Source organism: uncultured Imperialibacter sp. (genome assembly GCF_963974565.1).
In the GTDB taxonomy this organism is placed as follows: domain Bacteria; phylum Bacteroidota; class Bacteroidia; order Cytophagales; family Cyclobacteriaceae; genus Imperialibacter; species Imperialibacter roseus.
In genome coordinates, this window is record NZ_CAXBCJ010000002.1 from 1 (window position 1) to 230,686 (window position 230,686).

Consider the following 230,686-nt stretch of genomic DNA (forward strand, 5'->3'; position numbering starts at 1 on the left):
TCTTAAAATAACAAACCTTTTGACTTTTTTGAGAGCAAAATGATGAAGTCAGGAAGAGGGACAAATTCTGGCAGCAGCTGGTTTTACAGCCCAGGCAATTTCTTTTGGAATTTCATTCATGAGTCTGTTTGAGATCACGGATGTGGCCTCAGTGGAAGACTACCAGGGCTTTTACCGCATTACCATCAGCTCCAATTTTTTATATTTCCCCTCTTTGTTGCTGATTGCCTCCTATGCAGCATTTAGGAAATGGATTCAGGTTTTTGGGTTCATCGCAAGTATCCCATTGCTCATAAGCACCATCCTCTTTCTTGTGGGATATAGAGACTATTACACACTTGAGGCCATCTCCAATACCGGGTATTTCCTCGTCAGCCTTACCTGGGTGCTATGGGCATTTAACGTTTACATGAATTACAAGCAAGAATCAAAGCGCAATTCCAGGTAGCTAACACCCACCACGTGAGCAATAGTGAGTGACCATTCCAGCGACTAGCCAACACTTGAAATTAAAAGTGTCAAATCAACAATTATTATTAAGAAATGATGATTTAAATCACTAATTTCATTATTGAAGGGGCATGAAAGCGCTTCTACACACCTAAAAACCTATTAAACTAGCCATGAAAAAATCAAGACTCATTCTTTCGCTGCTCCTGGCATTTGCCAGCACACTGGCATCTGCACAAAGTGAGAACCCACCTCCGGTAAAAGAGGATTTCAAGCCCTCAGTTCTCAATCAGCCCGGAAAAGAGTATCCGCAAGTCAACTCTCAGGGCTATGTACGGTTTCGTATTGAAGCACCCGACGCTCAGAAGGTGCACGTAAGCCTCGGCCTTGGTGGAAGAGGGGGAACCGCTCTTACCAAAGGAGCAGACGGCATATGGGAGGGCACTACCGAGGGACCTCTCGACGAAGGCTTTCATTACTATCATCTTAATGTAGACGGCGGCACATTTAACGACCCCGGCACACTGAATTTCTATGGGTCAGTGAGGTGGGAAAGTGGGATTGAAATTCCCGCTGCCGATGAGGACATCTATGCCTTAAAGGACGTTCCGCACGGCAAGGTGGAGCAAATTCTTTTCCCTTCCAAAAGTACCAATACCTCCAGAAGGGCCTTTGTGTATACGCCTCCGGGCTATGGCAAAGACCGATCTAAAAAATACCCAGTGCTCTACCTGCAGCACGGTTGGGGAGAGGACGAAACCGCCTGGAGCAACCAGGGCCACGCCAACCTCATCATGGACAATCTGATTGCCGCCGGAAAAACGCAGCCCTTCCTGATTGTGATGACCTACGGGATGACTAACGAGGTCAAATTCGGACAGTTGAGCAGCTTCGATATCACGCCCTTCCAAACCGTATTGCTGGATGAGCTAATCCCTTATGTGGATGCCAATTACCTTACCCAGGCCGATCCGGCCCACCGTGCCATGGCTGGCCTGTCGATGGGAGGGATGGAAACCCGCACGATCACCCTTGCCAAGCCCGGTGTGTTCTCGTATGTGGGACTTTTGAGTGGCGGAAGCATCAGCATGGAGGATTTGGAGAAATCGCCTGATTTTAAGAAAAATGTGAAGCTATTGTTTGTGAGCTATGGGAGCCGGGAGCTGGACAATCCCCGCAGAGGGCCCTGGGGCGATCCTAAAGAAAACACTGCGGCAGTTACGGCAGCGGGCCTAAAAACACATTTTTACGTGTCGCCCAACACAGCCCATGAATTCCAAAGCTGGAGACGAAGCCTGTATGTAATGGCTCCGATGCTTTTTAAGTGATGGCAGAACAGCAAGTTTAAATAGCCAAATACAGTTGAAAAACCTTTTAAAAATAAGAAAAAAGAGCTGCATAAGGTGATTTACTGACGCAACAGTAGGACAATGAGGGGAATTAACTCCAATTTATTTATCATTGTATAACCTTCAACTTAAAGTTATTGACCAATGGCTGAGAATTCTAACGGAAGCAGCAAGACCGCAGGCGTGATTATCATCCTGGCGCTGGTGCTGGTGGTATTGGCGGGCGGGTATTACCTTTTTATGTATAAGCCTCAACAAGAGGCAAAAGAAAAGGCTCGTTTGGAACAAATAGCCAAAGAAGAGGCCGAGAAAAAAAGACAGGAGCTGGAGGCTCAGAAGAAAGTTAAATACGAAGAGTTGATAAAAAATGCCGATGTGGCATTTGCAGAAGAGAATTGGGAGACGGCGCATTCCCTTTATGCTGAAGCGGCCTCCCTTTTGCCTGATCAGCAATATGCTAAGGATCAGTTGGCACTGGTGAGGGCCAAACTGGATGAATTAGCCGCCAAACAAACACCCGGAACGATTGAAACTGTTGCTTCACCAACGGGACGCTTCTACGTGGTCGTTTCAAGCAGTGTGGATGGCGACCTGGCCATGGACTATGCCAACAAACTGGCCAAAGAAGGAAACAGCTTGAAAATAATTAACCCTTCCGGCACCAACAAGCTATTCCACCGTGTGTCTGTGGGCGATTATCCCACGTGGGACGAAGCCGTAGCCGCTACCTCATCGGCCAGTGCGTTTGGAGAAGGCGTTTGGGTGTTGAAGTATTGAGATCTTGTTCAGGAAACTACAAAATATTTCCAGTTGTGATCCACTGACATGCAGCGATTGAATGTATAGAAATATATACCACTGTTCTTGGTTTCTTGTCAACAAATTGAAAGAGATTCCAATATCCCCAATCCATGGTATATGTCACTAGATGCCGGAGAATTGGTTAGGGGGTTTTCTTTCCGTATCAACAAGGTGTTTAAAGCCACTTCGCCTTTATGTCTCTGTATTTAGTTCTTCCAATAGGGATAAGTGCCCCATTTTTAAGCTCGGCCATATATTTGCTGCCAGGCTTCACAATAATTTCCCTTACCTCAGACATCTTCAGCAAGTATGATTTGTGGATACGTTCAAAAGTAGGCGATAACAATTGCTCCAGCTTTTCGAGCGATTTATCATGCAGTTCTTTTGTTCCGTCTGTCAGAAATAGTTCGGCGTAGGCTCCTGCACCTTTAATAAAAAGTAAGTCTTCAATGGGTATCAGCTGTATCCTTTGCCTTTTTTTTACGGCTAAAAATCTAATCTTATTCGCTGCTGTTTTTTCTTTGGTGATGGCACGGTTGAAGGCTTGCTCCAACCGACCTCTGTTAAAGGGCTTAGGTACAAAATCTAACACTCCATATTCAAAAGCCGTAATTGCCTGGTCTTGGTAGGCTGAAATTACGATGGTATGAAACGACTCCGAAACCGCCGTCGTCAGGAGGTCAAAACCACTTTCGCCATTAAGATTCAAATCCAGGAGAACGAAATCCAATGAGCTATTTTCAATAAATTTCAATGCCTCATGGAGTGTGTTAATATGGGTGAGAAAGTGTAAGTCATTGCCAAGAATGTCACGGGTCATCCTTTCAATTCTTTTGGCAATTCTTGACTCATCTTCAACGATTAAAACATTCATCCCTTTATGAGTATATTTTTAGGACGTTCTTCCAACCATGATTTGTTGGCTCAGAGGTAAAATCCCAATTCGAATGATAACTTTCTGTCAATCGAGCCTTGATGTATTTCAGCCCTGTGCCTTCATCTCTATCTCCCGATGCTTGCCTCGCACCAGCAGCAAACGTAAAAAAGGTAAAACACCTGCACTCACTATTCGACTCAAATACCAACTTAAATTTGACGCTATTATCTTCCAGAGGCAAGCTGTGCGTAATGCCATTTTCCAATAGCGTGTGAAGAATGGCAGGTGGGATTTTTTGCTCAAGGTCTATGCCTTCTTCCTCCCAGAAATAGTTGACCTCTTTCCTGTACGTCATAACCTCAATATGCGCACGGCAAAGGGCTATTTCTTGAGCAATAGGGATCAGTGTTTGATCTTCTATCTGATTAAAAAGGTCAAATTCTTTGGCTAAAGCTTCTATAAACAAAACTCCTTTTTTGGGAGATTCTTCCACCCAATCTATTAATGAGGTCAGGGTATTCATTAGAAAATGAGGTTGAATATTCTTTTTAAGTAATTCCAGACGTAGGCGAGTCGATTGAACGAGAGAAGTTTCATAAGCCAATCGTTGTTCTTTGATTCGGAGAGAAAGCAAATAGAACATGCTGAGAAGAATAAGACTGAAACCTGCGAACAGGCTTTTGTTAAAGGAAGCGACAAAACTTATAAGCACGGATAATAGTAGCGCCAACAGCACGAGACGAGCACCTTTCATTTTTCTGTAAGCCCCAAACACCGCTATCCCAAAAGAAAAAAGCCACATACTTAAAGCCATATTATTGGCTGTCAATTCGAAGTAATCATATTTTGTCAGGAAAATGAACAATAGAATTCCGGCATAGATGATCAGCAGCAATTTTCGTTTGGGGAAAGGAAACTGCATGGAAAAATAGAACGGAATCAAAAAAGAAATACCGAGCATCAGAATGCCTATGACCTGTAAACGTACGACATGCAGACTGTAATGGATGGGCACATAGGCTTTAATGAACTCCGCCAATATCAGGAGAAAAAAGAGAAAGCAGCTTATACTAAAAATTAGCATTGCATACTCTTTTTTGTCACTTAGAAACAGAAAAAGAAAATAGAATGCGGCGATGAGAAAGGCTCCTGCAAACAGATGCATATAGGAAGATTCGATGAGCCTGTCGGTTAATAAATCATCATAATAAGCGATGTCCAACTCTTCTATTCTTGTGTGATTTGGGAAAGAATGGAGACTCGATCGCAAGGCCAATAAATGTTCTCCCGCTTCCGTCAGGTGAGTAGGAATGCTAAAAGTAGCCCACATTTTACCTTCAGGCCCAAGCAGTTCTTCTTGACCGGGGTTTCCATTTTTCCCAATCAAAACGCCATCCCAAAAAACCTCATACTCACCATATGCATGTAGCTGAAGACCGTATGGATGCAATGATTCCGGAGCCTTCAAAATGTCAATTTTAGTTCGGGACCAGAAAACCCGACCGCCATCCACTACAAACCTTCCACTTTTCCAGTCTTCATCATTCCAGCTTTTTGCAGCCCACCCTTGTTGATCGCCTATTTTGAATACCGTCTCGTACCTTTTGAACACGGGACTTTGGGAGCAAGATGTCACATGTATCAATGCTAAGAGAAAACAGGGTAACGATCTCAAATTCATTTGATAAGGTTTTACTGACGTAAAGAAACCACTATTAAATGGCTTCTTTGAGCAGTTCATTCATGCATAGAGCAGTTGGCAAATTAAACGGTGTACATCAACAACTCTCACAAGAATTTTGATGTATATCCTTCAAAAACTCAATCTCAACTTATGACCATTTTACTCAACTATTTCAAACATATCAACAATAGGAGGGGAATGCGGATCACGAAAATGCTCCTATTGGCGAATGTGATCTCTCTCAGTACCGGGCTTGCTCAAGAAAAAATGGAAGGCAACCCTGATTTCCCACTCATGGAGGGCCCCTATATGGGGCAAAAGCCTCCTGGCATGGTGGCAGAACCATTTGCTCCGGGTATCATCTCAAAAAAAGGATGGGAGCTAGAGGGCGTCTTTGCCCCGGGTATGAAAGAGTTTTACTTCACGAGAGACCTCGGTGAATACACAAGCTACAACCCCGACAATTTCCACCCAACCGTTATTGGCTTCCGGCAGGAAAACAATGTCTGGAAGAAATACACTGAATTCAAGCGGAAAGGTGAAATCGTTTTCTCGCCTGATGGCAATCGCATGCACATGGCCAAAGGGTACAAAGATCGTGTTGGCGACGGTTGGTCGGAGCGCAAAAGCCTTGGGCCCATGTTTGACCGGGAAGACTGGGGGATTATGCGCCTGTCGGCATCCGCAAAGGGCACCTATGTTTTTGATGACTATAAAAGCAATGATGCGATTCGCATTTCGACCATCAAAGAAGGCAAGCGCCAGGAGCCTGCGAGAATGGGGCCGGTGGTCAACTCAGGCAAAAAGACGGCTCATCCATTTATTGCCCCGGACGAGAGCTACCTCATTTGGGATAGCGAGCGGGAGGGGGGATATGGAGACTCTGACCTTTACATCAGTTTCCGGCAAAAAGATGATTCGTGGGGTCCTGCTATCAATATGGGTGACAAGGTCAACTCCGCTCAATGGGATGCCTATGCAACCGTTACCCCTGACGGCAAATACCTTTTGTTCAATAGAAAGGTAAGCGGCCGAAATACGGATATCTACTGGATTGACGCACAAATCATTGAGACTCTCAGACCCCAATAACAACTCATCAAAAAAAAGGAAGTAACCATGAAAGCAATGAAATTACTAATGTTGGCATTTTCCATTTCAATCAATACAGCTCTTGCTCAGGAAAAAATTGAAAACGATGCCAGCCAACCGCCCCTGGAAGATCGCTATTTTGGAGAAAAGCCACCGGGCCTAATTCCTGTACTTTTTGCTCCTGACATTGTTTCTCCAGAAGGACTTTTTGAAGGTGGTAACCATTCTCCAGACATGAAGGAATACTATTTCTCCAGGAAAAATGGAAAATATGAAAAACGCACATTTTTTGTTATTCGATATGAAAATGGGAAATGGGGGAACGAAACAGAGACTGATATAAAATGGCCAGGATTCTCTGAGGATGGCAATACAATGTACCTTGGAAAGGAGTATAGGGAACGAACTGCAACAGGGTGGTCTGAACTCAAAAGTCTGGGTGAATTCTTAAAAGATCAGGCACATGGTATGTCGATTTCATCCCGGGGAACCTATTATTTTGCTGTTTATAAAAAGGATGATAGTGCGGTAAACGGCTCTATCTATTATTCTGGTTTCATAAACGGCAAACAAGAAACACCGGTCAAAATGGGTACTGAAATTAATACAGGAATAGATATTGCACATCCTTACATTGCTCCGGATGAATCCTATTTAATGTGGGACGTTGAAAGAGAAGACGGGTATGGTGGGTCGGATATCTATATCAGTTTTCGAGCAAAAGATGGTTCCTGGCAACCTGCAATGAACATGGGTAGTAAGATAAACACAGAACTCCAGGAAAGCTCCCCATCGGTAACACACGATGGGAAATATCTATTTTTTTCGAGGGGAGAGTGGGAGGTTAGAGAAGATGGAAGTACTAATTGGGTAGGAAAACCTTATTGGGTGGATGCTCAGGTCATTGAGAATCTCAGACCCCGATAACAACGTAGAGTACATAGGTAAACAGTAACCGACAACCGGGCGCACATTTAATTCTCACCAGAGTAGTTTACAGGCAACAGTTCCACAACGAACCTGTTGCCTGCTATTTTTTAGTCAAAAGAGCTTTTTTCTAGCCCGCACGCCCTTCGTTAGCAATCACATTGATCACCACATTTCCCTTTTTTCGAAATGACTCCACGTAGGTGTGCGCCTCCCTGATTTGTTCCAGGCTGTATCGTTTATCAATGACTGTGATCAGCTTTCCTGCCTCAATGAGGTTTTTCAGTGCCGTGAGGTCATCATCCTTCGCCTTCGCATTGCCGGCTACCGAAACGTACTTTCCGGCTGGTTTCAGCAAATGCCGGAGTTGCGATTTAGTACCTTTTCCCACCGCATCAAAAACGATGTCGAAGCGTTCAGCCGTCGTTGTGTGTTCGTCTTTTGTATAATCCAGAATGGACTCAGCCCCCAGCTGAGCAACCAGCGGGATGTTCGCCGTGCTGCACACCCCCGTCACCGTTGCTCCAAAAGCCCTGGCAAGCTGCACACCAAACGTGCCCACGCTGCCCGAGGCACCATATATCAATACTTTGTCGCCGGGTTTGATGCCGCCCTGCCTCAAAAATCTCAGGGCCGTCAAGCCGCCAACGGGAACGGTGGCAGCTTCTTCAAACGTCATGTTCGACGGCTTCATGGCCATCAAATGGTTGGCGGGAAGGCAGGTGTACTCGGCATAACCGCCAAACCTCAGACCACAAGAGGCAAAAACAGCGTCTCCCTTTTTGAAGGTACTCACTTTGCTGCCCACCGCTTCAATTACCCCGGCTACCTCAAAGCCCAGTATTTTCACCCGCCTGGGTTTAAATAGCCCATTAAAAAGCCGGGCCAGGAAGGGGTCGGCCTTTCGTAACCGCCAATCGCCGGCTGTTACTGTGGTGGCGTAAACCTTTACCAGCGCTTCATTTTCCTTAGGGGTTGGTTTGTCCACCTCTTTTAGTTCAAGCACATCGGGTGAACCATATTTGTCATAAACGACAGCTTTCATTCGTCAAAATTTAATTATATGTTAGTCTATTTTTAAGTGCACCCTGGGTAAAATAAAGGAGCTATTTCAAAAGCCCTAAATCTATTTCAGGCTGAGGGGCTACCGATGACGTGTTATTGAGCTTGCAAAAAAAATGTGTCAGGTTGAGCTTGTCGAAACACACATTTTTTTGAAAGCTCAATGCGACATTATTTTTGCATTGCCCGGGTTATCGAACCTTCTGCTGATCACCTCAGGGGTTTTAATGGCTGTGGCCCAAGGTTCGCTATAGCCGACGGCTTGAACCCTTTCCTGATCAGGTAAATCCCCAGCGACAATTCAAAGCCTGCTACCAGCACAGCGCTTAGCCCGGCCAGGGGATCCCGTTGCCCGATGAGGCCAAACATCACCGAAAACGTGCCCGCCAGCAGCACAGGCCCGCCAATGATGCCAATCAGAGACAGCCCTCTGGGAACTAGACGAGACTTGTAGAGCAAGATCCCAAGCACAACATCGTTGATGGCAGGCATGAAGCTCTGGCCTATCAGAAACATGCGGTCGTACATTGTCACAAGGGTGCGGCTGATATCCAATGCCCCTGCACCAGCCCCGGACTGATGCAGTGCCACCACCGTTAGCAGGAACATCACCCCGACAAAGATGGTAGCCGCCTCCAGCACCCTGAAGCCGACAAGGCTCAGCGCCAGACCCTCATTTTGCTTTTTCAATACCGGATAAAGTGCCAATGCCGTGCCAATGCCGGTGAGCCCCACTACGATTTCCAGAATACCCCCGATGAGAACGGGCGTATCCGGAAATGAGCTGACAACGTAGTTTGCATCGTGAATCGACCCGTAAAGCGCCAGGGTAGGGACGGACACGAAAGTGAGCAGGTACAGTATGCCCGCCGTCAGCGAGGCTTTTCTGTTGGAATTGTAGGCTTTCATTACTTTTTCCATTTTTTATGACCACACAGATACTCCCGCTGCCCATTACTTCGCAAGGGGGTTCTTCTTCCAGGGCTGTTTATTGTACACACTGATGTTCAGGTTGCGGTTGTACAGTTGATCGTTGTGAGCAATGTTGGTGAGTCCGTGAGCATACCGAATGTCCAGCACATACAGCTTTTTCTTGATGCGGAAGGTGTATCCGCCGCCCACCTGCACGCCAGCTTCAAAACGTATGAGACCGTCGCTGTTATCAAATGACACTTTGCTCGACCTACCGTCGGCTTTCACCTTGCCGCCGAGGTTGTAGGCTACTGAAGGACCCGCATTTACATGAAACTTGCCAAAATGAACCCTGGCCAGCACAGGCGCTTCTACCGCATGCAGCCGCAGCGTTCCATTCTCAGTGGTCAGGGGGTTGTACGCTCCAAGTTCACCGCCCTTCAATATATAGTACACCTCCGACACCATTGAAAAATGGGAAGAGATGCCTCCCTGAAAGGCCAGGCCCGCCTGGAGAGACATGACAGGCTTTTCGTTGCCTCCAATAGCCTTATTACCTTTTTCGTGGTTCAAGCTGGTGGCTGCCAGGTTAAGCAATGGATGCATGTACGTGATAGGCGCTTTTTTGTCAGTGATATGAACCGACGAACTGTCAATAGTTTGAGCCATTGAGTTTCCGGACAAGGCAACCATACCTAGTACGATGGCCTTCTTGATTGTTTTTTTCATTGTTCCTTGGTTAATTTTTAACAAAGGAAAATGAGCGGCCCGGGCCCTGAAATTTTATTATGCAACAGCCGCAAAGATGTCTGCATAGTGCCGCTTTTAGTCTGCGAAATAAATGAGGAAATTACGCCCTGCTTTGAATAAGGTGGTAAAACACGTCCTTGTAGGTATCCGAAATCGGTATCAGCTGGTCGGCTATCCTGATGCGTCCACGCTCTACGGATACAATTTTGCTCAACGACACCATGTACGACTTGTGCACCCGGCATATTACGCCCGGCGGAATCAGTTTTTCGAATTCGCTGAAATTCTGCAGGGTCATGATCTTCTTCGTTGGCGTGTGGATCCTTCGGTAGTCACGCATCCCTTCTATATAAACTATTTCATTGAGCATGATTTTTTCCAGCCGGTTCTCTGTTTTCACGAATATGAATTCCGGGGCCGGTTCCGAATGGCGGTAGGAGAGGTTCTCCTGCGCTTTGTTCACTGCCTGTATAAACCGGTTGAACGTAAACGGCTTTAGCAAGTAGTCCGTTATTTTCAGCTCGTAACCTTTCAGGGCATACTCCTGGTAGGCCGTGGTAATGATCACCTGACTGTTGATTTTTGTGCTCTCCAGGAGCTCTATTCCCGACAGCTCGTCCATATTGATATCCAGAAAAAGTACATCCACTTTGTGGCTGTTGAGATAGGCGAGGCCGGTGAGGGCATTGTCAAATGTGGCACTCAATTGCAGAAAAGGTATTTTTTCTACAAAGCCCTTCGTTTTCTCCAACGCAAGGGGCTCGTCTTCAATGATCACACAGGTATATTTATCCATGTTGAATGGCCAGGTTTACACAATATAGCTCATTGTCGTTATCCACTACCAACTCATGCTTGCCAGGGTAAATAAGGCTTAGCCTTTTCTTTATCAGCTCATTGCCAAGGCCGCCGTGTGCCTGGGGAGCCATTTTTGGGTCGTATTTATTGCTGCAGGTCAGCCGTACGTTGGTGTCGTTAACGGCGATGTGGATGGTAATGGCATTCTCCACTTTTTTGTTGGTGGTATGCTTAAAAGCGTTTTCGACAAAGGGAATAAACACCATGGGAGCAATCAACTTGTCGCCAACCGTGCCTGTTATCGAAAAGTGGACGTAGGTTTCATTGGCTGTCCTTATTTTTTGCAGGGCAATGTACTTTTCCATGTATTCGATTTCCTTCGAAAGCGGGATTTTATCGGCCCTGGTTTCGTAAAGCACAAAACGGATAATGTCGGACAGCTTGTTCAAATAGTCGGAGGCCAGCACGGCGTCTTTCAAAATCAGGGAGTCGATATTGTTGATCGTATTAAAGAAAAGATGGGGATCAAACTGATTTTTAATCAGTTGCAGCTCCATCTCGTGGTTTTTCTCTCGCAAAGCCTCCTTCAGTTTAATCTCATTGAACCAGGTAACAAACCCTTTCATCACCAGGGCCACGCCTCCGCTTACCAGGCCGATGACTGACATGACCACGATGGTTTGAAACGCTGTAGACCTGCCGTGCCGTCCTCCTTCATCCATATCATAAATGCGGCCCGTCTCAATAAAAAAGCGTATTAAAATATAGCCCACTACACCAGCCAGGATGGCCATCAGTAATCCGATAAAGATGGCTCGAAGGATTTTCTTCTTCTGGAGGTACCTGGGAAACAGAAAATAGTAGTAGGAGTAAAAGCACAGGGCGGAAGGCACGGCAGCAAAAAGCAGTACGCTGTACAGCGCATTCAGGAGACGGCCCACATCATGATGGCTCCGATAATACAAGCCCAGTGCAATAAACACCAGCAGGAAGTAGCAGGCCCAAAAGCCCACATGAAGCAAAATGACGAAGGGTCGTTTCATAACGAAATGTAGCGAATAAAACGAGATTGAAAATCAGGTGAGGGTGGTGAAAATCATACAGGAGCACTCTACTTTGGCAGGCAAAAGAGTGTGGGAAGGAAAACTGTTGGTGGCTTGGGCAAGGGGTAGGCCTAGCTATTTAAGTACCATTAATTGCCCGTTTCAGGATAGCCCTTTATTCTTTTTAGATTTACTCATCTCATTTTTGATGCGAATGGAAATCTTTCCGCCAATTGAAAATTACCAAAAAATAGGTATTGAAAGAAGGTGGCTTTAAAGATAAATTACATTAAAGTTTATTGGAACCTATGCCAGTCCTACATCTAAAAGTTGAAGCAACAACAGAACAGAGTTTTCTCGGTGTATTCTGTCACTTTATAACCCCTGAAAAACATAGAGTTAAAATGGTAGGGTCATCGAATTCAAAGTTAACTGGAGAAGCTTCGGTTATTATCTCTGGACGACTAGTAGGTGTTATTAAAGTTGTGGCGGCAAAGGGTGTTGAATACAAGCTGAAAATCACAAGAAAAGACAATGAAAAGCTGCTTTTCGAAGCCCCTGGAACAGTTGGTGAAAGTCTAATCTCAAGAAGGAATGTAAATGTTGATCCGAGTTAAAATATTACTTGTTGTCCTTTCACTCTTGCATTTGATTGCTAGTGCGCAAAATAGTGTTTTGCAAGATTCGGAGGGAAAGACTTCAATTTTCAACCAACAAGAAAATGGAGTAACTTTCAATTTCACAGACTCTAAGATCAGTTATTCTAGACTTAAATTCATTTCTGAGGAAGATGCTTTTTTTGTTAATTCAGATGTCAAGATATGGGGGGTTGAGGGTAGTATGGAAACATCTGATGGTAGTTCACCAATCTTATCAGAAAAAGAGTTCATGCCTCAAGGAGAAGTCTCATTATTTCGAAATTTTCGTTGGATAAAAATAAATGATGAGGGAACGATACCCGTTGTTGATGATTTGTACCTGAAAATTTCAGCGAATGCAAGCCGATTTAATTTGCTAAATGACATAGATGAAATTGTCGAAACTGACCATTACGGGTTTGGCTTCGGTTTAGGTTATAATAGTATCGCTGGTTATAAATCGAAAGTGAAATCTATCGTTAAGATTGAAACAGGAGAGATGGATAGTACCTGGGTCTACAAGCTTATTAAGGGGTGTGCATGTGATTCCACTTTAGTACTTAAGCCAAAAGTCGAGACACGTGAGATTTGGAAGATGAACACCGCAATGCTTGGTACCGTCGTTGAAATCTCATCCGGTAACAATTTAACCTCACTAGACAAAGAAACTGTTTTCACGTCAAGAAGCTCTGGACAGAATACATTCCATTCTGATGAAAAAACCGTTTTTGGTCCTGAAAATGATTATGAAGGCAATATTCCTAATTTAAGCCTAAACTCTGATTATCTGTACTTGCCTCACAAAATTGATCCAATTGGAATTTTCCTATTTAACAGATTTACATATCAGCCAAGAGGCAATAAGGAATTTCAAAATAATTCAGGAATAGGAATTGCACTTGTGAAGGAGAAAGACAGTAGGCAAATAGTTGGTAGCCTTTCCTTGGAAGTAGAAGATACTTTTGGCATCAACAATTCAGCCAATGATAATTTTGGAAAGAGACTCAAAATGAACCTTGTAGTTGGCTATCCTTTCTAAAAGTTGAATTATGCAAGATTGGAGTGATCCCAAAAAATGGTGGATGGATTTATTGAAGAGTATACTTTCATGGGCTATACTTGCTATTATTGGTTACTTCTCGTTGGGTTATTTAGAAGAGCAACGCATCTTAAGAATTCACAAGCTGAATGTTGATTATTCAACAACTTTAAATTCCCTACTGAAATTCTCAGAAGCATGTGATGAATTTATCTTTCAATCTCAGGTGATCTCTACTGAGACCTATAAAAATGATTACAAGGGTAAGAACCCTAGGTTAAGAGTTAGAGAACTTGAAGATGAGTTCCAATATCTTTTATTCTATATGCAGTATTTCAGGGACTTCCATGAAGGAGTCTCTCTAGCGAAAGAACTTGATGATATATTGGCACGCTGCGCAGCAATACAGGAAATTGTTAAGAGTAACGAGAGCTTTGCAGATGATTATGACTGGAGCACTTTCGATTCTCATATAGCAAAGATTAGAAGTGATAAGAAAGCGGTAATTGACAGTATTAGGATGTATCTCTTAGACAAGAATTGAAGTCCCAAGCCGACAGCCTGTCATTTCCAGCCTTCTTAACGCTCGTGAATGTTATATAATAGCCTGCGTTATGTTAAAATAGCTTCGGTTCAGGGTAGGGGGCTAATAGTTTTTTTTCTTTAGGGTAGGCTTCTTTTTAGGTTCACAAATCTCAATTTTTCACACGAATGGTAGCACTCTTTTGCCATTTTGGGAAGGAGAGAGGAGAGGCAGGTTGGCAAATGTGTGCGATTTATATCCTAAATTGATTGCCATCTAACGAATTATTGAAATGAAGTTTGGAGATAAGGTAGCTGAAATCCATTTAGATGACATTATTCATACTTTCTATCAAGACTTTAAAAGGCTTGAGGCCAAAAAGTCTAATAGGCCATATATTTTTGACTTTACAAATGTAGGGTATGTGGCCAACGAAGAACTTCTAACACTCACAGCACTATTTAGATATTTGGTTGAAGTTGAGTTTCAATTTAAAGTTAAGTTTTTAGAAAAAGGATTTATAAACCTTACGGAGCGAAGGGCAAAAGCTATTCTCGGCATTTGGGAGGAGTGGAAGATTCATCGAGTAACTACCGACGACAAACTCGCTTTATATTTTGACATATCAGACAGCACAATCCAAAGGATCAAAGAAAATTTTCCTGTATCATCAAAAGAAGAAGTTGAAATATATGAACGGCACGGAGTTACCCCATTCATATCACTACCAAATATAATTGGCTATGATGATAAAAGAATTCAAAAAGTACTGCATGACAATGTGTACGATCTAAATGAGGCAACAAAAGAAATACTGCGAGCAAATAATTGTTATCTGCCATTTGAAACACAGACTCTTTCAACAATAATAACTAAGGAACTTTATGAAAACTTCCTTGACCACTTTTCGAAATCAATATTTGAAACCGACAATCATCAAGCATTTCTGAGCATTTCTTTAAAGAAACGAATAAATCCAAAATACAATAGTGAAAGCACGATAAGGAAAAGGCTAGAGAACAATTTTAATTCTGAGTCATTACCTGACACAAAAGCGTTCTTTCAGAATAAGGAGAAACTATTTAAAAATCAATCAACACTTGAAATCTCCTTTTTGGATTTTGGTGAAGGAATCACTGAAAGTTTAAAATCAGACTATGTTAAAAGGAGAGTCAGCGCTGGACCGGTACATGATAATGAAATTCTGCGCTATGCTTTTGAGTATGATTCATCTAGGCATCCAATTGCACATAGATATCTTTCAAACAGCGATGATTTCAGTTTCACGAGGGGCTTATTTGACGTTCTCTCAATAGTAAATAGGTTCAATGGATTACTCGTAGCACGAAGCGGTTATGGGCGACTGATCTACGACTTCTCTGAAACACAAAACTTCCAGGATGCCTACCGTACTTTTGGAAATGAGTCACATTATTTTCCTGGAACTTTGATCAGTATTTATTTTCCAGAAAGTAAAAAACAGAATCTATTTGACTACTCTTCAATTAAGCCAATTAGCATTCCAAAGGAATTAACTTTCAATTACGAGAAAAGTAGAGTCATTAATCTTTATTCAATTAACAAAAGACTAAGGGAGAAAAATAAAGAGAAGTCAACCCTCTATACCAATTTATTAGAATTAATCATAAATCAAGTGACTGCTTCAAATGAAGGGCTGATTTTCTTTGACTTTGAGGATTTCGATATTGACGAGAGGATTAGTAGGAAAATAATCTCATTCCTGGTTTCTGATTATAGAATAAATAATCTCAATAATGTTATTGTCATTAACCCGCCTCCAATAGAATATCTAGTTCAATTAAACGACGAGCTAAGTAAACTATTTATTACAAAAAAACAGTTTGTCGTTCATCCTACACCATTTATTTACTATGATCAGAATGAAGATGATATTACTATTTTTTGGCTGGGAGTATTTCACGAAGGCGATATACTCAAACTGAATGAACTTCTCTTTGAAATCCATGATTTGAGGCAGTCGGATTTTAAAGACTCGCAAAATGTAATAGGAAATGCAAATTACTTTGACCAGTATGGAAATTTGCATTCTATTATACGGAAGGAATCAATATTAAAAATTGTCAAGAAAAATAGACGTAAGTCTTATCTCTCCAAGATTAATGATATCATTTCAAACACTGTAATTGAAATACCAAACTCTATCTTCCTATGCAGTGGTAACTACTACCAGTATCAATATGTCAAACTGTTTGATATTCTGTCCAATGATGAAACATGTAGCGAAATTTCCCTAGCTCTCTATCAAGAAATCATAAGAGAATTAGGTGATGTAGGTGGCTACAAATTTATATCGCTCACGTCAAGTAGTAAAAAAATAATCAACAAGCTACTCAGTCTCGGTTTAATCTCATCAGAGAATGTGCTCGAATTGAATAATAATTATGACTTTTCAAACGAAGACGGTTTTCAAAAACATGTAGTTTCAAACGATCAAGTAATCCTAATTTGCGATGTAATTTCAACTGGATATTTGACGCAAACCATTGAGAGTGAGCTACAAAATATCGGAGCACGACTATCATCGATTGTTGTGGTTGTAGATGCAACCGATGAGGAGTTTGAAAATGATAAATTCAACTACCAGCATCTTAAAGACAAGTTGATCTCCCTAAGCGAAAGGCCAATAAAAAAGTACCGAAGAAGTCACATTAGAGATTTACTCATTTCTAGAAAAGTAAAGGTCGTTCGGATTCACCCTGTCACGAACTCACCAATTCTTACAAGCATCTCTCAAAGCAACATTACTGAATCCGTCCTAATAGATGAAAATACTTTCCTAAATCATATTGATCCAAAAAATATTAAAGTAGGCTACTTTAAATTTAATGGGCTGATTCATCCATATTTCTTTGACATGGATGCAATGTTAAAGGATCATCAACTATCAAACCCACTGATAGATATCCTATTTCAACGTCTATCCAGTCAGAATTTTGATGCAGGGAAGCTGAATGTACTGGTTTATCCAAGAGGATCTGGCATTAGAAATATGGATTTTGATTACCTAAGAGATCGAGTTTTAAAGAATCATAATGTTCAAATTCTTGAACTAGAGCGGTTCCCTACGACAAATGGTTGGCGATTTCCGCATCCCAGTGAATCAATGAATCTTGCAATAAACGGAAGTAATGTATTAGTGCTGGATGATGGGACTTGTACTGGAGAGTCTATAATTCAGATGATAGATGAAATCGCCTTCCTTAAAGCAAAACGACTTGTAATACTAACCATAATTGGTAGGACGAATGACTCAAAAAGAGAACTTTTCTCACGATTAGATAGGCTTAAAGGTGGCCTAATCATTGACATATTTTTTGGCGTCCATTGGAATATTCCTACATACTATATTGAGGAAAGTCCAATAAGCAAAGAACGTCAGATTCTGTTGGCACTAGGCGAACTTGGCAACACCCCTTATGAAATAAGAAAACTCACGCAAAATATATTGAAGGAACTTGAACTGAGGTCGATTGATTCAGTTGGGAGCAACTATTTGGTGAAAAACAAAGACAATTCTTCTGTCACTAAAGATTTGGTTTTGGCAAAACAATTAGTTGGAAAAATATCGGACTACAGATTTTACAAGGAATATTTTGACCAGTTTGATGAATTTATTATTCAATATGAAAGTGACAAAATAAGGGAGAATAGGTATAAGCAGATCGAAGATATCTGTATTGTTTTCCTTCATGAGCCATATTTTTTCACGAATGTAAAGAGAGTGGTTCCAGACATTATTGAAAAAATTGAGGAATTCATACTCACTATACTATTTGGAAATCCTAGAAAAGTCACCGCCCCTAAATTACCTGTGGGTGAATTGTATTATGCATGGACAAACAAAGACCTCATACATCTCTTTTTCACAGTCTTCAAGGGCAAGGTGTTGTTCGAAATTCTCAACCCTAAAAATTTTAAAGACTTAATTGAAATATGGGGTAAGTCCACTTCGGATCTCAACTATATATTTTATCGACTATTACTATTCATGCCGATAAAAAAAGATCAAATATCCGGCAAGAAATATTCTGGGATTGTTCGTCTACTAATTCAAAATCTTCTTGAAGATCAAAGTGTAAAAAAGGGCATTAATCATATTAAACAATTTTCATATTTTATTGCTTCTCTTCCGTTCAGTGCACAAGACTTCTATTCTCATGTGTGTTTAATCAAAAGTAACTATGGAAAAGTGTATGATGATGAAATGCATAACGAGTACATCAGGAATAACAAACAACTACTCTCTACTCAATTGATAATAGTAGAAAAAAAAATGGGGTTAGGTGAGTCCTATCAAGAAGAGCTTTCTAAAATCAGAAATGCTTGGTCTTTAATATCGAAATTTATAAGTGAGCTCTTACAATTTAGCTCGACATATTTGGATTTTTTTATATACCCTGGTAACGCTCCGCTAGAGTTTGAGGGAATTAGTGAATTTACTTTGGAAGACTTGATGCAAGATAAAGTGAGCTACGATAACCTTTCACTGCGACAACTTGCTGGAGTAATTGAAGGTATGGTGCATGATTCAATCCCATTCAGTCCAAGGCATTTGAGAAAGATAGTTAATCATGTATTTGATAAATATATCGAAAAAAAATCAGACTATCCGATCGCATTTAAGAATATCAACACATCTAACTTTATCGAAATATTTCAGGCTTCGCTTAATAGGTTTGAAGTTAAATTCAAAATAAACTTTATGGAAATGGAGAAAATAAGCTCTATAGAATTTCCGAAATTCTACTTTAAAAAGGCCATGACAGAAGTTAGTTCAAATCTAAGGTATGCTCAACATGGCAAGCCAATCCATGTGGATTGTAACCTTGAACAAGATTCAATAGTTTTTAGCATAATAAATACTAAAAAGTCGCCGACTTATGCTAACAAGCATGAGGGTGATAATAACGAGTTGACGGGCAGTGGTAAGGGGGTAGAACTTCTTAAAAGGTTAAATAACTACCCGATACCTACGTCATATAGTGTTAAGGAAACTGATATCAATTTTTTTCAAGAGTTCCGATTTAAATGCCAGTTGAAATGACAGATGTTAATTATGAATATTTAGAAAAAATAGTCCTTATTGTGTGGGATGAAAAATCCAACTATGATAAGGAAGTTGACAAAATAGGGGTTAAACTTTTTCAAGCCTCTCATCAAGTATACAGTGTTGAAGAATTCGACCAGGTTATAGACAAATATACTGGAGAACAAGCATTTTTATTTCTTGTTCATATATTCCACAATGAAAATAAGCAAGGATTTTATTCATTTAGGAGCTCCAAACTAAAAAGGAAATATCCGGGTATTACGGAATATCTGATTACCTCAGCTCCAAAACGCAACCTCTATGAAAAGGATGAGACACTCATAGTTTTTTCATATGATGATTTTCCCGGAGGCGTTGGAAGTGTTTTTAAACCTCAGACGAAAATTGAAATTTCAGAAAGAAGTGGTGAGAATAGTAAGCCTTCAAGGCTTAAAAAAGGTATTTTTTTAAGCCATTCTTCCAAAGACTCTGATATTGTTGAAAAATTTAAAGATTTAGTCCTAATCAATGGACTGGGAGTTTCACATAAGGATATTATGTTTACGAGTAGGGAAGAAGGAGGTATTCACGGGGGAATTAACATTCCAAATAAACTCCATGATTTTTTGAAAAATAAAATGGCACTATTTATTCAGTTTTTGTCATTGAACTATAGAGCAAGTGAAACGTGTGTTAATGAAGAAGGCGCTGCTTGGATCATCATGGAAGAGGTTATGCTTGTCCCGGTACTACTCCCTGGTTCTGATGCAAAAGAAATCGCCTGGATATTAAATACCAATAAAGGCATTCGTATAAATAGCAAGCCTGCGCTACTAAACTTATACCAAGGAAGAAAGGAATTCTTTTCGGATGCAAATGTCACAATTTTTGATCAAAAAGTTGATGAATTTATCACCTATATCAATTCGAAGTAGGCTAAGCCCAAGCGTGACAAAGCAGCTCCAGCATCTATTTTGGTTATACTACTTCTGATACTCTATTTTAAGAATTTTCCATACAAAATCACCCATTTTGGTTTTAACGATGGCTTCATCTCCCACAGTTTTACCAAGCAGTGCTTTGGCCATTGGGGAGTCCATAGAGATATACGCTTTGTTACCGATTAACTCTTCGTAACCCACAATCCGAAGACGGTTTTGAAGACCTTTCTGTTCATTTTTAATTTCTACCCAGGCGCCAAAATTCACTTTTCCTTCCTGGTTGGGGTGGTAGTCAATCACTTTAAAGTCATCAATACACTTGCGCAAATAACGAAGTCGGTTATCAATTTCCCGAAGACGTTTTTTGTTGTAATGGTAATCAGCATTTTCTGAACGATCTCCCAAACTTGCGGCCCATGCTACCTTAGCGGTAACGTCCGGACGTTCAACCCGCCACAAGTGATCATGTTCTTCCCTTAGTTTTTGCAAGCCTTCGGAAGTAATCATTTGCGAGCGATTGAGTTTTGGTAGCGTTGATTCTGGGATTTTTCGCCTCATAAGAAATGACCTTGTTTTGACAACTTTCGCAAGATAATAGTTCAGGGGTAGGGTTAATAGTTTTTTCGTCGGCGCAGGCCTTCCTTCTTTTTAGATGCGCTCATAAGAATTTTGAAACGTATGGTAGCAATCTTTTGCCTTCCTACGGCTATCGGGATGGGCAGGAGGGAAGGGTTGAGGGAATGGGAAATGTGTGCGGTTAAGCAACTCTTACAATATCACTTAATTTTAACTAGCCCAATTAATTCACGGTGATAATTAATTGAATCAATGCTTTGACTTATCTCGGGAAAAATAATTCCATTTCCACTCTTACGGAAACTATTATAGGTTCCATAAATCTGCTTTTTGCCACATCTGACATATATTTGATCTACTAACAATGCATAGTCTTGAGATGAAATAACTGAATCATTATGGGCAAATTTTAGATAATCCAAGCTTTTTGTTAAAAACTCTCTATCAGAATTATGAAACAAAGTATACCAAATCGCATTATGTGCTTTGGAGTCCATTTTCCGGGTATCTGGATATCCTTTATTTATTAGGATGTATTTAACAATTTCTTTATTTATTTCGTCATTTAGCATTATCTTCTTCCAAAAAGACGTTGATTTCCATTCATCTCCTTTTCTATCAATTGCCATAAGGCTATCTCTAAATTCTTGATCTCTGAGATATACTTTTTTTAACAATGATTCGAGGCAGCTATGACATAATAAATTTTCTTTATTAAGACTAGTCATCAAACTATCGTAATTAAATTTTGATTCTTTTTGTGGGAAAAATAATTGATTGTAGGATTTCTTTAAATTAGTTGGAGGTATCTCCATTTGGTCTTTTCGGTTAATTTCTTTACGACAAGAAATGAGTGATATGATTATTACTATTGTAGACATACCAACCAACACTATCATGAATCTTTTCATTAATTCCCATTTATCAATCCTAAGCAATTATTTTTAAATATTTCTTATTGTTTTAATACAGCAGGCATTGTAAAGGTTTAAGGTATTTAATCTAACTTATCGACCTATCTAATATAGCCGGTTTAACATTTATATCGAGATAAATAATAGTCGGTAAAACGTTAATTTTGAATTCTTATCCAACAGTAATTTCCTCCAGAATCGGTTTTCATTTGGCCTCCATCAAGCCAATCTGCTTCAAGCTTAACAAGTCTAGGGCCCATAATTTTACCGGCTCTAGGGTGACCTGGGGGATTCTAAAAAACCACCAAAATATGGAGGATTACCTTTGATTGGTTTACCTTCAATCACAAACTCAATCCAGGTAACTTTTGCCTTTCTATCAGATTTCCATGAATCACGTCTAACATAAAAACCAAGTTGGTAATTGTTATTCATATACATCTGATAAATGTTAATTCGCCCGGAGCTCATATATAAATATAGTCTGATAATGCTTTCTAATAAAGTGTCGGTCAGCAAGTGGTTTGGCTGCACTTATAGGCGCTGAGAAATGCATAGCATTCGCCAGGCACATTTGAAATCAAACCCAGGCGCCTGACAATCCAATATTTGAAAAACTCGTTGGGTTTATATCGTACACGCAAATCTCACGAAGGTTCTTTGCAGGAAATTGTGTTCCTGTACGGAGCTGTTGCTTAGCGTCGACAGTTGCCACAGCCTGCGTGGCCCGGCCATTTCGGCGGGCAAAAGAGCGTGGGGAAGAAAAACTAAATAGCCTGGGCAAAGGGCACGGCCAGCGTAAGCCCAAGCGTTGGATGCGGGGCTACCGAACGTCGGCCCGGTTACTATAACGTCAAATTATATAACACAAGAATGCATCGTTGTCGGAGCCACCTGCAGCTGTGTCAATTCGAAGACTGATGATCACACTACTTAGCATAAGCCAACTGGCGGAAATCATTATATAACTGGCGTCGGCTCTGTGGGCTTTTGTTATATAATATCCTGAGCGTTATGTTAACATAGCTTTGGTTTCGGGCGGGGTTAATAGTTTTTTCTTCTGGGTAGGCCTTTCTCCTTATTAGGAGCACTAATTACGAAAAATACCTAAATTTGGGTATTTCATGAAGCACCTTTTCTATATATTTTGCGAGTAGTTTCAGCAACACAACCTTAATAATGATCTAATGAATAAGAAGATTTCGTATGTTTATCTAGCTAGTCTTATCACGTTAATTGCACCTTTCGATTCAATTAGCCAAGTTATGTCCATAGAAGACAGTAGTAATATTGTTTACTTAGGAAATGACAATGGAGTTAGGGAAACTCTTACATTGGACAAGCCCCTAATTGGTTTTGAGGGGGCTAAACTTGTAATAAGAGGTGAAGTAGAGGTAGCCCACAAAGACGAGGATATCAACTCCGATATTTCTCAAGAAATAGAAATTAAATTTGACACAATTATATTTACTTCAGGCTCAGTTCTATACACTAAGTCGGATTTACTGCTTGTACCAGCAAAATTCATTAGTGGTGAAGCTATTGTGAAAAGTTCTAGAGGAGTTCAAGGTAAAGCCGGTACAACACCTTCTATTATACCTCCAAAGGCCAGTTCAGGTAGTAATGGATCAAATGGGGGAAACGGTAGTGATGCCAAGGTGGATCAATCGGCAACTTCCGGTGGGGATGGTGGCCATGCTAGTAATGGTGCTGATGGGGTCAATGGAGACCCCGGAACTAATGGGGAAAAGGGCACAAATGCAGCCAACATAACTCTCGAAATAATGACTTTTGACCCAGAAACATCCTTTCTTATCCATGCAATTGGAGGGAAAGGTGGTTCAGGAGGGAACGGTGGTACAGGAGGAGCAGGTGGTGACGGTGGAAAGGGAGGTGTTGGTGGCAAAGGAGGGTACAGTGATATTCCTTTTCGATCTGGAAAGAATGGCGGCAATGGTGGCAATGGTGGACATGGCGGCAATGGTGGTAATGGCGGAGCAGGTGGTAATGGCGGCCCAGGTGGTAATGGAGGTGATGCTAGTATCTATATATCAGGAAATATACCAACCGGATGGCAACTTACCTACGAGACAATATCCTATGATACGAAAGGCGGTCTAGGAGGAGATCCAGGTTATGGAGGAGCTGGCGGGGTTGGTGGCAAAGGTGGCAAAGGCGGTAAGGGTGGCAAAGGGCAAAAAGGTGAGTTTTTGGGTGCTGATGATGTGATATTGGATGGATCTGATGGACGAGATGGGTATAATGGACGAGATGGAGCTGACGGATCGGTGGGTTATAGTGGACCAGATGGTCAAAGAGGCCCTAATGGAAGAGCGGGATTAAACAAAACACTTCATCTATTGAAAACTGAACCTAGGCCAGAGCTAGGGTTCTATACGATGATCAAGAAAGAAGATTTCGTAATTATTAACTAGTATTAATGGAAAAGTTATTCATCGTTATCTCAATAATTTTATGTTCATTTTTTGTGCATGCACAAACGAATATAGCAATTGACGATTTTGAGTATAGTGATCCCTTTAGGAGTGAACTTCACAATAAGTCAAGTATTGACTTCACAAATTTTAACAATAAAAACCTTGCTATTGATGATGTATTAACTTGGCTTAATATAGGAGGACCATTGTCAACAACTACTAGTATCCACTTTGTGGACGATTTTTCGTCTATTGATGAAACCCTTGATATTAATACTAGTGTTACTGCAACAGCTAAATACTTATCTGCCAGTGCATCTGGTTCTTTCCAACAGAGCTTTAACAACTACTATAAAACAGACGAAAGGACAATCTCAATTGTTATTAAACTTGACTCCTATTTTGGAAAGTTTGGTTTTGCAGACCCAAAGTTAAAGCCACGATACAAAGCCATGATAGATAATGGTGAGTATGAAAAGTTTATCAGAGAATGCGGAACTCATTTTGTAGCATTTACAGATAATTCTGTTCGTGCATATGCAATAATAAATATCAATAATCTTGATCATAGCACGAAACGTAAGCTGACCACTGACTACAAAATTTCAGCAAGTGGGTCTTATAAAGGGTTTGAAGCAAGCGCAACGGCATCAAAAAACCTTCAAGAGTTAATTAACACGGCAAATAAGGTTTCCAATGTAACCGTAGCGTTTCAGGCAATAGGGGCCGGAGGATTACCGGCCTTGTCTCCATTTATAGAGAACATCAATAAAAGCAATGTCGATGAAATCTTTAAAGCGTTAGCTGAATTTGCAAAGACAGGGACTAAAGATAACTCTGCACCAACCAAATATACGCTAAGCTCATATTATCGCTATGGGCTAAATTTTGATAGAAGTTATGGATATAACAAACAGTATTTAGGATCACTTTATTCCTCTCTAGTTAAATCCAATCGAGTAATAGAAAAGCTTGAAACTATTGTAGACAAGCGTTTTGAATACAAAGCATATTATAAAAATTTACTGGGCACCTACAAACGAAATGTACAGATTTATAAAGCTTTAATGAGTGATTGTGTAAATAACAATAATTGCAATAATCAAATTCCAGTAGCTACGGAAGTTATTTGGCCTGAGAATATTACTCGTGATGAAGAATTCATTTTCACTCCTACGTATATAGATTTGAATAAAGTATCCAATGGAACGAGGGATCGAATTCTTTACACGGTGACCGTTCGAGCAGATGGCTGGAATTTATTCCCAGAATATTTTAATCGCATAGAGTTCTATAAGTTGGGTTCAGATGGAAACCTTGAGCTAATACCTGATTTTGTTGCTGGTAATCGAGTACAGTATGAATTAGATGAACCATATGAGGATGTTTCAGGAAAACGATTTTTAGCTCAAGTAGATCGACTTTATGTGGATCACGAAATGGATAGTCAAGGTAAAGTAATCGACAATCAAGCCAATTTGGGCAAAACAAAAGCTATGCTTGAGGAGCTCAGCAAGTCTGAGTATTATATTAAAACCTTTACAACGGATGGGCTAGAAAATCTCACCTACTTAGGAAGATTGAATGCCTCAGGAATTTCACCAATCATAAGAAGCTATTAGTATGAAATTGTATACTAAGTCCAGTTTGCTGATTTTGGCACTATTCAGTTCCAACCCAACTTGGAGTCAAGAATGGGAACATGAGGTTTTATTCTTTGATACGAATAGACAATATGAATCTATTTTAGTCCAAGACAGTATCATCACATATGAATTACCCGATGGATCGACTGTTCAACATAAATTAAACAAAGGGAAGAGCTTATATCTGAAGCCAGGTACGTTGCATACTGCTACACTAACATTAAATGGAAGTATTGAATTTTTTAGTGTAGATGAAGATGGAAATAGGCGAGATTCAATCAATATTGAGACTGACAAAATCATTTCAAATGCATCAATTATCCTTGCTCAGAGCAAGAATTTCTTTCTTTCGACAGACAAGTTTGAAGGAGAAATTGTGATCAGATCTGGACTTATGGGACCGGTTCCGGAAAAAGTGCAATATCTCTTTTATGAGGGGATATCCGCAAAGGCAGGTCAAAATGGTGGAAATGGTGGAAGTGGTGGCAATGGACGTGATGCTGGGGCAACTTTTAAACAAGTGGATTTGGGTTTATTTAAGACAAAACTGGTTCCAAAATCTTACGGATCAGAAGGAGGAGGGAATGGACATGATGGGGGTAAAGGAATGAATGGCAGTAACGGTTCGCCTGGTATAGCCGGAGCTGGTGGGAGAGATTCGGGAAATCTTCATTTTACAATTAGAACAAAGGTGAAGAAAGACTCAAAGATTGAAATGATAGCACTAGGGGAGGATGGACTTAATGGATCTAGAGGTCAGAATGGCGGAGTTGGTGGCAATGGTGGTAACGGTGGTAACGGTGGAAAAGGCGGAGGAGCAGCATATGATAGGAATGCATCTCGTGGAGGTGACGGTGGAAAAGGAGGTAACGGTGGAAAAGGAGGTGATGGCGGTCATGGTGGTGTTGGTGGTAATGGCGGCTCAGGAGGTGATGTGACCTTAGATGTTCAAAGACGACACCCAAATGGAGAATATTGGTACAAGCTTAACCCCAGTGGTGGAGAGGGGGGTAAAGGTGGGGAAGGAGGTTTTGGCGGCAAAGGAGGAAAAAAAGGTAAAGGCGGAGGCGCAGGTATAGGTGGTGACGGATCTATTTTTAAACATGGTGGAAGCTCCGGACTAGCTGGCAGACCAGGGGTCGATGGAAAAAATGGCATTAATGGTACCCCTGGTGAAGATGGTGAAGTGGGTAGAAGAGGACTTGATCGAGAACCCTTGCTGATACTACGAGGCGTAAGATCCAGACCTATTGACAACAGCAACCCAGTTGTTGTTCTTTTGCCTGAGGATAGGTAAAAATTGCATTATGAGCAGAAAAACATTGGTTACCTTAATTTTTGTCTTCTCAAGCCTTTCTTTATTTGGACAGGCTTCTAATTGGCAAAAGGAAGTTGAAACTGCGTTGTATGAATTTCAACAGTGTGGAGGTCCTTTGCCTTCCAATTATCCTTGCAATCAGTTCGTAGCAATGGCTTTGAAAAAGGTTTATGAAATAGATGATTTCACTATTGGTAATAGCTATCTTCTCGCAAACCAAATTGCTGACTATGTTTCCAATAATTCAGACAGGTGGACGAAACTTGGGAATGCTGATGCTCAAGCAGTACTAAATGAGGCACAGGGCTATGCGAATGTAGGAAAAGCAGTAATTGCGGTACTTAAGAATAACTCTGGATCAGGTCATGTGGCCATCATATTACCCGGACAGACCATGACTTCTGGTAATTGGGGATTAAAATGTCCTAATTCTGCCAGCTTTTTTATTGATCAACCTGAGAAGGCATATGTTAGCAAACATCTTGGATATGCATTTCCTTCTAACAATAAAGGCTCTGTGGAGATATGGGGACGAAACTATTAGTCTACTGCTTAGTCCCTTGGAAGTACGTTCTATTAATTAATTGCCTTTTTAGCATACATATTAGACTTATACTACGGTTTTCATTCTTAATTATAACACCCAATTCCGCCCTTTCACTTATTGAAGTTTGATATTATGTTAAGTAGAATACTTCCCCGTAGGCGGGTCGGCCCGGCAAAATAGCGGGCCATGCGTAGGGCACAGCGGGGAAGCATTATTTTGTCCCGGCCGGGCAGGCTTGATTTCTTTGGCGGTTCGCCGCTGCAATTACTTTCTTCATCTAAGGAAGAAACAGGGCCGCCTGGCGGGCAAGCAAGTGGTTTAGCGGCAATTTGTAAGCACTGAGATTTCAGTATTCAAAAATTGCTTTGACTTGTGGACGTACATTTAATTCTCACCAGACTGGTTTGCAGGCAACTGTTCCTGTACGGAGCTGTTGCTTTGAGTCGGCCAGCGTAAGCCAGTAGCGTCGGTTGAGTAGTGATCACAGCATTCCATAAGATGATTGGTTTTGCGATCCGTGATTTGCTTTTACATAAGATCTAACGTTATCACACTAAAGTGATGATAACTGATCTTATGTAAACCAGCCGCTGTGCGCCTGGGCGCAAATCACTATATTAGTTATATAATTTATATTATGTTAAGTAGTATTGTCAAATACTACGCTACGCTTTCCTCACTTCAAATCGGCTGTTCATCGAATCAGGCATCTCGTTCATCTATAACACGCTGTCCTGCCGGTTACTATATGGCGCTGAGACGTATTTTTTATCAAACACTTGATCGTTATCTTTGTATGAGACAGCTATTGAAATTTATACCTACCTACTTTACTTATGACTGCAGATAAGAAACCATACCTCATCTGGTTGCCTGTTGCGCTTGTCACAGCTCTGCTTTCGTTAAGTATATTCTACACGTACTACAACCAGCAAGTCATTCACGAAAACCATGTGATCGAAACCGAGGCCGAGCAAATCCGCAGCAATGTTTCGGAAATTCTCTGGGGCACCATCCAGGGCATTGACCTGGGCCTCCGTGGCTACGGCCTTATTCGTGAGGAACGGTTTGTGGATCCCATGACCACGGCTCTTAGCCAAAGTGATTCGTTGTTCGCTGATGTTGAAACTGCCCTTCTCAACCAGCAGTTTGATATGGAGGTGTACTACCAGTTCAGGGACTCGATGGAGGCCTACATTGCGTACGTTGAGCAAATGAAAATGGAGCTTGACCGTGGCAACGATTCGATATTTATAGCCATGCTTCACCCTGACATGGGACAGAATTTGTGGCTTGAATATGAACAGTTCAGTCAAAAGATTGATGACTTTGAGAGCCAGATCAAAGCTGAGGCAGATGAGCGCTATCAGTCAGCATCGATGAACCTCTATATGGCGCAGATTGGTCTGCTCCTGGTGTTGGTTCCCACAATGATGCTGTACGTCTACTATTTCCGAAAGTCACTCCTGGTGTCGGCGCAGCTCATTGAAACCAGGGATGCACGTGCTGAGCTGATCCGAAAGCAAAATCAGGAATTGGAGAATCAGGTATCGGAGCGAACCAAGGCCCTTAGCATGCAAATGAGCATTATTGAGTCGCAGCACGAAGAGCTTATGGCCGTGAACCAGGCGAAAGACAAAATTTTCTCTGTCCTCTCCCACGACTTGCGTGGACCGCTGAATAACCTGCAGAATGCCATTATAGGCTTCCATAATAAGATTTTTACTCCGGCAGAAGCAGACATGCTGCTGCAAAAACTGGAGACCAACTTTGAGCAAACCAATGAGCTACTCAATAATTTGCTTGTATGGTCAAAAAGCCAGATGAAGGGCATATCGCTGGAAAAAGACGATTTTGACCTGACTGAGAGCCTCACCGACTTAACAAAAGTCTTCAGTGAGTCGAGCAAAGCGAAAAACATAACCATCACCAACGATTCCGATGGGCACCTTCAGGTGAAGGCCGGCCGTGAAATGATAGAGATGGTGATCAGGAACCTGTTGAACAACGCCATCAAGTTCACTCCAGAAGGCGGTGTGATCAATATCCACGCAGAAAGTAAAGACGACGCAGCTGTGGTAGAAATATCCGATTCAGGTGTTGGGATGAATTATGAGACTGTGGACGCCATTCTTAATAGAGGTTACGTGGCCAGTACCCCGGGCACCAACAAAGAAAAAGGCACAGGTATGGGGCTCATGCTGGTCAAAGAATTTATCAAGCTGCATCACGGCACGTTCGAAATTATCTCCAAACAAAGCCGAGGCACAACGATAAGGTTCTCAATCCCTAAAAACTAAATTGTTAGTTGTTGTATGTTTTGTGAATGCACACATTACACTATCCCCGACTAAGTCCTTCGATGCCTTTCAGCAGCCTGTTCAGGTCGGCTACGCTGTTATAAAGATTGGGTGTCACTCTCACCACCTCCCGGTCTTTTAGTTGACGCTTCACGGTAAATACGCCATATTCATCCAAAAGCCTTTTGACGGTATCATCAGCACTTATGCCAGCAACGCTGAAGGCAGCAATGGCACCACTCTGGTCAGGAGCCAGCGGCGTGTGCACCTCTACCCTTTTCATGGCAGCAGCTTTCGACGTCCAGTAAGCTTTCAGGTAGTGCAGCCTGGCTTGCTTGACTTTGATCGTCACCAGGTTATTGAATTTGCCCGCCACCGGAATAGTTAGCAGCGCCGGGCTCGCCAGCGTACCAAAGTGTCCCAGTTTATTGATGCTGTCAACCGGTTGTGTGAAGTCGCCAAACATGGGCGACAGCTTGTTAATTTTTTCCTTCTTCACATACAGCAAGCCAGCGCCAAGCGGATTCGCATACCACTTGTGAAGGTTGACGCCAACCATATCGGCGCCCAGGTCGGCCAGTTTGTAGTCCAGGTGAGCAAAGCTGTGTGCTGCATCTACCATCACCTCTACGCCTTTGTTGTGGGCCATTTCGCAGATCTTTTTCACTGGCAGCACCTGTCCTGTCAGGTGGGTCAAATGTGTCACCAAAATAAGGGTTGTTACGGGTGAAATCGCCGATTCGTACAATTTTACTACTTCATCTTCGCTTTTTGGCAACAGTGGCACATCGATAAATTTGAGCTTTATACCCTTCCGCTTCTCCAGCATTTGAAAGGCCTCAATCATGCTGTGGTAGTCGTGGTGTTGAAGTATTACTTCATCCCCCGCCTTGAGCGGAAACCCGTTGATCAGAATGTTCAAAGCTTCCGTGGCGTTGCGGGTGACCAGCAACTCGTCTTTAGAAGCGCCAGTGAAACCGGCGAGGCTGTCCATCACCATTTGCCAGTCGTTCCAGTAGTCCATTCGCATGTAGCGGGACGACTCACGGTTGACTTTGTCTACAAACTGATGATAGGCAGCATTGACAGGAATAGGCTGGACGCCAAAGTACCCATTTTCCAGGTTGATGAAGCCGGGCGATATGTCGTAAAAGTCTGCAGCGAAGCGTTGCCAGAAAGCCTCGTCGCTCACGATAGCTTCGCTGAACTTCCCCTCCCACTGTTCAAACGAATCATTCGGGCGCTCAGGAGATAACTTCCGGTAGTTTCTGCCATAAGCCATTAGTGGCAATGAGCCTACTCCTGCACCCAAAATTTTGAATAGCTTCCTTCTGTTCATGAACAACTTTTATGCGTAGACTGTCGGGGGAAAAGACACACCACTGATTAAGAGGCGTTTATACGTTAGGCCAGGGCTGCTGTTTCTTTTCTGACTTTTAAATTAGCAATAAAACCGTCAAAAAGTCTTTAAGGATTTGTTATTAATACAAAGCAGATAAACCCGTCAGAAAGCAAAACAAAATTGGAATTGGCTGAGTGTTTCCGCCTATCAATGACTTATTCATAAAAATAAGTATTGTATTTGGTATTTATTTATCAGGAGTATGTGGGGCTACTGACCAAAGTGAGAGATGAGTCAGTTGTTGGCGTTTGGTTAAAAAAAAAGGGAAGGAAATCCATGTCGATAGCTTCTATGACTGTATTTTCCCTCCCTACCAGCCTAACCTTTGAGCATTATGGTTTGTGTAGAACCATAACTAAAGTATCAACATATATTTATTTTGGCAACTATTTGGGACAAAAGACACAAAATAATCGATGAACACCCGATAACGGGGGACGAAAATTTTGGGTTTTTCTTTTTTGGACGATTTTGAGAAAAAGATATGGCTTTGCCGGGGTGGTTAATGCGCCGGAGAAGGCGTTTCAACGGTCTAATTGACTGCCTTACTGCATCAGATTGAGTCTCCGTATTAACTCATCACGATATACTTTTCCCAGTGGAATCAGGTGTTCAGCGATTTTTACCTGATGCAGGTCGATGGCTTGCACATGCTCCAGGTTAATCACATAAGAGCGGTGCGCCCTGAAAAATGCATCTTTCGGCAGGTGATCCAGAATATCCTTCAGGCTTGACCGAACGACGTACTTTGATGCCCCTGTAACAATATTGGTGTAGTTCCCATCTGGCTCCAGCCAAAGCATCTGGTCAAATTTCACCTTTACAAACATTTGTCCATTCTTAACGAACATGCCGTCCTTTACCAACATTTCTGTTTGACGGGAAGCTTCCGGTGCAGCGTTTGAATTAACAGGTATTGCAAAATTGACGAGGGCAATTTCTATTGATGAGTAGAGCTCGTCTGCATTAAACGGTTTCACCAGATAGCCATTGGGCTTGGTTGCCTTGGCTTCTTCCACAGTGGCCTTGTCGGCGTGTGACGTGCAGTAGATAAAGGGAAGGTCGCAGTTGCTTCTTATATGGCGAGCCAGCTCAATGCCGGAAGGCCTCCCTCCCATCATAATATCCAGCATGACCAAATCGGGCTGATATTTGTCCAAAGCCTCCAGCCCCTCTTTGAGGTTCATTGCCACAAAAGGCACCTCATAACCCATTCCCTCAAGCAGCTCACGCATGTCTTCGGCTATGATCAACTCATCTTCAACAATCAGAATTTTTATTTTACTCATCGGCTTGGCGAATCCCTCTACACGGCTAGAATCTAATATAGACCAAAAAGACTAAAGGTTAAATGCTTTTTTAAAAATGAAAATCTTTTGGGAATGCCTCAGGTCGAAAATCTATGTTTCGCCCTGCTTAATGTTGTTTTTTCTATGCTGCAATATTGCTCCATACGCATTGCGGAGTAGCAGTTCTCACTTTGGGTTGCAATGGTAACGATTGGCACTTTAATAGCAAAGCATTTTACTGTAAACCTAAACAAGCAGCCAGTCAATCCTAAAGCCAGCGTCTATTCACTTGCGAATTTTATTAAGTGGTAAGCCTGTCCTCATGAAGCACAATAGAGAAATGAGCCCCTTTCACCGAATGAAAAGACAACTGTCCGTTCAGCTGACGGGTGAGAATATTGACCAGCTTCAGCCCCAGCGATTTCACGTTGTCGATGCTGAAGTCCTGGGGCAAACCGTTGCCGTTATCGTCCACAGCAAGTTGCAGCTGACCATCCGCAGTTCTTGTCAGCTCTACGCTTATTTCTCCTTCCGGCTTTCCTTCAAAAGCGTACTTATATGCATTTGAAATTAACTCATTGAGTATAAGCCCCAATGGTATGGCCAGATCAATATCTAGTTTAATATTTGATCCAGCTACTTTATTCACAATTCCGTTTTGTCCGTTTGGACTAAAAACAGTGGAGAGATGTTCCACTAATTCTTCTGCGTATTCCCGGAAATCAATCTCGGAAAGCTTCTCTGTCTGGTAAAGTTTTTGATGGATCAGGGCCATGGCTTTTACACGGCTCTGCCCTTCCTGAATGGCGGAAATCATCTCAGGGTTGGCGGTGGACCTGCTCTGCATGTTGAGGATGCTGCTGATAACCTGGAGGTTATTTTTCACCCTGTGGTGTATCTCTTTAAGCAGTGCCTCCTTCTCGCCCAGCGACCGGGCCAGCTCCAGGCTTTTTTCCTCAATCTCCTGGTTTTTCAGTTGAAGCAAATTGTTGGATTTAGACTTGACTCTTTCGGAGCGATAAGCATAAACCAGGAAGACAGTTAGCAGTGCAAGGCCGCCAAGCAACAGGTACCTAAGCCGGGCCTCCGATCTGAGGCTTGACTGCTGCTGGGCGAGCGTCACCTGATTCAGGGCCAGCTCCTTGTCTTTTTTTTCACTTTCATATTTGGCTTCAAGTTGCATCACAGTTTCTCCTCTTTCAATGCGCTGAAGAGAATCCGAAAGCTCCTTCCAAACCAGTGTATAAAAATAGGCTGAGTCAATTTGATTAGTGGCAGCAAATGATTCACGAAGGCCATCAGTGGATTTCATGCGTAATTCCAGGAATTTGTACTGCTTAGCCAATGCTATAGAGGCCCTCTCGTGCGCAATGGCCTTTTCAGGAAACCCGCCCCGCCGGTAGTTAACAGCCAGGTTGTGATTCGTGCTCGACATTCCATATTTATCGCCCGACCGACTCTTCACACGAAGAGATTGCGTGTAGTAGTACAGCGCAGAATCAAACTGTAGATTCTCGTCGTAGGTGACTCCCATATTATTGTAGAAAGCACCGAAGCCCCGGAGGTTGTCGTCTTCTTTGATTCCAGCCACTGACCGGCGGTAATAGCTCCGTGCCGAATCATACTTCTTTAAATTCATGTAGGCCAGGCCAATATTGTTGTAGGCACCTCTGATTCTGTTATCAGAACCTTCTCCCTCAATGAGGAGATCGAGCGCTTTTTGGAACTGCTCTAGCGATTTTTGATGCTGATCCTGAGCTTTATAAACAAACCCAATGGCATTTACAGTGGAAGAAAGGGCTAGAGGATTTCCCAACTTCTCCTTTATTTCGAGAGCGTTAAGGTAGTACTCCATGGCCACGTTCATGTTGCCCAGCCGGTCGTACACCAGTCCTAGATTATGGTAGGAACCTGCCATTCCGCTTTCGTTATGGCTGGCTTTTTCTACACTTAGCGCTTTCTCAATATAGCGTATGGCTGAGTCCATCTCTCCTTGTTCTTCGAAAGCCCGTCCGTAGTTTTTATAAGCGTAGGCAAGCATGACGCTATCATGGGCGGCTTGTGCCAGTGCCTTTTGCAAACCGGCATAGTAGACAGAAGAATCGAAATTTTCCCTTACGAAACTGTACGACAGCTCATCAAGAAAAACTAACCTGAGTGAATCCGTGGGTGCTGTTTTGAACTGTTGTCTCAGGTCGTCAAACCTGTCGTTTTGGGCGATAGCACTCACAGAGGTGAGGAGCAAAAAGGCAATAAAGAATCTCCAAATACGTCGCATCACATTGACTGACGAACCCATCATACGCTCACTTTCATGTTTTGAATGACAATTGAGAAACGGGCTCCACCTATAGACTGCACGGTAAGTTGGCCGTTGAGTTGCCTTGTAAGTATGTTCACCAATTTCAGCCCGAGAGATTTTGCCTTCTCCAGGTTGAAATCAGCCGGAAGACCTTTGCCGTTATCAGCCACTTCGAGCTGTAGTTGATCCTCTCCCAGTCTTTTCAGTTCTACACTGATGGCTCCTCCAGTTTTTCCTTCAAAGGCATACTTATATGCGTTGGAAATCAGCTCGTTAAGAATCAGTCCCAGCGGAATGGCCATGTCGATGTCCAGCTTAATGTCAGGTGAGGTAACAGTTTTTACAATACTCTCTCCGGTGGAGGACTCAAAAATAGAGGACAGGTGATCCGTGAGTTCTTCGGCATATTCCTTAAAGTCAATCTCCGATAGTTTTTCAGTCTGGTAGAGTTTCTGATGAATCAGGGCCATAGCTTTCACCCTGCTTTGTCCTTCCTGAATAGCCGTGAGCATTTCGGGACTTGCTGTCGACCGGCTTTGCATGTTCAGAATGCTGCTGATCACCTGAAGGTTGTTCTTTACCCTATGATGGATTTCTTTAAGCAAGGACTCTTTTTCTGCCAAGGCCGATTCAATGAGCTTATTTTTAGTTTCTATTTCCTGGTTCTGAATGCTCAGCTGATTGTAGGCTTTTGTTTTGGCACGTTCACCCCGATAGATCAGGCCAGCCAGTAAAAGCACAATTACCATCCCTCCTATGAGAACAGAGCGAAGCCTGGCTTCCTGTGTGAGCAATACCTGCTGTCTGTCGATATCGGCCTGTTTGAGAACCAGCTCCTTTTCCTTTTTCTCGGTTTCGTATTTGGCCTGCATATCATGAATGACCTGGCTGTTTTCAATATTGTAAACGGAGTCTTCCAGTTGTTGATATTGCTTATGATAACGCAGCGCCTGCTTATAATCACCCAGCTTTTCATAGCTTTCTGACAGGCTGTGGCTCAGGTTAATCCTCAGCTGGTGATTGTTTATCTTTTCGGCTAGTTCGAGGGACTTGTTGCCATAATAGGCTCCCTTTTCCGGCATGTCGATGCTGTTATACAAACTATTCATATGGAAATAGCTAAAGGCCATCGATCGAAGGTCTCCCCTGGTTTTAGATAGCGCCAGCGACTTGTTAAAATAATACAAAGCGCTGTCCGGCATTTTCAGGTCAGTGTAGTCATTTCCTATGTTGTTATAAGCACTTGGCAGGTTCGGCTCATTGTCAAGCCCCTCATAGATGGCAATGGTTTTCAGGTAGTTCTTAATGGATTTTCTTGTATCTCCTTCTTCCCCGTAAATGATAGCCATGTTTGACAGCACTACGGCCACACCTCTTTGATACCCGATGCTTTCGAAAATATCCATGGCACGGGTGTAATGAAGGATGGCGTCGTCATGATAGCCAAGATAATTCTGTGAGTTGGCAATTCTGTTGAGCACTTTGCCAGCTTCCAGGGAGTCGTTTATACTTTCGTAGTAGGAAAGGTTTTCAAAAAGGACTTTAATGGCTTCTGCGCTTCGATCTTGTTCTTCGTAAAGTTCTGAGAGTTGCAAATTAGCCCTGGCAATCCCTTCCTTGTCTTGCGATTCACGATAGGCTGCGAGGGAAGCATCAACATATTTTTTTGCTGAATCGTAGCTGAAATGCTCATAATGAAACTTTCCGAGTGCCAAGTTGGCGTCTCCACGTTCCTTTGTCAGGTTGTGGTCTTTCGCAAGTTCAAGCGCTCTGTTCAGGTAGTTTAAGGCAGCCGAAGAATCGGTCTCAGCACTTTGCTGCCCCATGGTAATCAGCAGGGAAACTTTCACACCTGGCTCTTTGGCCGCTTGAAAAAGCTGTTGCAGGCTATCTGTCTGGGCTTGTAGATAGCCGGAGGCTACCAATACAGCAAAAAGTAACAGGCATGTTTTCTTGATCATCTTCCAGCTTGCTTTTGATAGGTGCAGTCCTTCGTGAGAGGCTAATATAGTGCTTTTAAGGGCAATTGTGTTGATTAATCAATGTTTGTACATCAAAAGAAGCCGTGGGCTATATACAGCTCTGTTATATGTGTGGTTCGGAAAAAGTATCAAGTGAAGGTTTACACAAAGGCTGTAGACAGAAGCATAGCATTATTTCATTGTAACTAATTGATTGTAAATCAAATAATCGATCAATCATAAAGTATAAAATTAAACATATTTTTTACTGCCTTTTCGAAAAAGCAGCACTCAGTGACACAACTGATAAAACCCAGGCGGGTTTGCTTTCGTTATTTGTTTTGTCGATTTTTGACCCAGTTTGAAAAGAACCCTACAAATAGCGCTTGTTTTCACATGGCTCCTCTCCATTGCAGGGGTAGTCGTGTCAAAGCATTATTGTGGCCCTTTTCTTAAGAACGTTGAGCTGGGGCACTCCACCAAGCACTGCTGCATGGATGCTGCCGACGAGCCCAACGATTGCTGTGAAAATACAACGGAGTACCAGAGCCTGGATGGAAATTTCGTTAAGGTTGAAAAACTGGCGCTTGGAACTCCCTCCCTTTTTGTGCTCTACGCTATTGAGCTTCCCGACTTTCTGTCCTACGACGAAGCATATTCAACTCATTCACTATCATTTGCTGCAGATACAGGGCCACCTTTGCCTTTGTATCCCGCCTATATTTCCTTCGGTGCCCTTTTGATTTAGCCATTGGTCTTTTGCACGAAGCATGTTCCCATGCTTCAATTTCCATTTGCATCAGACCAATGAATTTACTTTATGCTCAATCAAATCATTCGTTTTTTTCTACATAACAGGCTGGTTACTATCCTTATATTGATAGTGCTGGTGGGTTGGGGCATTGTTACGTCGCCATTCAATTGGAAGGTAGACGCTCTCCCCAGAGATCCTGTGCCGGTGGATGCCATCCCCGACATTGGAGAAAACCAACAAATTGTGTTCACTGACTGGGCGGGCAGGTCGCCGCAGGACATTGACGACCAGATTTCATACCCTCTAACGACCTACCTGCTGGGTATACCGGGCGTTAAATCGATCCGAAGTTCCTCGGTTTTCGGATTTTCGATGGTCAACATCATTTTTAATGAAGACATCGAGTTTTACTGGTCCAGGTCCAGAATCCTTGAGAAGCTAAGCTCACTGCCATCCGGATTGTTGCCCGACGGCGTGCAACCCATGCTGGGGCCCGATGCTACAGCCCTTGGCCAGGTATTTTGGTATACGCTCGAAGGCAGAGACAAAGAGGGCAATCCCACGGGAGGCTGGGACCTGCATGAGATCCGTACCGTGCAGGATTTCTATGTAAAGTATGGGCTCAACGCTGCCGAAGGTGTATCAGAAGTCGCTTCCATAGGCGGCTTTGTGCAAGAGTATCAAATTGACGTCAATCCCGATGCGCTGAAAGCCTACAACATTCCCTTAATGGCAGTGATGCAGGCTGTGCGGCAGTCGAACAGGGATGTAGGCGCCAAAACCATTGAAATGAACCAGGCAGAGTACCTGGTAAGAGGGCTCGGCTATATCAAGTCGGTAGAAGACATTGAGAAGGCTGTGGTGGCCGTGCAGGACAATGTGCCCATCCGCATCAGCGACATTGGCCGGGTGAGCCTTGGTCCGGCTGCCCGACGTGGTGTGCTCGACAAAGGAGGCGCTGAAGTGGTAGGTGGTGTAGTAGTGGCCAGGTACGGCTCGAATCCGCTGGAAGTAATCAATAACCTAAAGGTAAAAATAGCAGAGATAGCGTCGGGCCTTCCCAAAAAGACGCTGGCCAATGGCGTCGAAAGTCAGCTGACCATCGTGCCATTTTACGACCGCACACAGCTTATTCACGAAACAATCGGGACACTTGAAACGGCCCTGTCGCACGAGGTACTCATCAGTGTGATCGTGGTGCTCATTCTCCTGCTCAATCTCCGGGCCTCGATTATTATTGCCAGTTTGCTGCCCGTGGGCGTGCTGGCCACATTCATCGTGATGCGGTACTCAGGCGTTGACGCCAATGTGGTGGCCTTGTCGGGCATTGCCATTGCTATTGGAGTGATGGTCGACGTTGGGATTGTTTTCGTGGAAAACATCATTCGCCACCTGGAAATGCCAGAAAACCATGGCGCCAGCGGGACAGCACTGCTGAAGGTGATTTATGAAGCCACGGTGGAAGTAGCGTCGGCCATCACCACTGCCCTTGCCACCACGGTGGTGAGTTTTGTTCCCGTGTTTGCCATGGAATCAGCTGAAGGAAAACTTTTCAAGCCACTTGCCTTTACAAAGACCTATGCGCTGCTTGCCTCGTTTGTACTTGGCCTTGTGGTGCTCCCTACCCTCGCCTATTTCATATTCGGCATCAACTACGACAAGAAGAAAGTAAGACGGGTATGGAATTGGAGCTTCGTGGCCGCCGGCATTATGCTGGCCGTCTATTTTCAGATGTGGTTGCCATTGGCACTGACCGTCGCCGGCATCAATAACATATTGGAAAGCAAATGGCCTCAACAGATCAGGCGATATACCAGCTACCTCAATCTGGCACTAGCCGTGCTCATCGCTACCTATTTTCTCGCTGAAGAATGGATGCCGCTGGGTGTGGGAAACTCCCTCGTGCTGAATTACCTCTTTGTCATTGTGTTGATAGGGTCAATTTTGCTTGCACTACTTTCGGTGGTGCATTTTTATGAACCGATCTTGAAATGGTGCCTGGTGAATAAGGGCAAGTTCATGCTGCTCCCGGCGTTTACCATTTTGCTTGGCGTCGTGATTTGGCTCGGGTTCGACACCGTTTTCAGTGTAGCTGGCGAAAAGGTGAGAGCCTCCCGGCCATGGAAGGTGCTGGCTGAAAAATTCCCGGGTATAGGTTCAGAATTTATGCCTTCACTCAACGAGGGTAGTTACCTGCTCATGCCCACCTCCATGCCTCATGCCGGCGTGGAGCAAAACCGAAGAGTGCTTGGCCAGCTCGACATGATGGTGAGCCAAATTCCCGAGGTAGATATGGTGGTTGGGAAAATGGGCAGAACGGAGTCAGCACTTGATCCGGCGCCAATCTCTATGTACGAAAACATCATCAACTACAAGCCAGAGTATGTAGTGGATGAAGACGGCCATAGGTCAAGGTTCAAAACTGACAACGACGGCAATTTTGTGTTGACCTCCGGAGAGGCGGTATCCAACGAAGAGGCTCTGCGGCTGCGAACAAGATACAGCCAACTCATTCCCGACAATGACGGTCAATACTTTAGAAACTGGCGCCCTCATATCCAGTCACCCGACGATATATGGGACGAAATTGTGCAGGTGACCAAAATACCGGGTGTCACATCCGCCCCCAAGCTTCAGCCGATTGAAACACGCCTGATCATGCTGCAAACAGGCATGCGAGCGCCCATGGGCATCAAAGTTTATGGCCCCGACCTCCCAACCATCGAGGCGTTCGGCATGCAGCTGGAAGGTATTTTAAAAGAAGTGCCCTCAGTAAAAGCAGAGGCTGTTTTTGCTGACAGGATTGTAGGCAAGCCCTACCTCCATCTGAATATCAACAGGGAGGCGATTGGCCGCTATGGCCTGACAGTGGAAGACGTGCAGCAAAGCATCGAAACGGCTATCGGCGGCATGAAAATCACAACGACGCTGGAAGGAAGGGAAAGATTCCCGGTGCGGGTTCGCTATCCAAGAGAGCTTCGGGACGACCCCGAAACATTGGGGCGGATACTAATCCCCACTCCTTCCGGCGCTCAGATTCCATTGAGCCAACTTGTGGAGATGGAGTATGTAAGGGGCCCGCAAATGATCAAGAGCGAAGAAACGTTTCTGGTCGGCTATGTGCTGTTTGACAAAAGGGATGGTTTTGCAGAGGTGGAAGTGGTTAATCAGGCACAGGCCACCATTCAGGAAAGGATCGACGCCGGACTTCTCAAAATACCTGCCGGTGTCAGCTACAAATTTTCAGGGAGCTACGAAAACCAGGTGAGGGCTGTAAAGCGGCTGTCTATCGTGATTCCCATTAGCTTGCTGGTGATTTTCCTGCTGCTCTACTTCCAGTTCAAAACGGTCATTGCTTCGTCGATCCATTTTTCCGGGGTGTTTGTGGCGTTCGCAGGCGGCTTCATTATGCTTTGGCTCTATGGCCAGGACTGGTTCCTGAACTTCTCCGTGGCTGATGTCAATCTGAGAGATCTGTTCCAAATGCACACGATCAACCTGAGTGTGGCCGTTTGGGTGGGCTTCATTGCCCTGTTTGGCATTGCCACCGACGACGGTGTGATCATGGGAACCTATATCCATCAGGTATTTGAGGAAAAGCAACCAACGACCATTCAGGGAGTTCGTGAAGCGGTGCTGGAAGCGGGCAAAAAGCGAGTCCGGCCAGCCATGATGACGGCAGCTGTTGCCATTATTGCGCTGCTGCCTGTCCTGTCGTCTACCGGTAAGGGCTCAGACATCATGGTGCCCATGGCCATCCCGACATTCGGCGGCATGACGATTCAAATCATGACCATGTTCGTGGTGCCGGTATTGCAGGCATTTTGGAGGGAAACAGTGATCAAAAAACAAATCAGGGAGGCAAAATGAAAAGTATCATCTATATCATCTTGATTTTGACCGCCGGGGCAACACAAGCACAAACGCTTGAAGAGTACCAGCAAATGGCAGCAGAGAACAATCCTGGTCTGAAGGCAACTCACAAGGCATTTGAAGCAGCCCTCGAGCAGGTATCGCAGGCAAGTGGCCTGCAGGATCCGAATCTCACTGTCAGTGCTTTTGGCCAAATGATCGAAACCCGGGTGGGGCCGCAAAAAGCCCGCTTTAGTCTCTCCCAGATGTTCCCCTGGTTTGGAACACTGAAGGCCCAGGGCCATGTGGCTGCCTTGATGGCTGAGTCGAAGTACCAGGCATTTTTGGACGAGAGAAACAGGCTGTATTATCAGGTGGCGGCTGCTTACTATCCGCTTTACGAGCTCAACGCCTTCAAAACCATCGAAGCAGAGAACATCCGGCTTCTGGAATCATACAAGGCCATAGCGACAGCAAAATTCAGTAGTGGCAGCGGCACGATGGTGGATGTGCTCCGGGTGGACATCATGCTCCAGAGCGCCAACACCAGGTTAACTATTCTTGACAAGGAAGAGGCGTCGCTGAAAACTACCTTCAACAACCTTTTGAATCGGGATATAGGTGAAGACATAGTTGTTATCGATTCGCTGGCAGTGGACGATGCTCTAAATGCCGGCGATTCATTGCCCACCACCCACCCTCGGATAGCCGAACTGGAGTTGAAGATTGAAGGGAGCCAGGCGGCTGAACATGCAGCCCGCAAGCAGGGGCTTCCGAAACTGGGCGTCGGCGTCGATTACATCATCGTTGGGGAAAGGACGGATTTAGCGGCAGGCGCTGCACCACCGGCCGACAATGGCAAGGATGCTATCATGCCCATGGTGTCTGTCAGCCTGCCGGTTTTCAGAAAGAAATACCGGGCGGCTGTGAAAGAGGCACAACTGACGCAGGAAAGCTATGCCTTTCAGAAGCAGGCCACTGTCAATGCCCTTGCTACCGACTACGAGGTCACCAGGTTTGAGCTTGCTCAACAAAGGGAGTTGATAGGCCTTTACGAGGCGCAAGCCGTTCAAACTGACCGTATGATGCAGCTCCTCTTCACAGCCTACAGCAATTCGGAAGCTGATTTTGAAGAGGTGCTGGCCACGCAGCAACAATTGCTGCAGTATCGGAAAATGAAAGTCGAGGCAGCCGCAGCTTACCAGGCTGCACTCGCCAAATTGTATTATGTGACAGCTAAAGTTTATTGAAATGACAATAGATAAAAAAACAATAATAACCGGTCTGGTTACCCTGGTAATGGGGTTATTGATTGGATGGCTGATTTTTGGGGGTTCTCCAAAAATATCAGCAAATGAAGACCATCAGCATGGTTCAGCAGAAGAGACAATATGGACATGCTCGATGCATCCCCAGATCCGTCAAAATGAACCTGGGCAATGCCCCATTTGCGGAATGGACCTCATCCCACTTGAAAGTGGCATGGACGAAGGCATTGATCCAATGGCCATCAGCATGTCGCCTGTGGCTATGCAGCTTGCCAATGTGAGCACAGCCGTGGTTGGTTCAATGGCGCCAGTCAAATCGGTGAAGCTCATTGGCAAAGTACAAGCCGACGAGCGCCTGATTTTTTCGCAATCATCTCATATTCCTGGCCGCATCGAAAAGTTGCTCATTAATTTTACGGGAGAATATGTACGGAAAGGGCAAACCATCGCCTTTTTGTACTCCCCTGACCTCGTGAATGCGCAAAAAGAGCTTTTGGAGGCATCGAAAATGAAGGCCACCCAGCCGCAGTTGCTGGAGGCAGCCAAAGAAAAGCTTAGAAATTGGAAGCTGACCAATAGCCAGATCGATGAAATACTTGAAAGCGGCGTCGTCAAAGAATCATTTCCGTTGCTTGCCGATAACTCTGGCTATGTAATTAACAAACTAGTGAACCGGCATGACCACGTCGCACAGGGCCAGGTGATCTACGAAATAGTCGATTTATCAAGCGTTTGGGTACTTTTTGATGTCTATGAATCGGATATGACCTGGGTCAAAAAAGGCGACAAGATACCTTTTACCGTTGCGTCTTTGCCAGGCGAAACCTTCAGCGGCGCCATCTCTTTTATCGACCCCATCATTGATGCCCAAACGAGGGTGGCAAAAGCAAGAGTGGAAGTGAAGAACAGCGCATCGAAGCTGAAGCCGGAAATGTTTGTGTCGGGTAAGCTGGAAGCCAACCTTCCCGGCAAGGCTGAAAATATAGTCGTTCCCAAAACGGCTGTGATGTGGACAGGTCAGCGGTCGGTGGTATATGTAAAACTAGCCAGCAACCAGTCAGTTAGCTTTGTCATCAGAGAGGTGGTGCTTGGGCCTGCCCTTGGCGATAGTTACGTAGTGAAGGAAGGGCTCGAAAACGGCGAGGAGATTGCAGTCCATGGCACATTCAGCATCGACGCAGCCGCACAGCTGGCAGGAAAGCCCAGCATGATGAATCGTCAGTCTGATGGTAAGAAGGCGGCCTTTGATCATGACCACATGGTCATGCTAACGGGTCAAAAAACAGCCGAGAGTCAATCCGCTTCGGGCGTGCCTGCCGCATTCAGAAACCAGCTGACAGATTTCGCCATGGCTTACATCAGTTTGAAGAATGAGTTGGTCAACGACGACCCCGAAAAGGCCCAAAAACTGGCGGGAGCAGCAAAAGAAAAGTTATCGAAAATTGACATGAAGCTCTTGAGCGACCACCAGGTTCATATGGCCTGGATGAGCACACTGGAGTTGTTGGAAGAAAACTTGGCTGTGATTGCCAACACCGGCGAGCTGGCCACTCAGAGAGCAGCCTTCGTGCCCCTGTCTTCTGCCCTCATTCAGGCAGTGGAGCAATTTGGCATAGCGAACACGACCTTCTATCAGCAGCATTGCCCTATGGCCGACAGCAACAAAGGTGCTGACTGGCTCAGCCTGGAGAAAGAAATAAGAAACCCCTACTATGGAGATGCTATGCTCTCCTGCGGGTCTGTAGAAAGAACAATTACCCCTGTAAAATAATTATTAACTAATTTTATCCCTATTATGAGAAACATTGTATTGACTTCCCTTTTTGCTGCAGCATTGGCATTGAGTGCATGTAACAGCAACCCAAAAACCACTGAAGAAGCAGCGACACATGATGACGGCCATCAGCACGAAGCGGCTGCCTCCGACACTACTGTGGCAGCCGCTTCCTATATTTGCCCTATGAAATGCGAAGGCAGCGCAAGCGACAAACCTGGCAAGTGTCCCGTTTGCAAAATGGACCTCGTTGCGGTTGAAGAAACTCCTGCAGAAAAGTAAGCGATGAGAATTATTCATATAGTATTGGTCTGTGCGGTTTTTATGTTGGCTGCCTGTAGCGACGGAAACAAGTCTGGCACAGCAACGTCCTCTGGACAAAAGCTGGCTGAGAAAGACATTTCTCTTGCTACACTGAAGCTTCGAAACCTCGATGGCAGCGAGTTGGATGTTGCCACTTTGGCGGGCAAGCGGGTTTTCGTCAATTTTTGGGCTACGTGGTGCAAGCCTTGTCTGGCCGAAATGCCTTCGATTGAAAGAGCAACCGAATTGCTTGCAGCGAAAAACGTAGTGATGCTGGCAGCCTCGGACGAAAAGCTCGACAGGATATCGAAATTTAGAGAGAAGAATAGCTATTCTTTTAATATCGTTGCCACGGAAGCCAACTTGGGTATTTTGGAAATATTTGCCTTGCCTACTACTTTCATTTTCGATGAGCAGGGAAAACTGGTATTCAAAGAAACCGGTGCCCGGGAATGGGACAGCCCTGAAAGCATTAAGCTAATTAACGAGACAAATAAGCTATGAAGAAAGAGTTATTTGGAGCCATCATTGTTGGTGGTTTGATTTTAAAAGGCTGCGCACCAGCGCCCAGCGAAGAGCGGATGCCTGTGCAAAAACTTGAGGCCACTCACCTGAGTGGAGCTTCGCTGCCTTTTCTGTCAACGGATGCATCTGGCAAGGTTATCCTCTCTTATGTGGTGGATAACGATTCTTCTGCGGCCTTGCATTTCACCACACTTGCTGACCAACAGTGGAGTGCGCCGGTGAAAGTGGCTGAAGACACCAACTGGTTTGTCAACTGGGCCGACTTCCCGTCTGTTATTTCCTGGGGCGATGGCAAAATGGCAGCACACTGGCTGGAGAAGAGCTGGACAGGAGGCACGAACTACCACGTAAAAATCAGTCGGTCTCAGGACTTTGGTTCTTCATGGAGCGCACCGGTTACTTTACACAGCGACACCCTTCCGAGGGAGCATGGCTTCGTTTCGCTTGTCCCCTTCCCTAGCGGCCGCATGTTTGCTTCCTGGCTCGACGGACGCAAGTATCCACCTGCCAGCGAACATGGCGGACACGACCTCAGTAACGAAATGACCCTTATGGGGGGTTATGTAGCGGTTGACGGGCATGTTGAGGGAGAAGAGCTGCTTGACCAACGGGTATGCGACTGCTGCCAGACAAGTTCTGTTTTAAGTGACCACGGCCTGATTACCTTCTACCGGGATCGCTCCGATGACGAGGTGAGAGATATAGCCGAGGTACGATGGACAGAAGAAGGTTGGACAGAGCCCAGTGTGCTTGGTGAGGATGGCTGGGACATCATGGCCTGCCCGGTAAATGGCCCTCAGTCGGATGCTATTGATGAGCAGGTGGCAGTTGTTTGGTTTACAGCGGCCGATGAGAACCCCAGGGTGCAGCTTTCGCTGTCGGGTGATGCGGGAGAGCATCCTTCCATTCCGATCAAGGTGAGTCACAACTCAACAGCCGGAAGAGCAGATATCAAACTTATCAACAAAGACTACGTGGCAGTAAGCTGGATAGAGATAGTTGAAGAAACCGGCGTTTTGAAAGTAGCCGTTTTCACAATAGATGGTCAGCGGCTTGAAGAATGGGACATCACAGAGATTTCAACCGAGAGGAAGACAGGGTTTCCACAGCTGACTTCTGACGGAAAAAACCTTATTATTGCGTGGACTTCCGACAATGCTGTCAACACGGCAATGATAGCGCTCAAAGAACTCTAGTATATTCGTTCAATTAATCTGTTATTAACTAAAACCCTTATAAGTAATGAAAAACGTTAAATTATTTTTTGGTGTATTGGCTGTTATCCTTTTCGCTACAGCGAGTCAGCGTGCAATGGCTCAGCTTCAAGCTCCTGCGCCTAGCCCGGCAGGTTATGTTTCGCAGAATGTTGGCTTTACAAAAATTAGCGTTGACTATTCATCGCCAGCAGTAAAAGGTAGAAAAGTTTTTGGTGACCTGGAAAAGTACGGTGTAACCTGGAGAGCAGGTGCCAACGGCCCAACGATGATTGAATTCAGCACTGGTGTAAGTATCGGTGGGAAAAATGTAGGAGCAGGAAAATATTCACTTTTCATCACTCCACAGCAGAGCGGCGAGTGGACTATCCACTTGAACAGCAAAGGCAATTCAGTATTTGCCTACATGAAAGATGGTAAAATTGACGAAGAGGCAGTAGCCAAAGATGACGTGGTTGCCGTGAAAGCTGCACCAGTAATGGCTGCCGATTCGATGGAGAGATTGGCTTATTCGATTTCCGCTGAAGACAACAAGGTGGCCAAAGTAACGATGGCCTGGGACAAAGTGAGACTTTCTTTTATGGTCGACACTCAGGTGAGTCAAAAACTGGAAGGATTCACTAACACGCTGAAATAAGCTATAGCTGTTTCCTCCGAGGTTCAACGGCCCCGTTCAAACGATTTTGGACGGGGCTTTTGCTTTATTAAAAGGTTTATGTCGCAGCAGCACCTATCTTTGGAGATAGCCAATCAACACAAGCATGAAAGCCATCAAAATACCTTTTATCATATTTGCCTTTGCCTGTCTAATAGTTAGTCATGCAGGGGCTCAAAGCATTTACAGCAAAAGCAACCTTTTTGCCTGGTGCATTGTGCCCTACGATGCGAAGCACCGCAGCCCGGCCGACAGAATAGCCATGCTGAAGGAACTCGGCTTCAAATCATATGCTTACGACTGGAGAGCAGAACATTTGGCTACTTCGGTTGAAGAATGGAAGCTGGCAAAAAAGAACAACATCAAAATAAATGCGGTGTGGATTTGGATAGACGCCAATACAGATAGCCCCCAAAAGCTTAGCGGCGCCAACTTACAGCTGCTTAGCTACATAAAGGAAACCAAATTGAAAACACAGCTTTGGGTTGGCTTTCACGCCAATTTTTTGGAAGGGCTCGATGAGGAAGCGAAAGTTCGAAAATCAAAGGAGATGCTGGACTATCTTCATGCAAAAGCTGCCGAGGTTGGATGTACGGTAGCGCTTTACAACCATGGCGACTGGCTTGGAGAGCCAGCCAATCAGGTGAAAGTAATTAAGGCCAGTGGATTCAAGGACGTAGGCATCATCTACAACTTCCACCACGCCCACGAGCAACTTGACGACTATACCGATATTATTGATGTGGCTCTCCCCTATTTGTGGGCGGTAAACCTGAATGGCATGAGGGAAGAAGGCCCCAAGATATTGCCCATAGGTTCGGGTGACCGGGAAAGTGAGATGATGGCTTACCTGACGAAGGTTGGTTTCAAAGGTCAGATTGGTATCCTGGGGCACATCGAAGAGGAGGATGTGGCGATTGTTTTACAGCGAAACCTTTCTGGTCTGCAGCGCATATTATCGTCAATTGGAGACAAAGAAGGCCTGAGTACCTACGGGAAAAACTAAGCGAAGCCGACCGAAGTTCAGGTCGATATATCGTTTGAATGGCCGGCCTTCATATGGTCGGCGTACTCCGATGGGCTCTGCCCAAAAAGTTTCTTAAAGCAATTTCTGAAGTATTTGGGGTCATTGAAACCAACCATATAAGCTACCTCCGAGATCGAGAAGTCGCCCTCGGCCAATACTTGTGCGGCCCTCTTGAGCCTGATTGTACGTATAACTTCATTGGCCGACTGACCAGTCAAAGCCTTTAGTTTTCTGAACAATGTGGCTTTGCTCATCCCCACGTCTTTGCACAGGTCGTCAACAGAGTAGTTGGTATTAGATATGTTCGACTCAACGCTCTTAAGTGCCTGGTTGATAAATGTTTCGTCTCTTGAGGTTACGGTAATACTTTTAGGCTCCAGCGTCAATGCCCTGCTGTCAGCGAACATTTCTATCAGCTTCTTTCTTCCTTCCAGCAGATTCCGCACCTTGAGTGCCAACACTTTGCTGTTGAACGGCTTTGTGATATAATCGTCGGCACCTGTTTCCAGCCCCTCAACCTTATATATCTCAGAAGTTCTCGCTGTTAACAAGATAATTGGAATATGACAGGTGGCTTCTGTTTGCCGAAGAGTATTGCATAGAGCAATGCCATCCATTACAGGCATCATCAAATCCGATATAACAAGGTCAGGGTTAGTCTCCAAGGCCTTCTCAAGTCCTTCTTTGCCGTTGAAGGCTGTTACTACCTGATAATCTTTCGACAGAATAGACTGGATATAGCCTGACACTTCCTTGTTGTCTTCTACAATCAAAACTGTCGGTGTGCCTTCTGGATGCAGGATGGGGTCTGCTGAGGTAACCGCAGGCAGGCTGTGCGAATGAACACTACGGGACGAGGTTACCGACATATCTACTTTTCCTTCAACTACCTCTGTAGGTTTGAAGTGAACATTGCCTAGCGGAAGTGTCAGTGTAAACCGTGCAAACTGCCCTTCAATGCTCTCCACATCAATAGATCCATGGTGCAATTCAATGAGGCTCTTGCTCAGGGAAAGTCCGATACCTGTGCCTGTGGAGTGCCTTCCTTCCTCGTAACTGAAAAATGGTTCAAAGATAGTCTTTAAGTGTTCCCTTTTTATTCCCGTGCCATTGTCGAAAACAGAAATATAGACTTTGTCGGGTGTTTGCTCCAGTTTGATACTCACCACACCCTTTTTAGGTATTTTTTTAAATGCGTTCGAAAGAAGATTGAAAATCACTTTTTCCATCTGATCCGGGTCAAACCAAACCATGATTTCCTCGTGACTGCTTTGCAACGTAAAATCGGCGTTCATTTCCTCAGCCAGTGTATCGAAAGAATATTTGATCTCCTTAATGAAGCTGACCAGGTTACTTTCCATGGCCGTCACTTTCATATTCCCCGACTCCACTTTGCGGAAGTCGAGCAGCTGATTGACCAGCTTATGGAGCCTCAGCACATTGTGGTTAACCGATTGAAGCTTTCCCTTGACCCCTTTCTCAATTCCCTCGGAGTCGATCAGGTTCTGTATGGGGCCTATAATCAGTGTTAAAGGCGTTCTGAACTCATGAGAAATGTTTGTAAAGAATTGCAGCTTGGTTTTGTTTAGCCGCTCCACACTTTCGAGCTTCAGCCTCTCCAGCCGCAAGTCATTGATAAAGTGAGCCCTGATCAGCGTAATTCTGCGAAACAGGTAAAGCAGGGATATCACAATCGCTATATACCCCAGGTAAGCCCAGGATGTTTCCCACCAGGCGGGAAGCACCGTAATGGCTAACCGGGTTGGGTTGTCGTTCCAAACGCTATCGTTATTGCTCGCCTTTACTTCAAAAACATAAGTTCCCGGATCAAGGTTGGTATAAGTGGTGGATCTGGTTTCGCCCACAAAATTCCATTTATCGTCAAAGCCAATCAACCGGTAGGCATACTGGTTCTTATCACTGGCCGACATATTGAGTGCTGCGTATTCGATACTGAAAATATTGAAGTCACTTTTCAAACTCAGCTCCTTGGTTTCACTAATGTGTCTGGTAAGGATGGAATCTTCGCTGTTTACCCTGACCGACTTATTGAATACTTTAAAGTCTTCCAGCACCACCAAAGGCGGATGCGGATTGTCCAGAATTTCTGACGGATTGAAAGTGATGATTCCATTGCTGCCTCCGAAATACAGCAGCCCGTCGGCGTCTTTGAAAGATGAATTTCCCTTAAACCCATTGACCAGCAGCCCGTCGGAGTCGTCGTAGTTTTTAAACGTTTCATTTTCAGGATCAAACACGCTCATTCCATTGCTGGTGCTTATCCACAAGTGGCCCTGGTTATCCTCCAATATACCTTTTATGTTGTGATTGGTGAGCCCGTTGTCAATAGTGTATCGCTCAAAGGTATCTTTGCTTTTCAGGTGATAGAGCCCCGATTCTGTGCCTGTCCACAGGCGCCCCTTACTGTCCTCGAACAGACAAAAAATAACCGAGAGTATATTTTCACTGTAGTTTTCACTCTCTGTAAATACGGGCTCCATTTTCATTTTCTCCGAGTTATACAGCTTTAAGCCGCTGTTCGTCCCGACCCAGATATTGGAATGTTTATCCTCAAAAATTATTCTCAGGTTATTAATGGAAGCGTCTTCTGCCCAGGTTGAATCCACAATATGCGTGAATGATTTTTTACCCTTCGACGAAAGCACGTTAAGGCCATAGTACGTCCCCATCAGAATATTGGCCTTCTGCCTGTCCTGATGCAATGCATATACATTCTGATTACTTAAATCTTTCCTTGAACCTCCTACCGTAGCGTACCGGTCAAAACTTTGTGTGGCTTCATTGAAAACAAAAACACCTTCCGCCCATGTCCCAACCCAAATATTGTGGTTACGGTCTTCGTAAATCGTCAGCACGGGAATTCCATTCTGGCCCGATTCAATAGGATCATTCAGGTAGTAAGAAGTATTGCCTTTGTACACCTTCATAATACCGCCTTCGGTACCTATCCAGAAGCGTCCTTTTGAGTCTTTATACAATGCGTTGACAACCGTATTCTGATAGGCCGCCTTTAGCGATGTAAACTTGTTTTGATACGGGTCAATCACGCTCAGGCCAAATGAAAAAGTACCGATCCATAGCCTCCCTTCATTATCTTTATACAGCGCCTTAATGGAGTTGTCGCTGATTGACTTTGGATGGTCTTTGTCAGCCACATGGTGTTCAAACTTGTTTGTGCGAATGTCGAGCCGGCTTAGACCGCCATTTTCGGTACCCGCCCAAATGTAGTTACCATCGGGGCAAACAGTTCTCACCACATTTACCAAAGGACCATTTTCTCTGTTTTCGGAAGTTCTGTAGTGAGTGAATTTGCTGGATTTGACATCGAACTTGTCCAGCCCACCTCCCCTGGTAGCAATCCATAAATTCCCGATATCATCTTTGGCAATAGAGTATAAATAATTGTAGCCCAGCGAGTTGGAATCTTTGGGGTCATGAGCATATACCTTCAGGTTGCCTGTCTTTCGGTTCCATTTGTAAAGCGCCGTGTCCGCCGCCAACCAAAAGTCGCTCTTGTGAATTTGCTCAATGCCGATAATAGACAGGCGGCCCTTAAAATTGCCGGTATGGTCAGTCCAGCTATTGTCTGACAAATTAAGCGACTTTATTGTGGTGCCCACGAACCATACCCGTCTTTCGCTGTCTTCTCTGATGTCATTGATCACCAGGTTATTAAATTCAGGAACCCGGATAAAAGTATCTAATTCTCTATTGTATCGGTGCAATGTGCCCTTGGCTGTACTTACCCAAAGGGTGCCGCTACTATCCTCAAAAATTGAAAGGATTCTATTTGTTAGAAGTGTGTGCTCGTCGGATGGATCGTTCCTGTAAATTTTAAATTCATAGCCATTGTAACGGTTGAGGCCGTCCTCAGTGCCTACCCACAAATAGCCTTTGCTGTCTTTATGGATGGCAGAAATAGTGACCGACGAAAGTCCCTGCTCTACTGAAAGGCTCGAAAAAGATTCATTTTTGCCTTGCCCATGCGCCGCTAGCGGTAAAAAAAATGAAATCCACAAGAAAAGCGAAAGCAGGTAAAATGGTCTCATAAAATATGTAACAGTGTAATGGGTGCGCCTGGCTCAGAAAAACATTCGGGCTACTATTCAGCTTTGGTAATTTAGTTGAATATCTTAAAAAAGTCTAATCTCCGATCAAACTACAGGCAGGCAGTAAAAGGTAATAGCAGCCGTCGCCTGAGTCGGCTGCTCAAAATACTGACTGTTTTCGATATCACAATTGTACAATTATCAGCAAATATAATAAGGAAGGTTGAGGTATTCGTAGTCAGTCGCTAAGATGCCCATGAATAGGTTTTGGAAACATTTGTCATCTATATTTGAAGGATTTATACCTCCTCAATTGTTTTATTCTTCTCAACTTGTGTCAATTGTCATAATGCAAAAAAGTGCTACGTTATGTGTGTATTACCGTTTGAAGTATCAAACCTAATATTGGACACCATGGCCCTTCGAAAAATCTAATATTTATACTATCTTGTACTATAACCTCGTAAAGCTTAAATAATTATGCCTATGAAATTAACCCGTAAAGCAAAATTCTTAAACCCCAAATGTGGAGGACTCAGTTCATGACCACCTGCACACCCGGTGTATACTATAAACACTGGTTAAATCATTTTAAACCAATTCATTCATGTTATGAAAAACAATTACCTACTTATTAGCTTATCGCTGCTCTTCTTTCTGGCGTGCTCAACAGCATTCGCTCAGCAAAGAACAGTAAGTGGTAAAGTAGTTGACCCTAATGGCACAGGTTTTCCCGGTGTCAACGTAATTATCAAAGGGACTGCTACCGGTACCACTACCAATGCGGACGGCGAGTACAAGATCGCTGTTCCCGACAACAACACTGTTCTTGTGTATTCCTTCATTGGATACTCAGCACAGGAAGTAACAGTTGGAAGCCGCTCAGTGCTGGATATTACCCTGGCAGAAGACGTGACCCAGCTTAGCGAAGTTGTTGTGACTGCCCTTGGGGTAGAAAGAAGTGTGAAAGCACTTCAGTCATCTGTGACCACTGTGTCAGGTGACAACTTCACTCAAGCACGTGAAAACAACCTTGGTAACGCCCTTTCAGGAAGAATTGCTGGTGTAAACGTTAGCAAAATTTCTGGTGGTCCTGCCGGTTCTTCACGTATCGTTATTCGTGGTAACAAAACACTGGGCGGACAAAACCAGCCTTTGTATGTAATCGACGGTGTGCCTATGGACAACTCTGGCTTCGGTCAGGCTGGTCTTTGGGGTGGTCGTGACGAAGGAGATGGTCTTACCAGTATCAACCCCGATGACATCGAGTCCATCACTGTACTTAAAGGTGCTGCTGCTGCTGCCCTTTACGGTTCACGTGCTGGTAATGGCGTTATCAACGTGGTGACCAAAAAAGGTACCAAAAGAAAAGGTCTTGGTATTGAGTTCAACTCAAACTACGTGGCAGAAACAGTTATTAACCTCAGCGACCTTCAGACCAAATATGGTCAGGGTTCGTATGTGAACGGTGTTGCAACAAAACCTGGTACCGCTCAGCAGGCATTTAACTGGGGTAGTGACTCATGGGGCACCCGATATGACGCAAGTAACACCATCCAGTTTGATGGCGTTTCACGTCCCTACTCTCACCAGGGCGACAACTGGAAGCGTTTCTATGAAACAGGCAATGCTTTCACTAATAGTGTATCTATTAGCGGTGGTGGCGACCAGCAAACCTTCAGACTTTCAGCTGCTGACTTGAGAAGCAATAGCATCATTCCTAACTCAGGTTATGACAGAACAAACCTAACGCTTTCTACAAGTTCCAAGTTTGGAGAAAAGTTGACGATCACCTCTAAGATGATGTATACGCATGAAACGGCTCATAACCGTCCTGTTCTTTCTGACTCACCCGGAAATGCGGTACAGTCGCTTTGGAGAATGCCAGGCAACATGAACGTGCTTGACTACAAGGGAGATCCAAATAAGCCAGGAGCGATACCAGCAGGAACATCAGATGATCTTTTGCTGATTTACGGTCAGGGAGGTTCTCCAAGAAGAGTTGGAGAAGAATTGCTTCCAGCTGCCAACAACTGGGGACAGAACCCTTACTGGGCGTCAGAGCAATTTATCAATGATGACACCAGGGATCGTTTGATAGGTGCTGGTACTGCAAAGTATGACATCACTGACTGGTTGTATGTTACAGGTCAGTATCAAATGGACTGGTACACCAGAAGAGACAAGTCATTGACTCCGCAGGGAACAGGCTACCAGTTGGGTGGATCACTTTCTGAAGGCGAGGACAGAGTACGTGAAACTAATGCACAGTGGACTTTAGGTGGAAGCAAGACTTTCAGCCAGTTTAGCGTTAATGCATTTGTTGGAGGTAACGTGATGCGCAGGTCAAGTGAGAGAATCGCTGCCAATGGTAATGGCTTTAACGTGGATTTCTTCCCAGCCATCAACAACGCTGCCACTCGTAACTATGGATATGGATTCTCAGAATCAGGGATTAACTCAGTATTTGGTTCGGCAGAAATTGGCTATAATGGTTATCTGTTCTTGACGGGAACTTTCAGAAACGACTGGTTCTCAGTATTGAACCCTGACTACAACAGCATTCTGTATCCTTCTGTCGGCGCTAGCTTTGTATTTTCTGACGCATTCACAGGCCTGCCTAGCTGGTTGAGCTTTGGTAAAGCAAGGGCATCGTGGGCGCAAGTGGGTATCGTTAACATCAACCCATACGCTGCGAACCTCACCTACTCTCTGAATGGCAATTCTCACCTGGGTCACACCATGGGAACCTTCTCTTCAGCCGGTGGAAACAACGGAAATATTCCAAACCCTGCGCTCCAGCCAGCTCTTTCTACTGAAATTGAAGTTGGTTTTGATACCAAGTTCTTTGACAACAGATTTGGCGTTGACTTTGCCTACTATCATCAAACAACAACTGACGATATTTTGGGCGTGACGATCTCCCGTGCTTCTGGTTTTGGTTCTACCAATGTGAACGTTGGCGAGCTTCAGAACAAGGGTATTGAGCTTTTACTGACTGGAACTCCCGTGAGAGGAGAAGTTACATGGGACATTTCTGTGAACCTTGCAAGAAACAAAAATAAGGTGGTTAACCTTGTTGATGGCGTGACTGAATTCACACTGGAAGAACCCCGCACAAGAAACGTATTCATCAAGCACATTGTTGGAGAACCTTTCGGTACCATCACTGGCCGTGTTCAGCAGATGAGCCCAAATGGAGAGCCTATATTTAATGCTAATGGAAGCCCTCTGGCATCTACTAACTACGTTCCGATAGGAAATGGTCTTGCTAATTGGACGGGTGGAATTAACAACTCGGTTTCATGGAAAGGGATCAACCTCAGCGCTTTGATTGACATCAAACTGGGTGGTGACATCTTCTCTGGAACTAACAACCGTTTGACTCAGTGGGGACTTCATCAGCAGTCGCTGATCGGACGTGAAGGCGAGAAGCCTCTTCATATTAAAGGTGTTACAGCCAATGGAGATGGCACATTCACTCCAGTTGACAGAGACCTTACTCCACAGGAGGCTCGTACCTACTGGGGTAACGTAGGTGGTGAAAGTACTGCGATCAGCTCAATGTTCTTATACGACGCTTCATTTATGAAGTTGAGACAGCTGACTTTAGGTTACAGCCTTCCTAGGACGATGTTGGATAATACACCGTTCCAAAACGTATCGCTTTCTTTTGTTGCGAGAAACCTTGCTATTCTTTATAAGAATATTGACAATGTTGACCCAGAGTCTGCCTATTCAGCAAATGCTGGTGCGCAGGGACTCGAGTATTTTGCCATGCCTACTACACGTAGTTACGGTTTCAACTTAAGAGTAGGATTCTAAACATTAAATAGCTTAGAAATGAAATACGTTAGAAATAAAATAAATAAGATCGTTGTTGCTTCCATTGCGATTTTTTTCTTCGCAGTAAGTTGCGATACGGATAATCTTCATGACCTGAATATTAATCCGCAGGCACTTAACGAAGTAAATATGAATTACCTGTTTACTGCTGCTCAGCTTGGTTCTGCGGCAGGCGGTTCAGCAGGTGATAACCGGTATATTGACTGGAGAACCAATATCGGCTTTTGTGCCTATGCTATTCAGCAGTTGGCAAATGCCGGTGGTGGTATTGCCCCCGGAGATAAGTACACTGATAACGTTGAGTCGTTTAACGCTCCCTGGGAATTTATCTATGGTGATCAGTTGAAGAATATTGCTGAGATCCTGAGACAAACTGGCCCTGATGGCTTTGAGGCTGGTCAGAGAAAGAATATGAGGGAGGCAGCCAGAATCCTCCGTGTATTCAACTTTCACAGACTAACCGACTACTATGGTAATATCCCCTATTCCGACGCATTGCAAGGGATACAGGGTACTTTCCTTCCTGAGTACGACGATCAGCAAACCATCTATTTGGACTTATTGAAGGAATTAGATGAGGCGACAGCTGCGCTAAGTGCGTCCAATCCTGACGAAGGTTTTGCTGCTGCTGACCTTTATTATGATGGCGACATTACCAAATGGAAGAAGTGGGGTTATTCGCTGATGCTTCGTCTGGCCATGCGTATCTCCAATGTCGACGCCACAACTGCTGCAACCTATGTAGGTAAGGCTGTTTCCGGCGGTGTTTTCACGAGCAACGACGACAACACATGGGTACCTATGGACTTAGGCCCAAGTGAGTGGACTAACCAGAACGGTATTTCGAGAGCATTTGCTGCTGGTGACGGTGGACAGCCATCTACCCTCAGTAAGACGCTGGTTGATATGCTAAAAGGTGCTAACACTGGCAGCACTGCTGATGACGACCCAAGGCTGTCTATCCTTAGCAATGGTGTTGATGGTGATACTGACCCGCTTATTCAGGAAGGTATGCCAAACGGCCTTGATCAGGGAACACTTGATCTGTACGTTGGCCAGACTGGTGCTAATGCCGGCGTTCTGTTCTCGAGAATCAACCTTATTCTCTTGGATGACGATGATCCATATATGCTCATGAACTATGCGGAAGTTGAGTTTTTACTTGCTGAAGCTGCAGAGCGTGGAATTGGTGGAGTAACGGGTGCCGCAGCGCACTACAATGCTGGTGTGCGTGCTGCCATGCAGATGTATGTTCCTTACGCTCAGGGCGACGAGGCGGCCATTGAGGCAATGACTGTTACCGATGCACAGGTTGACGCATATTTAGCAGCTCGTCCTTACACAGCTGGTGCAGCCGGTCTTGAAATGATTGGTAACCAAATGTGGATCAGCAAGTTTTTCAACTGGTGGGAAGCATGGTCTGATTGGAGAAGAACTGGTTTTCCAGTGCTTACTCCAGTTAATTATCCTAACAATGTAACTGATGGTACGATTCCCGTAAGGCTGAAGCTACCAACGCACGAAACAGCCGTTAACCAGGCTAATATTCAGGCTGGAGCTACGCTGCCAGATCAGTATACTACCAAGGTTTGGTGGGATGCTAACTGATAGTTAATAAACCATAAATCAAATAGATAGTAGAAAGTCCCCGATGATAGTCGGGGACTTTTTTCTTTTGGGGGTCAATAGAAATTCATTTAACTTGATTGAATAATGAGAAAGCAATTCGGTCAGTTCTTTATCATGCTTTTGCTTGTTGCCACAGGCGCTTGCCTGGATCCTCTGGATCCTGCCACTTCAGATTGTGAAAGGTCAGGGTTGGCCATATCCATTATTAATGTAACGTCCACAGATTGCGGCATTCCAAATGGGCAGATCGAAGTATTTTCATCTGGTGGTTTGGGCGATAAAACATTTTTCTTAAATGACGGACCAGCACAGAAAACTGGTGTGTTTCATAGCTTGAGACCTGGTATTTACTCAGTCTCCGTGATGGACTCATTGTACTGTAGCAGAGCAGTGACGGTGCATATCTCATCTGGAATTTCTTTCAAAGAATCGATACAGCCTATCATCGAGAATAGCTGTATCATCAACACTTGTCATGATGGTTCGGGTAGCATCAGCTTTAAGGTGTTTGCCAATATTAAAAAATCAGCGGCTGACATCAAGGGGCTCACTCAGGCACGAGTGATGCCTAAGGTTGGCAGTTTAACAAATGACGAAATTGAGCAAATAGCCTGCTGGGTAGATGACGGAGCACTATTTAACTAGCTCTACAAATCTTTTTTTTACCTGACCGCCCGCTAGCGAAACAATTTCATGGTATTCCTGTTTTGCAGGAATGGATGCCAATCACTTAACTAAATTTGTTTTGTTGCTTTTGCTACTCACCGTGACCTCCTGTGATCAGGAAGCTGATTTGGTCGATAAAGACTGTACCGGATCCGGGCTAACACTGACTTTAGTTGGTTCGACGGATACTTCTTGTGGCGCTTCAGCGGGTGTAGTCGAAGTTGAAGCGTCCGGCGGTTTTGGAGACTACCGCTACCAGCTCGATGGAGGTGCCTTTCAGGCCAGTGGAATCTTTGGTGGCGTTGGTCCGGGGAAGTATATTGTGGGGGTAGTAGATTCCGGAGGGTGCACCAATACTCTGGACGTTCAAATCTATTCCGGCATAAGCTTTGCAGCCTCCATCAAACCAATTATTGAGGCCAATTGCGCCATTAGTGGTTGCCACGACGGCTCGGGAAATATCGACTACAATAATTTTGATAATATTAAGCTCAACCCATCCGACATCAAGTCACGCACGCAATCGGGAGACATGCCGAGAAACGGAACCCTCACAGCCGCCGAAATAGACATGATTGCCTGCTGGGTAGATGATGGGGCATTGAACAACTAATTCAAACTCAGCTCCCTCCTTCTCAAGCTATACTCAACTCCCGTCTTTTCATTAGTAAGCCGTAGCTCTCTGCCATACAACCACGCTTTCCACTCCGTCTGGTCATTTTCAAAAATGATTTTCCGGTGCCTTGTGTTGATGACTGCCACGCCGCTTTCCTGTGTATTACCTGCAGCAACAATTGAATAATTTCCGCTCTCGTCTATGCTGAAGACTGTTTGCTGCAGTCGTTCCACCTTGTTCCCGTTCCTTATTTTGTAAAGCTCCCACTCCCCTACAATGGTTTGCTCGAATTCTTCGAAGCCAGGTACCTCGCTGATTCGGGTAAAAGACAAAGTCACATTTCGGGCTCTGTCATCTTTCCCCTTCAGCTTAAGGAGGTCTTCGTACCGAAATACCGACCAGGTGGAGTTGAACCACTCCACGTCCGTACTGTACATCGCCAGCTTGTCTGATTGGAGCTTGAACACACCAGTCAGGTCTCCTTTTACCCTTGAAACGGCAAAACTTCCGTTGTTATTGATTTCCAAAAAGACAGGACTAAACGATTTTGCCAAAGCATCTTGCTCATAGGTTTCCAGTTGCCAGAGGCCTTCAATGTCCTGGATTTCATAGCTCTGCTGGCAGCTTGCCAACAAGCTAGCGCAGAAGAGTATGAATTTTGTTAAGTTCCTTTCCATCTTATTGAAGTTAAGGTAAATCGTGCCTAAAGACAATATTCGGATTAGGACAGCTAATTGTCGCAAATCATGCAGTATTCCGTTGCAATAGAGTAGCGAGCCGATTTGCCGAGCCTTATGCAGTACGATTCATTCATCCTTCAGCGTTCTCGTCGGATTCACGCTCGCTGCCTGATAGGACTTCACGCTCACGGTAAGCGCACCTACTACAAATGCAGTGAGCCCAGCCAGCAGAAAAGCGGTCAACGTTAGGTCAGTTCTAAAGGCAAAACTGTTGAGCCACTCCTGCATATAATACCAGGCCACCGGTGCTGCCAGCACAAAGGCCACAATCATCAAACGGGTGTAGTCTTTGGACAGTAGCATGATCAAACCCGTCACGCTGGCACCATGCACCTTTCTGATGCCAATTTCCTTGGAACGCAGGTCGGCTGAAAAGGACGACAGCCCAAACAGCCCCAGGCAGGAAATAAAGATCGATACTATGGCAAAAATGTTCACCAGAGCGCTGAGCGACATTTCAGTGCGGTAGGATGCGGCATAGCTGGTGTCCATGAACTCATACTGAAAGGGAAAAGCAGGACTAAGTGCCGTCGTTACCTTTTCAATACCTGCTATGGCCTTGGGTATGTCGTTTTGAAGTCTGATGAGCGCTACCGAGGTGTACGCAGGATTGTAGGTAACAATAACAGGCGCAATCGGCTCATACAGGCTTTGCATGTGAAAGTTTTTCACGATGCCGATCACTTTACCTTTGCTGCCCCAAATAGACAGGTTTTGACCCAGTGGCTCGTCGAAACCCATAATGTCGGCCATTACTTCGTTGATAATATAATTGGTAGTGTCTGAGGCGAAGTCCTTCGAGAAATCACGACCGTCAACTATCTCCATTCCCATAGAAGAGAAAAAACCCAAATCCACCATCAATACATTGACTTCTATTTCTGCATTGGGATCTTTGCCGTCCCATTGCGAGCTGCCTGTCGAGCGGCCGTATTGCAGTGGATTGCCGCTGGCAAAAGACACTTCCTTTACCTCGGGTATATTGAGCAACTCGGTTCTGTATACGTCCCTTCGGTTGGCCAGGTCCTGCGGCATGTACAAGTATGCCATGTTTTCTTTGTCGAGGCCCAGGTTTTTGTTGAGCACAAAATTCATCTGCCGGGCGACCACCAGGCTTCCAATGATCAGAATAATGGACAAAGCAAACTGGAAAACGACAAGGCCGTTTCTGAAATAGATGCTTGAGGCAGACTGCCGGACTGCTCCTTTCAGCGAGTTAGTCACTTTGAAGGAGGGCAATAGCAAAGCAGGGTAACTCCCGGAAAGCAAGCCGGTAACAGCAATCAAAGCGAATATCCCCATCCAAAACCTTGCGTCTGTAAAATCAAGGTAGAGCTGTTTGTCCGTAAGGCCGTTGAAGTAAGGGATGATGAGCAGCACACATCCTATGGAAAGCAATGCTGCTACAATGGTGATCATGAATGATTCTACCATAAACTGCTGCCCCAGCGTGCGCCTTTGGGCGCCAAGCACCTTTCTAACGCCAATTTCTTTCGTTCTCCGGCTGGCCCTGGCTGTAGCAAGGTTCATGAAGTTGATGCAGGAAATCACTAGTAGAAAAATAGCGATGATCGTAAGTATTCTCACATATTGAACCCGTCCACCGGAGGGCACGCCGTTTTTGAAATTGGAATGCAGGTAGGTGTCGGTGGCCTTCAGCACCATGAGCCGCTCATCAGCTGCATTGTCTGTATTTTTGTTGATCTCCTGCTCTATCCTTTGCTGCACGGCGGCCAGATCGGCGCCAGGCTTCACTGTAAAGTAGATACTAAAACCGCCATTGAACCAGCTCTTGATCCACTCGTTACGGGCGATATACTCGTGGGCAGGGAGCACAAAATCAAAAGTCATTGAAGACTGACTATCGATGTCTTCAAAAATGCCAGACACTGTAAACTCCTGACTTTCATCTATTTTAATCACCTTACTTAATGCATCTGTTTTCCAGCTTTCTCCAAAATACTTTTTAGCGAGTTTTTCGGAGATTACAACCGAATGCGGATCTTTCAAAGCGCTCGCCGGATCGCCTGCGGCAAAAGGAAAACTAAAAATGCTAAAGAATTCGGGTGAAACATACCTCCCCTTTTCATAAGACACGTTTTCGTCGAGGCGAAACAAAAGCTCCAGCTCCCAGCTGTAGTAGGTTACTTCATCCACTTCTGGGTAATTGTTGGCCAGCGCCTCTCCCAAAGGGCCGGGAATGCTTCCGGTGGTGATAACCTCACCGTTGGCCTGGTACATATTGCGCCATACCTGATAGATGCGGTCGGCGTTTACATGAAACTGGTCCTTTTCTACCTCATCGTTGACCCATAGTAGAATAAGGATACTCGACGTAAGCCCCACAATGAGTCCGAAAAGATTGAGCACAGTGTACCCTTTGTACCTCAGCGCATGGCGAATCGCCATTTTAATGTGATTGAATAGCATAGCGTTGTTATTTTGAGTTGTGACAAATGCAAAGTTTTTGACGATACCTGGCCGGAGGAGCTTTAATACATCCAACGCAAATAGCCACCGTGCCCGGGTTGAACTGCTTTCCGCCCGCCGCTCGAATAATTCAGTCAGGTCGCCTTCCACGTCTTCCAGTAGATCCGGATCGCAGAACCAGCGAAGAAACGTCAGTAGCCACTTGGGCGGCGATGGAATGGACTTTTCTATAGGTTTGTTGCTCATATAAACTTAAAGTCGAAGGCGACTGCCGGAATGGCCTCCCAAAGTTGCTGACGAGCCGCCATGGCCTCTTCAAGCGCCTTCTTCCCAAAGGGGGTTACTTTGAAAAAACGTTTTCTCTTCCCGCCCCTTACGGCAGTGGCCTCGCCAAACTCGGATGTCAGAAAGCCTTTCTTCTCAAGCCGCTTAAGGGCAATGCGCATGGCACCCACACTCACCGACCGCCTGAGCCTTGTTTCTATTTCTTCTTTGATGGTGATACCGTAGGCGTTGCCGTAAAGCACCGCCACGGTCAACAACACAATTTCCTCGAACTCCCCTATTGAATACTTGCCCATGATTTTTATTTTAATACTAAATGTAATTAAAATATTTAAATCCTAAAAGCAATCTTAATAGTGATGCGCATGAATTCAGTGATTTCATGGTGATATAACCAATGTCGTTTAGTTAAGAGGTTCCGTCGCCCAATTCCATTTTTATCCCTGGCCCTAAAGGGCGATACAATGACCATTAGTAGGCCCCTTTAGGTATTAAGGGCAAAATGCTCTTAACTAAACGACATTGATGGTATAACTGCGATTAATGGAGAAGGTAACAATGAAACGTAAAATTTTGCCACCACCTAACCCTGATGTGGAGATGTTTGAATGCCCATTGGAGGCAGGATGCTCCTGTTGAGTGAACATAATTTGAACGAAACATTACCGTTATCTTTCGTATATTTCATTGAATTCACTGGCCATTAAACACTTACCACCATGAAAGCTTTTCCCATCAACCGAGATTTCTATTTTTTTGGAAGCTTTCTTATTGGCCTATACATTGTCGCTAACACACTCCAAACAGTTGTTCAAATGTGGGTGGGCTACCAAATGTTCTGGCTGCCGTCGTTTGGTAGCTGGCTGCTTGTTACGTGTGCGATTTACCTGCTTCCCTCCCTGTTCCTCTTGAAATACTATCACCAAAATCAGTACCGGCTGGCTTTCTTCGGCACTATTGCATCCAGCATCATGGTGTTACTACAAGTGATTGTCTTAACAGCCATATTACGAGCCAGGCAATTACAGGATTTTTATAACCCAGTTCTTTATCTGCTGCTTTTTGCTGGTCTTGTTCACGCAGCAGGTCTTTTGACTTCTGATGCCCGAAAGAAGCCCTTGCTCAAGACCGTCGGCCTCGGGTTGGGCATAGTGAACGTGATCTTACTCATTTCCCTCACCTGGATATTACTTTCGGGCAACAAATCTTCCACTGGTATCTTTGTCCAAAAGCTGGCGGAATGGACAACAATTGCCGGAGGGCTGGTTTGGGCATTGTTCATCAGGCAATTTATGGGCGAGCGCAGCCTGCTGAAAGAAGAACAGGTAAGCACAGAGAGCAGGAAATCAATCGCAGACATATATGCTTTCTTCAGTTTTATGGGGGTGTTTTTCATCTTGCTTTTTGGGTTCATGATAGTCAGGCAAGGCTACTATAACACTCACGCCACCCCGGCTGCCAGAAAAATGGCAAATCCTTACGAATTTCGCTCCTACACCAGCAGCAAAGGCGAAACGTTGCAGTACAGGTTTCTGAAACCTCTCGATTACGAGCCGGGGAAGAAATATCCGATGGTCGTTTGCTTGCATGGTGGCGCTGGATGGGGAACGGACAACACCAGACAGTTCGATGGATCATTGGCAGCGCAAATGCTTTCTGACTATACCAACAGGGAAAAGTACCAGGCATTTCTTTTCGTCCCCCAATGCCCTCCCATGCATAGCTGGGGAGGTATACCTGCCTATAAGGCTATCGACTCGCTGGTATTTGAAGCCATGGCAGCGCTGGAAAAGGAATTTGACATCGACGAAAAGAGGCGCTACGTTATGGGGAGTTCGCTTGGCGGCTATGGCACCTGGCACTTTATCAGTACACGGCCCGAAATGTTTGCTGCCGCCATCCCAGTATCTGGTGAGGGTGATCCTGACTTTGCGAAAGAAATTGTTGACGTCCCTGTTTGGGCATTCCATGGCCGAACTGATGTCAATGTGCCTGTATCCGGCTCTCAGCACATCATTCAGGCGGTGAAGAATGCTGGTGGTTCCCCTCGCTACACTGAGTATCCCGACCGTGGCCACGACATCTGGAAGCAGGTAAGGGAAACTCCTGGTTTGATGGCCTGGATGTTTGCGCAAAAAAAAGAATAGCCCCGTGGCACCCAAACAATCTTGATGAAGTTGATCAATAAGTCCTGCCCATAGTAGATTGTTCAGACATATAAACTGTTGTTGGATAAACCTTACCAGGAATGGATTTCCATGCCTACCTTTGGCATCAAAGAGCCTCGTGAAGCCCCAAGGTTCGACCCAACTGCTGCATGACCAACCACCGTCCCAAAAGTAAACTTTCGTTGATATTCATTCTGGGGCTTCTTACCGCCATTGGCCCCTTTTCGGTGGACATGTACCTGCCAGCTTTTTCGGGTATTGCCAAAGGCCTGAACACCAGCGTGGATCAGGTGATGCTATCGCTGTCCAGCTTCTTCGTAGGTATTTCGGCCGGGCAATTACTATACGGCCCTCTGCTGGAGAGGTTTGGCCGCAAAAACCCCCTCTACTTCGGACTGAGCCTGTATCTGGTGGCTTCCGTTGGTTGTGCGATGGCTGGTTCGGTAGAGGTATTGATTGTCGGCAGGTTTTTTCAGGCATTGGGCGGCTGTGTGGGAATGGTGGCTGCCCGTGCTATGGTGCGTGACTTGTTTGAAGTGAAAGAGAATGCCAAGATATTTTCGTCGCTGATGCTGGTGGTGGCGGTCTCCCCTATTATTGCACCAACAGCCGGTGGCCTCATTACTTCAGTGTTTGGCTGGCGTTATGTCTTTGTTGCGCTTGTTGTTGTGGCCATCGGCGTTCTGGTGGGTATCTACTGGTTGCTGCCGGAGAGCAAAAAGCCCGATCCTTCCTTTTCGCTGATGCCCAGGCCTATCCTGCGAAACTTTGCCAGCGTATTCCGACATACCCAGTTCACTACATTCGCCCTTACGGGCGCAGTAGCCGCAGCTGGCTTGTATGCCTACGTTAGCGGCTCGCCTCATGTGTATATGGAGGTATTTCAGCTAACGGAAGGTCAGTTTAGCTGGGTGTTCGCTGTTATTGCCATGGGGTTAATAGGCTCCACGCAGCTGAACAACCTCATGCTAAAGAAATACTCCAGTGAACAGATCATTGGCGTGGGACTGTCTTTTCAGGCCGCCGCTGGAGTGGGATTGGTGGCTCTGAGTTTGCTTGGCCTGGCGGACTTCTACAGTGTTACCACCCTTGTTTTTATCTTTTTATGCTGCCAGGGCTTTATCTTCCCCAATTCCTCAGCCCTCTCCATGGCGCCTTTCCACACCAATGCAGGCAATGCATCGGCGCTGATGGGGGCCATTCAAATGGCCATTGGGGCAGGTGCTTCGGTGCTGGTGAGTGTTTTCAACGACCCCACTCCCCTGCCCATGGCGGGCGTAATGGCCTGCTGCGCTTTGTCGTCACTGAGCATTTTCCACCTGGGGAGAAACATCATCAAGCACAAGGCTACCCTCAAAGAGGTGGAGCAGGAAGAAGTGGATATGATTGGTACGTTGTAGCCAGAGGATGAGCTTGCTGGAGTAAGTTGCTCATTTGATTTTTACCGGTATTGGCCCGCCGCTCGACACATAGCTACCTCCTAGCTCGTCAATATTTACATCCAGCTCGTCGCTGGTATCTATTCCCACAATATTTACATCCAATTCATCACTTGCACTTATTTTCATCGTGATGCTTCCGTCTTCATTGAGAGGGACGAGACCATAATTTGTACCTGATATCATTGCTGGACTGGTCGATTCTCCCGCATATGCCTTTGGAAAAAGGTCTACCTGCTCAAGCGTCATCACAGTTAAACAGAGGGCTATTACTGTCAGTACAAATTTTGTGTAGTTGTCAACTTTGGAATTGTTCATGGTTGTATGGTTTAAAGTTTTAATGCCACTGAATAAACAGCAAAAACTATGCAGGTATTGACGGCGGTACCGTATAAGATGCGTTTGGCGAAGTAAACTTGATTGAGTATTTAGAGGGATTCGAAATATTGCCCTGTGTGTCTTTCTTTTCCTTTTGGCCACAAAGGCACTAAGGCTCGAAGCATAGCGTATTAAAACTTTGCGGTTTGCTCTGGCAAACTTGCGCCTTTGTATGAGTACTTTGGTGACCTTTCGAATAAACTCTTTCTTTTGGCCACAAAGGCACTAAGGCCCTAAGTATGCCATATCGAGAACTTTGCGGTTTGCTTCAGCCAACCTGCGCCTTTGCGTGACTATCTCACCATCTCTGCGCTACCACAGAGAAGAGTTGATTAGCTGACTAGCAGAACGAGAAAAGCCTTGTGCGCCCAGTCCCGTAGGGACGATATGCCGGTAACACCGGCTCACTAAAATCGGGCTTACTGCGAGTGCCGTAGGTACGGCACATCTACAACCTTTGCGGTTTGCTCTGGCAAACTTGCGCCTTTGTATGAGTACTTTGGTGACCTTTCGAATAAACTCTTTCTTTTGGCCACAAAGGCACTAAGGCCCTAAGTATGCCATATCGAGAACTTTGCGGTTTGCTTCAGCCAACCTGCGCCTTTGCGTGACATATAAAATTCAAAAGAACAATAAGGCCCTCACTACTTTCCTACTAACTACGCTTTACCTTCCCACTCATAACCCGGGCGTCTGACAGCCCATCCCTCATACCCAGTCGCCGTACCGACGCCAGCACCCACACCGATCACTGCTTACTATTTCCCACTTACTTACTTACCCCCTTCGTACCCCTTCCACATCCAAACCAGCGTATTAGCCAGGGTCAACTCATACACTTTGGTGTCGCAGTGCTTGGTGGCTTTGCTGAAAACATAGCGGTAGTCGTAGCCTCTGATTTTGAGGGCGTCGGCAGTGCGGTTATTGGCCATTACCCAGTTGTGGTAGGTCTCCTCGGCGTCGTCATAGCGCAGGTCGAATTCCGAGACATGGGTAAAAATGCGGAGCGGTTTCTTGTCCGTAGTTTCGATGAGCTTCATGCCAGAATGGTACTCCCAGGCCCCTAGCGGATAGGTGGCCTCTTCGGCTGCATCATCGTCCTGCTGATCGACGAAGGTGCCAGAATAAGTGATCAGTCGCCTGAAAAGGTCTGGCCTGAACCAGCCCATGGTCAGTGCAGCAGCACCGCCAGAGCTGCAACCCATCACGGCTTTTCCCCAGGGGTCAGCAGTAAAGGCGATGTTGGGATAGGCCGCTTTGATGGCCTGGTTGCTGAGCACAGCTGGCAGCACCTCATCGTTGATAAAGCGGGCAAAGCGATCTGACATAGTATCGTACTCAAGGCCCCTCTCGCTGCCTTTGGCATCATCTCCCCCGTTCTGCACGGCGATGGTAATGAAGGCGGGCAATTTGCGAGTCGCATCTGTTGAAATGGTGAGGTTGTCCAGAGCGTTGCGCACCAGGTCTAATCGACTTGGGCCATCCAGGGTAACAAGTATCGGTGCTTTCGTGCCATTTTTATAGGCAGCGGGCACATACACAAAGATCTGCCGAGTTTCTCTTACTGGCTTCTTTGGGTCAAGCGTTGCGTCTGTACCTGGAAAAATCTTGCTATCGGCCAAACGCATGGAAAACTCGAAGTACTTTCCTTTGGGGTTGCCGAGGTCGGTGAGTGCCGGGTCAATTGTATAGTCGGGACCAACGACAAAGTTGCCATTGCCATTTTCGCTATTTGACTGTGCTGCTACAGTATAGGTAAACAACCAGCAGCCAATGGCCAGCGGGAGAAATGATTTAAAATGCATGGTAGGTAGTGTTTAATGATCGGGGTGCACAGGCGCAGCCCCGAATGAAGTTAGGCTTTGGCACAAAGAATTGCAACACTGGCATTTCTATTCAGCGGTGGCTTTCTTTCGTTATTTCTTTGTATTGTCCTGAAGGAGTTTGTCAAATTGTGTCCAGTTGAGAGAAATGATTTTCGCATACCTTGGTGTCCAGTCAAGTCCTCCTTTTGATATTTTTAAGGTACCTAGCTTGCCACCGTCCTGAGTCACATCAATGATTACGTCGGAACTTCCAATCTCAGTGGAAGGCAAATTGAGTTTTACGCTGTGTTTAGGCATGGTAAATGTTTCTGGTTTGTGTACTGGTTGAGTCTTTATCAGGCTTTGATCGTTTTGACTAACAGCAATTCAAGCAAATTGACCTACCGAATATACACAATCACATTAATTTCTTTTGCAGTCGCAGGTAGATCTGGTTTTTGAATTGCCCTATCGCCCTCCACACCTCAAATCCCCAGCACCTCCTTCAACTTGGCGTAACCACTCTGGCTCAGCGGAATGCGGGTACCACTTCTTAAAAGCGCCAGATGGCTGTCTTTTTCTGCAGGCTCAATGCGGGTGAGCTCCTGGAGGTTCATCAGGTAAGAGCGATGAATGCGCACAAACTGCTTAGGATCAAGCACTTTTTCGAAATGACCCATGGTCTTCTTTTTCAGGTAAAAACCCTCTTTCGTGTGGATTTTCACATAGTCGTCGTACGCTTCCAGATAATGCACGGTCTGAATGGGAAGAATCACAATGTTACTGCCTTTCTTAACCACAATGCGCAGCCGCTCTTCGGGCAACGAGGTATTTTCGAGCAGTTCTTTGGTGCCCTGCTGTGCACCTCCCTGATGGCCTCTCCATTTTTGAATAGCCTTGTCGAGGCGCTCTTTGCTGAAGGGCTTGAGCAGGTAATCCAGGGCATGTTGTTCAAAAGCCTGAATGGCATACTCGTCGAAGGCAGTGGTGAAAATGACCGCTGGAGGGTTCTCTACCAGCTCAAGCATTTCAAAGCCATTGATTTTTGGCATCTGAATGTCGAGAAAAATAAGGTCAGGCTTATGTTGCGCAATCGCTTTTACGCCTTCAAACCCGTCGTTGCATTCGTGAACAATGGCAATGTCGGCATAAGCGCTGAGGTATTCTTTTACCATGGTGCGGGCCAGCGGCTCGTCATCTATTAGTATCACTTTGATCATATCGATGGAGGAATTCTGATAGTGGTGGTAAATTCTCCTCCCTGCTGTGAGGTGAGAAGCAAATCGTTTCTATGATAAAGCAGGTACAGTCTGCGTTTTACCGACGACAATCCAAAGCCAGTTCCTCTGGCAGTGACTGACGTTTCAGGATCGAAAGGGTTCTTTATTTCAATTTGCAGCATGGTGCCCTCCATGGCGGCCTTCACGGAAACGGTGATTTCTCCTACCGTGTCATACAGCCCGAATTTAATGGCGTTCTCCACTATAGGCTGCAACAGCAGCGAAGGGAGTTTGTGGGCCATGCAATCATCATTTTTTAAAATTTCTACTCGTAGCCTATGACCAAACCTCACTTTCTCGATATCGAGGTAAAGCTGTAAATGCTTCATCTCTTCTTCCAGCTTCACCAGCTTACCGTCTTCTTTTTTTACCGTTCCACGCAGAAAGTCTGACAGTTGCTGAATCATGCTGCGGGCTTCCTCGGGGCGTGTGACTACCAGTGCGCTGATAGAATTGAGGCTGTTGAACAGAAAGTGGGGCTGCAATTGCTGGCGAAGCTGGCTGAGTTCTGCCTCACGGGAAAGCTTCATGGCATCCTCTTTCCGTTGTTCTGTTTCTGTCCTTTCAGTAACATACACCCAAAACCAGGTAAGTATCGCCACCAGCATCATCATGAGTAAGCCAACCGTACCCCGAACCGCCAGCGTATTCCCAAGAAACGCTTCATAGCCAGGGGTTTTGGCATTGACCTGTTCAAGGATGAATTGTTGAGCGAAAAGGCAAATAACGCTTAACACAATTGCTCGCATAAGCACAAATATTGCCGTCCTTCTGCCCGGTTGATAAGCCTGCATGGAGGTGTTCATGGTGTAACCTGCCACAGCATAGATCAATTGAGTGATGGAAGCATCCGTCAGTGCCGTTTCCCAGTCAAAGCCAGCATGCAGCATAGCGTAGGTTTGAACGGCCATCCAAAGCATCCACCAGGCCAGGTAGCTCAGGGCGATGGTGGTGTGGGAAACGAGTGGTTTGGTCATGTTACAACACAGGGTTATGCATCAGCTGGAGCAATGCCGCCTTTTGATGTACATAATGAACATAGGCGGTGCTTTCTTCCGGTTCGTGAATTTGCGAAAATAATTCAACTCCATCTTTTAATTCGTCGACCGGAATCACATCGCAAACGTCGATGAACTTCCACTTCACTGTTTGATTACGCACGTTGGCAAAAGTATCTTCTTCACTACGGCCAAGCATTCGTGCTTTCTGAAAAGCCTCTTCATCACTATTGGCTTGTATCAGCCGCAGCGTTTCATCAAACTGCGGCCGATCTCCTGCGCAAATCTCAAAGACGATTTTTGACAAGTACCATTCCATCACTAGTAGCTCTTAATATCCAGTCCACCGAACATCACTGTGCCCTTCAATATCAGGACTTTGCTGTTGTCATCGGCCTGCACTATTGGTCGCTTGTCGTCGATGCCTCCCAAAATGGCCGTGGCCTCGTTCCTGATATTCCAATGAGGCGGTACTATCAGCTTAACGCCACCGAAAGCGACACTGAAATCCATCACGATGGTACCCTGGAAATCGGCTTGCATCAGGTCCAGGTCGGTGCCACCAAAAATGTTGTCAATTCTTCCTCCCTGAAAGTTCTTAGTGATTATTTTTTTTTTCACACCTCCGAAAAGCACAGATGAGTCGATAAAGTCATCGGAAGAGTTTTCCGTAGTAAGTCCTCTCTCCCACCGGTTTTGTTTTGGTCTCAGGATCATATAGAGACCAGCGCCTATAATGATGACAGGCCAGAAAACATGGCGATATTCATAACCCAGTAGTTCATCCTGAACAAGAAAGATGGTTCCAATGACAATAGGCACTATCCATCCACCAGGCTGAAACGACCTGCGTGCACCAATGAACAATCCTACGCCGATCAGGATCATTTCCCATGAGAAGATCCAGCGGGGCACATCGAGATGCATTTGCCTGGCCAATAGCACCGAGCCTATGACTATCAGAATGACTCCCGCAAGCGGGCGATTAGATTTAGGTGAAGCCCTTTGGGCGTTTTCCGGAGAAGTGTTTCGTGTATCCATTTGATTAAGTTTTTCTGAAAGTAACGGCAGAAAAATGACCCTGGCTACAGCAAAACGGCCACGACCGGAGAGAAGTCGGTGAACAAGGGATTAGCGTCGGTAAACGAAGTCACCCCCACTTCAACCCCACGCCCCAGGCACCAACGGCACTTATCAGGAGCACTGAGCCTTCGTTGTACACGTCGTCGAGGGAGATGCTTAGGATACTGATGCCCAGCACATACCAAAGCCCAACGGCCAGCAAACCTACCAGCACACCGCCACTGAACGATTTCCAGGAAAATTTGCTGTCGCTTTTGAGGTATTTAACGCTGGCTCCAATGAGCCCACCTATGAGTGTGAAAAGGAGAAAGGTGTAAGGAAAGTCGTACTGAAAGCGTTCTGGGTTGGAGCTGAAGCCTGTGGAAAAGGCAGCCAGCTTCACTGGCCCATCACCCTGGGATCGAATGTAGACAGTCTTTGTTTCGTTGTTATTTAGGACAAAGCTTTCTTCTGACAATGTGCCTGCTCCTTCTTCAAACAAGAACCTGATCTCTGCGCTGCCACTGCCTATGCCTTTCAGTATTACCTCAACCGGCACCTCTTGTATACCATATCCTTGGGCGAACTTTTTCCTTGCTTTGATAGTAAGTGGCGACTTCACTCCCACTTTGGTAATATAGCCTTCGGGGTTTAATCGGGTACGGAGCCTCAACTCAGCCGAGTCCTTTAAATGGTCGGTGGCGATGAGTTTTATACTGGACGACGGCAGGTTGAGGTGGTCAATCTCTATCCAGCCTGGAGTGATGCCTCCAATTTCAAGAGATGCTGGCTCAATAAACACGGGATCAATCGTGGATAGGTGACCACTGCCCGACTCAGGCAGCAAAATGAAGTTAATATTGCCCAGGAAGGCGTTTTCCGAAAAATCATACTGGAGCGGAAGCGCTGAGGTAAAAAAGATGTAGTATCTGATGTCCTGGCTTTCTGTTTGCCCAGGCAACACAAACACTTCTGGTATTAGCTGCTCCGGCGATATCGTTGTATCACCGGTCGTGAAAACCGGGCGTGTTTCCTGCTGCTGGAGCACCTCCCTGGCTTCCGCCCCAGCTACTTCCACTTTGTCACCAAAGCGAACAGCTTTCAGTTGGTTTTGCCGCAGGGTAATCTCATCATTTTCAACAATATTGATCTCAGGAATGGCCTGCTCCTGCTGAAACGTTGCTTCCCTTAATTGTGTGGAATTACTCTTGAATATCTTACCAAGCTTCTCCCGATCAATCTTCCTCTCCTGTCCCCATGCACTTTGCTGGCAGAGAATACCAATGAGCAGAACCATTGTCCAGCGCATGAAGGCTGGTTCTTGTCTATTGAAATTCATAAAAAATAAAGGATGGTTAGTATGAATATAACTTATTAAAAAAACTATATCTACTGCTCACCGGCTTTTCTGCTGAACCGAAAAGGCCGTCTACATGAGGGCGTCCACTTTACTTTCCAGTTCATCTACACCAATTGTATCCAGCTTATCTTCAAGGTTAAAAAACAACCGGTCAAACTTATTTTTTAGCAAAATGTCGGTGGAGCTCTTCATCATGTTAGTAACTCTGGGTTTAAAAATTGCCCTCTTTTTGGAAGGAAACTGACCTGCATACCATGCACCAACCCTTACCCCCATGTATAAAACAGACGCCTCCCGATTAGTACAACCGTCAAACTTGCAGGCTTGAAAAAACATTTTGTCGGCCTTCTTTCTATCGGTGGAACTAACATCGGGGTTCGCACCCTCGCCTACAAAATAGTCATGCACAACCGATGCCCGACGAAAGGCCCCTACATAAGGCGACCCAATGATGCTCCAAAAAGCAACCGGGATGGTCGCTCCATTCAAAAAGCTGCCCGCAGGCACGCTCCACTCCTTTCCTGCCGGGTCAACATACCCGAAAGGCTCCAGCAGCTTCATGTCCCTGTGATTTGCGCTCCAAATTGTTTTTACAGTACCTATAAATCGTTCTGCCATGGCTGTTAGGTTAAATGATTAATATTCCTGCTTCTGGCCTGCCTGCAATACCAAATTATCAGTACTTCCAGCTATCAGCAGCTTGTCTATGCTGTCGAAACAGATCTCACAACCACAGGACTTAGCTCCAGACAAGGATCCGACTTCCATGGACTGCCCTTTTCCAGCGACAGGTACTCCGCTACCCTACCATCGAATTGCTTGATATTGATGCCAGGGTAGGAACCCTCCAGGTCTTTAAAGCGCTTCACCAGGTCTCTCTGTCGTCTTAGAGTGGTTTTAATGAGGTGGATAACGATCTCTCTTTTTGTGTCTTTGCTGACCAGAAAATCATACAACCATTCCGTTAGCTTCTCTTGTTTCTTTTTTACCTGGCTCAGGTAGTTAATCACTGCAAAAGGCGGTAGCGGCCCATAGTGATCCACAATGGTGTGCTGCGGGCCTTCCACTTTCGAGCCAAATTCTTCCTCCCATTCATTCATTTTGTCAATCGAAGGCAGATCAATATCGGTAATGACCAGTGTGTCGTACCAAAACCTCTTCGACGAGGGCAGGAATTTGTGCGTTCTGAGAGGAACGTCGTTTTTCTGTGACCACTCCTGCATATGCCGGAAAAGAGGCTTGTTGAACGTCAGTATATCATGATGGGACGTCAAATGATCAGGTTTGCGCTTGAACACCGCCTTGAATTTCTCGTACTGCGCATCGAGTTCAGCCTTGATCTGTTCAACAAAAGCCTCCCGCTCGTAGTCCGTATCGAAGTCGGTGTATTTGCGGAAATATTTGCCATTGAGCAGGTTGCTTACATCCCCGGTTGATACGGGTTCGCCCGATGTGATGGTGAAATGTAGCCCCACATGGGTGGTTTCGTACAGCTTACGGCTGTCACCCACCCGTTCATAGCTGCACAGGAAGTCGTGCCAAGCTTTGAGGTAATCGCCTTTGGTATCTCCAGGTCGGTTAACGAATACGGCGATGGAGTTGATCCTACCATACCTTAGCGCTACTTTAGCACCCATATCAATATCGTCCACCACACCAATATCATCGGCAGTGACAATTAGTTTTTTCTCTATAAATGGCACTTCGGAATTGGCGTTGACAGCGCCGCTCCACACAAAGGTTTGGTTGGCTAGCACGTACCAAATGTCGATTTCCTTGTACATCTCGCCTCTGATGGCATGAGAAACCTCTACCACGGTTCCGACGGGCAAGGCAGGCGCTCTTTTTGCCCTGACGGTCGGCCTATCCAGCCTTACATTCACCAGGTGAGTAACGGTTCCTTTGAGCTTTTCCATTACCCAACTGCTTTAACTTCCACCGCATCTGCCTTCCTGGGTTCTTCCCTCGCCGCCACGGGCATTTGTAGAGAGCTTCGGATTTTCACCAGCTTATTCAGCAGGTCGAACCAAAAGGGGCCACCCAACGAAATAGCGAAGGCTGTAATGAGGTATCCAAATCCGGGCCATGTGTCGGTTTCTTCTTTTTGGCTGCTCAACACAGCATTGTATTTAGCAATTTCGCTTTTTACGGAGTCCATGTACTGCTTCTGCTTAGTAAAAGCCTCCGCATCGACACCGTCGGGATGCTGCGCCAGGAACTCAGTTGCCCCTGCCACAAACATCGCCCGCATGTCTTCGTTCTTCGACAGGTCCGACGCAATTTGAATCGTGTCGACTTTAAATGCAATTGCCAGGCCGAGTCCTATCAGGAAGGTCACGAAAGTCACCTTACGCTTATACCAGCCGATAATGCGATCCATTTGCTCGTTGTACCATTTCTCTATCAATACCTTGAATTTGTCAATGTCATTGGCGGCATCGTACCAAAGCGACTTCAGCTGGTAGTTAGTTTCTTTATCGATGGTAAAGGGTTTGAGAATTTCGGCGCTACTGCGATTGGCTTTTTTTTGGAGGTCGCCTTTGAGGTAGGCCAACTCCTCAGAAAAGGCCTCGAATTCAAACAAATCCTTTTTGGCGTCAAACTGACTGATATCGCTTTCGAGCTGATCGATCCGGTCTTGCAATTCTTTCAGATCAAACCGGGGAATGATGCCGAGCGAGGCACTGATGTTTTCTCCTTCGTCGTCGTAATCGCCACTTCTCAACAGGTCGATTATGGCAGCACTGAACCTCTCGGGTGCAATGTAAGAAGGCCTGCTGGTTGCCAGGCTAACCAAGCCCTTCTGTGCCAGAAATTTGATAGACGGATGCTTGTAGAAGGCTTCCGTGAAGCCGTTGCCAGGAAAAGCAATAAAAAGATTGAGAAAAGTGTAGTTGAACCTATTGGTGTTTCCATCATCCGAAAGCATCCTGTCAATACCTGCGAGAAGGTTTTTGCCCCTGGAACCAAACGAAGAAGTGACAGACTCCACAATGGTGGTAGCAAAAAGGCTGTACAACAAAAAAATGAATATCAGGCTGATGAAGACATCGAGCACGACTAGTCCGGTCATTGCAGTAGGTGGTTGATAAGACAATGAATTTCAGCAAATTTTCACACCCATGCAATCCCTATTTATCGGTATTTTGATGGTAACAACCTAACAATCATGTCATTATCAATTGTTTTATTCACTATTCAGTGAAATAGTCTAAAAAAATGTGGTTTCAATGGCAGCCAGCTTACCAGGGCCTTATGTAACATTTTGCAAGGCGAGTTGAGCACTTGACAATATATTTGGAAGACGATTGCTATCTTCACTCTATGTCTAAACGTCTGCTGCTTACCCTGGCACTCCCCATTGGTTTCGCCCTCGCCATTATTAGCTGTAACTCACAACCTGATGAGGGCACCCTGAGCAAAGGCAAGGACTTGTTTACCAAACACTGCATGTCGTGCCACGGACTACAGGATGACGGCATAGGCCCGCCGCTTGGAGGTGTGACTTCGGTGGTGGCAGAGCCACAGCTTATTGACTTCATTAAGAACCCATCAAAATACATTGACTCACAGGATATTAGATTTTCACTGTTAAAGCAAAAGTACAAGCTAGTAATGCCGCCTTTTGAATGGTTGCCCGAAGACGATATCAGCGCTATTGTGGCCTACCTCAAGCAGCAGACTGAGCTGTTCGATATTCCCCCTTTGGATGTGACGCAACAAAGCAAAGAAGCGGGACTGTCAGGGCAGCTGGTAAGTGCACCTCAACCGTCAGATATCAGCATAGAACTGGAAGAGGTCGTTCAGCTACCAGCTTTGGGTGAATCTTCCGACCTCGGCGTGGTCACGCTGCGCTCCTCTCCCATTGGCGATGGTGCTATGTTTGCCAGCGACCAGCACGGCGTGATCTATCGCATCAAAGATAGAAAGGCGACCGTATTTATGGATCTCAGAAACGAGCTTCCCGACTTCCAAAGTGGCCCCGGTATCGCCACCGGCCTTGGCAGCTTCGATTTTCACCCGCATTTTCGAAACAACGGTCTGCTCTATATTAGCCATGCCGAAGCTTATAAGGGCCAGCCAGCCGACTACGTCATTTCCGACACACTTCGGTCGGTGGCGCAGTGGATCGTTGGTGAGTGGAAGGCCAACAATCCGACGGACACAGTTTTCTCAGGAACCTACAGAGAATTACTGCGGGTGCATGCCCCTACCTTTGCCCATGGCATGCAGGACGTTGGCTTCACTCCTGGGTTGGAAAAAACCCACCCCGACTATGGCCTGCTCTACTTTGGCTATGGCGACGGTGGCTCCAACAACATCCACCACCCCGAGCTTGGCCATCACCCTCAATCGTTTCTGGGGAGCATTATGAGGATTGATCCCGTTGGCAGCAACAGCAACAACGGTAGATACGGGATACCAGCAAGCAACCCTTTCTCACAGGATACCGGCGATGGCGTGGTCAGGGAAATATATGCCTACGGCTTCCGTAACCCCCACCGTTTGGCATGGGATGAAGCCAATGACCACAGGATGTTCGTCACCGACATAGGCGAGGCGAATATCGAAGAGCTGAATATAGTAGTGGCTGGCGGCGACTACGGCTGGCCGGTGCGGGAAGGCAACTACGGCATCAATACCATAAAGAATCTCAAAGCAGTTTACGTGCTCAGCGCCACAGACAAGGCGCTTTACAAAGGCCCATTTGCCCAATACGACCATGAAACGGGCAATGCCATCAGCGGCGGCTATGTGTACGAGGGAAACTTAGCGGCGCTTAAAGACAAGTATGTGTTTGGCGACATTGTAAACGGCAAGCTGTTCTTCGTCAATATCAATCCACAGCTCAGCGATTCAACCATTTACCAACTCTCGGTTGCCAAAAACGGAACGGAAACGACCATGCAGGAGCTGACAGGCATTCGGCGTCAGCATTTGCGCATTGGCTACGACCGTGTCGAAAAAGCGATGTATGTCATAACCAAGGTCGACGGAAGGATCTGGAAGATCGTCAAGGCCTACTGACGGGAGGCTAGCTAAAAGCGAAGGGTCAAGCAGATTGGTACATAGAGGAGAATACTTAGTCGACTAATGATAAAAAAACAAAACTGGTTCAATGCGTCCCGCCCGGCCGGGATAGGCTTGGACCTTTTGTTTTTTTATTACCGGCTCGCATGAACTATTTACTTTTTTTTACCCGACAATCCCCAGAAATGGAGATCGATTCAAAGATAACCCTTGGAGGGTTTCAATAATAAGACTTCCTTCAATGCTATCAAACGGCTATTCAGGTATTTTGGCGGCCTGCCTGGCCAGCATTTTCCACTTACCGCCCTCCTTTCTCCATACCATCAAAATGATAATGTCGACCTTTGAAGGATAGCCAGGGTTGTTGGCGTCGGCCACCAGTCTGTGCCTCACAATAGCATTGTCGCCGGATATTTTGATCGTCTGATTCAGTATGTCCACTTTACTAAAGTTGGTCCAGCGCTTCACGAATTCATCAATAAAGCCTTGCTTGTCTCTGACGGTGCCGCTTGAGTGCACATACTCCAGGTCGTCGCTGACAAGGGAAGCCAGCACGTCGCTGTCAGGATCAGTCATGGTCTGGCGGAAACGTTCCACAGCCTCAGCCACCAGCTTTTCTTCAGGCCCTTGTTGCACCGGAGCGAACTTGAGACAAACGGGTTTATCGACCGGTATGCTTTCTCCCGTCGGCGTCAAAAGGCCCGTTGTCTGGTTCCGCTGGAAAACAATCACCTCATTCGTATCCTGATTGGCTACCAACAGAAACCGGCCTGTCGGGTCGATAGCGAAATTCCTGGGCGTTTTACCCATTACCGGTTGACGGCCTATTCTTGTGAGTTTTCCCTTCTGATCAATCGAGTAAATCGCTATTTCGTTGGCGTCTCCCCGGTTCGAGGCATACAAGAACTTTCCATCGGGCGACACATGAATATCAGCCCCGGACAGGCGGCCTTTGAAGCCTTTGTCTACCATACTGATGGTCTGCTTTTCCTTCAGCGTGCCTTCCCGATAGTCGAGCGCCATCACGGCTCCCTGTAGTTCCAATACCAGGTAAGCATATCGGCCATTGGGATGGAACACAAGGTGCCTCGGCCCGGCACCTTTGGGCACCGACAACCATGGCTGCGAGGCTGGTTTCAGTATTTCGCCTGATGTGGTACTCAGCTCGTACTGGTATACCCTGTCCGTTCCCAGGTCGGGTACCATCAGGTAGCGCCCATCGAGGGACAGTACCGTCGCATGCACATGGGGTGCTTCCTGCCTTTCTTTGTTCACACTGCTCCCCTGGTGTTGAAGAAGCTGCACACTTGCCTCGTCGAACGATCCATCGGCATTGGTGCGAACAGCTTCCGTATTGCCGCCGCCGTAGTTGCCTACAAAAACAGCGTTGCCATCGGGAGCGGCTGACACGTAGCAAGACCCCGCTGAAGGAACGCTATTGAGGAATGATAGCTGACCCGTGCCGGGGTTCAAAGCGTAGGCATTGACTTTGGAACCGCTTACTGCGTAAAGATTGGACTGGTCGTTGTTAACCGCCAGAAAGGAGGCGTTGCCCAGTTCGGTAACCGGCTGCACCTTCCTCAAAGTGCCAGTTTCACTATCGAACAGATAAGTATGGATGCCGTTGGGGCCGGCCTCAGTGGCATAGGTGCCTATGAAAAGGAAATATTGGTTTGTACTTTGGGCTTTGCCGAAGGTGACACCTGTTAAACAGCACAGGAAGACAAAAGCGATCTTTTTCATTCAGGAGGGTGTTTGTGAAAACAATGCTACGTGTTGGTGCTAAAGTACCAGATTTTAGTCAATTATGCCTGCCACATCGTGGGGAGTTATCTTGAATTTGGTGTTAAAGGTAAGTTTACCCCCATCTAGCCTGCCACCAACCAAACAACACTTAATATGGCGGCCCCAATGGTGCCAAACAACAACCTGTCTTTAAATTTATCTAAGCCCATCCTGTTAATCTGCCGCTTCAACTCCTTGTTTTGTTCTTTTAACTCCTGAATCATCGCATCCAGGTCGGTTGTATTTGCTTCGAGGTTTTTATTGGTATCGTTAAGGCTGACTGACAGGGTCGTAAGCCTGGCAACCACTTCATTTAACGCTCCAATTTGAACGTTGCCCTCGGTGTTATTGTCCAGCAGCTTCTCCAGCGATTCCTTGGTCGTGGTGAGTTGCGCAAGCAAGCGTTTGTTTACACCAATGTTCGTATTGTATCTTTGAAGTAACGCTTCATACTTATAGGTAAGCTCATTGATCTGATATATCACACTGGAGCTCAGCAAAGAAGCAGTGTCGGCCTCTATGGCCACTGTATCGCCCCGAAACAAGGTCATTTTTGTGTCCTGCGACGTAAACACCTTAACCTGAGCCAGGCCCTCCACGCTATAACTAACTGTGAAAAACAAGATGGCTAAATATCTCATATCCAATTATTTTTCATTGAGGAGCGTTCTGAGACTTCTTATCGTTTCCACATCGTCCAACTCAAGGGTATCCACCTCCTGAATGATCTCCACGATATTGGCATGTGCAGAGGCAATCAGTAGCGTACTTTGCCTGTTTACACTGTCAAGCCGCTGACTAATGGAGTCAAGGCTCATTGTGGTCTGGTCAAGTGACGTTTTAATTTCCTGGTATTTCAAAAGCGTGCTTTTGTAGTTCTTGCTTAACTCAGCGAAGTTCTCTGTCAAAGCCTCGTAGTTCTTCTGAATCTCCCGGAGGTTCTTAATTCTTTTGCTTTGAAAAAAGCTAAGTGCGGCCAGCCCAAGGGCCGAAGCTATAAGTAAATAGACAAAAAGGGTTTTCATAGTTTGGTTGAAGTAGGTTGGCATGAATTCCGCTCAACAAAATAGGAAAATTTAGAGCAAAAGAGAATGCGGTAGCAAAAGCAAGAGTAAATAGCGAATACCAAGAGCTCAATTCCTGGCACCCCATGCCGCAAACGCCCCACTAAAATGGCGTTATCACGCAGCGACAGTTGGGCTAACAGGCGCTATCTTTGTGTTATCACTTAAACCAACTATTATGAAAAGGATCAACATCCTCTATTGGGTATTCACCGGTCTGTTTGGCGGCTTCATGATGTTTTCCGCTATCCCCGACATTATTTCTGTGCCGGATGCTGTTGAAATGGTCTCAGGCCAGCTGGGCTATCCTGAATATATTATTCCCTTTCTCGGGGTGGCCAAAGCACTTGGTGTAATTGCCCTTTTTATACCTGGATTCCCAAGGGTCAAAGAATGGGCATATGCCGGACTGACTTTCGACCTCATAGGCGCTACCTATTCAGGCATTGCCGTCGGCGGCTTTGACCCTGCCATGCTGATGATGGTGGTGATATTTGGGGTTGAGGCATTGTCCTACTTCTATTACCACAAGCGACTAAAGCTTGGAGAGGCAAGTTAGCGGTTGACGACTGGCTCGCTCCAACGTAGAACCACAGGAAGTTACCCGTAGTCGAAATACCACTATCCCGCAAGCGCCAACGACACCGGTGAAAAACAATAAAGGCCCCTGGGTGGAGGCCTTTATTCTTATTTTATGGCTATATCCTAGTTATTTGGCCAATTTGACCAGTTGCTGCAATGGCCGGCATTGTCAGTTCCCGATATATTTCGTCGGGCAACACTATATCCGGCGTTCATCAGAGCTGCAGGCGCAAAGTGCAGCTTTCCATTTCCACTGGCGAATGCCTTACCAAAATGGGCCTGGCTCAATGCATGGCCTGCTTCATGAAGAATCACTGTTTCCAGGTCATATATGCCATTGCCAAGCACATCATCGGGTGCATCCTGCCAGTTGAATACATCGTTAATGTAGATTTCTTTGATGGCCACATCAGATTTTCCGTCTGCGTCAAGGTCGTCAAGCCATACAAAGGTAAATGTCACTCCTAAAATTGAACTCGCTCCGCCAGGCGAAACTGCATCAAAAAATGCTCCCGGAAGGATACCTCCATGAACCACAGTGCCTGGAAAATACCCCGCAATTCCACCAAAGCCAAGCAGGTACTGAACGTAGCCTATATCAAAGGAAGCGACACCCAAATTCGGAATCTCCAACCCGGACGAGCACGTAACATTGCCCCAGGTTTCCATAGCAGCCACCGTTGCACTATAGGTTTCAAATTCAGACATCCCGGAAGATGTGCCTAATTCTGTGCCGTCTATAACATAAGGAACATCAATCCCTGTGCCATTGCGTGGGTCGTTCGGCACGAAGTCAGACGATAGTTGTTTATTACCATTGTTGGCAAAAAACACAGTGTTTCCAGCCTGCTCAGCCCCAAGAAATTCCATTTTTTGTATGGCTAGGCCCTGAGAAGCAATCGTTTCATTGACGCTGGCAATCCATTGTTCAATGCCGGCGGTTCTGCCGTTTCTGTTTTCAACCGATGATGGGTCCACCCTGGTTAGCTTGTCCTTTAGCGTAGGGTTGAACTCAACGGTTTGGGGCACATTCTCATTTGGCTCGCAACTCCAAATGAATAAAACAACGGTTAATAAGGCGGTGATTAGTTTTCTCATAACTGTGTAGATAATGGGTTAATTGATTGATTGATTGATTTAGCTCAATAAATTAGCGATCAAATACCAGCCTGACAAATATTGAATTATATGGATATTTTCTATAACAATACTTATGTGACCCTTGGGAGAAATTTTCGAAAAAAAATTACCGCTGCAGTTAGAGATCAGGCATGGGTTAAAACCTTTCGAATGATTCATCAACCATTTCAAAAAGACACACCCCAATAGCTCACCTTAACAACCCGCACCGTAACTTCGGAGCAGAGTAATTTACGCTGGCTCCAAGTCCCTTTTTGACTTTCTGTAAAGAAACGAGTTGAAGATATTTCGCTTGCCAAACCTGTAGGGCTTGTCTGAATTGATTAGGCCTTGATACACGTGCTTTGTCACACCAAAATACTCATAGGTGGTACCATCCAGAAAGGTTACTTCAAGTACCAATCCTTTGAGCTTGAAATCGACGATGCCGGATTCGGTTGTGGTAGTGGTGTACTCAGACAAATTGGCTTCTTTGGTTTCAGGAGCAATGCTCACTAGAAAATGGTAAGCGTCGATGATTTGTAAACTCTTCTGCTTTGCTTCTGTAGCCTTTTCATCATCCTGCTGAAACTTATCGGGATGCCACTCTTTCACCAGGCTCCTGTAAGTGGTTTTTAGTTGTTTAAGGTCTGTATCTGCCTCAGCATTAAACAGTTTCCTGTATTCATTGATGCGTTTCATTGCTGCCCTCTGTTAATTCGGCTGCAAAGCTAGAGATTTAAATGGTCGAAAGCGAAGTCGTGGCAAATATCGTATATGAATTCAGGCAAGAAAAACGCTCACTTTCCTTCGAATACCCCATCGCCGTTGGAGCCCATATAAGCTCCCCATCTTACAGGGTTGCCCATTTCGATACCCGTCGATATTCGCTTGACCTTCATGCCAAGAAAAACCATCAGATCAGAGGTGGGATTGAAGTACTGGCAATGAACAATATCGAGGTAGCCATCATTGTCCATGTCTCCGATATAAGGCGTTGAGAAAATGTTCTTGAACCCATTGAGCTGATCGATGGGAATGACTGATTTGTCTGTAAAATTGATCGCAACCAGCTTTGTAAGTATCTCGCTCGATTTCTTGTTCACAAATCCCTCGGCACAGTCGAATTCGTTGATGCTGATAATCGCCTCATCAATCCCGTCATCGTTTAGGTCGTAAACCACGGGCGAAGAGAAACCAGTACAGCCCATTTCTGCCATGTAGGCGATCTCTCCTGTTTTGCCATCAAGCATCACCTGCACTGATCCGGTGTTCTCCGGCCAGGCACCCCTGCTCACAAAGGTGAAAAAGTCAGGCACGTCGTCGTCAGTGAAATAGCCCACAGCAAAGCTATTGCTCGACTCTGAGTCTTCAATCTTTTTTGTCCAAATAGGCTTTTCAGTTTTCCCGTCAATGGCAAATATGCTGCTGGCATGAGAAATAGCTATGATGTCATATAAGCCATCACCAGTAATGTCAGCCACAGAAGGTGGTGCAATGAAACCGTGGTCATTTTCTGTACCCAGCACTTTGGCTTTAGCCAGCTGACGACCTTTTAAATCTGCCAGGGTAGTTGCGTACAGGCTGCCTGAGATCGTCTCCCCTCCTGTTCCGAATAGTATAATAACGTCGTTGCTACCGGGCTGCTGAAAAGCTATAGGCGACATGTACGACTCTTTACCATCAGGCATCGTATCCGCTGCCAAAATCTCACCGGTTTTGGTATCCATCAGCATTAGTACGCCAGGAAATCGGTTGCTGGTGGAAAATGGCTCAACCTTGGAATTTCCGCCATTCACAATCAGCAAGTCCTTGAGCCCGTCCCCATTTTGGTCAGGCACCAGCACACTATTGTAAAAATTGAAACGGGCATACTGAAGGATGGAATCCTGATGGTACAACTCATGATTATAGGCCCAGATAACCTCACCTGTTTTTCCGTCCAGCGCCCTTAAATGGGGCGACCTCCCACCAATAAACACATCCGGCACCTGGTCACCGTTCACATCGTAGAGTGTCGCCGAACCAAACACCTGGTCAGTGGTTTCTTGTCTCCAAAGCAACTCACCTGTTTTTCCGTCCAGCGCCATCACGCCAAATTCTGACTTTTGGTATTCGTTCTTCCCGGCACCCATCACAATATCCAACACACCATCCAGATTAAGGTCAGCGGCCCTTGGCGACGACTGAGAACCAATGATAGAGAAGTCCTGCACCCAGGCAACTTCCGTCTTCTTTTTTTTGCAGGAGGTAACTGCCACGCCAGCGCACACAACAAGCAAGAGCAACAGTTGATGGGAAAATTTCATAGTAATCGCTATTTCGGTCGCTAAAGTATTGAAAACCGGACATAAAGCTAAATAAATGAAAGTCTTGGCCACTTGACGGCAACTTCGAAATGTGAGCCCGAGCCGCTATTGTAGTATCCTTGCTTAAAAAACCCGGTGAGCACTACCATATGCTTTTCATAAACATTAACTTGTGTTTGGTTTGGATCGGAAAAATATGATATTCTCTGACCTGCATGTGATAAAATGCAGCCATATTTGAGAATTGAACCCTTACGAATTGTGATGTTGGATTTTTACTTCTTCCCTGATGGACGCCCGTAGATACATATTGAATCAATTCAGCGCTATTTCGATCAATAATTATTTGATTGTTAATATAATAGTAGCACTGTCTTTCATAAGCACATTGTCCTTTGGTCAACAAAAAGGACCGCTTTTTGAGCTGATGCCCACAACTAAAACAAGCATTACATTCAAGAACATATTGACGGAGAGCCCTACTGCCAACGTGCTCACCTACGAATACTTCTACAACGGCGGCGGCGTGGCCATTGGCGACATCAATAACGATGGCTTGGACGACGTATACCTTATTGGTAATATGGTAGAAAATCAGCTCTACCTCAACCAGGGCAATTTCAGCTTTAAAGATATCACGAAGTCTTCGGGAACAGCTGTGAGTACAGGCTGGAAGACAGGAGCTAACATGGTGGATATTAACGGAGATGGCTGGCTCGACATCTATGTATGCCTTTCAGGGAAAACTGCGCCCGATACCAGAAGGAATAAACTCTTCATCAATAACAAAGACCTGACCTTCACAGAAAAGGCGGCAGAATACGGCTTGGATGATCCATCGCACAGCACCCACTCGGCCTTTTTCGACATCGACAATGATGGTGATCTGGACATGTACCTGCTCAATCACAACATTACTGTGATCCGTGAGTTTGAGTTTGCCAAGGCAAAAGAAACACGTGATCCCTACGCTGGCGACAAGCTTTACAGGAACGACAACGGGCACTTTGTCGACATTAGCGCCTCAGCAGGTATCAAAGGCAATCCGCTTGGTTTCGGATTAGGCGTCAACATTGCAGATGTGAACCAGGATGGTTTTCAGGACATTTACGTATCCAACGACTATGTAGAGCCCGACTATCTCTACATCAACAATGGCGACGGCACATTTACTGATGAGATGACCAACTACATGCAGCACATCTCCTACTTCTCCATGGGCTGCGACATCAGCGATATCAACAACGACGGCTGGCCCGACATTTACACGCTCGACATGCTGCCGGAGGACAACAAGCGCCAAAAGCTGCTTTACGGGCCGGAAAATTACGAGCATTTTGCACTGCTGGTCATCAACGGCTTCTATTTTCAGAACATGCGCAACATGCTCCATCTGAACAACACCGATGGGACCTACAGCGAAATTGGGCAGTTTTCTGGCATTTCCAACACCGACTGGAGCTGGTCTCCGCTCTTTGCCGACTACGACAACGACGGCTGGAAAGACCTGTTCATCAGCAATGGCTATTTCCGTGACTACACCAACCGTGACTTCCTGAAATACAAGGGCGACTACTTCTTTGATATGGCCCGAGAAAAGCAGCCTGCCGACACCTTTCACCTGGTCTCCACCATGACGTCCACGCCCGTTCATAACTATATCTATAAAAATAATGGCGATCTGACATTCACGGACATGAGCAACGACTGGGGCTTTGCCAATCCAGGCTTTTCCAGCGGCGCTGCTTATGCCGACCTTGACAACGATGGAGATATTGACCTGATCGTCAACAATCAAAATAACGCCGTTTCCATCTATAGAAATCAAACCCAACAAAGATACCCCGACCGCAACTACCTGGACATTACGCTGAAAGGCCTTTCAAAAAACTCAAGGGGCTACGGTGCAAAAGTACATGTGTATGCAGGCGAACAGGTACAATATTTTGAGCAGATGCCCACCAGAGGCTTTCAGTCGTCCGTTACCGGCAGGCTTCATGTCGGACTTGGGCAGCAGAACAAAATAGACTCAATCAGAGTAACATGGCTGAGTGGTGCTGAGCAAAAGCTTTCAGGCATCGCTGCGAATCAAACTATTACGATAGAAGAAATAAATCCTGAAAAGCCTTACCTGTTTGCTTCTGCCAGGACGTCATTTGAGCCAACAAACTTTTCAAGAGTAGAATGCCCTGTCTACTACGAACACCTCGAGTATGGTTTCAACGACTTCAAACGTCAGCCACTCCTGATGACGATGCTCACCAACTGCGGCCCGATCATGACGACGGGTGATGTGAATGGAGATGGCAGAGAAGATATTTTCGTGGGCGGCGCACAGGAGAACCCCGGGATGCTGTTCATTCAGTCGGCCGCTGGTTCGTTCGAGCCTGGCAACTTTCCGGTCACGCAGTCCGACCTACAGTATACAGACGCAGGTGCCAGCTTCTTCGACGCCGATAAAGACGGCGACCTCGACCTTTACCTTGTTAGCGGTGGCTACAATGATTACAGCGAGAAGGATAAAGCCACACAAGACAGGCTTTACCTGAACGATGGGAAAGGAAACTTCACCAAAGCGATGGATGCCTTACCGGACATGCTCGTTAGTAAATCATGCATCGCCTATGCCGACTTTGACAAAGATGGAGACATGGATCTTGTGCTGGGCGGAAGAGTTATTCCCGGAAGGTATCCCGAAGTGCCGCAAAGCTTTTTCCTTGAGAACAAAGGAAACGGCAAGTTTGTCGACGTAACGGCTGCCAAAGCCAAAGAACTCGGCACTATTGGCATGGTGACAGATGCTTCCTGGGTGGATTTGAATGGCGACAAGTGGGATGATTTGGTAGTGGTTGGCGAGTTTATGACCATTGAAGTGTTCATTAATAAGCAGGGAAAATCGCTGGAGCGGTCAACCAGCCAATATTTCGACAAGCCAATCGCAGGTCTCTGGAGCAAAATGGTAGTACGTGATTTTGACAAAGACGGCGACCCTGACATCGTTGTGGGGAACTTCGGGCTAAATACGCAGCTTCATGCCAGCGAAAAAGAGCCCATTACCCTTGTTTACAAGGACTTTGATAACAATGGGTCGGTGGATCCCATCCTCAACTACTACATTAAAGGCGAGTCGGTTCCATTTGCCAGCAGAGACGAACTGCTTGATCAGATTTACGCTATGCGAAGCAAGTATACCGACTATTCTTCCTACGCCGATGCCAGGCTGAGCACCATCTTCTCAAAAGCTGACTTAAAGGATGCCAAAGAGCTGAAGGCCACCGAGCTGCGGAGTATGTACCTGGAAAATAGAGATGGCAAACTCATTCCTCACGCCTTGCCGGATGAAGCACAGTTCGCTCCTGTTTATGCAATGACGCTGGTCGACTACAACAAAGATGGCAACATGGACCTGGTTGTTGCGGGTAACCAAAGCTCTATTCGCATTCGCATGGGGGTTATCGATGCCAACTTTGGCCAACTGTATGAAGGTGATGGAAAGGGGCATTTCAAATATGTATCGCAATCAAAATCAGGCTTCAGGTTCACTGGAGATACCAAGTCGCTTGACGTGATAGATGTGGCAGGTGAGCAGTTCCTGCTCGTGGGTGTGAATAATGTGGGTATCGAAGCGTATAAATTGAATAACTGATGAGAAAGATTGTTATACTGGGTGTTTTGTTGGGCACTATGCAATTTGCCACCTCTGCGCAGACCAGCCTAAGCTATACGGAAGCGGCCAAAGTGTTTGCCGAGAACGTCTTCCACCTGTCGGAGGTGATGCTTCACGATGTGGCAAATCCACCTGCCGCCAGCCGGTTTTATGCTTATGCAATGCTGGGTGCTTACTACACAGCTAGCACCAGTGGTAGCGACATTCCCCAAATTGGCTCAAGCTTCAAAGTAAACCCGGGCGTTCATGCCCCCTACTCCGCAAAAGGCTTTTACCTGACTTTTGCCGCTACCTATGCTATGCTGGAGGTGGGAAAAAAGATCATGCCATCGGGCTACCTGCTAAAAGCCAATCAGGAGCAGTTGGAAGCTCAGTTCAAAGAGCAATACAAGCTTTCATCCAGATCGATTGAAGCGAACAAGAAGTACGCCGTTGAAATAGCAGACCAAATCATTCAGTATGCCAAAGGCGATGGATACAATAAGCTGAGCACCTACACCAGGTACACGCCAAGCAAAGAGGAAGGTCGGTGGTACCCCACACCTCCTGAATACATGTCGGCCATCGAGCCGCAGTGGAAAACCATCAGACCATTCTTTCTCGAGTCTTACGATCAGTTTGTGCCCGCAGCCCCGGCTCCTTTCAGCCTCGACACTACCAGCTCGTTTTACAAGCAAACCATGGAGGTGTATGATGTTGTGAAGAACATAACGCCAGAGCACAAACTGGTTGCCAGCTTTTGGGACTGCAACCCCTTTGCTGTAGCCTATTCCGGCCATATGGCCATTGGATTGAAGAAAATCTCTCCTGGCGGCCATTGGATGAGCATTGCGGGCATCGCCTGCGAAAAGGCTAACATTTCCTTCGACTCCACCCTCTTTGTTCATGCCATGGTAAGCACGACCCTACACGACGGCTTTATTAGTTGCTGGGATGAAAAATACCGCAGCGACAGGATCAGGCCTGAAACCATGATCAACAAATACATCGACTCCGAATGGCGACCAATTCTCCAAACACCTCCCTTTCCTGAATACACCAGCGGGCACAGCGTAGTGTCTGCAGCCTCTTCTGTTGTGCTCACAACACTTCTCGGCGATAATTTCGCTTTTAGAGACGACTCTGAGGTGTATTTCGGATTACCGGAAAGGGATTTCAATTCGTTTTACGAGGCTGCAGCCGAAGCGGCCATTTCAAGGCTTTACGGCGGCATTCACTACCGAGACGCCTGCGACGAGGGAGTAAAACAAGGCCGGGCCGTAGGCACAAATTCCATCAACAAGGTTCTGAAGCCAGCTAGCAAAGGCACAAACTGAAAAAGTAACGGGTATTTCTGCCGGATCGAATGTTTCGTTTGTGGTTAAATAAAAAAGCAAAACTGGTTCAATGCGTCCTGCCCGGCCGGGTTAGGCTTGGACCTTTTGCTTTTTTATGACCACTTGGGATATTGGTTTAAAGGGCACCCCACAGAAATATCGCTTGATCCCAGGAAACTGCTGACGTCTACTCGGTGAGACTGAAAACAAAAAAGCTTTCGGGCGAACCCGAAAGCCTTTTACCTGCTCAGGAATGAGGTAACTAAACCTCTTTTAGACAAGATTTAGGCTCCTCCTTATCGCAACCTTCCACTGTTAACCTGCCCGCCAGCTGGCGGGCGAGGTCCGCCAGCTGGCGGATGAGGCCTGGTTTTGGCAAGAAGGTTAACCCGGAATTGTATTCATGTTAGGTTTAGAACCATCTGCCTGCTCAGGATTTAATACGAAGTTAGAGCATTCAATACTTTTTGACAAAGAGAAGGAACCAATATTTCTATTAATTTTTCGAACCGAAATAAATGGCAAAAAGCATCGTTTATAGGCACCTTAAAGCTCCTTGATCATGATGTTTCTCCACTTCACACGAATACCACCTCCGTCGTGAATTTGAAGGGCAATTGACCCCGTCGCCTGCCCGATCTTCTCGTCTTTGAAAGAGATCATCTCGGTACCATTCACCCACGTAGTCACTTCATCGCCCACCACCTTGATGCGCATCGTGTTCCACTCTCCCATCTTCAGGGCCTTGTCCTTTTCAGGATCTGGCTTGATCAACCAGCCTCTGCCGTAGGACTCGTAAATTCCACCAGTATCATGTCCCGGAGGTGCCACTTCCGCCTGCCAGCCAGTGATCTTTGTGCCCTCGATGCTCGACCTGAAAAACACACCGCTGTTTCCATTGGCCTCCTGCTGAAACTCGAGCGTAAGGTCAAAGTCCTTGTAAGTTTTCTCTGTTGCAAAATAACCGTATCCTTTATCCGGCCCACTTTCGCACACCAGTAAGCCGTCTTCTACAAACCACTTTTCAGTGCCGTAAATCTTCCACCCTTTCAGGTTCTTGCCATTGAAAATGGATTTTTGAGCAAACGCCCCGTTAGTCATCAAAAGCGCCAGGCCAATCGCCAAGGATACCCCCGTTAATTTCATTCTTTTCATTGTTGCTTATTGTTTAAGTATATCTTTATTAGCTACTAAATTGTATTACCTTCTGTCGACTCCAAAGGCGAAACTTACCATAGCATAGGCTATTTTTCAAATTGAATCGTTTTCAAAACCGCCAGGTTGTCGTTCGGCTTTTCAGGTTTCATGATAAAGAAGTACATATCATGGCGTCCCTCTAACGGTTTTTCCAGTGTTCCGCTCACTGTACCGTTCTCACCCCAGGAGCCCGTGGCAACAAAATCTGTCTTGCTGACAATTGGCCCGGCATATGAGTCCAATCGAACTTCTATATAGCCATTTTTCTTGTCTGCGGCATACTCGTAGCTGAACCCTTTGATCCCGGTCATGTCTATATTCTTCAAAAGAATATAAGACTTATGGCCTCCCTGACTCAAGCTGTTTCCCCACCGTGGGAAGCCTTCGTGTGCGTCTGCAAATACCGTGCTCACCCTGGCATTTCGAAGAGTAATTAGCTCTGAGCCGGTCAGCGGCCCCACGCCATTGGCGCCTTTGTCTGTGTAGGTAGCCAATAAATTATACACACCACGTCTATCGTCTTTTTTGTGCTTGTTCAGGGCCACTTTGCCTTCCGCCGGCAGCGTAGTAGCCGTTGATGGGTTGGCCAGCGATAGAATGTAATTGACAATCTCTTTGGCGTCGTCCATGGGGATCTGCGGGTGGGCTGCCATCACGTGCACGTCGCCCCAGTTGCCGCCGCCGCCCTGGATAATCTTCCTGGCCAATGTATTGACTGCCGAAGGGTCTCCCTTGTATCTTTCTGCCACTTTCAGGTAGGCGGGCCCGACAGAAATGTCTTTTACCGTATGGCAAGCCTTACAATCGCTGGCCTCAATAAGCGATTTACCAAGAGAGTTATCCCCCAGCACTGCCTGGTGACCAACTGCTTCCGCTGCTGCCATACTTGGCGTGGGATTGTAGTCAAACAATACAGTCACTGCTGAAGAGGGTATCGCCCCTTCTTCCCTGTCGTTTACCCTCACCTTGTAAGCGAACGACGGATTATTGTCCCAGAAAAACGACTTGTTGCCAGCCGTTTCAACTGCTGCCTGTGGCCGCTCGTTGCCCACTCGCACCAGCACTGTATCCAAGCCTACCGCACCAGCCTCGTCGATTACCCGCAACACTGCGTTATACAGTCCTGGCGTCTCGTAGGTATAGTTTGCGTTGCGCTCCGTAGCTCCCACTGTCTTCCCATCAAACAACCACTGGAAGCTCATTTTATCGTCATCATCATAATCGGTTGTGCCAGCGCTGCTGAACTTCACGGCCAGTGGTGCCACACCTGCTATTTCCGAAGGCCCCTTGTATCGTGACTCTGAGGTAACAAAAGCCCTGGATCTCATCTCCTCCATCGCTACCGAGTCGACAATGCTTGCCCTGGCAATTGGTGCCCGGTTGCCGGTATTGTATTCCACCCTGACCAACCTCGCATCGTCATTATCGGCACCGTACACCGACCCGTACTCCAGCATGTACATCACGCCTTCCTTGCTGAACACCATATCAATAGGTCTTCGGAAGTCGCCATTGTTGGTCATAAAGGGCTTGTTGCGCACATAGTTCTCGTTTTCATCGAACCGCAGCACCATGACCCAGTTTCTCATCCAATCGAATACGAACAAGCTGCCGTCGAAATACTCGGGAAACCCATTTGGAGACTTCTGCGAAGCATTATATGTGTAAAAAGACCCCGCCATGGCGCTTCTTCCTCCTTTGCCCAGCTCAGGAAAATCGGGTGATGCAGCGTAAGGGTACCAAATCATTGCTGGAGTCGCAGGAGGCAGGTTAGTAAGACCCGTATTGTTCGGCGAGTTGTTCACCGGTGCTGCCGGGTCATATTTCGGCCCTGCGGTGTTTGTGGCAAAGTCCCACTCAGCGTAGGCGTAGTTGTTGCCAACAAAGTAAGGCCAGCCGAAGTAGCCTGCCTTTTTGGCCTGGTTAAATTCATCATATCCTCTTGGGCCTTGTATACTGTCCTCACCTGCATCCGGCCCTATCTCGCCCCAATAGATTGTTCCTGTTTTAGGATTGATCGCTATCCGGTACGGATTGCGGCAGCCCATCGCATAAATTTCAGGCAAAGTCTTCTCTGTGCCTGGTGCAAACAAGTTTCCTTCCGGTATTGTGTACGTTCCATCTTCCTGCGGACGAATCCGCAAAATCTTTCCTTTGAAATCGTTGGTGTTGGCAGCCGACCGTTGCGCATCCATGGGGAAGTACTGAGGCTCAGGCCTTTCGTCGATGGGTGCATAACCATTCGAAGGAAATGGTGTGGTGCCATCCCCGGTCGATAGAATCAGGTTGCCATCCTTGTCGAAGGCCAGTGAGCCACCATGGTGTGCCCCGCTGTTGATCTGCACAGGCACTTTCAAGAGCACTTTTTCCGAATTCAGGTCTAGCGTGTTGTCGGCAGTTACCACAAATCGGGACAAATGGAAGAAAAATGGTTCCCCCTCCATCGGCGGTGAGTGATACAGATAAATATATCCGTTGCTGGCAAAGTCCGGGTCAAGCGTCACTCCTATCAGTCCGGTGCCTCCTTTGTTCATCACATCGAGCTGATGCACCAGCTTATTCTCCCCGCTCTTTGTGTCGAACATCCATAGCTTTCCGTTGAACATTTCGGTGTAAAAAAGCCTCCCGTCGTCAGCAATGGCCATTTCCATCGGCACGTCAAGGTCATTCACCAGGATTGTTTTCACGAAACGATTTTCCTCAGGCGCTTCCACCGCATATGATCTAGAGTAATCAAGGGTCACATTTTCTCCCATGGCATATTGAATACCGCCATAAAGATGCTGTAGAAACAAGGGGTCACTAAAGCTGTCTTCCACATGACCGCCTCCGGTGTAGAAGGCCCGACCGCCGTCAAACTCATGGTACCAAGCAATGGGGTGGTTGGCTCCATTCGTGCCACCATTGTAGGTGTTTTCGTCCAGGTAGGCGAGCACATTCAACTCAGAGTAAAAGCTTTTATAACTATACCACTCGTCTGTTCTTTCCCATTTGGCTGGAAGCCCCTTTGTAGAAATATGCGTAGTGTCGGTGACAAGCACAGTGGCTTTTTGAATATTGGAATTTCGGGGATGGCTGGAAAAGTGGGCTCCCATGAGTTTGCCGTACCACGGCCAGTCATATTCGGTGTCAGCGGCAGAGTGAATACCAATATAGCCACCACCCGCCTGGATATAGCGTTCGAAGGCCGCCTGCTGTTTGGCATTCAGTACATTACCGGTCGTGCAATTGAATACTACTGCTTTATACTTCTTTAGGTTATCGTCGGTAAATACCTCGGAGTTACGGGTGGTGTCTACGGCAAACCCGTGCTCCTCGCCTAATTTTTGAATAGCGGCTATCCCATAGGGAATGGAGCCATGCTGGTAGCCCCTGGTTTCAGAAAAAACCAGCACCCTTGGGCCGCCTGAACCATTTTCGCACGATTCAAGTGTTAGCAATGAGAGTAAAAGAACACAGCCAGAAAGGAGGTGCCTGGAGTAAAGAAGTAGTTTCATAGGATGTAGCTTAAACAATTAAATGTAAGGCTATTCTTGCTGCTTTCTGATTCGAGAGTTTATGAATGGAAAAATTGAAGGATGAAAGCTTTTGATGCCCTTAGCAAATTGCCAAACAAAAACACTTTTTCCCAGCTTATTTCTTTGTTAGAGCCACATTACTTCCTCATTTTTGCGCAACGGTTCTATCGATTTTTTATCCACCCTTTATGGCAAAGAAAATTTACTTCACCCCAGGCCCTTCCGACATCTATTTCACTGTGGAGGAGCATTTAAAAAACGCCCTCAAAGAGCAAATACCTGCTATTTCTCATAGAAGTAAGCGGTTTCAGGAAATTTATGCAGAGGCTGAAAGCAATCTCCGCACCCTGTTTGGCCTGCCCAACGATTTTCACCTGGCTTTTACCGCTTCCGCCACCGAGGTGTGGGAGCGACTGATTCAAAACTGTGTAGAGAAAGAATCCTTCCATTTTGTCAATGGGTCATTTTCTCAAAGGTTTTATGAAATAGCCGGAGAGCTGGGCCGGACTGCTAAAATGGCAAAGGCTGACTACGGCAGCTACACACCTATCGGAGAGGTCGCTATTCCAGCTTCCGCAGAGCTTATTTCGGTCACGCAAAATGAAACCAGCACCGGCGTTGCCTTCCCGCAAAATGAGATAGAACAGCTTAAAGCCGCCTATCCAAATGCGCTGATTGCTGTAGACTTTGTTAGCTCAGCGCCAGTTTCCAATATTGACTTTAGCAAAATCGACACTGCCTACCTTTCAGTGCAGAAATGCTTCGGCTTGCCGGCCGGATTGGGTGTTTGGTTTTACAACGATCGCTGTCTCGAAAGAGCAAAGGCCTTACAATCAAAAGGTCAGGTAATTGGCTCCTACCACAGCCTGCTCAAGCTACACGAAGGTGGCCTCAAGAAGCAGACGCCGGAAACGCCAAACGTCTTGTTCATCTACCTACTTGGCAAAGTCGCCGGTGATATGCTGTCCAAAGGCCTGGACAGAATCCGAATTGAAGCGGAATACAAAGCAACGGTGCTGTACACCTATTTCGAAAATCATCCTTTGTTTGCTCCTTTTGTAAAAGACGCAGGCGCCAGATCCAAAACAGTGATTGTGGCAGAAACAGGGCAACACACAGCGGCATTGATCGATTTTTTGAAAACTAGAGGCATGGTAGTGGGTAGTGGTTATGGCCCGTTCAAAGATTCGCATATCCGGGTTGCCAACTTTCCAACACACTCAAAAGAAAGCATCGAGCTGCTGGTCGACACGATTGACACCTTCAAGCAATGATTTTTGCCCATTTAACTGCTAATGGCCAAAAAAATACCGTACAAATACTTCTTAGGCGGAGTTGTTTCAAGAATAAATTAGTTTTAGTAAAGTAACTTTGTGTTGATAAAACCTTAATGAAGTAGATGCATAATTTTCATAAAATTCTGGTAGGACTCGACTTGACTGATATTGATGAGCAGTTGATCAAAGCAGCGTCATTCATCACCACTGCGTTTAAGTCCAAAGAGATTTACTTCTATAATGTGATCAGGGACTTCAGCGTGCCTGAAGAGCTTATCAAGGAATTCCCAACTGTTGTGGAACAACTCATTGTCGACAGAAAGCATGAGATGGAAAACAAAGTCAATCAGTACTACAGTTTTCCGGACGGAATAAAGGTCAACTTCCTTGTGAAGCAGGGACAGCCTACCAAAAAGATCATGAAGTTTGCTGATGAGAAAAAGATAGACCTGATCATGGTGGGGCGAAAACCAAAGCCCAAAAGCGGCGGCATCATTATCAACCGTCTTGCGAGGCGTGCAGGGTGCTCTCTGCTTATAGTCCCCAAAGAGTATGACCATGCACTTGAGAAGCTGTTTGTTCCTATCGATTTTTCCGACTACTCTCTTGACGCCATGCAACAGGCGGTGGCAATTGCCCGATCCAATACTAAACCGGTGAAAATTATAGCGCAGAACGTCTACAACGTGCCTCAGGGCTACCACTACACGGGCAAATCCTACAAGGAATTTGCTGCCATAATGAAAGCCAACGCAGAAAAAAACTATGAGAAGTTCATCAAGCAGATAGACACTGAGGGCATTGACATTGAACCGATTTATTCGCTCGACAAGAACGACGACGTGATGGGGACTATTTTTGCCGTTGCTAAAAAGAGCCTCGCCGACATCATCATCATTGGAGCCAAAGGGCGTTCGGCAACAGCCGCCCTGTTCATAGGTACAAACGCAGAAAAACTGGTGCAAATTGACTCAAAAATCCCCATCCTTGTGATAAGACCTACGGGAAGAACGGAAGGTTTGCTGGAGTACCTGAAAGAACTGTAACTATTTTAAAACATTCTTGCCGCCATGTGATTTTATAATAAGCCCTCTTATCATAACTTGCTGGCATGGAATTCCAATTTTCGGCGTCGTCTCATTTCAAACAATTCAAATCGCTCTCCACTGGACGTTTTGATGTCATCGTTATTGGCGGTGGCATTACAGGGGCCGGCATTGCTGTCGATGCTGCCAAGAGAGGACTCAAAGTAGTGTTGTTCGAAAAGGGTGACTTTGCTTCGGGCACCAGCAGCCGGTCGACCAAGCTCATACACGGCGGCCTGCGTTATCTCAAACAGCTGGAGATTGGTCTCGTGCGAGAAGTGGGAATGGAACGCTCCATAGTGCACAAAATGGCCCCTCACATGGTCATTCCTGAAAAAATGCTCCTCCCCCTCGTAGAAGACGGCACATTTGGAAAGTGGGCGACGTCACTTGGCTTATGGGTATACGATGTGCTGGCCGGAGTAGATGGAGACGACCGCCGGGAAATGCTCAACCAGGAGGAAACATTGGCGAAAGAACCACTGCTCAATCCCGAGAAGCTTATCGGTAGTGGCTACTACGCAGAATACAGAACTGATGACGCCCGGCTTACTATTGAGAACATGAAGAGGGCGGCCCAGTTGGGTGCCATGCCGTTCAACTACTGTCATGTAAAGGAATTCATCTACAAAAAGTCAAAGGCTGTTGGCGTAAAGGTGTTTAATGAAATTACCGGTGAGGAGATAGAAGTAAAATCCAACTATATCATCAATGCGGCCGGCCCATGGGTAGACACACTTAGAGATCAGGACCATTCTCTGGAAGGTAAGCGGCTTCATCTCACCAAAGGAGTACATATTGTGGTGCCTCACGCTAAGTTTCCACTTAAGCAAGCGGTGTATTTCGACGTACCCGATGGCAGAATGATATTTGCTATCCCTCGTGGCAAGATTACCTATATCGGTACCACTGACACCGATTATAAAGACAACAAAGACCTTGTGCTTACCAAAAAGGAGGATGCAGACTACCTGCTCTCGGCGGTGATGAATACCTTCCCCTCCGTACATCTTACCATCAAAGATGTATGCTCTTCGTGGGCCGGGCTTCGTCCTCTGATTCATGAAGATGGCAAGTCGGCGTCTGAACTTTCAAGGAAGGACGAAATATTCGAGTCGGAAAGCGGGCTGCTTTCCATTGCTGGTGGCAAGCTTACTGGCTACAGAAAGATGGCTGAGCGCATTGTGGATGTGGTGATGGAGCGCATGTACGAGAAGAATGAACACAAGTTTGTAAAATGCAGTACAGACAGCCTTACATTGCCTGGAGGCGATTTCAAAAACTACAAAGAAGTTGAGAAATACACTTCAGCAATTGAAAAAGCACTGAAAAAGCTTGGAGCAGCTCCTTATGAATCATGGTATTTGGTGTCTACGTATGGGAAGCAGACTGACACCATTCTAAGCATGCTGCCTGATTACCAGCAGGTGAATGACATCAGGGAGAAGCTGCTAATGGCCGAACTGGACTTCTCATTTGAAAACGAAATGATTTGCAAGCCGGTCGATTATCTGGTGCAGCGTTCCGGAAGGCTTTATTTTGACATTGATAGTGTCAATGAATTTTCACACCTAACTCTCAAATATTTTGCAAAAAAGTTTGGATGGGGTGAGGACAGAATAGCTCTGGAAAAACAAGCCATTGATGAAGCGCTGAAAAGAGTAACCACTTTTGCCTAGAAGGCATTTATATTCAAATTACTATGCTCTGAACTTATCCAGCAAATCGTTGAGCTGAACAGCTTCTTCTTCGGTCAAATTGCAAATCTGCCTCTCATGAACATCCATTGCTTTATCTATCCTGCCTAGCAATTCAAGTCCTTTATCAGAAATCAATACATCTACTGCACGACGATCATTCGGGCACTGTTTTCTAATCACCAGCTCCTTGCTTTCCAGCTTATCCACTATTCTCGAGGCATTAGACATGCGATCCAGCATTCGGTCAATGATTAGGTTTACCGTTGACGGCTGAGGGTATTGCCCTCTTAGAATCCTCAATACATTGAACTGAGCTGCGGTTATACCAAATCCCTTGAAAAAGGTATGTTGTTTTTCACCAAGCCAACTGGCAGTATAAAAAAGGTTGATCGTCGCCTTCTGAAACTCGCTTTTGAATTTTGGTTGTTTTATGTCTTCGGCTATTCCCATTTCAATAAATTATTTTCCAGGCACCCTAAATTAGTATTTAACTGCTTTGTTAACATCTATTTGTAAGAAAACAACGAAATAAATTACAAGATAGTTGTAGGTACATGTATTATTTGGAGAAATAAATCTATCGCCTCTTTAAACCTTCACTTCGTATCTTTATCTAATAGCTAAAATCTGGTTTTGCAGGAGAAAGACATTCTTGAAAAAATAAGGGATCCATCGTCGAAGCAATTTGGCTTCTCTCTGCTTGTACGCCACTATCAGAAGCCAATGTACGCTGTAGTTAGACGAATGGTGATAGACCACGATGACGCAGACGACGTGCTTCAGGAGGTCTTTTTAAAGGTTTGGAAAGGAATTGATAACTTTAGGGAAGATGCCAGGCTTTTCACCTGGGTTTATCGGATAGCCAGTAATGAGTGTTTGCAGTTTCTGGCAAAAAAAAAGAGAAGGTTTTTCCTCCCTATTCACGACATAAGCAGCGAATTGTTTGCAAAAGCTGAGCAGTCGGCAGGGTTGTCTGGTAGCGAGATTGAGTTGAAGCTGCAAAAGGCTATTTTGAAACTACCGGACAAACAGCGCCTCGTTTTTAACATGCGGTACTACGACGAGTTAAAGTTTGAGGAGATAGCCAGCATAACCGGCACAAGCGTAGGTGCGCTCAAGGCGAGTTATCACCTGGCAGCCAAAAAAATAGAAGAATATGTTACTGCTGGTTAAACCTTTGGCTCAAAAAACAATCAAAGTATTAATCGACTTCAGATGAAAAAGTTTAAGCTCGACGATATAGAAAGGAAAGAGCCGTTTGAGGCACCCGAAAGGTACTTCGATGAGTTTCCATTGAAGATGCAGAAAAGGATAGAAGCAAAAACTGCTGGTTCACCAGTGTGGCAGCCCTTGCTTTCTCCCAAATGGTCCTTGTCGGCACTTGCCATGGTGCTTATGCTGGGTGTTGGATTGTTTGTTTGGAACAACAATAAAGCAACAGAGGTAGATTTGAACCCTCTCGATGCAGTGGCTACAGCCGACCTTATTTACTATCTGGAAATCGAATCTGTCAGTGCCGATGAGCTCGTGCAATTGATGAATCATGCTGAAGCAGAGGATTCAATTTGGAATGACGGTGAGCTAAATTTATTGCCAGAAGAAGAAATGACTGATGAAGAGCTGCTACAGCTCTATGATCAGTTAAGTACACAGGATGACATCCTTTAATTGAATGATTATGAAACGTTTTACATATATAACCCTAATGATCTTGCTATTGGCCACTTATTTGCGGGCGCAGGATCCGGAGGCGATGAAAAAGGTGGAAGCTGCCAAAATTGGAGTGATAACCGAGCGGCTGGGCTTAACACCCGAACAGGCAGAGCAATTCTGGCCTATTTACCGGGAGTTTAGTGACAAAAGAAGAAGCATTTTGGGAGAGATGAGAAATGCACGGAGAGACTTCAATCCTCAAACTGCCACTGAGGAAGAAAACAGGGCTATGATGGACCTGAGCTTTCAGGTGAAAGAAAGAGAACTTAATCTTGAAAAAGAATATTCCGAAAAACTGCTCCGGGTGATTAGTACCCGACAGCTGGTTTCGCTGCGGCAGGCTGAAGACGATTTCCGCCGCATGGTGCTGGAACAGCTCGAAAGAAGAGCCAGGCAACAAAACATGCGGGAGAATCTCAGGGAAAGAAACCAGGACAGGATCAATGGTAAAAGAGGTAACTGAATTTAGATAACACGGCGTATCATAAGGGGGAGAATACATTTTGTCTGTTTGGCATGGGCAAAGCTTGCATTGATTGCAGGCTTTGCCTTTTTGAGTTTCGACTCAGCGGCGCAGGAGGACACCACTGCAGTTTATAAGCTATCTTATGAAGACTCATTGTCCATTTTTGACGACATGGACTCGCTGTCAATCTTTAGGTTGATCGACAGTGTGCTTTCCGCTACTCAAAAGTCGTCAACATTGAATGTCAGGCTTTCCTACACCAGCAGGGTCACTTCGGCTGGCAGAGATTTTAGCGTGAAACAGTATGGGCTAACGCCGGGTGTTTCATTTTATCATCACAGCGGTGCATTTGCAGATGTTTCCGGCTACTGGAACAGTCAGTTTGAGCCCAACTACAGCCTGACTGTATTAAGTGCGGGCTATCTAGGGCTTCCCACCAAATGGCTCTCCTATAATATTGCCTTCGAAAGGTCTTTTTATGCACAGACATTAACGGACTCTGTCATTACCTCTCCTCCTAACGGGCTTAATGGCACCCTATTTTTTGACGCCGACTGGTTGTATGCCACCATCGACTACACGTATCTTTTTGGTAATAGCGATGCACACCGCCTTTCCGGCGCTCTTTCAGGTAACATCGTGTTTCGAAAAGTTTGGTTTCTCGATAAAATTACGCTGTTCCCCTCCGCTAACTTTCTATTTGGCAACGAGGAGCTAGTTTCCTACCGTTTCAATGTAGACCTCACGGATCCAAGAATCCAGCGTTTGATCAGGCGCTTTCCCAGGCTGCGAAGAAGAGTGCTGACACCCGACACCAGGGATGTGTTTGGCTTGATGAACGTAAGCTTTTCTACCCCCATCTCCCTCAGGTACAAACAGTTTAGCTTGCTTCTCTCCTACACCTACAACATACCCGTTGAGTTGCCCGGGGAGTCGCTGGCTGACACCAAACCCAATAGCTATTTCAGCACAAGCCTGGGTTATATGATTCCACTCCGCCAAAAGAAGTAAGATTCTTTATATTTGGGTTTTCTTGTTCAGATGCAGACTGTAACCCTTTCAGAGTTGGCCTTTACTATCAAGGATGCTATTTCCGGCAACCTCGCCCCTTCCTATTGGGTAACAGCCGAAATTGGCGACATGAAGGTGAATGCCAAGGGGCATTGCTACCTTGAGTTGCTTGAAAAAGACCATCAGCAGGTGAAAGCCAAACTTCGGGCAGCCATTTGGGCCTACGACTTCAGGAACATCAATCAATGGTTTGAGAAAATAACCGGCAACTCTTTAAGGCAGGGAATTAAAATACTGGCCAATGCGCAGGTGAGCTTTCACGAAGTATATGGCCTCAACCTGACCATCAAAGATATAGACCCCAACTTCACCATTGGAGAAAGGGAGAGAAAAAAGCAGGAGGTCATTTCACGGTTAACTGAAGAGTTCCTTATCGATCGCAACAAAGGTTTGGTGCTTCCTGTTGTCCCACAACGAATCGCCGTCATAAGCTCGTCCACCGCTGCCGGCTATGGCGATTTTTTGCATCAGCTGGAAAACAATAAAAAACACTATGCGGTGTCGACGAAGCTCTTTCCTGTGACTTTGCAGGGAGATGAAGCTGAGCGAGCCATCCTCGGGGCCATCGAAAATATTTCCAAAGAAAAAGGTGACTTCGATGCTATTGTTGTCATCCGTGGTGGGGGTGCACAGCTCGATTTGGACGTTTTCAACGAATACAATGTTTGTGCGGCCATAGCCAATGCTCCCCTGCCTGTGCTCACCGGCATAGGCCACGAAAGAGACGAAACCATTGCCGATATGGTGGCACACACCCGGCTCAAGACCCCTACCGCCGTGGCCGATTTTATCCTTGAAGGTTTCGAGGCGTTCACCGAGTCTATCCAGTGGATGGCAAGCAGGCTTTTGCGGCAGGTTGATGAAGAAATGAGAGGTCAGAAGCACCTGCTGGGGCAACTTTCAAAAGACCTGAACTACCTTGCCAGGCAACAAATGGCGCAGGGTCTCTCCTATATCAACAGCGTTAAAAGAGATATAGCGCAGTCGGCAAAATGGAAGATAGAACGGGAACGAAACCGCCTTAGAGAAGTTTCCGCTACTACTATCCATACAGTGAATGAGCAGTTGAAGGCCGCAAAAAACCAGCTGGCTATAGCAGAGAAGTCGGTTGAAGCCAGCGACCCAAAGAAAGTGTTGGCAAGGGGATACAGCATTACCACCCTGGAGGGGAAACTTTTGAAGAACAGTAAATTAAAGAATGGGGATTCCATTGTGACTCACTACAGCCATGGGGTCTTAACGTCTCAAATAAAAAGCCTTAATGACCATGAGTAATATAAAATTGTCTTATTCCGAAGCGTTAGATGAGCTAAAGGGTATTGTGGAGAAGATAGAAAGTGCCGAATTGGATGTGGATGAAATAACAAAAATGGTTCAGCGGGCGACCGATTTGATCCTCTACTGCAAGGAAAAGCTTACTCACACAGAAGTGCAGCTGACCGAGGCTATGAAAAAATTGGAAGAATGATGCATTTGACGGCTTATTTGTAGAAATTTAGGTGCCTTAATTTGCCATCATGACCAAGGAAGAAGCCAGAGAAGAAATAGCAAGGCTTAGCCAGGAGCTAAACTACCACAACCGCCTTTACTACCAGGAGCACAGGACAGAAATCTCCGATTTTGATTTTGACACACTATTAAAAAAGCTCCAGGAGCTTGAAGCTGCGTTTCCTGAGTTTGTGGACGAAAATTCTCCCACACTTCGGGTTGGTGGCACAGTCACCAAAGACTTCGAATCCGTTGAGCATAAGTATCCCATGCTTTCGCTGGGAAACACGTACTCTGAGCAGGAACTCCGTGATTTTGATCAGCGGGTATCCAAAGCATTGGAGGGTGCGCCTTACGAGTATTTCTGCGAAATGAAGTTTGATGGTGTTGCACTCAGCCTTACCTACGAAAACGGTCGTCTTTCCCGGGCCGTGACCAGAGGCGACGGAACAAAGGGTGATGATGTGACCAACAATGCCAGAACCATCCACAGTATCCCGCTGCGACTTGGCAAAGACGGAGACTATCCATCAGCGTTTGAAGTGCGGGGTGAAGTTTTCCTGCCCCGGAAAATGTTCGACAAGATCAATGCTGAAAAGGAAGACATAGGCGAGCCTCTTTTGGCTAATCCAAGAAATACTGCATCAGGCACACTGAAACAGCAGGATTCAGCAGCAGTGGCCAAGCGCCGCCTCGACTGTTACGTATACTCACTGCTTGGCGTGGAAAGCCTTATACAAACACACGAGGAAGCAGTGCACTTGCTGGAAAAGTGGGGATTCAACGTATCCCCTACCTATGGAAAATGCGCCACTATAGACGATGTGCTGAAGTACATTGCTGAGTGGGAAACAAAAAGGCTTGACTTACCGCTCGATACCGACGGCGTTGTGATTAAAGTGAATGCAATCACTCAGCAGCGGCTGCTGGGCTTTACGGCCAAAAGTCCCCGCTGGGCCATTGCCTACAAATACAAAACACAAAGTGCGATCACCGAGTTGCTCGACATTACCTATCAGGTAGGGCGGACCGGCGCAGTAACCCCGGTGGCAGAATTAAAACCAGTGCTGCTGGCTGGCACCACTGTGAAGCGGGCCTCGTTACACAATGCCAATGAAATTGCCCGACTCGACCTGCGGGTCGGCGACATGGTGTTTGTTGAAAAGGGAGGCGAGATTATTCCCAAAGTAACGGGTGTCGACACGGCACAAAGGAAACCGGGCAGCCAGGCAGTAGTTTATCTTGATAAGTGCCCGGAATGTGGAACGCCTCTGGTGAGAACCGAGGGTGAGGCAGTGCACTATTGCCCCAACACCGACGGTTGCCCACCGCAGATACAAGGCCGCATCGAGCATTTCATTCAGCGCAATGCCATGAATATCGAAAGCATGGGGCCTGAAACTATTGCTGGCCTGCTCAGTCACAGCCTGATCAAAGACCCAGCGGATATCTATTTCTTGACCTTTGAACAACTTAATGGCCTGGAGTTTTCCAGCTATTCGGAGAAAAAAGGCGATACTGTTACCAGAAGCCTGAGGGAGAAATCTGCCCGCAACATTGTCGATGCTATTGAAAAGTCGAAAGAGCAGCCTTTCGAAAATGTTCTCTTCGGCATGGGCATCAGGTACGTGGGAAGAACAGTGGCTGAAAAATTGGCGACGCATTTTGGAGGCATCGAGGAAATCAGCAAGGCCAGCTATGAACAGCTGCTGGAGGCACCGGAAATTGGCGAAAGAATCGCTCAGTCGGTGATTGACTTTTTTGGCTCAGGGAAAAATGTGGACTTCATTAATAAACTTTCGGCAGCCGGGTTGAAACTCAAAACGGAAGGTGGAGCGTTCGTTGCTGCCAGCGACAAACTGGCCGGACAAACTTTTGTCATTAGCGGTGTTTTCAAAGGATTTGAACGTGACGATTTGAAGAGCATCATTAAACAAAATGGTGGCAAGGTCGTATCCTCAGTCTCGGCCAAGCTCAACTTTCTGGTGGCTGGTGATAATATGGGGCCTGCAAAGCTTGAGAAGGCCAGCGAGCTTGGTGTGAAAATTATTTCAGAAGACGACTTCCTAAAAATGATCAACTAATGCTGGGCAAACTATTACTACCGGTTCATACGAAAAAAGCAATTAGAAAAAGTACACTGCAAGTGTCACCTGGTTATTCTGATGCAGATCAAATAGGGATCATTTTCAAGTATTTGAACGACGAGCACTATGAAAAGGTGCTAAGCTTCATTCGCCAAATTCAAATAGATAAAAAAGAAGTGACCACATTGGCTTTCTTCCCAAAAAAGGAAGCCACCTCCCGGTATAGAATTCCCCGCTACTCTACTGACAACTTATCTGTGTGGGGTAAGCTAACTTCTGAAGAAATAGACCTATTTTTGACTCGCAACTTTGACTTCCTTATCAATTTAGATACTGAATCTCATGAGTTCGTTGACAACATCTTATCCAGAGCGAATGCAAAGTGTAAGATTGGACACTTTATGGTAGAAAGGAAAGACTTCTACCAACTGATGATACACATTGACCCTTCTACTGACTTCGAGGTATTCCTCGACAAGATTTACTTCTATATCAAAAAACTAAGGGCAAATGCATGATTGGTTAAGTGGGACTGGGGTAGCCCTGATTACTCCTTTTAATGAACAGCTGGAGATAGATTTCGACGCTTTAAAGAAAGTGCTTGATCACGTAAGCGAAGGCGGGGTTGACTACCTGGTGGTGCTGGGCACAACAGGTGAGTCTGTTACTCTTTCCATAGCGGAAAAACACAAAATACTTTCATTCGTTTTCAAGAACAACAGCAAGAACCTGCCCGTTGTGTTTGGCCTTGGTGGCTACGATACCAAAGAGCTTGTAGACTTCATGCCACAGTTGGAGCAATATCCTTTAAAGGCCCTGCTCTCCGTTACACCTTATTATAATAAACCCAACCAGGCAGGATTACTGCAGCATTTCACCTACCTGGCTGACCATAGCAAGCTGCCCATCATACTGTACAACGTACCCGGAAGGACTGGCTGCAATATTAAAGCTTCAACTACACTGGAGCTGGCAAAGCACCCCAATATCATTGCCATCAAAGAAGCTTCGGGCGATTTAGTGCAGTGCATAGAAGTTGCCCGGTCAATGCCTGAAGGCTTTCAGCTGATATCGGGAGATGACGTGTTAACTGTGCCCATACTTTCGATTGGAGGTAGCGGTGTGATATCGGTCATAGCCAATGCATTCCCAGCTGAGTTCAGTGGAATGGTTCGTCATTCGCTGGCCGGTGACGCTGCAAAGGCGAGCGCTGTTTTACACAAATTGTATGAAGTAATTCAGCTCACTACTGAAGAAGGAAACCCTACGGGTATCAAAGCCATTGTAAGCGCTCTTGGCATCGGCAACGACCGGGTAAGAATGCCTTTGGTTTCAGCGAGTAGCACGCTGAAAGCCAGGATCAAGTCTGCTATCGGCAGTATCTGAAAACCCCTCTTATTATTAGTACAAAAAAAGGCCTTCGGAAAACTTCCGAAGGCCATAGATTCCTTTATAAGTAAGCAGGTTATATAACTAATTAACCGTTTTTCTTGTTCTGAACCTCAATTCTAATTTCTTGAGCTAAGTTCTTCAGCTCTTGCATGCCTTTACGTACTCTCGTACCTGCAGCTTGGTTTTCTTTGTCATAAAATTTCACGAAGTCTCCTTCAAGTGACATAACTAAATCTCTGATTTGGTCAAATCTTTTCATATGTAAGAATTTTAGGTTATTGATGAATTAAAAAGGTTGAGCAATATAAATAAATTGTTTAAAAATGCATATCCCGAGTGCTAATTTGTGGAAAACTATCCAACTGTAGCACCTTTTGACCCTGCTTTTGCATAGATTCCTTCATCTAATTTGCCTTTAACTTTTTCAAAGGCGGCAATGGTCACCTTAACGTCTTCCAGAGTATGCACAGCAGTTGGGATAATTCGGAGCATAATCACTCCTTTGGGAACCACCGGATAAACAATCATCGAGCAGAAAATACCGTGATTAGTTCGAAGGTCTCTTACAAGGTTTGCTGCCTCATAAAGATCACCTTTTAGCAACACCGGCGTGACCGGCGAGGTAGTAGTTCCAATATTAAAGCCTTTAGCCCGGAAGCCGTCTTGTACAGCACGAACAATCTTCCACAAGTTATCCTTGTGCTGAGGTTGAGTTCTTAGTATTTCCAGTCTCTTAAGCCCGCCAATGATCAAAGGCATTGGGATAGACTTGGCATAAATTTGAGACCTTGTATTGTAACGAAGGAAGTCGATAATTTCTGCTTCACCAGCCACAAAAGCACCGATGCTCGCCATAGATTTGGCGAAGGTAGAAAAGTAAAGGTCGATTTGATCCTGAACTCCCTGCTCCTCTCCTGTGCCAGCACCCGTTTTGCCCATAGTACCAAAACCATGTGCATCATCCACAAGAAGCTTGAAGTTGTATTTACTCTTGAGTGCTGCAATACCTTTCAGGTTACCCTGGTTGCCACTCATTCCGAAAACACCTTCTGTAATGACAAGGATACCACCACCAGATTCTTCAGTAAGCTTCGTAGCTCTTTGCAGTTGTTTCTCAAGACTGACCATGTCGTTGTGTGGATACACAAAACGCTTACCAATATGCAAGCGAAGACCATCTATGATACAGGCATGTGATTCTGCATCGTATACGATAACATCTTTTCTATCAACAAGAGCATCTATTACAGACATGATTCCCTGGTAACCGTAGTTCAGCAGCATCACATCATCCTTTTCTTCAAACTTGGCCAATTCTTTCTCAAGTTGCTCATGGTAGTTTGAATTACCAGTCATCATTCTCGCACCCATTGGATAACCAAGTCCCCAGTTGGCAGCTGCCTCGGCATCTACTTTTCTCACCTCCGGATGGTTAGCCAAACCAAGGTAGTTGTTGAGACTCCAGGTAAGTACTTCCTGGCCTTTGAACATCATTCTTGGAGCGATTTCCCCTTCAAGTTTGGGGAACATGTAGTAATTATCATCGATGAACTTATGACGACCTAGTGGTCCCTTGTCCTGAAGAAGTTTCTCAAAAAGATCCATTTATTAATTTAGCGTTATCTGTGCGAGTTTTTCAAAAAACACACAAATCTAATAGGAATAATTCGGCATATCAAACCAACTTTAAATAATACATGGGGAGTTTAGAATTTATAATTGAAATAAGTAGCATTGTGCTCACTGACTGTCAAAACAACATCAATGCCCAACATTAAGAAGATATTAATTGCCAACAGAGGCGAAATAGCCCTGCGAGTGATGCGGACAGCCCGGGAAATGGGGATAAAGACTGTTGCGATATACAGCGAAGCTGATCGGAAGGCCTTGCATGTTCGCTATGCCGATGAAGCTTTCTGTGTTGGGCCACCTCCATCCAAAGAATCCTACCTTCGGATGGACGCCATCATTGACGTGGCAAAACAAGCCGGGGCTGACGCCATTCACCCCGGATATGGTTTTCTCTCCGAGAACGCTGCCTTTGCTGCGAAAGTAGCGAAGGCCGGACTTATCTTCATTGGCCCCTCTCCTGCTTCTATTGAGGTGATGGGTAGCAAGCTGGCGGCCAAGGAGGCTGTTTCTCACTACGACATACCCATGGTGCCGGGTATCCAGACTGCGATCACAGATATAGCTAAAGCCAAAAAGCAGGCTGCCGAAGTGGGCTACCCAATACTTATTAAAGCAAGTGCAGGCGGCGGCGGCAAGGGAATGAGGATTGTGAACGAGGAGAGTGAATTTGAAGAACAAATGCAAAGGGCCATCAGTGAAGCAGAATCAGCTTTTGGAGACGGTGCAGTTTTTATTGAAAAATACATTACATCGCCACGACACATAGAGGTGCAGGTGCTGGGCGACCAGCATGGCAACATCATCCATCTATTTGAAAGGGAATGCAGTATTCAGCGGCGGCATCAAAAGGTTATTGAGGAAGCACCTTCTTCCGTTTATGGTGAACAGAAAAGAAAGGCTATCGGTGAAGCAGCAGTGAGAGTGGCCAAAGCATGCGACTATTATGGCGCTGGAACCGTCGAATTCATAGTAGATGAAAATCTGGATTTCTTCTTCCTTGAAATGAACACCCGCTTGCAGGTAGAGCATCCGGTCACCGAGCAAATTACGGGAATTGATCTTGTTAGACAGCAGATATTGATTGCTGAAGGCAGGCCGCTTGAAATTAAACAAGAGGATTTAAAAATACATGGCCACTCACTGGAAGTGAGGGTATACGCAGAAGACCCGGCCAATAGCTTCTTGCCTGACATTGGAAAGCTGGTTACCTATGTGCGCCCGCAGGGACTTGGCGTGCGGGTGGACGATGGCTTTGAAGAAGGCATGGATATACCTATATATTATGACCCAATGATTGCCAAGCTGACCGTGCATGCCGAAACAAGAGAACTTGCCATCGGGAGAATGCTCAGGGCCATACACGAGTACAAAATATCAGGCATAAAAACGACACTGCCATTCTGCAGTTTTGTTCTTCAGCATGAGGCCTTTGCATCGGGAAATTTCGATACCAGGTTTGTTGAGAAATACTTCATTCCGGTGTCGCTGGATGTTGGCCTAACAGAAGAGGAAGCGCAGATAGCAGCCCTCCTGGGAGTAAAGCAAATAGCTGTCAATCAAACCGGTACCATGGAAAAAACATCCAGTTCCCCGTCGGATGCAAAGTTGAGCCGGTGGAAACGAAGAGCAAAACTGTAGCAGAAAGGAATGGCAGAGATAAGACCCTTTAAAGCCTGGAGATACAACTACAAGCTGCGAAAACAAATTGACGAACTAACTTCCCCCCTTTTCGACGTTGTTTCTGAGAAGCAAAGAGCCAGGTTGTACCAAAATCCACACAATAGCATCCATTTGTCGGTGCCCCAGGGAGAGAACGCCGCCTGGAAAGCAGGGCAAACTCTCCAGCAGTGGAAGGACGAAAAAGTAATTGTTCAGGACATGGTGCCGGGCATTTATAGTTACTTCCAGTATTTTACCCTGCCTGGCGACACCAAAGAATACTGCCGCAAAGGTTTTGTTGCCTTTATCCGGGCTTACGACTGGGTAGATAAAGTGCTGATGCGACACGAAAGCACGATGCCGCATTCGGTTGACGACAGGGTGGCCATTCTCGAAGAAACGAAACTCAACGTGAGCCCCACACACGGGTTGTATACCGACCCCGACTTCCAGATAGAGGCGATGCTGGATGCCAGCATCCAGCAGCCAATTTATGAAGCGGAAGACTATCAGGGAGTGCGGGATGTGCTCGGGGTGGTGAATGATGCGGCATCGATTCGAAGGATCGTATCAATCATGCGAGACAAGCAGATAATACTGGCGGACGGACACCACCGGTATGAGGGATCGTTGAGGTACAAAAAAATGCAATTGGCCAAAGAGCCGACGGCTACTGGCAAAGAAGCCTTCAATTACCATATGATGTACTTCACCAACACGGAGGCACACGATTTAAGAATTTTGCCTACCCATCGCCTGGTGAAAAACATCTCCGACTTTGCCCCGGCCCAACTTCTCGAAAAGTTGGCTGCTTATTTTATTATTAAACTGGTGGAAAATGCCTCCGATGTCAATGAGATCATTCTCGGTAAGCAATGGGCTTTTGGTTTACTTATGGGTGACGAGGCCTACAAAATACGACTCAAGCCAGAATGCATCGACCTCATTGACTGGAACTTTCCTGATAAAATCAAAGAGCTTGATTTGACCGTGATGCACTATTTTATTTTCGAAAAGATACTGGGCATTGCCGGCAAAGACCAAACGAGATCCGAAAAGATATCGTTCGAACGAAATTTCACTGAATGTCATTCAAGTGTATTGAGCGGAGAGGCACAGTTTGCGGTGATTACCAAAGACATATCTATCGAAACAATCAAAGAAGTGTGTTTGAGTGGGTATACCCTCCCTCAAAAGTCTACTTATTTTTACCCCAAAGTCATTTGCGGTTTTCTGTTTGGATCTATTCAAGAAGATGAATTTACGTCACCCTTTGATTCTAGCCTCTAACTCCCCCAGGAGGCAACAGCTGCTGAGAGAAGCCGGCTTTAATTTTGAAGTCTACACCGAGCAGGTGGATGAAAGCTACCCAGCCGCCTTGGAAAAAACGGGCGTGGGTGAATACCTGGCCAGGAAAAAAAGTGCCTTTTATTGCAAAAAGCTTTCCAATGCCATCATTGTCACAGCCGATACGACAGTTGTGCTGGATAACCAGCTTTTGGAAAAACCAGCCGACGAGAAAGAGGCTTTTGAAATGCTTACAAGGCTATCGGGCAGGTCACATGATGTAATTACCGGTGTCTGCATTGCAGCACCAGACGGGACTGACGCCTTTTCGGTATCAACCCGGGTAACTTTCAAAGGGTTAACCAATGGAGAAATTGATTATTATATCAGTAACTACAAACCGTTCGACAAGGCAGGTGCCTATGGCATCCAGGAGTGGATTGGCATGATTGGCATCACAGGCATAGAAGGTTCCTATTTCAATGTGGTGGGCTTACCCATTCAGGAAGTATACCAAAGGCTACTAAAGTACCGTTTGTGAGCGGCCCATTGGCACTTTAGTTGAACTCATCTTTAAGTCTGCCGTAGATTCTCTTCGATTTTTCCAGGCCATCCCTGTACACCTCTGCCTCCGCCGGGTCGGGCAAAAACTCCTTTTCGAAATGCACCAGCTTCGACGCATCTTTCAAATCGTTCAGTTCACCAATGGCATGCATGCCAAGAATAGCCGCTCCAAATGCCGAACTTTCAGCAGAATTGCACAGCCAACAAGGCTTCTGAAGCACATTGGAAAGGGTTTGAATCAGGTAATCTGACTTGGCAAAGCCGCCACTGACTACCACTTTTTCTACCTCTCCGGTTACCTGGTCAACAGTTTCCGCAATATGATGGGCTGCCTGGAAAACTCCTTCCCACACGGCCTTATAAAAATGATTTTTCGTGTGGTTCATCTGTACGCCGAAAAACACACCCTTTGACTCCGGATCCCAAATCGGCGCTCTTTCACCCAGCAGGTAAGGGAGAAAAATCAAACCGTCACTGCCGGGCCTTACAGATCGCAGCGCCTGTTCGTCAAACTCTCCATCGCCAAATTCCTTTTCGAACCACTGGGCCACCACTCCACCATTGTTAGATGGCCCGCCAACAACGTACAAGTCACTTGTGAGGATGTAGTTGAATACACTTTGCTTTTCATCTCTGACAAATTTGTCTATAGTCTTGCGGTAGGCGCTGCTGGTGCCGATGGTGAGCGAGGCGGTAGTTGCATCAAGCACTCCTGATCCCAGGTTGGCCAGGCAGCCATCACTGGCCCCGATAACCACCGGAGTATCCGCTTCAACACCAAGCTGCTGAGCGACGCCAGCTTTGAGCTTCGGGAGAATTGTCGTCGTTGGTACTACCTCAGGCAACTGCCCTTCCTTTATTCCGGCCACCTGCAGCGCCAGGTCATTCCATTTTGTCGACTCGTTATTGTACAACCCGGTGGCTGAAGCCAGCGACTGATCCAACAGGTACTCCCCTGTCCATCTATGGATAATGTATTCCTTGATCGAAACAAATTTCTCTGCCCGCTGCATCAGGTCTGGTCGATTTTTTTGTAACCAGAGCAATTTACACAGCGGCGACATGGGGTGAATGGGTGTACCTGACGCAAAATAGATGGCAGCCCCTTCTTTACTGGCTTTTAGTTGTCTGGCTTCTTTGTCGCTTCGATTGTCCGCCCAAATAATCAGGTTCGTTATAGGTTCTCCATTTTTGCCTATCAGCATCAGCCCGTGCATGGCCGACGAGATGCTTACAGCCAGCGGCTTTTCACCTAACTGTTCAACAAGCGTGTTCAGCGCAGCCTCCAACGCATTGACAATTTGTCCCGGGTCTTGTTCAAACCAACCTTCCTGCGGAGAAATAAGAGGGTAATTATTATTGACTACTTTGAGTTGCCTGCCATCAATGCCAAATGCTACTGCCTTTGTGCTGGTAGTGCCAATGTCTAAACCTACGAGGTACTGCATCCAATTGTGTTCGAAAAACTATGATCTGTAAACTTATGGCGAATTAAATCGTTTCTTTTTACTAATATGAAAACCAAGACTAAAATTTGATCCAGATGAGCGAAAGTTCTTCCTTGTTTCCAGCCCAGAGAAGTCAGCAGGTGTTCGAATATTTGTTTTTGATCCATTTAAAAGAGATAGAAAAAGATGTTGTGGCTTTAAAAGACCGTGTTTTTAATGCCATCGGCAGCCGATATGCAGGGCATCATTCTACGCCGCACATTTCTCTTTTTAACATTTCCAGCACTGATCAAATGGACCACATGCTGGAACTGATGAATATTAGTTGGATGCCCTCCTTTCAGGTAGATGTTAATGGTTTTGACTACTACTCTCACGGGCAAAAAAGTAGAACGCTGTACGTGAACATAGAGAGAAAGGACAGCATCGTTTACCTTCAAAAGTGGCTGGCTAACTTCTTCAGGCTTCGAAAGCATAGCTACGATCCGCACATTACCCTCGGGCGAACTATTCCCCTCGATTTGTTTGAGAAAGCCTGGGATGATATCAAGACCGTGCGTTTCCAAAAATCTTTTACCTGCGATAGGCTGGTTATTCTCAAAAGAAAACAGCAGAAAGAAGACCCTTTAAAGTGGGGCCCTTACAGGGAAATTATGCTGGCAAGCAATTAAAAAGACGGTTGATCGTCAACAATGGCTATGATTTCAACCAGGTGGGCTGAGTACTTGATTCATGCTCTTTGCCGATAATATCTTTATAGAGTGAAGGTCTCCTCGCCTTTCTGTAACGATAACCACCGGCCAGTGTAAGCTTTTCCGGTGTTATGGTCGCCAGGCTTATTTCATCTTCAAAGCACTTGATTTCAGTTAAAACATCCCCATACGGGTCAAGGATAAGGGAATTGCCATTTTTCAGATGCTCCCCGTCATAGCCGATAGGGTTTGTGAAGACGTAGTACACACCATTGTCATAGGCCCTTGCTGGTAGCCAGCGGAGCAGCCAGGCCCTTCCTTTCGGGCCATCAAACTCCATGCGAAGTGGCACGGGGTCGACGTCTCTTTTTTGCCAGAGAGCATCGTCGACATAACCCCTGCCTGGCATGGCAGACGGGGTGCACATGGTTACGTGAGGCGCAAAAATGACCTCGGCACCCAATAGTGCGGTGGCTCTCACATTTTCTACCACATTGTTATCGTAGCAAATCAGGATGCCACATTTCCAACCCAGCAGGTCGAAAACAACATACTCGTTGCCGGGACTAAGGTATTCACTAATAAATGGATGAAGCTTACGAAACTTAGCTATCACACCATCTTTTGTTGCACACACATAGGTGTTATATACTTTGTCCCCGTCAAGTTCCACAAGGCCAGCCAACACTGCTATGTTGTGTTTTCTGGAAATGTTTATCAACTGCTGACAGCTTGGGCCATTTGGAACTGCCTCAGCCAGGCTAAATACCTCATCCTTTGAAAGGTTCTTGAAAAACGTGTAGGCTGTCACCGACATTTCATGAAAGCTGATGACGTCAGCACCCCTGTCGCTGGCTGCTTTGGCGAGCTTGTCAATGACTGAGAGATTGTAAGCTTTGTCGCCATCCTTAGGTTGAAATTGGGCGACTGCAATCTTAATTGGCTTCTTTTCCATAAAAAATAAAGGGGCTTAGCGCCCCCTTTTTGTTAAAAATAATATCTTCTAAAAGCTTCAATGGCTTCGTACTCAGCCAGGCCAAGTAAATCGTAAATCCTTGCGGTGTCGTGGTTTCGGTCTTCAGCCCGCTGCCAGAACTCTCTGGCGTCGTTGCCAGGGAACACAGCAGCGTCCTTCTGCGACTGGTGTTTGAAGATGGCCTTTCGTTTCCTCATGAGTTCGTCAGGGCTAATTGGCACAGCCATGTCGATGTTCTCAATCTCCCATTCCTGCCATGCACCTCTGTAGAGCCAAACCCTGCAGTCATCCATCCACTTCTCACCTTTCATTCTGTCAACAGCCTGGAGAATGGCGTCAAGACATACCCTGTGCGTACCGTGCGGATCCGACAAGTCACCAGCGGCATAGATTTGGTGAGGCTTCACCTTGTCAAGCAGATCCATGATGAGCTTAATATCATCCTCGCCAATAGGCTTCTTTCTCACCTTGCCAGTTTCATAGAATGGCATGTCCAGAAAGTGCATTTGCTCATCAGGAATGCCGACATACCTGGCACCCGCTTTGGCCTCTGAACGCCTGATCAAGGCTTTGATCTTCATCACTTCTGGCGTGTCTACCTCTCCTGGCTTTTTCTTTTTCAAAGCTTCCTTCACTCCTTTATAGAGATCTGTTTCCTGAGGATTGGAATAGTTGAATTCTTTTCTCAAGTCACGGAAAAAGTCAGCAAAACGGATCACATCATCGTCGAACACCGCAATATTGCCAGATGTCTGGTAAGCTACATGAACCTCATGCCCCTGATCGACCAACCTGATAAACGTACCTCCCATACTGATTACATCGTCGTCGGGGTGTGGACTGAAGATGATGGCACGTTTTGTTGCAGGCATTGCCCTTTCTGGTCTGTGTGTATCGTCGGCATTAGGCTTTCCGCCAGGCCAACCTGTGATAGTGTGCTGCAGCTCGTTGAACAACCTGATGTTGATCTGGTAGGCGGGGCCATGCTCCGTGACCAAATCGCTCATGCCATGTTCTGCATAATCTCTGTCGGTGAGCTTGAGGACAGGCTTTTCCATCTTCTGGCAAAGCCAGATAATAGCCTTCTTCGATAAGTAATCATCCCAGGTAACCTCACCCACCAGCCATGGGGTTTTCACTCTTGTGAGCTCTGCTGAAGCAGAAATGTCGAGATAAAATTGGGTGTTTGAATGACGCTGGAGGTAAGTAGCAGGTACCTGCTCCGAAACTTCGCCCTCAATTGTTCTTGCTATAACTTTGGCTTTCCCTTCGCCCCAGGCCATCAGAATGATCTTCTTGGCTTTCATAATAGTGCCGACGCCCATGGTAATGGCATGGCGTGGGACGTTCTCCTGTGCAAAAAAGTCACTTGCGGCATCCACCCTTGTGATGTGGTCGAGGGTGATCATTCTTGTTGGAGAGGTTATTGAAGAACCTGGCTCGTTGAAACCGATGTGACCGGTGCGGCCGATGCCCAAAAGCTGTAGGTCAATACCGCCTACGCTGTCGATTTTCGCCTCATAGTTCCGGCAGTATTCGTAAACATCTTCCTTGGCCACAGTGCCATCAGGAATATTTACGTTAGCCATGTCGATGTCTACATGGTCAAACAGGTACTCCTTCATGAACCGCACATAGCTCTGCAACTCATTTGGTTGCATAGGAAAGTACTCATCCAGGTTGAATGTGATCACATTTTTGAAGCTGAGCCCCTCTTCCTTATGCATTCTTACCAACTGGTTATACACCTGCGTTGGTGTGGAACCTGTGGCAAGTCCCAGCACACACTTTTCTCCTTTGGCAGCTTTGGACTTGATCAGCTCAGCAATTTCCCTGGCCACGGTTAGCGATGCCAGCTGACTGGTAGGCAAAATCTCTGTGGGAATCCTCTCAAAACGTGTCAGTTCCTTTTTATCTACTGTTCTGATGTCAGGCACAGCGACGAAGTCGTATCCCTTGGCGGTTTTTGTTGTCATCTTGGTGTCGTTTGTTTCCAAATCTGTTGCAAGGTATAAAAAATGTGTGCGCACACAAAGCTATTTGAAAGCATTTTTTGTTTTTTCTCAATCTTCTGAACTTCTACTATCGTCGGCCCTATGGGCACCCCTTCACTCCCGCTCCGGCAAGGCCTTCTTTGCTGAGTGTTGCCCTTTATATTCAATTCTCCGGCGTGAGCCTTTCAAATTACTACTTCTGCGATTGAATTTTTGCTATTGTTGGAAATTTCATGAAATTTTAGACAAAAGCATACCACCAATCCAGTTCCCCTATGCATCTTCCTATTTTACTTACTATAGGTATAATTTTCGGTATAACTATCCTGGTTGTACTTGTATGTAATTATTTTAAAATCCCTTATCTCGTTGGTTTTTTGCTGACAGGCATCATTGTGAGCCCCACCACGTTCGGCATATTAAATGGGGCCACCGAGGTGGAGGTGTTTGCGGAGATTGGTGTTATTCTGCTTCTATTTTCGGTAGGGCTTGAGTTTTCAATCAAGAACCTCCTGAAAATTAAGAAATACGTACTGGTGGGAGGCACGCTTCAAGTGATATTCACAATTCTGCTTTCAACGCTTCTTTCGAAGCTATTCGGTGTTTCATGGAACCAGGCAGTATTTCTGGGGTTTATTGTCACTTGCAGCAGCACTGCCATAGTGATCAAACAGCTCCAGGACAGAATAGAAATTCCCACAAGCCACGGCAAGCTGATCCTTGCCATTCTGTTGTTTCAAGACATTGCCATCGTTCCCATGATGCTTTTGGTTCCTATCCTGTCGGGGCAGAGTAGCGATTGGGTCATGGACATAGCCATCCTGGTACTGAAACTTGGGGCGCTTTTAGCCGGGGCTGTGCTGGCTGCCCGATACCTGATACCACCGTTTCTGGCTACGGTGATGAAAACGAAAAGCCAGGAGGTTTTTCTGATCGCTACCATTTTTATTGTTTGCATGATAACCACGATCACTTCCTACCTAGGGCTTTCGCTGGCACTGGGTGCGTTTATAGCAGGATTGATTGTGGCTGAAACTGACTACAACAAACTGGCCATCAGCTGCTTTTTACCGTTCAGGTACGTCTTTATCAGCTTCTTTTTTATATCACTTGGTATGCTCCTCGATTATCGGGTCTTTCTTGAGAACCCTTTGCTTGTGATGATGGGTGTATTCCTAATTCTCATCGTCAAGTTTTTCGGTGGCTTCCTCGCTGGAAAATCGCTCCGTGTATCTACTAAAACGGCGATCATTTCTTCGCTCATGATCATGCAAATCGGAGAGTTTTCGTTTATCCTTGTGAAAGCTGGCTTCAATCAGGGATTGATTTCAGAAACGAACTTTAAAGTTTTCATTCCGGTTGCTATCATAACAATGGCTATTACTCCGCTGGTCATTCAAAATGCCGACAGACTTTCTAATATTTTTGCCAAAACCTCTTCCGTATGAGCGAAAAGCCAAAACTTTATGGTGCCGACTGGTGCCCAAAAACATCAGGGTTTCGTAATTACCTGCAAAGTGAGTGGGTAGACTTCGAATTTCTGGACATCGAAAAAGATGACAAGGCAATGGAGGAAGTGAAGGCGATGAACGGAGGGCAGGTAAAATTCCCGATGGTAGTAGTGGGCGACGATAAAATGAAAAACCCTCCCATAGAGAAACTACGGGAGAGCTTGAAAAGAAACAAGTTGGTCTGACACCTTGCCTGTCTGGCTTACTATTCGTATTTCAGATTGTCAACCGGATTTGATCTGGCAGCCTTAAAGGATTGGAAGCTGACGGTGACCAATCCAACCAGGATGACTATCAGGCTGGACACAACGAAAGTGCCCAAACTCAGGCCTACCCTGTAAGCAAAGTCGTTGAGCCAAAGATTCATGGCATACCAGGCCAATGGAATAGCAACAATTATGGCAATCACCAACAGCACGGAAAATTCGGTGAACAGCAGCCTCACCAGTGAGAACACCTCAGCACCCAGCACTTTGCGAATACCAAGCTCCTTCTTTCTCCTTTCGGCAGTGTAAGCCGAGAGTCCAAATAGTCCCAGACAACCTATAAAGATGGCTAACCCTGAAAAAACGGCGAAGATAGTGCCCAGCTGGCTCTCCGACCGGTACTTTGCTTCGAACGACTGGTTCAGGAACTGATATTCGAAAGGAATGCCCCCGGCCACCTGACTCCATGTTTCTTCCAGATCAGCCAGGGTCCTGGAAAGGTTGTCAGTCTTTAGTCTGACAGCCATGTGGTCAGCCGAGTATTTTGTAATGAACAGTAAAACAGGCACTACATTGTTTCTCAACGACTCGAAGTGAAAATCCTTTACCACGCCGAGAACGGTGAATTCCTTTTTACCTTGTATGCCGAAATCACCAAGCACCTTGATCTTTTGGCCATGTGCCTGGTCAATCCCAAACCTTTTCGCAGCCGTCTCATTGATTACAACCCCGGAAGAATCACTTGGCATTTGGATATCGAAGTCCCGCCCGCTGACAACCTCCATTTCAAAGGTCTTTAGGTAGTCAAAATCAACAGACCATACCTGGCACGAAACTGATTCTTCGATGCTGGTGGTGCCCTCCGGAAGAAACGGCTGGTCAGAACGGAAGTCACTCAGGGGATAAAAGGATGATATAGAAGTATTTACGACAGAAGCGTCCTTGGCTAGTTCGTTCCTGAGTACTTTGCTCTTGTCTCCAAGATTACCAACATTTTCAAGTATTATTACCTGTTCTCTATCAAAGCCCAGGTCCCGGTTTTGCGTGTAATTCAATTGACTGTACACCGTAAGTGACCCGATGATAAGGAACAACGAAGTGGCGAATTGAAAAACAACCAGCACATTTCGAAACCAGCTGGCTCTGCTACCTGCCTGGTAAGTACCCTTCAAAACTGCTGTGGGCTGATACTTCGACAGATAAAAGGCTGGATAAAGCCCCGCCAATACACCAATGGCAAACACCGAAGCAACGAGATAAACCCAAACAATTGGCTGATCGAGCAGGATGTGGCCGACTTCTTTTCCGCTGAAACTGTTGAAAAGCGGCAGCAACAATACGACGAGAAGAACAGCTACCACGGAAGCCAGAAAGGCGAACAGAATAGATTCAGTAAGAAATTGGCTAATGAGCTGCCCACGCACCGATCCGAGCACCTTTTTGACTCCCACCTCCTTGGCTCTCATGGCGGCTCTTGCTGTAGACAGGTTCATGAAATTGATGCAAGCAATGACCAGAATAAACAAAGCAATGGCGCTGAAAATGTAAACATACTCCATGCTTCCATTGGCTTCCACTTCAACGGCCAAATGTGAATTAAGGTGAATGTCGGCCACTGGTTGAAGGTAGTAGTTGATATGATCGCCACTTGCCATCATCTCATTAAAGTCCACACCCACCATTTCCTTGAGCTGCGGAGCGAAATATTTTTCATACACGGAGGCAAATTTCGCTTCAAGTCCTGTTTCGTCATTCTGGGGATTCAGTAAAAAGTAGGTGTAGTAGTTATTGCCCAGCCAAACATTGTCATTGCCTCGGTCATTTTCTATCGAAATTAAGAGCTCCGGGTGAAAATGGCTGTTTTCAGGCAAATCTTCATACACGCCCGAAACCTTTACAGTAAATCGGCCATCTATCTCTATTCTCTCTCCAACAGGATCAACGTCTCCGAATATTTTTTTGGCGGACGAATGGGACAAAACGATCGTGTTGGGTTCGGTAATGGCATCATCCAGGGAGCCGTATACTGTGGGAAACCCAAATATATCTAGCAGCCCCTGCGAAGCATAAAAGATGTTCTTTTGCTTATAAAAGGAATCTCCTCTTTTAACCAGGCCGGTGCCGTAGGTTCGCATTTTGCCAGCCATTTCAATTTCCGGGAAGTCTTTCTGGAACGACTCTGCCATGGGAGCAGGTGTAACAGGGAAATCGAATTGGTTGTTGCCAAACCTCAGGTCTGATGCCACCCTGTATATCCTTTTATAGTCGGGATGGAACTTGTCATAACTGAGCTCATCCATCACAAAAAGCATGATAAAAAGGCAGCTTGCCAACCCTATGGCGAGGCCGGAGATGTTCAGGAAAGAATAGAACCGGTAGCGGTTCAGGTTCCTGAGGGCAATCATTAAGTTGAAACGAATCATTGTTGTTGTATTTGAGTTTGACTTTAGCTTTTTTAATGCAAAAGGGCGCAGGAAGTTGATCACATGGTACCAATAGACGATACCCGCCTTCCTCTTTCCTTTCTGCTGATATATTCTGAAATAGTACTCGGCAAGATCACCCTGCACCTCTTCCAGCAACTCACCTTTACAGAAGAATTCCAGTAACCTGTCGGCCCAAATGGGTGGTCTTCCGATGTCTGGAGATGAATTGTTCATATTTTTCCAACATTCAAATCAGGCAGCTGGCTCCACAAATTGACCCGCACATCCTTTGACTCAATCAGTGCCTTTTTTCCCAAACCAGTCATTTGAAAAACTCTTTTTCGTCTTCCTCCCCGCTCTTGCGTTCCTTCTGTCATACCAGACTCCACGTATCCCTTTTCCTGCAGCCGGTTGAGCGTGGCGTGCACTGCGCCTATGGCAGCACTGCGGCCTGTTTGCTTTTCAAGTTCGTCTCTGATACCCAATCCATAGGCATCCTGGCCAAGCACCCCTACTATCAACAAGATGATTTCTTCAAACTCACCCAATACGTCGCCTTTCATAGTCACTCTATTTTGTAGAACTAATACGAAGGTAGGTAGTTATTTGTTCTACAAAAGAGAGTAAAAGAATAATTTTTATATAGAAAGAGATATTATAGCTTAGCGGAAACATCCTTTAAACAGAGTACAATGGTGGTTTTAGGCATTGATATTGGTGGCACAGGCATGAAGGCAGCTCCGGTGGATACAAGGACAGGCTCATTCATGGAAGATCGGTTCAGAATCCCTACACCCTCTCCAGCCACGCCAGACGCAATGATTGCCACAGTTAAAGCCATTGTTGAACACTTTGACTGGAAAGGCATCATTGGCATTGGTTTCCCGGCTGCCATTAAGAAAGAAATCGTGATGACCGCCTCCAATATCGACGAAAAGTGGATTGGCCTCAATGCGGGTAAGGCCTTCGAAATGGCCACTGGCTGCCCTACCCACCTCATCAACGACGTAGATGCAGCTGGACTGGCCGAAGTAAAGTTTGGTGCTGGCAAAAAGGAAAAGGGTTCTGTGATCATGGTGGCTGCGGGAACGGGTATCGGCACCTCCATCTTCTACAAGAAAAGGCTTTTCCCTAATACTGAGCTGGGATATATCATGGTGAACAACACTTTCGGGGAACACTATGCATCTGCCAGTGTGAAGGAAAAGCAAGAGCTTGACTGGGAAGTTTGGGGCAAAAGATTCAATGAATACCTCAAGAGGCTCGAATTTCTGCTGTGGCCTGATCTGATTGTCGTGGGCGGCGGCATCTCCAAAAAACACAAGGAATTTTTCAGGTACCTGGATCTTGACACCAAGGTGGTGCCTGCGAAGCTCAGGAACAATGCCGGTATTATTGGAGCAGCCCTCGCTGCAAAAAAAGAGTTGACCTGACACTTGTCAGAAAAACTGACAAAAGTCTTTTTCGCCTGTTGACCGATCTCATTTTCTGGTTGAGAGCCTCGTGGTAATTTTACCACGTAGACACCATAAACCAGACGAGTAATGAGCGAGATAACTGTACCGAAATCACCCATTAGTGATGCCGCAAGGTTTTTTCACCAAAGAAAAGGCCTCATTAGGTTTGAGGAAAAACCTGTCAGGTATTCAGTCAACCATCAGACTGAGAAAAAGAAGGGCGAAAAAAGGTACACAGTGACCGTTTCATAACCCTGGAGGATAATTATTTTAGATGCCATGGTTTAAGTGCCTAAGCCAACCGTTTGCATTAGAAAAGGACTTCATTTTTCATTTCAAGAATACTTCCCTCAAAGTTAGGCGCATACCTGCGGGCCCTCAAAAAACGATTGACATTGTATTCATCGTAAAGCTCGTTGCCGGGGTCAACGCTGCTGACCCGCACCTGGCCTGACGCATGGATGAACTTTTTGTCACCAATCCACATCCCCACGTGTACTACCCGTTCGTTTTTCTCCGGAGTAGCTGGTGTTCCAAAAAACAACAAATCGCCCACTTCCAATTGATCAAATGGCTGCTCGGATTGAACCGGCTGGCCAGCGTTCACCTGCTGCGAAGCGTCACGTGGAATCACCAGTCCATTCATGAAGTATACTGTCTTGGTAAAGCCGCTGCAATCCATTCCTTTCGTGGATGTGCCACCCCATAGATAGGGAGCGCCCATCAGTTGAAAAGCAATGTTTGCCAAATTCTCACCAGTGGGGTTTGCCTGTGCCAGCCAGCCTTCGACGGGCTTCGCTTCCTTCTTATTAACAAATGCCTCTCGTCCATCGGGATATTTCACCTGATAGAAATCTTTCCCTTCGCCCACCAGCTCCAGCACGCAACCCATTACAAGATCCGAAACCAGCTGAGCAGTTTCGCTGCCAGCTATGTATGAGAATCCGGCCACTCGGGTGTAAATGATTTTTTTGGCGTTTTTCCAGGTTTCGAAACCAGCCTTATCAAGCACCATAAGGCCGCCGTGGTCTACCCATGAAATATACTTGTCGGGCGTTTGTACCAGGTACCATTCGCCACTTTGCTTCAGCACGTTCAGGGGAGTGCCCAAAAGTGCCTGGGTGGCCAATTCGCCCGAGTGCCGGGGATCCGAACGGATATTAGCTACCGAGTTGTTGACCAACCCATAAATATTTCCTTCCAATGCCGACGATGGCAACAACTCAATGCTGTCGGTGACAGTCAGCCCACGGCCTTTTAGCGAATCGAGCAGTGCTGCTTTTGCCTCGGGTATATTTGTTTCACCAGTTAAAACGATCTTTGATCCTTCATTTCGTGATGCTACCTGAAACAAAGCCACCCGTTTATCAGGAGCAAATTGCAGCTTCATCTCGGCAATTTTTTCGTCTGCAAAAGATTCCTTCTGTTCTTCGCTGGCCGGCTCGCAACCTGCCACACACGCAGACAGCACAATTATGGTAAAGAATGGCTTGATATACTTTGTCATAGTTTCTGATGACCACTGTTTACACAGAATAGGTCTTCTAGTTGAATTCAAAAACGATTTTACGCATTAATCATATCAGCCACAATTTTTATAAAATCATTTAGTAGTTTTAGCTGACTACGATTAATTCAATACATGGATCACTACGGCTTTCTCTCGCTCCTCCCTCCTGTTATCGCCATTTTTCTCGCTATTCGCACCAAGCAGGTGTTTGTTGCGCTTGTTATAGGCATTTGGCTGGGCTACGTCATTCTGGCGGGGTGGAATCCTTTCATAGGGTCGCTGAATACTGTGCAGGCTATGGTGGACGTGTTCAAAGATGACGGAAATACCAGAACGGTGATCTTCACCTTGTTTATCGGTGCTCTGATTGCCTTCATTCAGCGGTCTGGCGGTGTGGAGGGCTTCATTGTTTATGTGAACAAAAAAATGGAGAGCGCTCACAAGGATAATGTAGAAAAAAAGAGCCTCTATGTGAGGCTGCTGGCGGGCATAACGGGGATGCTCATTTTCGTGGAGTCCAATATTTCAGTGCTTACTACAGGCACATTGTACAGACCACTCTTTGATCAGCTGAAAATTTCCAGGGAAAAGCTGGCCTATATATGCGACTCCAGCTCAGCGCCTTCATGCATTTTGATTCCGTTCAATGCCTGGGGAGCCTATATCATGGGCTTGCTTCTTATGCAAGGCTTTGAGCGGCCTTTTTCTACACTTTTTGCCTCGCTCCCATTTAACTTTTATCCATTGCTGGCCGTTGCTTTTCTTTTTTGGATCATCATTACCAACAAAGATTTTGGGCCGATGAAAAAGGCCGAAACCAGGGCTCGTGTGGAGGGCAAAGTAATTGCAGATGGCGCCACGCCGATGATATCAGAGGAGATTACCATCATAGCACCCATTGAGGGCAAGCCCCAGCGGGCCATCAATATGCTCGTGCCCATCGTGACCATGGTTGTGATGATGCCCATTTTTCTGGTTTATACTGGCTGGAGTAGTATCAACTGGTCGCAGCAGCCCGGCATGTTTGACGCCGTCTTCGAGGCCATAGGCGGTGGATCAGGCTCTGCCTCTGTTACCTATGCCGTGATCACTTCGCTGGCTGTGGCGGCTACCATGTATGGCCTGCAGGGCATCATGACCGGCAAAGAAATGATTAACCTGACGCTAAAAGGCATGAGCGGGATGATTTCCATGGCACTGCTCATGGTGCTGGCCTTTGCCATTGGAAGCCTTTGTAAGACATTAGGCACAGGTTTTTACGTTGCGGAAGTGACAAAAAGCTGGTTGTCGCCTGCGCTGGTGCCGGCCATCGTGTTTGCAGTGAGCTGTTTCATTGCTTTTTCTACAGGCACCTCCTGGGGCACTTTTGCGATTATGATCTCCATTGCTGTGCCCATGGCGCAGTCATTTGGAACCGATCCTCATGTAGCCATTGCTGCTGCATTGGGTGGCGGCGTATTCGGAGACCACTGCTCTCCCATTTCCGACACTACGATGATTTCGTCTATGGCATCTGCTTCTGACCACATCGACCATGTGCGAACCCAGATGCCCTATGCACTTGTGGCTGGTGGCATCACAGTGGTGCTGTACCTGATTGTGGGTTTTGTGACACTTTAAGGCCTGATAGACAGGTCAACTTTTTTTCCTCATTTCTCGTATTGGGTCATTTGTAACGCTAACCAGCTGTTCAAATGAGCTTTCATATACTTGAGATCAAATTCAACTTCAATGGCACCGAAGAGGCCATTTACCCAACAGTCATTCAATCGGGCAATGAATCCTTGCTCATCGACTGCGGCTACGAAGGCTTACTGCCGAAGCTGGAAGAGGCCTTGTGTGAGGTCAACCTTTCCTTCAATGAACTAACCGGCATTCTCATCACCCATCATGATATCGACCATATGGGAAGCCTTTTTGAAATAAAGGCGAAGTATCCACACTTGAAGGTTTGGTCTTCAGATCTGGAAGCGGGGTATATCGACGGCAGCAAAAAATCGCTTAGACTGATCCAGGCTGAAGACACCTATGATCAGCTCCCGGTGGCTTACAAAGAAGGTGCACGCTATTTTATTGACCAACTAAAGTGAATGAAAGCTGTTCCGGTGGATAAAGTCTTTGGGCTGAATAAAGAGGGTGAGTTGCTGGAAGGAGTTGAAGTAATTCATACGCCAGGTCACATGCCAGGCCACGTTTCCATCTACTTGACGCATCGCCAAACCCTGATAGCCGCAGATGCTGTAGTGGTGGAAAATGGAGAGCTGGAAATAGCCAACCCCCAATTCACCCTGGACATGCCAACGGCCCTTGCATCGGTTAAGAAGCTTGAACGACTAGCCATAGACAGGCTCGTCTGCTACCACGGCGGCTTGTTCGGCAGGGATGCCAGTTCTGCGCTTTTAAACCTTACAAAAAGGTATAAGGCAACGCAGGTGAAGGCGAATACAGTCTAATCGGCGTTATCAGGCTGTTACACTCATAGTCGACACTTTCCTCAACAACACAACAAGTTCTTCGATCTTTATCGGTTTGCTGATATAGTCGTCCATGCCTGCAGCAATGCAAATGTCGCTGTCGCCCTGCATAGCGTTTGCCGTCATGGCTACAATTGCGGGCTGGTCGCCAGGTAAGGCCCGTATTTGTTTGGTGGCCTCAAGGCCATCGAGCACAGGCATCTGCACGTCCATAAACACAAGGTCAAAGCCTCCGCTGCGAACAGCATCCACGGCGTCCTGTCCATTTTGAACGATTACCGGACTGTACCCCAGCTTGCTCAGCACTCTCTCGGCTAGTTTTTGATTGACCAGATTGTCCTCGGCAATTAGCACTTTGAGTGCGTGCTTTTTCGAAAACTCTGCGTTCAACTGGTTAGATGTTGCTGGCTCCTCTTTTGGTTTATGCGTTTTCCCCTTTAGCTGGTCAATAATCGCCTTATAAAGCTCACTTTGGCGAACTGGCTTCGTGAGCACTTCGGCAAACAGATCGATGTATGTCTTGTGATGATCGTTGCCCAAGGAACTCAAGAGGATAATGGGCGTATCCTTATGTAGCTTTTTCAAGCTTTTTGCCAGCGTCACTCCGTCCATTTCCGGCATATGCATATCTGTGATGATGAGGTCGAAAGCACCTTGTCGTTTCACCAGTTCGATAGCTTCGCTGCCCGATGTGGCGACTGAGGGTGCCAACTTCCACAGCCCAAGCTGGTTACTCAAAATTTTCAAATTGGTAGAGTTATCATCAATCACGAGCACCTTCTTTCCCTCCAAGCCTGCAACATTGAAATGCACGTAGGTTCGCAGCGCCTGCTGGCTTGTGCCAACAACTATGTTGAAGGAAAATACCGTACCAACACCAGGAGTACTTTGCACCTCAATTTTTCCACCCATCAGGCCCACCAGTCGCTCGCAGATCACCAGGCCAAGGCCGGTTCCCCCATACTCACGGGTGGTTGAGCTATCGACCTGCGAAAACGGCTTGAAAAGGCGTTCTATCTTGTCTTCATGAATTCCTATGCCAGTATCGCTCACATCAATTTGCAGTCCCAATGTGCCATTTGAGCCATGTCCCAGTTTTACATTCACGAAAATCTCTCCGTCTTTGGTGAATTTGATAGCATTGCTAACAAGGTTTACCAATACCTGTTTCAACCGGTGACTATCCCCAACTACTTGCGTAGGCACATTGTACCCAATCTGGTAGATGAGGTCCAGCCCGGCCAAAGTCGCTCTGTTTGCGAACATATCCAGCACTTCTTCGATACAGTTTCTCAGGTCAAAGTCTTTCTCTTCGAGCTCGATATTGCCTGATTCAATTTTTGAGAAGTCAAGTATGTCGTTGATAACGTTCAACAGGCCTTCACCACAAATCTTGATCGTTTCTGAATATTCCTTTTGTTCGTCGTCGAGGGAGGTTTCAGCCAGAAGAGAGGCCATTCCCAACACACCATTCAATGGTGTTCGAATTTCGTGACTCATAGTAGCCAGGAAAACGCTTTTGGCTTTGTTAGCTTTTTCTGCCTCCAACCTGGCCTCACGTTCCTGATTCGTGGATTTCTCCAGCTGTTTGGTTCTTTCCTCTACCTGCTTTTCGAGCCTAAATTTTTGACTTTTTACTCTTCCCATCTTAATCCGGTAGTAACCTACCAGAAGACCTGCCACAGCGAAGCTGGAAAATACTTTGAACCACCATGTAAGCCAAAATGGCGGCGATATCGATATTGCAAGGGATGCCTCATTTTGAGACCAATGACCTTCGTTGTCAAGACCCCGAACCCGGAAAATATAGTCGGCGGGATCTAGATTGGTGTACGTAACGGCATTTTTTTCACCAATCTCGATCCAGTCCTCATCAAAGCCCTCCAACATGTACATATACCGCTTTCGAGACGGTTTGGTGAAATTCAACGAAGCAAACTCGATACTAAAAACTGTCTGGTCGTGTCGGAGGAAAACCTCCGTGGCCTCACCGATGCTTATTTTTAAGCCCTCATCTGACAAACTATCGGTGCTGACGGCTAGCTCCTCATTGAACACTTTGAAGCTGGTGATTGCAATGGGAGGATCAAAGGCAGTATCAATAATACTGTCAGGCACGAATTGATTGAAGCCATCGTTGCCCCCAAAGTACATCGCTCCTGAGGTGGTTTTTAAAAATGCATGGTCTTTGAACTCCCCTTTGAGCAGGCCATCATTGGATGTGTAATTTTTGAATGTTTTGTTTGCTCTGTCAAATTTAGACAGTCCTTTATCAGTTCCGATCCACAGGTTATAATGGTTGTCTTCTAAGACACCGGCGACAATATTATTAAGCAGCCCGTCCCTTACCTGAAGAGCGCTGAAAGTATTTGTCTGTTTATCGAGAATATTGAGGCCATTATTGGTACTCAGCAGTATGTTGCCGCTGGAATCTTCCAACACGTTATAAATCACGTTGTTGCTTATCGACCCAGGGCCTTCTCCTTCTTTGAATACCGTAAAATTATCTGTGGCTGGGTTGAACTTATTGAGTCCACCACCCTGCGTGCCTATCCAGAAGTCACCCTCGCTATCCTCAAGAAAAGAAGTCACACTATTGGAGGATAAACTAGTTGAAACTTCAGGGTTGTTAAGATAATGCCTAAAACTTCCCTTCTCTCTTTGAAAAACGCTGACGCCCCCGCCGAAAGTGCCTACCCAAATATTTCCTTTTTTATCTTCATATATACGCCAAACGTTGTTGCTTTTGAGGCTTCCAGGTTTGGTTGGATCACTTTTATAGTGGGTAAACTTATTTGTGATACGGTCGTAGACTGTCAGGCCGTCGGCCCAGGTGCCAAACCAAAGCTTGCCTTCGTGGTCTTCCATAATGGTTAGCACATAGTCGCCGCATAAGCTATTGGGGTTGTTGCCGTCATGCCGATAGTGTGTGAAATTACCTGTAGCCGGATCGAAAAGATTGGCGCCACCTCCATCCGTACCTATCCAAACAAGCCCGTCAGCATCTTCCATCATACATAATACCTTGTCGCTGCTGAGGCTATTGGCAGACGGGTTGTATTGAAAGTGGTTAAATTTATTGAAATCGTTGTCGATATAATTAATTCCGCCATTGAATGTACCGATCCAAATCGTTCCCTTTGAGTCTTCAATGATACTCCATACCGAATTGCTCGTCAGGCTAAACTGACTGTCATTTTCTATATGATTTACAAAAGTCTTGCCCTTTGGGTCGTACACTGACACACCGCCGTTTTCAAGACCAATCCAGATATTTCCATTGGCATCTTCCTCCAGTGCATATATGCTTTCTGTTACTAAATCTCCTGGTGAATTCACTTTTCTAAAACTGGTTTCATTTTCTTTCATCAGGTTGAGCCCACCCTCTATAGCCCCTATCCAGATGTTTCCCTTCTCATCTTCCATGAGTACCCGAACAGAGTTGCTTGCAAGGGTGTTGGGATTGGCTGGATCATGCGTAAACTTTGTGAAAGATTTTCCGTTGGGGTTCAGCAAATAGAGGCCGTGGGCATAGGTTCCCACCCATACCCTGTCCTGGCTATCAACCATTACGGCTTCGACAGTCGATCCGCCCAGGCTTGTAGAGTCGCCTGGAATGTGAGCGAAATGTGTAAACGTTAGGGTGGTATTGTCAAAAAAGTCAAGAGTGCCATTTTCCATGCCGAGCCAAAGATTATCATCCTTATCGATCGCAAGCGTCTTTACCAGATTGCTGCTGATGCTGGTAGAGTCTGCGGCGCTATATTTGAACCGATAAAACCTACCCTTTCGCCGGTCGTACATACTTAAACCGCCTCCCCAGGTTGCTACCCAAATATTACCCTGGCTGTCTTCAACCAACTGTTGAATGTAGTTGCTTCCAATCGTCGTGCTGTCGTCAGGCTCTTCGGTGTACACGGTAAACTTGTAACCGTCGTACTTATTGAGTCCATCACGGGTACCAAACCAGAGAAACCCCCGGCTATCTTGCAAAATGGAAATAACGTGACTGTGTGAAAGGCCATTGTCGGATCCGAAATGTTCGAACTTCAGGCGCTGATTTTGGGCCGCAACAGTAAAAACAAGTGCTAGTAACAAAAGAATTGACAATAAGACCGCAGCAATGCGCTGTTTCCGGATGTCTGCAAGGTTTTTCATAAGAGAGTGTTGGGTAAAATTTCTGGTCAATGGTCTCGCAATAGATTGCGGCTATCTCATGGCGATCTCAGCTTCGATGTCTATGACCAATTGAAGAAGGGCGGCGCTCAGCCTGGATGTATACTGGGCGATCAGCAGTGGATGCTGGGCGTAAAATGCGTCCTTGACCTTCTCAATCAGGGTATTGACGTGGTGATCGTCAATCATATCGATGCTTACCGTCACCTTATGGCAAACGGTAGAGAATGCTGCCAAATCTCCAGTTTGCAATGATTCCTGTAAGGCGATATGAAGCTCTTTAACATTGTCAATAAGGAGAAGACATAGTTCTTTTTTAAACTCCTGATCATCGTCAGTGTAACTGGAGAAGTCGATATTCAGTGGCTTTGGCTGTTCGAGAGTTACTGCTGTATTCATATCATTTAATTTAAGAGCGTCATACTAATAGAAGCTGACACAATGAGACGAAAAACTTTAGCAGCCACTTCATCTGAATATGTCCAACTTATATGAACGTAAATTTACGGGCAGCTCAACGGGCAATTTTGGGTTTACCATGTAGTTTCTTACATCCGTAGTTAAATCGCCGTTATAGGAAAAATTGCAGAGTATCAGTGAAATACAAGAGATTTTGGCATGATTAGCGTTGTCGGGCACCCTTAGGTAATCCTACCCTGTCGTTATAAACTTTCAAATGGGGATAGAAAGGTTACATGGTTTTGGGATTCTATAATTCCAGCAAATTGCCTGAAGACAAAAAAAACTGCCTCTTTCGAGGCAGCTCCACTCTATAAACTCACTGGGTAATTAGTATTTAGCAGGCTTGTTTGGGCCTGGCAGGGACTTCTGAATGAAATCCCTGATATCGTCATTGGAAGTGACCAAATCTTCGGCTCTGAGATACATCATGTGGCCGCTTCTGTAGCCCTCCCACCGCAATCTGTCTTTTAGCTTACCACTGGGATCCATCTGCCACATCGAATACTTGGCGTTGAAGTAGTCGGTGCCACCATCATAATAACCTGACTGGATCATTACGTGCATGTAAGGGTTCTGAGCCATGGCCTGGCGCAGGTTCTCGCCGGTTTGATCGCCACTTCTGTCCCATGGGTGCACTGGCCCGAAAAGGTTGTATTGCAAATCAGTTTTGAAATTGAGCACGTCTCTCAAGTAATAGTTGATTGCCGGAGCAAACTCGTGGTTCCACATGGTCAGCGCAGGGTCGTAGTCACGACTGTCACCTGCATCTTGTCTGTCAATGCCTTTGTAGCGGCTGTCGAGCCTGCCCACAGTCATTCCCTGATCTCTAAGCAGCTCCTTCCAGTAAAAGTTGGTAGGTATCGCCAAATTGTGTTGTAGCAACACAGACTCCTTTATGCCTGAGTATCTCGACATTTTGGCCGCCACCTCTTTCCTTTTGGCTTCACTGATAAACCCACCTCTCGTCATGGCTGGAATCACTTCGTCGATGGTGTACTCCTCTACTTCAGGCAAAATCTCATCAAGGTCTTTGGCTTGCAAATCAGCGGGAAGCATTTTATGGTACCAGGCTGTAGCAGCATAGTAAGGCAGGTACAATGCATCATGCACAGGGCCGTCACGGTCAATTCCAAGGCCAGTAGGTGATACAAGGATTACTCCGTTAAAGTACATCCAATGTGCATTTTGCAGCTCCAGTGCCAAGCCTGAAACCCTGGTGGTGCCGTAGCTTTCCCCAATGATGTATTTGGGCGATGACCACCTGCTTACTCTGGATACAAACACATCCAGCCAGTCAGCCAGGTATTTGATGTCGGCATTCACGCCAAAAAAGACAGACTTCTCCGCTTTTGGATCCAGGATGCGGGAAAAGCCTGTGTTCACAGGGTCGATATAAATGATATCGGCAACATCCAGAATGGAATTCGGGTTCTCCTTCACACCATATGGCTGCAACGGGTAGCCCTCGCTATCGATATTTAATACTCTCGGGCCGGTGTAGGCAATGTGCATCCATACCGACGCTGAGCCGGGTCCACCGTTGAACGAAATCACAAGCGGTCTGTTGGCCTTGTTCGTGATGTCGGTCCTTTCATAATAGGTATAAAACATGGAGGCTATTACCTTGCCATCCTCATTCCATACCGGCTGCGTGCCTGCTGTGGCTTTGTAGGGGATTTTCTTGCCTTTGATCGTCACCTCATGTATGGTAGTGATTGCTGACTCAGCTGGCAAGGTTCTTTCTGGCATCGCTGTCGCTTTCTCCTGCGCTCTGACCACGGAAGAGGCACAGAAGACCAGCAGCAAACTTCTTAAAAGTATCTTTTTCATCATGATTGGTATATGTCAGTTGATTTGAACCTGAGAAAAGTAGGGAAATATGAAATTCGTTCGTTGCGAATCTTGATAGAAATCTCATTGAGATGTTGAGTGGTAGCCACTGGTGGAAGAATGTGCACCAGGTGGTAAAAAAATGAAGCTGTCTCAAAAGCTCAGACGTTGACCCTGAGCCTATGAGACAGCCTTTCTCCGTTTTCGTCAGTTTCTACCTTTTACTGTTTATATCTACCATTCCACTGTAATCGGCCTTGATTTTACTCAGCAGATCCGACAACTCCTCATACCTGTCGTAAGCATCTTTGCCGGGCATCTGGTCGGCCCTGTTCAACATGAAAGAAAGGTACCGGATTTGATCCACCAGCATCGGCTGCATGTATATTCCTTCCGGGGTAGTTACCTGATCCTGAAGCGCCTGAAGAGCCATCAATTTCTTCCGGGCATTCCCTGACTTGTTTCCTTCCAGGGCCTTCACAGCCTGCTTAATATCATCTTCCAAATGGCTAGCCTCTGACAATAAGTCTCTTACCTGCAGCGCCAGCTTTTCCTGAGCCAGCAGCTCTTCCTGCGTAACACCAGCATCAGCAGCTTTCGGGTCAATCAGCACATCGAAGCTTTCACTAAAGGTGTTACCACCAATGGTAAACTTAGCCGTATAAGTTCCGGGAGATACCATGGGGCCGTTGCTGAACGCCCTGCGAGCATCGGCACTCCAGGCTCCCATGTGAGTCAGGTCCCAGTTGAAGCGGTTGCTGCCAGCCTTGTTAGGCAGTCCTGGCTTCCCTCCTTTGGTGAAGAAGCCTGTGGCCATATCTGTGCTTCCCTTGTCACCTTTAGGCCTGGTGGCACTGGTAAAAGAGCTGATGATATTACCGTCCCTATCCGTTATTTCCAAAATAATGTCCGACTCTGATTTGTCTTTAAGATAATAATCGATGGTGACAGCAGCGTCGGGATACTCGGGGTACTTCCCTTCTCCGTTATATCTGTAGCGGAACCGATGAGCTGTTTCGGGTTTGAACAAATGAGCGCCCTTAGATGACACGGTCTTGATCGAATGCAGTGCACTTATATTGTCCATTATGTAGAATCCCCTGCCCATAGTGGAAAGTATCAGATCGTTGCGAAACACCTTGATGTCGGTAATGGGAGTAACTGGCAGGTTTTGCTGAAACGATTCCCAATTGGCGCCATCATCGAAGGAGATGTACAACCCGAACTCTGTGCCGGCATAAAGTACTCCTTCTTTTTCGGGGTCTTCCCGGATCGTTCTTGTTGGTTGATCGTCGGGAATGCCATTGATGATGGCTGTCCAGTTAGCGCCGTAGTCTGTAGTTTTGAAAAGGTAAGGCTTCCAGTCACCCAGCTGATAGCGAAGCACAGCCACGTACGCCTTTCCTTCCTGATGCGGTGAAGGCTCCACACAGTCAACCCTGCCGCCCTTTGGCATTTTTGGTGTCACGTTGGCCCAGGTTTTGCCTCCGTCTTTGGTTACGTGCACAGGGCCATCGTTGGCGCCCACCCAGATCAAACCTTCCTTCATGCGTGACTCATTGATATCGTAAATAGTGCTGTAGTATTCTTCTCCCGTAACGTCACGGGTTATAGGGCTTCCTGAAATCACCTGCTTGTCTGTTTCGAAAGCTGTGAGGTCGGGTGAAATGATTTCCCATGTTTTACCATCATCCACCGTCTTGTGTAAATACTGCGAACCATGATAAACCACTCCCGGCGTGTGGAATGAAGCGTGAACCGGGGCTACCCGCTGAAACCTGAATTTAAGGTCTTTTGGGTTGTGCCCGTAAATATTTGAAGCGCCAACGTAATATTGCTTTTCTTGCCCTGTGCGTTTATCATACACACCGAAGCGGCCTTTACAATTCGAATAAATAATGTTGGGATCACCAGGTTTTGGCACTGCCGGGCCTGTTTCGCAACCTCCAACTGCCATCCAGTAGCCTACAGCCCCTGACGGGTGATCATAAGGTGGAGCGCTGGGCACTGCTATCGTTGAGTTGTCCTGCTGACCGGCGTATAGCCAATAAGGGTACTGATCATCGACTTCTACCTGGTAGAGCTCGGCTGTTGGCTGATTGTTTTGTGTTGACCAGGAGATGCCGCCATTGAGCGTTACATTGGCCCCTCCGTCATTGGACTGTATCCAAATCATCGAGTCATTTGGGTTGATCCAAAGGTCGTGATTGTCACCATGAGGTGGATTCAGCCTTGTCCAGGTTTTACCTCCATCCCTGGACCTAATGCCCGGGTTGGCCTGAGAGAATACGTCGGATGCATTGAGCGGATTCACATCCACATTGGTATAATAAAACGGTCTGTTGACCAGGTCTTCGTTGTCGCTTACATGGACGAAAGATTCCCCCTGATCGTCGGAGCGATAAAGCCCCTGCTCCTTTACTGGTGCTTCTACAATGGCATAGAGGCGAAGTGGATCAGCTGCACTCACTCCAAGGTCTATTTTTCCAATAAGCCCTTTTGGAAGCCCTTTCGTCTTCTTCTCCCAGGTTTTTCCGCCGTCTTTCGACTTGTATATTCCACCTTCCTGGTATCCCCCACTGATGATTGTCCAGGGTGTTCTTTTGAACCTGTACATTGCTGCATATACGATATTTGGGTTATTGGGCGCAAACTCAAGGTCCACTGCTCCTACTGAGTCGGAATCATAAAGCACCTTGTCCCAGGTAGTCCCTCCGTCAGTCGTTTTGTAAACGCCCCGCTCTTCATTGTTTTGAAAAGCCTGCCCCATGGCTGCCACAAAAACAGTTTTCGGATCAGTTGGGTGAATTTCCACGGCACCAATTTGCCCCACTTTTTCAAGGCCGAGATGAATCCATGTTTTCCCTGCATCGGTTGACTTGTAAACACCTTTCCCCGTGATCACATTTGAGCGAATACCGTCTGTACCTGTACCCACGTAAATGATGTTCGGATCGGTGGCCGCTACCCTGATGGCACCAATCGAGCCAGTGGCAAAATACCCGTCCGATATGTTTTTCCAATTGATCCCATAGTCGGTAGTCTTCCAAACGCCACCACCAGTTGCCCCCATATAAAATGTGCCTGGCTCGCTCGGGACACCTGTTACCGTGGTTACACGACCACCCCGGGTTGGCCCAACATTTCGAAACTGAAAAGCCTGGTAGATCTGTTTTTCGGATGGCTGAGCGTGCAAAGGAAAATTAGCCAGAATAGCCAGCAGAACGGCTCCGAAGGCATTTAGGAGGGCACTTTTTTTCATGAGTAAGGTTGCTTGTTCTTATGCCCCGAAGTTAGAAAAGTTGGTTCACAGGGTTAAGCCGTTTGTATAAAACTGGCTTAATACGAAACTTATGAACAGGTCAAGACTGCTAACTCTGCTCCTCCACAGTCTTCTTTCCCGACGACTTTTTACCAATGCTTCTGGTAAGCTTAGACACATGGCCCTGAACTAATCGATCGACTTTTTCTCCTTTTCCAGACAACTTACTTCTCATAAAACTTTCAAGCGGCATTAAACAAAAAGCCACCGCTACCTGTAAAAAGAAGGACAACACTGGCGATGAGTTCGTCTCAAAATTTGCCTCTACAATCGTCTGGATAAACTCAATAATCATGATGATGGTGAGGAACGTGAGCAAACGATTAAGCACCAGCACAACCATACTGTTGCTTTTGGTAAGCCTCGAACTCAAAAACAGCAGCATAGCGAAAAACAGAAACTCGGCGGCATAAAACCAAGGCCGTTGCCAATACGGCGGCACAACGGTAAAGAAAATAGACTCAAGCGGCTTCACAACACCAAAGCTATTGCGGGTTTCTACCTGTAGCTCATACTTATCGGACGGCAAATACGAGAACTGAATCGTATTGTTATTGGGCGACCACTCCGACCATTGCTCATTCAATCCAAGCAGTCGGTACCTGTACTCAATCTTAAGGATACCGGAATATTCTGTTTGATGGTAGAAAAAGCTCAGCGAGCTGTTCTCCTGTTCCACCCGCAATTTGGTTCCTATCGGAAGTAATTGATTATTGACCGACCTGATGTGCTTCAGGAATGGATTATAGTTGGCTTCAAAAGCCTTGTTGTGGTCAATGCGATAGAAATTGTTATCAGCGGTCACCACCCACAAATCACCCTCTTTTTCAAAATCAATTGAAACAATGTGGTCAAATAGGTTGAGAAAAGTAAAGGCACTATTGGCGTCGGTTTTGGGGCCCATTTTATGCCAAAATCTTCCGTCAGAGACGAGCAAGTGGCCGGCGGAGCTTATATAGCGGCTGGGCTCCGACATCCCGAGCCAGTCAAATTTCTCAAGCCCGTCACCAGCTAGTTTGAAAAAGCCTTTTGCATGCATAAATACCACGCCAAGGTTGGCGTCGTCGATGCCTATTACGGGGTCAAGGTAGTCGTTCTTAATGGGAACCTCCCCCGCTTCGACAAGCATATTATTCTCAATCTTAGCCCAATAGAGCTTCTGCGACGTACAAAGCCAGATTTTGCCAGTTCTGTCTTTGAAAATGAACTGGATAAAATCATCTACATTCTCAAGTAACGTGGTTTCTTTCCATTTTCCAGCTTCGTTCACAACCGTTAGCAACCCGCCCCGGTATGTTGATATAAGAATAAGGTTCTGGATAGGGTCATAAAATACCCTTCTCACCGCTTCGGAATATATTTGAACTGCTTCGTCTTCTTTGACAATAAACACTCCTGCCAGTCCGGCTGCCATCATTTCATCATCGTTAATGGGCACCAGTTGGTTGATCCGGCCTTCTACTCCCTTTATTTTCTTATAAACATAAGTGATGCTTTGCAACTCCTTCTTCACCCTCCTTACCATGACCGGCTCAGCAGTAGCAGTCTTCTTTTTTCCTCCAATTTGACTTCTGGCCTTGCTGATGGCAGTAGCGACAACGGCTTTCTTAGGTGCCTCCGGTTCTTCTTTCTTCTCTTCCGTGGCTTCCTCCCCTTTATTCTTTTTCAAAAAAGAAAACAAGCCGCCCTTTTTCTTTTTATCGTCCTCTGGTGCTTCCTCAGTAACAGGCTCCTTTGTCGTCTCTTCTACTTTGTCATCTTTTTTATTGAAACGCAAAAATGAAAAAAGGCCGTCGCCATCCTTTTTGTCTTCTTTTCTGTCATCTGCAACGGTTAGCTGCGTGTCGGGATTCTTTTTTATATAGTAGACGATCTCATCAAAGTTCTTGACCTGATCCAGATAAAAGAGCCCCAGGTTGGTGCCGGCAAATACTCTTCCGTCAAAATGCCGCGAAGTATACAGCGTGCCATCAAGCCCCGGGTAGTAGTTGTATGACTTGAAGGGAATGTTTGGAGACACCCTGGTGTATCCATAGGGATGCGCTACCCACAGCCCGGTGTCTTTGTCCCTGAACAATGTCTGGGTTTCATTGTCGGGCAGTCCGGTATGAAAGTTGACGATCTGATCCAGCTTTCTCCCCTTCGCATCAACAAACACAACCCCTCCTCTTAAGGTGCCCACCGCCACGAGGTCATCACTCATCCAGGTCAAAGAAAGAATCCTTGCTTCATCCAAATATCCCTCATCGTCGAGTTTCAGCGGCACTAGCTGACCGCCAACAATCTGGAAAAGTTCGTTTTTTCTATTGGCACCAATCCATTGGTTGCCCGCCGACTTACTCCACTGCAACCAGGGGCCTTTCTCTACAAATCTCGGAGGTAGCACGCCCTGCCCTCTGATAAGAAAGGTGGTGTCCGCATTGAAAGCAACAAGCTTTGCGTCAAAAACACCAATTTGTGTGACAGGTAGCGACGTAGCTATTTTTTCCAGTTTTTTTGACGACGGACTATAAGAAAAAGCACTTTTTCCGTCGGTCATCACGAGCTCTTCACCATAACTAATGAGCTGTGTCATTGAGGACAGTTTGCTTAAAGAGTCGCCCAAATTTTTGAACGCAAGATTTCCAAAACCGTCAGTAGTGAGCATGCCAAAGCCATATGTACCTGCCAGGTAAATGACAGAGTCGTTGAGCGAGATAGAAAAAGTTGGCCCAGGGGTTTCTATCAAGTCCCAGCTGGTGCCATCAAATTGCAAAAGCCCCTGTCTGTTGGCAAAGTAAAGTCGGCCAAAATCATCTTGCTGGATACTATAATTGATTTGATCCCGTTTGTTTGCTATGGGAGTAAAATGAGTTTGGTAGTAGTAGCCTGATTGGGCTACCGCCGTAGTAGCAATTGAAAGAAATAGAAGCAGGCCAACAAGTAAACGTCTCATATGGGATCAAGGTCGAACCGTTAAATTACAGAATTTCGCAATGCTACGTAACTGCGAACGATTAAGAAGTTGTGAATACTTTTTGAAAGGCAGTATTGGGACTTCGGACTTATTTGAATACCAGCTGAAGCCACCCGTAAAACTCCATTAGCCACGCCACCCCCACATGAAGAACCACCCCACCCCATATGTTCCGGCTGTTAAGGGAAATAATGCCTAAAACATAGCCACCAATAGCTGAGCTTATAGCTTCCGTCATTGGCTTGCCAAAGTGCAGAAAAACATAAGACGGCACCATAACAAGCACGGCATAATTCCCAAAATACCGGTAGAATGCCAGCACCAGCAGACCCCTGTAGAATAGCTCAACCGACACGAAATCACTCCCGTATGCTATTTCATAAATAAGCAGAGGCCACCATTGACTAATCCCAAGCTCAGTCGCCAGCTCTGGCCCTTTGGTGCGCATGTAGCGGGGATAGTAAGCCTGCAAGTCCTGAAAAAAAGACGCAAGGCCGATTACCACCACCATACCCATAAACATCAGTGCATAAGGCTTCCAGTCCCAGTGAGTAGAGCGTAATCCGTAAAACGATTTGTATTTCTCCTTTTCAAAAAGCAAATAAAGGATCACCACGGGCAGCAAAACATTAACAAGGCTATCTGCCTTTCTAAATGTGTAGCTGGCAAAATAGTATTCGTTGCCATTCAGCCCGGCGACCAATCCATCAAATGGTTTCCAGTATTGCGACAAGCCCGACACTGCAAACACCAGGGCGGCCCGCAACCAAAAGCCAATGTCTTTTACCCATGACTTTTCTCCTTTAAAATAATAAACAAGAAGGGCTGCAACCACAAAAGGAAACATATTGAAGGCAGCAACAAGCAGCCACCGGAGAGCAGGGCTATGCCCTTTGATGATATAGTCATCGTAAAACCCGAGAGAAAAATTGAAGCCAACACTTACACCTATAAAGAGCACAAGGCTCAGGTAAAGACCTGGATGGAAATTAGCCTTTTGAAAATCGATTAGCTGACGAATGAGTGCTTTCATATTAGAATCTATAGCTAATTTTAGCCCGCATATATCGGTGGTTTTCAGCTCCTTTCACTTCTCTGGACGTAGTTTTAAATGACAACTCGAAGTCAGCCTTTTTGTAAGCCAACACAGCGCCGTAGGTTTGACGCAAAACCGCTTTTTCCGAGCTTTCATGGTACATGCTCTCCGGTCCGATAAAGTTACCATCAATGGTGGCATTATAAAGCACGTAACTTCCCTGCCAGCATGCCACCAGGTACCACTCAATGAGCTTGCCACTCCCCTTTGCTGTATTCAAAAGACTGTTAGTTAAATGGCTTTGGTTCAAACTCCCTGGCAAGCCATACCTTACTACCACCTCCTGCGACACCTGATTGATCACTGTGCCTGCCGACATCGATGTGGAGCTCACCAAGTCAAACTTTTCACTAAACGCCCATTGCTTTAAATAGGAAGGTGTCAAAGTCAACACCGGCGTATTGTTAATCTGGTAATCCCAACCCCTGGGAAGCCGTATGCCCAGGCTGCCGTGCCACCACCGCATCAGCTCTGCTGTTTTAATCGCCGGACCAAGCCAACCCACATCCGCTTTCATGGTAAAAGCACTTGATGGTCTGAGATAATTCAGTTGAACTCCCAGGGTAGCCATCCCGGCATAAGGTCGGTCAAGCTGCTCTAACTTGTCCCACAGGATGTTTTTGGGCGTGTAGATGTAATGAGAGAAAACAATATCGGAAGAGTATTTGCTACCTTCTTTTGGGTGGCTGAAAGGTAGTCGGCTCCTCAAACTACTGTAGGATCCAAATATGCCACTTGAGTAGTACCGGTCATAACTAGTGAAGAAGTATGCATCGTTGTCAACGGTGAGCTGAACCTGTCTCACAAACGTGCTATCCGAACCGCTTCCAGTGACGACATGGCCCCCCCACGCCCACCCCTGAAACCCAAACACTAAACATAAAAGAAAATTGATCTTTCGGGCCATCAAAAAGCTACTTTCAGGGCGTTCTTTTTTTGAAGGGCTGAAGTTAAACTATTTTTCAGATACGGTCATCCCATGCATTGGGCAACTTCCGAAGCCGTGAGCACAAAAAATGGGTAGAAAAGCAAAGCCCCGATAATTATCGGGGCATGCTTAGTATATGAGTATTAGCACAGTAATGCCTAAATATCGAATAAAATTTGAATAAATCTTAATATTACCGTATTAAGGATTATGCCTCATCACATATATTTAACTAAAATAGTTCGGTGATCTATCAACAGCCTACCTGTTAAAACACCCCTACTTCTTCAAAAAAACTATCCTCAAACTTAGTCCGATTGCTTTACCAAACTTTGAGGCACACTTACTTACTCATATACTACATTTTCTCATCAAGCTTTACCTCCTGAAGATCTGACTTACTCACCTTTCTATTGAAAGAGGCGATGTCTTTTTCGAGGATGGTCTTGTAAGTAGCCATGTGCCCATCGAGCTCTCCTTTCAAAAGGTCAAATACCTCGTAAGAGCCCTTGGTCGGTTTCCCGTCGCCACTTTCTACGCTCTTTCTAAGGTAGGCCAGCCTGTTGTTCAACCTTATCGGGAAGTTCAATGGATCTTGCGAACTCTGATTTTTAACCTGATAAAGCGCTTCCTCAACGGTAGAAAGCTTCGACAAAAGTACCTCGGCATCCTTTTTTAAACCCTTGTTCTGCATCACTAGTGTGTCGATTTGGGCTTTCAACAAACGAATGTCTTTTACAGTCTGATTGGCCATGGAGGTAGCATTTTTTATCTTCATAGCCAGCTCAAACTGCTCTTTCACATCTGCTTCTGTCACTCCTGTAATCCTGGGGTCAAGCGCTACCTCAATTTCTCTGGTTTGCACTTCTCCGTTCACAGCTACACTCACGGTATACTTTCCCGGAGGCGCATAAGGGCCTAACTGTGGTCTGGCAGACCAGATAATCATCCCCTCAAAGTCTACAGCACCGGGATATCTTAAGTTCCACTCGTATTTATTGAGTCCCTGAGCGGTAGTCGGGGCCGTAGGCAGGCTGCCATACCAGCTCGCTGCTTCGTCTTCATCCTTCCTGGGCTCCGGCAAAGTCCCTTTTTCCTCCAAAATCACAGTTCCATTAGCATCTTTTATGGTAATAACTACCTCATCGGCCTGCTCTGGCAGGAAGTAGCTGATTGTAGCACTTTCCACTCGTCTAACAGCCCTGTCAGGCTCAAAAAGTGTATAGTTGGGATTGCCAGAAAGTTTGGCATACTCTCTCAGCGGCCCAATATCATCCAAAATATAGACCGAGCGACCATGGGTGCCCGCCACCAAATCTCTATCGGTCACCATCAAATCGGCAATTTGTGTGTCCGGCATGTTCAGCTGCAGGGCATTCCAATTGGCGCCATCATCAAACGATACCCAAACGGTGTGCTCTCCACCTGCATACAGCAAGCCTGGCACTTTGATGTCCTCCCTGATAGTATGCAGGTAATCATCGGATCTGATGCCACTGATTATTTTTGTCCATGTCTTGCCATAATCGTGCGTTTTCCACAAGTACGGAGCCCTGTCATCCATTTGATAGCGTTTTGCAGCCACATATGCAGTGCCTGGGTGATGACGTGAAGCGTCGATGATACTTACCCTTGTGTCCTTTGGCATATCGGGTGGCGTAATATTGCTCCAGGTCTTCCCAAAGTCTCTCGTAATATGCACCAGGCCATCATCTGAGCCAGCCCAAATTGTGTTGACATCATGGTAGCTGGGTGCCAATGCAAACACGGTCGCATAAATCTCAGGCCCGTTCATATCCATGGTGAGTGCTCCACCTGACATACCCAGGGTAGCTGGGTCGGCATAAGTCAAATCTGGGCTTATTTTCTGCCACGACTGCCCTTCATCGGCCGACACCCACACATGCTGAGAGCATGTAAAAAGGAGGTTGTTGTCCACCGGAGAGAATACAATAGGAAATGTCCACTGCCAGCGCTCAGGCAATGATGATGAAGGCTCGCCTGAAAAGAAGCGTGGATACACCTGCACATCTCTCTCGTGGCCTGTTGCTCTGTTATAACGTGTTAACAGTGCTCCCTGGCTTCCGGCGTAGAATATATCAGGGTTCTTAGGATCCTGAGCAATGTAGCCGCTCTCCCCACCACCTGGCGAATAGTAGTACTCTGTTTTCGGCCCCCTGGCAGTCATAAAATCCCAACCATCACTTGGAATACACATCGTGGAATTGTCCTGCTGAGCTCCACAAATGTGATATGGAAAGTCGTTGGTGACCATGATGTGATAAAACTGAGCCGTTGGGAAGTCCAGGTCGGTCCAGGTTTTACCACCGTTGACCGATACAGTACCACCACCATCATTGGAAGCGATCATGCGCATGGGATCGTTGGGATCAATCCAGAGATCGTGGTTGTCACCATGTGGCGGCCTGATTGTGACGTCAAACTTTTCACCACCATCGGTAGATTTGTAAAAGCCCACGTTTAACCCATATACCGTATTCTCGTCTTTTGGATCAGCGTAAATACGGCTGTAGTAAAACGCTCTTTGCCTGAGCTTGCGTTCGTCGTTCACCTGCTTCCAGGTTTTGCCAGCGTCGTCAGAGCGAAACACCCCGCCGTCGTTGGCTTCAACAACTGCCCAAAGCCTGTTTGGATTAGCAGGCGAAACTGTCACGCCAATTTTACCGACAGGCCCTTTCGGCAACCCGGGGTTCCTGGTGAGCTCTGTCCATGTGTCGCCACCGTCAATTGACTTATAAAGGCCGCAATCGGGGCCACCACCCCACATTTTGTAGGGCTTGCGGTATACTTGCCAAATAGTGGCATAAACTACCTTCGGGTTTGTCCTGTCAATGATGATATCAACGCCGCCTGCCTTATCGCTTTTGTAAAGCACTTTTTTCCAGCTTTTACCCCCGTCGGTTGTTCTGAAAATGCCTCTTTCTTCATTATTGCCGTAGGGATGCCCGAGTGCGGCCACAAACACGATATCAGGATTCGTTGGGTCAACCCGCACCCTGGCAATCGCCTGGGTTTCTTTCAAACCTATGTTTTCCCAGGTTTTGCCAGCATCTACCGACTTGTAAACACCGTCTCCCTGCATGATATTACCTCTAAACTGGGTTTCGCCGGTTCCTATATACACAATGTCGGGATTGGTTTCCGACACGGCCACGGCACCCACCGATGAGCTTGTCAGCTGCCCGTCGGTTACTGGTTTCCAGGTAGTGCCACCATCAACAGTTTTCCAGAGGCCACCACCTACTGCCCCAAAGTAGTATTCGTTGGGTCGGGACGGACTTCCTGACGCTCCCAGCGACCTTCCTCCCCTGCTAGGCCCTACATTTCTCCATTCAAAGGCCTTAGTTAGCAAAGTATCAAGGGTAGTAATAGGCTTCGTGGGATAGCCCTCGGGCAATTGTCTCGCTTTCACTGCAAACGAGAGCAAAATGCCCGCAACAAGTAAATAGTATCTGTTTAACTTCATATAATAATTGATAAATTGAACGATAGGGTAATATAGGGAGCGAACCAGTTCACAGGAAGCCGCTAATGGAAAAGCCTTTAAGACCTTGAAAAATCAGCCGTTGTTTGCTATTTCAAAGCAGGATTGACCCAAAGGTGGCTGAACCAATGCCAATGACCATCGGTGTCTTTTATGGTAAGGGTATAAAGGGTTCTCCTGCTTCTCAGAGCGCTGCCTGGTTTTACGGTGACCTCTATTTTGTCGCCACTCATTTTCTTCTCCAGTACACATGATCCTCCCTGCACAAAACATTGAAGCTGCGATTCCATCAGGTTTGACTGAGCGAAGGTGACTTGAAGGGTGGGTGATGGATCATTAGCTATCATCAGAAAGCTCTCTGGCTTCTCAGCAATCACCTTCAAGGCCTGCATATTGGCTTTAGAAATAAATTTCTCCAACGGCGAAAAGCCCGAAGCCATCGGAAACCTGGGCAGGCTAAACAAATTGCCTCCGCCATGCATCACACCTGAGTTTTGGGCCAGCCCAGCCGAAAAACCCATTTCTTGCAGCAGTTCGGCCATTTTTGGATCGAACTCCCCATAGGGATAAGCAAATGCTTTGGGCGTAATTCCTAGTCGTTCCGTTATCAGCGCTTGTGCCTTTTCTACATCGCTGCGAAATGTCTCATACCGTGCGGGTGGTGCCTCATTTAAAAAATAGGCATGAGAATGACTATGGTTTCCTATTTCTATTTTGTTGCCCAGGCAGTCTTCGAGCTGCTTCCAGTCCATATAAGAGCTGCCACCTACTGTTTCAGTATTGATGAAAACGGTGGCAGGAAACCCGTATTTCTTTAATAAGGGAAGACCATTTTTGTAAAAGCTTTCGTAACCGTCGTCGATGGTAATAACAGCTACCCGTTCCCGCTCGCCTGGCTTTTTCAGGTAATCAACCGCCTCAGAAATGGTCAATACCTTAAAATCATTCTGTTTGAGATAGTTGAGATGAGCGTCAAAGCTTTCTGTAGAGATGTTGGTAGAAGGATACCGGCTATCTCCCACCCTATGGTAGACAAAGCCGACCACTTCCCTGTTCATTTGCCCAAGGAGGGTACTATTGGCGGTCGTCAACAATAACACCACCCACCACAACAACCGTATCAATAACATAGCCGAAAAGTTTAACGGTTCTTTCTTCAACAAAATACGCCGGATCAAGGCGATAATCATCGTACTGCATCATTCGATTCTGCCGGATAATGGTCGCCAGTTGTTCCACATACTCCTCACGCCTTTCCGAATAATACTTGAGGTAAGGAAGCAAAACATTCACGTTATCAGTGGTATCTCTCGCCTCTCTGAATCTCCGGTAAGCCCTACTTCGGGCCACCAATCCAAAGTAATCATAAATAGAGGCCGACACATCGTCGTACTTTCTTAGATAGATCGCCTGGCCGTTCCGTGAGTAGATGGACTTGATTCTCGGTTCGCCCGACCGGTACGACCAGATGCCAAAGAGGTTATTGGCTTGCTGGAATATGCGTGAAGTACCCCAGCCAGACTCCACCGCCGCCTGCGCCAGAATGATGCTGTTGGGATGGGTTTTCATGCGGCGAAGCAACAATTCGCCTGAAGCAGTTTTATAAAACTCACTTTGTGCAAAATAAAAGGTACTGTCCTCCTTTAGCCAAATGGGCTTGTTCAGTATTTCTCTGATTTTATTTCTTTCGTCCTCTATCCTGTGCTTCGCCAAAAGAATGGACGGCAACAAGGCGGAAATGAACTTTAGCTTGGCCTGCTCAGGTGGCAACTGGTCAATTCCTTCAATTTCGTGATACAGAACAGGCGCCACCAATGTGTCGTCGAGTAGCGCTATGCTATCCGGGTGGTTGGCCAATACTTCCCTGGTTTTGATATAATGCGTCTTATCAATCGAAAAATTGACAAGTACAGCAGCAAAACCCACCAGGATTAGCAGAATGACAAAAATGATCGTCTTTCTCAAAAAGGGTGTTTAGTTGATCAATCTATCTTTTAAGATAAGCTATTAAATCGGACATTTGGTCAACGGAGATAGAATTTTCAAATCCCGCAGGCATCGCCGACACGTCCGAAGCTTTCAACGACGCAATTTCATTTCTGTTCACGGTAGTAACATTGCCAGCTGCATCTTTGATGCTTAGCGATGAGGCTGTTTCTGACGCAATCACTCCTGTTAGTTGCTCACCGTTCTTAGTTTTTAATTCCCAGGTTTCAAATCCGTCGGCAATAGATCGATTGGGGTTAATGATATCGGCCAAAATAAACGACGCATCCCTGTTTCTAATGGTACCAAGGTCAGGACCAAAACTACTCCCTCCTTCTCCGCCCTTTTGATGGCATATAGCGCAATTAGCCTTAAATACAGCTGCTCCGGCCACCCGATCACCTTTCACATCCAATGCCTGCTGGTACTTTTTTACTAACTCCTCAGGAGCTGCATTGTTCGACGCAAGCAGCCGCCTCGCTTTTTCCCGCACGCCATCAGTATAGCTGTTCATCAGCCTCACCTTGCGTGGCCAGGTAATAGTAGCCTGATCAATACTCCCCGCTTCCACTGCATCGAGCAATGAATGAGAGCCAGATTCGCTGTTAAGAAGATGTCCCATAGCATGATCTCTTAGTACCGGAGTCAGGCTGCCCCAGCGTTTCAAAATGAGCTGTGAGGCAGCCTCGCTATTGATAGCTACTATGGCGTTGATGGCACCCTCTTGTACGTCATCCGGCTCCTGTGCAGACACGAGCGTTGACAATTTATCAATATAGGCCCCATTGGCTGATTTGGTTAACAAAAGTAGCGCATCAGTTCTTAAGGCCGGACTTGCTCCTCCATTCAGTGCTAGTTGCAACGCTTTCTCCTGAACATCCGCCAAATGGGATGCCTCAATTCCTGGCAAATGAGTGAGAAGTCTCACGCTGGCTGCCCTCACCTCAGCTGGGGTCTTTTCGTTTAATTGGGCCTTCAGGAGCCTCATCTCAGCTACGGCGTTCCCGGCCCGAAGCCCACTGTTTTTAACGGCCCCGTCAATTCCCCTGAGTACAGCAGATTTCCACCATGCGTCGCTTTGATCCTGGGTGCCTGAAAGCACTTTCTTTAACATTTCCGAAATGGCCTTCTGGTTGCCAGAAGTAGCCATCGCCGCAGCGCAGTTGGAGAAAAACATGGCCGTTCCTTCTGAGGGCGAATTGGCCAATGTGCTGATAGTCTCCGATAGCAACTCACTTTCTTTCCCATAGCTGGCACTCAAGGCCGCCACCTGCACCCATCGGTCGTTGATGTCTTGCCGAAGAAGTTGATTGCGAGCCTCAGTGGCCTCTTTGGTATCGACAAAGCCCAGCGTGCACAAAAGCTGAAACCTTACCCGGGCGTCGCTATCGCCGGACATGCCAACCAGAGTCTTGGCCAATGTTGGCCATGCTGTCAGGTGTATTTCAGCCAACCTGATGGCATTTTCCCTTACACCAGCCGCCTTGTGTCTCAATCCCCTTTCTATGAGCTCAGCAGTTAATTGGCCTCTACCCTCCAGCGTCCAAAGCCCATGCAAAAAACCAACTGCACGCTCAGTGCTGGCCACATAGTCAATCAGCACATCGTTTGGCACCAAAGCCTCGTTGGCTACTATCAGTCGTTGCACATTTCTTCGCCACCAAATATTGTCACTGCCCAGCAAGGCAACGATTTCATCTGAACTCATGGCCGGAATGTCTATGCTACCTACCCAGTTCATTGGAGCCGTGCCTTTGGGTGATATTCTGTAAATTCTGCCTTGATTCGAGCCATTGTAAAGCGCTCCCGAATTGTTTACCTCTTCCGACATCCACTCAGGGTGCTCCACAATCTGCCGATAATAGTCGATCATATACAAAGCACCGTCGGGGCCTACATAAAACTGAACAGGACGGAACCAGGCATCTGTAGACGCCAAAAACTCTTTGTTTTCAACCAAGCGGCTTGCACTAAACGACGCACCTTTGGCAATAACCCTATCCGCATGTACAAGATTATGCACCGGCTCCGCCACAAAAGTCACATTCTCGAAGCCCTTGATCAAACCGGCTTGGTACCACGTAACACCGCATGAGGAAGTAATGACGCCGACATCGGTCAACAACTGATGGGCAGGATTTTGCGTGATAGGAAAGATCTCCGCTGCACTACCATGATCCGGAATATTCTCCATGGCATCGGCAACAACCAGGTTGGGATTCCGTGCCAGGTACCTGGCAGGAATGACCTCGGTGAAAAGGTGGTCAGCATTGCTGGTGCCAAAGTGATGACCCCAGTCATCGAACGTTTGCCCATATTGCGACTCGCCTGAAAGCATCTCTAATTGAAAAGAGTCGGGCATGAACCTTACGTTCCTGCCATTGGCGTCAATGGGCAACTTAGGTGCGTTGCTGTTAGCCGGAAAACGCACCTCGCTTCCCTCGTCGCTGAATTCCTTCACACTTACTTTGGGTGTTACCATTCCCTGATGCGCCACATAAATCCAGTTGTCGAGGCCATACGCCGGTGTATTGGCAATGTGCTGCGGATTGGTTACCGCAAACCCGGTCAACAGTACTTCCCTCTTATCCGCCTTTCCATCGCCGTTTGTATCTTCGAGGTAAAGCACGTCTGGCACGTCTACAACTATCAACCCATTCTTCCACCTCATGAGTCCGGTGGGCAACTTTAGCCCATCGGCAAACACGAGAGCTTTGTCAAACCGCCCGTCGGCATCGGTGTCCAGCAGTTGTTTTATCACGCCACTTCCGGACAAGTCCAGGGGGTACCCATGCATTTCCAGCACATAAGTTCTTCCCAACTCATCCACTTCCATCGCCACCGGATCTGCCACCAGTGGTTCGGATGCAATAAGTTCGATTTGAAGGCCTTCGTATAGATCAAAAGAAGCCAGGGCCTTTTCTGCCAACTGCTCATCTTCTTCTTTGTCCCCCTGCGAAGCGCAAGAAGACAAGACGATCACAAGAGAGAAAACAAAGGTTTGCTTAAAAGTCATAAGGTAGGTTCGGGTGTGTTGCGACAACAATTTATCAAAAACGCACCTAATCCTTTAACCCGCCAACATAAAATTAGCTGAGAATAAATTTAAGGTCGGCCGGAGAGTATTTCACAGACTTCAGGGTTTTTCTGTCCCCGGTTCTGAACACGAGGTACAGTCCGTCCGCTTCTTCATGGTGGCATTCAACACCTTGTGCCTTGTAGTGATTTACTGTGGCTTCAGCTTCTTCAATTGTCTTGCAGGTTTTGCTCATATTGGAGCGCTGCACCTCGTCAAAAAGCTCTTTGAATTGCCCACCCAAGCCAAATTCAAGCACAGCTCCACTGAGTACATACTGCAGGTCGCACAGAGCGTCAGCTATTTCTACGATGTCCTTTGCCTGAATAGCCTCTTCCAATTCTTTCAGTTCCTCAGCCAGAAGATTCACTCTGAGGGCACACCGGTCAGCAGAAGGTACAGTAGCCTCTGGCAGTATCGGGTGACCAAAAGTTCGGTGAAATTTTGCTACATCATTAAGAGAATCAGGCGATTGCATAAAGTGGGGTTTTAGTCTGCATAAATAATCGGATTCTAAAATCCGCCGTTTTACTTTTACAGTCAACCATGAGTGAAGAAAAACTTATCCACAACGAGCCAGCCCGGTTCGAAAAACTTAGCGTCATTTACCAGGACGAGTATTTAGTGGCCATCAACAAGCCGAATCGGCTGCTTGTTCACAAAACAAAAATCGCCGAGGAAAAGCATTTTTTTGCCAACAGGCTACTGGCCGACCAAATAGGCTGCGAGGTATATCCGGTGCATCGAATCGATAGGGCTACCTCAGGCGTATTGCTTTTTGCTTATTCTCCGCAGGGCATAGCCATGACCCAATCGCTCTTTATGAATGGAGACGTAACGAAGGAATACCTGGCGGTGGTTCGGGGCTTTGTGGCAGAAACAGGATCAACAAACGAGCCATTGATTAAACATGAAACAGGTGTTGAGCAAACTGCTTTGACTGACTATGAAAGACTAAACACCATCGAAGTCGACATTTCAGTGAACAAATACCCCACCTCACGGTATTCACTTGTGAGAATGCTGCCAAGAACGGGCCGCACGCACCAACTCCGCAGGCATTTCAATCACATGGGGCACCCTATTGTTGGCGATACCAAATATGGTGACCTGCGGCACAACAGGATGTTCGAAAGAGAATGGGGGATCACCTCACTCCTTCTTCACGCTCACAAACTCACTTTTATTCACCCGTTTTCAAACAAAGAGTTGAGGCTTCAAGCCCCACTGTCACCTGATTTTGTAAAAGCAATGGACACGTTCGCCTGGGAAAACAATTATTGAAATCTCAACACAGGGCTTTCATAGTTCGTATTGTTTAGTGCAAAACCACACTGAGCCTCCATTTAATACAATTCCTGTAATTTTTTGAATTATTCAGTTAATCATTGTTAACCCAATATTAATTAATTAAATTTGTTGTTAACAATTTGGTAACATTAGAAGAAAGGAGCCATCATGAAAGGATTGTATGAACGCAGGTTCAAGTATAGTCTGGACTATTTGGTGCTGGGTAAGCCTAAGAGAAAAGAGCGAGTGATCAATTGGTTGATTCTGGGTTTGGTAGCTCTTTTGGGCATTGTGCTTTCCATTTGAAATAGTCAAAACAGATATACTTACCGAATGCGAGGGGCTACACCCCACAAAAAAGCAAAGGTCTCCGATGAAGGAGACCTTTTTTTATTAGTAGACATTGCTTTGGTTCGCTACTTAAAACTTAAGGCAAACTGGTTTAGATACAGAAAACTCTTTTCCAGTAGCAGCCAACAGGCCTGTTTCTTTGTTCCTCGTGAACACAACTATGTTGTTGGTATCCTGGTTAGCAACCAGCAAGAATTTTTCATCTGGCGAAAGCGTAAAATTACGGGGTGTCTTTCCCCCAACCGGTTCATTACCCAAACTGGTCAGGCTTCCGTCGTCCGCTACTGCGTACATAGCTATGCTATGGTGTCCTCTATTGGAAGCATAGAGAAATTTCCCGTCTGAAGTAATGTGTATGTCGGCATCGGAATTTCTTTCGGTGAAGTCAGCCGGTATTGTGCTTTTTCTGTCAATTGCCTCAAACGTGCCCTTTTCAAAATCGGCTTTCATTGAAACAACCGAGCTTGATAACTCATTGACTACGAAAGCCATTGCCTTTGTGGGGTGAAATATCAGGTGTCTCGGACCGTCTCCTGGCTGTAGCTCAAAAGCAACATGGGCTTCACCCAGGGTACCATCGGCAGCGAACGGATAGGCAAGTATTTTGTCGATGCCAAGATCCACTGCGTAGAGGTATCCACCTTTGAAAATGCTGCAATGTGCATGGGGGCCTTTCTGGTTAGGTTCCACCGGCCCGCTACCTTTGTGCTGGCGAATCTGAGGAGAAGCCTGCAACGCAAGGCCCTCACCTAGCTGGTACACCGCCAGGTTACCTGAGCTATAGTTGGCCACGGCTACCTGCCTTCCCGATGGGCTAATATCAACATAGCAAGGGTGTGCCCCTTCGGTTGAAAGCTTGCTAACCTCTACAAGCTGGTTGTTCTCATGGTCCCAGCTAAAAGAGCTAATGCCGCCCTCCTGGGTTTCGTTAACACTGAAAACGCTCTGTCTGTCTTTGCTAATCGCCAGGTATGATGGGTTTGTGGTCTTCACCAACAACATACTGTCGCTCAGCTCACCGGTTGCTGTGTTGAATTGCAACTGGTAAATGCCGTTGCTTCCGGCACCGGTATAAACCCCAACAAGAAGGTCTATTGTTTGTGGTTCCATTTTATCATCCTGGCCTTCAGTTTCCTGAGGGTTTTGCTGAGTGCATCCGGCCATAAAGGCGATCAAAACGATGAGCACTCCAAATAGTTTACTCCTTAGTTCCATAATATATTAGGTTAGTAACACGAATATAGCGGTAAAAGACGAAACCAGACAGGCAATGAAATCACCTATTTAGCAGGGTATTTTTCAAAGCCACTTTTTGCGCTTGAAATAAAGCAGCATTAGAATAAGCACTGCCCCCATTACTCCCCACACAACAAAATAGCCATAGCGGTACTTGAGCTCGGGCATATATTCGAAGTTCATTCCATAAATGCCTGCAATAAAAGTGAGTGGGATGAAAATGGTGGCCACCGTGGTCAGCACCTTCATCGTCTCGTTCATTTTCTGACTGAGGGACGAAAAATAGATGTTAGCAAGGCTCTCCAGGCTTTTACTTGTGGACTCTATCTCGTCCATGGCATTTTTACAGCTATTGAGCAGGTCATGAAAATACTTCTCATTTTCATTTTCGATGAAGTTGGTACGGCCGTTGAGAATATTGGTTAAAGCCTCTTTGAAAGGCATCAACGACTTCTTGATCAGTTGCGTATCCTTCTTGTACTTCTCCAGCTTGAGTAGTGTGCTCTGAGTGGGGTCTTTCAGTACCTCTTTTTCCAGTTCAGCCACTATCAAATTGAATGCGTCGATGGTCTCAAAATAGTTGTCCAGCACGGCGTCCAGCAACTGCACCAGTAAAAAATCGCTTTTCCGGTGGCGAACCATGCCCAACTTCTCCCGGATCTTGTACCTGATGTGGTCAAAATGATCCCCTTCTTCTTCCTGCAGCGAAATGATGTAGTTCTTCCCCAGGATAAAGCTGATCTGCTCAATGTTTAGCTCTTGTTGCTCGGTTTGCAGGATCGATTTCACACTGAAAAACAGGTACTTATCATATTCCTCTACTTTGGGCCGCTGGGTGGTATCGAGCATTTGCCGCACCATGAGGCGGTCAAAAGACATGGTTTTCGAGAGGTCTTCGTAAAGCGACACCTCGTGCAGGCCGTGGAAATTCAACCAATAAGATTTTTTCGGATCAGGTGACTGGAGTGCTGAAAAGTCTTCTGGTTGGTCCAGCTCCATGCAGTCGTCTGGACTGTATTCAAACAGCTGAATGGCCACCTTCTCCAGCTTTTTCTTACCAATAAAGACCGTTTGGGCTTTTCCTTTTGATTCACTTTTAAGAGTAGAATACAGGTTGAAGGTAAGGTTGTCGCCTATCGTCCCGAGCGTCCGCAAGCCTGCCATTAGGATTTTGTCAGGCCTGGTAATATCAAATTGCTTCTTGTCCTTCTTCATTCACAGAAATCATTGATTGTCATTTATTAAACTTACTACACTTATCCTCATCCCTCAAGCAAAGCTAAAACTTAAAGGCTCCGAACAGGGACTTTCCGGCAAGTTAAGGCATAAAAAAAACCACCCGAAGGTGGTTTCTTATAGTGTCTTTTAATAAAAAAAGTATATCTATCGATTCCTTTTACTATCGCACTACTTCGACATTAACGGCGTTCATGCCTTTTTTGCCTTGCTCAACTTCAAAAGTCACTTCGTCGTTCTCACGAACTTCGTCAACTAGACCTGAAACGTGAACGAAGATGTCTTCACCGCCATTTGATGGCTTAATGAAACCAAAACCTTTTGAATTGTTGAAAAATTTTACTGTTCCTTCCATTGTTATTATTAATTGATTGTAATAAATGCTATGCTAGTGGCATTTTGGTAAAGGTAAAAAATCTGACTTGAGGGTAATTAATTAAGAAATTTGTGGGGTGCAAAGTTGAGAATTAACGACCTGTGGCCAGGCATATTTTACTATTACTGATTTAAATGCTGTGCAAGGTGGCAAATAGTGCGATTCAAAGCAAATAAATATTTGTTTTTTATTGCGGTCGATCTAAATGGTGGGCCTTTTGCCTTCTCACTTTTTCTGGCACGGAATCTGAACAAGCATTTTGGTGACTTAATTGGCGAGTTAGGATTTTGTTTGAATTTTTTTAATTGAGTTGATAATTTAAACCAACCTTACTGTTAGTTTTGTGACTGTAAAAGCGGTTGTTAATCGTTGATAAATATTCATTTACAGATTAAGAATTTTTATTCACGCTATGAGTGTCAAAATCCAGCAGAACATTGACGTGGTGCATAATATCACCAGGAAGGAATTCGAGCAAAATTACTATTACCCACAAAAACCTGTAGTCCTCAAAGGGCTTGTAGATGGCTATCCGGCCAGCAAGAAATGGAATTTCCAATTCTTTAAGGACGAAATGGGTGATATGGAGGTGGGTGTGTTCGACGGGGCACTGGAGCGAGCTGATCGTTCTTTTAAAAAGCCTGACTATTATCTGAAGTTCAGGGAGTACCTGGATGAAATAGAAAAAGGGCCGACAAAAAAGCGGTTATTTCTTTTTAACCCTTTTAAACAGAACAAACGCCTGTTCGAAGACTTCGAATTTCCTAAGATATGCTCCGGGTTCTTAAGGTCTTTTCCTTTTATGTTTTTTGGTGGCGACGGATCAGTAACCCGCATCCATCAGGACATGGATATGTCGTGCGTTTTTCTTACACAGTTTACCGGAAAGAAAAGAGTAGTGCTGTTTGACCCCAAGTACTCAACTTTACTGTACAGATTTCCCTACAATGTGCACACTGCTGTTAACATTGAAAAGCCCGACTACGACAAGTACCCGGGGTTGAAATATGTTGAAGGAAGAGAGGCCGTGCTGGAATTTGGCGACACCATCTTTATTCCATCCGGCTGGTGGCACCATATCGAATATGTAGGTAGTGGCTTTAGTATGAGCCTTAGGTGCCTGAGCCCACGGGTGAAAGATCGTGTGCAAGGTGGCTGGAACGTGACAGTTGCTACCCACCTCGACGAATTGCTTCTTAAAATGAGGGGAGACAAGTGGTTTAAGCACAAGGAGAAAGTAGCCATCAACAATGCTAACAAAGAGATTGAAAAGCTTATAGCACAATAGCATTGCCTTTTCAGAAGTGAGGTTGTGCTTTTGAAAAACACAAAACCCGGTCATGTAGTATAGCAATACTATTTGACCGGGTTTTTAGTTGAGTCACCTCCTACTCCGACCTCAGTGAATCCACCGGATTAGAGCTGGCCGCCTGCATCGACCGGTAGCCGGTGCTAACCAGCGCCACCAGCAGAGAAACAGCAAAGACCGATATAAATACGGGGAGCCCAATGTCTATCTGATAGGCAAAGTCATTGAGCCAATTGCTCATAAGTGTATAAACCAGCGGGGAGGCGACCACAAACTCAATTAGTAACAGTACTGCAACCTCTCTCCAAAACATGAGAAGCATTTGAAAGGTACCGGCACCTAACACCTTCCTCACTCCTATCTCTTTTGTCCGCTCGTTGGCCATGAATGAAATGAGACCATACAAACCCAGGCCGCCAATAAGCACTGCCATACAGGCGAAAATCATGAACAAAGTGGCCAGGTTCCGCTCAGTCTCGTACTTGGCGGCAATAGAAGCATCCAGAAACCGGTAATCGAAAATAAACTCAGGGAACGTTTCATTCCAGATACTTTCTACCTCGGCAATGGTTTCGCTGGCAACCGCAGATGAACTGCCGGCAGAAAACTTGATTGCCATCGTGTAAAATTCAGGCTGATAGTAAAGCAGTATCACTTTCTTCAGCTCCTGGTGCAAGGTTTGAGCATGAAAATCTTTTACAACCCCAACAATCTCCCTCACATTGTCGTCGTAACCAGTTCTTACTTTTGCCCCGATAGCTTCAGCTGGGGTTTGAAAGCCCAACCCATGAATCGACTGCTCACTGGCAATAATAGCCGAAGCAGAGTCAGCCTGCCGGAGATTTCTGCCGGCCAGCAATTCTATATTGAAAAGCGACAGATAGTTTTCGTCAACTGCCTTAAAGTTGGCACCAAGGTCACCCCTCTGCTCCTTGGGAACAGAAGGTTCATAAAAGTTAGCATGGGAATTCGATGACGACAAGGGTGCTCCTATGCAAAAGGACACATTATCTACACCATTGACAGCCCGAATCCTCTCTCTGAGAGCAGTGATGGCCGACTGATCAGGCACCCAGGTGGTGATAATAGCCTCCTTGTCGAACCCCAGCGGCTGATCCTGAAGAAATTTTGTCTGCAAAAGCACAACCAATGTGCCGAACACCAAAGCCTGGCTTATCATAAACTGAAAGACGACCAGCGCCTTTCGAACCGAGATGCCACGCAGCCCTTTTCCGTGGAAGCTTTTGCCCTTCAATGCCGCTACAGGCCCCATGTTAGACAGCACCAGCGACGGATAGAGCCCCGCTGCCAGTGTCACCAACGTGACAATGGCCACCAAATATGCCAATAGTCCTGGCTCGTTGACCACGCTTACCGACAGCCTATAGCCGAGCAGGTCTTGCAATTCCAGCAACATCACCTCCGCCAGTGCCAACGAAAAAAAGCTGGCCAACAAGGTGATGAAGAAAGTCTCAGTAAGAAACTGTGCTCTCAGCTGTCCCTTGTGACCACCCATGGCCTTGCGAATGCCAATCTCCCGGACTCTTCTTGAAGCTTGCGCTGTAGACAGGTTGATGAAGTTGATACAAGCGGCGATCACAAGAAAAAAGGCGATGGTAACTAAAGCACCGAGCAGTCTGTAGTCCATCACCCTGTCACCAAAGTTGCCAAAGACCGGGTTAAAGTGTACATCAGACAACGGCTGAAGTCCAAAACGGTTGCCGTCATCCTCCTCGCCATAATACTTTTTTGCTAAGCCTGGTAGTGCTGAGGACAGCTGATCCTTATTCGATTCATTTTTCAGCAACACATAGCAGTTGGTACTGCTACTGGTGGCATCCCAGTCTTGTCCATCTTCATAATCAGAGTCAAAATCGCCGAGATTGTCGTAATGCACCACTAGTTGAAAAGGGAGATCAGTGGTGGCAGGAGGTGCCAGAAATACCCCCTTGATGACTACGCTCAGAGTTGAATTGATCGTCATCCTTTTTCCTATAACTTGGTCTAAGTTTCCGTCTTTGATACCGAAGTATTTGGTGGCCCACTCGTCGGAAATAACCGCTGAATTTGGCTCAGCCACAGCTTTCTTTAGGTTGCCTGCCAATGCCGGGAACGTAAAAACGTCAAAGAGACCGGGAGAGGCGAATACCAGCCCATCCTGTTCTTCCATCTTCTTTAGCTGATTATCCCCCTCCCACGACGCTATGATACCGCCATACTCATAATCGATTTTGGCTACGGCGTCGACAAAAGCGTAGTCTGCCATTAAGGCATCCCCGGTTGGGTGTGGCACAGAGGCACTCTCACCATTGGTTACCCTGTAAATGTGATCAAAATTAGCATGGTGCTTCTCATAGCTCAGCTCATAGTTAACAATAAGGTAAATGACCACGGAACAACCTATGCCGAGTGCAAGACCAAGTACATTGAGCAGCAGAAAGCTGGGATGTCTTTTGAAAGTTCGGTAAACGGTGACAAGATAGTTTTTGAACATAGCGGTTAATTTTTGGTTATTCCGACCTCAGAGAATCCACCGGATTCGAACTGGCAGCCCTCAGTGCCCGATAACCCGTGCTAATCAATGCGATAACCAACGTGAAGCCAAAGCCAGTAACGAGGATCAGCAGGTTGAAATCCATGCGGTAGACGAAGTTCTGCAACCAGTCGTTCATCAACCAAAAGGCCACAGGAGCGGATATGACAAACGCTATTCCAAGCAAAAGCACGGTCTCCTTGCCGAAAATATACATGATCTGCCCCACGCTGGCGCCCAGCACTTTGCGCACGCCAATCTCCTTCACTCGCTGGTTAGCCACAAACGAAATAAGTCCGAAAAGGCCCAGCGCCCCTATGAAAACGGCCATGCCGGCGAAAATAGTGAACAGCTTGCTTAGGTTCCGTTCCGACTGGTAGGCAGCACTGATATCGTCTTCCAAAAATGTATAGTCAAAAATAGCCTCAGGGTAAACTTCCAGCCATACTTTGTCAATTTCACTGATCGTATTTTCCATGCCCGCCAAAGAGGGTGCACTGGCATCCAGCTTGATATCAATGGCGAAAAAGCCAGGAGGATAATAAAGAAGAACCACGGGCTCCAGGTCACTGTGAAGGCTTTGCACATGAAAATCTTTCACCACACCCACAATTTCTTTCTCTCCACCCCAACCTGATTGTATGCTTTTGCCAATGGCATCCTGCGGACTCGAAATCCCGATGAATTTCAGTACCTGCTCGTTAACTACAATGCGCTTCAAAGAGTCGGAAGGCCTGATGTTTCGCCCCGCAAGCAGCTCCAAATTAAAGAAGTCAACATAGTACTCGTCTACTACTTTATAATTGGCACTATAGGATTCCGTCACTCCTCCATCGGGATAGCTGAAATCGCCACTGGCAGTATTTCGGTCAATTGGAGAGCCCATGCCGAATGTCACATCGGCCACCCCGCTAATGCTGTTAATCTTGTTACGAAGCTCCTCAATGTCTTTTGGGTTGGGGTTGCTTAAATAGGTGGTAACAATTGCTTCTTTAGTGAAGCCCAGGGGCTGGTTTTCCATGTACCTGATCTGCAGAAAGACAACCAGCGTGCCAATGATCAATGCCTGGCTAATAACAAACTGCACAACCACCAGCCCTCTTCTGACTGACAGTCCACCGGCATGCCTTCCTGATATATTGTTCTTTATGGCCAGAATCGGATTCATTCTTGACAGCACCAGCGACGGGTACAAACCTGCCATCAGTGAAACCAGCAACACTACTCCCGCAAGAAATAGTATTGCATTTGGGTGACTGCCGAGGTCAACAGAAAGGTGATAGCCGAGAATGTCCTGTAACTGTATAAGAAACACTTCGGCCACAGCCAGGGCTAAAAACCCCGCAAAAAGTGTGATGAGTAATGCTTCGGAATAAAACTGAAACACCAGCTGCACTTTATGGCTGCCCATCACTTTTCTGATGCCTATTTCTTTAGAGCGCCTGACAGCCTGAGCAGTGGCAAGGTTGGTGAAATTGATACAGGCAGTAATGATCAGAAATGCAGCAATGGCGACAAGGGCCCACAAGCGATCCATGTCCACTGCACGGCCGGCATAATTCCCATAGTCAGCATTAAAGTGGATATCGGAAAGCGGCTGCAAATCGAAAGAGGTCCTCGAAACCTCGTCTTCTGAATGATGCTGACTCCAAACCTCCGAGATGGTTCTGAGTAAGCTACTTTTTACTGTCTTATCCTTTACAAGCACAAAGCAGTTGGTGGCGCTACTCATGCTGCTCCACGATTTGCCTTCCTGATAGTAATCACTCAAGTCAGCGATATTGTGATAGTGTATCAGCAGATGAAAGGGAAAGTCGCTGGTCGCCGGCGGCGCCTGAAACACTCCCTTAATAGTTAACTTAAGGCGAGAGTTGATTGAAATAACCTTCCCAATCACACTTCCCCAATCATCACCCCTCACGTCAAAATATTTCCTGGCCCACCGATCAGAAATAACCCCCGAGTTGGTCTCTTCTACGCCCCTGGCAAGGTCTCCACTCAATGACGGAAAAGTGAAGATCTTAAAGAATGAGGGCGTCACAAAAGCCATGTTCTCCTCTTCACTCAGCTTTTTGAGCTGTTTGTCGCCATCCCATGACGCTACTACACCTCCGTATTGATAATGCGCCATCGCCACTTCGTCAACGGACGGAGACTCCTCTCTTAGTGCGCTTCCAAATGGATGCGGCACATTGGTAGCATGATAGAGCTTGTTGGGCTCCTGAAACGAGCGGGTTACCCGGTAAATCTGGTTATAGTTTTCATGATGTTTGTCAAAGCTCAGCTCATACGACACGATCGAATAAACCACCAGTGAACAGCCAATGCCCAGTGAGAGTCCCAAAATATTGAGAAACATATAACCAGGGTTTCTCCGGAAAGTGCGCAGCGTGGTAATGATATAATTTCTGATCATATCCTTGGCTTTTAAGAGGTGGAAAATGATTACTCCGACCTCAATGATTCGACTGGATTGACCCGGGCAGCGAGAAACGAACGGTAGCCAGTGCTTGCCAGTGCTATAACAAGAGATACGCTAATGGCCAATACAAAGAACACCGGACTAAATGGTGTGCTATAGGCAAAGTCATCGAGCCAACCCCGCATCACCCAGTAGGTAAGCGGCGCTGCAACCACAAAAGCCACACCCAGCAACACAACCACCTCTTTGCTGAAAATAAAGATGATTTCGCCCATGCTGGCACCCAGCACTTTACGAACGCCAATTTCTTTGACCCGCTGGTTGGCCAGGAAGGAAATAAGCCCGTACAACCCGAGACCACCAATGAAGATGGCGATGCCTGAAAAGATAAGGAACAACTGGCTGACGTTTTTCTCCGTTTGATAGCGGTCGGCAATCTGCTTGTCGAGGAAATCATAATCGAAGATAAAGTCCGGGTAGGTCTCGCTCCATACCTTGTCGACCTCAGCTACCAGGTTATCTATTTTTGCCACCGCATCACCTGTAGTGGAAAGCTTAACCCCCATTTCATAGAATGCACCAGGGTAGTAAATAATCATCGCAGGCCTGAGCTCGGAGTGAAGGGAGAAAATGTGAAAGTCTTTGAGCACTCCTACCACCTCTTTGTTTCCGTTGAAGCCAGTTGTTAGCTTTTTGCCAATTGCTTCGGCTGGATTATCGATGCCCATGATGTGCATGACCTGCTCGTTGATGACAACCGCTTTAAGAGAATCGGATGGCCTGATGCTCCTGCCGGCCAATAGTTGCAGACCGTAAAAATCGATATAGTTCTCGTCGGCTATTTTGAAGTTGGCGCTGTACTGATCGGTAACGCCACCATCGGGATAACTGAAATTAGAGTTCGAGTTGCTGCCAGCAAGTGGTGCACCCAGCGAGAAAGTAACGGCCTCAATCCCACTGACACCCAGCAGCCTGTTTCGCATGGTCTCAAGTGTTTGCGGATGTTCCTGATCAGGGATATATACATTGATGATGGCGTCTTTTTCGAAGCCAAGTGGCTGACTTTGAATAAAACGCATTTGCATGAGTACCACAATGGTCCCGATAATCAAAGCCTGGCTGATGGCAAACTGAATGACTACCAGCGCTCTTCGGAGCGAAAGCCCGCCGGTGTGCCTGTCAGAAGTAATCTTGTTTTTGATGGCAAGCACAGGGTTCATTTTCGACAGAATGAGCGATGGATAAAATCCCGCCAGCACGGTAACACTCACCACCGCCAGCACCAGGAACGTCAACATCTGTGGATTCCCCAACAAATTGATAGACAGCCTGTAGCCCAAAATGTCCTCCAGCTGGATTAAAAATAGCTCTGCAATGGCCAGAGAAATGAGGGCGGCAATAGCAGTAATGATAAAGGTTTCGCTGTAGAACTGAAGTAAAAGCTGCCCACGGTGGCCACCCATTACCTTACGGATGCCGATCTCTTTAGACCTTTTTACTGCCTGAGCCGTCGCCAGGTTAGTGAAATTGATACAGGCAGTGATGATCAGAAACAGTCCTACCACTCCAAGTGCCATGATCAGTCGCATATCCATGGTGCGGTCGCCATAGTTTTCATATTCGCCATTGAAGTGCACGTCGGACAACGGCTGTAAACCAAACTCCAGCTCTTCCACGGCGTCTTCGTCGTAGTACTTTTTAACGAACTCAGGAAAAGACGCCAGCAGTTGCGCCTTATCGGTTTCGTTCTTAATCAGCACATAACAGTTGGTTGAGCTACTGGTGCTATTCCATCTCGTACCATCCTCATAATAAGGATTCATGTCCTTGAGGTTATGGTAGTGAATGATCAAATGGAAGGGGAAATCGCTGTTTTTAGGAGGCGCCTCGAAAATACCTTTGATAGTAATGGATAGCTTTGAATTAATCGTCAACCGCTTGCCTAGGGCCTGCTCCAGCGTAGCGTCGGTCAGGTCGAAATATTTTTTTGCCCATTCGTCAGAAATCACAGCCGAGTTGAGCTCTTCCACGCCTTTGGCGAGGTCACCCGAAATAGATTCGAAAGTAAAAACCTTGAAAAATTCAGGAATAGCGTAGGCGATACCCACGTCCTCGTTGAGCCTGCGAAGCTGCACATCACCTTCCCACGAAGCTACAATCGCTCCATACTGGTAATCGACCTTTGCTACTTCGTCTATAAAAGAATAGTCTTCCCGCAGAGCACTACCCAGCGGGTGTGGGACACCTGAACCATATTCTATCTTGTCGGGTTGATGATCGGCCCTTGTTACCCTGTATATATGGTCAAAATTCTCATGGTGCCTGTCATAGCTGAGCTCATAGGTGATCACCCTGTAAATAACGAGGGAGCACCCGATGCCCAATGCCAGACCAAAAACATTGAGCAGCATATAGCTGATGTTCCTGCGGAAGCTTCTAATGGTTGTGATGAGATAGTTTCTGAACATGGTGCTAAAGTTAATAGTATGCCAGCCAGTTAAGAAAATGTTGTGCCATTAAGTTTAAACTACTCATTGTCAGTTTGTTACGAATATAGTATGAAAATATAGTTGGATTAGGTGTTTGGTTTTGCTACAAAAAAGTGTTTGTTTTTGATACAGTTTCTTTCGTGACGTCATAGCATACTGCTGATACCGGTAATTGCGAGTGAGCCAGATTCAGATGATCTATGTGCCGGATCGGGTAGCGAGTGTGGCAATCTGTTGAAGGTGAACACAAGCTTAGTGATCGTATTTAGCAGAAAGATTGCCACGGCACGGGAGTGTTTTCACCCAATGGGTAATTTCACGGTGCCTCGCAATAACCGTAAAAACGAACACCGTTGCCCAATAACTATTAACTAAAATCAAATAACTACTAGCCGCCAAATGCCCCTTCACCCATCCAAAATACTTATTGTAGACGACGACCGGGACGTACTTACCACAGCCCGGATGCTCCTCAAACATCACTATGAGGGTGTGAAAACCAGCGTGCATCCCAGTGAGGCACTTGCCCTGATGGAGCAGTTCCATCCGGATGTGGTATTGCTCGACATGAACTTCCAGCGGGGAGAAAACACTGGTGAGGAAGGACTAAGGGCGTTGACGAACCTGCTGGCCAAAGACCCGTTACTCAAGGTCATTCTGCTTACTGCCTACGGCGACATCAACCTGGCCGTGGAAGGCATGAAAGCCGGAGCCGCTGACTTTGTGGTGAAGCCCTGGTCGAACGAGAAACTACTGGCCACGATCCAGAATGCACTGAAGCTGAAAGCCGCCGAAAAAAATGCGGAGAAGTACAAAGCGATTAGCACCGACATCACCGAGAGTGGCAAGCTGCTGGAGGAAGAACTCATTGGTCACTCGCCTGCATTCAAGCAAGTGCTGGCGACCATCAAAAAGGTAGCGCCGACGGATGCCAACGTGCTGCTGCTGGGAGAGAACGGCACCGGCAAAGATGTGATGGCCCGCTACCTGCACAGCCTCTCCACCCGTAACAACCAGGTGTTTTTCAGGGTAGACACGGGTTCTTTGCACGAAAAGCTATTTGAGAGCGAATTGTTCGGCCACGTGAAAGGAGCCTTCACTGACGCCAGAGAAGACAAGCCAGGCAAGTTTGAACTGGCCGAAGGTGGCACCCTTTTTCTTGATGAAATAGGCAACCTCTCCCCTGCCTCTCAGGCCAAAATCCTGACTGCGCTGCAACAAAAAACCATCACCCGACTGGGCTCCAATAAACCCATCCCCATCGACTTCCGGCTGATCAGCGCCACCAACCAGCCGTTGGCACAAATGGTTGCCCACGGGGAGTTTCGGCAAGACCTGCTCTTTCGCATCAATACCATTGAAATTACCCTGCCCACGCTGAGAGAAAGGCGGGACGACGTCCTCTTACTGGCCAGTCATTTCATCAGCCATTTTGCCAAAAAATACAGGAAGGGAGCGCTACAGCTTTCTGATGTGGCAAACAAGCAGCTAACCGATCACCACTGGCCCGGCAATATCCGGGAGCTGATGCACACCATGGAGCGGGCCGTGATTATGGCCGAGGGTTCGACCATCAACTACTTTGACCTGAGCCCATCCAAAACAGCGGCTGCTGACTCGCCACCGGAAACGCTGAACTTGCAGGAAAACGAGCTCAAGCTGATCAACGAAGCACTCAAAAAACACCAGGGCAATGTGACCCGGGCAGCCCGTGAGTTGGGCATCGACCGGCTGGCCCTATACCGCAGAATGGAGAAGTATGGTATTAAATAGATTCCTTCTGTGGCTCACTATCCGCACTGGCCTGCTGCTGGCAACGCTGGTAGCAATTGCCTACTCATTCACGCAGTTTGAGCTGATATATACCCCTTTGGTACTGGCGGTTGTGGCGATTTTCCAAATTAGCGATCTGTGGCGGTTTATCCGCCGCACGAACGACAACCTTACCCGCTTTCTGCAAGCCATAGAAACCAGGGACTTCACTGTCGGCTTTCGGCAGGACAAAATCGATCCTTCTGAAAAACGGCTTCACAAAGCCTTCGATCTCATTCTTAACACCATTCAGGCGTCGGAGCTCTCCCGACAGGCACAGTACCTGTATTTGCAGGGCATTGTGGAGCATATCCCCACGGGCATCATCGCCATCAACGAACGAGAGCACATCGACCTCATCAATCCCGAAGCCCAAACCCTGCTTGACATTCCGAATGTGGCCAACTGGAAAAACCTGAAGACGGAAAACTCCGAGGCGATGGCGCAGCTGCTGCAGCTCAGTCATGGTGAAAGTCGTTTGCTGGAGATCACCATCAGTGGAAACAAGAAATACCTGAGTGTGTCGCTGTATGCCTTCAAGCTGATTGACAAAAGCATCAGGCTGTTCACCATCAAGGACATTGCCAACGAGATTGACCAGAAGGAGCTGGAGGCGTGGATCAAGCTCACCAGGGTGCTCACCCACGAGATCATGAATTCGGTGACTCCCCTCTTGTCGCTGACGGAAACCATGATCATGGTGCTAAAGCAACCCAATGGCAAAGCCAAAAAGGTGGCTGACCTGACGGACGAAACGATCAGCGACATGGTGGAATCGCTGGAAACGATACAGCTGCGCAGCAAGGGCCTGCTGCAATTTGTGGAAGACTACCGCAAGTTTACCCGGGTGCCGGAGCTGCAGCCGGCGCCTATTGAGGTGAAAAGCATGATCGGCTCCATCAACCTGCTGATGGCTTCAGAACTACAAAAAGCCGGCATTCAGGTGCAAATGCCTGAGCAAAGCACCGACCTGACCATTCAAGGGGATCGCAAACTGCTGGAGCAGGTGTTCATTAACCTGCTGACGAACGCCATCCATGCGCTAGATGGATGCGACGCCCCGCTCATTACCTGGCGCTTTGAACCGGGAGACCGCTGGGTGGACATTGCCATCAAAGACAACGGCAGCGGCATCGACGCCGACAAGCTCGAGCAAATTTTCATTCCTTTCTTTTCTACCAAAAAGGACGGTTCCGGCATAGGCCTTAGCCTCAGTCGGCAGATCATTTACCGACACAAGGGCCGCATCCATGTGTATTCGGAAAAGGGGGTGTTTACGGAGATGGTGGTGAGATTGCCGGTGGGGTGACAACCAACAGGCTAAACGAAGTGGTAAAACCTTTTCTCGGATACAACGCACTTATCTTTTATGTCTAAGAGTTCGATCAGTTCATTTGGGCTGACGATCAGTTCAGAAATAACAATAGGCAATGCTTTTTTGGCATTAAGCATAATTGCAACATACTCCAGATCAAACGCAGCGCCTCTTCGGCGGATAATGTGTTTAAAATGCATAATTGTTTTGATCTCTTTTCTCTCAATCAATTGGCCTCTAACCGTTACCCTGTGGCCAGGCTCTATCATAATGACCAAATTCTTCTCTTTTCCAAAGAATTTGACAAAGTTGACCCAGCCTGGAATTTGAAAAGAAAGGATGACTAATGCGCCGAGAGTAAGGAGAACTGGCGTTAGATCGAACATAATATCGGATTGATACTCGAACGATACTTTCAAAAGATACAGGACAAAGAATAGGTAGAAAAAGGAGAACAATATCGAAGGATAGTGTGGAAATAGATCAAGCTTTCGAACAATTTGTCTTTCAGAATTCATGCTCATTCAAAGGTACTATGGTACCGATTCTCTTATATCGTCCTTTTATTCTCAACAGTTATTTCAGATCCTTCTGCAAGCATAACTGACGTTGGTTGGAGGTTGGAGAGTTCGCCAAATTCAGTTCCATAAACCAATCCGAAGTTGACGTCTATCTTGTATTCAGAAACTTCATAACAATCCCACCTTGGGTGAGTTACTTCATACTCAAGAGATGAATTCTTCCCGGCCTTTGTATATCCCCAGTAATGCTCAGTGATAAATTCAGATTCAGAACCCCGTGCAATAACTGTTGGATCGAGAGCTGCTTTAACCGAAAACACATTCTCTTCACCCTTTAGAGACCAACAATATTTTACAGTTCTGCTATTTTCGTGCTCGACCCAATCATGAGACATTTTCATGGTCTGGTAATGCTCCTTGTAAACTGTATTCGCTACAAAAGTCAGCGCTGGCTTAGGAACAATTTCCTTTATAAAAACTACTCCCCTTTTCCACTCACCTCTGTCACTAAATCTGACATAGAATCTCAGATTTACCTCTTCGAAGTTGCGATGAAATGGAATGGGTATTCCAAGTAGCCTGGTGTTCAAAAACATGAAGCCGACAAGGCTGACATAACAGGTACCGTTCCACAAATCCAATTCAGTTTTGGGTGGAATATGTCTGGCCAATACTTTTGGATCGATTGCGTAATTCGCAATAGCCAGTTTTCTCCATTCTGCCTTGAGGAAGCTCATATGCGGTTGTGTAGTGCCAATGTCTTGTTGACAAGTAACTATTAGAAATCCCTAACCTTTTTAGTTACGCTCGCCAGCCCTTTTTAGGTGTATCTGTTGTGGCATACGTTCTAACTGAAATAACCATAGAGCTTGATATTCACCACTACAAGATAGGCTGCGACTAAACTTCCGGCAAATGGAAAAACCCAATCCTGTAGGCTATTTAACGTCAAATTCAAAAGTGACCTTTTCCACAAAGGTATTATTCCTATCAAGGTCTTTTACCAACCGTTGCTCCAAGTGTGCTTCTGCTTCCTCCAGTGTCCTGTAGTGATTTAAATCGGACGTCCGGCGTCGGCCTTTTTCAAACTCGTTCTCTACAAAATCTGTCCATTCTGAAACCATCTCCCAAACTTGTTGGTCGCTAGTCGTTTTCGAATAGACACCCGTTACCACTACATGTTGTCGCTCTCCTGGTGAAACGTCAATCAATCTGGAATGGCAAAAAAAATAAACGGTTTGTTCTGGTTTGCCTGAATCAAAAATTGGGTTTCCGATTGTCGTCCAAAAGAGTAAAAAGATTGACAAGATTGTATTCATGGAGATTTTCGTTGATTGCTTTAAATATATTTATTCAAGACTATAAATGAAAAAAAATATCAGCCAATCTATTTCCTATGTCCCCTATTTTTAGGCCGGTACCAAACAGCCATTTCTATCTTTATCTATTGTAAAAACTGAAGGCTCTCACAAATTCGCCTCAATTGCCTTGATGATCTCCTCCTTATCGAAGCCTTCCCTGATATAAACGAACCTGCCTTTTCTGTCCAGCAGTATAAAGGTGGGTGCTACACGGGCTTCGTATTCCCTGGCCACTAATTTGCCGTTGTATAATGTAGGGGGTTCGATGTTATACTTTTTTATGTAGCGGATTAATTTGTCGTAGCTGGAATTGAGCGTTTCAATGCCATACACCCTCAATCCATTCTTTTTATACTTTTCCTGGAGGGCATTGATAGCTGGCACGGCTTCCACGCAGCCTTTGCAATAGGGAAACCAAAATTCGAGCAGCACCAGGTTGCCTTTTTGGCTCGACAGACTTACAGAATCACCGTCAACCATCGGGAGCTTCCAACCAGGAGCCATGCTGCCGATTTTTGTCGTCATGTTAGTTGCCTCGGCTGCATCAAACTCCTCATAGGTCTGTCTTGAAAATGCTGATGGATATCGCTCATACGTCCAAATACTGTCGGGCCTTCTGGCGTTGGTGTTGATGTGCTTGAAAGTAACCAATTGAAATCCTTGATTTCCGGGAACTATCGTTCGATAGCTATAAGGCAGATAGGTCTCTTTGTCAATCAGCAATTCTTGCTCAAGTACTATCCCCTTTTGCTCCACTATATCTATTCCGTCTCTAATTCTCCTGTTTTTTAACTCAATGGTGAGTTTGTAATAAGACCGGCCATCTACCACCTCATCCTCGTGCTGCACAATGACAACAGAAGGATCCTTCATCATTAGTGGCAATAAGCTCCTGAGAGACAGCATAGAGTTTCGAACCCAAAAAGATCCGCCTAAATGGCCTTTTGTTGGCGTGTTAGCAAACAGAATCCTACGCTCTTGAATATTGCAATTGTATTCAGTCTTTCCGTTGAAAACTTCCTCTCCGTAATTTGATTTAAAATGGTACCTCGCCCCAATTGTGTTGTCGCCAGCAGCAAAGTCAAAGAAACAAACGGCACTATCCAGGCTGGATTTTGTCTCATTCTTGTCTACTCTTTGAGACAGGTGCAGGTACTCAATGGTTTTCAGGGAATTGAGCGTGGAAATGGTTTTGAGCAGGATGTCGTTATCATATAAACGAGTTCCTGGAAACAAGCTGATAAATGCGAAAAGTAACGGTAGCGATGTCATTGTGTTTACCTCAATTTGTATCACTGGTAAAAGGAAGAAAACAATCGAAAATACGCATTTACAGAACTTCTACTTAGTTAGCCTGAAGCACCCCACCATCGGCTTCCCATTCCATCAATTCGCTTGTCTAATCGGGTGACGGAAGAAAATAATGCCAAAACATATGGCAAATGCTGCGTAAATGACCCCAGTTACCCAGATAAGGTGGGAAGCGTGTGGATTTGACATCAGCACTTTCACCAGGGCCAGTCCGCCAATCAGAAAGTGAGTCATATTGGCTACGGCTACTGGCCGGTTGTATATCCCTCCTATCAGGCTGCCTTTGCTCATCCAGTTGAGCATGGCAAAAGCGAAGTACAAGGCGCCCAGTATTTGCATCAGCAGCAGTGCGGTATCACTCTCCTCCATATGGGCATAATTCAATAAGGCATCGGGCATAAAGGTCAGGGCAATACCGGCAGTCCCCAATATAACCGCTGCCAGTGTCATGATAATTTTGGTCTTCATATTTTGTGTGCTGAGATAAAAGGCGGAATATACTGTACAATCCGCTGAGCGGGAAACGCTGCCTCGCCAATTCTGCATTTCCCCCACAACTTTCAATACGAAACTAAACATGCAGAGGGATCGGCGAACTTATATGTGTCGTACCTACGGCACTCCGCCTCGCTGCCACCACCCAAGCCACCAAGATGCCGTCCCTATGGGACTTGTCAAGACGGCTATGGTGGCACTGAGGCAAACTTTATGGCTTAATGGGAATTGCAAAGCCCCACAGGAGAGCTACCGCTGCCCAGTCCCGTAGGGACGACACACCGGTAAGCTCACCATGTAACGTCTTTTTTTCGCCAAGTGCCGTAGGTACGGCACATATGCTTGCCAGCAAGTCCACTACTTCGTCTGGAGTCTATGCTCCTTCATCAGCCTGTAAATCGAATAGATGCCCGGTATCATTGGCAGGAAGGCCGTCCACATACCTGAAAAGTAGTAGCTGCCAGTTGTCTTGTAATAGTAGTTGGGCATGTCTGCTACTTCCACGCCGTGGATGGTTTGCGTAATGTTGCTCACATTGCCAGGCTCCAGGCTGGGCGTCAGCAACGGAAAGACATAGTGGGTAAATTCTGCCACGCCTGGCCCGATGAAGATGAACCAGGCGATAAAGCCAGCCAGCGGCACCCGGTAATAAAGGCCCAGCGAAGTTAATGTGTAGATAGTCGGCCCTACAAGAGAGAAAACGATTAAAAAACTTCTCTCTGTCCAGGGAATATCGAAAAGCCGACTCATGGCTGGGGCAAAGCCCGTTTCATACTCTTCAATGATGTGGATTTGCAGGCCGGCCACGGTGAGCAAAAACAATGGCAAAATGATCTTAGGGTCAGTGGGATTCTTAAGGTAGGTGAAATACCAAAACAAGAAGCCCACGGTGGCAGAGCTACCAATAATAACGACAGGTGGAAGGCCTATTTTCAAATATCCTACCACTGGCATGATGATACAAAAGGCAAGGGCGATGATCAGGCTAAAAATTCTGGAAATACTTGATGTTTGCATGGTTGTAAAAAGTTGGTTGATGCAAACTTTCGAAGAAAAGCTGAGCCGTCTTTTTACAAATGTTAAAAAATCACTTCTTGGCCCTGATACGGCTGAGGGTTACTTGCGTGACTCCCAAATAATTGGAAAGGTCACCCAGACTGATCCGTTGCAGGAGCTGCCCCTCATTCGCTACAAAGTGGTTGTAGCGGGCGGTAGCGTTATCTTCCAGCATTTCACTCACCCTTTTCATCATATTTGCCGCCGCCATCGACACCAGTCTCCTGAAAAAAGTCTCCACACAGTGGTGTTTGGCACAAAGCTGCTCCAGGTCAGGCTTGCTGATACAGGTAATCCTCGTTTTTTCCAATGCCAGCATTCCATAATTCGATGGCATTTCGGACACAAAGCTGTCGAGCACGGTAAGCATGGAATACTCGGCGAAGAAGCGCATGACGAATTCTTTGTCTTCGCTGGTGAAGAATGTTTTGGTTAGTCCTTCGTCGACAAAGCACAGGTGACGGCATACCTCTCCCCGTTTCAAAATGAAGTCATTTTTTTCAATTGTCCGGCTCGTTAGTTTCTCCAGCAAATCGTCGGACGCTTCTTTATCGAGTGGGGAAAGCCTGTTGCAAAAGCTCAAAAAATCGATCATAGCTGTTCCGATGTTTGTGCTGAGCGTCACCAGCTCAGGGTAGGGTATTCACTATCCGGCATACATCAGGAATATAGCTATAAATAGGGAGACTTCACATTGTTTTCACCAGTAACCCAATGCCCACGCATTATGGAAGTTAGCCGAACCCCATTCGAACCAGAACCTGATACCTAAGCAAGGGGAAATTTGTAAAAAATAATGGTCAAATGTGGATCTGTAGATTGCTGCTACCAGATGGATTGGTGTTGCCGGGCACAACAAACCCAATCCACAAATTTGGCCTTCTTCCCTCCCTCCTCTTTAGTTTTTTCAATCAACTAAAAGTGCTGAAAATCAGTTTAATACCTTCTAAATGTTTTTGACTATGACTGTTCATTTATGTTATTTTGCACCTACTATCTCCTAACCGTTGGCTCATTCAAGAACATTTTCGAAGCCGTCTGGTTTATGATATATCATTAAAAACTTGTATTATAAAGTGATCTTCTGACACGGGTAAGCTATGACTTTTGATCAGAAGAGACTTCGATCTATCCGACCTTAGTTCAATCAATGCCTCCTTTTAGATGTTTCATTTTGTTGTGCCTTTCCTTGTGCATCAGCAGCATAAGCCTAAGCCAGCTATCCACGACCGATAGCCTTGAGCAGGTATTGACGAGGTCAAAAAATGAAGTGAAAGTTGACATCCTTAATCAGCTCACCTACGAGTTCATCACTGTCGATAATGAGAAGGTACAACAATATAATCGGCAGGCGATTGAGTTAAGCAAGAAGATTGCCTATCGTAAGGGAGAAGCCGTAGCCTATACGTACAAAGGTGTTAATGAATACCTCTCCGGCTTTCTTGCTCCCGCCCATGTTCACTTACACAAGGGCCTTCGGCTGTCGGAGCAGATCGGAGACAGGAAAAATACAGGCTATTCGTTTCTCCAGCTTGGCAATCTGTCGCTGGAAGAAGTTGCCACTGATTCAGCTTTGTATTTCTTCAATAAAGCCCTTTTCTTTTTTAGCGATGAGTCAGATCCTGCCACCCTTTCGAAAATTTACCGTAATATGAGTGCTGCCTACGGGCAACAGCACAAAATTGACCAGCAGCAAACATACCTCGACAGCGCCATTGCCATACGCAGGAGACTGCCTAAAAAAGCATTGCTGATTGAAGCCCTTCTGCTAAAGGCGAATAACAACATCAGGAACAATAATGCAGGTGCCGCAGACAGCATCCTTTCAGATGCGGAAAAGATTGCAGCCAGTGCCAATGAGTATGAAGAAAGCCGTTACGACATCCTCCATATCAAAGGGTTGATCTTGTTTAAAAAGAGCAACGTGGACGACGCAATGGTACTCATGGATTCCGCTAGTAGCTATTTTTTGGAAAAGTCACTCATCCGCAAATATGTCACCCTGCAAATGGACGTCAGTCTTGAATTTGCCCATAGAGCTGAATACGAACTGGCCCTTGATCATTTGTATCCTGCCCTTGAACTCTGCAAGCTGCGTGGGTTCAATGCAGAAGTTCGCAGCATTATCACCACCATGGGATGGATTCACTATCGGTTGGGTGATTTCCCTCAAGCCGTTGTGCTGGCCGATGAAGTCATAGCTCTGCAAACTGACACCCAACTGAAAGCAGAAATCGGCACGGCTTTTCTACTTAAGGGCGCTACGCTAACAGAATTAGGCAGGTTTGACGAGGCACAAAACAATCTGGACTCAGCTTTCAATGTTTTTCAGGCAGTTGACGCCAAAAGGGGCAGCAGCGATGCCATGATGTATTTGGGCTATCTCAGGGTGAAGCAAAAGATGTATGAAGAAGCCCTTGTGTATTATGGCAGGAGTCTTGAGCTGGCGGATGAAGCCCAGTCAGACTACAGTCTCGCACAAGTTAATTGGGGCATGGCAGATGCTTATTTTAAGCTAAAAAAATTCAAAGAATCGGATCACTTTCTCAACAAGGCCGAATACTATTGCGGTTTGACAGAAGCCAATGAGATATTGATTATGTGTTTCAACACCCGGCGGGATCTGCTGGCGGCTCAGGGGCAATTCGAAGCCTCTCTGGCCTACTCCATGAAAGCCAGTCAGTTAAAGGATTCGCTGCACAAATCTGATATAAGCAGGAAGTTCGCCAACCTTGAAAAAATGCATCAGATCGATCAGCGAGATAGGGATATCCAGGCATTGCAACAAGAAAAGCTGTTGGCTGACAATCAGATTGCCCTACAGAAATCGAAGCTGGATCAGCAGTTTCTGCTTCTGATCGTGGGACTCGCCGGCCTCGCATTGCTTAGCTTTGTGGCCGTTGCCTACTATCGTTTCTATAGAAGAATCAAGGCATTGCACTTCACTATTGTGGAAAAAAACCAGCGCATTCAGGTGCAGTCGGAAGAGCTGGCCGCTAACAACGAAAGGATCAGCGAGCTTAACCGGGGTCTCGAACAGCTAGTGGAAGAAAAAACAAACGAGCTTGTGAAAACGAACCAGGAGCTTGTTAAATATAACAATGAGCTGGTGCAGTTTTCGTATACCGTCTCTCACCATATTCGTGGGCCAGTGGCCCGGTTGCTCGGCTTGTCCGATTTAGCAAGCAGACAGCAGAATGACACAAGTTCAAAGGAGCTGATCGGCCTAATGGGCACCACGGCAGAAGACCTGGATCAAATCATTAAAGACTTAGGGCAGCTCCTGGACCTAAGAACAACACCCAGTCATTACCGTGAGCCTGTCGATCTGAAAAAGGAGTGGCAGGAGAGTATTCGGTCGTTGAAAGAAAGCCTCACAGGGAATGAGACAATTGAAAGCGATTTTTCGACGCTGCCAGAGATATTCACTGTTCAGTCTATGATTCAAAGCATTTTTCATAATCTGCTTAGCAACGCTATCAAGTACCAGTCGTGGGACAGAAGCCTGGTGGTAAAAGCAAAAAGTTGGGAAGTAGACGCCAGTGCAGTCATACAAATTACCGACAATGGGCTGGGATTTGACGCTGAGCTTTACAAAAAACAGCTATTTAAGCTCTACAAGCGATTTCACACACACGTGGCGGGGCGTGGGATAGGCCTTTACCTCGTAAAAGCACAGCTTGATATATTACACGGTTCGATAGAAGTTGAGTCAGCGCCCAATGAAGGTACTTCTGTTACAATCACAATTCCGCTGGAAAGCAAGAAACAAGTGCTTGCCAATAAGCTATTTGACCCCTCCGAAAACTGATCTAATGAGTAAGGGGATCAACAGTATTTTATTACCTGATTCATCAGTCTTTCCTAAGCAACAAGGCAGATGCGGGAGCAGCAAAGCAAACCTCAAAAAAATACCCGCTGGTGAAGATTCAAAATCCACAAGCCAGCGGGTATTCTGTATGAGTAGAAAACGCAGCCTATTTTAACGGTACTGACGCTTTCAGTTTCTCCCATGCGATGGTAAAGCTATCTCCGGCCACCGCATAAGAAAGCGACTCCTGCATATCGGCTGCCGTCGGTGTAGTCTTTACTATAAAAACATCACTCTCTGGCTTTCTGGTACTGGTGCCGTCTCTGTTAATACCCCATTGCCCCACTTCTTTGTTGAATATCACTTGCCAATCTTTTTCGTTCGGAATGATGTAGATGCTGTACTTGCCTTTGGCAAGTTTGTTACCACCTACCATGATGTCTTTGTCGGTTTCAAAGGTGGTAGCATTATTGGCTCCTGCTCGCCAAACCTTGCCGTAGGGCACAAGTCCACCCCAAATCTCTCTGCCATTTGCAGAAGGGCTGCTGTACTCTATGGTAATGTTTGCATCGCCAACCTTTCCATTGGCGGTCATTTTGGGGCTTTTTGGCTGCGCCTGGGCATAAACAAGTGCAGCAAAAACAAAAAGGACTGAAAGTCCGAAAACTCTAATTGAAGTACTTTTCATGGTGGATAAGTTATGAGTAAACTGGAAATAATTGTAACCGGTTGGTTCCAAAGGGAAGATACGATAATTACGAGAAATATCTTAACCAAAACGCTACAACCTATGCTCCAATAAGCTCAGCCCGAGCTTCCGGTTATGGACAGGCAACTCCTCACTATCGGGCGTAATATAGTTCTCGACGAAGGTGAAGCCGAATCCCTGATAGTAGTTGACAATGGTAGGGTTGTTTGCCCAGGTGTCCATTCTTACAGCGCTAAGACCTTTGTGCCTGGCATGGCTCTTCGCCCAATCCCCAATGTGGCCAAAGAGCCTTTGTCCTTTAAAAACAGGGTTCACCACAATACGGTGCAGATACACAGCATCACCCTGATCCATGGCTCTCCAAATGAGCTTGTCAGAATAGGCCACACTAAACACAATAAGTAGATCGGCTCCGGCAACCACCTTGTACTGATTGCCTTGCTCAATGTCTCTGATGATCGCTCCCTTGTCGTAGTTGCGCCAGACCGGATAACCTTTTGCTTCCTGATACCTGATTGATTCGTCGAACAGGTGGTAAATCAGGTTCAGGTCGGACAGTTGTGTGTTAACTATTTTCATCTCTTACTAAAACGTAGGATAAGTTAAGCATTATCCGGCATTTCAACACCTACCTTCCATTCTGGGAAATTGCCATTTCAGTGACTTCAATGAATATTTTCCACCAGAATGGTATAAAACAAAAAAACCAACCAGCACTTGCCAGTTGGTTTTAACTTTCCCGTGTTAAACGCCAATTAGTCTAATACTTTCTCAAGCTTGGACACCCAACCATCTACCGGATCAAACAATAGCTTCTTGGTGCCTGTAGCTTCTTTGGTGTATTCAAGCTGAATAGTGCCTGACGCTACCGGGTCAATATTTGCTCCGTCTTTATAAGCCCAAATAGTGACTTTGAGGTCGTAAACATCTCCCACTTTCAGTTTCTCCTGATTTTTTCTCAAAAGTTCGAGGAAGGCGTAGTCAGCAGAATTTGAAGAATTGTCGACGGTGACCCTTGGAAACAAGAAGTAAAAGATTCCCTTGTCTTTGTCTATCTGTGGAATGTTCTCAGAGAACACTGAACTGGTCTTTCTCAGCACTTCTCTATCGGTAGTTTCACCAAGCATTTCGTAAGTAATGTTGAACCAGGCACCTGGGTGCGACACTTCCAGTGGCATTTCAAAATAAGGCTTATAAGCCACCGTTGAACCAAGTTCCGCTTTGGTGATAAAGTTGGCGACCTTTTCTACCGGCTCATTTTCTCTCTGGTTGCGCAGGTAGTTGGTTCCCTTGGCGAACGCTATTTTGCCTACATAGCCACCATAAGACTCAAACTTCATCAGGTTCTTCTTGATTTTCTCGCTCTCTTCAGCCTTCAGGCTACCAATCAGCATGTCCAATTTGGCCTGGGCGGTTTCCACATCCCAGGTATCAAAACTGGCTTTGTCTTTGGCGTAAACATCCACCACTGTGCGGGTGGCGTCGAGGCCAACAGGCCCGTCGTTATAGCTGCGGTCAGACTTGATCTGTGCTATCACGCCCGGGTCGACTTCCACCAGCTCAACATAACCGGAGGCACTTGCTGAGATCCAGAAGTAAAACAGCTTCACCTGGTGCTTGGTATAGTAGTTTTCTTTCAAATCGAGCTTCAACTGTGGTTCATCACCTTTCTTCTCGAAGTAGTGAAGCTTATTCACCATTTTGCCGCCTTCTTCTTTCACAAACCGAAGGCCATAAGCCTTGCCATCACTCAAACCGAAGTACTCACCCGTGACGCCCATGGCATCGGTTTCATCGTTGAATGCCGTAAATGATCCACCTCCGCCGCCTTTGCCGCCCTTCCCTTTGCCCACTTTACCTGCCAGTGCACCAGCCAGTTGGGAGTGCGCTTCTTGTGCACTGAAAAGGACAAAGACGCCCAGCAGTGCCATTGATAGAATTAACTTTTTCATGTTGGTTCTTATTTATTGGTTATTAAAAATTCAGATTTACTGATGCGATTTTTGTGTCGGTGTAACCGTCTGCACCTGGGTTTCCATCGTTGCCTTTAATGCCGGTGTTGTAGTAAGGCGGGCCTCCATTGCCACCCTTCCCCCCCTGATTGTTGATAGTGATGTTAAATGATGCCACTGAGGGATCTTTGATGATGGTAACACTGCCTCCGCTGCCGCCATTGCCACCATTACCGCCAGCGGTTTCACTTTGGCGACCTTTGCTGCCGTTCATTCCCTGACCTCCTTTGGCGTTTACTATGAGCGGCGTATCAGGTGTTAGCTTATAGTGGGCGACGGTTTTGGCCTTGGTGGTATTGTAGATTTCGATCTTGTTGAGGCTGGCACCTGTTTTCTTGTGCCGTACTGCCTGCACTTTGATCACCAGGTCGTCGCCATTGCCGGCATGCTGCCCATCGACTCCCTGAAAAACGGTCATATGCTGATGACGTTCGTTGCCCCAGAAACCATTTTGGCTCACCTGAACGCTCACATCATTGGTCGTATTGATGGCCAGTGACGCTTTTAACGACGGATGGTAGACGGAAGTAATCTGGAGCAAAACAACATCGTCGGTTAGTGATGAAGCGTCCACATCCACCCGTACCTCGTCGATGGTATTACTGCAGCCTTTGTGCGCCAGCTCGAAGTCTTCCCAGGGTATTTTTCCTCCCAGGTTGGGTGTCTTGAGCGTTGAGCCATCCTTCAGCGTTGCAACGACACCGTATTTGATGGCTTCACTAAAGTGGGCCACTTTTGCAGGTTGCGATGTAAGTTGAATGTCAATTTTGGCAACAACTTTTTCTTCCAGCGAATTTGCTTTGCGCTCTGCTTCCGCCAGCTCAGCTTTCTCGGCTTTCACATTGTCCCTGGCGCTGGTTTGGTTTTTAAAGGTGGCTGTGGCGTAGGCAGCTACCAGCTTGTTGATGGCTCCTGGATCCAGGTTAAAATTGCCCCCTTCTTTTACCAGCACATATTTGGTGGTAGCTTCCTGCTTGCCATTCCACTCGTAGTAAACGCCATAGTCATTGAGAAACGAAAGCCTGAGGTCTTTGAAGGCAAAGTAGGCAGGATAGCCAGGCACATCCGGAGTAAAGGGCTCATCGAGAATGCCCGACCGTTTTACCAGCACCTCACTTACGTTGCCGCCCTGTTTGGTGATAACTACCGGCCATGGCTTCCCAACTTTCTCAAACTTCCCTTTTTCACCCAGCTTATAAACCGTGTAGTTGCCGGATTCAAAACCATTCAAAATCGTGTTTTGACTTTCCTGTGCCCGGGCGGCAGAAAAGACCAGGAAGAAGAGCAGAATTACTGAGGCTTTTGCAATTGTTGTTTTCCGTTCCATATTCTTTGTTTAGATGTCGGTGACTAAACAAAGATGCTTTCGTTCCGGAGTGGATTTTCAAGCGAACTTCCAAAGGGCTGGTTTGAATTTCCGAAGCCGGAGAATGGAAAGATTAAGGAATGGCAGGCAGGAGAGGTAAGTACAAAAAGAGAGGCAATCAGCTTCCCTGTATTACCTCGAAAAACTCGTCTTTCTTGTCCTTGGAGATGCCGACGGTCTTTTGATTATCCATGATGATGTAGCCACCATCCTGATTCACGTATTGTTTGATATGCTTCAGATTAATGAGGTAAGAGCGGTGCGGTCGATAAAACTCTGCGGCTTCTTTTAACACGTCAATGAAAAACTTCATCGGCTTGCTAACCAGGATGTCTCCGCTACTTTGGGTAGAAACTTTGGTATACATTCTGTCTGCTTCCAGCATGACTATGTCGTCGAATTCAACAAAGATGACACCATTGGACACAGGAAGCCCCACTTTACGAACACTGGAAGCCTTGAAGGTATTTTTAAGCTCTTCCAGCCTCTCACTCACTCTCGATTTACCAATTTGGGTAATGGCTTTTTTTACCGCTCCTTCAACCTGCTCGTCCCGGAGCGGCTTCAGCAAGTAGCTGATGGCGTTAAGTTCAAAAGCTTTGATGGCATGCTCACTATAGGCTGTAGTGAAAATAATCTCAAAAGTGATTTGCTCCCGGGTGAAAAAATCCAGCAATTGAATACCTGAGTACCCTGGCATTTCTATGTCCAGAAAAACAATATCAGGCTTGAACTGATTGATGAGGCTTACTCCTTTTGGCAGACTGTCGGCGTCTTCTATTTCGTTGATCTGAGGGCAATTTTCTTCCAGCAAAATCCGCAAGAGATTTCTGGCTTTCTGCTCATCATCGATAATTACTGCCCGCATACACTTTTTTTCCTAAAACTATGGGGTATTTCAGTTTCACTCTGATCAAGTTTCCCAATGCCGATTTTCAACTTCCTAACTGGCGAATTCCAATATGGGAATACTTAGCACCACTTTTGTTCCGATTGCTTCGCCGTTCTTGTTATGAAGATCATGCACCGTCTCTCCTATCGGCCGATTTTTATTGTTGAAGTTCAGCAATTCCAGCCGGTTTTTGGTTGCACTCATACCAAACGATTGATGATCGGGATTCCTAAGAATATTAATCTCCCCCGATTTTTTCCTGCCAATTCCATTGTCCACAATTTCACATTCCAATAGCTGATGATCGGGATGGTAGTGAAAAGAGACAGACAACTCACGATCAGTGTTTTTGTGAAGCAAGCCATGCTTGATGGCGTTTTCCACGTAGGGCTGAATGAGAAAAGTGGGAATTGTAATAAGTCCCGGATCGAGATGCTCGTCAACTTGTATCCGGTAGGAAAGTGTATCCTCGAAACGCAGCTTTTCAAGCTCCAGATAGAGATTCAATGCCTCGATTTCCTCAGCAACAGTGATTTGCCTGATCTGGCTGTGATGAAGGTAAATGCGCATCAGGTCAGCAAATTTCCCGAGGAACTTTCCTGCAAGTTTTTTCTCATTCATCATGATATATTCCTGAATGGAATTGAGGGCATTGAATATGAAGTGGGGGTTCATTTGCGAACGCAGCGCTTTGAGCTCTGAGGCCCTGTATTGCTGCTCCAGGGTCAGTCGCTTTCTGGTTTCCTCCAGCTCCATATTAGTCAGCGCCTGCTGCTGCTTTATTTGGCGTTGCCTGTAAATCAACACAGCGCCTCCTGTCAACAGTATGATTAAAATAGCCAGCCCCCCCAAAAAATACCTTTGCTGAGATAGCTGGAGGGCTTGCACTTCAGCAGTTTGTGTCAGCCTCGCAACCTCCTGCTCTTTGATATTGGCTTCCAATCTCGCTTGTAGGGACGACAGGCTCGCAGAGTTCCTTCCGCTGACTATAGAGTCATACTTGGTCTTGTACAGCTCATACGCCTGTAATGCCTGATTAAACTCTCCCTTCGATTTGTGAATCAGGTACTTAAGCCGGTGATGATCGATACCAGTTGGGCGAAGTGTTGCTCCCTCAGTCATGCGAAGCATAGCAGAGTCGTAAACACCTAGTTTTTCGTAGGCAAAGCCCTCGTTGAGTATTTGATAATAGAGAGAACGCTGCGGAAAGTTGTATTTCTCAATATACCTGCGAGCTTCTTTGGCCATTTGTATGCCTTTGCGGTATTGGCCCTGCCGGATGATGGGCGCAGTGACAATGTCCACCATGGTGGCATACCCGTAGTTGTAACCAGCTTTACGGGCTATTTCCATGCCCAACTCACCGTAGTATACTGACGAGTCGAGGTCGACAGAAATGCCCCCGTTATAAATCCTACAGAGGGCGTAGCAAACTCTTACCTGCAGCTCAGCATCATTAGCAGCTGTTGCTCCTGCTAAAGCAAGTGCATAATACCGGGCGCAGTTTTCAAGATCATTGTTCTGCCTTAATACAGACGCTATATCGGCGTATGCCTCGGGCAAAAGCTCGGTCAGGTCATTGTCTTTTATTTGCTGGCGGGCAATGTAGAAGTTCTCCAAAGCCTTGTCGTACTGCTGATTGAAGAATAATATGCGGCCCGTAGCCATAATGTATCCAACCCGCATCCGTGGAGAGGCACTTTCATCCAATTTAACCTGCTGAAGCAGGCTGTCAGCACTGTCGTAGCGGTTGAAAAGCATATAGGCGTTGACACGAGTCAGCAACACTTCGTTCACCAACTCTTTGTTCTCTCCGGCCAACGCCGTCAGCTGATGAGAATAGAACTGCAAAGAGTCGAGGTTCTCCGTCCGATAATAATTGACTATTTCCTCCATGGCTTGCCCGTTGCCGGGGTTTTGCCTGTACGCCAAAAGCAGGCTGTCTATGGCGACTGCGTTTTGAGCGTTTGCTCCGAAACAAACCAACAAGCAAATAGAAACTACCCAAGCTCTTTTCATTGCTGTAATATAGATGCTCTGGAGAAGCGGAACAACACTAAGGCTTCGAGGGGTGCGTCGGCAAAAGCAGGGCGCTATAACAAAAACTTTTTACTCCTCTCCCACATGCATCTTATAGAACTTCCAGGCCTCCCTCGCCACCTCACGACCCAGCTTTAACCCTTCAATATTGTCGGATTGGATATGATAGCCGCCGAGCACCCTTGAAATGCCAGCCATTTCAGCCGTTTGGGTGAATGTTGGGAATCGCAAAGTTACGGTATCACCCAGGTTGTCGGGTTCTGTCATGGCACCCGCCACCAAAACCGACTCGGAGCCAAATTCGTCGCTCCCTGTCCATAGCTTCAACGCTTCAGCACATCCCCCACTGATGGTGCTGTGGCCCGATACATAACTGGGAAACGGCGGACAAAGAAAGGTTTCAGGAGAATAAGGCCGCCATTGATTGCCTGTCATTTCAATCATCCCTTTTCCCTCACCGCCCCAGGCTTTGATCTTTTGGTCATCGTAGTACTGATGCACCAACGCATAGGGTCTTGCATAATCGTAGAACATCTTTGAATCCCATGAAGCAATAAAGGCGTCCATGGCTACAACCTGATTGTAGAAGTACATCTTCACATCCTGGTCAAGGGTGTGGTTGTCCCGCACAGAAACGTCCTGAGCAAACTTCAGCCAATGGCCTGCTTGTTGCACCGACTGCGGACCGTCCCGCATAAATTCCACAAGAGCCTTTTGCTCGTCGGTAAGGTTGGCCTGCATCTCAATCACCTCCCACACCTCTTTTTCCAGTTGTTCGGATCCTACCATAGGTGGTGGTCCCGGGCGAAACTGATCTCCTGACTTCAGCGCCACTGGCTTTACTTTGTCCCAAAAGGGTGTGAGGCAGCCAGGCGCATACTTCCCTCCTTTGCCGTCGGAAAAATATTTGGGTTGCCAGCGATTCGGATCCACATTCTTATCAACCGGGTTCACCGGCGCATAGCCTGTGTAGTCGAAATAGGGCTGCCCACCGGATCCCTCTTCCTCCGCATATTGGTTGGCACCGTCGCCTTTTCGTGCATCGATCACTGCTTTGGCAGCCAGGTTGCCTATTCCCTCTGGCGTGCTAGCATCAAGCGACTCGTTATCTGGATCAAACCCCAATTCCTCCATGAAATCCCGAAACATGGGCTCGTCGGAAAAATAATATTCATTCATTGCCCGGAAAGCGGCGTAGCTGATAGCAATCTCTTTGTTTTTAAGGGTTTGTTCATCGGCGGGTCTTCGCTCAACGCCGGAAAGATAAACAGGCGTTGCTTTTTCATCGTACCTGGACCAAGCGTCAAAAACCGACACGAAGATCAATCCGAGGTAACGGGAGGTAATGGTAGGACGTGGCTTGAACTTCTCGGTGTCATTGGCGGTAGCTTTTAAGGCCATTTCGCCCCATTTGTAGGCAATATTGTCGGTGCCAATCGGCTCCGGGTGTTGGTTTGAGGATGTTTGATTGTTTTGTTGACAACCGAGTATAAGTGCTATGAACAGGAAGAGGGTAGGAAATCTTTTCATGACTGATGGTCAGCGCCTACCGGCCAATGGTGATAATGCTCAATTAGCCAGGCAGAAGCTTCAATACATTTTGAGTGGGTATAGACCGGCATTTTATCGAATTTAGATCGAAATGCAAAGAAATAATAGACCGGGACCGTTCTCGAAACTTTATTTTTATAAAATAACGCTGTCGACCAGCGCTTAAAGCTTTTTATTCGTCGGGCTCGATGTGTATCAGTACTTGGGCAATTTCTGGTATTTGCTTCTTGAGTGCTGATTTAAGTTTGTGCGATATGTCGTGACCCTCGGTAACAGTAATTTTACCATCTACAGCAGCGTGCAGATCCACATAATATTGCATACCGGCTTTTCTGACAAAACATTTTTCTGTATCAATAACTCCATCAACTGTTTTGGCCACTTCTCTTATCTCAGCGACGACGTCATCGTACATGTGTTCGTCCATGATTTCTCCTAATGCCGGTCGGAAAATGAGGTAACTGTTGTATAAAATAAAGCCAGAGGCCAGGAGTGCGGCCCAGTCGTCGGCCGTTTCATAACCCTCTCCAAAATAAATAGCAATGGAAATGCCAATGAACGCCATAATGGAGGTGATCGCATCACTGCGATGATGCCAGGCATCGGCTTTCAGCGACGAGCTGTTAGTTTCTCTTCCCCGCTTCATCACAATTTGGTAGGAGATCTCTTTCCAAAGGATAATGGCTCCCAATACAAAAAGCGTCCACGTTTTTGGCGTTTTGTGAGGAGTGAAGATATGTTGGATGCTCTCATAGGCAATCACCGTGGCGGAGGTGACCAAAAAAGCAACAACAATAAAAGTAATAAGGGGTTCTATCCTGCCATGGCCATAGGGGTGATTGTCATCGGCTGGCCGTTTGGCGTATTTAAGGCCAAGAAGCACGAGAAACGACGAAAAGATGTCCGTTGTCGACTCAATAGCATCGGCAATCAGCGCATAAGAATTGCCAAAAAATCCTGCCAAACCTTTAAGCAGCGCCAGGCAGGTATTGCCCACAATGCTGAAATAGGTGGTTCGTATGGCTTTATCCTCATTTGTCATCAGGTACTTTGTTTACCACAACTATGAAAAACTAGGAATGGCCGAGCAATCTAGTGGATTTTTAATGCTACGAAAAGTGTTTGTTCTGCATTAGCCTTAACTTTAAAACATGCAACGCTCAGGCCACGCCGATCTTCCCCTTCACTATGGCACAGTTCCTCGCTGGCTGGCGGAGCGTATGTCTCTGTTAGGCGGTGCCATAGTAGAAGCCATTGTGCTGGAGTATGGTAAAGCAGAGGTGATCAAGCGGCTGAGCGATCCTGCCTGGTTTCAGTCGCTGGGCTGTGTGATGGGCATGGACTGGCATTCCTCAGGAATCACTACCTCTGTAATGGGCGCTTTGAAGTCGTCGATTAACCCGATTTCAAAAGAGCTTGGCATCTACATCTGCGGAGGGCGGGGTAAACACAGCCGCAATACACCCAACGAGCTCAGAGCCATTGCCGACAAAACAGGGCTCAATGGGGCTGAGCTGGTACGTAGCAGCCGACTTTCCGCCAAAGTGGACAACACAGCCATTCAGGATGGATTCCAGATTTATCTTCACTCTTTCGTCCTGACAGACACAGGAGAATGGTCTGCTATCCAGCAGGGAATGAATGATAAAACAGGCTATGCAAGAAGGTACCACTGGCATTCTTCGGAGCTAAAAAGCTTTACCGAGGAGCCACACACCTTCATTTACGGACGAAATCAAGGACAGATACTTAACCTCACACATAAAGAGGCTTATACGTCAAAGGACGGGATCATTGCTATTTCAAAGGAAAATCCTGATAAGATGCTTGCCGAGATCAAAAAGATCAGGCTTCCCTCCCATCATGATGTGCAAGCGAAGGATGTCGACCTTAAACGACTGGGTGCTGTGTTGGTGCTGGCGCAGGAGTTGCCTACACATGATTTTGAAAACCTGCTGCTTCTTGAGGGCCTCGGTCCACGTACGCTCCAATCGTTAACTCTGGTGAGCGAGGTAATCCTTGGCACCCCTTCCCGCTTCAGCGACCCTGCCAGGTTTAGTTTCGCTCATGGTGGAAAAGACGGGCATCCTTTCCCTGTGCCGACTAAGATATACGACGAGAGCATTGACGTGCTGAGAAACTCCATAGAAAAGGCGAAGCTGGGCCAGAGCGATAAGCTCAAGGCGTTGAATTCGCTGGCGAAGGCAGCCCAGGCAATAGAAACAGACTTTGAACCAACAGGCAGTCTTGACGAGGTGATTAAGCAGGAGAGAGAGAATAGCTGGCGCTACGGAGGTAGAACGGTGAAGGGAAAAGCAAAACCACCGAAGGGCTTAAGGGGTGGACAGCTGGGACTGTTTGAGTGAATGGCCTGGCGTTGTTGTTTTCAAACAGTGACCTCGAAGTCAAATACACCGTTTATTATGCTATCTTGCATATAAATTGATGTACTATGAGAACAACTCTGGATTTACCCAATGGGCTAATCGATAAAGCCATGAAGATATCCGGCGCAAAAACCAAAAGTCAACTGGTGACGGAAGCCCTGGAGGAGATGATTAATCGAAACCAAAGGTTAAAGCTCATATCATTTAAAGGGAAAATTGACCTTGACATTGACCTCGATCAGCTGCGGGAACGAGAATGAGACAGAGTGCCAAAATATTAGTCGATAGCTCTATCTGGATTGACTTCTTCAGGCTGGGAAATTACGAAAGGCTGGAAACGTATATACGGGAAGACCTAGTATGCACAAATGAACTCATTTTAACAGAACTTCTTCCACCCCTGGAGAAATTAAAGCAAACGGACGTAATCAATAGTCTGCATGCTATCCCCTTAGTTGAGTTGGATATTGATTGGTCTCTGATAAGAAAATATCAGGCACTGAATATCAGCAACGGCGTAAACAAAGTGGGGATACCCGAGCTGATCATTGTTCAGCAAGTTATTGAGAACAATTTGACGCTATTGAGCAAAGACAAACACTTCGGGCTTATGCAACATTACCTTTCGTTCGATCTGATTGGGTGACGGGCTTTGCCGAAAAATTAATTTTTTCGCCACGAGGTAGACGAAGTTTTAAAGTTGAAGGCAGCACTCAACTCTTGCCCTTATCTTTTTACCCAAAAACTGCAACCCAATTCTTATTTAACCGTCTAACAATCTATTAAATATACATTTAGGGTTTTTATGTCTTTCTATTTTATATACATTTAGGACATTAAAGGCAAATGTTATGAATAATTATCAATTGGGCGAGTTTGAGGAAGTTGTATTGTTGACTGTGGCCATCCTGAATGATGACGCCTATGGTGTCAACATCAAGCAGGAAATTGAAATGCGAATGAAACGCAAAGTTAGCACGGGTGCTATGCAAACGGCCCTTCGCAGAATGGAAGCCAAGGGCTACCTGGCCTCCGAGTTTGGCGAAGCGACCGCAGTAAGAGGCGGCAAGAGAAAGCGCTACTTTAAGATTACCCCTTTTGGTGTAAAAGCCCTGGAGCATTATAGAGAAACAAGAATGAGCCTCTGGGATGCGATACCCGGCGCTGTACTTGATTTGAAGATCAGTGGAAGATAGGAAAACAAAATACTACCCACCCAGCTGGGCTACCAAATGGTTTCTTTGGTTCTGTCATGCCGACTTTGCCGAGGATATACTTGGTGACCTGGAAGAGGAGTATCAATTCCATGAACCGGCAGTGAGTAAGCTAATGGCCGACTTTTGGTTTGTGAGGCAGGTGGCTGGTATGATGCGGCCCTCATTGATCAAGCCGTTTCTCCCCTTTTTGAAACTCAACAATAAATTGGATATGATTAAGAATTACATCAAAATCGGACTGCGCAACCTCACCAAATACAAGGTGAGTACCGCTATCAACCTGCTTGGGCTTTCCACCGGCATGGCTGCTTTTATCCTCATCGCCTTGTTTGTAAAAGACGAGCTCAGCTACGACCGCAACCATGAACATGCGGACGAGATTTTCAGAATAACGATTAAGAACTTCTCTGGCGACGGTGAGACACTGTCCCGTCATTGGGCATTTGCTTCGGCTGGTCATGGCCCTCGCATTAAGGAGGACTTCCCACAGGTGACTCATGCGACACGTTTCTTTCCCTGGGCTTTCCCGGACGTTATTTATGAAGATAAAAGGCTGCCAGGCGAGCAGGTTGTGTTTGCCGATCCCGACGTTTTTGATATTTTCACCTTCCCTTTTTTGCAGGGAAACAAGGAGTCAGCCTTCACCAACGAGACTTCTATGGTTATCTCCGAAGATGCTGCCATCAGAATCTTTGGCAATGACTGGAGAGAGCAGGACATTGTTGGCAAGAGCGTGAAAATTGAAGCAAGAGGTGCGGGATTGTCACTCCAAATCACGGGTGTGATGGAGAATATGCCCCGTCAGCAGCACTTTCATTTCGACTACCTGGCTCCATTCGCCATTTATGAAAACGTCGTCAACAACCCTGACGTGACGAACAATGTAACAGGTAACTACAACTATCTGACCTACGTGCGGCTCAGCGATGCCGCCGGTGCTCCAGCCGTGGAAGCAGGTGGGTCTGCTTTTTTTGACAAGCACATTGCCGATATTCGAGGAGTAAAAGCCCATAACTATTATGGACTGGTGCTGCAACCCCTCACCGACATTCACCTCACCTCTAATATTTCGGGGGAAATAGAAAACAATGGCAGCATGTCGCAGGTAGTGATATTCTCTGTGATCGGTATGCTGCTCATCGTGGTGGCTTGTATAAACTATATGAACCTGGCTACTTCACGGTATACCCGAAGGATGAAGGAAATCGGCGTTCGTAAATCAATTGGCGCTTCAAGAGGCTCGCTGATCAGCCAGTTTCTTACTGAGTCGGTGATACTCACATTGATTTCGTTTCCTCTTGCAGTTGGCCTGGCCACCATCGCCTTGCCATCGGTGAATGACTTTATGGACAAGCAGCTCACCATCAATTTTCTTCAGGACTTTCAGCTATTTTTGACTGTGTTCGGTTTGTTGGCTCTGGTTGCCTTGCTGGCCGGCATTTATCCTGCCGTTTACCTTTCGGGGCTGGATACTATCCGGTCGCTCAAGGGGGAATCAACGTTCAAAACAGGAAAGGTAAACTTTCGCACAGTACTGGTTACATTCCAGTATGTGGTTACGATCGCTATTATCTTCTCGCTGGCGGTTCTCAATGCGCAAATGGGATTTATATTCAACTCTGATCCTGGTTTCGACAAAGAAAGTGTGCTGGATGTTTCGCTATCGAATGATATATATCCCAAAAAGGAGGCTTTCCGAAATGAGCTGCTTGCCAATCAGAACATCACCCACGCCACCTTTGTGTCCCGGATTCCGACAGGTAACCTGCTCGACTCTCAGGGAGCCAGCATCTTTCTCGGTGATTCGCTTACACCGGTGAATTTCAGACTTCCTTACATCGTTGCCGATGAAAATTTCATCACCACTTACGGAATAGAAATGGCCGCCGGCAATGACTTTGAAAGGTATATGGACTCCGATTCCATTGGTTATTTTATCGTCAATGAGGCAGCAGTAAAGGCAATGGGTCTTGCCAGTGCAGAAGAAGCCATCAACCGTTCGATGAACTACGGTGGCACTGACGGGAAAATCATCGGCGTCATGAAGGACTTCCATTTTGAATCGCTTCACAGCGAAATAGGCCCCATGATCATGGTGAAGAATGATAATTACCGCAGGATTTCTCTAAAAATAAACCCGGTAAACCTTTCAGAAACAATAGCTTTTGTGGAGCAGACCTGGGCCAAATTTGACCAGAAGAACACCATCAACTACAATTTTGTAGACGAGTCGTTCGAAAACCAGTATCAGGGAGAGGAAAGGCTGAGCACTATGTTCAAAGCATTTGCTGTGCTGGCTGTGTTGATTAGCTGCCTGGGAATGCTGGGAATGGTCACATTCATCGTCGAGCGCAAAACGAAAGAGATTGGTATCAGAAAGGTGTTGGGAGCAAAATCGCCACATATCGTTTGGCTAGTGAGCCAAAATTTCATCTGGCTTATCAGCGTGGCGGCACTGGTGGCATTGCCCATTGGCTACTACTTCATGAGCGACTGGCTTGACACGTTCGCCTATCAGGTAACTATTTCTCCTGTCCTTTTTGTGGTTCCTATTGTAGCGGTAATTATGATCACCTTACTCACCATACTCTACAGAACCATCAAAGCGGTGTATATCAACCCGGTGAAGTATTTAAGGAGTGAATAAAGAGGCTTTCTAAGTCAATAAAAAAGAGGCTGCCATCTCCAGCCTCTTTTTTATTGTCACGACAAGTTATTCATCAAATAAGGCTGTTCGCTTACTCCCCTATCAAATTAACCCCTCTCAAATCTGCTCTTCCGCTCTTCAAAAAAGCATAGGTCAACTTGTCCACCTGGCAGTCAATAAACTGGATCTGCTTCAATTTCTTGTTATTCTTAAAAAAAGTGTTCACCAGGGTTGCACGCTGAAATGTCACTTTTGTAAATGTGCAGCTTTCAAAAAAACAACCGTCTATTTTGCCTTCAAAAACCAAGTCAGCAAGCTGACTGCCAATAAATGAGGTGCGGTTCCACACAACATTGGCAATTTTATTGTTCCCGAAACCACCCGATTTAAACTCCACACCAGTAAAATCGGCACCAGTAAAGTCGCCGCTTTCGATATAACTTTTTAAAAATTCAACTTCATTTAGCGAGCAGTATCTGAATATATTGTTGGTCAAGTGAGAACGTTGAATGTGGCTGTTAGTAATGTCAGAATTTGAAAAGTCACAGTCACTCACATTGTTGCTATTGAGAAGAAGTCCTGACAAATTTGAACCGACAAACAGACAGCGTTGTATGTTGGATGCGCTGAATTTCTCTTGCAGATTTTTGAGACCGGAAAAGTCAACATCCAGCCAGTTCCCATGCGACATATCCCAATTAAGACTTTTTCTTGCGCTGGTGCCTGATTCTCCATTCAGTACGTTCTGTTTTTCTGATGCAGATTTGTCTCCATTTGTGCCGCTAGTAGAGAAGCTTTCTGAAAAATAATTGAGGTCAACTCCTACTATTTTGGCAAGCTTGTCAAGAGTAATAATATCCGGGATAGATTCTCCCCGTTCCCATTTGCCAACTGCCTGCGGGCTAATAAAGAGCTGCTGCGCCAACTGCGCCTGAGAGACATTGAGTTTCTTCCTTGCATCGGCAATTTTGCTACCAATCATCTTTGTTTCCATATGTGTCATCTTTATTGTTTTCGACACGACAAAGGTATTTCAACTCATTTCCTGGATCATCAATAAACTCGATCCTTATAGTTGTAATTACGCTAATTTTGGTTGCTTTTTGACAACTGCTGGTTGTATTTGCAGCAATATATGTAATCAGACGCTGCAAACGTATTGACGTATAGTAGTCCCCTAGGGACGATATGCCGGTAACACCAGCCAACTAAAACAGACTTACTGCGAGTGCCGTAGGTACGGCATATCTAAAACCTTTGCGGTTTGCTTCAGCCAACCTGTGCCTTTGCCTGAGTACCCGAGAGTTACAAATACTTCACAAACGCTACTCCAACTCCCCAGGCTTCATACGATGGATTATGGGCTCCCAAACCTTGTCCGTTTGATACGTGCAACCATTTTGAAGTCAAATTGACACCGTATGTACTATTGACACGGTAATGAATCGCTCCTCCCATTCTCCACATGAAATTATAGATGTCGCCCCCGTGAGGAAATTTACTTGAGTAAAAAATCAACCCACCCCCAAAATCAGGAGAAAATGAAAATCTATTATAAACGAAAGGCTCAAAACGTACCTGGAAAGCCGGACCGATCCCTGCAGCATTGTTATGATAGGTAATATTGTTAAAGTTGTCGTCCCATTGAACGATGGTTCCCCAAGCATAAGTAGTCGTGACACCTCCATATACTGAAAACCGGATTTTTTCGAAGAACTCTCTTCCAACAAATAGATTAGCTGTCACTGTTTGAATACTCCGGTTGTTATGAGTAGGCGTTAAATATTCTATGCCTGATTCAAATTTTACTCCTGCTTTTTTATTCCCTGGGCCACTATCAGTAGCATCTAAACTATCGAGGCTTTTGATTTGCCCATTGCAGTCAATAGACATGAAAAGTGGGAAAAGAAAAACGGTCAACCATTTCGTCACGGAAATTACTGCTTTCAAATGAATAGGTTTGCTTGGAGGGACGCTATGAGGTATTCCTGTCTTCATTTTATTGGCGCTTGTCACAGCCTTGTTTTGTGCTCCTGCTCAGTACTTTCTGCTATTGGTTGGATTAACTACTCTGGGCTAACGGTAGCCGGATTCAAATCGCTCCGCTACTTTGCGCAATATCGATGGCGTCCATTCGTGAAATTCCCCGTATCGACGCATCCGGCGCAATGGGTTTTGTCATTTACTGATAGTCCTTGATCATCTGCTCGGTCTTCGCTATTTCTTCGGATATTCTATTGAGTAACTCTTCACTTGTCATTTGTACTGGTCTTTTTTCACAGCTCGGTTAGTTGCTTCATGCTGACAATATTTGAATTGATAATTCCCATAGCTCTATTGTACCATATTCTACCTTAAAAAAAGAAAGTATTTCAACAAATAGCTATTTATTCGGGGTGTTACTCAGCAGGCTACTACTGTACTAAGCAGTCTTACAGAGGACTTTTGTGGGGCGATCAAGCATTTTCAATCAATGCACTATACGCCGACTTCGCTTGAGCGTTGGTTGCATTTATTGATCAGCTGCACTTTCCATTGGTAACCCGGATAGATAGCGTCAAGAGACTGTCTGGCCGACTTTCCTTCCTGACAGGTTTTGATGGTGATGGCAACCACTCCTGCATTGATGGTTCCAGAAACCAGTTCGGCATCGTAACCATTGGCCGCAATTTGCCAGGCGGATGCGGGAGAGTCCAGAAAATACAACCGGGTTGGATAACAGGCATCTGCTAGCTCGCAATAACCAAAACCATCATAGGCAATGATGCCGGGCCCATCGGCGGTAAAAGAAATCAGAATGGCAATTTTATCACTATTGCTGCCGTCGGGGTATCCACAACTGAAGGACACGCCGGTAATAACAGGTGCCGTGGAAATACCTTCGCCACAATCAATTACCTTCAGATGACTGGCTACGTCCCACTCAATGGGGTCAATGTAATCTTCGGTATAAGTAAAACGGGCAGTAAAATCCTGGTCAGCGTCAACATTACTCGTAAACACTGCCATATACTGTCCATCTATCCATTGCAAAGATCCAGTCACATCAGCATTGTCGACCACGTGAAGGCTCATGTTCTGAAAAGCTGGCGTAAGCGTGCTCTCCTTTAGAGGCAGCATAGCTGGGAAGTTCCCGAATTCGGTCATATAGCTATTCCAAACCTCGGTAAGTATGTTGTAGGCCAGTACAAAATTTCGATACAGGCTCACCTCCGAATTGAGGTCGGAAGGCTGCAAATTGCGCATTCGCAGGTTCACATTTACCTTGCGTAGCTGGCCATTTTCAAAAATCTCCTGCGCTGTCCGCTGAAATTCAGCAATTAAGCTTTTCTGAACAGCCACCATGCTGTCGTCAAAAAGGTCGAGCACCGCCTGTACGGCAATTTCTTTCTGTTTAATAATCTGGTTACGAAAAATAGCGATGCCTAATGTAGCTCCGGCAGTGGCCCACAGTTTGGTACCCACCACACCGCCTGGTATGAGAGCCCCCAATTCTACAAGCACAAGGGCCGGGCCGCCGACCATAGCACCAATCTTGGCCAGCGCAAAAGTTAAAGTGAGGAGTTTCTGCCTGGTTGCGGCATCTACCATCGCCCGTCCTCCGCTTGAACCTTCGGCCAACTGAAGTTCAGCCAGAGACGCCTCAATTTCATCAAAAAGGTGGCGGTTGACAGCAATAAAGCTGGCTGCTTCTTTTATTTCCCCAGCAGTAGCCTGATGCAACATTTGTAGTGTTTCGGCCTGTGCCTGCCGCACGGCCTTTAAAGTGACGTCAGCGGCTTCTCTGCTTTTGGTGCCTGCCTTTACCTGGGCATCAAGGGAAGCCTCGAGTTGGCTAAAATTGGCCTGCTTCACAAATTCATCAAGGTATACGGCCGGTTCAGCTACTTCCGTCGCAGCAATTACGTTTAGCTGCAGGTCAAGCAATTTACCTTCGATGGTAGCTTGCAGGCTAAATGTTCCAGCCGTATTCGGCACCATGGCAACAAGCAGAGTGTCATTAGCCCTCCCAACTGTTATGTCTTCCCGGCCAAATTGACCATTGTAATGAGCTTGTGAGAGCTTTGTATCTTTGACAAAGATCGAAATTAATTCAAATGCCTGCACATCTGTTTTTAGTGTATATGCGTCTAGTCCGGGTAAGACCTCATCCGGTGTTAAAAGGTGGCAGGAGGATAACCCAAGTAGAAAATAACTTGTCAGTACTGTCGAGGTAAGGAACCTGGTTTTCATAGGTGAAAGCAAAACGAATGGGTAGCCCTGATTCGGCATTCGCTGGATCGAATATGATCATTAATTCCCGAGAGCAAAGTGTTACGAATCAATTATTTTTGAAGTGATCACTGAGGCCCTTCCAACCGAGATTGGTATAGTATCAATACGAAGTTATCAATATTCCCTTCCGGTTATTACTTCTGCCGCTACACCAATTAAGAGGAGCGTTTCTTGCTACTGTCCAAAGCAACCAATTTTGATCAGCAATTTCTACCGCCGACTTATTTCATTTGTTTCACTATCCAATCGGATACCACCGCCAGGGCCGTGGGAGAAAAGGTTTGCTCTATGACGGCGTATTCGGCTAGCGAACCGGTTTTGCTTTCCTGAAACAGATGATTCAAGCCAGGCAGCTCCTTGATGGTTGCCTTCTTATTTCCCCCTTTGTTTAATGCTTTTTTAATGGCTTCCAGGTTCTCCTTTGATGGCACCTGCAAGTCGTTTTCTCCATTGATAGCCAAAACAGGGCATTTTACCTTTTCCAAAGCCGGTGCGGGATCATACTTGATAAAATACTGCATCCAGGGACTTACCAGCTGACTCACCTGCAAGCTCACAAAGTCATTCACATTCATGCCCTGTGGCAATGCGCCGCTTCCGCTTTCTTTCAGGGCGCTGCTGAGATAGTTCGTCAGGTTTGTTTTTAGCTGTTCGAAGTTAGTATCGCTGGCCACCATCTCAAATGCCTTTTTGCTGATTGACTGGTTCTTCTGCAAAACGTCGTCGCTAAGCCCCGATGCTTTTCCAATCAGTTGCTGTTGCGCCAAAAGCAGCTGGTCGCCGGGAATGCCAGTTCCAGCCAATAGTACGATGAAAGCGACGTCTTTGGAGCGAGCAGCCACCATTGGTGCTATGAGCCCTCCCTCGCTATGACCAATAAGCCCTATTTTACGGTTGTCTATTTCCTTTCGTGCTTGCAGATAGTCGATAGCTGCTTCCACATCCGTGGCGAAGTCCGCACTGGTAGCGGTCTTGAAATCCCCTTCGGATGAAGAAGTTCCTCTGTCGTCAAACCGCAACACGGCAATACCGTTTCTTGTTAAGTAATCGGATAAGACTAGAAACGGTTTATGTCCTGCCAGCTCCTCATCCCTATTTTGCGGACCACTGCCGCTTATTAAAATAGCCACAGGGAACAGGCCAGTCTCTTTAGGTAGGGTCAATGTTCCTGCCAGTAAAATGCCTGCTTTCTTGTTCTCAAACGTGATGTCCTCGGAGTGGTAAGGATAGGGCTTTGCTGGCTCCTGCGGCCTTGCTATTTTTTCTTTTTCAACTGCTTCCCTCGACAAGTTCATGGGGAAAGATTGCCCGGCTTGCTTGAAGTTGCCAACCACAACGCCGTCGCTGCCTAACACGCCTTCATACACAATTCCAGCATTTGCGACGGTAAGTTTCAAAGCGGTATTCTCAAAGCTGGTGGCGGTAACGGGTATCCCCCTGGCCCCCTGGTCGGGGCTGTCCATAGTTGACTGAAAGCCGTCATCAACTTTATTGATATTGAAAACAACTCTCAATTGTATTCCCTGCACTTTCAGAATACCGTTCCATTGCCCTGTTATGTCCTGTCCATGCGTTGATACAGCTGCCAGGACAATCAGCAGCAATGTGATTAGGCTTTTCATCTTCCGGTTTTTAAGGTACTGGCTGAATGTAGCGATATGAAAGGAATTCTTTCTTCGTAGTGATTTTGGTAGGTAATAATAATGAAATATTTAGAGAGCATGATTGTTTCCCTTTGAGAAAAAGAGGTTACTCTTGTGGTGCTGGCTAGCGTACCCCCTTAGTCGCCAAGTTTGGCTGATCAGACTGCATCTACATCCTCGGCACCCACAACCCCATGGTAGCTGCGACGATGCCCAGGGCAGTGCCCATAGTGATCAAAAAAATCAGGCCGGAAAACGCCCATTTCGTCGATGCTACCTCTGACTTTTTAGCCAAAAAATAGAAAGCAACAATGGCTTGCGGAAAGACGTAGACCATAAAGCCAAGGAAATTTAAAAAAGGCCCTGTGAAAGTTTCGGGGTCAAAACCTACAGGTGCTTGCCATGCCATGATCCACAGCATTAAGAATACCCGGAACAGCCAAACGCCACTCATGGCCAGGAATAAATGCACTGCCCATTGATTGTGTGAAGCGATGTTCCGGCGAATAGCATTCTTAACTGCGAAGAAGGCACAAATCATAATAATCACTGCATTCATGGTGATAACCACCGAACCTTCCAGCCCTCCAACGGATCCTTTTATCCAGCTGAGGTAAAGGCCTGCCAGGCTGATGAGGAAGGCCGAAAAGATGTAGATACGTCCACTGATCCTGTGAAACCCGGGCGCATAGCTGCGAACCTGCGGAATGAGCTGCGTAGGACCCAAAATGGTGATGATGGCTGCCAGGGCTACATGCAAGCCAAACATGGTATTACCAAGCAGGTCGCCCTTGACATAGAAGTGTGAAGAGGCCGCATTCCACTTTTCAAAGTCACCGAGTGCTGCCGACTTCCAATAGAGCATGAGCACGTAACAGGCAAAGATCATTTGCCCTATTACCGCCACTATAAACCACGACCTTGCGGCAAGATCCACAGCCTTCGTTGCTGCGGGATGATTCTGTACTTTCATATTGAGTTTTTTTGACCAGGCAATAATAGCTGACCAAAAAGCAAGCACACTTAACAATTGTTAGGAAAGCAATTCCCGCCTGATGCGGCTCAGACTCTCGGGCTTTATGCCGAGGTAAGAGGAGATGTATTTGAGCGGGACGTTTTTTGGAATGTTTGGTTTTTCGGCTACCAGCTTGAGGTAGCGCTGCTCGGCTGTGAGGGTAGCAAGATCAGTCGTTCTTTGCTTATCCTCTTCCATGAGCTTCTGAAAAAGCAATAAAGCGTAGTCTTTTGCGGTCAAACCAGTGGCCACCGTGATGTCAAAACCTTCTTTGGTGATTCTGAGCAGCTCGCAGTCGGTGATACAGTGGAGGTTTTCGTTCGAAACTGTCTGGTTAGCAAAATGGAAATAAGAAGTGAAGAATCTCGGGCCGTGGTTTAAGTCAACTGTTACCTCTTCCCCTTTTTCATCAAGCCGGAAATTTCTCATATAGCCCGACACGATGAAATTGTGGTATTTGGGCACTTTTCCCGCTTCTTCAAGTATGGTATCTTTTGGCACCCAAAGCGGGGTAAAATACTGCCTGCATTGCTCCTTGTCACTTTCCGGCATGGTAAGAATTTGTTCCACATAACTAAAAAATGTTTCGAAGTAGTGGTTCATCGTGCGTGGGTGTCAACCGGAGGTACAATATAAGAGATATGTCTCTGTTTCAAAAAATAGGAGCCGCTGAGCTGAAGTGCAAAGTTATAACTTGTGGTTAGCATGGCACCAATAAGAACAGCCGGTCTCGCAATGCAGACCGGCCATCCTCCCTGCGAGCTATTATAATTTATAGAACACGCCAAATCCCAACATGCCCTGGTCGGCGTTGCCAAGGATATACTTTATCTCAAAGAAGCCGTCAATCTTGCTTGTGAAAGAATAGGCCAGGCCTCCCCCCATGTTGAGACCAACTTCTGTGTTAGTTGTCTTGGTGTCATTGATTTTAACTTTTCCGGTGGTGAAATTAATACCCACTAAAGGATACAATTTGACCGCTCCACCCGGAGTGAAATTGTAGTGACCGTCCACGTCAAACATCCATATGTTGGACTTCACCTTCGTACCGTTACCATTATTGTAGGTATCAGGAAAGAATAAGCCAAAACCTCCTGCGAGATCGATTTTCGGAGTGATGCCCACCCTGGCCCCCAGTAGCACTCCCATTTTTTCACTTTGCATAGCATATCCAAGGCCGCCTTTCAGACTGACGTCCTGGGCTTTTGCTTGTAGAAAACAGAGAGCGACAAAAAACGATAAAACGATAAATTTTCTCATAACGCTGGTTAGTTAAAATGAACTGATTGATTCAAAGCCCGAAGAAAAACAAAAAAAATCAGTTTTGCTTGACAAAAATGATGGATACAGTTTTTGTAAAGGAGGTCGTCAAGTTATCACGCTCGGCTTAGGTATTACTACTCAAAAAGGTTGGTAAGTCAGCAGGTAAGTATCAGCCACTTCTTCTTTGGTTCGGTGCAGTTGGAGGATCAATGAATTCTCCTCCAATCGAATGATGTCGTACACAGTGATAGCCGGGCCATTGGTTAGAATAAGCTGGCTCCCTCCTTTGCAAATGCACCAGGTTCCTTTCTCATATACTTGTGGGCTTTCGGGCCTGGCTTTTACTGCCCCCTCGTCGAAGACATAGGTGCCCTTCTCGTCAAAGATGGCCACGTCGTCAAGATCAGAGGGGCTGAACTGGCCGGTAACATCTTTGAAATCTTTTGTGGTGGGCATTGCACCTGCGGATAATCTCCTCGCCTCTATGCTTACCTCCTGCCACCGTTTGCCGGTGAGCAATAGTGCTTGTTGCGTAAGCCGAAACTTACATCGAGGTGCATTGTTTGTCAGCAGCGTTCGATTGCATGAACTAAGGGCAAATAGCAGAAAAAGCAGAGCCGGGAATCTATTCATATATGACGAGGCACGGTGGCAGCGCTTCAAAACTAAAAATATAGTTGATTTCAAACTAATTTCTTAGTTAAAAATTATTTACTGTCAAAGCTGTCTCGTTTCAGCATCTTTGGGAAAGTGGCTTTTGAACCTAATGTAAAACCAAAACATAAGGGCTGCGCCTATACCAGCCCAAATAAAGAAACCTATCCAATTATTGGGGTCTGCCTCCCCTTCTACAATATACGCCTTTGGTTCATATGGGCTCACAAGCAGATTAACCGTGTCTCCGGTTTGGACTTCGTCCGGGTCGTCAATTGCTCCTTTAAGAATGATGCGGGTAAATTGTCGGGCAGTATCTACAAACGTTCCCTTTGGATGTTCGAATGCTATGATGGGTGTGATTTCCACAAAGTCCTGCATCCTGTCGGACGCACCTCTTCGCCGAACATCTATATGAGATTCTCCGATAACATTGGCTTTTATAGATAAGCCATAGTCATATAGGGTCTCCCCTTCCAACAAGTACTGAGTTGTAGCCATGTACAGGATAGCCACACTCAAAAGACCGATACCAATGGTGAGTATAAATCCGAAGACTTTTTTCATGGTTTCAAAATAGCCTATTTGGGATCAGTTTTAAAATTTTGATCTTATAAAGCGGCAAAAGTGATTTTCAATTGTAAAATTCTATCATGTCTTCATTTAAGAAACAAATAAGTTTCTATATTAGGTCTTCAATTACGACACTAATACGATGAAAGGAGCTCAACTAGGTGAATTGCAAGAAGTTATTCTGCTTTCGATACTGATACTAGATGAAGATGCCTACGGGCTAAAAATCCAGCAGGACATCAGCGAAAGGCTTAACAGGCGTTTGAGCCGGGGGGCTCTCCACACCGCCCTAACAAGGTTGAGCGAAAAGGGTTTTGTCACCTCGCACTACGGTGGTGCTACACAAGAACGTGGCGGTCGGCGCAAGCGCTACTATGCACTCACCGTGAGTGGCAAAGCCAGCCTCAGAGAAATGAAAACCCTCAGAGACAAAATGTGGAGCCTTGTCCCTTCAACACAACTGCTATGAGCCATCCGCACTTACCCAAATTTTGGTTCCGGCTGCTGCAATGGTTTTGTCGGGAAGAGCTATTTGAAGAGCTCCAGGGAGACCTGGAAGAGGCTTTTGAGGAGAACATCGAAAGCGTTGGTTTACAGCGAGCCCGAAGAATTTATAGGGTCGAGGTGCTGAAGCTTTTCCGCCTCTCGGTGGTAAAAAAGCCTGCTGGCGTTCGGGTGAGTCAGCTGCCCGGGAACTACATCACCACCTCTGTACGGGCCATGAAACACAACCCGTTTTACATCGCAGCCAACATTCTCGGCATGGCACTTGCGTTTTCTATAGGCACCATTGGCTACTTTAACTATCGTTTCAACGATACGTTCAATGAATACTTCCCTCAAGCGGCTTCAATTTATAAAGTAAACGGACTGCGTACCGCAGAATCAACTGTTGGCACCAGCCCCGGAGCCCTTGCCCCTGCTCTGCACCTCGCAGGCATAGCTGCCTTTCGCTACCACAATGAGCCCATCGCAGTCAAGCTGGCCAATCAATCAAGCGAGGGAGGTGGACACAAGCTGTTCATGGAAGGCTTGTCCTTTACCGACCCGGGCTTCATTCGCCACTTTGATTTGGCAAATCTCAACAACGAACCACTGCCAGCCCTGAGCCATGGTGAAGTGTATGTGTCGGATGAAACTGCTATGAAATTCTTTGGTGATCCCTACCCCGTCGGCAAACTTTTGACGGTCATATTGCCTTATCATCAGGAGCAGCTATTGACGGTGAAAGACGTTTTCAGAAAGCTTCCCAACAATACAAGCTTTCGGCTGTCTATCATTGCCGACTTTGAACACTTGTCCGACTTTTACGGAATAAATGAAAATAGCTGGTCCAATTGGGTAGATGGTACGTTTGTCTACGCACCTGAAGGCGATATGACCAGGTTGGTGTCACAAATGAATACTTACCTGGATGTTCAAAATCAAGCGAACAAGGACTTACAAATCAGTGAGTACAGACTCGACAATATACTGGAGTGGCCAGCCCTAGAGGCATCGTTGCACAATTCTGCTTTTGTGCCGCAAATGCATCCGGCAGCAGTAGCTGGCACGCTGGGTTCTGCCATTGGCATTTTACTGCTGGCCTGCTTCAACTTTATCAACACAAGCATTGCGCTGTCAGGCAACCGACTGAAGGAAATCGCCGTGCGGAAAGTGCTTGGCGGCAACCGAACCAGTACAATCACCCAATTCATTCTGGAAAACTTCCTGATGATAGGTGTGGCTGTGGTGATAGCGCTGGGACTTACCTATTATATGATTCCAGGCTACAATGCTATGATGAGCTATGAGATCATTCAACCTGACCAGATTCCATGGACCACTTTTGTTTATTTTGGTTTGGTGCTGGTATTGTGCGTTGGGCTGATGGCAAGTGCCTATCCTGCTTTATACATTTCAAAGTTTCCCTCGCTCGCTATCTTCAGAAACAAAGTGGTGCTTTCTGGCAAGAACAGGCTGATGACAGTGCTGCTTACTTTTCAGTTTGCCCTCTGCTTCTACAATATATTTGGCCTGCTGGTGACCACCGACAACGCATGGTATCAGGAGCGGCTCGACCGGGGCTATGACCTGGGCGGGGTGATCAATATACCTTTGAGCGACCCTCAACAATACACGTTACTGGAAGATCGACTGAAACAGCAAACTGATGTCAGGCAAATAGCAGGCACAAGCTCGTTGGTTGGGTTTAGCTTTAACAACAGTTCGATTGATTTCAACGGCCAGGAATACGAAGTCGCGGAATTGGGTGTCGGCGCCGGGTACCTTGAAACACTTGAAATAAGACTCATTAACGGGTCTCTGTTCTCTGGCAACGGAACACATACAGGAGAGCCCAGAAAGGAAGCAGTTATCAACAGCATGCTGGAAGACCAGCTGGGAGGAGATGCGCTCAACAAACCAATTGTAGTAGACGGTGACCGATACACGATAATTGGTGTTGTTGAGGATTTCAACTTGCGGCAAATCATGTTTAACAACAAAATAAAACCGTGCGTAATGCGCCTGATGAGCCCTCAAAGTTATGGCTATGCGACCTTAAAGACCGATGGATTGGCCACCGGCAAAAACAGAGAGTTGGAAGCACTGTGGTATGAGCTTTTTCCGCAGGAGCTCTACGGAGGTTTTCTTCAGGAAGATGTGATGCAGCAAGTGCGACAAACCAACTTCATCATGATCAATATCAGCATGATTGTGGCCATCATTTCCATCCTGATATCTATTCTTGGGCTGTATACACTCATTTCACTTATCGCACAAAAGCGAAAAAAAGAATTCGGCATAAGGAAAGTAATGGGGGCCTCATGGCAGCAGATTACCCACCTGCTGGGAAGAGATATCTATTGGATTATTGGCATTGCCGCCATCATTGGCCTGGCCGGTGGGTCAGCAGTGATGCATTCGGTGCTTGATGGCATCTACGCCTATCATATCGACATCAGCATTATCCACTATGTTTGGCCAGTCATGATTATTCTTGGGATTGTTGTAGGCGCTGTGGGCTACAAAATGATGCAAACCAGCAAGCTAAATCCCGTGGAACAGTTGCGGGTGGAGTAGAATAGTATTCACCATCTGAAATAACGACAAAGCGCCTGAAAACTACTTCCCAGGCGCTTTGGTAACTCATAAAATCAAATGACAACTACAATGCTGCCTTCTTCATTTTCCTTCGGTAGGCAATTTTTGAAATAGCCACATACAGCACCGGCACCACAAAGATGGCCAGGGAGCTGGCTGCTACCATCCCTCCGGCCACCGTCCAGCCAATGGTTTTTCTGGCTTCAGCACCAGCACCTGTGGAGATCGCAAGAGGCAGCACACCCAAAATGAACGCCAGCGACGTCATGATAATGGGCCGCAGACGCAGCCTTACAGCTTCCAGCGTTGATTCTATAATGTCCCCCCCTGCGTCAACTCGCTCTTTTGCAAATTCCACAATTAGAATGGCGTTCTTGGCTGCCAGCCCTATCAGCGTAATCAAGCCAATCTGTGCATAAATATTGTTCGTAAGTCCTGGTAGAAGTGTCAGCGTCAGGATAGAGCCAAACGCCCCAATGGGCACTGCAAACAGTACCGAAAATGGAATCGACCAGCTTTCGTAGAGTGCTGCCAGAAACAGGAAGACAAAGACAATGGACACAAGAAATATGATGCTCTGGGTGTTGCCAGCCTTTACTTCCTCGTAGCTCATCCCGCCAAACTCATAGCTATAACCGGTTGGGAGTACTTCAGCTGCCACTTCCTGCAGCGCCTTGATGGCATCGCCGCTGCTATAGCCGGGAGCGTAAGTGCCGAGGATCTCCGCCGATCGGTAGATATTATAATGTGAGATGAGCGCCGGTGTTTCAATCACCTTCGTGGTGATGAGTGCACTCAATGGCACCATCTCACCCATGCTGTTTTTCACAAAGTATTTCCCGATGTCGTCGATGTCTTTTCTATAGACAGTATCGGCCTGGGTTACCACCCTAAAGTTTCTTCCATAAATATTAAAATCGTTCACGTAGCTGCTTGCCAACAAAGTCGACAATGTACCATAAGCCTGGGCCACGTTGACGCCCATCTTTTTTGCCTTTTCCTTGTCAAGGTCGACCTGGTAAGCCGGTGTTCGGGCCGAAAAGAACGAGTAGGCGGCGGCTATCTCAGGGCGTTGATTGGCTGCAGCAATAAACTTTTGCATGGTCGCCTCAAACCCGAAAATATCGTCAGGGCTGCTGGTCTGTAAGAGCTCGAAAGTGAATCCGGAAGACCTTCCAAGACCTGGAATAGGCGGAGGTGCAATCGCCAGCACTCTTGCTTCCTTGATATCAGAAGTCATGGCCATAACCTGCCCAATAATTTTTTCCACACTCTCCGTTTCCGGATCACGTTCGTCCCAATGTTTTAAGTTTACAAACAGAGTTCCGACGTTCGATTTGTTAGAAAAAGTTAGTATGTTCAGTCCAGCCAGCCCCCCTACTACCTCCAACGATGGCAGGGTCATGATGCGCTTTTGAAGCTCCAGCTGCATTTCAATACTGCGATTCGTAGACGTGCCTTCTGCCATTTCATACGTCACATAAAAGCGTTTCTCATCCTCCGTGGGAATAAACCCAGTCGATTTGTTTTGGAACAGAAAGAATAGGCCAACGAAAAGGCAAATCATCATCACTAGTACATAAGGAGTTCCCTTGATCCACTTTCTCACACCGTTGGTATACGAACCCGATATTTTGTCGAACCAGCGGTTGAAGCGACTGAAGAACCACTCCAGTCCTTTCTTGCTTTTGGATTGATCAGAGGGCCTCAGCAGCAACATACACAGCGCCGGCGTCAACGAAAGGGCAACGAAAGCAGAAATCAATACCGAAATAGCAATTGTAATGGCGAATTGCTGGTAAAGTTTTCCAATTATTCCCGGAACAAAGCCAACCGGAACAAACACCGCTGCCAGAATCAATGCAATGGCTATTACAGGTGCAGAGATTTCCTTCATCGATTTAATGGTAGCATCTTTGGCTGAAAGCTTGTGAGTATCCATGTTGTGCTGAATCGATTCCACCACCACAATAGCATCGTCCACCACAATACCAATGGCCAGCACGAACGCAAACAGGGTAAGCGTATTAATCGTAAAGCCAAATGGAATAAAGAAGATAAAGGTGCCTATCAGCGACACTGGGATCGCCAGGATGGGGATCAAAGTGGCCCTGAAGGTCTGAAGAAAGAGGAATACTACCAGAATCACCAAAATCATGGCTTCCATCAGTGTGAATGCCACTTCTTTAAGTGATACTTCCACAACAGAGGTTGTTTCCAAAGGAATAAGGTAATCCACGTCTTTGGGAAAATTGGCTTTAAGCTGCGCAAGCGTTTCCCGCACGCCCTTGTTTGCTTCCAGCGCATTGGCACCCGGCTCCAGATAGAGCAGCACAAAAGAAGCGGGCCTACCCATCACAAACGGGTGGTTACCATAACTAGCCTTGGCCAACTCTACCCTGGCAATGTCTTTCAGGTACACCATATTTCCCGTGACCGGATTGGTTTTTACCACAATATCCTCAAAGTCTTCAACTGTGCTTATCCTGCTGTTTGTCAGTATATTAAACTCAAATGTTTGCGTTGAAGCCTGAGGTGTGCTGCCAATTGTTCCCGCCGAAATCTGAAGATTTTGTTCCTGTAGGGCTGCGTTCACTTCAGCTGGTGTAATCTTGAGGTTAGCCAGTTTTTGAGGATCTAACCAAATACGCATACCAAAATCGTCCCCCACTGAAAAGATGTCCCCTACTCCCTTTACCCGAAGGAGGGCATCTTTCATGTAAATATTGGCAAAGTTGCCAAGGAAGGTGGCGTCATGCGTGCCTTCAGGAGAGTATAGCGCCAGGGCCATAAAAATACTCGGGTTCCTTTTGCGCACGGTAAGTCCCAACCTTCTTACAATCTCAGGAAGGGTAGGCTCAGCCACGCTTACCCGGTTTTGGACGTCGAGCGTAGCAATATCAATATTAGTACCTATGTCGAATGTGACGGTGACGCCACTCACTCCGCTGCTGGTGCTGTTGCTTGACATGTAAGTCATGCCAGGTGTGCCGTTGATTTGCGTTTCAATGGCGGTGGTGGTGGTTTGCTCCACCGTTTCAGCGTCAGCTCCTATATAAACGCCATTTACAGCTACAGTTGGAGGTGTGATATCTGGATATTGGGAGATGGGCAATGTGCTCATCGCAATCAGACCAACCAGCACAATCACAATAGAAATGACGATGGCGGTTACGGGTCTTTTTATAAAAACATCTGCGACCATTTTTTCTTAATTGAATAGATTCTGGTTGAATTATTTACTTCGCTGTGGCAACTGTGATGGCGGCTCCCTCTCTAAGATTCTGCACACCCTCTACCGCAATTACCTCACCTTGCTTCAAACCATCGGCAACGATAACGTTGCTGCCAATTTGTTTCCCCAGTTTCACCCGCCTTTGCGACACCTTGCTACCGTCGGACACATAGACAAAGAATTCGCCCAGCTGCTCTGTAACGGCTTTGAAAGGTATGGTGATGGATTTGCCGGACACGTTCGACAACACTTGCAGGCTGCCACTCATGCCCGGGCGCAACATGTGCTCAGGATTTGGCAGTTCCACCCGAATTTTGATGGTGCCCGTTTGCGGATCTACCGCCCTGTCGATAAAGCTTAGCTTTCCAAAATGCGGGTACAAAGACTTGTCAAGCACCAGTCTGAAAGCGGAATCGGCTGCGTTATCACTGCCTTTCGCCAATATCTGGCTAAAGCCACTGATTTTGCTTTGATCTATAACTACATCCACTGCCATGGGATCATCGGAAGAAATAGTGTTAAGCAGCGTTTGGCCAGGCGTTACCGACGCACCAAGCTTCACTGCTGAAATGCCAATGGTTCCGTCAAATGGCGCCACAATCGTTGAGTAGCGCACATTGGTTTGCACGCTGTTTACAGTGGCTTTCGCTGCTTCTACAAGTTGCTTGGCTGAAGTGTAGGCCGATTCAGCATAATCTACCTGCTGCTTGGCAATCGCATCGTCTTTTTCAAGCTCTTTGTATCTTTCAAAATCCTTTTTTGCTTTGTCGAGATTGGCCTCCTGCACAGCCAGGTTCGCCAGCGCCTGGCTATACGCCGCCTGCGACTGCTGCTGATCGATGGTGTAGAGCTTCTGCCCTTTTTTTACTTTGTCACCTTCTTTAAAGAAGATTCCTGTGATATAACCACTCACCTGTGCACGAAGCTCAACTTCCTGCAAAGCCTTCACAGTAGCCGGGTATTCTTCATAAAAAGGTGCGATTGTGTAGTTGACCTCTTCCACGGTGACTGCTACCGGGCCCCGTGCTGGCCCTCCCTGTTGATTGTTACTTCCGCATCCTGCGGCGATTAGCAGTAAGCCAAAGACAAAAAAGATGTAAATTTTATTCACTGACATGTATGGTTGAGTAATTAAAGAATTAATAATTGATTTGGCCCAGGGCTTTCAGCACATCCATTTTGCTGGCAAGCACCATGTACAGGGCATTGTAATAATTGATACGGGTTGTTCTCAGGTCGCTCTCTGCGATCGTGACTTCGAGGTAGGTTTTTACACCACTCTGGTATTGAAGCTGAATGATGTCATATACTTCCTCAGCAAGTTCAACATTGTCCTTTTGTGCCTGATAGAGTGCCAGATTGCTTTTGTAGGAAGCCAGCGCTCTGGTGTACTCAGTATTGATATTACTCTTCAGGTTTTTCAGTCCAAGGTCTAATCGACTGTTCGACAAATTAGCCTCCTGAATTTTCACTAACCTCTTACCTCCTTGTAAGATTGGCAGTGCCAGCGAAGCCCCAACAAAAGAAAACGGATACTTTGTGTTGTACAAATCGCTGAAGTTATTGTTTTGATAGTTAAGGTTATAGTTACCAAACAGGCTAACAGAAGGCAAAAAAGCCCATTTGCTGTACTTCACGTTGGCGTCTTGAAGGTTTTTCTGTGACTGCATGATCTTAAAGTCAATATGATCAGCATAGTTCACCTCCTGGGTTGTATCTAGGGCTATTTCCTGTTCCATCAAAAGCGGATCATATTGCACCGGAAGGTTCTGATCAAGCGGATAGCCCATCAGCGTTTTCAGGTACTCTTGCTTGTACTTAAGCAGCTCCTGATTCGTCTTCAAAGAAGCTTTAGCGTTGGTCAGCAAAATAGTGGCTCTTTTATAATCCGTTTTATCCGACACACCCGAATTATACCGGCTTTGGGCATCCTTCAGGCTGCGCTCCAGTCTAACGATCGATTCCTCGCTTACCTCAATCTGCTGCATCATGGCCAATGCGTCATAAAAAGCTTTGGTTACATTCACCACCACATCAATCTTACTGCGGCTGGTATTGAGGCCGGCCTGACTTCGCACCTGAGAAGCAGTGCTGCTAGCCAGAAGCACATCTCTGTTGAACACAGCCTGGGTAGCACTGAACTGCGCTGATGAGGTATTGTTAACCCCAAACCGAATCACGTTCCCTCCAATTACACTTGCTTGCAAGTCAATAAAACGTTGATAGTTATAGGTGAAATTGACTTGAGGATACCAGTCGGCCAGCTTCCCTTTGATGGCCTTGTCCGTAATTTCCTCGTCAATCTGGGCCTGCTGCACATTGGGCTGATGAGCCAGGGCATATTCCACCACCTTGTCAAGCGTGGCAACCTCCAGCGGGTCGCCACTCTGGCCCAGCGATAAAGTGGTATTCAATAAAACTAACACAAGTGTCAGCATCGACATCCTGATGGATGATTTTTGAAACAAATGTGCTTTCCGTAGAAAAAGCTGCATACTCAAATTTGTTCTTAAAAGTTTATTAATAAGTTACTGGTTGAAGAAGAAGTCATTAGCTAACTGATGGCATTTCTTCGTTAAAAATTGTCATGTAGATGACCTGTTTTCGTTCAAGCAAAAATTCGTGGTAAGCCTCTTCCGTCATGCCGTGAATCGTTCTCAAAATAGGCTTAGCCAGCATTGGGTAGTTGCATAACGCAATAAGGTTAACCAAAAAATGTTCGGGTGTAACGGGTGCCAGCCTGCCTTGCTGGATTTCCTCGGCCAACTGATCACGAATCAAGTCACTTGATCGGGATTGGTTCCTGGCGCAGTAGGCTTCGGTTCTATCCTTGTTTCTCACCGTTTCGCTGATGATGAAGTTTTCAAGATATGGATACGTCATGTTGTAAGTAATGATCGCATCGATGTACCTGGCTATCTTTTCCCTAAATGGCAGGTCGAATGAAAGAATGCTTTTTACCCGTTCCCGCTTTTCTTCCATCGCTTCGTCCAGCAGAATACTCAGCATATGCTCCCTCGACCTGAAGTAGTAATGAATCAAAGCCCTGTTCACCCCAGCAGCGTCAGCAATTTCCTGGGTAGTCGTTTTGATCAGCCCTTTCTTAAAAAAAAGCTCTTTGGCCTTCTCTTTGATCACATGCTCAGTCTGTGCTTCTTCGATTTTCATGAACGAAAGCTCTTTACTTTTTTGTTTAACATTTTTGTTAACGCAAGCTTTAGCTTTTAGTTCAGAAAGCGCAAAAGAAAAATTCAAGAGGTTGCAAACAGTGATTCACGGCAGTAGAGTATAACAGGGCAGCGCCTTTACCGCCCACCTTCAGTATTACCTGACAAGGTGAAGGTAGCCCTTCATCTTTTTTTCAGGCCGCAGCTCGTTGGCAAGTTGATAGAAGTAAACACCGGCAGCCAGTTCTCCTCCCTCCCAGTCATTTGCGTATCTTTCCATGCGAAAGACCTGGGTGCCCGACCGGGAGTATATTTCAAGTGTCCATAAGCCGTTTTCCACGCCAGGCAGGTAAAGAGAGTTATTGAAACTGTCGTTGTTTGGAGAAAATGCATTGGGGAGATCGGTGACTTCCTCTTGCACAAAAAACGAATGGACAACAGCAGAGCCGCATCCCACGGTGTCTTTTGTAAAAAGCGTCACATCGTTGTCTCCATAGTTTTCGAAGGCCAAGGCCACTTCATTTCCCTCCCACTCTATGCCGTCTACTAGCCAGAAGTACGCCAGACTATCTGAATCCTCCGTTACAGAGACGACCACTTCCTCATGGGTAAAAGGGTACATTTCACTGATTGTAAAGTCAGACTCGGGCCCGGGTGCCACGGCGATGGCAGGTGACACCTGATAGGGCACAGTGCAGCCTTGTGAATTGATGAAGACCAGGTTTAAAAAATAGTTCCCAGCTTCATCGTATGCTCTGTTTATAGAGTTACTTTGTGTATCAACCACGTCACCATCACCAAAATCCCATCTATAAGTCGATGTGTTGGTGCCATGCGCTTCAAACAGTATATCAAAACCTTCGCAAGTGCTCAAACTATCAAAGTCAAGTGAACCATAGGGGCCGCCTACACTGACGATGGTGTCTTTTGTAACGCTGCTCATGCAGCCATACTCATCAACTACAGAAAGTGACACTGAGTAGTCGCCCGGAATGAGATAAGTCACCACCGGCTGGGCCAGTGCCGATGTTTGCCCATCGCCGAAATCCCACTGGTAAGAGGCAATGCCCTCGCCCGACTTGTCCTGAAAAGTGGTAATCAGCGGTGGACATTCAATAAAAGTATTGGCAGCCTCGAACTTAGCCTGCGGCTGCGAAACAATGACCTCTTTGATCGCTGGTTCTTTGCTCAGGCATCCATCAACGTCCTCCGCAAGAAGCTTGATGGTGTAACTGCCCGGCGTGTTGTAAGAAACAACCGGCCCCAGCTCAGTGGATGTGCTGCCATCTCCGAGTTCCCAGCTATAGCTGACGGCGTTCATCGATATGTTTTCTAACGTCAACGTATCATTCACGCAATACGCATCGGCTTCCGTCATGAACCTGGGAACAGGCTTAACAAACGAAATAACGTTTTCTCTGAATATTGAGCACGTGCCTTCAGTATTTGTCAGTGTCAGCCCGATATTGTAGTTCATCTCGCCGTAATAGGCATGTACGGGGTTTTGCGATGTGGACGAGCCGCCATCCCCAAAATCCCATTCCCAGGCGACTATGCCGGGGGATCCTCTGGAGAAGTCTTTGAAGTTAACTACGAGAGAGTCACATTTATTATTTGTAATAAAACTAAATGCGCCATCGATGTCCAATACCCTGATGACATCCTCTTTTTTTATGGTCGATGTACACTCGTCGGGATCAATAACAGTCAACTCTGCTCCAAAATACCCGGCATCATAATAGGTTTGCATCGGGTTGGTGACATCCGACCTGGTGCCATCAGGAAACGTCCAGACCCAATGCTCGGCATCGATTGATGCATCATTAAATTGAACAGGAATACCTTTGCAAATCGTGGTGTCGGTGGTGGAAAAGTCGGCCCGAACGTTGTAAATGCTTACTCCCTGCTCGACCGATACCACGCAGGACGTTTCATTGTTGAATGCGGTAGCTTTCAATGTATAAGTGCCCCGGCCTGGATAGGTGTGCGATGGAGCTATTTCGTTGCTCTTAGTGCCGTCACCAAATTCCCATGTGATGCCATCGTAGTCACTTGAAAAGTTGCTGATACTGATCATGTTAGGATCGTCGCAGCTTTTCGAAAAGTCAAAATCAACAAAAGGGTTCAATACCTCTATTAGCTCTGTTTTAACAATCTCGTCTTCACAACCGGCATTTTTTGCTTTTAGCTTCACCGTGTACAACCCCGGCCGTTCATAACTATGTATCGGGTTCTCTTCAATAGTCCCTGTACTATCACCAAAGTCCCAGCAATAAAAAGTAGCATTCAGGGACTCGCTTGTGAAGTTGATTGGCTCCCAGGCACAAACAACCTGCTTGCTGACAGTGAAGGCGGCTGTTGGCACTGTGGATGACACCACAACGTCCACTTCTTTTCTGCTAGTGCAACCAGATGCACTTGTCGCCAATAGCACAACCTCATAGGTTCCCGGCTGAGCGAAAACGTGTACTGGGTTGGCTTCGGTGGTCGAAGTATTGTCGCCAAAAGTCCAGAGTAAGGAATAGCTTTCGCTTGCTTCTGTTACAGAAGTAAACGGAAGCGTGAACGGTGCGCAGCCCGACAGCGAAATTTCGCTACAGCTTTGCTGGTCTTCGGGAAGAATCTTTGTATTGACGATATGAACCACCTCAACTTCCTGACTTAGCAATGCTTCACAGCCCACACTGCTATAGCTGGTCAAAGTTACCTGGTACAACCCCGGAGCGGCGTAAGCATGACTGGGCGACTCATCCTCCGATGTCATTCCATCACCAAAGTTCCAACTCCATCGGGTGCTGTTGGTCGAGCTATTCGAAAACTGAATTTGAAGTGAGCACTTTTGCTGGGCGGTAAACGACGTTGCTGCGTCTGCCCCAACGATGATCTCTTTCACTGTTTTTGCTTCACAAGCCTGCCCTTGTAGCTGGGCCGTGAGCACTACCTGATATTTGCCCGGCTCGCTGAAGGTGGTGACCGGAGAAGCCGCATCGGATGTCTTCCCGTTTCCAAAATCCCAGTGCCTGGAAAGTATCGTTTTGTCAGATGTTTCTATAAAGTAAACCTGGTTGCCAACACAAGTCTGTGAAGCAGACGCTGTGAAGGAGATCCCAGTACCGCTGCCTATTACAACCGAAAGCTGCTGAGTATCCTGGCAACCTTTTTCGTCAGTTGCAGTCATTGTCACCTTATAATCGCCTGCGCTTGAGTAGGTATGGGGCGGGTTTTGGGCTGTGCTGCTACTGCCATCGCCAAAGTCCCATTTGTAACCGATGTTCTGACCTGTGCCGGTCACACCTGAGCCGTTCACACCTGAGCCGGTCACAGCCGCACTAAAGCTCACTTGTGCTGGCGTTTCACACAAAACGGTCTTATCAGCTCCGATGGTTGCCTTAATCCCGAATGCTTTGATGATAGCACTTTTTGAAACAGTGCTTTCGCAGCCAAACTGGTCTTTTGCTACAAGTGTAACAGAGTAGTCGCCCTGGCTTTGGTAAGTGTTCGTAGGTGATTCCTCGTTGCTGGAGCTCCCATCTCCAAAAACCCACTCGAAAGACTGCAGGGTGTTCCCTGCTGTGAGGCTCTCAGCAACGAAAGACACTGGCAACGGGCTGCACCCTTCCGCAGGGGAAAACGAAAAATCAATGGAAGGCTTGTCATGTACCACAATGTCCATCGTTTTAGTCCCCAACGTAGCGGCGCCAGATTTAGCCACCAATGTCACCTGAAATGTGCCAGCGCCGGTATATACTGCGCTGGGATTTTGAAGCACAGAGCTGTTACCATTCCCAAAAGTCCACTGATAGTCTGTGATGGGGCTTGCAGTGGATATGTCAGTAAAATTGACTGTCAGCGGAACACAACCTTCCGAAAAATCGATTGAAAAATCGACGCTTTGCGCAAGGCAGGACAAAGGGGCCAAACAAAGGGAAAACAGCAGATACTTCATGAATGAACGCCTCATTCAAATATATAGGAAAAATACACAACTGATTGAAGCCAAAAAAATAACCTTACTTACAAAGACTGGTAGTCAAAAATATGGCAGATGGCACGTTTTAGCAAACAAGAATGTACTTAATGATCTCAGTGTATAGCTTTAGATGAAAGAGAGACCTCATTTTCTTTAGACCAAAAGTGTTATTTATGCTTGAATTAACCCATTCTTAACCAAAGAAGTGTTTCACACCTAGTTCTTGATAAATGAGGCTCTCAGTGAAAGATCGCTGCTGTTGTATTTTTTGAATATAAGGTGGTATACACCTTTTGATAAGCCCATGACAGACAGTTTGACCTCATCTTCGCCTGCCCTGACTGTTTGTTTGACAACAGGCATGCCGGTAAGGTCATACACGTACACCTCGCCATTATCAAAGCCGCTGCCATTCGCAGACCTTACCATTATAAAATCTGTAGTCGGGTTTGGATAAACGATAACGTCTGCTGCCAACGCATCCTTAGCTCCCAGCAATTCGTTGCAAGTGCCTTCTACGGTTAGTTCTACTGTTTGCGACGATGTGTTCCCATAAGCATCCACACCTGTGAATTCTATTGTCGTCGTCCCAAGGTCTTCACAGGTAAAAACTGTCCTGCTCAGCGTGTATTCGGCCGTTGAGCAGTTGTCATAACTCCCGTCATTTACATCATCGAAGGCAATTTCGGCCTGCCCACCCTCATCCAGTGTAACAGTGAGTGACCTGGTAAAAAGATTTGGAGGTTGGTTGTCAGCTATAGTCATGGTAATTTCTTTCACGGTGCTGTTGCCACTTTTGTCAACGCCAACTAAATCTACCAAATGGTCGCCTAATTGTCCGCAGTCAATGAAATCAGAAGGCCAATCCAGGTACAGAGCGTCAAGCTCGCAGTTGTCGGTCGTCCCAAAGTCAATAGCTATATCAGCCACCGCTGCTACCCCATCTCCATCGAGGTATACAGTTATGTCGTGTCCAACGACCACTGGTGCGATGGTGTCCAGTACCTGAACCTTCACCACAGCGGTAACTGTGTTGCCAGCGGGGTCTTTCCCCGTGACGGTGACTTCGTTTTCCCCAAGATTCTCACATGCAAAATTTGTCTGGCTCAAACTAAATGCAATGCCACAATTGTCAGTGCTCCCATTGTCAATATCAACAACAGACAGGGTGGCGATTCCCTCATTCCCAAGGTATATGACAGCTTCCCGTACCTTCAAAACGGGAGGTGCGTCATCCACAATGGTGACAGTAAAGTCTATCGAGGAACTGTTGCCAGCCCCATCTGTTGTTGTAAAGGATATTACGTTTTGTCCAATGTTGTCACAGGAAAAGGCTGTTTGGCCTAAGGAAAAGCTAACCTCCCCTCCTGCCGGGTCAGTGCTTCCATTGTCAACCATGGAAGGGTCTATTGTTGTGGTGCCGTCCTCTGCCAGGGCTACCTCGATGTCTTTGGCTACAGCAACAGGTGCGATATCATCCTCCACGGTTATTTCAAATGCCTTTTTAATTTGCCCTCCGTGCCCATCGTCGGCCATTATCCTTACGGTATAGGTATCCGCTGGTAATGCCGTGGCATCCAGTGCCTGCAAGTTATTGTCAGCCACAGCAAATAGGTCGTTGTGTTCATCGCCCTCACCAGTGGCTAGCGAATAGGTATGCGCATTTGCTTCGTCGGGGTCAACCACCGAAAAACTACCCACCAGGGCCTGTAAACCTGCAGATTGTTTGAGATGAGCATTGTCAAGCAGTATGTCGGCAGGCGCCTGATTGGAGAGAAGCTGGTTGAGATATAATTCAGAAATGACGTTGCTCCCATTGAATCCTGTTATCAGATAGTCCAGGTCGAGGTCGCTATCAATATTGATCCATTGCACCTGGCCAAGGATTGCCCCGGGCAAATCCATCAACAAATCGGAGAAAGCCTTGTCATTGTTTTGAAAAACACGGGTAGTAATGTTTTCCGACTCCACCAATGAGCCTGTGGCAATGATGTCGAAATCACCATCATGATCGTAGTCTGCCCAGTCTACGTAACTGGTTCCGAAGCCCAGAAAGAGCTCAGTTTCTACAAAGCTGTTGCCGTCATATTCGTAGATGTAGGTATGAGTGACCCAATCAGTATCAATGCCGTGAAGCAATAAGTCTAAGTCACCATCATTGTCATAATCACCCCACTGCATGGAGCTAACACCTACGGGTGCGATGCCAGCCTCAATGTCGACGAATTGTCCACCATCATTTCTGTAAACCTTGCCAACAAATTCAAACCAGCCATCACCAGCCAAAGCCAGATCCAGATCACCATCACCGTCATAGTCACCCCACTCTACAACTCCATCCGACACAACGGCCAGAGTAGCCTCAATGTCGATATAGGTTCCCTCATCGTTTCGATAGATTTTTGAGTACTTTATACTGCTGGCGGTAGACCCTGTCAACACCACATCCAGGTCACCATCCTGATCATAATCCGCCCAATCGGCATAACTTGATCCAAGATCACCAACGTCTACAAAGTTGTTGGCAGTCTTATTCCACCCCCCATTTTCGTAATGATAAACATCTGTTTGGGAAACCCCACCGACTGAGCCTGTCAGCAGCAGGTCGGCATATCCATCAGCTGTTCTTTTGCCCCACCTCGCAGCACCAGCCAACACTGTTGGCAAGCTGGCTTCGGCATCAACAAAAGTGCCCAGATCGTTTTTGTAGATTCTTACCACGGGCTGACTTGATTCATCTGTTCCAACGATGAGCAAGTCCTGATCGCCATCGCCATCATAATCCGCCCAATCAGCGTCAGAGAAAGTCATCGCTTGCAGAACTTCGGAGGCAAGGTCATTGCGCACGAATGTCCAGGGAATGTCATCAATCACGTCAATGACCATGGCTTGCTCAACGGCGGCGTCGTCCTGATCTACTGCCTTTATGCGAATGCTGTAGCCTCCCGCCGAAAGGCTTCCCGGACTCTTGACAGTCAGTAAATTGCTCTCAATATGGAACTGGCTATTGAAATCGTCACCTTCGCCGCTTGTTAGTGCGAATTCGTGCTCGTTATCTGCATCAGGGTCATTGGCGGATAACGTCGCTACGAGCCCTCCATTTCCGACCGATCTGTTGACCGCAAGATTATCCAGTTGAATGAACGATGGTGCTTCGTTCAGGTCGTTTATTTCTATGGCAAGCAATTGGCTGTGCGTGATTTCACCATCAATAGAGGCCTCTATCGTTAGTAAATAGCTACTTTGTGACTCATAGTCAAAAATCACGTTAGACAGAAGTTGGCTTCCCTCCACAACGAAAGATGTGTTATCCGGCACATCTACTGCCAAGCTATAGGAATAGTCTCCTGCCGGAACGGTAGTCAAGTCACCAATGACTGTGCCTACCGGCATGTTTTCATTGATTGTGGCCAGGTCGATTGACGTTTCTGGCAATAGCATGTTGGCATAAATCTTTCTGACCGGCAGGTCGTCATAAATGTATTGCTGCCCAATGAGAACAAAATCAAGGTCGGTATCGCCGTCATAATCGCCCCATTGCGCATTTCCAAAAATGGTTGACGGAAATAACGCTTCCACGGCATCAAAAGTCCCGTCACCATTGCTTCGGTATATTTTGCTGATGGCCTCCCCTTCCAGGTAGTTTGTCAGCCCAGTCACGATAAGGTCGTCATCACCATCATCGTCGTAATCACCCCAATCAGAGGACCCATATATTACGTTGCTAATCCCGGTGCTTAGGGCCGTGAAGGCGCCATCATCATTCCGATAGATGAAAGATTTGGGCACCCCTGCCGGGTGAGTAGCGAGACTATTAGCGGAGCCTGTCAGAATAATATCCAGGTCGCTGTCTCCATCAAAATCGCCGGCACTGGCTGAGCTGTACATCACACCGGAGAGCCCGGCGCCGGAGTCTTCAAACACACCCTCCACTCTTTTGAAAATGCTACTTTGCGTTTTGAATGCCGTTCGATTGAAACCTGTAACCAACAGTTCCAGGTCTCCTGATTCATCAAAATTCGCCCAGGTTACTGTGCCTTCTTCTGCTTCAGGCAGTGCAGCATCAATATCCGTAAAAACACCACCATTGTTCTCATAAATAACGGCTTTGATTTTGCCGTCTTTTGTGGCTATCACCGCCAGGTCGAGGTCGTCATCGCCGTCAAAATCGCCCCAACTTCCAAAATGAGAAAGCGAGGTCGGTAAGCCTGCCTCGTTGGTTACGTCTGTAAAAACACCCTCCTTATTTTCATACAGCTTCAGTAAATAATCGTCGGAAAATGACCTGGAGCGAGTAACCAGTAAGTCGAGGTCATCATCTCCATCGTAATCCCCCCATTTTATATTGCCACCGTTGGTGCTAAAGATGCCAGGGTTTGAGAGAGTAAAAGTGCCGCCCTCATTGATATACAACTCCACGAAAAGAAAACCAAAGGAACCAATGACCAAATCCAGATCGCCATCATTGTCGTAGTCGCCCCAGTCACTCACACCACCTTCTGAGGTCTCGTTGATGACGATGCTATTGACTGCGTCTTCATTAAACTGAGCCCAGGTTGGCCTTACAGCAGAGAGTATCAAAAGGGCGAAGATCATTCTGACTTTCATAGAGTTGAATTTGGTTGCGTTTTAATTCAGTCTCAAAGCTCAGTATTAGCATTTTCTTCGGCTTAAGGATTTGATGCAAATGCTTAAGGTTTTGAAGCGAAGAAGGATATTTCCAGAATAAGCAGGGTTTTGTCGAAACAAAAATTGCCTTACGGACAGGAATGTAGAAAGGAGTACGAGTTGATTCTCTAATCAGCTTTATTTCGTTGAACCTGTCGCGGCACAATACCAAATTCATCTTTGAACACGGCATTGAAGTAGTTGGGGCTGGAAAAGCCGGTCATATAGGCAATTTCAGCTATTGAGCCAGCGTTCTTCTCCAATAGCTCATGGGCTTGCTGCAACCGGAAGCTTCTTATTAGCTTATTGGGTGTTTGGCCTATCAAGGCCTGCAGTTTGCGGTTGAGCTGGCTTTTGCTCATGCCCACCTCCCTGCTGAGTTCTTCTACTGAAAAGCCTTCATCAGCCAGGTGGGTGTTAACCGCCGCAATCACCTTTTCCAGGAAAACCTTGTCGATGGAAGAGACCGCAATCTCCTGGGGCTTCAGCATCGTTTGCTGACTGTATTTATGCATGAGCTGCCGCCTGCTCTCCAGCAGGTTCCTAAGCCTCACAATGAGCTCTTTCTGATCAAACGGCTTGGTCAGGTAGTCGTCGGCCGCCGTCTCCAGCCCCTTTATTTTACTTTCATTGTCGGCTTTGGCAGTCAGCATCACAATGGGAATGTGACTGGTTTTCTCGTTTTGCTTCAATTGCGCACAAACCTCAAACCCATCAACACCAGGCATCATCAAATCGCAGATGATTCCATCAGGCATTTGCTCAATGGCTGTTGCAATACCTGAGGTTCCATTGGACGAGGTTAACAATTCAAAATCGTGGCTTAAGACATCTGCAATATGCTGGCGCACCTCATCATTGTCTTCTATCACCAGTATCCTGGGGGCTTCCCCATTAACGATACCACCCTCTTCCGAAGCAATAGCAGCGCCACCAATTGTGGAGCTGCCCTCGGTTTCGTCTTTCTCCAGGGGCAAGAGAAGCCTAAAGCAGGTTCGCACCCCCGGCTCACTCTCTACCGTGATCTCACCATTCAGTTGATCTACCAGCGCCTTTACCAAACTAAGCCCGATACCTGAGCTTGCCTGCTTGTCACTCTCAGTATGATAGAACCTGTCGAAAATGAAAGGCAATTGATCTTGTGGTATGCCAATGCCAGTATCTTCAACATCGATCCTGGCTTTTGTACCTTCCAAAGAAAGCGTCAGGGCAATAGTTCCTCCGCCCGGCGTAAACTTGAATGCGTTGGACAACAGGTTCAATACGATCTTTTCAAGCGCATCAGGATCAATCCAGCCTGAAATCTGATCGCTGGCCCTTAGCAATAGCGTGATACTGTTTGACTTCGCTTCCAGTTGAAAGCTCTCAACTGTTTCGATAATGAATTTACTGACGTCGACATACTCTTTCACCAGCATTTGGTGCCCGGCATCAAGCTTTGCCAACTCCAGAATTTGGTTGACCAGCTTTAACAAACGGCTGGCGTTGTTTTGGATAGTTTGCAAATACTTTCTGGGGCGGCTATCGTGAACAGCTAGTAAGAGCTCCCGCACGGGCCCAAAAATCATGGTAAGCGGAGTGCGGAACTCATGAGAGATATTGGCGAAAAACCTCGATTTGGCTTCATCCAGTTGCTTCAGTTCTTTGGCCTGTATTTCAATCTCCCGCTTTTGTGAAGCAGTTTCAAGCTGCAGCGCCCTTGCAGAACTAAAGGCTTTACCAATCTTCTCAGCAAAGGCAAAGGACATAACAAAAAAAGTGGCCGTAAACAGCACGCTGATGGCGTTGGGCCTGGTAAGAATCAGGTTATAATGATAAGCCGACAGAATCACGATCGCCAACGTGCAGAGAGCCAAGCCTAAAAAAATAGACAAGGAGCCTCCCCTTTTCCGTACTCGTGCCACCAAAGTGATGTAAAATCCATAAATGATATACACCAGAGCAACAACACTGAACGGAACCAGGGTTAGCGTATAAATGCTCATGGGCAATACCAATGCTGAAAGGCACAGAGGAACAGCAATAATGAGAGCAATCCTTGAAACAATTTTATGAAAATCCTCCTTGAACAGTTCGCACAGAAAAAGTGTGTAAAACAGCCACGCCAGATACATGGTCAGGTAGGTGATTTTCAGCTTGAATCTGGATGGAACCCCAGGAAAGACTGTACCGAACACATACTGGCCATAGTTGCTGATATACAAGGCGTACATAATAACAAACAGACCGTAGAACAGGAATGATTTGTCTTCACCCAAATAGAAAAACAGGCCAACGAAGAAACATCCGATAAGAAACACCCCCCCAATATTGAACGTTTCGATGATGAGGTTGAGGTCTCTTTCGTGTGGAAGCACATCGGGGTCGCCGATAATGATCGGTTTAAAAAAGCCACCATTGGAGTGATCAAAATTGGCCACCTGAACCACTATTTCATTTTCGCCCTCATGCAGCATCACGGTTTTCATGCTGACCGTCCAGTCGGGAACATAGGTGTCTTTGGAATCGGACACCACGCCATCGCTGCTGATCAGTTCCCCGTTGAGAAAAAGTGCATACGACAAATTGAAGCCGGGTATTTCCACGGCCACCCTGTAGTCCTGCGTCGACTCAACAACCAGTCGGTAGGTAGCATAGCCAAACGCTGGTAGCTGCTCCTTTAGCTCTGGGTGGGTATTCCAATAGGATACTTGTTTAACGTAGCGAGCTTCCGTGGCGACAAATGCCTCGTCTCCTGGCGGCAGAAGTTGCTTCCAATAGAAAGCCCATTCACCGTCCAAAGCCAACCTTTCCTCTCCGGCATATGTTAGGACGCCCTTCACTGCCTGCCCATAGCTACCGAGTGGAAGGTGCAGCGTCAAAAAGATAAAAAAACCGAAAAGTCCTCTTTTCATGAAAAAAAATAGCGAGCTGATTGATTGGTCAATATAGGGCGTTCAAATTGTTTGGCATAGTATTAAACCAAATACAAATATGATAGCCTCTCACCCTTGACCAATTCCGGAGAAACCAAACGGCTACTCTCGTTCACGAAAACGCCAGTTTTTTCTCCTCAGGAAATGCCTTTCAATCTCCCTGTACACATCTCTACTCGAGAGAGAGGAGGCGAGGCGATAAAAATCCGCTGTTTCTCTGGTAAAGGTATCGAAGTTGTACTCATAATACAGCGCCATAGCAACCGCCTCTACCGCATTGGACACGATACAGGGGTTTACCCGGCTCATGAAAACTGTTGGGTAGTTCTGAACAACGTGAAAAGTCAAACCTGATTCAAACCTTGTACCACCCTGGTTTAGTGCGCTAACTTTGAATGCAAATGCGCCGCCAGTCGACATTGCCTCAAAAAGGTTGGGCAGGGTATCGAGCGAAAGCTGAAGCATGGTGCTGGTAACGGTGTCTACAGGAACCGTCATTTCATCAAAAATATCACTAACAGACAGGGCATAACTCTCACCATCACCCTGATCGTAACCAACCAGCCGCCAGTTGAAGCATGGTTTTTCTCCTGGCATATGCCGCCACTTGTCGGGCCATAGAAATTCCAGGTATTGCATATCGTGCTCTACTGCCCCACCCCGGGCTAATCGATCCTCAAGATGCAGCTTTCTCAGTGGCGGCCTCTCCAACGACTCATCCAGCCATATCCCTTGAAATGAAGGAATAATAAAGGTTGTGTCTCCGTGCAACTCAATACCATGATAGTAATTGCTGATTAGGGCCAGGTAACCATCCTTTGCAACAAACACGGTGTCTCCCTGCTGCAATTCATCAAATGGTTCAAGATTCCGTCCATTGAAAACGGCACCATCTGAATCGAGCACATTAAATACTACCGGATGCTGACCAATCGCATCTGAACGGCTTCCAATCATCAATACGGCAGTCATTATAATACAATATAACTTGCTCATTCTGAATTCATTGCTGATCTTTAAACTTAGTGAATATTTTAATGTATGTGCCTAGTTTCTGACGAAATGAAAAAGCCCTGGCTGTTTTTAGCGCTCTTTGCTTGTTATTCTAATCACTCGATGAAAGCACAGACTTCAACACTCCTTCTCGACTACAACGGAAAAAACTACACCCTCGCCAAAGCAAACGGAAAATACGAGTTGACTGGCGACGATGGAAGGATTGCCGGTGGCTATAACCTGGTGCTGCCAGCGCTACAGCCTGAGTTCTCATTTATCGTGAAGAATGGCCTGATTGGGCTTTTCGACAATGTGGCCCAAAAAGAAGTCATCTTCGCAAGAGATTATCCTGCGCTGGAACTCTATCCACTGAACGAATCGGAATACTGCCTGTATTTTTTAACGAATACCGGCTACGGCCTTCAAATGAAGGAGTCCTTCGTATTGACTAGAAATGCAGATAACACAATTACCATTAACTCACCGGCCACAGAAGACCCCTCCGTTCCTGAAATCGGGTTTTACCGAAATGGAATTGAAAAAATAGACGCTACCCATTACACTCACCACTTTAGTCACGTTTCATGGGAAAAAGACTACGGGCCACAATGGGGAGAACACGAGGTCAAGTTTAAGCTGGAACATGGCATCCAAAAGTCCGGCGTATTTTCAACCACAGAGAACAAATTTGTAGTACCCAATTCTTTCGCAGAAATTGAGGTTCCCAGGTTTGATATTGAAAATCCTTTGTCGGCGCAATATATTCGGGTGGCCCAGGTCACAGGAACAGATGACCTCGAAGGAGACTGGTCGTTAAGTGGTGATGAATTAAAAGGTCCTGTTGAAAGGTTCCGATACGGCTTCTACAGCCCATCCTACAATTTAGTTATTTATCCCCAGCCCGCTCAGCTATATCCAATCATTAATGGTGGTTTTTACAAAACCAGAGGCAGCGACAATGAGCCATTGGAATTATATCAAGCGGATGGACAAGAGCTTTTAACAGTTGAAAATTTTGCTTATAACGTCACTACCATTATTCAGGCATCAGAAAAGGTATATGTCGGTACAATGGGAGATCAGATGAACATGGAAGAGATGCAGGTGTATCACTACTTTGTGTACAACAAGGACGGCAAGCTGGAAAAGGAAGTTGACTTCAGGTTTCACGACCAATTACGGAATAGTCTTGTTCTGGCTGCTGTGTGCAAAAGTCCTGAGAGCTACGATCTGTCGTACGGTATTTTTGATTTGGAAAATGCCGTCTTTGCGGTGCCACCAAAATACGAACAGATAACAATCTGGTATTTCGAAGACGGTATTATGGACTGCCCTACAGGGGGTTGTCATTTTTATTTCACCTGTTCAACTGAAAGTGGCACAGTGTTTCTCGACCAGGCATTCAATGAGTTTGAGCCGACATTTCCGGTAAAGGCGAACTTCTATTCCCTGGCAGAAGAAAACAACGATGAGCCATGGGGCGAATTTGCCCCCTATGAATTGACCCTTGCAGATAAAGAAGATTCGCAAGTAGCTACATTTGCCAATTCAAAGCTCTCAGTTAAATGGAAGGTGACCGGCCCGCTCCCTGCCTCATCACAAAAGAACTATTTCGGCGTTGTTGCTGACAAATATAAGCAGCTCAATATTATTGCTGTTTATACAGACCCTTCCAACACCCCATTGTTCGGCTTGGCCTATGAAAATGAGAGTTCGTTCACCTTGCCGCCCGTGTTTAGTCAACTGTCGTTTGATGAGAAAAAACTCAAATTGGAGCTAGAGTTGAAGGGAGAAAAAGGGTCTATTTTACTGGAGCGATACTTTTATGATGAATAGATGGTTTATTATCTGCTGGTGGCTAGCTTCATTGATTTCCACGGAAAGTAATGCCCAGATGGTGCAGCTTGTTAAAAGCCTGGAAACACAAGCAGGATTGAGACAGCAGCTTGCTTCAGCGTTGAGTGACGATCAGAAAATGGCAGTGTTAGCCAAATTGCTGCCGGACGACTCGGTACAATTTCAGCGACCAGACTACAATCCGGATTTTCCCGAGCCACCAAGGTATTATCCATTGGATACTGCTAGCCTTTTCTTTTTTGACTTCGACGCCGATAATGACCTCGACCTGATTTATTCTGGCGAATCTGGCCTGATGGGCAGAATGCGCACCAAATTCTTTGAGAATAAAGGCGGCCGCATCAATTTGATGATGCAAGTCGACGGAGCTCTGCTTGACATAGCAAAAGAAAAAGACAGTTACACCGTTTATACAGTTGAATACCCCTGCTGCGATTCATACACCACCCGTTTTTCAGTGTTTAAACAAGCCCGGCCGCCCGGGCTGAAAGAGCCTATTTCATCGATAGACCTCATAGGCAGTGGTTTTTACTTTAAGGCTATGCCAAACTTTGAACAGGGCACCACAGAAACGCTTGAAAGCGCCGTGCTGTATGCTTCACCTGACGATCTCAGGAACACTTCTGCCTACTTCGGGCAGCGGAGCAAAACTATCAGGGATTCTCTCAGAGCAGGTCATTTTCTTCCCTTCATTCATTTTGATGACCCGGTAAAAGTCAAAAAACTCGGGGAGCAAAAGTTAAATGAAACGACTTGGATCCTCGTGATAACAGAAGCCCGGGCTGATTTACCCAGATCGTTATACGAAAGGTCTGCCAGTAAAAGTAGGCGGGTCATTGGTTGGATTCCTGCAATGAAGTTCAAAGAATGAAATACCCCGAACTTGAAAAGCTGGTCGAGCTGAACAGGGAACATCAAATGAATGTAAAGCGTCTGTCGAATGGCGCTGAAGGCCTTCTTGAGGTGGAGTTTTTGGTTGACGCACATTCGTGGAGGCTCTATGTGGACGATGAGTACAGAGATTTCGATGAACAAAAGCCGCTAGTGTGCCTATTCCTGGTTCTTCGGTCACTGGAAGACTTTGCTGAGTCTACCGACTATCTTAACTGGTGCAATGTCTATCACCTGAATGCATCGGACATGAAATGGCTTACTTACTATCGGGATTTACCTGCCTCATACGCAGGGATAGAAAAGCAAATCGGCCCTATCAACTCCTTCATCTCAGATTTAGATTATCAGCTAAGATCAGGTGTGTTTTACGCACTTCTTCATCACTAAACCATCAGTTCATTTTCATAGTACCCTCGCTCATCAGCCAATGATCCCATTGCTCCATTCGTGGGATATATGAATAGTCCATACTCCAGTATCCATCCCTGTAGCCCAGTTCTAGCCCACTTTTTCCCAATTGTATATAAAGCCAGTCCTCGTCAACAGGGTGGTACTCGAAATTAAACGCATTGGGGCCTTCGTTGAGTGCGTCAGCAATGAATTGATATTCCTTATTCAACCTGTCCCGTTCCTCTTTAAACATTGGGTTGTGTAAGTGGTCAATGTCCAGTTCCGTCCGATTGGTTCGATGAAACAACTGCCACTTTGCTTCGTTGTCTGAAGTATCAAGATAGCTGGAAGTAAGCGGACGCCAACGCTTCGGAACCACCCTCCTGCCAAACGTGTAATACATCCAAAGAAGTAGTCTGGATGGCCGCTTCGCAGCGCAACCCGAAAACGAAATACTTAGCTTGCCCATGCTATTTGAAGTGCTATTCCAAAAGGAAGATAGTAATTACCTTCAGAATTATCCCAGCGTCACACATTAACGAAGTTACATCAAACTCAGGTAGCCAAATAATAACCCTCCCACAGCCCCTGAAAGAACCTTCTGGCATTCACACCAAGCACCTTGTTCTTGTAGCCACCCTCCTGAATAACTAAAGTGGGCAGCTTGAGTGCGGCAATCATTTTGCCGTTTATCGCAAAGTCGTCTGGTGACAGCAACCACGTGCCGGATGGATCGCCCTTGGCGATATCAAGACCGAGTGCTATCACAAGGTAATCTGGTTTGTACTTTTTTATGGCCTCAAGTGCTTTCTTCAACGCCTTATGATAAGCCAGTCCTTCTACACCCTTGGGCAAAGCGATATTGAGGTTAAACCCTTCTCCCTCTCCTTCACCAATTTCGTCAGTGAACCCGGTGAAGTTGGGATAGGCGTATTCCGGATCGCCATGAATTGAGACTGTAAAAACATCAGATCTATGATAGAATATGTCCTGCTGGCCATTACCATGGTGATAGTCAATATCGAGGATCACCACTTTTTTACCGTTTTTGCTCAGGTAATGCGCCGCCACTGCGTTGGAGTTCAGGTAGCAAAAGCCACCGAAATATTTCCGCTCGGCATGATGCCCGGGGGGCCTTACGAGGGCATAGGCCATAGGTTGGCCTCCCAAAACAACATCAGCTGCAGTGAGTGCACAGTTCACGGCACCTCTGGCAGCCTTGTAGGCATTGGCATTGAGTGGTGTAGAGGTGTCGATACAGTAGTAGCCAATTTGAAGCTCAATGTCCTTCGGAAGCCTGGCTGCGTTTCTGATAGGAAACACGTCACCATACATGGTGGTGGTTTCGCCGATCCACTCACAAATCTTCTTCAAAAACTTGAGGTACTGTTTGTCGTGTACTGCTTCAATATGGCTATCGGGGTACACTTTGGCGGGTGTATCCTTAAAAATTGAAGTCTTTTTCAATTCCTTCAGGATGGAAGTAACCCGCACAGGCGATTCCAGATAGCCTCGCTCCCGCACATGGTGAATCAAGTGGCCCTCATTTACCACCAGCGCTATTTGCTTATCAGCAGGGACAGACACCTTTGTAGACTCTACCGGTTCAGATTTAACATACCTGAAAGGTCGCAGCGCAATCGATCCTTTTATCGAGCGAAGCACCTGGCCAATATATCCATCAGAGACTTTCCCTTTTGCCTTACTTTCCAGGATACTTGAGACAACGCTCTTACAAAGCTGAGCTGACAAGTGATCCTTCTTGCCCAGCCCGTCGAAAATGAGATAAAAGTAAGATTCGTCGTCACGGCGCAGGTCATAGCTAAACCCCTCAAGAGGGCGTGCTCCATATTTTTCATAAAATTTCAGTCTGGCCAGGTTTTGCCTGTACTCTGCTGCGTCAACAGCCCACTCCCGCTTGTCTGTCAGGCAATCGAAGAAAACCCCAATGGCCGAGATACTGTGTGCTTCGTCTCTCAGGCGCTCATAAAGGGCCCCGCCAATTCCCCCGCTGATGCGGTGCTTATTGGTGGCGATAAAGTCAAGAAATATAAAATTGTCCTTCAGAAAGTGAGAAGCGATGGCCACTCCAAGCACCTGCTTGTCTCTTCCCTCGGCAATAATCACAACTGATCGGTAGGGCTTTACGGCGTGCTCCCCTGCATCTTGCAGCAGTTCATCGGCCTCCTTTTCGCTCATGTAAGGGAACTGTGAAAGCAAAATGGCCCGGCATTGCTCAAGCGCAACGATGTTGTATTCTGTGGTGTGATCGTAAATTCGGCGAATGGAATTAAGGCCCATACTTAAAAGCAGTTAGTTAGCCATTTTGTGGTGTAAAGCTACTTTAAGTATAGGTCAGTTGTAGCTATGATTCGGTATTATCTTTAGCTGTCAATCCTCTTTACGCTGTTCGGAAATATACCTGCAAAGTCTGGGGTCAAGCTGTAATAACATTCGTGAGTTCCATCCTTTTATTTCGCAAGTCCAGCCCTCCTTCCAGCACCGACTTTAAATTCGCCAGGTAAAAAATCCAACCCCTTGAGTCACCCACAAAATGCTTCATCGCTGTGTCGTCGTCCAGAGGCAACCCACTTTCAACCAATTGTACGATCAACTCGCCAGGTTCTTCATACATATTGATGGTAACCGGACATTTCATGGAAAAAGTAAAGCTGAAAAGGTCTTTGCCATTGGCTTTCAGCACTGTCCCTTTTTCTACTACACTGTCGGGATAGCCGTGCCAATACCACTCATACGTATCGTCTTGTTCAATAGGTGTGTCCTCTGACTTTGCCTTTCCAGTCCTGTCCCTAAACAAGGCTTTTCTCAAAAACCACTTCTCCAAACCGCCAGGTGTTGCCCAGGAGTTATAAACTTTATCTGCCGGGGCGTTGATGTTTACCCTGAGCTTGAACTGGCTCCATTGATCTCTTTCCATCTTATTGCGTTTTTTTCTTCAAAACTAGTGTCACCAACTCCCTCCTGCTTATCGAAAATGGAGAATTTTAGTGCAGCCTCATTTGTCGCCGGTAACGTCCGGGTGCTTCGCCATAGGTTCTTTTGAACAGACTAGTAAACGAAGGAATGCTGTCGAAGCCTACAGCCCGGCAAATCTCAAAAACGGCCAAATCCGTCTCTATCAATAGTTTTTCTGCTATATCTAACCTCGTTTTGGTCAAAAAGTGATGAGGTGTAATTTGATAGGCCCGCTTGAAAAGCCTGAGGAAATGCTGTTTATCCAGCATAGCTACATCAGCTGCTTGTTGTAAGTCAACTCCCTGCTGATGGTTACTCTCCATCCACTCCCTGGCTATCGCCAATCGCTTGTATAACGCTATTTTTGTGACTGTTTTCACAACTTTGAGCTTCTCCGAGATTTGAAGTGCGTTCTGATTTTCGCTTATCAAGCTATCCAGTATAGATCGCACAACCATATCTGCTTTTAATGATTGGAAAGAGGCACAACTGTTTCCAAGCTCCATCAGAAGTTGAAACTGTTCTCTGAGCGAAGCATTCATGAAATGGATGTGCTCCACGAGCGAAAAGTCCTCTTTACCGACTGCCGACGAACCGGCGGTTTCATTGCTGCTTATCAGCAGCCCGTTGTATAACAGCTTCGAAAGCGCTGCGTCAAAGTACAGCAAGGCGACCAGGGTATCGTCCCGTTCCAGCTCAAAAGACAGCTCGCTTCCTTTGTTAACCACCAGAAAGCTATCCTCATTTATTGCTATCAACTCCCTATTAATCCGAAACGTTGCCTTGCCGCTCATTACCACCGCTACTCCCAATCCTGTGATGTGTGCGGGAACCACCACCCCTTTGCTTCCCATATATTGGCAAAGCGTGTGATCTGAGAATTCGGGTGGCCTGTTGCTAAACAGCAGGGCGTTTGCTACCGGCGACCGACTCATTATCATAGGTTTTCAATTTGACTCCATACCACATTGAATTACGCTCACCAAAGTAACAAAATGCCGTCAATACACATTCGAAAGCCTGGTGCCGACTGGTAAAAACCTCTTAATATGTAAGATGCCGCTTAAGCAGGGAATCGGTGAATCTTGGCAAATCGGTACTTGAATAAGTAAAATTGGCGTATCTTTCCTATATTTAACTCCCATCCCCCTCAATAGTCAGTGTATTACCGAAATATTCTTCTGTCCTACACTTCTGGTTAGGTTCCCATTGAGGCTTTCAATATTTTAAGATACTGGTTTTCGCATAGAAACTGGGTGAATAAAAAGCATTCATGTTAAATAAGTCATCAAATCATGATGCACAGCGGGGCATCGATTTTGGAGTACAGTTTGCCGACCATATCGGGGCAATGCTCGCTTATTGGGACAAAAATGAAGTCTGCCGATTTGCCAATAAAGCGTATCGGGAATGGTTTGGTAAAAGCCGTGAGCAAATGGTTGACAAAATCACAATGCAGGAGCTCCTCGGCCCTCTTTATGGGAAAAACCAGCCCTTTATTGCCGGGGTACTGAAAGGGAACCCGCAGCATTTTGAACGAGAGATAACCAAGCCGTCCGGGGAGACACGCAATGTCCAGGCCAACTACTATCCCGACATTCAAAACGGTGAAGTAATGGGCTTTTTCGTACATGTCGCAGATATATCATCTACTAAAAAGCTTGAAAAGGAAATAAAGGCTTCAGAAATGAAATTCAGAGGCCTGCTCGAAAGTGCTCCGGACGCCATCGTGTTGGTGGACAAAACTGGCGCTATCAACATGATCAATTCCATGAGTGAAAAGCTCTTTGGCTACACCAGAGATGAATTGGTTGGCAAACCAATAGAAATACTGATCCCGGAACGCTTCAGAAAAGCGCACCCCGGTCAGCGCTCTGGGTTCTTTGCCAATCCTCACGCCAGACCCATGGGCGAAGGACTTGAACTTTTTGGGTTGAAAAAAAACGGAACTGAATTTCCGGTTGAGATTAGCATCAGCCCTATAGAGCTGCCGGAGGGCATGTTCGTGTCGGCAGCCATCAGGGACATTTCCTGGCGAAAAAAGGTGGAAAAAGAACTGCGTGCGTCAGAAATGAAGTTCAGAGGTTTGTTAGAAAGTGCTCCTGACGCAATGGTTATAGTGGATAAAAATGGGATTATCAATACGGTAAATTCCATGACCGAGGAGCTTTTTGGATATAAACGAGATACCTTGTTAGGGTGCCCAATTGAAACTCTTATCCCAGAACGCTTCAGAAAGGCTCACCCAGGCCAGCGCTCCGGGTTCTTTGCCAATCCTCACGCCAGGCCCATGGGCGAAGGACTTGAACTTTTTGGTTTGAAAAAAAACGGCATTGAATTTCCGGTTGAGATTAGCATCAGCCCCATAGAGCTGCCAGAAGGAATGTTTGTATCTGCGGCCATCAGGGACATTTCCTGGCGAAAAAGAGTTGAAAGCGAGGTAAATGCCAGCAACGAGCGAAACAAGATTTTTGTTGATCAATCTCCCAATGCCATAGCGATGTTCGACACCGAGCTTCGTTATATGGCTGCATCCCGGAAATGGATAGACGACTACGGCCTGTCGGGTCGGGAAATTCTGGGACACTCGCACTACGAAGTTTTTCCGGAAATCGGGGATGATTGGAAGAAGATACATCAGGAATGCCTGGCAGGAGCGATTAACACTTGTGAGGAGGCATATTTTAAAAGGGCTGACGGCACTGAGCAATGGATTACCTGGGATGTTCGTCCCTGGTATATTTCCGAAGGAAAAATTGGTGGCTTGCTCATGTACACGGCCGACATAACACAGTCTAAGCTCAGAGATGTTGAAAAAAAGAGAATTGAATACATTCTGAAAAAAACGAATCAAATAGCGAAAGTGTCAACCTGGGAGTTTGATATTGACCGGGGAATCACCATCTGGGACGACATTGCCAATGATATTTTTGACCTCCCCCGAGGCACCCGGCCCGACAAAGACGCTATCATCAACTACTATGGGCAGGAAAGCAGAAACAAGCTGCTGGCGGCCACTGAAGAACTTGCAACAACAGGCAAACCCTATGACCTCGACCTAGAGGTAATTTCCGCCAAGGGGAACCAAAAGTGGCTAAGAATTATCGGAGAGGCTGAGTTTGCTGACGGGCGTTGTGTGAAGCGATATGGAATGATAGAAGACATTACCGACAGAAAACTGGCTGAGGAAGCACTTCATATAGCCAACGAAGAGCTAAATGCCATCTTTAATACCGGCCCCATCGCCATCATTGGCACAGACAAGAATGGAACAATTACCCACTTCAACCGTGGCGCAGAGCTAATGCTACAATATTCAGCCGAAGAAATGGTAGGGCTACAGACACCCCAGCTAATTCATGTTGAAGCAGAAGTACTGAAACGGAGCACCGAGTTGACCGAACTGTTTGGCCGGGAAATCAGTGGGTTTGATACATTAGTGGAACTTGCCAAACAGGGTAACCACGAGTCCAGGGAGTGGACCTACGTAAGAAAGGACGGATCCAGATTTCCCGTTCAACTTATTGTAACG

General features: G+C 46.2%; 171 protein-coding genes and 1 pseudogene (1 of these 172 cut by a window edge). 73 read left to right on the top strand and 99 right to left on the bottom strand.

Features of this window, described 5'->3' with window-relative positions:
• The first annotated feature begins 118 nt into the window (after window positions 1-118).
• From AAC052_RS02870 to AAC052_RS02880, 3 genes are all read left to right on the top strand, one after another.
• On the top strand, window positions 119-448 hold the full coding sequence (locus AAC052_RS02870) for a hypothetical protein (protein WP_339810785.1): 330 nt from the start codon (window positions 119-121) through the stop codon (window positions 446-448).
• A 175-nt stretch (window positions 449-623) separates the two neighbouring features.
• Window positions 624-1,778, top strand: a complete 1,155-nt coding sequence (locus tag AAC052_RS02875) for an alpha/beta hydrolase-fold protein (RefSeq protein WP_339810786.1) — start codon at window positions 624-626, stop codon at window positions 1,776-1,778.
• 165 nt (window positions 1,779-1,943) lie between these two features.
• Window positions 1,944-2,576: an SPOR domain-containing protein gene (locus tag AAC052_RS02880; protein WP_317491774.1), complete on the top strand. Its 633-nt coding sequence runs from the start codon at window positions 1,944-1,946 to the stop codon at window positions 2,574-2,576.
• 199 nt (window positions 2,577-2,775) lie between these two features.
• On the opposite strand, the gene AAC052_RS02885 is transcribed toward AAC052_RS02880, so the two are convergent.
• Window positions 2,776-3,474, bottom strand: coding sequence for a LytTR family DNA-binding domain-containing protein (locus AAC052_RS02885; protein WP_339810788.1), 699 nt, complete (start codon window positions 3,472-3,474; stop codon window positions 2,776-2,778).
• 4 nt (window positions 3,475-3,478) lie between these two features.
• Entirely contained in the window at window positions 3,479-4,945 is a 1,467-nt protein-coding gene (locus AAC052_RS02890; RefSeq protein WP_339810790.1) for a histidine kinase, read from the bottom strand.
• Window positions 4,946-5,311: 366 nt separating this feature from the next.
• Between AAC052_RS02890 and AAC052_RS02895 the strand changes: the two genes are divergently transcribed.
• Window positions 5,312-6,253, top strand: a complete 942-nt coding sequence (locus AAC052_RS02895; RefSeq protein ID WP_339810792.1) for a hypothetical protein — start codon at window positions 5,312-5,314, stop codon at window positions 6,251-6,253.
• Window positions 6,254-6,280: 27 nt separating this feature from the next.
• Window positions 6,281-7,180: a hypothetical protein gene (locus AAC052_RS02900; RefSeq protein WP_339810793.1), complete on the top strand. Its 900-nt coding sequence runs from the start codon at window positions 6,281-6,283 to the stop codon at window positions 7,178-7,180.
• Window positions 7,181-7,310: 130 nt separating this feature from the next.
• On the opposite strand, the gene AAC052_RS02905 is transcribed toward AAC052_RS02900, so the two are convergent.
• From AAC052_RS02905 to AAC052_RS02925, 5 genes are all read right to left on the bottom strand, one after another.
• The gene (locus AAC052_RS02905; RefSeq protein WP_339810795.1) at window positions 7,311-8,225 is read right to left on the bottom strand and encodes an NAD(P)-dependent alcohol dehydrogenase; all 915 of its coding nucleotides are present in this window, start codon (window positions 8,223-8,225) and stop codon (window positions 7,311-7,313) included.
• 227 nt (window positions 8,226-8,452) lie between these two features.
• Window positions 8,453-9,163 (bottom strand): DUF4386 domain-containing protein, encoded by a 711-nt coding sequence (locus tag AAC052_RS02910; protein ID WP_339810797.1) that lies wholly within the window; start codon window positions 9,161-9,163, stop codon window positions 8,453-8,455.
• Window positions 9,164-9,196: 33 nt separating this feature from the next.
• Complete coding sequence (locus tag AAC052_RS02915; RefSeq protein WP_339810800.1) at window positions 9,197-9,883, bottom strand: porin family protein; 687 nt, start codon at window positions 9,881-9,883, stop codon at window positions 9,197-9,199.
• Window positions 9,884-10,004: 121 nt separating this feature from the next.
• Window positions 10,005-10,700, bottom strand: coding sequence for a response regulator transcription factor (locus AAC052_RS02920; RefSeq protein WP_339810801.1), 696 nt, complete (start codon window positions 10,698-10,700; stop codon window positions 10,005-10,007).
• Complete coding sequence (locus AAC052_RS02925; RefSeq protein WP_339810803.1) at window positions 10,693-11,745, bottom strand: sensor histidine kinase; 1,053 nt, start codon at window positions 11,743-11,745, stop codon at window positions 10,693-10,695. Before AAC052_RS02925 ends, AAC052_RS02920 begins: the two co-directional genes overlap by 8 nt.
• A 308-nt stretch (window positions 11,746-12,053) precedes the next feature.
• Here AAC052_RS02925 and AAC052_RS02930 point away from each other — a divergent pair, with 308 nt between their 5' ends.
• The 5 genes from AAC052_RS02930 to AAC052_RS02950 all read left to right on the top strand — a co-directional run bounded on the left by AAC052_RS02930 (window position 12,054) and on the right by AAC052_RS02950 (window position 19,951).
• A complete protein-coding gene (locus AAC052_RS02930; RefSeq protein ID WP_339810805.1) occupies window positions 12,054-12,362 on the top strand; it encodes a hypothetical protein in 309 nt (102 codons plus the stop codon).
• On the top strand, window positions 12,346-13,422 hold the full coding sequence (locus tag AAC052_RS02935) for a hypothetical protein (protein ID WP_339810807.1): 1,077 nt from the start codon (window positions 12,346-12,348) through the stop codon (window positions 13,420-13,422). Before AAC052_RS02930 ends, AAC052_RS02935 begins: the two co-directional genes overlap by 17 nt.
• Before the next feature lie 10 nt (window positions 13,423-13,432).
• The gene (locus AAC052_RS02940; RefSeq protein WP_339810809.1) at window positions 13,433-13,966 is read left to right on the top strand and encodes a hypothetical protein; all 534 of its coding nucleotides are present in this window, start codon (window positions 13,433-13,435) and stop codon (window positions 13,964-13,966) included.
• A gap of 271 nt (window positions 13,967-14,237) precedes the next feature.
• Window positions 14,238-19,031 (top strand): phosphoribosyltransferase, encoded by a 4,794-nt coding sequence (locus tag AAC052_RS02945; protein WP_339810812.1) that lies wholly within the window; start codon window positions 14,238-14,240, stop codon window positions 19,029-19,031.
• Window positions 19,028-19,951 carry a toll/interleukin-1 receptor domain-containing protein gene (locus AAC052_RS02950; protein ID WP_339810814.1) on the top strand — a complete coding sequence of 308 codons (924 nt, stop codon included), beginning with the start codon at window positions 19,028-19,030 and terminating at the stop codon, window positions 19,949-19,951. Before AAC052_RS02945 ends, AAC052_RS02950 begins: the two co-directional genes overlap by 4 nt.
• Before the next feature lie 48 nt (window positions 19,952-19,999).
• Here the strand turns inward: AAC052_RS02950 and greB are convergent, their stop codons facing one another.
• Together greB and AAC052_RS02960 are read right to left on the bottom strand one after the other, a co-directional pair.
• Window positions 20,000-20,515 carry a transcription elongation factor GreB gene (gene greB / locus AAC052_RS02955; protein WP_339810815.1) on the bottom strand — a complete coding sequence of 172 codons (516 nt, stop codon included), beginning with the start codon at window positions 20,513-20,515 and terminating at the stop codon, window positions 20,000-20,002.
• A gap of 218 nt (window positions 20,516-20,733) precedes the next feature.
• Window positions 20,734-21,444: a DUF6624 domain-containing protein gene (locus AAC052_RS02960; RefSeq protein ID WP_339810816.1), complete on the bottom strand. Its 711-nt coding sequence runs from the start codon at window positions 21,442-21,444 to the stop codon at window positions 20,734-20,736.
• Window positions 21,445-22,712: 1,268 nt separating this feature from the next.
• On the opposite strand from AAC052_RS02960, the gene AAC052_RS02965 reads away from it, so the two are divergent.
• From AAC052_RS02965 to AAC052_RS02985, 5 genes are all read left to right on the top strand, one after another.
• Window positions 22,713-23,882: a hypothetical protein gene (locus AAC052_RS02965; protein WP_339810818.1), complete on the top strand. Its 1,170-nt coding sequence runs from the start codon at window positions 22,713-22,715 to the stop codon at window positions 23,880-23,882.
• A gap of 5 nt (window positions 23,883-23,887) precedes the next feature.
• Window positions 23,888-25,507 (top strand): hypothetical protein, encoded by a 1,620-nt coding sequence (locus AAC052_RS02970; protein WP_339810820.1) that lies wholly within the window; start codon window positions 23,888-23,890, stop codon window positions 25,505-25,507.
• Between the two features lies 1 nt (window position 25,508).
• Window positions 25,509-26,828 carry a hypothetical protein gene (locus tag AAC052_RS02975; RefSeq protein ID WP_339810821.1) on the top strand — a complete coding sequence of 440 codons (1,320 nt, stop codon included), beginning with the start codon at window positions 25,509-25,511 and terminating at the stop codon, window positions 26,826-26,828.
• 10 nt (window positions 26,829-26,838) lie between these two features.
• Window positions 26,839-27,393 (top strand): hypothetical protein, encoded by a 555-nt coding sequence (locus AAC052_RS02980; protein ID WP_339810822.1) that lies wholly within the window; start codon window positions 26,839-26,841, stop codon window positions 27,391-27,393.
• Window positions 27,394-28,232: 839 nt separating this feature from the next.
• Window positions 28,233-29,696, top strand: coding sequence for an ATP-binding protein (locus tag AAC052_RS02985; RefSeq protein WP_339810823.1), 1,464 nt, complete (start codon window positions 28,233-28,235; stop codon window positions 29,694-29,696).
• Window positions 29,697-29,736: 40 nt separating this feature from the next.
• Here the strand turns inward: AAC052_RS02985 and AAC052_RS02990 are convergent, their stop codons facing one another.
• The 4 genes from AAC052_RS02990 to AAC052_RS03005 all read right to left on the bottom strand — a co-directional run bounded on the left by AAC052_RS02990 (window position 29,737) and on the right by AAC052_RS03005 (window position 36,650).
• On the bottom strand, window positions 29,737-31,035 hold the full coding sequence (locus tag AAC052_RS02990; protein ID WP_339810825.1) for an aminotransferase class V-fold PLP-dependent enzyme: 1,299 nt from the start codon (window positions 31,033-31,035) through the stop codon (window positions 29,737-29,739).
• A gap of 608 nt (window positions 31,036-31,643) precedes the next feature.
• Complete coding sequence (locus AAC052_RS02995; RefSeq protein WP_317491756.1) at window positions 31,644-32,387, bottom strand: response regulator; 744 nt, start codon at window positions 32,385-32,387, stop codon at window positions 31,644-31,646.
• A gap of 301 nt (window positions 32,388-32,688) precedes the next feature.
• Entirely contained in the window at window positions 32,689-34,689 is a 2,001-nt protein-coding gene (locus AAC052_RS03000) for a tetratricopeptide repeat protein (protein WP_339810828.1), read from the bottom strand.
• A complete protein-coding gene (locus AAC052_RS03005; RefSeq protein ID WP_339810829.1) occupies window positions 34,686-36,650 on the bottom strand; it encodes a tetratricopeptide repeat protein in 1,965 nt (654 codons plus the stop codon). Before AAC052_RS03005 ends, AAC052_RS03000 begins: the two co-directional genes overlap by 4 nt.
• A 361-nt stretch (window positions 36,651-37,011) precedes the next feature.
• On the opposite strand from AAC052_RS03005, the gene AAC052_RS03010 reads away from it, so the two are divergent.
• The 9 genes from AAC052_RS03010 (at window position 37,012) to AAC052_RS03050 (ending at window position 48,001) form a co-directional block, all read left to right on the top strand.
• On the top strand, window positions 37,012-37,398 hold the full coding sequence (locus tag AAC052_RS03010; protein WP_317491753.1) for a hypothetical protein: 387 nt from the start codon (window positions 37,012-37,014) through the stop codon (window positions 37,396-37,398).
• 72 nt (window positions 37,399-37,470) lie between these two features.
• Entirely contained in the window at window positions 37,471-41,274 is a 3,804-nt protein-coding gene (locus tag AAC052_RS03015) for an efflux RND transporter permease subunit (RefSeq protein WP_339810830.1), read from the top strand.
• Window positions 41,271-42,506, top strand: a complete 1,236-nt coding sequence (locus AAC052_RS03020) for a TolC family protein (protein ID WP_339810831.1) — start codon at window positions 41,271-41,273, stop codon at window positions 42,504-42,506. Before AAC052_RS03015 ends, AAC052_RS03020 begins: the two co-directional genes overlap by 4 nt.
• Window position 42,507: 1 nt before the next feature.
• Complete coding sequence (locus AAC052_RS03025) at window positions 42,508-44,295, top strand: efflux RND transporter periplasmic adaptor subunit (RefSeq protein WP_339810834.1); 1,788 nt, start codon at window positions 42,508-42,510, stop codon at window positions 44,293-44,295.
• A gap of 24 nt (window positions 44,296-44,319) precedes the next feature.
• Window positions 44,320-44,580, top strand: a complete 261-nt coding sequence (locus AAC052_RS03030) for a heavy metal-binding domain-containing protein (protein ID WP_317491749.1) — start codon at window positions 44,320-44,322, stop codon at window positions 44,578-44,580.
• 3 nt (window positions 44,581-44,583) lie between these two features.
• A complete protein-coding gene (locus AAC052_RS03035) occupies window positions 44,584-45,105 on the top strand; it encodes a TlpA disulfide reductase family protein (RefSeq protein ID WP_317491748.1) in 522 nt (173 codons plus the stop codon).
• On the top strand, window positions 45,102-46,322 hold the full coding sequence (locus tag AAC052_RS03040) for a hypothetical protein (protein ID WP_317491747.1): 1,221 nt from the start codon (window positions 45,102-45,104) through the stop codon (window positions 46,320-46,322). The genes AAC052_RS03035 and AAC052_RS03040 overlap by 4 nt, the downstream gene beginning before the upstream one ends.
• Window positions 46,323-46,368: 46 nt before the next feature.
• Window positions 46,369-46,977, top strand: a complete 609-nt coding sequence (locus AAC052_RS03045) for a DUF2911 domain-containing protein (RefSeq protein WP_317491746.1) — start codon at window positions 46,369-46,371, stop codon at window positions 46,975-46,977.
• 124 nt (window positions 46,978-47,101) lie between these two features.
• Window positions 47,102-48,001, top strand: a complete 900-nt coding sequence (locus AAC052_RS03050; RefSeq protein ID WP_339810838.1) for a hypothetical protein — start codon at window positions 47,102-47,104, stop codon at window positions 47,999-48,001.
• Window positions 48,002-48,018: 17 nt separating this feature from the next.
• Here AAC052_RS03050 and AAC052_RS03055 read toward each other — a convergent pair whose 3' ends face one another.
• A complete protein-coding gene (locus AAC052_RS03055) occupies window positions 48,019-52,092 on the bottom strand; it encodes a two-component regulator propeller domain-containing protein (protein WP_339810840.1) in 4,074 nt (1,357 codons plus the stop codon).
• A 612-nt stretch (window positions 52,093-52,704) separates the two neighbouring features.
• Between AAC052_RS03055 and AAC052_RS03060 the strand changes: the two genes are divergently transcribed.
• The 4 genes from AAC052_RS03060 to AAC052_RS03075 all read left to right on the top strand — a co-directional run bounded on the left by AAC052_RS03060 (window position 52,705) and on the right by AAC052_RS03075 (window position 58,846).
• Window positions 52,705-55,917: a SusC/RagA family TonB-linked outer membrane protein gene (locus tag AAC052_RS03060; RefSeq protein ID WP_339810842.1), complete on the top strand. Its 3,213-nt coding sequence runs from the start codon at window positions 52,705-52,707 to the stop codon at window positions 55,915-55,917.
• Window positions 55,918-55,935: 18 nt separating this feature from the next.
• Window positions 55,936-57,546 (top strand): SusD/RagB family nutrient-binding outer membrane lipoprotein, encoded by a 1,611-nt coding sequence (locus AAC052_RS03065; protein ID WP_339810843.1) that lies wholly within the window; start codon window positions 55,936-55,938, stop codon window positions 57,544-57,546.
• 105 nt (window positions 57,547-57,651) lie between these two features.
• Window positions 57,652-58,212 (top strand): hypothetical protein, encoded by a 561-nt coding sequence (locus AAC052_RS03070; RefSeq protein ID WP_339810844.1) that lies wholly within the window; start codon window positions 57,652-57,654, stop codon window positions 58,210-58,212.
• A gap of 100 nt (window positions 58,213-58,312) precedes the next feature.
• Window positions 58,313-58,846 carry a hypothetical protein gene (locus AAC052_RS03075; protein ID WP_339810846.1) on the top strand — a complete coding sequence of 178 codons (534 nt, stop codon included), beginning with the start codon at window positions 58,313-58,315 and terminating at the stop codon, window positions 58,844-58,846.
• On the opposite strand, the gene AAC052_RS03080 is transcribed toward AAC052_RS03075, so the two are convergent.
• The 3 genes from AAC052_RS03080 to AAC052_RS03090 form a co-directional block, all read right to left on the bottom strand.
• Window positions 58,843-59,526 (bottom strand): hypothetical protein, encoded by a 684-nt coding sequence (locus tag AAC052_RS03080; RefSeq protein ID WP_339810848.1) that lies wholly within the window; start codon window positions 59,524-59,526, stop codon window positions 58,843-58,845. The two genes, AAC052_RS03075 and AAC052_RS03080, sit on opposite strands and share 4 nt — an antisense overlap.
• A gap of 129 nt (window positions 59,527-59,655) precedes the next feature.
• Entirely contained in the window at window positions 59,656-62,265 is a 2,610-nt protein-coding gene (locus AAC052_RS03085; RefSeq protein WP_339810849.1) for an ABC transporter permease, read from the bottom strand.
• Window positions 62,262-62,600, bottom strand: a complete 339-nt coding sequence (locus tag AAC052_RS03090) for a helix-turn-helix transcriptional regulator (RefSeq protein WP_317491737.1) — start codon at window positions 62,598-62,600, stop codon at window positions 62,262-62,264. Before AAC052_RS03090 ends, AAC052_RS03085 begins: the two co-directional genes overlap by 4 nt.
• A 423-nt stretch (window positions 62,601-63,023) precedes the next feature.
• Here AAC052_RS03090 and AAC052_RS03095 point away from each other — a divergent pair, with 423 nt between their 5' ends.
• Together AAC052_RS03095 and AAC052_RS03100 are read left to right on the top strand one after the other, a co-directional pair.
• Window positions 63,024-64,451, top strand: a complete 1,428-nt coding sequence (locus tag AAC052_RS03095) for an alpha/beta hydrolase-fold protein (RefSeq protein ID WP_339810851.1) — start codon at window positions 63,024-63,026, stop codon at window positions 64,449-64,451.
• Between the two features lie 170 nt (window positions 64,452-64,621).
• The gene (locus AAC052_RS03100) at window positions 64,622-65,872 is read left to right on the top strand and encodes a multidrug effflux MFS transporter (protein ID WP_339810853.1); all 1,251 of its coding nucleotides are present in this window, start codon (window positions 64,622-64,624) and stop codon (window positions 65,870-65,872) included.
• A 30-nt stretch (window positions 65,873-65,902) separates the two neighbouring features.
• On the opposite strand, the gene AAC052_RS03105 is transcribed toward AAC052_RS03100, so the two are convergent.
• From AAC052_RS03105 to AAC052_RS03155, 11 genes are all read right to left on the bottom strand, one after another.
• On the bottom strand, window positions 65,903-66,229 hold the full coding sequence (locus tag AAC052_RS03105; RefSeq protein WP_339810854.1) for a hypothetical protein: 327 nt from the start codon (window positions 66,227-66,229) through the stop codon (window positions 65,903-65,905).
• Between the two features lie 833 nt (window positions 66,230-67,062).
• Window positions 67,063-68,094, bottom strand: coding sequence for an alpha/beta hydrolase-fold protein (locus AAC052_RS03110; RefSeq protein WP_339810855.1), 1,032 nt, complete (start codon window positions 68,092-68,094; stop codon window positions 67,063-67,065).
• Between the two features lie 111 nt (window positions 68,095-68,205).
• The gene (locus tag AAC052_RS03115) at window positions 68,206-68,412 is read right to left on the bottom strand and encodes a hypothetical protein (protein ID WP_151996645.1); all 207 of its coding nucleotides are present in this window, start codon (window positions 68,410-68,412) and stop codon (window positions 68,206-68,208) included.
• A gap of 167 nt (window positions 68,413-68,579) precedes the next feature.
• Window positions 68,580-69,314, bottom strand: a complete 735-nt coding sequence (locus AAC052_RS03120) for a response regulator (protein WP_339810858.1) — start codon at window positions 69,312-69,314, stop codon at window positions 68,580-68,582.
• Window positions 69,311-70,351 (bottom strand): histidine kinase, encoded by a 1,041-nt coding sequence (locus AAC052_RS03125; protein ID WP_339810860.1) that lies wholly within the window; start codon window positions 70,349-70,351, stop codon window positions 69,311-69,313. The genes AAC052_RS03120 and AAC052_RS03125 overlap by 4 nt, the downstream gene beginning before the upstream one ends.
• A gap of 1 nt (window position 70,352) precedes the next feature.
• On the bottom strand, window positions 70,353-70,691 hold the full coding sequence (locus tag AAC052_RS03130; protein ID WP_339810861.1) for a DUF4288 domain-containing protein: 339 nt from the start codon (window positions 70,689-70,691) through the stop codon (window positions 70,353-70,355).
• A gap of 2 nt (window positions 70,692-70,693) precedes the next feature.
• Window positions 70,694-71,413 (bottom strand): DUF5668 domain-containing protein, encoded by a 720-nt coding sequence (locus tag AAC052_RS03135; RefSeq protein WP_317491728.1) that lies wholly within the window; start codon window positions 71,411-71,413, stop codon window positions 70,694-70,696.
• Between the two features lie 109 nt (window positions 71,414-71,522).
• Window positions 71,523-72,773: a hypothetical protein gene (locus AAC052_RS03140; protein WP_339810862.1), complete on the bottom strand. Its 1,251-nt coding sequence runs from the start codon at window positions 72,771-72,773 to the stop codon at window positions 71,523-71,525.
• 90 nt (window positions 72,774-72,863) lie between these two features.
• Entirely contained in the window at window positions 72,864-73,412 is a 549-nt protein-coding gene (locus AAC052_RS03145; RefSeq protein WP_339810863.1) for a DUF1353 domain-containing protein, read from the bottom strand.
• Between the two features lie 86 nt (window positions 73,413-73,498).
• On the bottom strand, window positions 73,499-74,710 hold the full coding sequence (locus AAC052_RS03150; protein ID WP_339810866.1) for a ChbG/HpnK family deacetylase: 1,212 nt from the start codon (window positions 74,708-74,710) through the stop codon (window positions 73,499-73,501).
• A complete protein-coding gene (locus AAC052_RS03155; protein ID WP_339810869.1) occupies window positions 74,710-75,867 on the bottom strand; it encodes a hypothetical protein in 1,158 nt (385 codons plus the stop codon). Before AAC052_RS03155 ends, AAC052_RS03150 begins: the two co-directional genes overlap by 1 nt.
• Window positions 75,868-76,118: 251 nt before the next feature.
• Between AAC052_RS03155 and AAC052_RS03160 the strand changes: the two genes are divergently transcribed.
• Complete coding sequence (locus AAC052_RS03160) at window positions 76,119-77,822, top strand: PQQ-dependent sugar dehydrogenase (RefSeq protein ID WP_339810871.1); 1,704 nt, start codon at window positions 76,119-76,121, stop codon at window positions 77,820-77,822.
• 258 nt (window positions 77,823-78,080) lie between these two features.
• Here the strand turns inward: AAC052_RS03160 and AAC052_RS03165 are convergent, their stop codons facing one another.
• The 3 genes from AAC052_RS03165 to AAC052_RS03175 all read right to left on the bottom strand — a co-directional run bounded on the left by AAC052_RS03165 (window position 78,081) and on the right by AAC052_RS03175 (window position 80,635).
• Complete coding sequence (locus AAC052_RS03165) at window positions 78,081-79,568, bottom strand: beta-propeller fold lactonase family protein (RefSeq protein WP_339810873.1); 1,488 nt, start codon at window positions 79,566-79,568, stop codon at window positions 78,081-78,083.
• A gap of 125 nt (window positions 79,569-79,693) precedes the next feature.
• On the bottom strand, window positions 79,694-80,251 hold the full coding sequence (locus tag AAC052_RS03170; RefSeq protein ID WP_339810875.1) for a hypothetical protein: 558 nt from the start codon (window positions 80,249-80,251) through the stop codon (window positions 79,694-79,696).
• Window positions 80,252-80,257: 6 nt separating this feature from the next.
• Window positions 80,258-80,635: a hypothetical protein gene (locus AAC052_RS03175; protein WP_339810877.1), complete on the bottom strand. Its 378-nt coding sequence runs from the start codon at window positions 80,633-80,635 to the stop codon at window positions 80,258-80,260.
• Window positions 80,636-80,852: 217 nt separating this feature from the next.
• On the opposite strand from AAC052_RS03175, the gene AAC052_RS03180 reads away from it, so the two are divergent.
• A complete protein-coding gene (locus AAC052_RS03180; protein WP_339810880.1) occupies window positions 80,853-81,233 on the top strand; it encodes a DoxX family protein in 381 nt (126 codons plus the stop codon).
• 146 nt (window positions 81,234-81,379) lie between these two features.
• On the opposite strand, the gene AAC052_RS03185 is transcribed toward AAC052_RS03180, so the two are convergent.
• From AAC052_RS03185 to AAC052_RS03195, 3 genes are all read right to left on the bottom strand, one after another.
• Window positions 81,380-82,354, bottom strand: a complete 975-nt coding sequence (locus AAC052_RS03185; protein ID WP_339810883.1) for a hypothetical protein — start codon at window positions 82,352-82,354, stop codon at window positions 81,380-81,382.
• A gap of 273 nt (window positions 82,355-82,627) precedes the next feature.
• The gene (locus tag AAC052_RS03190) at window positions 82,628-83,077 is read right to left on the bottom strand and encodes a KTSC domain-containing protein (protein WP_339810885.1); all 450 of its coding nucleotides are present in this window, start codon (window positions 83,075-83,077) and stop codon (window positions 82,628-82,630) included.
• A 98-nt stretch (window positions 83,078-83,175) separates the two neighbouring features.
• Window positions 83,176-84,684, bottom strand: coding sequence for a PQQ-binding-like beta-propeller repeat protein (locus tag AAC052_RS03195; RefSeq protein WP_339810887.1), 1,509 nt, complete (start codon window positions 84,682-84,684; stop codon window positions 83,176-83,178).
• A gap of 289 nt (window positions 84,685-84,973) precedes the next feature.
• On the opposite strand from AAC052_RS03195, the gene AAC052_RS03200 reads away from it, so the two are divergent.
• Together AAC052_RS03200 and AAC052_RS03205 are read left to right on the top strand one after the other, a co-directional pair.
• On the top strand, window positions 84,974-88,330 hold the full coding sequence (locus AAC052_RS03200) for a VCBS repeat-containing protein (RefSeq protein ID WP_339810889.1): 3,357 nt from the start codon (window positions 84,974-84,976) through the stop codon (window positions 88,328-88,330).
• A complete protein-coding gene (locus AAC052_RS03205) occupies window positions 88,330-89,667 on the top strand; it encodes a vanadium-dependent haloperoxidase (RefSeq protein WP_339810891.1) in 1,338 nt (445 codons plus the stop codon). The genes AAC052_RS03200 and AAC052_RS03205 overlap by 1 nt, the downstream gene beginning before the upstream one ends.
• A gap of 546 nt (window positions 89,668-90,213) precedes the next feature.
• On the opposite strand, the gene AAC052_RS03210 is transcribed toward AAC052_RS03205, so the two are convergent.
• Window positions 90,214-90,768, bottom strand: coding sequence for a DUF1080 domain-containing protein (locus AAC052_RS03210; RefSeq protein WP_317492358.1), 555 nt, complete (start codon window positions 90,766-90,768; stop codon window positions 90,214-90,216).
• Between the two features lie 143 nt (window positions 90,769-90,911).
• Window positions 90,912-94,361, bottom strand: coding sequence for a ThuA domain-containing protein (locus AAC052_RS03215; protein ID WP_339810893.1), 3,450 nt, complete (start codon window positions 94,359-94,361; stop codon window positions 90,912-90,914).
• 209 nt (window positions 94,362-94,570) lie between these two features.
• Here AAC052_RS03215 and AAC052_RS03220 point away from each other — a divergent pair, with 209 nt between their 5' ends.
• The 3 genes from AAC052_RS03220 (at window position 94,571) to AAC052_RS03230 (ending at window position 98,423) form a co-directional block, all read left to right on the top strand.
• Window positions 94,571-95,656: an aminotransferase class V-fold PLP-dependent enzyme gene (locus AAC052_RS03220; protein WP_317491712.1), complete on the top strand. Its 1,086-nt coding sequence runs from the start codon at window positions 94,571-94,573 to the stop codon at window positions 95,654-95,656.
• A 125-nt stretch (window positions 95,657-95,781) separates the two neighbouring features.
• On the top strand, window positions 95,782-96,705 hold the full coding sequence (locus tag AAC052_RS03225; RefSeq protein ID WP_317491711.1) for a universal stress protein: 924 nt from the start codon (window positions 95,782-95,784) through the stop codon (window positions 96,703-96,705).
• 65 nt (window positions 96,706-96,770) lie between these two features.
• Window positions 96,771-98,423 (top strand): glycerol-3-phosphate dehydrogenase/oxidase, encoded by a 1,653-nt coding sequence (locus AAC052_RS03230; protein ID WP_317491710.1) that lies wholly within the window; start codon window positions 96,771-96,773, stop codon window positions 98,421-98,423.
• A gap of 21 nt (window positions 98,424-98,444) precedes the next feature.
• Here AAC052_RS03230 and AAC052_RS03235 read toward each other — a convergent pair whose 3' ends face one another.
• Window positions 98,445-98,894, bottom strand: coding sequence for a MarR family transcriptional regulator (locus AAC052_RS03235; protein WP_317491709.1), 450 nt, complete (start codon window positions 98,892-98,894; stop codon window positions 98,445-98,447).
• A 183-nt stretch (window positions 98,895-99,077) separates the two neighbouring features.
• Between AAC052_RS03235 and AAC052_RS03240 the strand changes: the two genes are divergently transcribed.
• Genes AAC052_RS03240 through dapA form a run of 9 tightly spaced genes read left to right on the top strand, consistent with a single transcriptional unit; the run spans window position 99,078 to window position 106,655 of the window.
• Complete coding sequence (locus tag AAC052_RS03240; RefSeq protein WP_317491708.1) at window positions 99,078-99,617, top strand: RNA polymerase sigma factor; 540 nt, start codon at window positions 99,078-99,080, stop codon at window positions 99,615-99,617.
• A 42-nt stretch (window positions 99,618-99,659) separates the two neighbouring features.
• Window positions 99,660-100,112 carry a hypothetical protein gene (locus tag AAC052_RS03245; protein WP_317491707.1) on the top strand — a complete coding sequence of 151 codons (453 nt, stop codon included), beginning with the start codon at window positions 99,660-99,662 and terminating at the stop codon, window positions 100,110-100,112.
• A 10-nt stretch (window positions 100,113-100,122) separates the two neighbouring features.
• Entirely contained in the window at window positions 100,123-100,620 is a 498-nt protein-coding gene (locus AAC052_RS03250; RefSeq protein ID WP_317491706.1) for a hypothetical protein, read from the top strand.
• 48 nt (window positions 100,621-100,668) lie between these two features.
• Entirely contained in the window at window positions 100,669-101,634 is a 966-nt protein-coding gene (locus AAC052_RS03255) for a hypothetical protein (RefSeq protein WP_339810899.1), read from the top strand.
• 30 nt (window positions 101,635-101,664) lie between these two features.
• Window positions 101,665-102,969 (top strand): exodeoxyribonuclease VII large subunit, encoded by a 1,305-nt coding sequence (xseA, locus tag AAC052_RS03260; RefSeq protein WP_339810900.1) that lies wholly within the window; start codon window positions 101,665-101,667, stop codon window positions 102,967-102,969.
• Complete coding sequence (gene xseB / locus AAC052_RS03265) at window positions 102,962-103,162, top strand: exodeoxyribonuclease VII small subunit (RefSeq protein ID WP_317491703.1); 201 nt, start codon at window positions 102,962-102,964, stop codon at window positions 103,160-103,162. Before xseA ends, xseB begins: the two co-directional genes overlap by 8 nt.
• A 49-nt stretch (window positions 103,163-103,211) precedes the next feature.
• Window positions 103,212-105,266, top strand: a complete 2,055-nt coding sequence (gene ligA / locus AAC052_RS03270; RefSeq protein ID WP_339810903.1) for an NAD-dependent DNA ligase LigA — start codon at window positions 103,212-103,214, stop codon at window positions 105,264-105,266.
• Window positions 105,266-105,787: a hypothetical protein gene (locus tag AAC052_RS03275; RefSeq protein WP_339810904.1), complete on the top strand. Its 522-nt coding sequence runs from the start codon at window positions 105,266-105,268 to the stop codon at window positions 105,785-105,787. The genes ligA and AAC052_RS03275 overlap by 1 nt, the downstream gene beginning before the upstream one ends.
• Window positions 105,780-106,655: a 4-hydroxy-tetrahydrodipicolinate synthase gene (gene dapA, locus AAC052_RS03280; RefSeq protein WP_339810907.1), complete on the top strand. Its 876-nt coding sequence runs from the start codon at window positions 105,780-105,782 to the stop codon at window positions 106,653-106,655. The genes AAC052_RS03275 and dapA overlap by 8 nt, the downstream gene beginning before the upstream one ends.
• Before the next feature lie 91 nt (window positions 106,656-106,746).
• Here dapA and AAC052_RS03285 read toward each other — a convergent pair whose 3' ends face one another.
• Window positions 106,747-106,920 (bottom strand): histone H1, encoded by a 174-nt coding sequence (locus AAC052_RS03285; protein ID WP_151996684.1) that lies wholly within the window; start codon window positions 106,918-106,920, stop codon window positions 106,747-106,749.
• A gap of 95 nt (window positions 106,921-107,015) precedes the next feature.
• Window positions 107,016-108,266 (bottom strand): aminotransferase class I/II-fold pyridoxal phosphate-dependent enzyme, encoded by a 1,251-nt coding sequence (locus AAC052_RS03290; protein WP_317491699.1) that lies wholly within the window; start codon window positions 108,264-108,266, stop codon window positions 107,016-107,018.
• 159 nt (window positions 108,267-108,425) lie between these two features.
• Here AAC052_RS03290 and AAC052_RS03295 point away from each other — a divergent pair, with 159 nt between their 5' ends.
• From AAC052_RS03295 to AAC052_RS03305, 3 genes are read left to right on the top strand one after another with little or no spacing between them, the layout of a single operon-like run.
• Window positions 108,426-109,931 carry an acetyl-CoA carboxylase biotin carboxylase subunit gene (locus AAC052_RS03295; RefSeq protein WP_339810910.1) on the top strand — a complete coding sequence of 502 codons (1,506 nt, stop codon included), beginning with the start codon at window positions 108,426-108,428 and terminating at the stop codon, window positions 109,929-109,931.
• A 9-nt stretch (window positions 109,932-109,940) separates the two neighbouring features.
• Window positions 109,941-111,242, top strand: coding sequence for a DUF1015 domain-containing protein (locus AAC052_RS03300; protein ID WP_339810913.1), 1,302 nt, complete (start codon window positions 109,941-109,943; stop codon window positions 111,240-111,242).
• Window positions 111,208-111,780 carry a Maf family protein gene (locus AAC052_RS03305; protein ID WP_317491696.1) on the top strand — a complete coding sequence of 191 codons (573 nt, stop codon included), beginning with the start codon at window positions 111,208-111,210 and terminating at the stop codon, window positions 111,778-111,780. Before AAC052_RS03300 ends, AAC052_RS03305 begins: the two co-directional genes overlap by 35 nt.
• Before the next feature lie 16 nt (window positions 111,781-111,796).
• Here AAC052_RS03305 and AAC052_RS03310 read toward each other — a convergent pair whose 3' ends face one another.
• On the bottom strand, window positions 111,797-113,251 hold the full coding sequence (locus AAC052_RS03310) for a gluconokinase (RefSeq protein WP_339810915.1): 1,455 nt from the start codon (window positions 113,249-113,251) through the stop codon (window positions 111,797-111,799).
• A 95-nt stretch (window positions 113,252-113,346) separates the two neighbouring features.
• Here AAC052_RS03310 and AAC052_RS03315 point away from each other — a divergent pair, with 95 nt between their 5' ends.
• Window positions 113,347-113,922, top strand: coding sequence for a 2'-5' RNA ligase family protein (locus AAC052_RS03315; RefSeq protein WP_339810917.1), 576 nt, complete (start codon window positions 113,347-113,349; stop codon window positions 113,920-113,922).
• A gap of 25 nt (window positions 113,923-113,947) precedes the next feature.
• On the opposite strand, the gene AAC052_RS03320 is transcribed toward AAC052_RS03315, so the two are convergent.
• Together AAC052_RS03320 and nagB are read right to left on the bottom strand one after the other, a co-directional pair.
• On the bottom strand, window positions 113,948-114,898 hold the full coding sequence (locus AAC052_RS03320; protein ID WP_339810918.1) for a nitrilase family protein: 951 nt from the start codon (window positions 114,896-114,898) through the stop codon (window positions 113,948-113,950).
• A gap of 32 nt (window positions 114,899-114,930) precedes the next feature.
• Window positions 114,931-116,895, bottom strand: a complete 1,965-nt coding sequence (gene nagB, locus AAC052_RS03325; protein WP_317491692.1) for a glucosamine-6-phosphate deaminase — start codon at window positions 116,893-116,895, stop codon at window positions 114,931-114,933.
• A 293-nt stretch (window positions 116,896-117,188) separates the two neighbouring features.
• On the opposite strand from nagB, the gene AAC052_RS03330 reads away from it, so the two are divergent.
• Window positions 117,189-118,361 carry a cation:proton antiporter gene (locus tag AAC052_RS03330; RefSeq protein WP_339810920.1) on the top strand — a complete coding sequence of 391 codons (1,173 nt, stop codon included), beginning with the start codon at window positions 117,189-117,191 and terminating at the stop codon, window positions 118,359-118,361.
• Window positions 118,358-118,609 carry a glutaredoxin domain-containing protein gene (locus AAC052_RS03335; protein WP_317491690.1) on the top strand — a complete coding sequence of 84 codons (252 nt, stop codon included), beginning with the start codon at window positions 118,358-118,360 and terminating at the stop codon, window positions 118,607-118,609. The genes AAC052_RS03330 and AAC052_RS03335 overlap by 4 nt, the downstream gene beginning before the upstream one ends.
• 20 nt (window positions 118,610-118,629) lie before the next feature.
• Here the strand turns inward: AAC052_RS03335 and AAC052_RS03340 are convergent, their stop codons facing one another.
• Both AAC052_RS03340 and AAC052_RS03345 read right to left on the bottom strand, forming a co-directional pair.
• Window positions 118,630-121,290: an ABC transporter permease gene (locus tag AAC052_RS03340; protein ID WP_339810922.1), complete on the bottom strand. Its 2,661-nt coding sequence runs from the start codon at window positions 121,288-121,290 to the stop codon at window positions 118,630-118,632.
• On the bottom strand, window positions 121,287-121,619 hold the full coding sequence (locus tag AAC052_RS03345; protein ID WP_317491688.1) for a PadR family transcriptional regulator: 333 nt from the start codon (window positions 121,617-121,619) through the stop codon (window positions 121,287-121,289). Before AAC052_RS03345 ends, AAC052_RS03340 begins: the two co-directional genes overlap by 4 nt.
• A 129-nt stretch (window positions 121,620-121,748) precedes the next feature.
• Here AAC052_RS03345 and AAC052_RS03350 point away from each other — a divergent pair, with 129 nt between their 5' ends.
• Together AAC052_RS03350 and AAC052_RS03355 are read left to right on the top strand one after the other, a co-directional pair.
• A complete protein-coding gene (locus AAC052_RS03350) occupies window positions 121,749-122,489 on the top strand; it encodes an ROK family protein (protein WP_151996697.1) in 741 nt (246 codons plus the stop codon).
• 111 nt (window positions 122,490-122,600) lie between these two features.
• Window positions 122,601-122,765, top strand: a complete 165-nt coding sequence (locus AAC052_RS03355) for a hypothetical protein (RefSeq protein ID WP_317491686.1) — start codon at window positions 122,601-122,603, stop codon at window positions 122,763-122,765.
• 58 nt (window positions 122,766-122,823) lie between these two features.
• Here AAC052_RS03355 and AAC052_RS03360 read toward each other — a convergent pair whose 3' ends face one another.
• Window positions 122,824-124,020 carry a C40 family peptidase gene (locus tag AAC052_RS03360; protein ID WP_339810924.1) on the bottom strand — a complete coding sequence of 399 codons (1,197 nt, stop codon included), beginning with the start codon at window positions 124,018-124,020 and terminating at the stop codon, window positions 122,824-122,826.
• A gap of 135 nt (window positions 124,021-124,155) precedes the next feature.
• Here AAC052_RS03360 and AAC052_RS03365 point away from each other — a divergent pair, with 135 nt between their 5' ends.
• Together AAC052_RS03365 and AAC052_RS03370 are read left to right on the top strand one after the other, a co-directional pair.
• A complete protein-coding gene (locus tag AAC052_RS03365; RefSeq protein ID WP_339810925.1) occupies window positions 124,156-125,643 on the top strand; it encodes a Na+/H+ antiporter NhaC family protein in 1,488 nt (495 codons plus the stop codon).
• A gap of 74 nt (window positions 125,644-125,717) precedes the next feature.
• Window positions 125,718-126,476 (top strand): annotated as a pseudogene (locus AAC052_RS03370) (MBL fold metallo-hydrolase).
• Window positions 126,477-126,485: 9 nt separating this feature from the next.
• On the opposite strand, the gene AAC052_RS03375 reads toward AAC052_RS03370, so the two are convergent.
• The 12 genes from AAC052_RS03375 to AAC052_RS03430 form a co-directional block, all read right to left on the bottom strand.
• On the bottom strand, window positions 126,486-130,655 hold the full coding sequence (locus tag AAC052_RS03375; protein ID WP_339810927.1) for a two-component regulator propeller domain-containing protein: 4,170 nt from the start codon (window positions 130,653-130,655) through the stop codon (window positions 126,486-126,488).
• Window positions 130,656-130,706: 51 nt separating this feature from the next.
• A complete protein-coding gene (locus AAC052_RS03380; protein WP_339810928.1) occupies window positions 130,707-131,072 on the bottom strand; it encodes a hypothetical protein in 366 nt (121 codons plus the stop codon).
• 390 nt (window positions 131,073-131,462) lie between these two features.
• Entirely contained in the window at window positions 131,463-132,965 is a 1,503-nt protein-coding gene (locus AAC052_RS03385) for a carboxypeptidase (RefSeq protein WP_339811441.1), read from the bottom strand.
• A 214-nt stretch (window positions 132,966-133,179) separates the two neighbouring features.
• Window positions 133,180-136,227: a glycosyl hydrolase gene (locus AAC052_RS03390; RefSeq protein ID WP_339810929.1), complete on the bottom strand. Its 3,048-nt coding sequence runs from the start codon at window positions 136,225-136,227 to the stop codon at window positions 133,180-133,182.
• 109 nt (window positions 136,228-136,336) lie between these two features.
• Window positions 136,337-139,222, bottom strand: a complete 2,886-nt coding sequence (locus AAC052_RS03395; RefSeq protein ID WP_339810930.1) for a triple tyrosine motif-containing protein — start codon at window positions 139,220-139,222, stop codon at window positions 136,337-136,339.
• 109 nt (window positions 139,223-139,331) lie between these two features.
• The gene (locus AAC052_RS03400) at window positions 139,332-140,276 is read right to left on the bottom strand and encodes a CPBP family intramembrane glutamic endopeptidase (protein ID WP_339810931.1); all 945 of its coding nucleotides are present in this window, start codon (window positions 140,274-140,276) and stop codon (window positions 139,332-139,334) included.
• A 1-nt stretch (window position 140,277) separates the two neighbouring features.
• Window positions 140,278-141,246 (bottom strand): lipid A deacylase LpxR family protein, encoded by a 969-nt coding sequence (locus AAC052_RS03405; RefSeq protein ID WP_317491677.1) that lies wholly within the window; start codon window positions 141,244-141,246, stop codon window positions 140,278-140,280.
• 379 nt (window positions 141,247-141,625) lie between these two features.
• Complete coding sequence (locus AAC052_RS03410; protein WP_339810934.1) at window positions 141,626-144,754, bottom strand: glycosyl hydrolase; 3,129 nt, start codon at window positions 144,752-144,754, stop codon at window positions 141,626-141,628.
• A gap of 107 nt (window positions 144,755-144,861) precedes the next feature.
• Window positions 144,862-145,902, bottom strand: coding sequence for a polysaccharide deacetylase family protein (locus AAC052_RS03415; protein ID WP_339810936.1), 1,041 nt, complete (start codon window positions 145,900-145,902; stop codon window positions 144,862-144,864).
• Window positions 145,847-146,737 carry a glucosaminidase domain-containing protein gene (locus tag AAC052_RS03420; protein WP_339810939.1) on the bottom strand — a complete coding sequence of 297 codons (891 nt, stop codon included), beginning with the start codon at window positions 146,735-146,737 and terminating at the stop codon, window positions 145,847-145,849. Before AAC052_RS03420 ends, AAC052_RS03415 begins: the two co-directional genes overlap by 56 nt.
• 22 nt (window positions 146,738-146,759) lie before the next feature.
• Window positions 146,760-149,774 (bottom strand): PVC-type heme-binding CxxCH protein, encoded by a 3,015-nt coding sequence (locus AAC052_RS03425; RefSeq protein ID WP_339810942.1) that lies wholly within the window; start codon window positions 149,772-149,774, stop codon window positions 146,760-146,762.
• A gap of 73 nt (window positions 149,775-149,847) precedes the next feature.
• Window positions 149,848-150,312, bottom strand: a complete 465-nt coding sequence (locus AAC052_RS03430; protein WP_339787642.1) for a nucleoside triphosphate pyrophosphohydrolase family protein — start codon at window positions 150,310-150,312, stop codon at window positions 149,848-149,850.
• Between the two features lie 68 nt (window positions 150,313-150,380).
• On the opposite strand from AAC052_RS03430, the gene AAC052_RS03435 reads away from it, so the two are divergent.
• Both AAC052_RS03435 and AAC052_RS03440 read left to right on the top strand, forming a co-directional pair.
• Window positions 150,381-151,118 carry a pseudouridine synthase gene (locus AAC052_RS03435; protein ID WP_317491672.1) on the top strand — a complete coding sequence of 246 codons (738 nt, stop codon included), beginning with the start codon at window positions 150,381-150,383 and terminating at the stop codon, window positions 151,116-151,118.
• Between the two features lie 174 nt (window positions 151,119-151,292).
• On the top strand, window positions 151,293-151,430 hold the full coding sequence (locus tag AAC052_RS03440; protein ID WP_193217741.1) for a hypothetical protein: 138 nt from the start codon (window positions 151,293-151,295) through the stop codon (window positions 151,428-151,430).
• A 114-nt stretch (window positions 151,431-151,544) separates the two neighbouring features.
• Here AAC052_RS03440 and AAC052_RS03445 read toward each other — a convergent pair whose 3' ends face one another.
• The 3 genes from AAC052_RS03445 to AAC052_RS03455 form a co-directional block, all read right to left on the bottom strand.
• Window positions 151,545-152,690, bottom strand: coding sequence for a lactonase family protein (locus AAC052_RS03445; RefSeq protein WP_339810945.1), 1,146 nt, complete (start codon window positions 152,688-152,690; stop codon window positions 151,545-151,547).
• An 84-nt stretch (window positions 152,691-152,774) separates the two neighbouring features.
• On the bottom strand, window positions 152,775-153,926 hold the full coding sequence (gene corA, locus AAC052_RS03450) for a magnesium/cobalt transporter CorA (protein ID WP_339810946.1): 1,152 nt from the start codon (window positions 153,924-153,926) through the stop codon (window positions 152,775-152,777).
• A 184-nt stretch (window positions 153,927-154,110) separates the two neighbouring features.
• Window positions 154,111-154,302, bottom strand: a complete 192-nt coding sequence (locus AAC052_RS03455) for a cold shock domain-containing protein (RefSeq protein WP_151996716.1) — start codon at window positions 154,300-154,302, stop codon at window positions 154,111-154,113.
• Between the two features lie 433 nt (window positions 154,303-154,735).
• Here AAC052_RS03455 and AAC052_RS03460 point away from each other — a divergent pair, with 433 nt between their 5' ends.
• Window positions 154,736-155,611 carry a cupin-like domain-containing protein gene (locus AAC052_RS03460; protein ID WP_317491669.1) on the top strand — a complete coding sequence of 292 codons (876 nt, stop codon included), beginning with the start codon at window positions 154,736-154,738 and terminating at the stop codon, window positions 155,609-155,611.
• A 100-nt stretch (window positions 155,612-155,711) separates the two neighbouring features.
• On the opposite strand, the gene AAC052_RS03465 is transcribed toward AAC052_RS03460, so the two are convergent.
• Genes AAC052_RS03465 through AAC052_RS03475 form a run of 3 tightly spaced genes read right to left on the bottom strand, consistent with a single transcriptional unit; the run spans window position 155,712 to window position 163,055 of the window.
• Window positions 155,712-158,126 carry an FtsX-like permease family protein gene (locus tag AAC052_RS03465; protein WP_339810947.1) on the bottom strand — a complete coding sequence of 805 codons (2,415 nt, stop codon included), beginning with the start codon at window positions 158,124-158,126 and terminating at the stop codon, window positions 155,712-155,714.
• A 16-nt stretch (window positions 158,127-158,142) separates the two neighbouring features.
• The gene (locus tag AAC052_RS03470) at window positions 158,143-160,581 is read right to left on the bottom strand and encodes an FtsX-like permease family protein (protein ID WP_339810948.1); all 2,439 of its coding nucleotides are present in this window, start codon (window positions 160,579-160,581) and stop codon (window positions 158,143-158,145) included.
• A 29-nt stretch (window positions 160,582-160,610) separates the two neighbouring features.
• Window positions 160,611-163,055 carry an FtsX-like permease family protein gene (locus tag AAC052_RS03475; RefSeq protein WP_339810950.1) on the bottom strand — a complete coding sequence of 815 codons (2,445 nt, stop codon included), beginning with the start codon at window positions 163,053-163,055 and terminating at the stop codon, window positions 160,611-160,613.
• A gap of 420 nt (window positions 163,056-163,475) precedes the next feature.
• Between AAC052_RS03475 and AAC052_RS03480 the strand changes: the two genes are divergently transcribed.
• Both AAC052_RS03480 and AAC052_RS03485 read left to right on the top strand, forming a co-directional pair.
• Window positions 163,476-164,849: a sigma-54 dependent transcriptional regulator gene (locus tag AAC052_RS03480; RefSeq protein ID WP_339810952.1), complete on the top strand. Its 1,374-nt coding sequence runs from the start codon at window positions 163,476-163,478 to the stop codon at window positions 164,847-164,849.
• The gene (locus AAC052_RS03485) at window positions 164,836-166,197 is read left to right on the top strand and encodes an ATP-binding protein (RefSeq protein ID WP_339810954.1); all 1,362 of its coding nucleotides are present in this window, start codon (window positions 164,836-164,838) and stop codon (window positions 166,195-166,197) included. The genes AAC052_RS03480 and AAC052_RS03485 overlap by 14 nt, the downstream gene beginning before the upstream one ends.
• An 11-nt stretch (window positions 166,198-166,208) precedes the next feature.
• On the opposite strand, the gene AAC052_RS03490 is transcribed toward AAC052_RS03485, so the two are convergent.
• From AAC052_RS03490 to AAC052_RS03520, 7 genes are all read right to left on the bottom strand, one after another.
• Window positions 166,209-166,721, bottom strand: coding sequence for a hypothetical protein (locus tag AAC052_RS03490; RefSeq protein ID WP_339810955.1), 513 nt, complete (start codon window positions 166,719-166,721; stop codon window positions 166,209-166,211).
• Between the two features lie 32 nt (window positions 166,722-166,753).
• A complete protein-coding gene (locus tag AAC052_RS03495) occupies window positions 166,754-167,461 on the bottom strand; it encodes a DUF2071 domain-containing protein (protein WP_339810958.1) in 708 nt (235 codons plus the stop codon).
• A 201-nt stretch (window positions 167,462-167,662) separates the two neighbouring features.
• The gene (locus tag AAC052_RS03500) at window positions 167,663-168,043 is read right to left on the bottom strand and encodes a hypothetical protein (protein WP_339810960.1); all 381 of its coding nucleotides are present in this window, start codon (window positions 168,041-168,043) and stop codon (window positions 167,663-167,665) included.
• A 147-nt stretch (window positions 168,044-168,190) separates the two neighbouring features.
• Entirely contained in the window at window positions 168,191-169,357 is a 1,167-nt protein-coding gene (locus tag AAC052_RS03505) for a TlpA disulfide reductase family protein (RefSeq protein WP_339810962.1), read from the bottom strand.
• A 114-nt stretch (window positions 169,358-169,471) separates the two neighbouring features.
• Window positions 169,472-169,864, bottom strand: coding sequence for a hypothetical protein (locus tag AAC052_RS03510; protein WP_339810964.1), 393 nt, complete (start codon window positions 169,862-169,864; stop codon window positions 169,472-169,474).
• Window positions 169,865-170,248: 384 nt separating this feature from the next.
• Window positions 170,249-170,908: a hypothetical protein gene (locus tag AAC052_RS03515; RefSeq protein ID WP_339810967.1), complete on the bottom strand. Its 660-nt coding sequence runs from the start codon at window positions 170,906-170,908 to the stop codon at window positions 170,249-170,251.
• A 70-nt stretch (window positions 170,909-170,978) separates the two neighbouring features.
• On the bottom strand, window positions 170,979-171,542 hold the full coding sequence (locus tag AAC052_RS03520; RefSeq protein WP_339810970.1) for a Crp/Fnr family transcriptional regulator: 564 nt from the start codon (window positions 171,540-171,542) through the stop codon (window positions 170,979-170,981).
• A gap of 555 nt (window positions 171,543-172,097) precedes the next feature.
• Between AAC052_RS03520 and AAC052_RS03525 the strand changes: the two genes are divergently transcribed.
• A complete protein-coding gene (locus AAC052_RS03525; protein ID WP_339810972.1) occupies window positions 172,098-174,758 on the top strand; it encodes a tetratricopeptide repeat-containing sensor histidine kinase in 2,661 nt (886 codons plus the stop codon).
• 166 nt (window positions 174,759-174,924) lie between these two features.
• On the opposite strand, the gene AAC052_RS03530 is transcribed toward AAC052_RS03525, so the two are convergent.
• The 8 genes from AAC052_RS03530 to AAC052_RS03565 all read right to left on the bottom strand — a co-directional run bounded on the left by AAC052_RS03530 (window position 174,925) and on the right by AAC052_RS03565 (window position 184,370).
• Window positions 174,925-175,446: a DUF2911 domain-containing protein gene (locus AAC052_RS03530; RefSeq protein WP_317491653.1), complete on the bottom strand. Its 522-nt coding sequence runs from the start codon at window positions 175,444-175,446 to the stop codon at window positions 174,925-174,927.
• A 93-nt stretch (window positions 175,447-175,539) separates the two neighbouring features.
• The gene (locus AAC052_RS03535) at window positions 175,540-176,046 is read right to left on the bottom strand and encodes a GNAT family N-acetyltransferase (protein ID WP_339810975.1); all 507 of its coding nucleotides are present in this window, start codon (window positions 176,044-176,046) and stop codon (window positions 175,540-175,542) included.
• 176 nt (window positions 176,047-176,222) lie between these two features.
• Window positions 176,223-177,419, bottom strand: coding sequence for a hypothetical protein (locus AAC052_RS03540; protein WP_339810978.1), 1,197 nt, complete (start codon window positions 177,417-177,419; stop codon window positions 176,223-176,225).
• A 22-nt stretch (window positions 177,420-177,441) separates the two neighbouring features.
• Entirely contained in the window at window positions 177,442-178,806 is a 1,365-nt protein-coding gene (locus AAC052_RS03545) for a hypothetical protein (protein ID WP_339810980.1), read from the bottom strand.
• A gap of 157 nt (window positions 178,807-178,963) precedes the next feature.
• A complete protein-coding gene (locus tag AAC052_RS03550; protein ID WP_317491649.1) occupies window positions 178,964-179,713 on the bottom strand; it encodes a LytTR family DNA-binding domain-containing protein in 750 nt (249 codons plus the stop codon).
• A 75-nt stretch (window positions 179,714-179,788) separates the two neighbouring features.
• Window positions 179,789-181,756 (bottom strand): histidine kinase, encoded by a 1,968-nt coding sequence (locus AAC052_RS03555; RefSeq protein WP_339810982.1) that lies wholly within the window; start codon window positions 181,754-181,756, stop codon window positions 179,789-179,791.
• A 90-nt stretch (window positions 181,757-181,846) separates the two neighbouring features.
• A complete protein-coding gene (locus AAC052_RS03560) occupies window positions 181,847-183,307 on the bottom strand; it encodes a vanadium-dependent haloperoxidase (RefSeq protein WP_339810985.1) in 1,461 nt (486 codons plus the stop codon).
• A 193-nt stretch (window positions 183,308-183,500) separates the two neighbouring features.
• Complete coding sequence (locus AAC052_RS03565; RefSeq protein ID WP_339810988.1) at window positions 183,501-184,370, bottom strand: cation diffusion facilitator family transporter; 870 nt, start codon at window positions 184,368-184,370, stop codon at window positions 183,501-183,503.
• A 109-nt stretch (window positions 184,371-184,479) separates the two neighbouring features.
• Between AAC052_RS03565 and AAC052_RS03570 the strand changes: the two genes are divergently transcribed.
• From AAC052_RS03570 to AAC052_RS03590, 5 genes are all read left to right on the top strand, one after another.
• Window positions 184,480-185,694, top strand: a complete 1,215-nt coding sequence (locus AAC052_RS03570; protein WP_339810990.1) for a DUF763 domain-containing protein — start codon at window positions 184,480-184,482, stop codon at window positions 185,692-185,694.
• A gap of 86 nt (window positions 185,695-185,780) precedes the next feature.
• A complete protein-coding gene (locus AAC052_RS03575) occupies window positions 185,781-185,975 on the top strand; it encodes a type II toxin-antitoxin system VapB family antitoxin (protein ID WP_317491644.1) in 195 nt (64 codons plus the stop codon).
• Window positions 185,972-186,361, top strand: coding sequence for a PIN domain-containing protein (locus AAC052_RS03580; protein ID WP_339810992.1), 390 nt, complete (start codon window positions 185,972-185,974; stop codon window positions 186,359-186,361). The genes AAC052_RS03575 and AAC052_RS03580 overlap by 4 nt, the downstream gene beginning before the upstream one ends.
• A gap of 205 nt (window positions 186,362-186,566) precedes the next feature.
• Complete coding sequence (locus tag AAC052_RS03585; protein ID WP_317491642.1) at window positions 186,567-186,911, top strand: helix-turn-helix transcriptional regulator; 345 nt, start codon at window positions 186,567-186,569, stop codon at window positions 186,909-186,911.
• The gene (locus AAC052_RS03590) at window positions 186,901-189,579 is read left to right on the top strand and encodes an FtsX-like permease family protein (protein WP_339810994.1); all 2,679 of its coding nucleotides are present in this window, start codon (window positions 186,901-186,903) and stop codon (window positions 189,577-189,579) included. Before AAC052_RS03585 ends, AAC052_RS03590 begins: the two co-directional genes overlap by 11 nt.
• 91 nt (window positions 189,580-189,670) lie before the next feature.
• Here the strand turns inward: AAC052_RS03590 and AAC052_RS03595 are convergent, their stop codons facing one another.
• The 9 genes from AAC052_RS03595 to AAC052_RS03635 form a co-directional block, all read right to left on the bottom strand.
• Window positions 189,671-190,573, bottom strand: a complete 903-nt coding sequence (locus AAC052_RS03595) for a pentapeptide repeat-containing protein (RefSeq protein WP_339810996.1) — start codon at window positions 190,571-190,573, stop codon at window positions 189,671-189,673.
• Between the two features lie 311 nt (window positions 190,574-190,884).
• Window positions 190,885-191,577 (bottom strand): hypothetical protein, encoded by a 693-nt coding sequence (locus tag AAC052_RS03600; protein ID WP_339810999.1) that lies wholly within the window; start codon window positions 191,575-191,577, stop codon window positions 190,885-190,887.
• Window positions 191,578-192,057: 480 nt separating this feature from the next.
• Window positions 192,058-193,812 (bottom strand): hypothetical protein, encoded by a 1,755-nt coding sequence (locus tag AAC052_RS03605; protein WP_339811001.1) that lies wholly within the window; start codon window positions 193,810-193,812, stop codon window positions 192,058-192,060.
• Between the two features lie 263 nt (window positions 193,813-194,075).
• Window positions 194,076-195,476: an alpha/beta fold hydrolase gene (locus AAC052_RS03610; RefSeq protein WP_339811002.1), complete on the bottom strand. Its 1,401-nt coding sequence runs from the start codon at window positions 195,474-195,476 to the stop codon at window positions 194,076-194,078.
• A gap of 190 nt (window positions 195,477-195,666) precedes the next feature.
• The gene (locus tag AAC052_RS03615; protein ID WP_339811003.1) at window positions 195,667-196,470 is read right to left on the bottom strand and encodes a DUF2306 domain-containing protein; all 804 of its coding nucleotides are present in this window, start codon (window positions 196,468-196,470) and stop codon (window positions 195,667-195,669) included.
• A gap of 60 nt (window positions 196,471-196,530) precedes the next feature.
• Window positions 196,531-197,115, bottom strand: a complete 585-nt coding sequence (locus AAC052_RS03620) for a Crp/Fnr family transcriptional regulator (RefSeq protein WP_339811004.1) — start codon at window positions 197,113-197,115, stop codon at window positions 196,531-196,533.
• Between the two features lie 162 nt (window positions 197,116-197,277).
• Window positions 197,278-197,772, bottom strand: coding sequence for an outer membrane beta-barrel protein (locus tag AAC052_RS03625; protein ID WP_317491634.1), 495 nt, complete (start codon window positions 197,770-197,772; stop codon window positions 197,278-197,280).
• A 141-nt stretch (window positions 197,773-197,913) separates the two neighbouring features.
• Entirely contained in the window at window positions 197,914-198,231 is a 318-nt protein-coding gene (locus AAC052_RS03630) for a hypothetical protein (RefSeq protein WP_339811006.1), read from the bottom strand.
• A gap of 261 nt (window positions 198,232-198,492) precedes the next feature.
• The gene (locus tag AAC052_RS03635; RefSeq protein ID WP_339811007.1) at window positions 198,493-198,996 is read right to left on the bottom strand and encodes a hypothetical protein; all 504 of its coding nucleotides are present in this window, start codon (window positions 198,994-198,996) and stop codon (window positions 198,493-198,495) included.
• A 148-nt stretch (window positions 198,997-199,144) separates the two neighbouring features.
• Between AAC052_RS03635 and AAC052_RS03640 the strand changes: the two genes are divergently transcribed.
• The gene (locus AAC052_RS03640) at window positions 199,145-199,471 is read left to right on the top strand and encodes a helix-turn-helix transcriptional regulator (protein WP_339811009.1); all 327 of its coding nucleotides are present in this window, start codon (window positions 199,145-199,147) and stop codon (window positions 199,469-199,471) included.
• A complete protein-coding gene (locus tag AAC052_RS03645; RefSeq protein ID WP_339811012.1) occupies window positions 199,468-202,065 on the top strand; it encodes an FtsX-like permease family protein in 2,598 nt (865 codons plus the stop codon). The genes AAC052_RS03640 and AAC052_RS03645 overlap by 4 nt, the downstream gene beginning before the upstream one ends.
• 85 nt (window positions 202,066-202,150) lie before the next feature.
• Here the strand turns inward: AAC052_RS03645 and AAC052_RS03650 are convergent, their stop codons facing one another.
• From AAC052_RS03650 to AAC052_RS03685, 8 genes are all read right to left on the bottom strand, one after another.
• Window positions 202,151-205,291, bottom strand: coding sequence for an efflux RND transporter permease subunit (locus tag AAC052_RS03650; RefSeq protein WP_339811013.1), 3,141 nt, complete (start codon window positions 205,289-205,291; stop codon window positions 202,151-202,153).
• Window positions 205,292-205,325: 34 nt separating this feature from the next.
• Window positions 205,326-206,438, bottom strand: coding sequence for an efflux RND transporter periplasmic adaptor subunit (locus AAC052_RS03655; protein ID WP_339811014.1), 1,113 nt, complete (start codon window positions 206,436-206,438; stop codon window positions 205,326-205,328).
• A 22-nt stretch (window positions 206,439-206,460) separates the two neighbouring features.
• Window positions 206,461-207,816: a TolC family protein gene (locus AAC052_RS03660; RefSeq protein ID WP_339811016.1), complete on the bottom strand. Its 1,356-nt coding sequence runs from the start codon at window positions 207,814-207,816 to the stop codon at window positions 206,461-206,463.
• Between the two features lie 55 nt (window positions 207,817-207,871).
• Window positions 207,872-208,489, bottom strand: coding sequence for a TetR/AcrR family transcriptional regulator (locus AAC052_RS03665; RefSeq protein WP_317491623.1), 618 nt, complete (start codon window positions 208,487-208,489; stop codon window positions 207,872-207,874).
• Between the two features lie 156 nt (window positions 208,490-208,645).
• The gene (locus AAC052_RS03670) at window positions 208,646-212,449 is read right to left on the bottom strand and encodes a PKD domain-containing protein (RefSeq protein WP_339811017.1); all 3,804 of its coding nucleotides are present in this window, start codon (window positions 212,447-212,449) and stop codon (window positions 208,646-208,648) included.
• Window positions 212,450-212,674: 225 nt separating this feature from the next.
• Entirely contained in the window at window positions 212,675-217,066 is a 4,392-nt protein-coding gene (locus AAC052_RS03675) for an FG-GAP-like repeat-containing protein (RefSeq protein WP_339811018.1), read from the bottom strand.
• Window positions 217,067-217,254: 188 nt separating this feature from the next.
• On the bottom strand, window positions 217,255-220,020 hold the full coding sequence (locus tag AAC052_RS03680) for an ATP-binding protein (RefSeq protein WP_339811019.1): 2,766 nt from the start codon (window positions 220,018-220,020) through the stop codon (window positions 217,255-217,257).
• Between the two features lie 123 nt (window positions 220,021-220,143).
• The gene (locus tag AAC052_RS03685; RefSeq protein WP_339811022.1) at window positions 220,144-221,013 is read right to left on the bottom strand and encodes a hypothetical protein; all 870 of its coding nucleotides are present in this window, start codon (window positions 221,011-221,013) and stop codon (window positions 220,144-220,146) included.
• A gap of 69 nt (window positions 221,014-221,082) precedes the next feature.
• On the opposite strand from AAC052_RS03685, the gene AAC052_RS03690 reads away from it, so the two are divergent.
• The 3 genes from AAC052_RS03690 to AAC052_RS03700 are packed head-to-tail and all read left to right on the top strand — an operon-like array spanning window position 221,083 to window position 224,175.
• Window positions 221,083-222,873: a hypothetical protein gene (locus tag AAC052_RS03690; protein ID WP_339811023.1), complete on the top strand. Its 1,791-nt coding sequence runs from the start codon at window positions 221,083-221,085 to the stop codon at window positions 222,871-222,873.
• A gap of 58 nt (window positions 222,874-222,931) precedes the next feature.
• On the top strand, window positions 222,932-223,765 hold the full coding sequence (locus tag AAC052_RS03695; RefSeq protein ID WP_339811025.1) for a hypothetical protein: 834 nt from the start codon (window positions 222,932-222,934) through the stop codon (window positions 223,763-223,765).
• Window positions 223,762-224,175, top strand: a complete 414-nt coding sequence (locus tag AAC052_RS03700; protein ID WP_317491616.1) for a hypothetical protein — start codon at window positions 223,762-223,764, stop codon at window positions 224,173-224,175. Before AAC052_RS03695 ends, AAC052_RS03700 begins: the two co-directional genes overlap by 4 nt.
• A gap of 4 nt (window positions 224,176-224,179) precedes the next feature.
• On the opposite strand, the gene AAC052_RS03705 is transcribed toward AAC052_RS03700, so the two are convergent.
• From AAC052_RS03705 to AAC052_RS03720, 4 genes are all read right to left on the bottom strand, one after another.
• Window positions 224,180-224,647 (bottom strand): hypothetical protein, encoded by a 468-nt coding sequence (locus tag AAC052_RS03705; protein WP_339811028.1) that lies wholly within the window; start codon window positions 224,645-224,647, stop codon window positions 224,180-224,182.
• Window positions 224,648-224,733: 86 nt separating this feature from the next.
• On the bottom strand, window positions 224,734-226,479 hold the full coding sequence (locus tag AAC052_RS03710) for a histone deacetylase family protein (RefSeq protein WP_339811031.1): 1,746 nt from the start codon (window positions 226,477-226,479) through the stop codon (window positions 224,734-224,736).
• A gap of 136 nt (window positions 226,480-226,615) precedes the next feature.
• Window positions 226,616-227,116, bottom strand: coding sequence for an SRPBCC domain-containing protein (locus tag AAC052_RS03715; RefSeq protein ID WP_339811034.1), 501 nt, complete (start codon window positions 227,114-227,116; stop codon window positions 226,616-226,618).
• Between the two features lie 67 nt (window positions 227,117-227,183).
• Window positions 227,184-228,089, bottom strand: coding sequence for an AraC family transcriptional regulator (locus AAC052_RS03720; protein ID WP_339811036.1), 906 nt, complete (start codon window positions 228,087-228,089; stop codon window positions 227,184-227,186).
• Between the two features lie 338 nt (window positions 228,090-228,427).
• Here AAC052_RS03720 and AAC052_RS03725 point away from each other — a divergent pair, with 338 nt between their 5' ends.
• Window positions 228,428-230,686 carry the 5' portion of a PAS domain S-box protein gene (locus AAC052_RS03725; protein ID WP_339811038.1) on the top strand. Its footprint extends 798 nt past the window's final position, so 2,259 of the gene's 3,057 nt are visible here — the first part of the coding sequence; it begins with the start codon at window positions 228,428-228,430; its stop codon lies off the right edge, out of view.

Excerpts from the sequence above, each read along its gene's own strand:
- AAC052_RS02870 (WP_339810785.1), top strand. The coding sequence starts at position 119 with ATGAGTCTGTTTGAGATCACGGATGTGGCCTCAGTGGAAGACTACCAG.
- AAC052_RS02875 (WP_339810786.1), top strand. The coding sequence starts at position 624 with ATGAAAAAATCAAGACTCATTCTTTCGCTGCTCCTGGCATTTGCCAGC.
- AAC052_RS02880 (WP_317491774.1), top strand. The coding sequence starts at position 1,944 with ATGGCTGAGAATTCTAACGGAAGCAGCAAGACCGCAGGCGTGATTATC.
- AAC052_RS02885 (WP_339810788.1), bottom strand. The coding sequence starts at position 3,474 with ATGAATGTTTTAATCGTTGAAGATGAGTCAAGAATTGCCAAAAGAATT.
- AAC052_RS02895 (WP_339810792.1), top strand. The coding sequence starts at position 5,312 with ATGACCATTTTACTCAACTATTTCAAACATATCAACAATAGGAGGGGA.
- AAC052_RS02900 (WP_339810793.1), top strand. The coding sequence starts at position 6,281 with ATGAAAGCAATGAAATTACTAATGTTGGCATTTTCCATTTCAATCAAT.
- AAC052_RS02905 (WP_339810795.1), bottom strand. The coding sequence starts at position 8,225 with ATGAAAGCTGTCGTTTATGACAAATATGGTTCACCCGATGTGCTTGAA.
- AAC052_RS02910 (WP_339810797.1), bottom strand. The coding sequence starts at position 9,163 with ATGGAAAAAGTAATGAAAGCCTACAATTCCAACAGAAAAGCCTCGCTG.
- AAC052_RS02915 (WP_339810800.1), bottom strand. The coding sequence starts at position 9,883 with ATGAAAAAAACAATCAAGAAGGCCATCGTACTAGGTATGGTTGCCTTG.
- AAC052_RS02920 (WP_339810801.1), bottom strand. The coding sequence starts at position 10,700 with ATGGATAAATATACCTGTGTGATCATTGAAGACGAGCCCCTTGCGTTG.
- AAC052_RS02925 (WP_339810803.1), bottom strand. The coding sequence starts at position 11,745 with ATGAAACGACCCTTCGTCATTTTGCTTCATGTGGGCTTTTGGGCCTGC.
- AAC052_RS02930 (WP_339810805.1), top strand. The coding sequence starts at position 12,054 with ATGCCAGTCCTACATCTAAAAGTTGAAGCAACAACAGAACAGAGTTTT.
- AAC052_RS02935 (WP_339810807.1), top strand. The coding sequence starts at position 12,346 with ATGTTGATCCGAGTTAAAATATTACTTGTTGTCCTTTCACTCTTGCAT.
- AAC052_RS02940 (WP_339810809.1), top strand. The coding sequence starts at position 13,433 with ATGCAAGATTGGAGTGATCCCAAAAAATGGTGGATGGATTTATTGAAG.
- AAC052_RS02945 (WP_339810812.1), top strand. The coding sequence starts at position 14,238 with ATGAAGTTTGGAGATAAGGTAGCTGAAATCCATTTAGATGACATTATT.
- AAC052_RS02950 (WP_339810814.1), top strand. The coding sequence starts at position 19,028 with ATGACAGATGTTAATTATGAATATTTAGAAAAAATAGTCCTTATTGTG.
- greB (WP_339810815.1), bottom strand. The coding sequence starts at position 20,515 with ATGAGGCGAAAAATCCCAGAATCAACGCTACCAAAACTCAATCGCTCG.
- AAC052_RS02960 (WP_339810816.1), bottom strand. The coding sequence starts at position 21,444 with ATGAAAAGATTCATGATAGTGTTGGTTGGTATGTCTACAATAGTAATA.
- AAC052_RS02965 (WP_339810818.1), top strand. The coding sequence starts at position 22,713 with ATGTCCATAGAAGACAGTAGTAATATTGTTTACTTAGGAAATGACAAT.
- AAC052_RS02970 (WP_339810820.1), top strand. The coding sequence starts at position 23,888 with ATGGAAAAGTTATTCATCGTTATCTCAATAATTTTATGTTCATTTTTT.
- AAC052_RS02975 (WP_339810821.1), top strand. The coding sequence starts at position 25,509 with ATGAAATTGTATACTAAGTCCAGTTTGCTGATTTTGGCACTATTCAGT.
- AAC052_RS02980 (WP_339810822.1), top strand. The coding sequence starts at position 26,839 with ATGAGCAGAAAAACATTGGTTACCTTAATTTTTGTCTTCTCAAGCCTT.
- AAC052_RS02985 (WP_339810823.1), top strand. The coding sequence starts at position 28,233 with ATGACTGCAGATAAGAAACCATACCTCATCTGGTTGCCTGTTGCGCTT.
- AAC052_RS02990 (WP_339810825.1), bottom strand. The coding sequence starts at position 31,035 with ATGAACAGAAGGAAGCTATTCAAAATTTTGGGTGCAGGAGTAGGCTCA.
- AAC052_RS02995 (WP_317491756.1), bottom strand. The coding sequence starts at position 32,387 with ATGAGTAAAATAAAAATTCTGATTGTTGAAGATGAGTTGATCATAGCC.
- AAC052_RS03000 (WP_339810828.1), bottom strand. The coding sequence starts at position 34,689 with ATGATGGGTTCGTCAGTCAATGTGATGCGACGTATTTGGAGATTCTTT.
- AAC052_RS03005 (WP_339810829.1), bottom strand. The coding sequence starts at position 36,650 with ATGATCAAGAAAACATGCCTGTTACTTTTTGCTGTATTGGTAGCCTCC.
- AAC052_RS03015 (WP_339810830.1), top strand. The coding sequence starts at position 37,471 with ATGCTCAATCAAATCATTCGTTTTTTTCTACATAACAGGCTGGTTACT.
- AAC052_RS03020 (WP_339810831.1), top strand. The coding sequence starts at position 41,271 with ATGAAAAGTATCATCTATATCATCTTGATTTTGACCGCCGGGGCAACA.
- AAC052_RS03025 (WP_339810834.1), top strand. The coding sequence starts at position 42,508 with ATGACAATAGATAAAAAAACAATAATAACCGGTCTGGTTACCCTGGTA.
- AAC052_RS03030 (WP_317491749.1), top strand. The coding sequence starts at position 44,320 with ATGAGAAACATTGTATTGACTTCCCTTTTTGCTGCAGCATTGGCATTG.
- AAC052_RS03035 (WP_317491748.1), top strand. The coding sequence starts at position 44,584 with ATGAGAATTATTCATATAGTATTGGTCTGTGCGGTTTTTATGTTGGCT.
- AAC052_RS03040 (WP_317491747.1), top strand. The coding sequence starts at position 45,102 with ATGAAGAAAGAGTTATTTGGAGCCATCATTGTTGGTGGTTTGATTTTA.
- AAC052_RS03045 (WP_317491746.1), top strand. The coding sequence starts at position 46,369 with ATGAAAAACGTTAAATTATTTTTTGGTGTATTGGCTGTTATCCTTTTC.
- AAC052_RS03050 (WP_339810838.1), top strand. The coding sequence starts at position 47,102 with ATGAAAGCCATCAAAATACCTTTTATCATATTTGCCTTTGCCTGTCTA.
- AAC052_RS03055 (WP_339810840.1), bottom strand. The coding sequence starts at position 52,092 with ATGAGACCATTTTACCTGCTTTCGCTTTTCTTGTGGATTTCATTTTTT.
- AAC052_RS03060 (WP_339810842.1), top strand. The coding sequence starts at position 52,705 with ATGAAAAACAATTACCTACTTATTAGCTTATCGCTGCTCTTCTTTCTG.
- AAC052_RS03065 (WP_339810843.1), top strand. The coding sequence starts at position 55,936 with ATGAAATACGTTAGAAATAAAATAAATAAGATCGTTGTTGCTTCCATT.
- AAC052_RS03070 (WP_339810844.1), top strand. The coding sequence starts at position 57,652 with ATGAGAAAGCAATTCGGTCAGTTCTTTATCATGCTTTTGCTTGTTGCC.
- AAC052_RS03080 (WP_339810848.1), bottom strand. The coding sequence starts at position 59,526 with ATGGAAAGGAACTTAACAAAATTCATACTCTTCTGCGCTAGCTTGTTG.
- AAC052_RS03085 (WP_339810849.1), bottom strand. The coding sequence starts at position 62,265 with ATGAGCAACAAACCTATAGAAAAGTCCATTCCATCGCCGCCCAAGTGG.
- AAC052_RS03090 (WP_317491737.1), bottom strand. The coding sequence starts at position 62,600 with ATGGGCAAGTATTCAATAGGGGAGTTCGAGGAAATTGTGTTGTTGACC.
- AAC052_RS03095 (WP_339810851.1), top strand. The coding sequence starts at position 63,024 with ATGAAAGCTTTTCCCATCAACCGAGATTTCTATTTTTTTGGAAGCTTT.
- AAC052_RS03100 (WP_339810853.1), top strand. The coding sequence starts at position 64,622 with ATGACCAACCACCGTCCCAAAAGTAAACTTTCGTTGATATTCATTCTG.
- AAC052_RS03105 (WP_339810854.1), bottom strand. The coding sequence starts at position 66,229 with ATGAACAATTCCAAAGTTGACAACTACACAAAATTTGTACTGACAGTA.
- AAC052_RS03110 (WP_339810855.1), bottom strand. The coding sequence starts at position 68,094 with ATGCATTTTAAATCATTTCTCCCGCTGGCCATTGGCTGCTGGTTGTTT.
- AAC052_RS03115 (WP_151996645.1), bottom strand. The coding sequence starts at position 68,412 with ATGCCTAAACACAGCGTAAAACTCAATTTGCCTTCCACTGAGATTGGA.
- AAC052_RS03120 (WP_339810858.1), bottom strand. The coding sequence starts at position 69,314 with ATGATCAAAGTGATACTAATAGATGACGAGCCGCTGGCCCGCACCATG.
- AAC052_RS03125 (WP_339810860.1), bottom strand. The coding sequence starts at position 70,351 with ATGACCAAACCACTCGTTTCCCACACCACCATCGCCCTGAGCTACCTG.
- AAC052_RS03130 (WP_339810861.1), bottom strand. The coding sequence starts at position 70,691 with ATGGAATGGTACTTGTCAAAAATCGTCTTTGAGATTTGCGCAGGAGAT.
- AAC052_RS03135 (WP_317491728.1), bottom strand. The coding sequence starts at position 71,413 with ATGGATACACGAAACACTTCTCCGGAAAACGCCCAAAGGGCTTCACCT.
- AAC052_RS03140 (WP_339810862.1), bottom strand. The coding sequence starts at position 72,773 with ATGAATTTCAATAGACAAGAACCAGCCTTCATGCGCTGGACAATGGTT.
- AAC052_RS03145 (WP_339810863.1), bottom strand. The coding sequence starts at position 73,412 with ATGGCAGAACGATTTATAGGTACTGTAAAAACAATTTGGAGCGCAAAT.
- AAC052_RS03150 (WP_339810866.1), bottom strand. The coding sequence starts at position 74,710 with ATGGAAAAGCTCAAAGGAACCGTTACTCACCTGGTGAATGTAAGGCTG.
- AAC052_RS03155 (WP_339810869.1), bottom strand. The coding sequence starts at position 75,867 with ATGACCGGACTAGTCGTGCTCGATGTCTTCATCAGCCTGATATTCATT.
- AAC052_RS03160 (WP_339810871.1), top strand. The coding sequence starts at position 76,119 with ATGTCTAAACGTCTGCTGCTTACCCTGGCACTCCCCATTGGTTTCGCC.
- AAC052_RS03165 (WP_339810873.1), bottom strand. The coding sequence starts at position 79,568 with ATGAAAAAGATCGCTTTTGTCTTCCTGTGCTGTTTAACAGGTGTCACC.
- AAC052_RS03170 (WP_339810875.1), bottom strand. The coding sequence starts at position 80,251 with ATGAGATATTTAGCCATCTTGTTTTTCACAGTTAGTTATAGCGTGGAG.
- AAC052_RS03175 (WP_339810877.1), bottom strand. The coding sequence starts at position 80,635 with ATGAAAACCCTTTTTGTCTATTTACTTATAGCTTCGGCCCTTGGGCTG.
- AAC052_RS03180 (WP_339810880.1), top strand. The coding sequence starts at position 80,853 with ATGAAAAGGATCAACATCCTCTATTGGGTATTCACCGGTCTGTTTGGC.
- AAC052_RS03185 (WP_339810883.1), bottom strand. The coding sequence starts at position 82,354 with ATGAGAAAACTAATCACCGCCTTATTAACCGTTGTTTTATTCATTTGG.
- AAC052_RS03190 (WP_339810885.1), bottom strand. The coding sequence starts at position 83,077 with ATGAAACGCATCAATGAATACAGGAAACTGTTTAATGCTGAGGCAGAT.
- AAC052_RS03195 (WP_339810887.1), bottom strand. The coding sequence starts at position 84,684 with ATGAAATTTTCCCATCAACTGTTGCTCTTGCTTGTTGTGTGCGCTGGC.
- AAC052_RS03200 (WP_339810889.1), top strand. The coding sequence starts at position 84,974 with ATGGACGCCCGTAGATACATATTGAATCAATTCAGCGCTATTTCGATC.
- AAC052_RS03205 (WP_339810891.1), top strand. The coding sequence starts at position 88,330 with ATGAGAAAGATTGTTATACTGGGTGTTTTGTTGGGCACTATGCAATTT.
- AAC052_RS03210 (WP_317492358.1), bottom strand. The coding sequence starts at position 90,768 with ATGACTAACGGGGCGTTTGCTCAAAAATCCATTTTCAATGGCAAGAAC.
- AAC052_RS03215 (WP_339810893.1), bottom strand. The coding sequence starts at position 94,361 with ATGAAACTACTTCTTTACTCCAGGCACCTCCTTTCTGGCTGTGTTCTT.
- AAC052_RS03220 (WP_317491712.1), top strand. The coding sequence starts at position 94,571 with ATGGCAAAGAAAATTTACTTCACCCCAGGCCCTTCCGACATCTATTTC.
- AAC052_RS03225 (WP_317491711.1), top strand. The coding sequence starts at position 95,782 with ATGCATAATTTTCATAAAATTCTGGTAGGACTCGACTTGACTGATATT.
- AAC052_RS03230 (WP_317491710.1), top strand. The coding sequence starts at position 96,771 with ATGGAATTCCAATTTTCGGCGTCGTCTCATTTCAAACAATTCAAATCG.
- AAC052_RS03235 (WP_317491709.1), bottom strand. The coding sequence starts at position 98,894 with ATGGGAATAGCCGAAGACATAAAACAACCAAAATTCAAAAGCGAGTTT.
- AAC052_RS03245 (WP_317491707.1), top strand. The coding sequence starts at position 99,660 with ATGAAAAAGTTTAAGCTCGACGATATAGAAAGGAAAGAGCCGTTTGAG.
- AAC052_RS03250 (WP_317491706.1), top strand. The coding sequence starts at position 100,123 with ATGAAACGTTTTACATATATAACCCTAATGATCTTGCTATTGGCCACT.
- xseA (WP_339810900.1), top strand. The coding sequence starts at position 101,665 with ATGCAGACTGTAACCCTTTCAGAGTTGGCCTTTACTATCAAGGATGCT.
- xseB (WP_317491703.1), top strand. The coding sequence starts at position 102,962 with ATGAGTAATATAAAATTGTCTTATTCCGAAGCGTTAGATGAGCTAAAG.
- ligA (WP_339810903.1), top strand. The coding sequence starts at position 103,212 with ATGACCAAGGAAGAAGCCAGAGAAGAAATAGCAAGGCTTAGCCAGGAG.
- AAC052_RS03275 (WP_339810904.1), top strand. The coding sequence starts at position 105,266 with ATGCTGGGCAAACTATTACTACCGGTTCATACGAAAAAAGCAATTAGA.
- dapA (WP_339810907.1), top strand. The coding sequence starts at position 105,780 with ATGCATGATTGGTTAAGTGGGACTGGGGTAGCCCTGATTACTCCTTTT.
- AAC052_RS03285 (WP_151996684.1), bottom strand. The coding sequence starts at position 106,920 with ATGAAAAGATTTGACCAAATCAGAGATTTAGTTATGTCACTTGAAGGA.
- AAC052_RS03290 (WP_317491699.1), bottom strand. The coding sequence starts at position 108,266 with ATGGATCTTTTTGAGAAACTTCTTCAGGACAAGGGACCACTAGGTCGT.
- AAC052_RS03295 (WP_339810910.1), top strand. The coding sequence starts at position 108,426 with ATGCCCAACATTAAGAAGATATTAATTGCCAACAGAGGCGAAATAGCC.
- AAC052_RS03300 (WP_339810913.1), top strand. The coding sequence starts at position 109,941 with ATGGCAGAGATAAGACCCTTTAAAGCCTGGAGATACAACTACAAGCTG.
- AAC052_RS03305 (WP_317491696.1), top strand. The coding sequence starts at position 111,208 with ATGAATTTACGTCACCCTTTGATTCTAGCCTCTAACTCCCCCAGGAGG.
- AAC052_RS03310 (WP_339810915.1), bottom strand. The coding sequence starts at position 113,251 with ATGCAGTACCTCGTAGGTTTAGACATTGGCACTACCAGCACAAAGGCA.
- AAC052_RS03315 (WP_339810917.1), top strand. The coding sequence starts at position 113,347 with ATGAGCGAAAGTTCTTCCTTGTTTCCAGCCCAGAGAAGTCAGCAGGTG.
- AAC052_RS03320 (WP_339810918.1), bottom strand. The coding sequence starts at position 114,898 with ATGGAAAAGAAGCCAATTAAGATTGCAGTCGCCCAATTTCAACCTAAG.
- nagB (WP_317491692.1), bottom strand. The coding sequence starts at position 116,895 with ATGACAACAAAAACCGCCAAGGGATACGACTTCGTCGCTGTGCCTGAC.
- AAC052_RS03330 (WP_339810920.1), top strand. The coding sequence starts at position 117,189 with ATGCATCTTCCTATTTTACTTACTATAGGTATAATTTTCGGTATAACT.
- AAC052_RS03335 (WP_317491690.1), top strand. The coding sequence starts at position 118,358 with ATGAGCGAAAAGCCAAAACTTTATGGTGCCGACTGGTGCCCAAAAACA.
- AAC052_RS03340 (WP_339810922.1), bottom strand. The coding sequence starts at position 121,290 with ATGAACAATTCATCTCCAGACATCGGAAGACCACCCATTTGGGCCGAC.
- AAC052_RS03345 (WP_317491688.1), bottom strand. The coding sequence starts at position 121,619 with ATGAAAGGCGACGTATTGGGTGAGTTTGAAGAAATCATCTTGTTGATA.
- AAC052_RS03350 (WP_151996697.1), top strand. The coding sequence starts at position 121,749 with ATGGTGGTTTTAGGCATTGATATTGGTGGCACAGGCATGAAGGCAGCT.
- AAC052_RS03355 (WP_317491686.1), top strand. The coding sequence starts at position 122,601 with ATGAGCGAGATAACTGTACCGAAATCACCCATTAGTGATGCCGCAAGG.
- AAC052_RS03360 (WP_339810924.1), bottom strand. The coding sequence starts at position 124,020 with ATGACAAAGTATATCAAGCCATTCTTTACCATAATTGTGCTGTCTGCG.
- AAC052_RS03365 (WP_339810925.1), top strand. The coding sequence starts at position 124,156 with ATGGATCACTACGGCTTTCTCTCGCTCCTCCCTCCTGTTATCGCCATT.
- AAC052_RS03375 (WP_339810927.1), bottom strand. The coding sequence starts at position 130,655 with ATGAAAAACCTTGCAGACATCCGGAAACAGCGCATTGCTGCGGTCTTA.
- AAC052_RS03380 (WP_339810928.1), bottom strand. The coding sequence starts at position 131,072 with ATGAATACAGCAGTAACTCTCGAACAGCCAAAGCCACTGAATATCGAC.
- AAC052_RS03385 (WP_339811441.1), bottom strand. The coding sequence starts at position 132,965 with ATGAAAAAGATACTTTTAAGAAGTTTGCTGCTGGTCTTCTGTGCCTCT.
- AAC052_RS03390 (WP_339810929.1), bottom strand. The coding sequence starts at position 136,227 with ATGAAAAAAAGTGCCCTCCTAAATGCCTTCGGAGCCGTTCTGCTGGCT.
- AAC052_RS03395 (WP_339810930.1), bottom strand. The coding sequence starts at position 139,222 with ATGAGACGTTTACTTGTTGGCCTGCTTCTATTTCTTTCAATTGCTACT.
- AAC052_RS03400 (WP_339810931.1), bottom strand. The coding sequence starts at position 140,276 with ATGAAAGCACTCATTCGTCAGCTAATCGATTTTCAAAAGGCTAATTTC.
- AAC052_RS03405 (WP_317491677.1), bottom strand. The coding sequence starts at position 141,246 with ATGGCCCGAAAGATCAATTTTCTTTTATGTTTAGTGTTTGGGTTTCAG.
- AAC052_RS03410 (WP_339810934.1), bottom strand. The coding sequence starts at position 144,754 with ATGAAGTTAAACAGATACTATTTACTTGTTGCGGGCATTTTGCTCTCG.
- AAC052_RS03415 (WP_339810936.1), bottom strand. The coding sequence starts at position 145,902 with ATGTTATTGATACGGTTGTTGTGGTGGGTGGTGTTATTGTTGACGACC.
- AAC052_RS03425 (WP_339810942.1), bottom strand. The coding sequence starts at position 149,774 with ATGACTTTTAAGCAAACCTTTGTTTTCTCTCTTGTGATCGTCTTGTCT.
- AAC052_RS03430 (WP_339787642.1), bottom strand. The coding sequence starts at position 150,312 with ATGCAATCGCCTGATTCTCTTAATGATGTAGCAAAATTTCACCGAACT.
- AAC052_RS03435 (WP_317491672.1), top strand. The coding sequence starts at position 150,381 with ATGAGTGAAGAAAAACTTATCCACAACGAGCCAGCCCGGTTCGAAAAA.
- AAC052_RS03440 (WP_193217741.1), top strand. The coding sequence starts at position 151,293 with ATGAAAGGATTGTATGAACGCAGGTTCAAGTATAGTCTGGACTATTTG.
- AAC052_RS03445 (WP_339810945.1), bottom strand. The coding sequence starts at position 152,690 with ATGGAACTAAGGAGTAAACTATTTGGAGTGCTCATCGTTTTGATCGCC.
- corA (WP_339810946.1), bottom strand. The coding sequence starts at position 153,926 with ATGAAGAAGGACAAGAAGCAATTTGATATTACCAGGCCTGACAAAATC.
- AAC052_RS03455 (WP_151996716.1), bottom strand. The coding sequence starts at position 154,302 with ATGGAAGGAACAGTAAAATTTTTCAACAATTCAAAAGGTTTTGGTTTC.
- AAC052_RS03460 (WP_317491669.1), top strand. The coding sequence starts at position 154,736 with ATGAGTGTCAAAATCCAGCAGAACATTGACGTGGTGCATAATATCACC.
- AAC052_RS03465 (WP_339810947.1), bottom strand. The coding sequence starts at position 158,126 with ATGTTCAAAAACTATCTTGTCACCGTTTACCGAACTTTCAAAAGACAT.
- AAC052_RS03470 (WP_339810948.1), bottom strand. The coding sequence starts at position 160,581 with ATGATCAGAAATTATATCATTACCACGCTGCGCACTTTCCGGAGAAAC.
- AAC052_RS03475 (WP_339810950.1), bottom strand. The coding sequence starts at position 163,055 with ATGTTCAGAAACTATCTCATCACAACCATTAGAAGCTTCCGCAGGAAC.
- AAC052_RS03480 (WP_339810952.1), top strand. The coding sequence starts at position 163,476 with ATGCCCCTTCACCCATCCAAAATACTTATTGTAGACGACGACCGGGAC.
- AAC052_RS03485 (WP_339810954.1), top strand. The coding sequence starts at position 164,836 with ATGGTATTAAATAGATTCCTTCTGTGGCTCACTATCCGCACTGGCCTG.
- AAC052_RS03490 (WP_339810955.1), bottom strand. The coding sequence starts at position 166,721 with ATGAATTCTGAAAGACAAATTGTTCGAAAGCTTGATCTATTTCCACAC.
- AAC052_RS03495 (WP_339810958.1), bottom strand. The coding sequence starts at position 167,461 with ATGAGCTTCCTCAAGGCAGAATGGAGAAAACTGGCTATTGCGAATTAC.
- AAC052_RS03500 (WP_339810960.1), bottom strand. The coding sequence starts at position 168,043 with ATGAATACAATCTTGTCAATCTTTTTACTCTTTTGGACGACAATCGGA.
- AAC052_RS03505 (WP_339810962.1), bottom strand. The coding sequence starts at position 169,357 with ATGACATCGCTACCGTTACTTTTCGCATTTATCAGCTTGTTTCCAGGA.
- AAC052_RS03510 (WP_339810964.1), bottom strand. The coding sequence starts at position 169,864 with ATGAAGACCAAAATTATCATGACACTGGCAGCGGTTATATTGGGGACT.
- AAC052_RS03515 (WP_339810967.1), bottom strand. The coding sequence starts at position 170,908 with ATGCAAACATCAAGTATTTCCAGAATTTTTAGCCTGATCATCGCCCTT.
- AAC052_RS03520 (WP_339810970.1), bottom strand. The coding sequence starts at position 171,542 with ATGATCGATTTTTTGAGCTTTTGCAACAGGCTTTCCCCACTCGATAAA.
- AAC052_RS03525 (WP_339810972.1), top strand. The coding sequence starts at position 172,098 with ATGCCTCCTTTTAGATGTTTCATTTTGTTGTGCCTTTCCTTGTGCATC.
- AAC052_RS03530 (WP_317491653.1), bottom strand. The coding sequence starts at position 175,446 with ATGAAAAGTACTTCAATTAGAGTTTTCGGACTTTCAGTCCTTTTTGTT.
- AAC052_RS03535 (WP_339810975.1), bottom strand. The coding sequence starts at position 176,046 with ATGAAAATAGTTAACACACAACTGTCCGACCTGAACCTGATTTACCAC.
- AAC052_RS03540 (WP_339810978.1), bottom strand. The coding sequence starts at position 177,419 with ATGAAAAAGTTAATTCTATCAATGGCACTGCTGGGCGTCTTTGTCCTT.
- AAC052_RS03545 (WP_339810980.1), bottom strand. The coding sequence starts at position 178,806 with ATGGAACGGAAAACAACAATTGCAAAAGCCTCAGTAATTCTGCTCTTC.
- AAC052_RS03550 (WP_317491649.1), bottom strand. The coding sequence starts at position 179,713 with ATGCGGGCAGTAATTATCGATGATGAGCAGAAAGCCAGAAATCTCTTG.
- AAC052_RS03555 (WP_339810982.1), bottom strand. The coding sequence starts at position 181,756 with ATGAAAAGAGCTTGGGTAGTTTCTATTTGCTTGTTGGTTTGTTTCGGA.
- AAC052_RS03560 (WP_339810985.1), bottom strand. The coding sequence starts at position 183,307 with ATGAAAAGATTTCCTACCCTCTTCCTGTTCATAGCACTTATACTCGGT.
- AAC052_RS03565 (WP_339810988.1), bottom strand. The coding sequence starts at position 184,370 with ATGACAAATGAGGATAAAGCCATACGAACCACCTATTTCAGCATTGTG.
- AAC052_RS03570 (WP_339810990.1), top strand. The coding sequence starts at position 184,480 with ATGCAACGCTCAGGCCACGCCGATCTTCCCCTTCACTATGGCACAGTT.
- AAC052_RS03575 (WP_317491644.1), top strand. The coding sequence starts at position 185,781 with ATGAGAACAACTCTGGATTTACCCAATGGGCTAATCGATAAAGCCATG.
- AAC052_RS03580 (WP_339810992.1), top strand. The coding sequence starts at position 185,972 with ATGAGACAGAGTGCCAAAATATTAGTCGATAGCTCTATCTGGATTGAC.
- AAC052_RS03585 (WP_317491642.1), top strand. The coding sequence starts at position 186,567 with ATGAATAATTATCAATTGGGCGAGTTTGAGGAAGTTGTATTGTTGACT.
- AAC052_RS03595 (WP_339810996.1), bottom strand. The coding sequence starts at position 190,573 with ATGGAAACAAAGATGATTGGTAGCAAAATTGCCGATGCAAGGAAGAAA.
- AAC052_RS03600 (WP_339810999.1), bottom strand. The coding sequence starts at position 191,577 with ATGAAGACAGGAATACCTCATAGCGTCCCTCCAAGCAAACCTATTCAT.
- AAC052_RS03605 (WP_339811001.1), bottom strand. The coding sequence starts at position 193,812 with ATGAAAACCAGGTTCCTTACCTCGACAGTACTGACAAGTTATTTTCTA.
- AAC052_RS03610 (WP_339811002.1), bottom strand. The coding sequence starts at position 195,476 with ATGAAAAGCCTAATCACATTGCTGCTGATTGTCCTGGCAGCTGTATCA.
- AAC052_RS03615 (WP_339811003.1), bottom strand. The coding sequence starts at position 196,470 with ATGAAAGTACAGAATCATCCCGCAGCAACGAAGGCTGTGGATCTTGCC.
- AAC052_RS03620 (WP_339811004.1), bottom strand. The coding sequence starts at position 197,115 with ATGAACCACTACTTCGAAACATTTTTTAGTTATGTGGAACAAATTCTT.
- AAC052_RS03625 (WP_317491634.1), bottom strand. The coding sequence starts at position 197,772 with ATGAGAAAATTTATCGTTTTATCGTTTTTTGTCGCTCTCTGTTTTCTA.
- AAC052_RS03630 (WP_339811006.1), bottom strand. The coding sequence starts at position 198,231 with ATGCCCACCACAAAAGATTTCAAAGATGTTACCGGCCAGTTCAGCCCC.
- AAC052_RS03635 (WP_339811007.1), bottom strand. The coding sequence starts at position 198,996 with ATGAAAAAAGTCTTCGGATTTATACTCACCATTGGTATCGGTCTTTTG.
- AAC052_RS03640 (WP_339811009.1), top strand. The coding sequence starts at position 199,145 with ATGAAAGGAGCTCAACTAGGTGAATTGCAAGAAGTTATTCTGCTTTCG.
- AAC052_RS03645 (WP_339811012.1), top strand. The coding sequence starts at position 199,468 with ATGAGCCATCCGCACTTACCCAAATTTTGGTTCCGGCTGCTGCAATGG.
- AAC052_RS03650 (WP_339811013.1), bottom strand. The coding sequence starts at position 205,291 with ATGGTCGCAGATGTTTTTATAAAAAGACCCGTAACCGCCATCGTCATT.
- AAC052_RS03655 (WP_339811014.1), bottom strand. The coding sequence starts at position 206,438 with ATGTCAGTGAATAAAATTTACATCTTTTTTGTCTTTGGCTTACTGCTA.
- AAC052_RS03660 (WP_339811016.1), bottom strand. The coding sequence starts at position 207,816 with ATGCAGCTTTTTCTACGGAAAGCACATTTGTTTCAAAAATCATCCATC.
- AAC052_RS03665 (WP_317491623.1), bottom strand. The coding sequence starts at position 208,489 with ATGAAAATCGAAGAAGCACAGACTGAGCATGTGATCAAAGAGAAGGCC.
- AAC052_RS03670 (WP_339811017.1), bottom strand. The coding sequence starts at position 212,449 with ATGAGGCGTTCATTCATGAAGTATCTGCTGTTTTCCCTTTGTTTGGCC.
- AAC052_RS03675 (WP_339811018.1), bottom strand. The coding sequence starts at position 217,066 with ATGAAAGTCAGAATGATCTTCGCCCTTTTGATACTCTCTGCTGTAAGG.
- AAC052_RS03680 (WP_339811019.1), bottom strand. The coding sequence starts at position 220,020 with ATGAAAAGAGGACTTTTCGGTTTTTTTATCTTTTTGACGCTGCACCTT.
- AAC052_RS03685 (WP_339811022.1), bottom strand. The coding sequence starts at position 221,013 with ATGACTGCCGTATTGATGATTGGAAGCCGTTCAGATGCGATTGGTCAG.
- AAC052_RS03690 (WP_339811023.1), top strand. The coding sequence starts at position 221,083 with ATGTGCCTAGTTTCTGACGAAATGAAAAAGCCCTGGCTGTTTTTAGCG.
- AAC052_RS03695 (WP_339811025.1), top strand. The coding sequence starts at position 222,932 with ATGGTGCAGCTTGTTAAAAGCCTGGAAACACAAGCAGGATTGAGACAG.
- AAC052_RS03700 (WP_317491616.1), top strand. The coding sequence starts at position 223,762 with ATGAAATACCCCGAACTTGAAAAGCTGGTCGAGCTGAACAGGGAACAT.
- AAC052_RS03705 (WP_339811028.1), bottom strand. The coding sequence starts at position 224,647 with ATGGGCAAGCTAAGTATTTCGTTTTCGGGTTGCGCTGCGAAGCGGCCA.
- AAC052_RS03710 (WP_339811031.1), bottom strand. The coding sequence starts at position 226,479 with ATGGGCCTTAATTCCATTCGCCGAATTTACGATCACACCACAGAATAC.
- AAC052_RS03715 (WP_339811034.1), bottom strand. The coding sequence starts at position 227,116 with ATGGAAAGAGATCAATGGAGCCAGTTCAAGCTCAGGGTAAACATCAAC.
- AAC052_RS03720 (WP_339811036.1), bottom strand. The coding sequence starts at position 228,089 with ATGAGTCGGTCGCCGGTAGCAAACGCCCTGCTGTTTAGCAACAGGCCA.